The organism is Knoellia altitudinis (assembly GCF_042666355.1).
Taxonomy (GTDB): Bacteria; Actinomycetota; Actinomycetes; order Actinomycetales; family Dermatophilaceae; genus Knoellia; species Knoellia altitudinis.
Genome location: NZ_JBHTDK010000001.1, coordinates 2,964,276 through 3,136,481, shown reverse-complemented (window position 1 = coordinate 3,136,481; position 172,206 = coordinate 2,964,276). Strand labels below are relative to the sequence as shown.

The following is a 172,206-nucleotide window of genomic DNA, read 5'->3' as shown; positions in this document are numbered from 1 at the left end:
AGGATCGGACGCACACCACCACCCAACCCACACACGGGGCCAGACAACAGGGCAACCTCACAAAACCTACCCACGGCCACACTTGGGCGTCAAATCCAGTCAACCGCTTACAAGCGGTTCGAACCTGATCACACCTGGGTCTTCGTGGGCTGTCCATCCTAGCAGCCTGCTGGCCACTTCCGAAACCTGTCGTCTCCGACGATCTCGGCTGGATGACGCTCCCAACCGTGGTCCCGAAGGGCTACGTGTTTCACGACGTTTCCATCGTGTCGAGCTGTTGGGGTCTGCCCCGGGACCGGCCTACGTCGTGCTTGGCACTGGGCCTCACACCGTGGTGTCCGTTCCTCCCTGTCGGGCTGACGTCGAGAACAGTAGATGACGTCTGGTCGAGAACACAAATCGGCTCCCCCGGAACAGACAGGGCCGGTGGGCGGCATACGGAAAACCGTTGCGGCACAGGCGAATGGGCCGGGCCTGCCGCCCGCCGGCGACAGAAGGAGGTCCTCGTCAGAGGCGCTCGCGCAGCCACGCGAAGTCAGCCTGGTGCTCCACGGCACCACCGGGCGTCTCGCAGATCACCGGGGCAGCTGCGGAGCGCACGACTCCCGCGAGGAGGTCGGCGTCAATCTGTCCAGCGCCGAAGTTGGCGTGGCGGTCGGCGCCAGAGTCGAAGGCATCGCGGCTGTCGTTGCAGTGGACGAGGTCGATGCGCCCGGTGATCGCGAGGACGTCATCCACGACGGTGTCGAGCTTGTTGCCGCCGGCGTGGGCGTGGCAGGTGTCGAGGCAGAAGCCGACCTGGTCGGACTGCGACGCGGAGCCGATCGCTTCCCAGACCCCAGCGATGCGCTCGAGGTAACGGGCCATGGCGTTGTCGCCACCGGCGGTGTTCTCGAGGAGGAGTGGCACCTTGAGGTCGGTCGCGTCGATGGCCTTGCGCCAGTTGTCGAAACCGACCGCCGGGTCATCGGTCTTGCCGACGTGCCCGCCGTGCACGATGAGGCCCTTGGCCCCGATGTCGGCCGCGGCGTCGACGTGCTGCTGCAGCAGCTTGCGCGACGGGATCCTGATCCGGTTGTTGGTCGTCGCGACGTTGATGACGTAGGGGGCGTGGACGTACAACGCCACTCCAGCCACCTCGGCATCCGCGCGCAGACCGGAGGCTCCTCCGGCATACCGGATCTCGGGTCCCTTGTATCCCTGCGGGTCACCGAGGAAGAACTGGACCAGCGTCGTGCCGCGCTCCGCGGCTTCGGCGAGCGGGTCGGTCTGGTCGACGTGGGCACCGATGGTGAGGCTCATGACCATCAGTCTAGGAACGACCGGTGTCAGTGACGCTCGATGTCAGCGTCCCACCCCGACCGGCGGTCGCACCATCAGCGGCTCGAACTCGAGGACCCCGTCATCGACCCGGCGCGACGACATGAGACGAAGGTCGTGGAAGTAGTTCTGACGCACGGTCCAGGGCTTCGTCGTGCCCTGCTTCGGGAAGAGGTGCCGGGAGCGCTCGAGGTAGCCCGACGTCAGTCCGAAGGGCGGGCTCCCGTCCTCGATCGGCTCGTCGAGCCGTGGCGTGGCGGTGGCCGCGCCCGTCGCCGCCATCCGGGCCAGGACTGCGCAGACGAACCGCGCCGTGAGGTCGGCACGCAACGTCCAGGAGTTGTTGGTGTAGCCGAGGCACACCGCGAGGTTGGGCACCCCACTGAACATCGCACCCTTGTAGAAGTAGCGCTCGCTCGGCGCGAAGCTCACACCGTCGAGGGTGAACGTGATGCCGCCGGCCACCTCGACCCGCAGGCCCGTCGCGGTGATGACCGCGTCCGCCTCGAGCTCCTCGCCACCCGCGAGCCGGATGCCGGTGCGGGTGAACGTCTCCACCGAGTCCGTGACGACGGAGGCCGCGCCGTCACGGATGGCCGCGAGGAAGTCGCCGCCCGGGACCACGCACATGCGCTGGTCCCACGGGTCGTAGGCCGGGGTGAAGTGCTCCCGCACGGTCTGCTCGCCGACGAAGCGCGCGTTGAGCCGCGCGATGCCCGTGCGGACCACGCCGGGGAAGCGCTTGCTCAGCTCGTAGAGGCCGACGTTCTGGACGACGTTCCTGGCGCGGATCGCGCGGTGCGCCGCCCGGAGCGGCAGGAGCCGACGCAGCCCGTTGCCCACGGCGTCGGTGTCCGGGAGTGGCAGGACATAGCCGGGACTGCGCTGGAGCATCGTCACGTGGGCCGCGCCCTGGTCCGCGAGCGCGGGCACGAGCGTCACCGCCGTGGCGCCAGAGCCGATGACGACGATGCGCTTGCCCGCCGGGTCGAACGCCTCGGGCCAGAACTGCGGGTGGATGATCGGGCCGTCGAACGTGGCCCGTCCTGGGAAGTCGACGACGTGACCCGTGTCGTAGGAGAAGTAGCCGGTGCAAACATGGAGGAACTGGGCGGTGTGCTCGATGAGCCCGTCGACCGTCTCGGACTTCACCGTCCAGCGACCGGTGCCCGAGGACCACGCGGCGGCGATGACGCGCTGGCCGTAGTGGATCCGGTCCTCGACGCCGAACTCGCGGGCGGTGTCGCGGATGTAGCTCCGGATCGACTCCCCTGACGCGAGGACGTCGGTCCCGGTCCACGGCCGGAACGGGTAGCTGAACGTGAACACGTCCGAGTCGGACCGGATCCCGGGATATCGGAAGAGGTCCCACGTCCCACCACTGGCCTCGCGCGACTCCAGGATCGCGAACGAGCGGTCGGGGGCGAGCTGCGCGAGCCGGCACGCGGCGCCCACACCGGAGAGACCAGCACCGACGACGAGGACGTCGACGTGGAGGCTCTTCATCGAGGGAACTCCCGGGGAGGCGGCGGGATGGAGCCACCATGAGACCACGAGGGGGCCGGTCGCGGCACCGTGAAAGCATGAGGCCTCCGTCACGACCACCGTCAAGCATGAGGACCCCTGCGTGCCCCTCTTCGCCCTCGTCGCTGCGACACTCGTCGGCCTGCTCACCTTCTGGTTGCACCGTCGGCTCGTCGTCGCGCCCGGTTGGCGGACGCGGTGGAGGTATGCCGGGACCGCCGTCCTCGTTGCCCTGACCGTTCTCTCCGTGGTCGCCATCGCGGGTGGGCTCCGGTGGGGCACCGCGGACGACACACGGCCGGTCGCCTGGGTCGGGTTGACCTGGCTCGTCGTCGCCCTCTATCTCATCCTCACCCTGGCGGCGGGTCAGGTGCTGGCCGTGCTCGCCTGGCTCCTCACACCGCGCGAGCGCCGTGCCACCGCGCTGCGCCGGTTCAACCGGATGGTCGCCCTCGTGGCACTGGCAGCGGCACTGGGCACGACGGCATACGGCGCAGTGGCGGCGGCCAACCCCACGATCACCCGGACGACCCACACGGCGACGGAGCTGCCGCAGGCGTTCGACGGCACGACCGTCGCACTCGTCACCGACCTCCACGCAGGCGTCGTCCACGGGGCCGACTTCGCCCAGGAGGTCGTCGACCGGGTCAACGCGGCCGCGCCCGACCTCATCGTCCTCTCCGGGGACGTCGTGGACGCACCCTTCGACCGGCACCGCGCCGAGATCGCCCCGCTGGCCGACCTCAAGGCCCCCCTCGGGGTCTTCGCGGTCACCGGCAACCACGAGATCTACACCGGCTCCACGGCCGAGTGGGTCGCCGAGTGGGAGCGCCTGGGCATCACCGTCCTCGCGAACGCCTCCGAGGTACTCACCCGCGACGGCGCAACCATCAGCATCGCCGGAGTGCACGACCACGAGGGCACGGGCGACTTCACTCCCGACCCCGAGCGGGCACTCGCGGGCACGTCCGACGCGTTCACCCTCTATGTGGCGCACCAACCGCGGATGGCCGAGGTCTCGCAGGATCTCGGTGTCGACCTGCAGCTGTCCGGTCACACGCACGGTGGCCAGGTCTGGCCCGGCGAGCTGGTCGTGCCCCTGCAACAGCCGATGGTCGAGGGCTTCGCGGTGGTCGACGGCGTCCCGGTGATCACGAGCCGGGGTGCCGGGACGTGGGGTCCGCCGGTGCGGGTGGCCGCGGCTCCCGAGATCCCGCTCATCACGTTGAGGCGGGGCTGAGATGCCGGCCGCGACCTCGCCGGGAGCACCGAGATACCGGTCCGTCGCCCGGCCCGGGAGGCCCTTGGTCGTCGTCGGTGCGCTCGTCGCCGCTGTCGGCGTGGTCGCCGGACTGCTCGTCGCGGCCCTCGGTGGCTGGTCCGTCGCGCTGGGCCTCGTCGTCATCCTCGTGCTCGTCGCCCTGGGTTGGCTCATCGCCCGTGGCACCGTGACGGTCAGCGTGACCGACCGGGACATCCATGTCGCCCACCCCCTCGCCTCCCGACGGATCCGGATGGAGGACGTCACCGACGTCGGTGCGGGAGACCACGTCAACGGCTTCGGCTACGGCTGGGGCGTGCGGTGGGAGGGCCGGGGCAAGTGGGCCTACCGCGTCGGTGGCCCGATGGCGACGGTCGTGCACCGTCGCGGTCGCCTCGGCGTCTCGCTCGAGGACCCGCACGAGTTCGTCGAGGCCGTCGTGGCCGCTCGCCAGGACATCACGTGAGCGAGATCGTCGTCGGTGACGACGGCCTGTCCCGTCCGGCGTGGGCGTCCGTGGACCCGATGCTGCGCGACTACTACGACACCGAGTGGGGTATGCCGGTGAGAGACGAGCGCGGTGTCTTCGAACGGCTCTCGCTCGAGGCGTTCCAGTCCGGGCTGTCATGGGCGACGATCCTGCGCAAGCGACCTGCGTTCCGCGAGGCGTTCGCGGGGTTCTCGCCCGAGGCCGTCGCCGGCTTCGGTGAGGACGACGTCGAGCGGCTCATGGGCGATGCCGGCATCGTCCGCAACCGGGCCAAGATCCTCGCGACGATCCAGAACGCCCGAGCCACGCTTGAGCTGCGCCTGGACCCCGAAGGTGACCTGGCGGCATACGTGTGGTCGTTCCAGCCCACGCAGACGCCGCGTCCCCGGACGTTCGCGGAGGTGCCGACGACCTCCGCCGAGTCGGCGGCCCTGTCGAAGGGGCTCAAGCGCAAGGGGTTTGCCTTCGTCGGGCCGACGACGATGTTTGCGCTCATGGAGGCGCTCGGCATCGTCGACACCCACCTCCTCGGCTCGCACCGTCGCGGGACCTCCGGGGTCTGGCCGGACTGAGCCGCTGCGTCCATGAATGGGATGCGTGCGCCGGGGTAAGACGCGCGTATGAAGAGCACGCAGAGTCCGGAACGCGGGATGGACCGACTGGTACGTGGCCTGGGCCTCGCCAGCGCAGGACTGGGGGTTCCGATGCTCTGGCGCCCGGACGGCGTGGCGCGCAGGGTCGGCGTCGACGACGCGGCCAGTGCACCCCTGGTGATCCGCGCGGTGGGGGCCCGCGAGCTGCTCCACGCCGGGCTGCTCCTCTTCGGCCCCCGCAGAGCGGTGTGGACACGGGTCGCCGGAGACGCCATGGACGTGGCCGTCCTGGGGCACGCCTGGAGCAGGCGCTCAGGCGAGCGACGATCCAGGCTCGCCGTCGCGACCGCTGCCGCCCTCGGCATCGCCGCCGTCGACGGGTATGCCGCCGTGCGCACGGCACGCTCCCAGCACGGCTCGGGCCGACCCGGACCGCTGAGGCTGCAGGCGTCCGTCACCGTCAACCGCACGCCCGAGGAGGTCCACGCGTTCTGGCGCGACCTCGGCAACCTGCCCTCGTTCATGGGGCACCTCAAGTCGGTCTCCGAGAGGAGTGACGGCACCAGCCACTGGGTGGCCAAGGGCCCCGCCGGCACCTCGGTGTCGTGGGACGCCGAGATCACCGGTGAGGAGGTCGGACGCCGGTTGGCCTGGAAGTCTCTCGAGGGCGCCGATGTCCACAACTCCGGGACGGTGCACTTCTCACCCGCCCCCGGAGACCGTGGCACCGAGGTCAAGGTCGTCCTGCACTACGACGTCCCCGGCGGGCCGCTCGGCCGCGCCGCCGCGAAGCTCCTCGGGGAGGAGCCGGAGCAGCAGGTGCGCGACGACCTACGCCGGTTCAAGCAGGTGATGGAGACGGGCGAGGTCGTCCGCTCCGACGGCCTGCCCCATGGCGCCGAAGCCAGGAAGCAGCTCGTGCAACGATCTGCGCGCGCCCTCAGGAAAGGACGACGATGAGAGCCCTCGTCTGGCAGGGACCCACCAAGGTGGCCGTCAAGGACGTCCCCGACCCGCAGCTGATGAACGACCGCGACGCCATCGTCAAGGTCACCTCCACCGCGATCTGCGGCTCCGACCTGCATCTCTACGACGGCTACGTCCCGACCGTCGAGCCCGGTGACATCTTCGGGCACGAGTTCATGGGCGAGGTGGTCGAGCTCGGCAAGGGTGTCTCGAGCAACGGGAACGGGCTGCAGGTGGGGGACCGCGTCGTCGTGCCCTTCCCCATCGCCTGCGGCGGCTGTCACTCGTGCCAACGCGGGCTGTCGTCGCTGTGCGAGAACTCCAACCCGAATGCCGGGGCGGCCGAGAAGGTCATGGGCCACTCCCCCGCAGGGATCTTCGGCTACTCCCACATGCTCGGCGGCTATGCCGGTGGCCAGGCCGAGTTCGTCCGGGTGCCCTTCGCCGACGTCGGGCCCCTCAAGATCGAGGACGACCTCACCGACGACCAGGTGCTGCTCCTCACCGACGTCCTGCCGACCGGGTGGATGGCGGCTGACATGTGCGACATCCAGTCGGGCGACGTCGTGGCGGTCTGGGGCGCCGGTCCGGTGGGCCTGATCGCCTGCCTCAGCGCCACCCTGATGGGTGCGGCCAAGGTCATCGTCATCGACCGCGTCCCGGAACGGCTGGCCATGGCCGAGAAGTTCGCCGGGGCCCTCCCGGTCAACTACGAGGAGACCTCGGTGCTCATGGAGCTTCGTGAGCTCACCGGTGGTCGCGGGCCCGACCGGGTGATCGACGCGGTCGGTATGGAGGCGCACACCGACCTGTCCGTCGTGCACGCCTACGACAAGGCCAAACAGCTCGCCAAGCTCTCCACCGAGCGGCCGCAGGCGCTGCGCGAGGCCATCCTGTCGGTCGCCAACGGTGGCACAGTCTCGATCGTCGGCGTCTACGGCGGCTTCGTCGACAAGTTCCCGCTCGGGTCGCTGATGAACAGGTCGGTGACGGTCCGGACCGGACAGGCCCATGTGCACCGCTACATCAAGGAGCTCCACGGGCGGGTGCGCAGCGGAGAGATCGACCCGACCTTCATGATCAGCCACCACCTGCCCCTCGAGGACGCGCCCAAGGGCTACGACATGTTCAAGCACAAGCGGGACAACTGCACCAAGGTCATCCTCAAGCCCTGACGAGGCGGGCCGAGCGACTCCCGGGACGAACGAAGAGGACCGGACGCTGAATGCGTCCGGTCCTCTTGCGTTGTGGAGCATAGGAGATTCGAACTCCTGACCTCTTCCATGCCATGGAAGCGCGCTACCAACTGCGCCAATGCCCCGAGCTGCCCGGGTGGGACGTCCCCCGAAGGCGACTGCGGAAGTTTACGACGCCCTTTGCTCCGCAACCAAATCGGGGTCAGGCAACCCCGGGGTGACGCGCCGGAGCGGTCTGCGCGGACTGGTTCCACGTCTGGATCCGCCAGCCGACGCGCCCTTCGACGAGCTCGGCCCAGTGGCAGTTGCCCAGTCCGCCGAGCGCGATCCACGAGGTGCGCTGGTCGATGCCGACGAGATCGGCCGCGAGCGCGCGACCGGCCACACCGTGGGTGGCGATGACCGCGCACTCCCCCGGGGCGAGCTCGTCGAGAAGGGCGTCGACCCCCGCGCGGCAGCGCACGGCGACGTCGGCGACCGACTCACCGTGGCCCCCACGCCTGAAGTCCTCACCCCGCAGCAGCCGGTCCATGTCCTCGGGGTAGCCCGCGCGGACCTCGTCCCCCGTGAGGCCCTGCCAGGCGCCTGCGTGGATCTCACGGAAGCGCTCGTCGGTCGAGAAGGGTATGCCGTCCACCCGGGCGACCGTCTCGCCCGTCACCGCCGCTCTGGACAGGTCGGACGCGACGACGCGCACCGGCGCGAAGGCCGCGAGCGCCTCGGCGGCGGCTTCGGCCTGGGCCAGACCGCGCTCGGACAGGGGTGAGTCCAGCTGCCCCTGCCAGACTCCGGCGGCGTTGTGAGACGTCTCGCCGTGCCGGAGCACGATGAGGCGGCTGGGTGCGTCGACTGCCATGGCTGCTGCGTTGGGGCCGGGAGTCACCCTCAGGCCTGCTGCTCCGTGCCCACGGCGCCGAGGTCGACCTCGGGGCAGTCCTTCCAGAGGCGCTCGAGCTCGTAGAACTCGCGCTCGTCGTCGTGCTGGACGTGGACGACGATGTCGCCGAAGTCGATGAGCACCCACCGACCGTCGCGCTGTCCCTCGCGGCGCACCGGCTTGGAGCCCATGGCGCGCAGGGAGTCCTCGATCTCGTCGACGACGGCGCCGACCTGGCGCTCGGACTCGGCCGAGGCGATGACGAAGATGTCGGTGATCGCGAGCTGTTCGCTCACGTCGATGCCGACGATGGTGGTGGCGAGCTTCTCCGCGGCCGCGTGGGCGGCGGCACGGGCAAGCTCGAGGGAACGGTCAGTGGCGGGCACGGGACTCCTTGGGTGCTGCGGACGGTGCGTCGGACGACGCATCCTGCGCCGCGGCATACAGATGGTGTTTGTTGATGTACTGGACGACGCCGTCCGGCACGAGGTACCAGACCGGCTCGCCGTCGGCGACCCGGTCCCGGCAGTCGGTGGAGCTGATGGCCATGGCCGGCACCTCCTGAAGGGTGACACGGTCCTGCGGAAGTCCGGACTCGGACAGCTCGTAGCCCGGACGAGTGACCCCGATGAAGTGCGCCAGCTCCCAGAGCTCGTCGATGTCCTTCCACGACAGGATCTGGGCGAGGGCGTCGGCGCCGGTGATGAAGAACAGCTCGTCGTCGGGGTGAAGCGCCCTGAGGTCACGCAGGGTGTCGATGGTGTAGGTCGGTCCCTCACGGTCGACGTCGACGCGGCTCACCTGGAAGCCGGGGTTCGACGCGGTCGCGACGACGGTCATGAGGTAGCGGTGCTCGGGCTCGCTGACCGTGCGCTCGGCCTTCTGCCACGGCTGACCCGTCGGCACGAAGATGACCTCGTCGAGCTCGAAGAGGGACTGCACCTCGGAGGCAGCCACGAGGTGGCCGTGGTGGATGGGATCGAAGGTCCCACCCATCACGCCCAGGCGGCGTCGGGGTGCGCTCAGTGCTCGCTCTGATCGTGCATCGTGCCGCCGTGCGCGTGCGCCTGCACCCGAGGGGTCGAGTGGTCGTTGTGCTCATCCTGCGCCGCGTGCTTCTTGGCGTTGCCGCGAAAGGCCCACGTGAGGGAGAGCAGCAGCGCAAAGACACCCAGCGCGACCACGGCGAAGGCCCAGGCGGGCATCGGGAGATCGTGCGAGGCGGCTTCCTCGGCAAAGACACGGGCGGCGTGCGACGTCATGGATGCCAGCCTACCGTCACAGTTGTCCACCGATACCGTCCACAGGGCTGTGCATGGGAGCGTGCGGACGGGCCCCATCCTGTGGACGACACGCGCGGGCCTCACCGCTGGGCGAGAAACTCGCCGATCATCTTGCGCCACAAGCGCTTTGACCGATAAACAAGGCCTCACGAACAACCGCCCTGGCCCTCGGGCACGGGTGGAAGTCGGGTCGAAGGAGAACGGATGTGCCACCGGCCCCGGTGAACCGGGGGCGGGTGGGGGGCAACCCACACCGCGAGCGACATCGCGGGGCGCGCCGCGGCCGACGGCCAGAGTCGAAGTTCGCCCCGGTCCAGCCGGGGCGACGCCACTGTCGTGTGGCCCCCTCGACGGGTCTGCCCGTCGAGAACGACCGGCTCACAGCAAAAGAGGGCTAGCCCCGTCGCTGAAGGCCCCCGAACTCATACGTCGGGGGCCTTCGGTGATTCCGGAGGGTCTGTCGGGGGCCGGTGCGGCCGCGCCCCCTACGCTGATCCCCATGCCTGCGCCTGTCCCTGACCTCACGCTGAGCATCGTCATCCCGATGTTCAACGAGGAAGCGGTCCTCCCCCTCCTCGTCGACAGGCTGCGCCCGCTCGCGGACGGGATGGGCGCGGCATACGAGGTCGTCGCCGTCGACGACGGGAGCACCGACGGCACCCCGGTGCTGCTCGAACGCCTGCGCCGGGAGTGGCCTCAGCTGCGCATCGTGCGACTGCGTGCGAACTCGGGGCACCAGGCCGCCATCTCCGCCGGGTTGCAACGCGCCCGCGGGAGCTACGTCGTCACCCTCGACGCCGACCTGCAGGACCCGCCCGAGGTCATCCCGCAGATGCTGAGCCTCGCCCGCACGGAGGGTGTCGACGTCGTCTATGGCGTGCGGGAGGACCGATCGACCGACACGGCCTTCAAGCGCGGCAGCGCCCGACTCTTCTACAAGGCGATGCGCCGGCTCGGCAACATCGACACCCCTGAGGACGCCGGCGACTACCGCCTCATGTCCCGGGCCACCGTCGACGCCGTCAACTCCCTCCCCGACCACAACCGGGTGCTGCGCTTCGTCGTGCCCGCCCTGGGCTTCCCGTCCGGCACGGTGGGCTACGCCCGCGAGGTCAGGGCCGCCGGGACGACGAAGTACCCGCTCGCGAAGATGGTCCGGCTCTCCGTCGACTCGGTGACCGGCTTCTCGCTCGCCCCCCTGCGGTTCGCGACGTGGCTCGGTCTGCTCGGTGGCGTCGCCGCGCTCGGCGTCCTTCTGTATGCCGTGTTCGCCCGCGTCCTCGGTCACGTCCTGCCCGGGTGGACCTCGACCGTGGTCATCGTGGCTGCCATGGGTGCCGTGCAGCTGCTCGCCCTCGGCATCCTCGGTGAGTACGTCGGGCGCATGTATGCCGCGATGCAGGGCCGGCCGACCTACTTCGTGGCCCACGACTCGCTCGACTCACCGGGCCCTCGAGCGGAGCACGTCGAGCCGGGCCCGCAGCAGGGCCCGTGACTTCTCGGGAGTGAGCTGCGCGGGGACGGTTGCCCCGAGGAAGCTCAGCCCGTCGACGAGGACCTGTAGCTCGTCCACCGCGGCCAGCAGCGGCGCCGGCACGACCCCCACCTCGACCGGGTGGTCCAGACCCATGACGTCGGCGACCGCGATGCCGCACAGGTGGCGCTCCCCGTGCCAGGTCTGCTCGGCCAGGCCGGGGCGACCGTCAGCGGTGCGGACCCTCGCCATGAACGCGAGATAGACGCGGACCTCGGCCAGTCGGTCCGCGTCGAGAGGCAGCATCTCCTCGAGGACTGCCTGGGCCCGCTCGATCCCGGGCTCGTGGGTGTCGAGCACCTCGGCGATCCGCATCGGGACGTCGGCGAACATCTGCGTGACGGCGAAGTCGAGCAGCTCGGTCTGGGTCGAGAAGTAGTAGCGCAACGCCCCCATGGACCAGCCGGACTCCGCCGCCACGGCACGGACGGTTGCTCCTCCGACGCCCGACCGGGCGACGACGCGGCGGACGGCGGAGCCGAGCTCGGTGCGGCGCTGCGCATGGTCGACGATCTTGGGCACTCGGTGATTTTCGCACAGTTGTGCCAGATCGTGGTTGACTGTGCCCTGTTCTGATGCAGCTGTGCGAAAAGAGGGAGTAGACCGTGGAGCTCACCGTGCTCGGTGGACTGGCCGTGCTCGCGCTCGTCGACAGCACGAGCTTCGGGACGCTCGGCGTGCCCGTCTGGATGCTCGTCCAGCCCACGGTCCGCCGGACCGCGGTGCTGACCTACCTCGCAGTCATCGCCGCCTTCTACTGGGTCCTCGGCCTGGTGCTGCTCATCGGCGCAGAGGCGCTGGGCGATGTGGCCGGCTCCCTCACGGACCTCACGACGTCCCGTGCTTTCATCATCGCTCAGCTGGTCGTCGGCGTGACCCTGTTCCTGGCGAGCTTCGGGTTCACGCGCAAGCGCGGTGACGCCCGCCGGGCACGACGCAGGGGACGCCCCACCCGGATGGAACGCCTGACCTCACGCGCGGTGGGCGAAGGAGCGTCCCTGCGGACCGTCACCACGGTCGCGGTCGTCGCCGGGGTCATCGAGGCCGCATCGATGCTGCCCTACCTCGGAGCCATCGGGCTGCTCACCACCGCAGGACTGGGGTTCGTCGGCAACGCGGGTCTGCTGGCGGCATACGTCGTCGTCATGATCGTGCCGGCGCTGATCCTGCTCGGCCTGCGCCTGGCGGTTCACGACAGGGTCACGCCGATGCTCCAGCGCGTGAACGCCTGGCTGCAGCGGAGCAAGGACGAGATGGTGGGGTGGGTCCTCGGCATCCTCGGCTTCCTCGTCGCCACGGACGCCTACCAGCGCCTGCAGTCGCTCGGCTGAGGTTGCGGACCTCCCCCGTCAGCGGATCTGGCCGTCGCCCTCGACGATCCACTTGGTCGTCGTCAGCTCGGGCAGCGCCATGGGCCCGCGGGCGTGAAGCTTCTGCGTCGAGATGCCGATCTCGGCCCCGAACCCGAACTCGCCTCCGTCGGTGAACCGCGTGGACGCGTTGACCATGACCGCTGCCGCGTCGATCTCGGTCGTGAACCGCCGGGCCGCCGCCCGGTCCTCGGTGACGATCGCCTCGGTGTGCCCGCTCGAGTGGGCCCGGATGTGGTCGAGCGCACCGTCGAGGTCGGGGACGACGGCGACCGCGATCTCGAGCGCGAGGTACTCGGTGTCCCAGTCCTCGTCCGTGGCCGGGACGTGGGGTATGCCGGCCGCCTCAGCCGCGCTTCCGGCCGCCGGATCGGTGTGCAGCACGACTCCGGCCCCGGACAGCTCGGCGAGCACCTTGGGAAGGAACTCCTGCGTCAGCGACGCGTGGACGAGCAGCGACTCGGCTGCGTTGCACACGCTCGGCCGGTGCGTCTTGGCGTTGAGGGTGATCGCGAGCGCCTTGTCGAGGTCGGCCGCCGCGTCGACGTAGACGTGGCAGTTGCCGACGCCGGTCTCGATGACGGGGACGGTCGACTCGGTGACGACGGTCTGGATGAGACCCGCTCCCCCGCGCGGGATGATGAGGTCGACCTGGCCCCGGGCGGTGAGCAGGGCGCGCACCGCGTCGCGGCCCCCGTCGAGAAGGCCGATGGCGTCGGCGGGCAGGCCCTGCGCCGTGAGCGCGTCGCGCATCACGGTCACGAGGGTCCGGTTGGTCGACTCGGCGGCGGACCCTCCCCGGAGGATGACGGCGTTGCCCGACTTGAGCCCGAGCGCTGCGGCGTCGACGGTGACGTTGGGCCGGGCCTCATAGATCATGCCGACGACGCCCATGGGCACCCGGACCTGGCGGATCTGCAGACCGTTGGCCAGCGTCGAGCCACGCACGACCTCGCCGACCGGGTCGGGCAGTGCGGCGATGTCGCGCACGGCGTCGGCGACGGCAGCCACCCGCTCCGGAGTCAGGGTGAGCCGGTCGACGAGCCCCTCGACCATGCCGCTGGCTCGACCACGCTCGATGTCCTGCGCATTGGCCGCAACGACGTCGGCGCTCGCCGCGTCGAGGGCATCGGCGATGGCCAGCAGCGCCGCGTCCTTGTCGGCCCTGCTGAGCAGGGCCAGTCGCCGCGAGGCGGTGCGAGCCTTGGCGGCGAGGTCGGCGACGGTGAGGACAGCGGACATGCGTCCAGCGTATGCCGGGTGCGCACGACCCCGGACGCGTTCTCGCTTCGTGGATCCTCGCTCGCTTCGTGGGAACTCCCCCGAAGCGGGAGGGAGACGGCGAAGCGAAGGTGAGTGGGCGGCATACCGGCATCTCGAGGACGTGGTCGTGAGGTGGAAGGATGGCGGGCGTGACGACGATCCTCTCCATCCAGTCCTCGGTCGCCTACGGCCACGTCGGCAACAGCGCCGCCGTCTTCCCGCTGCAGCGCCTCGGCGTCGAGGTGTGGCCGGTCAACACCGTGCACTTCAGCAACCACACCGGCTACGGCGCGTGGCGCGGCCCGCTGCTCGCCGCCGACGACGTCCGTGAGGTGATCACCGGCATCGAGGAGCGCGAGGCCATGCCCGAGATCGACGCGGTGCTCTCGGGCTACCAGGGCGGCGAGGAGATCGGCGACGTCATCCTCGACGCCGTGACCCGGGTCAAGGCGGCCAACCCTGCGGCGATCTATGCCTGCGACCCGGTCATGGGCAACGCGAAGTCGGGCTGCTTCGTCCACCCCGCGATCCCGGTGCTGCTGCGGGAGCGGGTCGTGCCCCGGGCCGACCTCATCACCCCCAACCAGTTCGAGCTCGGCTACCTCACCGAGACCGAGCCCGAGTCGCTGGACGACACGCTCGCGTCGGTCGAGAAGGCCCGCGACATGGGCCCGTCCACAGTGCTCGTGACGTCGGTGCTCCGGCCGGACCGACCCGAGGGCACGATCGAGATGCTGGCCGTCGCCGGGGACCACGCGTGGATCGTGCAGACGCCGCAGCTGCCGATGAAGGCCAACGGGTCCGGCGACGTCACCGCCGCACTGTTCACCGCCCACCTGCTCGAGAGCGGCGACGCAGGTGTGGCTCTGGGTCGCACCGTTTCGAGCGTCTTCGACCTGCTGCAGCTCACGCTCGACTCGGGGCGGCGCGAGCTGCAGCTGGTCCAGGCGCAGGCCGCACTCGCCGCGCCGCAGATGCAGTTCGAGGTCGAGCAGCTGAACTGACCCGGCACAACCTACCTTGTGTGCCTGAGAACGGGCTGTAGCCCGTTCTCAGGCACACAAGGCGAGGTTTCAGAGGGCGACGTGGGCAGTCGACAGACCGCTCGGCGGGAAGGCCAGCCGAGCCACCAGGTCGGGGGGGTCGGTCCACCCCGGTCCGCCCTCGTGCACCCAGGCGAGCAGCGCGTCCACCGTCACCTCGTCGAGCACGCCACGCACCCAGACAGGTCGACCGCCCGCTCGACGCCCCGACGGTGACGGCGACACCACGACGACGTTGGACTGGTCGCAGGCCAGCAGGCAGGTGCTCACCGACACCCGCACGCCACCTCGGGCGCCGTCCTCGAGTCGGGCGAGGAGCCCGTCGTGGTCGACGCCCGGGTGCTGGCGCTCCGTGCCGCAACAGCAGTCACGGCAGACCCGGATCGTGCAGGTGGTGTCGTTGCGCCGACTCACGCGTCGGCACGTGCAGGTGCGGCCGTGGGGGCCCGCCCGGCAGCGGAGAGCTCCTGCTCATGCGCCGAACCGGAGTCGCCCGAGGAGGAAGGCTGCTTCGCAGCGACAGTGCGCTCCATGAGCAGCCCGAAGACCGTCCCGAGCGTCACCCACATGGCCGCCAGCTGTGCGAGCGAGGCCACGCGGAAGTCCCACAGCAGGGCAGCCGGGACGTCCTCGGGCACCGCGTCGGGACTACCCGGCAGCACGACCACGACGACGACGACGGCAAGGACCGTCGCGAGGACGTCCAGCGACCACCGGGTCGAGTCGGCGAGCCCGCGCGCGGCCAACACACGGTCGAGCATCGGGACTGCCAACGCGATCGCCACACCGAGGAGCAGTGACAGGACATAGAGCCACGTGCGCTGGGTGACCGTTGCGGGGTCTCCGACGGCCGGGGGGTTGGCCGGGACGACGATCGCTGGCAGGAGCGCGATCGCTCCGAAGCCGATGGCTGCGAGACCGAGCGAGCGCCAGAAGTCGCTGTCGCCGGCCAGGCGGTGGCGAGCCTTGGCAAAGACCACCGCGAAGATCACGCCGAAGGCGATCCCGACGAGCATCGACGTGACCGCACCCCCGATGACCTGCTGGGCGCGGGTGACGAGCTCGCCGCCGTGCGCCGGCAGGATGGCAGGGATGGCGAACAGGGCCGACTCGCCGGCGTGTCCGCCTGCGTGTCCACCGGATGCACCACGTCGGTCCTCGATGACGAGGGCCTTGCGGATGACGGGCTCGACGAGGAGCCAGATGACAAGTGCTGAGGCCAGACCGGCGGCAGCACCTGCGGCCACGCCTGCGCGCAGCACGGATCCAAAGCTGATCACGTGACGTTCGTGTGGGAGGTCAGGTCGGGATCAGTGGCACGGCACGCCGAGGGCGTGGCGCGCGTCGTGAGTGAGCTCGTGCAGCACCTCGGCGTTCGACGCGCTGAGCAGCGCGCCGTTCTCCTGGGAGACGAAGTAGAGCGCGAACACCGCGACGGCGAGCAGCGCCCACGCCCACAGGGGGACGCGGATGCTCGCGAGCGATGCGGGGACAGCGACAGCTGAGGAGTTGGTCATGATGGGACCCTTTCGTTCCATGCCTCGTGGACTGATCTGCGCCGCAGCCGGTCTCCTGGCTTCCAGATCACCACAACTCCTCGGCCTTCCCGGCAGCCCGGCGTGAACCTGCGGCTGTCAGTGGCGAACGACGAGGAGCCACTCCCTGGTCACAGTGGCGAGGACCACGTCGGAATCACACCGACTTCCCGTGCACTGCGGCATTCGGCATCCTGCCACAGGGCTCATGGTTCGTGCCGACCGTGTCCCCCTTGCGTGTCCAGGGAGGCGGGGAAAAGCGTTCTGGGAGAACGCAGCTCAGAGCATCACGAGGTCGTCGCGGTGGATGACCTCGCGTTCGTAGGCAGCGCCGAGGTCGCGCGCCAGGTCGTGCGTGCTGCGCCCGAGCATGGGCGGCAGCTCGCCCGAGGAGTAGTTCACGAGGCCGCGCGCGATCGCCTGGCCGTCGGGTCCGCACACGTCGACGGGGTCACCGCCGGTGAAGGTCCCCTGCACCTCGACGATGCCCGCGGGCAGCAACGAGGTGCGCCTCCTGGTCAGGGCGGACACGGCCCCGTCGTCGACGATGAGCCGTCCGCGCGGCGTGGTGGCGTGGGCGATCCACAGCTGCCGGGAGGCTCGCGAGCGCGCCTGCGGAGCAAAGACGGTGCCGACGTCCGCACCCGCGAGGGCGTGTGCGGCATCGGCGAGGCGGGACAGGACGGTGGGTATGCCGGCCGCCCCCGCGATGCCGGCCGACTCCACCTTGGTGGCCATGCCCCCACTGCCGACCGAGCTCCCGGTCCCGCCGATCTCGATCCCGGCGAGGTCCTCCCCTGACAGCACCGCCGAGATCCGCTGGGACCCCGGTCGCGACGGAGGGCCGTCATAGAGGGCGTCCACGTCGGTGAGGAGGACGAGGGCGTCCGCGCCGACCAGGTGCGAGACGAGGGCGGCGAGACGGTCGTTGTCGCCGAAGCGGATCTCGTGGGTGGCGACCGTGTCGTTCTCGTTGACGATCGGGACGATGCCGAGGTCGAGCAGTCGCGTCAGGGTCCGCCGTGCGTTGGTGTAGTGCGTGCGACGGGTGACGTCGTCAGCGGTGAGCAGGACCTGGCCGACGGTGAGGTGGTGGTGGGCGAACGCGCGAGCGTATGCCGCGACGAGGGCGCCCTGACCGACGCTGGCAGCAGCCTGCTGGGTGGCGAGGTCGCGAGGACGCGCAGTCAGGCCCAGCGGGCCGAGTCCGGCCGCGATGGCACCCGACGAGACGAGGACGACTTCTCCTCCGCGCTCTCGCACGGCGGCCAGGTGGCCGACGAGAGCGACCAGTCGCGCCTCGTCGATCGCTCCGCCACCGGGCCCGGTGAGCGAGGACGAGCCCACCTTGACGACGACGCGACGTGCCTCGCCGATCGCGGCGCGCAGGACCGCCTCAGTGCCCACGAGCCGCGCTCACTCGTCGGTGTCGTCGCGGGCGGTGGCCCAGTGTCCGGCCTTGCGCTCGGCGGCGAGCGTCTCGCGCGCGGCCGTCTGGGCGTCCTTGCGGCCGTGGAACTCCTGGCGCTTCTCGCCGCGGCTCTTGCGGTCGTTCTCGCCGAGGCGCAGGTCGGTGCCTCGGGGACCGGTGAGCAGCTCGGCGCCCGCCGCCATCGTGGGCTCCCAGTCGAAGACGACCGAGTTGTCCTCGGGGCCGATGACGACGGTCGAGCCGGCGACGGCGCCGGCCTTGTAGAGCTGCTCCTCGACCCCGAGACGACTGAGCCGGTCGGCGAGGTAGCCGACGGCTTCGTCGTTGGAGAAGTCGGTCTGGTGGATCCAGCGGGTCGGGCGGTCACCCTGCACCCGGAAGACCTCGCCGTCGGGTGAGTTCTCCTTGCGGACCGTGAAGCCGGTGTCGTCGACGGCCTTGGGGCGGACGATGGCGCGCGGTCGCTCGACCACCAGGGCCTCCATCTCGGCGCGGGCGGCAGCGACGTGCTTGGCGAGCGAGAAGGTCAACTCCTTGAGCCCGGTGTGCGCGACGGCGCTGACGATGTGGACCTCCAGCCCACGGGCCTCGAGGTCCGGCTTGACCATCTCGGCCAGGTCGCGGGCGTCGGGCACGTCGGCCTTGTTGAGGACGACGATGCGGGTCCGCTCGGACAGCGGTCGGCCGCCGAGGCTGTCGTCGGGGACGTAGGCCGCGAGCTCGGCCTCGATGACGTCGAGGTCGCTCATCGGGTCGCGGTTGGACTCCAGGGTCGCGCAGTCGACGACGTGGACGAGCACGGAGCAGCGCTCGACGTGGCGGAGGAACTCCAGGCCCAGGCCCTTGCCCTCGCTCGCGCCCGGGATGAGGCCGGGGACGTCGGCGATCGTGTAGCGGGCGCTGCCGGCCGTGACGACGCCGAGGTTGGGGATGAGCGTGGTGAACGGGTAGTCCGCGATCTTGGGCTTGGCCGCGCTCACCACCGACACGAGCGAGGACTTGCCCGCGCTCGGGAAGCCGATGAGGGCGACGTCGGCGAGCGACTTGAGCTCGAGGACGATCTCAAGGGCCTCGCCCGGCTCCCCGAGAAGGGCGAAGCCCGGGGCCACGCGCCGTGCGGACGCGAGCTGCTTGTTGCCCAGACCTCCACGACCTCCTGCGGCGACGACGAACTCGGCGTCATGCCCCACGAGGTCAGCCAGGATGTCGCCGGCTGCGTTCTTGACGACCGTGCCCTCGGGCACGGGCAGGACGAGGTCGGCGCCGTCGCCACCGTTGCGCTCGTCGCCGCCACCGGGCTTGCCGTTGGGTGCCCGACGGTGCGGCGTGTGGTGGTAGTCGAGGAGGGTCGTCGACTGGGGGTCGACTCGCAGCACGACCGAGCCACCCTTGCCGCCGTTGCCCCCGTCGGGTCCACCGAGGGGCTTGAACTTCTCGCGCTTGACCGAGGCCACGCCGTGCCCGCCGTCACCGGCCGCGACGTTGAGGACGACGCGGTCCACGAAGTTGACGGCCATGAAGGGTTCCTGCTCTTTCACAAAGGGTTGAAGGTGGTGCGAAGTGCGTCGAGGCGTTCTGGGTGCCCAGTCTACGGGCGCCCCCGCGTACCCCTCGCGTCTGCGGATGCGGCTGCCCCAGCAACCGACAGGCGCAGACGCGACGAGAAGGGAGCGGGCGGCATACCCGAAACGTCGGCGGACTCGGGCGGACTCAGCGGCTCCCGCCGCCCTCCGCGCAGACGCAGGGTCGCCGGGGAGACGAGAAGGCGGGCCGGATCGAGATCCAGCCCGCCCTTCGCGGTGGTGAGGAGGCGCCGGAGCTCAGCTCACGGCGTGCCCGCCCCTCACCGGAAGTCACTCAGCGGCGACCGTCTCCGGGGTGGGAACGATGTTGATGACCTTGCGGCGGCGCTTGGTGCCGAACTCGACGTTGCCCGCGACGAGCGCGAACAGGGTGTCGTCGCCGCCACGACCGACGCCTTCACCGGGGTGGAAGTGCGTGCCGCGCTGGCGGACGATGATCTCGCCCGCGTTGACGAGCTGGCCGCCGAAGCGCTTGACGCCGAGCCGCTGGGAGTTGGAGTCGCGACCGTTACGGGTCGAGGCTGCACCCTTCTTGTGTGCCATGTTTCTCTACCTTCGTGAGTCTGTGGACGGAACGCTCAGGCGTCGATCGAGGTGATCTTGATCTGGGTCAGGTGCTGACGGTGACCCTGACGCTTGCGGTAACCGGTCTTGTTCTTGTACTTCATGATCACGATCTTGGGACCCTTGGCCGCCTTGACGACCTCGGCCTTGACGGAGACCTTGGCCAGCTTCGTGGCGTCGGAGGTGACGGTCGAACCGTCCACGACGAGAAGCGGGGTCAGGTCGATGCTGTCGCCGGCCTGGCCGACCTTGTCGATCAGCAGGAGGTCTCCGACGGAGACCTTTTCCTGCCGACCACCTGCGCGAACAATCGCGTACACAGTGGAGCTCACTTTCGAATCAGGATGCACTCGCTCTGGATGACCGGCTGACAGCTACCCGTTGCCTCGCGTGTTCGGAAGAACACCCAGGACGACGGACATCGGCTCGGTGGGCGCACCGACGGACAAGACTATCGGTCGCCCTCGCCCTGCTCCAAATCCACGGCCTTCGGCGGACCAGCCGGGGCGACGACCCGCCCACGCTTGCGGCGGGGCCGCACGACGGGCTCGTCGATCGGTGCCGGCTCGACGACGACCGGGCGGGCCGGCTCGGAGTCCTCAGCGCCGTCGAGCCGCCCGACCTCGGCGACGACCGAGGGGGCGCTCGGGGTGCTCGGCGTGCTTGGCGTGCTCGGAGCGGTCGAGGTGGTCTCGGGAACCGCGGCGGTCGTGGGCTCGGCGCTCGACGCGTCGGCCGGGGGCGCGGCGAGCTCGGCGACATCGTCGTCGGTGGGCTCGCCGGACATGGACTTGATCGCCGCGGCGTGCGCCGCCGCCGCGATCTGGGCCGCGGTGGGTCCGTTCGGCGCTGGGGGCGCCTCGGTTGCCGGGGATCCCTTGGCAACGCTCACCTGACCCGAGTCTGCGCCCTTGCCGCGACGACCCCGGCCACGGCTGGACGCCCCGTTGCCCTTGTCGCTGCCCTGTCCACCCACGGAGCCGTTGGAGTGACCGTGCTCGTTGGAGGTGCCGGTGCGGTCGACGGGCTCGCTCTGGACGATGATGCCGCGCCCGGCGCAGTGCTCGCACTGCTCGGAGAAGACCTCGATGAGACCCGACCCGACCCGCTTGCGCGTCATCTGGACGAGCCCGAGCGAGGTCACCTCGGCGACCTGGTGCTTGGTGCGGTCGCGACCGAGGCACTCGAGGAGGCGCCGGACCACGAGGTCACGGTTGGACTCGAGGACCATGTCGATGAAGTCGATGACGATGATCCCGCCGATGTCGCGCAGCCGGAGCTGGCGGACGATCTCCTCGGCGGCCTCGATGTTGTTCTTGGTGACCGTCTCCTCGAGGTTGCCCCCGGAGCCGATGAACTTGCCGGTGTTGACGTCGACGACAGTCATGGCCTCGGTGCGGTCGATGACGAGCGAGCCGCCGGAGGGCAGCCAGACCTTGCGGTCCATCGCCTTCGAGATCTGCTCGTCGACGCGGTGGTGCGTGAACAGGTCCTCCTCGGACGTCCAGTGGGTGAGGCGCTTGGCGAGGTCGGGGGCGACGTCCTCGACGTAGCCACTCACCTCGGCCCACGCCTGGTCACCCGAGACGATGAGCTCGCTGAAGTCCTCGGTGAAGACGTCACGGATGACGCGGACCGTGAGGTCCGCCTCGCCGTGGAGCAGGACGGGGGCGCCGCCGCTGCCGGCCTTCTTGGAGGACGCCGCGGCGACCTTCTGCTGGATCTTGTCCCAGGCCTTGGTCAGGCGCTCGACGTCGGCGCGCAGCTCCTCCTCCGAAGCACCCTCGGCAGCCGTGCGGACGATGACGCCCGCGTGGTCGGGGACGACCTCCTTGAGGATGGCCTTGAGGCGTGCCCGCTCGGTGTCCGGGAGCTTGCGTGAGATGCCCGTCATCGACCCCTCGGGGACGTAGACGAGGTAGCGGCCCGGAAGCGAGATCTGGCTCGTGAGGCGGGCGCCCTTGTGCCCGATCGGGTCCTTGGTCACCTGGACGAGGACGGTGTCTCCGGAGCCCATGGCGTTCTCGATGCGCTTGGCGCGGTTCTGCTCGAGACCGGCGGCGTCCCAGTTGACCTCACCGGCGTAGAGCACGGCGTTGCGGCCCTTGCCGATGTCGACGAAGGCGGCCTCCATCGAGGGCAGGACGTTCTGCACGCGCCCGAGATAGACGTTGCCGGCCATCGAGGCGTTGGTCTCGCGGGAGACGTAGTGCTCGACGAGCACGCCGTCCTCGAGGACCCCGATCTGGGTCTTGTCTCCCTTGCCGCGCACGGTCATGACGCGCTCGACCGACTCACGGCGGGCCAGGAACTCGGCCTCGGTGATGATCGTGCGACGGCGCCCGGCCTCGCGGCCCTCGCGACGCCGCTGCTTCTTGGCCTCGAGACGCGTCGACCCCTTGACGGCCGTCGGCTCGTCGTTGCGCTCGCGCTCCTTGCGGGGCTCGCGCACCTTGGTCACCGTGCCGGGCGGGTCGTCGCCCTCGGCTGAGGAACCGGAGCGACGACGGCGACGGCGACGGCGGCTCGTGCCGCCTTCCTCGCTGTCGTTGTCGTTGTCCGCGTCGTCGCCACGGCCTTCGGCGTCCGTGCCGTCCTCGTCGGACCCGGCGTCGTCGGACGCGTCGGCGTCGTTGTCGTCGGAGTCGCCCTGGTCGGATCGGTCGTTGCCACCGCGACCACGACGCCCACGCCCACCACGACGACGGCGGCGGCCACCCTCCTGCGGCTCGTCGGCGGAGTCGTCCGGGCCGTCATCGTCGCTCTGCTCGTCGATCGCCACGTCGTCCTCGGTCGAGTCGACGGGCTCGGCGGCCTGGGTCGCCTTTGCTGCCCTGCCCCGGCGGGACCTCTTGGGCCTGTCGCCCTCGCCCTCGACCTCGTCAGCGGTCGCCGGCTGAGCGGCCTTGGTGGCCCGGCCCCTGACGGGCCTGTTCGGAGCGGGCTCGTCCTGAGTCGCCGCCTCCTCGGGCGCGGGGTCGATCGTGCCCTCGCTCGGCGCCTGGGCAGGTGCGGTCGCACGGCGGCGCCGCGGAGCGGCGCTGACGTCCGGAGCCTGGAAGACCAGGCCGAACGACGGAGTCTTCACGGGTGCATCCGCCTTGAGGGCCTCGGCGAGAGCGTCGGCCTCCTCGTCGGTGTCGGTCTCGGCGTCAACGTCGACCTCAGCCGTGGTGAGGACCGGCTCCTCGTCGGCAGCAGGCTCGGCGACCGGGGCCTCCGGCTCAGCGGCGACGGTCTTCTTGGCGCTGGCGGCCTTCTTCGCAACCTTCTTGGCGGTCTTCTTGGCCGCCTTCTTCTTGGGCGTGACCTCGGGCGCGACCTGAGGCGCGTCGTCCGAAGCGGGCGGAGCCGAGGCTTCGCTCTCCGGGAGGTCGATGCCGAGATCGGCCGCCTCCGGAGCGGCGGCCTTCTTGGTCGCTCGCCGGCGACGGGGCGCCTTCGCGGGTGCGGCCTCGACGATCTCACCCGCGCCGCCGTCGGTCGTGGTGTCGATGTGAGTGGTGGCTTCGTCCTGGGTAGCCATGGGCTGTGACCCTCTCGGCGCCACGTGGCCGTCAGCCACACCATCTGGGCGTGTGCCCGGACCTGCCGACCCCGTGGGGCGCGTATCGCAATCGTGTCAGGTGGAATTTCCCGACCCGGAAGTCATGTGCTGTCCCCGAGGGTTTCGCGCGGCCTGGATCTCCGCTGCGGCAACCTTTCAGGAACCGACGGCGTCCTTGTCGGCGGCCAGTGGATCGGCCACCCCAGCAGCTGCCGTGAGCAGCGGGCCCTGGGCCAGCCGGGTCACGAGTGGTGGAACCGGAGGCCTGAGCTCGGTCACTGCGTGCAGTGCGGTCAGGATGTCATCGGGGCGAACGGACGGTGTGGTGTGCCGAACGACCATCTGCAGTATCGCACACGAGTCGTCCTCGCCCCCGGTGGCGGCCATGGACACGACGGGCGAGCGGACGTCGAAGGTCTTGGCTCCGGTCTTGAACATGCGGGTCACCTCGGCGGTCTCCACCGCGAGGAAGCGCTCCACGGCATACGCCAGGGTCGCGAGGTCGACCCCACGCATCTCGAGACGCCAGACACTGGCCTCGAGCCGCTCGGCGAGGCTTCCCGGGCCGGCCTGGACGACCTCGATGACGTCGAGATCGGGCGGCAACGCTCCGTCGAGCGCCAGGCGCAGGGCCTCCGGGTCGACGCGCTCGGTCACTGAGATCTCGAAGTACTCGGCCTCGCTCGCCGTGCCCGTCGGCGCCGCGTTGGCGTAGCTGATCTTGGGATGCGGGTGGAAGCCGGCCGAGAACGCCATCGGCACCCCGGAGCGCCGCAGGGCGCGCTCGAGGGCCCGTGCGAAGTCGCGTGTCGAGGAGAACCGCAGCCGTCCGCGCTTGGCGTAGCGGATGCGGAGCTTCTGGACCGCGAGGGGCGGCGGAGGGCCTTCAGGGGTGCGACGAGCCATGGTCCGCCCAGCCTATTTCACCGGTGGGCCCAGACTTCCACGCCCGTATGCCGTCCGGCCGACACGTGCCCTGTCGGCTCAGCTGCCCGGGATGACCAGGCGCGGTCGGCCGACGCCGGCTCCGGGGTCGCCTGCGGGCGGTGTCACGACCAGCCCGGCCCCCAGGTCGTCCGCGAGCGTCCGCGTGACGAGTCCGCGCCGGACGAACCGGAACTCCGGGACGACCTCGGCCTCCTGCACCATCGCGAGCCGGTCGGCGCCCGAGGGTGGGCGGGCCGTCGACGGGCTCACCGTGCCCGTGCTCTCGCGCGGCTCCGGTGGCGGGCCGCTGAGCGGGAGCGGAGGCAGGTCCACGACCCAGAGCGTCGAACCGGGGGTGCACAGGCCGGCGAGCAGCGCCAGGACCCTGGCGTCGGGCGCGTCCTGCCCCGCCAGGACGACGTCCGACCCCAGCGCCAGCCGGCGCACCGTCTCGGCCGCACCAGCCGGCGCGTCGTCGAGGCCGAGAAGCGTCACGGCGTCCGCGAGCGCGAGCGGCTCGCCGTCTAGTCGGTGCACCGGCCACCGGGGGAAGGTCGGGTCGGGCCACACGTAGGGCAGGTCGCCGGGGACGTCACCGAAGTACCGCCGGTAGTGCTCGGGGTCCTTGCGCGCCAGGGCCGACCGGTGGCTGAGGTGTAGCGGCTCGTCGCCCACCCAGGGCGGCAACCGACCCTCCTCGTTGAGCACGTCCCAGTCTGGTTCGACCCCAGCGGAGAACTCGAGCAGCGAGCTTCGCGTGGAGTCGGCCCGTCCCCTGGCCTGCCACTCGTCGATGCACGCCAGGCCGTAGGCGACGAGTCCGGGGACGAAGCCTCGCCACATGCGCGTGACCGGGTGGTTCTTCCATCCGTAGGTCGGCCAGGTCAGAGCCCGCAGCACCTGGAAGGTCTCCACCCGTTGCTTGCCGAGCCGGCGGTCGTCCAGAACGGCGGCGCTAGCGCGCGGGTCGGCATACGGGAGGAACGTCTGCATCGCTCCCTTCTACCCTGTGCGCCCCGCCGGATGCGCACGAGTGGACCGATGTTTCTCGCAGGCGGGCACCGCACCTCTCACCACCATTGGGCAGCCTCCCCCTCGGGCGACCCACCACCCGAGCCACCACAGACGCAGATATGCCCGTGGCACCGGTCGAGTGCCACGGCATACCCGACGCTTGTCTGACGGGAGGGTCAGCGCAGGGTGACGTCCGCCCAGACGAGACGGTGGTCGCTCGTCGGGAAGGGGAACACGCCGGTGAGGCGGGACAGCGGGTCGGCCAGGACCGGCCAGAAGACGCCGGCGTCGTTCACGGTGAAGCTCCTAGACAGCAGGGTGTAGTCGACCCGGAGGTTGCCCGGCGCGCCGTCGGCGAAGTCGGCCGTGTCGTACTTGGGATCGCCCTCGTGGGTGAGGTTGGCGCCGCCCTGGAGTCGAGCGGCCTCCACCGCGCCCTCCGACGTGGCCAGCGGGTCGACGATGCGCTTGTTCCCGAGCAGCTGATGGATCGCGCCGTCGTAGGAGTCGCCGTCGGCAGGGTCGGCGTTGTAGTCACCGAGGATGACGAAGCTCTCGCTGGGGTTGAGGCCACCACGCGTGCCGGCGTCGTCGTAGATGTAGCGCCCCTGACCCGGGGTGACGTAGTCGGCCCAGAAGCGGATCTCGTCGTGGTTGCGGCGACCGTTGCGGTCCTCGGGGCCGTCGAAGGTCGGCGGTGTCGGGTGCGCCGCGAGGACGTGGACCGTGCGCTTGCCGACCGTCACCGGGACGTCCCAGTGCGACTTGCTCGAGAGCCGCAGGACGTCCTGCTCCGCGGGTGAGTACCAGTCGGTCGGAAGGACGTTGCCGGGCATGTCCTGCCACAGGAAGTTCTGGAACGTGCGCACCCCGTCGGTCTGGATCGGGTACTTGGAGAGGACGACCATGCCGTACTGCCCGGGGAAGAGGCCGAACCCGTAGGCGTCGTCGCCGCCCCCGACCGCGCCGTCGTTGTTGAGGTCGACGCCGCTCGGGATGCCCGTGTTGGAGGGCGCGACGAAAACGTAGGGGTACTCGACCGCGGCTGCCCCGTTGTGCGGCACCTCGAGGTAGTTGTCGCGGAAGAGGTCGACCGCCGCGCCGCCCTCCACGTAGTCGAACTCGTTGAGGAGGACGACGTCGGGGTTGGCGCGCTGGATGACCTCGGCGACCGCCTTGGCCTGGGCGTTGTCGGGCGTCGACAGGTCGCTGACCAGCTGGCCCGCGACGTTGCGGTTGAGCGAGAGGTTGTAGGTCGCGACGCGCAGCGACTCCCCGCGGTCGGGCTGGGCCGACGCGCTGGATGCGGCGGTCAGTGGCGCGAGTGTCAGCAGGGCCGTGGCGCCGATCAGGGCGGCTCGGGTGAGGTTCATGGGTGGTTCCTCCGTCAGGTTTCCAGGGGGTCCGCTCAACCTAGTCATGCTCGGGGGCGAGGAGAACCTTCGAAGGTGAATGGCTCATGAACCTGTATGCCGTCCGGCTGGGCTCTCGTGACCACGTGCCGCGGGTGGACCAGCAGCTCGCGACGACGGATCACCATGTCGACGACGACGAGGTTGATGGCAAAGGGCGAGCGACTGCGCGTAGGGGCCGGCTGTGGAGACGGCCGCCTCGGTGCCGGCCGATGTGGAGACGAGGTGCAGACCGACCAGCGCGGCACCTCCGAGCGCTCCCTGACCGAACCCTCGGACAGGCGGTCAGTCCAGACAGAACTCGTTGCCCTCGGGGTCCTGCATGACGATGAACCCGGCCTCCATCGGCGGCTCCGGCTCGACCCGCCGCACGCGCTGCGCCCCCAGGGCCTGGAGCCGCTCGCACTCGGCCTCCAGCGCCGCCATCCGCTCGTCGCCCTCGAGACCGGGGGCGATGCGGACGTCGAGGTGCACGCGGTTCTTGACGACCTTGGCCTCGGGGACCTGTTGGAAGAACACCCGGGGACCCTTGCCGTCGGGGTCCTCGGCCGCGGACCGGGAGTTGTGCTGGTCCTCGGGCACCCCGATCCTCGTGAGGAACTCGGTCCACGCGGCAAGCGGGTCGGCGCCGTCGGGCAGCTCGGTGCCCGGCGGACCGGGGATGACGTAGCCCAGGGCGGCGGCCCAGAAGGTGGACTGGGCGCGCGGGTCGTGGGCGTCGAACGTGACCTGGATCGTGCGGCTCATGTCTCCACAGTGGCACCGGGGTCCGACAGGGCTCAAGACAGGTCGAGGCGCATGAGGTCGTCGGCCGGGCGGAAGCCGAGCGAGGCGTAGAACGGGACCGACATCTCGCTCGGCGCCAGCACGACCCTCACCATGCCCTCGGCGCGGGCCCACTCGACGACGGCGTTCATGAGATCCGCGGCGACGCCCTGCCGGCGGTGCTCCGGCAGCACGAAGACGTTGGCGACATAGATCCAGCGCGCGGATCCCCGTCCCGGGACCGGCATGCGTTCGAAGACGGCCGCGTTCGCCATCCCGACGGGTATGCCGTCCGCTCCCCTCGCGATCCACGCTCGCCTTCCAGCGCCGTTCGACTCCCACCACGCACGCATCTCGTCAGCGAGCGTGAGGGCTTCGGCCTCGTCGGCTGCCGGCTTCCAGGCGAGGCGAAGCGCGATGACGTCGTCGAGGTCGGAGCTCGAGCGAGCCAGAACCTGGTGAACCGACCACCTGTGGATGGTCGGTTCGCCAACTGGTGGCTCGCTCGGCGGGGGACGCAAGGGTCAGGCGTGGGTGTGCTCGGCCATGCCTGCCTTGCCGGCGCCGAGGACGGTGAGCGGCAACAGGGTCTTCCCGGTCGGGCCGATCTCGATCTCGGTCCCCAGCTGAGGGCACACGCCGCAGTCGAAGCACGGCGTCCAGCGGCAGTCGTCGACCTCGGTCTCGTCGAGCGAGTCCAGCCAGTCCTGCCAGAGCCATTCCTTGTCGAGGCCGGAGTCGACGACGTCCCAGGGCAGGAACTCGGACTCCTCACGCTCGCGCGTGGTGTACCAGTCGACGTCGATCGGCCACGGGCAGGCGGCGAACGCCTTCTCGGCGGAGGCCATCCACAGCTCGTAGGAGAAGTGCTCGCTCCAGCCGTCGAAGCGACCGCCGTCCCGCCACACCTGCTCGATGACCGCGCCGACTCGTCGGTCACCACGCGAGAGCAGTCCCTCGACGATCCCGGGCTTGCCGTCGTGGTAGCGGAAGCCGATGGAGCTGCCGAAGCGACGGTCGGCGCGGATGGCGTCGCGCAGCTTGCCCAGCCGGGCGTCGGTCTCGTCGGCCGAGAGCTGCCCGACCCACTGGAAGGGAGTGTGCGGCTTGGGCACGAACCCACCGATCGAGACGGTGCAGCGGATGTCCTTGCGGCCGCTGACCTGGCGTCCGGTCTCGATGACCCGCTTCGCGAGCTCGGCGATCTGCAGGACGTCCTCGTCGGTCTCGGTGGGCAGGCCGCACATGAAGTAGAGCTTGACGTTGCGCCAGCCCGCCCCATAGGCCGCCGAGACCGTCTTGATGAGGTCCTCCTCCGTGACCATCTTGTTGATGACCTTGCGGATCCGCTCGCTGCCACCCTCGGGCGCAAAGGTCAGCCCGGAGCGGCGCCCGTTGCGGGTGAGCTCGTTGGCGAGGTCGATGTTGAAGGCGTCGACGCGGGTCGACGGCAGGGACAGCCCCGTCTGGGTGCCTTCGTAGCGGTCGGCCAGCCCCTTGGTCAGGTCGGCGATCTCGGAGTGGTCGGCGCTCGAGAGTGAGAGCAGCCCCACCTCCTCGAAACCCGTTGCGGCGAGGCCCTTCTCGACCATCTCACCGATCCCGGTGATCGAGCGCTCACGCACGGGGCGGGTGATCATCCCGGCCTGGCAGAAGCGGCAGCCGCGGGTGCAGCCGCGGAAGATCTCGACCGACATGCGCTCGTGCACCGACTCGGCGAGCGGCACGAGCGGCTGCTTCGGGTAGGGCCAGGCGTCGAGGTCCATGACCGTGTGCTTGGACACGCGCCACGGCACGCCGGGCTCGGTGGGGGCGATGCGCTGGATGCGACCGTCCGGCAGGTAGCTGACGTCGTAGAACCCGGGGACGTAGACGCCGCCCGTCCTCGCAAGGCGCAGGAGCAGCTCACGGCGACCACCCGGCATACCCTCGCGCTTCCAGGCGGAGACGAGCGCGGTGACCATGAGCACCGCCTCCTCGCCGTCGCCGATGATCGCGGCGTCGATGAAGTCGGCGATGGTCTCGGGGTTGAACGCGGCGTGGCCCCCGGCGATGACGAGTGGGTGGCCGTCGATGCGGTCACGCGCGTGCAGCGGGATCCCGCCGAGGTCGAGAGCGGTGAGGAGGTTGGTGTAGCCGAGCTCGGTGGAGAACGAGACACCGAGCACGTCGAAGTCGCCGACCGCGCGGTGCGCATCGACCGTGAACTGCGGCACGCCCTCGGCGCGCATGAGGGCCTCCATGTCCGGCCACACGGCATACGTCCGCTCGCACAGCACACCCTCGCGCTCGTTGAGTACCTCGTAGAGGATCATCGAGCCCTGGTTGGGGACACCGACCTCGTAGGCGTCGGGGTACATGAGCGCCCATCGCACCGTCGCGTCGCCACCGCAGTCCCAGTCCTTGACCGTCGAGTTGAGCTCGCCGCCGACGTACTGGATCGGCTTGCTCACCTGCTCGAGCAAGGGCTCGAGCAGGGGGAACAGGGAGTCGCCAGCAGTACGGGTGTGCATGCGCCAAGGGTACGTTCGCCTGTTGCCGAGCCCAAAGTCACGACGATGGACGGTGTCGGCGCCCCTGCCTACCGTGGGGTCATGGGACAGACACATCACGCCATCTCCTACATCGAGCTGGCCGCGGGTGACGTCGAGGCCGCCAAGGCCTTCTACGCAGGCGCCTTCGGCTGGGAGTTCACGGACTACGGCCCGGAGTACGCCGGGATCAAGGGTCCCGACGGCGAGGAGGTGGGTGGCCTCAACGGCACCGCTGACGCCGGATCGGGTGGGCCGCTCGTGCTGCTGTACTCCGACGACCTCGCGGCGTCGCAGACGGCCGTCACCACTGCTGGAGGCACCATCACCCGAGGGCCCTACGAGTACCCCGGTGGCCACCGCTTCCACTTCACCGACCCGAGCGGCAACGAGCTCGGTGTCTTCGCCACGAGCTGAGGCTCGGCGCACACTGGGGTGGTGGACGCTGCGGACCGGGTGGCGGAGGCGATGGCCGCGTGGCCTCGCAGGGACTTCCTGCCCAGGCGCGAGCGTCGGCACGCCGACCGTGACGGACCCCTGCCGATCGGCCACGGTCAGACGAACTCCCAGCCGCGGACGGTCGCCGCGATGCTCGAGCTCCTCGACGTGCGCCCCGGCGACCGCGTCCTCGACGTGGGCGCCGGTTCGGGCTGGAGCACCACGCTCCTCGCCCACCTGACCGGGCCGTCGGGCTCCGTGACCGGCGTCGAGCGGGTGCCCGAGCTGTGCGAGGTCGGCGCCGCCAACCTCGAACGCACGGGTATGCCGTGGGCTCGCCTGACGCTCGCCACGCCCGGTGTGCTGGGGTCACCGGACGAGGGCCCGTTCCACCGGATCCTCGTGTCGGCCGATGCGCAGACCCTGCCCCGGGCGCTCGTCGAGCAGCTCGAACCCGGCGGCGTCATGGTGATCCCGGTGCTGGGCTGGATGCACCGGGTCACCCGAGAGCTCGACGCGGTCGACGAACGGGGGCGGACGGCATACGCGGAAGGAAGACCCAGCGACGCACGCGTCGAGATCCACGGCGCCTACCGGTTCGTCCCCCTCGTCGAGGACTGACGAGGGGGACGACGGCGGTGGTTCCGGAGGCGGACTGGAGCTGTCAGCTGCCGGTGTAGAGGGCGTCGAGGTTGTCGCGGTAGCGCTCGGTGACGACCTTGCGCTTGAGCTTGAGGCTCGGGGTGAGCTCACCGCTGTCCACGGTCAGGTCGGACTCGAGGATCGAGAACTTCTTGATCTGCTCCCAGCGGTTGAGGCCCGCGTTGAGCTCGTCGATGTAGCCCTGGACCATGGCACGAGCCTCGTCGGAGGTGACGATCTCGGCGTAGGTCTTGTCGCCCATGCCGTTGGCGGCGGCCCAGCCCTGGATGGCGTCCGGGTCGAGGGTGACCAGCGCGGTGACGAAGTTGCGGTCCGCGCCGTGGACGATGAACTGGCTGAGGTAGGGACACATGCCCTTGAACCTCGACTCGATGATCGAGGGCGCGACGTACTTGCCGTTCGACGTCTTGAAGAGGTCCTTCTTGCGGTCGGTGATCTTGAGGAACCCGCGCTCGTCGAGCTCACCGATGTCGCCGGTGTGGAACCACCCGTCGTCGCCCAGCACCTCGGCCGTGGCCTCGGGGTTGTTGTGGTAGCCGTTCATGATCCCTGGCCCCTTGAGCATCACCTCACCGTCCTCGGCGATGCGGCACTCCAGGCCCGGGATGGCCCAGCCGACCGTGCCGTAGCGGTAGGCGTTGGGCCGGGCCACGAAGGCGGCCGCGCTGGACTCGGTGAGGCCGTAGCCCTCGGCGACCTGCATGCCCATCGCGTCGAACCAGCGTGCGACGTCGACGTTGAGGGCGGCCGACCCGGAGATGAAGAAGCGGACCCGTCCACCGAAGCGCTCACGGATCTTGCTCATGATGATCTTGTCGGCGATGGCGTACTTGCGAGCGAGCATCCCGCTCGGGTTCTTGCCCTGCTCCCGCAGCTCGCTCACCTCGCGGCCGACGCCTGTGGCCCATGTGAACAGCTTGAGCTTGATGCCGCCCTCCTCCTCCATCATCATCGTGATCCGGCCATAGGCCTTCTCGAAGATGCGGGGAGCCGCGCCCATGAAGGTGGGGCGAACGACGGCGAGGTTGTCGACGATCTTGTCGATGCGACCGTCGATGGCCGTGGCGAAGCCGAGCTGCAGCGGGAAGGTCAGGAGCACCTTGCCGAAGACGTGGGCGAGCGGGAGCCAGAGGTACTGGAGGTCGGTCTCGTCGAGGATGTTCATCGCCTGGATCGCGGCGCCCTGGTAGGTCCAGGTGTCGTGCAGCAGCCGGACACCCTTGGGGCGGCCGGTCGTGCCGGAGGTGTAGATGATCGTGGCGAGCCGGTCCGGCGTGATGCTGTCGATGCGGGAGTCGATCAGCCCCGGGTCCCGCGTGAGCCCGCTCTGGCCCAGCCGCTCGAGGGCGTCGAGGGAGATGACCCAGTCGTCCTCACCGTCGGCGGCCTCGGCGTCGAACGTGACGACCTTGGCCAGGCCCGGCACACCGTGGCGGATGCGGCGCAGCTTGGCCACCTGCTCGGCGTCCTGGGCGAAGACCACCTTGCTCTGCGAGTCGCTGAGGATGAACTGCACATCGTCGTCGATCGTCGTCGGGTAGATCGTCGTCGTGACGCCACCACTCACCATGACCGAGAGGTCGGCGAGCGCCCACTCGTAGCAGGTGCCGGACGCCACCGCGACACGATCCTCCGGGCCCACCCCGAGCGCGACGAGCCCAGCGCCCAGCGCGTAGACGCGCTCCTTGACCTGCGCCCAGCTGACGTCCACCCACTCGTCGGCGCCGTCTGCGCCTGCCCCGACCTTGGCGTACATGAACGCGGTCCTGTCGGGCGTGGCGTTCACCCGTTCACGGAAGAGGTGTCCGACGCTCCGGGAGCGTCCCTCGAGAAGGCTGTGGTCGATCGGCTCGTCGGCCGGCGAGTGGATCTGGGGCTGCGCTGTGAGCATCAGGGTGTCCTCGTCATTGGGGAAACTCGTTGCCGGATGTTCCCACAGTGCACGCCCGTTGGGGGGCCTGTCACGACAAACGTGACCGACGGGTAACGAACGTGTCGGTCATCACGACGCGAGCGTCGGCGACGGTCAGACGCGGTCGCGGTGCCCTGCGGCATACGCCGCATTGACGACACCGACGGCGAGCCAGGACGCGAACATGGACGACCCGCCGTAGGAGACGAACGGCAGCGGCAGACCGGTGACCGGCGTGACCCCGAGGTTCATCCCGACGTTCTGGAAGACCTGGAAGGCGAGCCAGGTGCCCACCCCGACACCGACGAACCGGCCGAACGCGTCACCGGAGCGTCCGGCGACGACGAAGGTGCGGATGACGATGAACGACAGCAGGACGAGGAGTCCGGCGGCCCCGACGAAGCCGAGCTCCTCCCCCGCGACCGAGAAGACGAAGTCGTTGAGCTGGTAGGGGATGAAGCCGCCCTGGGTCTGGCGGCCCTCCATGAAGCCCTGCCCGGACCAGCCGCCGGATCCGATGGCGAGCCGCACCTGCCGGGTCTGGTAGCCGATGCCCTGCGGGTCGGCGCTCGGGTTCGCGAAGGCCAGGATCCGGTCGCGCTGGTAGCCGCTGAGCAGCGGTGTCGTGAGCGCCGCGACGACGATGCCGACGGCAGCGAGCCCGACACCGACGACCCAGCGCCGCGGCGCGCCGGCGATTGCGACGACGACGAAGGCGAGTGCCCCGAGGACCACCGCCGAGCCGAGGTCGGGCTGCAGCATGATGAGCGCCACCGGCACCGCCGCAAGCACCCATCCGAGCGCGACGTCACGGTTGCTCGGCGCGACCCGACGCTCCCACCGGTCGGCGAAGACGAAGGCGAGCACCAGCGCCAGACCCACCTTGGCGAACTCGGAGGGCTGGACGGTGAACCCCGCCGCGACGGGGATCCACGACCGGGACCCGTTGATGGTGAGCCCGAGCGGCGTGAGGACCGCGACGAGCCCCAGCAGCGAGACCCCGTAGAGCCACGGTGCGACGAGGCGCAGTCCGTGGTGGCCGAGCCGGGCCACGGCCACGGCGAGCCCCACGCCGATGACCGTGTTGAGGAGGTGACGGACGAGGTATGCCGTGCCGGCCGCCTCGTGTGTCGCTGACCAGACGAGCAGGGCGCCGACGACGGACGTCCCCGCGGCTCCCACGAGCAGGCCGACGTCCTGGCGGAGCCATCGGCCCCGGAGGGTCAGGAGTGGACGATCTGGGTGAGCACCGCGCGGCACTGCTCGACGTCCTTGGCCATGGCGACGAGGAGGTCGTCGATGCTGTCGAAGCGCAGCGTGGGTCTGATGTGCTCGACGAACTCGACGACGACGCGCTCGTCATAGAGGTCGAGGTCGTCGCGGTCGAGGACGTAGGCCTCGACGGTGCGCCGGTCCAGGGTGTCGAAGGTCGGGTTGGTGCCGATCGAGATGGCGGCCGGCATGGTGCGGTCCAGCTCGCCCTCCGCGAGGTCAAGGCGGGTCAGCCACCCGGCATAGACCCCTTCCGCGGGGACGAGCCCGTCGGAGTCAGGTGAGAGGTTCGCGGTCGGGTAGCCGAGCTCGCGTCCGCGGTGGTGGCCGTGGACGACGGTGCCGACGACGCGGTGGGGTCGGCCGAGGACCCGCGCCGCAGCGGTCACGTCACCTGCGGCGAGGGCGCGGCGCACCGAGGTGGACGACCAGCGCTCGCCGTCACCGACGTCCTCGAGCGCCACGACGTCGAACCCGTGGATCTCCCCGAGCGCCCGCAGGGTCGTGACGTCGCCGGAGTTCTTGTGGCCGAACCGCGTGTCGACCCCCACGACGACGACCTGGGCCCGGAGCCCGTCGACGAAGGTGTCGCGGACGAAGTCCTCGGGGGACTGCTGGGCGAACTCCTTGGTGAACTCCATGACGAGGAGGCCGTCGATCCCGGTCGACTCGAGCAGGTCGTCCCGGATCGCGCTCGACGTGATGCTCTCGGGCGCACGGTCGGGGTGGAGCACCGCGAGGGGGTGCGGGTCGAACGTCACGGCGACCGCGGGCAGGCCCCGCTCGCTGCCGATCTCGACGAGACGGGACAGCACCGCCTTGTGCCCACGGTGGACGCCGTCGAAGTTGCCGAGCGTGACGACACAGGGCCGCAGCTCGTCGGGCGTCTCGGCGGGGTCGGTGAAACGGTGCACGGTGGACACTCTACGAAGTCGCCGGGGCGAAGACGACGTGGCTCCGCGCTGTGGCGCGGGACTCGTCGAGCATCGCGACGAGGGTGCCGTCGGGAGCGAAGGCCGCCACGGGCTCGAGACGCCCGGGCTCGGCGGACGGGAGCTTCTGTCCGTGACCGATGGTGCGAGCCTCGTCGGCGGTGAGCTCGCGTGCCACGAACTGCGCTCGTGCCGCGTCGGCTAGCGGGATGACCGGCATCGGCTCACCCTGGCGCGCCTCCAGGTCGACCAGCGGGTGTGCCGTGTCGAGACCGAACCCTCCGACACGGGTCCGCCTGAGGGCGATGAGGTGACCAGCCGAGCCGAGGGCGGTGCCGAGGTCGCGCGCGAGAGCACGCACGTAGGTGCCCGACGACACGGTGACCTCGACGTCGACGTCGACGATCGCGAGGTCCTGCCCGTCATCGCCCGCGAGGGTCGACCGGCGCAGCACGCCGATGTCGAAGCGGGACACCGTCACCGGCCGCGCGGGCAGGTCGACGCTCTCCCCCGCCCGGGCCCGGTGGTAGGAGCGCTGGCCCTTGACCTTGATCGCACTGACCGAGCTGGGGACCTGCTCGATGTCACCGGTGAGCGTGACGACCGCAGCCGCGACGGCGTCGTCGGAGAGGCCCCCCGCACCGGGGGCGCTGGTCACCTCGCCCTCCGCGTCGTCGGTGAGAGTGGCCTGCCCGATGCGGATCGTCGCGGTGTAGTCCTTGTCGCAGCCGACGAGGAAGGTCAGCAGCTTCGTCGCCCGGCCCACACCCAGGACGAGCACGCCGGTGGCCATCGGGTCGAGGGTTCCGGCGTGCCCCACCTTGCGGGTGTCGCACAACCGGCGCGCCCGGGCCACCACGTCGTGGCTCGTCCAGTCACGAGGCTTGTCGACGACGAGGAGCCCGTCGACCGTGCCACTCACGCGCGGTCGGTGCCGCTGGTCCCGGCCGTGCCGGTGGCCGGCTCGACCTCTGCCTCGTCGGCGTCGTCGGCGTCGTCGGCGTCCGGCTCGTCGTCGTGGCGGTAGGGGTCCGGGTCGCCGGCGTGCTTGGCCCCGGCAGCAGCGGCGGCGACGGCTGCGTCACGCTCGCGGGCCTCCTGAAGGAGGACCTCGAGGTGGGCGGCCGTCTCCGGGATGGCGTCCGCGATGAACTCGAGCGAGGGCGTGAGGCGGATGCCGAGGTTCTTGCCGACGTGGCTGCGCAGCTTGCCGCGGTTCTCCTCGAGGAGGTAGGTCGTCTTGGCCCGCTGGGCGTCGTCGCCGAACACGGTGTAGAACACCGACGCGTGCTGGAGGTCGTTGGTCACGCGGACGTCGGTGATCGTCACGAACCCGAGGTCCGGGTCCTTGATGATCGAGCCCAGTCCGGCAGCGATGAGGGTCTTGATGCGGTCGGCGACCTTGCGGGCGCGTGCGGCGTCAGCCACGACAACTCCTTCTCTTGGCGGCTCGCGAGCCGGGTTGTGCCTCGCGAGCCTGGTCGAAGCGGCTCGCGAGGCCAGACTCGGCTCACGAGCCGAAGGTGAGCGGCCGGCATACCCGGGTCCTGGTATGCCGGCCGCTCACCGGGGCGACTCAGGCGCGCGGCTTCTCGCGCATCTCGTAGGTGGCGATGAGGTCGCCGAGCTGGAGGTCGTTGTAGGACCCCAGGTTGATGCCGCACTCGAAGCCCTCGCGGACCTCGGTGACGTCATCCTTGAACCGGCGCAGACCGGCGATCTCGACGTTCTCGGACACGACGACACCGTTGCGCGTGATGCGCGCCCTGGTGCCACGCTTGATCTCGCCGCTGCGGACGATCGATCCGGCGATGTTGCCGAACTTGCTCGAGCGGAAGATCTCGCGGATCTCGGCGGTGCCGAGCTCCACCTCTTCGAACTCCGGCTTGAGCATGCCCACGAGGGACTGCTCGATCTCCTCGATGGCCTGGTAGATCACCGAGTAGTAGCGGATCTCGACGCCCTCACGCTCGGCGTAGTCAGCGTTCTGGCCCTCGGCCCGGACGTTGAAGCCGATGATGATGGCGTTGGAGGCCACGGCGAGGTTGATGTTGTTCATCGTGATGGCACCGACGCCGCGGTCGATGATCCGCAGGTCCACGTCTGCCCCGACCTGGATCTGGAGCAGGGCGTCCTCGAGCGCTTCGACGGAACCGGAGACGTCACCCTTGAGGATGAGGTTGAGGGTGTCGACCTTGCCCTGTGCGATCGCCTCGTTGAGGTCCTCGAGCGAGATGCGCTTGCGGGCCTTGGCCAGGCTGGCCTGACGGTCGGCCGACTCACGACGCTCCGCGATCTGGCGGGCGGTGCGGTCGTCGGGCGCGACGACGAAGGTGTCGCCGGCGCGCGGGACGGAGGAGAGTCCGAGCACCTGGACCGGACGGGACGGGCCCGCCTCCTGGACGTTGTTGCCGTGCTCGTCGAGCATGGCGCGAACGCGGCCGTAGGAGCTGCCGGTGACGATGGCGTCACCGACGTGAAGCGTTCCGGACTGGATGAGCACCGTCGCGGTCGCGCCACGACCCTTGTCGAGGTTGGCCTCGATCGCGACACCACGGGCGTCACGGTCGGGGTTGGCCCGCAGGTCGAGGGCCGCGTCCGCGGTGAGCAGGACGGCCTCGAGCAGGGCGTCGATGTTCTCGCCCTGCTTGGCCGAGACGTCGACGAACATGGTCTCGCCGCCGTACTCCTCGGCGACGAGGTTGTACTCGGTGAGCTGCTGCCGGATCTTGGACGGGTTGGCGCCCTCGACGTCGATCTTGTTGACCGCGACGACGATCGGGACATCGGCCGCCTGGGCGTGGTTGAGCGCCTCGATGGTCTGCGGCATGACGCCGTCGTCGGCGGCGACGACGAGGATCGCGATGTCCGTGACCTTCGCACCACGAGCACGCATGGCGGTGAACGCCTCGTGACCCGGGGTGTCGATGAAGGTGATCGGACGGTCGACGCCCTCGTGCTCCTTGTGGATCTGGTAGGCACCGATGTGCTGGGTGATGCCACCGGACTCGCCACCGGCGACGTCCTCGTTGCGGATCGCGTCGAGAAGACGCGTCTTGCCGTGGTCGACGTGACCCATGACCGTGACGACCGGCGGGCGTGCCGCGAGGTCGTCCTCGTCCTCGGCGTCGACACCGATCTCGAGGTTGATGTCGAAGGCGTCGAACAGCTCCTTCTCCTCCTCCTCCGGCGAGACCATGCGGATGTCGAAGCCGAGCTCGGCGCCGAGCAGCTTGAAGGTGTCCTCGTCGAGGCTCTGGGTCGCGGTCGCCATCTCACCGAGGTGGAACATGACCGTGACGAGCGAGCCCGGGTTGGCGTTGATCTTGTCGGCGAAGTCGGTCAGTGATGCACCCTGGCGCACCTGGATGATCGTCTTGCCGTCACCGCGAGGAACGCTCACGCCACCGATCGACGGCGCCTGCATCTCCTCGAACTCCATGCGCTTGGCGCGCTTGGACTTGCGGGCGCGACCGGGACGGCCCCCTCCGCGGCCGAAGGCACCGGCCGTCGAGCCACGGCCGGCTCCACCGCGGAAGCCACCACCGCCGGGACGACCGGCGAAGCCGCCTCCACCTGCACCGGGGCCACCGCCGCCGGGACGACCCGGGCCACCGGCGCCGGGACGGCCACCGCGACCACCGGCGCCACCGGGGCGCTCGCCCGGACGGGCGACCGCACTGGAGGACGGCATCATGCCGGGGCTGGGACGGGCGCCGCCGGGGCGGGGACCGGCTGCGCCGGCTCCTGCACCTGCGGGGCCACCGGGACGGGGCGCACTGCGCGGACGCGGCATGCCCTGGCTCGGGGCGAACGGGTTGTTGCCGGGACGTGCGGCGCCGCCGCCTTCGCGGCCACCCTCACGACCACCTTCGCGCGGAGCCTCGCGGCCGGCGTCACGACCGCCTTCGCGGCCCTGGCGCATGCCCTGGCTCGGTGCGAACGGGTTGTTGCCCGGGCGCGGGGAGCCCGCTCCGGGACGAGGTGCGGGACGGGCGCCGGAGCCGCCGGCCTCGCGGGGGGCCCGTGCGGCCGGAGCCGACGGCGCGGGGGCTGCCGGGGCAGGCGCGGCCGGTGCCGGTGCTGCGGGAGCGGGGGCGGCCGGTGCGGGCGCGGCCTTGGCCGGGGTCGCCGCAGCGGCAGGAGCAGGAGCAGCCGGGGCGGGAGCCGCCGGACCGGGTGCGGGCCTGCCGGGCTGCGTCGGGGCAGGTGATGCCGACGGCGACTTGGGGCCGGGGGTCGCGGGCGCGGTGCCGGACCCGGGTGCGGCCTGGCTGGGGGCAGCAGGTGCCTCAGCCGGCTGAGCGGGGGCCTTCTTGGCGGCCGGCTTGGCGGCCTCGGGGGCGGCCGCGGGCTTGTCGACCGGGAACTTCTCCTGGTAGCGACGCACCACGGGGGCCTCGACCGTCGAGGACGCCGACTTGACGTACTCACCCATGTCGTTGAGGCGCTCGAGGAGGACCTTGCTGGTCACTCCGACATCTTTGGCGAGTGCACTGACTCGAACCTTTGCCACGTTTTCTCCTTCTTCTGGTCCATGCGACCTGACGAAGCAGAAATCGCGGACCGCTAGCTTGGGGGGGAGCTCATTACTGAGTTCTCATCGGGTGCTCATCAGCGTCAAACCACTCTCTGTTCTCAGAGCTACGGTTGGTTCCCTGGGGATGGTCGGTTGGTCGTCTGCTCGTGGGTGGCGATCTCCTCCGCCACGGCTGCGGTTTCCAGAGGCGCGCTGACTCTCAGCGCACGCCCGAACGCCCGACGCCGGACGGCGAGGTCGAAACAGTCTCCGGTGGGGTGCAGCCAGGCGCCGCGCCCCGGAAGACACCGTCGAAGGTCGGGGACGAGGTCCCCTTGGTCTCCGACAACCACTCGCAGGAGTGCCGACCGGCTATCCGTGGCTCGACATCCCACACAGGTGCGCACGGGCTCGATCAGTGACGATGTATGCCGTGTGCCCGCCTCAGCGTGCGACGCCCGAGTCCGGAGTCCAGTCCGGTCGGTCCCCTCCACTCTAGCGCCTAGCGGACGTCGGGTGCGTCACCGGACGACTCGACAGGGCTCTGGGCGCCCCCCTGACCGGTGGCGGCGGCGGGGTTGTCGGACCGGATGTCGATGCGCCAGCCCGTGAGCTTGGCCGCGAGCCGCGCGTTCTGTCCCTCACGGCCGATGGCGAGCGAGAGCTGGTAGTCAGGCACGATCACCCGGGCCGCGCGCAGCTGCCAGTCGACGATCTCGACCGACTGCACCCGTGACGGGCTGAGCGCCGACGCGATGAAGGTGGCCGGGTCCTCGCTGAAGTCGACGATGTCGATCTTCTCACCGTGCAGCTCCGACATGACGGCGCGCACTCGAGCACCCATCGGGCCGATGCAGGCGCCCTTGGCGTTGAGCCCGGGGACCTTGGTGTGCACCGCGATCTTGCTGCGGTGTCCGGACTCGCGGGCCAGTGCCGCGATCTCGACGCTGCCGTCGGCGATCTCGGGGACCTCCAGGGCGAAGAGCTTGCGGACGAGGTTGGGGTGGGTGCGCGACAGCCCGATCTGCGGCCCGCGCAGACCACGCTTCACGCTGACGACGTAGACGCGCAGGCGCTGGCCGTGGACGTACTTCTCGCCCGGGACCTGCTCGGCGAGGGGCAGAATGCCCTCGACCGTGCCGAAGTCGACGGTGACGTGGCGCGGGTCCGGGCTCTGCTGGATGACGCCGGCGACGATGTCGCCCTCCCGCCCCTTGAAGTCGCCCATGATCGCGTCGTCCTCGATGTCGCGCAGGCGCTGCACGATGACCTGGCGGGCGGTCGCGGCCGCGACGCGACCGAAGTCGGTGGGGGTGTCGTCGAACTCGGGACCGTACTCACGACGCATGCGCGGGGCCGGTCGCTCGACAGGCGCCGCCTCGGCGGGAGCCTCGCCGTCGTCTCCGGCTTCCGGAGCGTCCACCTGCGCAGACGCTGCGCCAACTGTCGGCTCGGCGGGCTCCTCCTCGACCGGGACCTCGAACTCCTCGCGGGCCCAGATCGTCACGTGCCCGGTCTTGCGGTCGAGCTCGGCCCGGGCGTTGCGCGAGGAGCCGTCCGAGCGCTGGTAGGCGAGAAGGAGGGCCTGCTCGATCGCGGGGATGAGCACGTCGAGCGAGATGTCGCGCTCGCGCTCGACCCCTCGGAGGACGGCGAGATCGATGTCCATGGGTCAGTTCTCCTTGTCGAGCGGGGCGTCGACGGGGTCGTCGTCCGCGGGTGTGTCGGTGGCGTCCGTGTCCTCCGGCCGCGAGAACTCGACCTGCACGTCGGCGCGGGCGATCGCGGCATACGGATAGGTGTCGTCACGCGCGGGGGTCTTCTTGACGGAGGGGACGTGGAGCGTGAGGTCGTCGGATCCGGCGCGGGTGATGCGGCCGGTCACGGACTCGCCGTCGACGGGTGAGAGCACCACGAGGCGGCCCACGTTGCGCCGGAAGTGCTGGGCGTCGGTCAGCGGACGCGAGACCCCCGGCGAGGTGACCTCGAGCGTGTAGGGCTGGGCGCCCAGCAGGTCGGACTCGTCGAGTGCGTCGCTCACGGTGCGGGTGGCACTGGCGATCTCGTCGAGGGTGAGGGGGCGCTGGGTCTCGGTGACGTCGCCCGTGGCCTCGAGGACCCGGTCCACGACGACCCGCACGACACGGCGACGTCCGGCGGGAGTCACGACGACCTCTTCGAGGACCAGTCCCGAACCGTGCAGCGCGCCGTCGATCAGCTCCTGCACTCCAGCGTCTGAAGTCATCGGTCTCCCTCTCTGTAGTTCTCGAGTCATCACCGCGACCACCGTCGTCGTGCCTCCGTCGCCAGGGAGGCGTCGTATGCCGTTGGCAGGCTTGTCGCAGCATCGTCCACTCTAGCCGTGAGGTGGCACGCCCTTCCACGCGTGCGAGGATGCCGCCATGCGTGACGTCTCCTCGACGGGCCAGGGCCCGTCCCGGCGCCTCGTGACGGCGGGGGCCGTCGGCGTCGCCGTCACCGCCCTGGCGGGCTGCGGAATCCGCCTCGAGGACGACGCGCCGCGCGTGCCGCTCGTCCCGACCCGCTCACCGATCGAGGGCGAGGACGCACTGCTCCGGCTCCTGGCCGCCGTGCAGGCGGCGGCGGTCGCGCCGGCGGACCCGAAGCAACGCATCTCGCCTCTGCTCGCTCCCCTGCACCAGCGGCAGGCGAGGGTGCTCCACGACGCCCTGCGACAGCGTGGGGTGCCCGAGGACCAGCTGTCGTTGCCGTCGACCCCACCCTCGGCGTCGACCTCGGCAGGACCATCCACGTCATCGTCGCCGTCGCCGTCGCCCTCCACGGCGCCCGCGACCCTGGTGGCCGTCGAGCGTTCCGTCGTCACGGCCGGCGCCGGCTGCGCTCTCGCGGAGGTAGAGCTCCGACCCACGCTGCTCGCGCTCCTCGGGCAGGCCCACGCGGCGCTGGAGATCGCGACCCTCGAGCCGGATCCGGCACCGGACGTGCCAGCGGTGTGGTCGACACCAGCTGCGCTCGCCCCCCTCGTCACAGCCCTTCGCTCGGCCACCTATCTCCTCGAGGTCGCTGCCGCACGTTCGCCGCAGCCGGCGCGCAGGGCGGGGCTCGAGGGCATCGGGAGACTCGGGCGCCTCACCGCCGAGCTCGTCACCGCGACCGGTGACGCCGCGCCCGCCCCGGAGCTCGGGCGTGCCCTGCCCCGGCGCGTCACCACGCCGGCGGAGGCTGCCTCCCTCGCGAAGGAGGCGATGACCACCCTGCTGGCCACCTTCGGCTCGGCCCTCGCACCCCTCTCCGAGAGGGATGCGGACTCTGCCTTCACCGCTGTTCCCCGGTGGCTCGGAACCGTTGCGGCACAGACACATCGGCACGGCGTGCCTCTCGCACCGTTCCCTGGACTCGCGTGAGCCCACCGCCCGGTCCCGACCCACACGCACCGTCGGAGTGGCTGACCTGGATGAGCCGGCTCCCGTCCGAAGGTGGGCCGACGGGGGCCGACTGGGCACGGGACGTGGACCGGATCACCCGCGAGTGCCTCGATGCGTGGGACCTCAGGGTCACCGGGGAGCCGATGACAGGGTGGACCGCCGTCGTGCACCCCGTCGTGCGGCGAGGTAGCGAGCGCGACCCGCTCGTGCTCAAGGTGGGGTGGCCCCACGTCGAGTCCGCGCAGGAGCACCTGGCCCTGCGGGCCTGGGACGGACGGGGATCGGTGCGCCTCGTGGCCGCCGACCCGTCGCGCGGGGCACTCCTGCTCGAACGCCTCGACGCGAGCCGCGACCTCGAGACCGTCGACATCGAGGAGGCGTGCGCCACCATCGGCGGTCTCTACCGCGAGCTGCACGTGGCGGCACCACCCTCGATCCGCACGCTCACGGCATACCTCGATCCCTATCTCACCAAGCTGCGCCAGCGCACCGACGTGCCGCGACGGGTCACGTCACGGGTGACGGGCCTGGCCCGGGACCTGCTCGCAGAGCCGGGGCCCAGGGTGCTGCTGCACACCGACCTGCACTTCCAGAACGTCCTCGCCGCCGAGCGCGCCCCGTGGCTCTCCATCGACCCCAAGCCGCTGGCCGGCCACCCCGGCTACGAGCTGCATCCGCTGTTGCGCAACAGGTTCGACGAGCTCGGCACCGGCGCTGCCATGCGATGGTCGGTGCGCCACCGGCTCGAGGTGACGTGCGACGCGGCTGGCCTCGACGAGGAGGTCGGCCGGCTCTGGTGCATCGTGCGCTGCGGTGTCGAGATCCTCTGGGCGGCGGTCGACGGGGACGAGGTCGAGCTCTCGAAGAACCTCACCCTTCTCAAGGCGCTCGAGGACTGAGCGCGACCGCAGCTGCTCAGGGACGAGGCCGAGAAGCGGCCTGGGCGAGGGTGAGCTCCGAGACGAGACGTCGCCCGGCGTCGACGGCCACGTCGCGCAGCCGCCCGGCCAGTGGCGAGAGGGTGCCGCGCCAGACGAGGTGCACGACGCGGTCGGGCACCGCCGGCTCCAAAGGGTGGAAGGACAACGCCTCGTCGTCACGCTGACCCCACACGGCGAGCAACGGCATGACCGCGACGCCGAGGCCGGCCCGGACCATCGAGGTGACCCCCTGGGTGAGGAGGCGAAGGTCCAGCATGCGTCCAGTATCAGCGGTGCCGATCACGATGATCAAGAACTATCGCTTTTCATGAATCGACGGTCGCCCTAGCGTCGGTGCCCATGAACCCCGAGACGATGCTTCAGGTCCACGACGTCGAGCTGTGCGTCCAGACCGCGGGCAACCCTGCCGACCCTGCGATCCTCCTCATCCACGGTGCGGCGACGTCGATGATCTGGTGGGAGGACGAGCTCTGCGAGCGGCTCGGCGCTGCGGGCCGGTTCGTCATCCGCTACGACCAGCGCGACACGGGACGTTCGACGAACGACCCGGCCGGTCACCCGGCATACGACATGGCCGACCTGGCACAGGACGCGATCGGGATCCTCGACGCCCTCCGCATCGACCAGGCACACGTCGTGGGCCGGTCGATGTCCGGAGGGACGGCACTCATCCTCGCCGTCGACCACCCGGAACGGGTCGAGACCGTGACCTTCATGGCCACGTCGCCCGGTGACCCCGGCCTGCCGCCGCCGACGCCCGAGCTCATGAAGGCCTTCGAGCATGACGCGCCGGATCCCGCCGACCACACTGCGTGGGTCGACCACATGGTCCGGGTGATCCGGGCGTTCTGGGGTGGCTCGCCGTTCTTCGACGAAGGCCGGGTGCGCGCCCTCGCCGAGCTCGACGCGAGCCGGACCCGCGACCTGAGGAGCACCGACAACCACTTCGCGATCGAGACACCCGGTCCGGTGGGCGGCGGCCTCGGTGACGTGAGCATGCCCGCCCTGGTCGTGCACGGCGACCTCGACCCGGTCTTCCCCCTGGCCCACGCGTTTGCCCTGCGCGACGCGCTTCCCGCCGCCGAGCTCGTCGTGCTCGAACAGACTGGTCACGAGCTGCCGGCGGAGCGATGGGGCGAGTTCGTCGATGCCCTCGTCTCGCACACGGATCGGAAACCGGCGTGAAGGCCGGTGTCTGGTTGCCGCTCTTCGACGAGCTCGCCGACCCGCGCGTCGTGGCCGACCTCGCTGTGGATGCCGAGGCGGCGGGTTGGGACGGGCTGTTCGTCTGGGACCAGATCGTCTGGCGCGCACCGGTGCTGGCGGTCGCCGACCCCTGGGTCTGCCTCGCGGCAGCAGCCACCCTGACGTCGAGGATCGCCCTCGGGCCGATGGTCAGTCCGCTCTCGCGGCGTCGCCCGACCAAGGTCGTCCGCGAGAGCGTGTCCCTCGACCGCTTGAGCCGCGGTCGGCTGGTGCTCGGCGTGGGGCTGGGCAGCGACCGGTTCGCGCAGGAGTACTCGCGCACGGGCGAGCCCGTCGCGGACCGGACCAGGGCCGAGATGCTCGACGAGAGCCTGGAGATCCTGCGCGCCGCATGGGCCGGGCAGCCCGTCCACCATCACGGCACCCACCACCTCGTGGACGACCTCACGTTCGCTCCGAGACCGGTGCACGACACCATCCCCGTCTGGGTGGCCGGCTTCCCGGGGAACCCGCGGCCGCTGCGCAGGGCCGCCGCTCACGACGGCTTCTTCCCGGTCAACCTCACCTCCCCGGACCAGCTGGCGGAGGCCGTGCAGCGCGTGCAGGACCTGCGCGAGGACCCGGCGCGACCCTTCGACGTCGCCATCGACCTGGCTCCCGGCACGGATCCAGCTCCGTGGCTGGCCGCGGGCGCCACCTGGCTGCTGACCGACCTCGACCCGGAGACGCTGCGGCTGGAGATCGTGCGGGCCATGGTCCGCGAGGGCCCGCAGCGGCCCGCCTAGGCTGGAGGCATGGCCAACCGGCTCGCGCAGTCCACGTCCCCGTACCTGCTCCAGCACGCCGACAACCCCGTCGACTGGTGGGAATGGGGCCCGGAGGCCTTCGCAGAGGCCCGCCGCCGTGATGTGCCCGTCCTGCTGTCCGTCGGGTATGCCGCCTGCCACTGGTGCCACGTCATGGCTCACGAGTCGTTCGAGGACGTGGGAGTGGCCGAGGCCGTCAACGCGAACTTCGTTGCCGTCAAGGTGGATCGGGAGGAGCGGCCCGACGTCGATGCTGTCTACATGAACGCCACGACCGCCCTCACCGGGCACGGGGGCTGGCCGATGACGTGCGTCCTCACACCGGAGGGCGACCCGTTCTTCGCCGGCACCTACTTCCCACGCATGCAGTTCCTCGCACTCCTCGCGAACGTCACGAAGGTGTGGACCGAGCAACGCGCCGACGTCGTGGAGTCGGGCGCCCACATCGCGGGGCAGCTGCGCGAGCTGACGGCACCGACGGCCCCGGCGGTGATCACGGTCGAGGCGCTCGGGAGCGCGGCGACGACCTTGCGGCAGCACTACGACGTGGCGCGCGGCGGCTTCGGTGGCGCGCCGAAGTTCCCGCCGTCGATGGTGCTCGAGTTCCTGCTCCGCCACCACGCCCGCACCGGCGACGCCGACGCGCTCTCCATGGCCCGACGCACCTGCGAGGCCATGGCCCGGGGCGGCATCTACGACCAGCTCGCAGGCGGCTTCGCACGGTATGCCGTCGATGCGGACTGGGTGGTCCCTCACTTCGAGAAGATGCTCTACGACAACGCACAGCTGCTGCGCGTCCACGCCCACCTGTGGCGGGCGACCGGCGATCCCCTGGCGCGCCGGATCACAGCTGAGACAGCGGACTTCGTCATCCGTGACCTCGGCACGGCGGAGGGCGGGTTCGCGTCCGCCCTCGATGCCGACACCCTCGTCGACGGCGTCAGCGTCGAGGGCGCCACCTATGCCTGGACGCCAGCGGAGCTCGTCGCGGTGCTGGGGCCGGAGGACGGGGCGCGTGCGGCGGACCTCCTCTCGGTGACGGAGGCCGGCACCTTCGAGCACGGTTCGTCGACCCTCCAGGTGCTCGCCGACCCAGAGGACCCGTCGTGGTGGGCCGGGGTTCGTCGCACGCTCCTCGAGGCACGGCTCCAGCGGCCCCAGCCCGCCCGTGACGACAAGGTCGTCACCTCCTGGAACGGCCTGGCGATCGCCGGTCTGGCCGACGCCGGTGTCCTCCTCGACCGCCCCGACCTCGTCGAGGCGGCGGCGAGGTGTGCCGAGTTCGTCGTCGCGGCCCACGTGGTCGACGGTCGGCTTCGGCGCGCGTCGCGGGACGGCGTCGTCGGGAGTGCGGCCGGGGTCGCCGACGACCACGGGAACCTTGCCGAGGGTTTGCTCGCCCTGCACCAGGCGACGGGTGACCCTCGCTGGCTGGCCGAGGCCGGGGCGATCCTCGATGTCGCCCTGGACCACTTCGTCGACGACGAGGGCGTCCTCCATGACACGGCGGACGACGCTGAGCAGCTGTTCACCCGACCCCGCAGCCAGGCCGACAACGCCGAACCCTCGGGGGTCTCCTCCCTCGCCGGCGCGTGGCTCACGTACGCCGCGCTCACCGGCTCGACCCGCCACCGCGAGGCGGCTGACGGCGCGCTGGCCGGCGTGGGTGCACTCGCGGCCCGCGATCCACGCTTCGCCGGCTGGGCCCTGGCGGTTGCCGAGGCTGCTCTGGCCGGCCCGCTCCAGGTGGCCATCGTCGGCGACGGACCCGTGGCCGACCAGATGCTGCTCGCGGCGCGCGCCAGCACGTCTCCCGGCGTCGTCATCGCCCGTGGGACGCCGGACTCCCCCGGGCAACCACTGCTCGAGGCAAGGCCGCTCGTCGGAGGCGAGCCAGCGGCATACGTGTGCCGTGGTTACGTCTGTGACGCCCCGGTGACAGGCGTCGAGACGCTCGCTGCAGCGCTGTCCCGGGCCTAGAGGTCGACCGCGCCTGTGATGCGCGTCACGGCGTCGCCGGAGACCCAGACCTCACCGTCGGCGGCCTCGATGTGCACCCGGCCGTCACGGCCGATGACCGATCCCTGCCGCGCGACGTAGCTGTCGGGCAGGGCGCCGGTGCCGGTGAGCCACTGCGCCAGCGCGGCGTTGGCACTTCCGGTGACGGGGTCCTCACCGAAGTCGCGGCCGTCGGCATAGAAGGCGCGCACCTCGACGTCGGCGCCGAGCTCGGTCGCGCGGGTGGCGTCCCAGCGGCCGATGACGGCAACCTTGAGGTCGGCAAAGGCCGCGATGTCGGGCACCACCTCGATGACCGCCTGTGCGGAGCCGAGGTCGACGGCCACCCAGCCAGGTCCGTTGTCGGCCCAGGCCAGGTCGACGACGGCGGAGTCGTCGACGGCCAGCGCGGTGACGATGCGGGCGCGCAGGCCGGCATCGACGTCGCCCGAGCGGATCAGCGGGGGTGCGGCGAACCCGAGTCGCGGGCTCCGACGGACGGTGACGAGGCCTGCCCCGCACTCCTGGATGACGGTCTCACCCCGCGGCACTCCCCCGGCCTCGAGCCAGGCGTGGGCGCTGCCGATCGTCGGGTGGCCCGCGAAGGGCAGCTCGCCGCCGGTCGTCCAGATCCGGACCCGGTAGTCGGCCTTCGGATCCGTCGGCGCGCTGAGGAACGTCGTCTCCGACAGGTTGGTCCAGCGGGCGAAGTCGGCCATCTGCGTGTCGCTGAGGCCATCGGCGTCGTGCACGACGGCGAGCGCGTTGCCGAGCCATGGCTCGGAGCTGAAGACGTCGACCTGGCGGAAGGGCAGCATGCGCACCATCCCAGCACACGCTGATGAACCCCGGTCAGGCGCGAGGGACGGTCACCGTCACGACCGCGCCGTTGGTGATCGGGACCCACTCGACCTCGCGGTGGGTGCGTCCCTCGAGCCGGGCGAGCGCCACGCGCATCGTGTCACCGTGAGTGACCCAGACGACGTGGTCGTGGGGTGCCCCGTGTGCCCGGGCGATGGGTGAGGCCAGCCGTCGATGGACGTCGGCGAGGCTCTCACCACCGCCCCATCTCACCTCACTGACGTGCAGTCCGTCCGGCACCCCCTCGGCCGTGAGCTCGCTCGTGAGCCGCCCTTCGAGCTCGCCCAGCGACTGTTCCCGCAGATCGCGGTCGTTCGCGACGGCCACACCGAGGGCGGCGGCGATGACGGCGGCGGTCTGACGCGCGCGCACGAGGTCGCTCGACACCACGGCGACGGTGCCGGTGCCGGCGATCCGCTCGGCGAGGAGGTCCGCCGCAGCCGCCGACTGGGCGCGACCGAGGTCCGTGAGCTCGGGATGGGCGGTCTGGCCCTGGAGCCGACCCTCGACGTTCCAGCTGGACTGTCCGTGGCGGACGAGGTGGAGCTGGAGCGCGCGCACCGGGCAACTGTAGGGCTGCGTAGACTCCGCCGGGTGTCGGGACTGCTGGTGACGGGGACGAGCTCCGATGCGGGGAAGTCCCTCGTCGTGACGGCGCTGTGCCGCCTGTGGTCGCGCCAGGGCATCCGGGTCGCGCCGTTCAAGGCCCAGAACATGTCGAACAACTCCATGGTGTGCCGCGACGGGTCCGAGATGGGTCGGGCGCAGTACCTGCAGGCGCAGGCCGCCATGGTCGAGCCCACATCGGTCCACAATCCTGTGCTGCTCAAGCCCGGCAGTGACCGACGCGCGTTCGTCGTGGTGCGGGGGAAGCCCGCCGGGCAGCTCGTCGCGGGTGAGTACGCCACCGGGCGACGGCACCTCGCCGACGCTGCGTTCGAGGCCTTCGAGGAGCTGTCCGCCTCGGTCGACCTCGTCGTGGCGGAGGGCGCCGGATCTCCTGCCGAGGTCAACCTCCGCTCCGGTGACTACGTGAATCTCGGCCTGGCACAGCGTTTCTCCCTGCCTGCCCTGTTGGTCGCGGACATCGACCGTGGAGGCGCGCTGGCGGCCCTGTTCGGCACGTGGGGCCTGGTGGACGATGCCGATCGACCGCTGCTGCGGGCCTATGTCGTCAACAAGTTCCGCGGCGACGAGTCCGTGCTGACCCCGGGCCTCGAGGTCGTCTCCGAACGGACTGGTATGCCGTGTGCCGGCGTTCTCCCGTGGCTCGAGGACGTCTGGCTGGACTCGGAGGACGCCCTGTCGATCGGTCGCTGGCGGCCCTCGTCGGACACCTCGGGCGACCGGCTGTCGGTGGCCGTCGTGCGCTTCCCGCGGACGTCGAACGCCACCGACGTGGACGCCCTCGCCGTCGAGCCCGGCGTTGACGTTCGGGTCACGACAGACCCCGATGTATGCCGTGAGGCCGACCTCCTCGTCCTGCCCGGCTCGCGGGCCACGGTGAGTGACCTCGAGTGGTTGCGGTCGACCGGCTTGGCCGACGTCGTCTCGTGGCGGGCGGCGCACGGGCGCGCGGTGCTCGGGATCTGCGGTGGCTACGAGATGCTGGCGCAGTGGATCGACGACCCGGTCGAGAGTGAGCACGCTGGACGGGTTGCCGGGCTGGGCCTGCTGCCCACGACGGTGACATTCCTCCCCGACAAGGTGCTGGCCCGCCCGACCGGCGAGTGGCGGGGGCACCGGGTCGAGGGCTACGAGATCCACCACGGCGCGGTGTCGGATGACCGAGCCTTCCCCGGCGGGACTGCCTCCGCCACGGTGTGGGGCACGATCTGGCACGGCACCCTCGAGTGCGACGACTTCCGACGTGCCTGGCTCACCGAGGTCGCGGCGACGGCTGGTTCGTCCTGGCAGCCGGACGAGACGGCCCGCGGGTTCGCGCAGCGGCGTGAGGCCATGATCGATGCCCTCGCCGACGCCGTCGACGAACACCTCGACCACGAACTGCTCCTGGAGCTCACCCGGTGAACGCCGTGGCAGCACAGCGCAACCCACGCGAGGTCCGGATCATCGGCATCGGCACGGGCTCCCCCGCCCACGTGACGGGGCAGGCCATCGACGCGCTGCGCGAGTGCGACGTCTTCCTCGTCGCCGACAAGGGCGAGGTCAAGGACGAGCTCGTCGCCGTCCGTCGGCTCATCTGCGAGGCGTTCCTCGACGAGGGGACCTTTCGCATCGTCACGGTGACCGACCCGGAACGTGGGCCGGACGCGCACCGGGACCGGGCGGCATACCGGACCGGTGTGGATGCGTGGCACGCAGCGCGAGCGGAGCGCTACGCCGAGATCATCGACGGTCTGCCGGCTGGCGAGACCGTGGGGTTCCTCGTGTGGGGTGATCCCGCGTTCTACGACAGCACCATCCGCATCGTCGACGCGGTGGCGCAGCGGCTGCCGCTGCGAGTCCGGGTCACCGCCGGACTGTCCGCGATCCAGGTCCTCGCCGCCGAGCACGGCATCGTCCTCAACGGGATCGGCCAACCCGTGCACATCACCACCGGGCGGCGGCTGGTCGACGAGTGGTCACCCGCGCTCGGCACCGTCGTCGTCATGCTCGACGCATCGTTGCGGTGTCGTGAGCTGGTGGAGCGCGCTCCGGACCTGACGATCCACTGGGGCGCGTATCTTGGTCTGCCACAACAGGTCCTGCGCGCCGGGAGGTTGGCCGACGTCATCGACGAGATCGTCGGGGTGCGCGCCCGGCTGCGTCAGGAGCACGGCTGGGTGATGGACACCTACGCGCTCACTCCCGCGTCACCCCTCGACGCACAGGACGCCGGTGTTGCCGTCCTGGTCGGCGATCACGGTGAGTGAGGGCGCGTCGCTGTCATCGACGACGGTCCCGCCCGCGGCAACGACGGCGGCGATCCGCTGCTCGGCAACCTCCGCCGGCACGTAGACCTCGACGTGGAACCGCTGACGGGGAGTCTCGTCCGCGCCGGCCTCGCCGAACCACAGGTTCGGCACGCGTCCCGTGGCGTCCCGGATCTCGTCGCCGGGTGAGCCGTGGCCCTGTGCCTCGGCGTTCCCGGTCAGCAGGGCGGCCCACACCGGCGCGATGGTGCCGGACCTCGCCGTGTCGAGGCCCAGCTCGACGACGCTGACCGAGGTCGGGTCGGCCTTGAGCGTGTGGTCGACGGCGATCTCGGTGATTCGTCGGGCCAGGTCGACGTCCTGCTGGGTCGGCCACTCGATGACGTACTCGGTGCCGTCGTCATCGCGATAGATGGCGTCGTCGGTGACCAGCTTGAGGTCGACACATCCCTTGCCCATCGAGACGCGCGGGTGGTGTCCGAGTGCGTCGCCTGCCTCGCCCAGAGCGGTGACGAACCGGGCGCCGGCGGCGAAGTCGTCGACCAGGTAGCGGGCGTGCAGCCCTTGGGCCAGCTTGCGCCAGTCGGTCAGCCCGGCCGCGGTGATCTCGTCGCTCTTGAGCATGTCCATGCTTCCGGACCCTATCCGTGAACCCGCCCGCTCAGGGCTCCGTCCGAGCCATCTCGCGCCGGGTCCGCAGGCCCTGCAGGACGAGTGATGCCGCTAGGGCGGCGCCGACACCTTCGCCGGAGCGCAGGCGCAGGGTGAGGAGGGGCTCGAGGCCGAGCAGGCCGAGGACCTTGCCGTGGGCGCGTTCGCGGCTCCGCTGCCCGGCGATGAGGTGGGCCTGCACGCTGGGTTCGATGGCGGCTGCGAGGACGCCGGGCAGTGAACCCGCGAGTCCGTCGAGGACCACGGGGGCGCCCGCGTCGGCGGCGCCGAGCACGACGCCGGTGAGCAGGGCGATCTCGGGTCCGCCCAGTCCGGCCAGAAGGTCGGCCGGGTCGTCGCGCCACGAGTCCGCGCGTGCCCCGAACCGCTCGCGAGCGGCGGCCACGGCGGCCTGCTTGCGCTCGACGATGTCGGTGTCGGCCCCTGCACCGACACCGACGGCGTCGCGCGGGGACAACCCCGTCACGACACAGGTGAGGGCCGCGGCAACCGTGGTGTTGCCGATGCCCACCTCGCCCAGGACGACGATCCCGGAGCGTGCAGCGTGCTGCCCGAGCCGCCGTCCGGCGTCAAGGAGCCGGTCCACGTCGGTGCGGTGCAGCGCGTCGGCGTTCACGAGATCCCCGCGGGGCTCGGTGGGGCGCGCATCGATGGCGCCCGGGACGGCCTGTCCGCCCGCAGTGCCCGCGTCCACGACGACGAGGTCCAGTCCGGCGGACCTCGCGCTCATGGCGCCCATCGCGACGCCGGCCACGGCAGCCTCGAGCACGTCCCGCGTGACCCGGTCCGGATAGGCGCTCACGCCCCATGACGCGACCGGGTGGCTGGCGCCGGCGAGGACCACGGTGCCGCCGAGCGGCATACGCCCTCGCCCCAGTGCCTCGACACGGCTCAGGACGCGGTCGAGCACTCCCAGCGACTCGGGTGGTGCGAGGAGTCCGTCGGCCTCGTCGGTCGCCGACACGATTGTCTCCTGCGGCAACCGGTCGAGGTGCGAGAGCGGGTGCGCTGCACCGTCATCAGTCCACCGGTCGCGCATGACGACCTCGTGCAGCGGCATCCGCTTCGACCAGGCAGCCCGCTCGAGCCCGGGCGACGGCGGGCGCTCGTCGGGCCAGCCGAGGCACATCCACCCCATGGGGACGACGTCCTCGGGCAGCTCGAGCAGGCCGGCCAGCTCGGCGGGATCGAAGAGGGTCACCCAGCCCATGCCCAGGCCGCGTGCCCGGGCGGCCAGCCACATGTTCTCGATGGCGCAGGCACACGACCACAGGTCGGCGTCCGGGAAGGTCGCGCGGCCGAGGACGCCACTGGCCGGGGTGCGTCGGTCACAGACGACGACCACTCCGACGGGCGCCTCACGCAGGCCCTCGAGCTTGAGGTCGAGCATCCGGGCAGCCCGGTCGTCGGTCAGCAGCGCAGCCTGGTCCAGGCGTGCGCGGTCGGCGAGGTGGGCGGCCCGGTCGCGGATGCCAGGGTCGCGCACGACGATGAACCGCCACGGCTGCGAGTGGCCCACCGACGGGGCCCGGTGGCCGGCGGTGAGCACCTCGATGAGCAGGTGCTCGGGAACCGCATCGGACCGGAACCGGCGGATGTCGCGGCGGCCGGCGATGACGTCGTCGAGGCTCGCGATCACGCCCGGCTCGAACGCCCAGCCGGACGGGTCGGCGCTGCGCTCCTGGGCGCTCGTCGCGTCCCCGACGAGAGGTGTGGGGCGCGGCCATGACGTCGTGGCCGGACCCGATGGTGTCGTGCGTTCGGCGCTCACTCCTCGAGGTCGCCCTCGACGTCGAGGTAGACCTGACGCATCTGGTCCATGACCTCCGGGTCCGGCTCCTCCCACAGCCCGCGGTCGGCGGCCTCGGAGAGCTTCTCGACGATGCCGCGCAGGGCCCACGGGTTGGCGTGGCGCATGAAGTCTTGGTTGGTCTTGTCGAGGACGTAGTCGTGCGCGATCCGGTCGTACATCCAGTCGGGCACGACACCGGCGGTCGCGTCGAACCCGAAGAGGTAGTCGACGGTCGCCGCCAGCTCGAACGCACCCTTGTAGCCGTGGCGCTGCATCGCCGCCATCCAGCGCGGGTTGACGACCCGGGCACGGAAGATGCGGTTGGTCTCCTCCTGCAGGGTGCGGGTGCGCACGCTCGAGGGAGTGGTGGAGTCTCCGACGTAGGCCTTGGGGTCCGAACCCGTCAGCGCACGAACGGTCGCGACCATGCCGCCGTGGTACTGGAAGTAGTCGTCCGAGTCGAGGATGTCGGACTCGGTGTTGTCGATGTTCTTGGCTGCGACCTGGATGCGCGTGTAGTTGCGCTCCATGTCGTCGCGGGCCGGTGCGCCGTCGAGGTCACGGCCGTAGGCGAAGCCACCCCACACGGTGTAGACCTCGGCGAGGTCCTTGTCGTCGCGCCAGGTGCCCGACTCGACGACCTGGAGGATGCCGGCGCCGTAGGACCCGGGCTTGGATCCGAAGACCCTTGTGCGAGCGCGTCGCTCGTCGCCGTGCTGCTGGGCGTCGGCCGTGGCGTGAGCCTTGGGATAGTTCTGGTCCAGCGGCTCGTCGAGGCCGACGACGAGTGCGACCGCGTCGTCGATGAGGTTGATGACGTGCGGGAACGCGTCGCGGAAGAAGCCCGAGATGCGCACCGTGACGTCGATGCGGGGACGCCCGAGCTCGGCCAGCGGGATCGCCTCGAGACCGATGACGCGGCGGGACTGCTCGTCCCATCGGGGGGTCACGCCGAGGAAGGCGAGGATCTCGCCGATGTCGTCACCGGAGGTCCGCATCGCCGACGTGCCCCAGGCCGAGAGACCGACGGAGCGGGGCAGCTCGCCCTCCTCGTCGAGGTAGCGCTGCAGCAGTGACTCCGCCATCGCGACGCCGGTCTCGTAGGCGAGGCGTGACGGGATCGCCTTGGGATCGACCGAGTAGAAGTTGCGGCCCGTCGGCAGCACGTTGACGAGGCCGCGCAGGGGCGAGCCCGAAGGACCCGCCGGGACGTAGCCGCCGTCGAGGGCGTGGAGCACCATCGGGATCTCACCGGTCGTGCCGGCCAGGCGCGGGACCACCTCCTCGCACGCGAACCGCAGGGAGGCCTCGACGCCGGGATGCCGTGAGCCCAGCTCGGTGGCGACGATCTCCGGCACGGCGGCGACGTCCCAGTCGCGGGCGGACAGCGCCTTGACGAGTCGCCCCGCCGTCTCCTCGGCGGCGTCCGTCTCGCTGGTCGAGGCACCGGTGTCGCTGAGCCCCAGGGCCGTTCGCAGACCTGGCACCCCGTCCTGCTGGCCGCCGAACACCTGACCGGCACGGAGGATGGCAAGAACGAGGTTGTCGAGCCCCTCGCCCGAGGGCGCCTCGCCCAGGACATGGAGCCCGTCCCGGATCTGGACGTCCTTGACCGCGCAGAGCCAGTAGTCGATCTCGCCGACCAGCTTGTCGAAGCCCGTCTCGTCCGGGCGCTCGGTGAGGCCGAGGTCCTGGTCGAGCTTCGCGGCCTGGAGGAGCGTCCAGATCTCACCCTGGAGGGCCGGTGCCTTGGCCGGGTCCATCGCGGCGACGTTGCCGTACTCGTCGAGCAGCTGCTCGAGCCGGGCGATGTCGCCGTAGGACTCGGCCCGCGCCATCGGCGGCACGAGGTGGTCGACGATGGTCGCGTGGGCGCGGCGCTTGGCCTGCGTGCCCTCGCCCGGGTCGTTGACGAGGAACGGGTAGATGAGCGGGACCGAGCCGAGCGCCGCGTCGCTGCCACAGCCGGCGGACAGGGCGAGGTTCTTGCCCGGCAGCCACTCGAGGTTGCCGTGCTTGCCCATGTGCACGACGGCGTGCGCGCCGAACTCCTCCTCGATCCACCGGTAGGTCGCGATGTAGTGGTGCGTCGGCGCGAGGTCGGGGTCGTGGTAGATCGCGATGGGGTTCTCGCCGAACCCGCGCGGCGGCTGCACGAGCAGCACGATGTTGCCGGACTGCAGCGCGGCCGAGACGATCGCGGGCTCGCCGCCTTCGGCCACGGCCGACGAGTCGACGAACAGCTCGCCCGGCGCCTCACCCCACGCCTGCGTCATGCCGTCGCGAAGGTCAGCCGGAAGGGAGGCGAACCACCCGGCATACCGGCTGCTCGGAATGCGCACGTGGTGCTCGGTGAGCTGACCGTCGGTCAGCCACTCGGGATCCTGGCCGCCGGCGGCGATGAGCGCATGGACGAGGGCGTTGCCGGCCGTGGTGTCGAGGGCTTCCCCGTCGCGCGGCTCCACGTCGTCGAGGCCGGGTATGCCGCCCCGCTCGCCCAGGTCGTATCCCGCCTCGCGCATGGCGCGCAGCAGCCGGATGGTCGAGACGGGGGTGTCGAGGCCGACGGCGTTGCCGATCCGGGAGTGCTTGGTCGGGTAGGCGGACAGGAGGATCGCGATCTTGCGCTCAGCTGGCGGCGTGTGGCGCAGGCGGGCATGACCGACGGCGATGCCGGCCACGCGGGCGCACCGCTCGGGGTCGGCGACGTAGTGCGGCAGACCGTCGGAGTCGGTCTCCTTGAAGGAGAACGCCACCGTGATGATGCGGCCGTCGAACTCGGGCACCGCGACCTGGGTGGCGACGTCAAGGGGTGACATCCCCTCGTCGGACTGGCTCCACTCCTCGCGACTCCACGTGAGGCAAAGGCCCTGGAGGATCGGGACGTCGAGCGCGGCGAGGGCCGCGACGTTCCACGAGTCGTCGTCCTCACCAACGGAGGCCGTCGCCGGCCGTGTGCCACCGGCGGCAAGCACGGTCGTGACGATCGCGTCGTAGGTGCCGAGGTGCTCGAGCAGGTCCTCGGGCGCGTCCCGCAGGGAGGTGGCGTAGACGGGCACGCCCACTCCCCCGGCGTCGTCGATGGCGTCAGCGAGAGCATGGGCGAAGTCGGTGTTGCCGGCAGCCTGCTGGGCGCGGTAGAAGAGCACGGCGACGCGTGGGCCGTCGGTGGTCGCCCTGCGCTCCAGCGTTCCCCACCGGGGCAGCTCGATCGGCGGCTCGAACGTGTCCCCCGTCAGCAGCAGGGTGTCGCAGAGGAACGAGTGGAGCTCGCGGAGGTTGTCGGCGCCACCCTGGGCCAGGTAGCGGTGGGCCTCGTGGACGACGCCCGCGGGGGCAGTCGACTCGGCCATGAGGGCTGCGTTGGGGGCTTGCTCGCCGCCGAGGACGACGAGGGGGACACCCGTGGCGCGGATGCGGGCAAAGCCGGAGCAGAGGTCCTGCGGCGAGCCGAGGATGCGGGCCACGACGATGTCGGCACCCTCGATCGCGGCGGCCATGTCGGTGTGGCCCGGGCGGCTGGGGTTGGCCCAGACGTAGTCGGCACCGCTCGAGCGGGCGCAGACGAGGTCGGTGTCGGAGGTCGACAGCAGGGCGATGCGGGGCATGGGCCGTGAGGCTCCTTCCGGGGTTTCCTCGCCCCGTGACGGCTGGACCCGACGGCTTTCGTCGAGCCAGCTGCGACGACGTTCCTGACTGACCCACACCCTGTCGTCGAGACAGGGGCGGGGCTCACAGTGGCGGGACCGTCCCGGATTCGCACCGGGTTCCGTCCTTCGCAGCCGTGGGCAGCCTAACGGTCGGTCGGGCTACTGTGACCGCCGTGTCCGAACGCTCGCCTCTCGACCGATGCCCGGGCCTGCTGCGCCCGTTCGTCGCGGACGACGGCGCACTGGTGCGACTGCGTATGCCGGGTGGTCGGGTTGCCGTGTCCGTGCTGCGCGAGGTGGTCGAGATCGCTGCCGCCCACGGCGCCCCGGTGGTGCAGGTGACCTCACGTGGCAACCTGCAGCTACGCGCTCTGCCGAACCCGCTGCCCCTCGCGGTCATCGAAGCGGTGGAGGCCACCGGGCTGCTGCCGTCGGCCTCGCACGAGCGGGTGCGCAACATCCTCGCTGCCCCCCTGGCGCGCGACCTCGACCCGCTCGTCGCCTCGTTCGACGCAGCCCTGAGGGCAGAGCCGCGGTTGGCGCAGCTGCCCGGGCGGTTCCTCTTCGCGATCTCCGACGCCTCCGCGTCGGTGCTCTCGGAGAGGTGGGACGTGGCCTACCAGCAGACCTCGGAACGATCGGGAACCCTGTATGCCGGTCGGCTCGGTCGCGAGGTCGCTCCGGCTCACGCTGTGCGAGCGATGGTCGACGTCGCCCTGCGCTTTGTCGAGACGGCGCCGGACGGCGCGTGGAACGTGTGTGACCTGCCGTCCGACTCGCCTGTGTTCGAGGGTCTGGAACCGTCCACGGCGGTGGCCGCTGCACCCCTGGTCCCGGGCGTCGTGGGAACCGACCTGGTGGCCGGAGTCCCACTGGGGATGCTCACGCTCCAGCACGTGGAGGCGCTGGCCGAAGCTGCCGACGAGGTCGTCATCACGCCGTGGCGCTCGCTCGTGGTGCCCAGCGGAGCGGCACGCGTCGAGTCATTGCGTTCGGCGGGGCTGGTGACGGAGCCAGAGGGGCCGTGGGCCAGAATCTCTGCCTGTGTCGGCGCCCCGTCGTGCCGGCGCACGACGGTCCCCACCCTCGACCTCGCGCGATCCGCGGCCGAGACGGTGGCGTCCCGACGACTGACGGCCACACAGGACGTGCACGTCGTCGGGTGCGAACGGCGGTGTGGCACAGGAGCATCCGACAGGGTTCTCGTCGCACCGCCAACCGTCGACGACGTGGTCGCGGCTCTGACCACCACGGTCCCCACAGCCACCGCAGCCACTCGAGGAGAACAGTGAGCGAGCACGCAGCGCCCACCCGCCGCTACGACTACGTCACCGAAGGTCAGGAGATCTATCGCCGTTCGTTCGCGATGATCCGCGACGAGAGCGACCTGTCCTCCCTGCCGAGCGACCTCCACACAGTGGCGACGCGGATCATCCACGCGTCCGGCGACGTGGAGATCACTGGTCGGATTGCCGCTCATGCAGGTGTCGTCCGCGCCGCTCGCACGGCGCTCAGGAGCGGCGCCCCGATCATCACCGACTCGCAGATGCTCGCGTCCGGGGTGACCCGTCGCCGCCTCCCGGCCGACAACGAGATCATCTGCACCCTGCGCGACGACCGTGTGCCGGCCCTGGCTGCCACTTGGGACACGACGCGAGCTGCCGCCGCCGTCTCCCTCTGGGGTGAGCGGCTGGAAGGGGCCGTCGTCGCCATCGGCAACGCCCCCACCGCACTGTTCCACCTGCTCGAGGTCATCCTGGACGGCGGCCCACGACCCGCAGCCATCGTCGGCCTGCCCGTGGGTTTCGTGGGTTCGGCCGAGTCCAAGATGGCCCTGGCGGAGCACGTGCTGCCCGACGGCTCGCAGGTCCCGTGGCTGGTCGTCCATGGTCGACGTGGTGGTTCCGCAATGGCCGCTGCCGCGCTCAACGCCCTCGCCACCGAGGACGAGCTCGCGTGAGTGGGACTGCCCAGCCCGGCCACCTCTATGGCGTCGGCGTGGGCCCCGGCAACCCGGGCCTCATCACCCTGCGCGCCGCCTCGCTCATCGGCTCGGCTGACGTCGTCGCCTATCACCGCGCTGCCCATCGGGAGTCGACAGCGCGCAGCATCGCCGCCGACCACATCCGGGCGGGGGTCGTCGAGGAGCCGCTCGTCTACCCCGTGACGACGGGCACCACCGACCACCCGGGGGGCTACTACGGCGCCCTGGCCGACTTCTACGACGAGTGCGCCCGACGCTTCCGGACTCATCTGGCAGCGGGACGCAGCATCGTCTGCCTGGCCGAGGGCGACCCGCTCTTCTACGGGTCGTTCATGTATGTCCACGACCTCCTGCGCGACGAGTTCCCGACCGAGGTCGTCCCGGGCATCACCGCGATGGCCGCGGCCACCGCCGCCGTCGGGTCCGGCCTCTCCCGCCATGAGGACACGGTCACCGTGCTCCCCGGCACGCTGCCCGTACCCGAGCTGGCCCGCCGCCTCGCCGACACGGACGCCGCGGTGATCATGAAGCTCGGCCGCACCTTTGAGGGGGTGCGGGAGGCCCTCCGCCAGGCCGGGCTGCTCGACCGCGCCGTGTATGTCGAGCACGCGAGCCGCTCGGGTCAGCGGGTCGTCCCGGTCCGCGACGTCGACCCCGAGACCGTGCCCTACATGTCCATCGTCATCGTGCCCGGTGAGGACCTGCGAGCCGATGCGGCTGGACGAGCGTCCACGGACGGCATACGCGAACCTGTCTCCGCCACAGGCGAGCCCAGCATCGGAACGGTCCATGTCGTGGGCCTCGGACCTGGCCCGGACAAGTGGCTGAGCTCGGAGGCGAGCGACGTCCTCAGCCGGGTCCAGCACGTCATCGGCTACGCGCCCTACGTGGCCCGCGTGCCCCAACGTCCCGGCCTCACTCGGCACGCCACGGGCAACACCGTCGAGGTGGACCGTGGCCGCCACGCCCTCGACCTCGCCCTCAAGGGCGACGACGTCGCCGTGGTCTCCGGTGGTGACGCCGGTGTCTTCGGCATGGCTGCCGCAGTGTTCGAGGCAGCCGAGGCAGCGATGGTCGACGACGAGCGATACGCCCAGGTGCCGATCACTGTGGTTCCGGGGATCACGGCCGCACATGCAGCGAGTGCGCTCGCTGGCGCCCTGCTGGGCGCGGACCACGCGCTCATCTCGCTCTCTGACAGGCTCAAGCCGTGGGACGTGCTGCTCGACCGGCTCACCTCGGCTGTGCGGTCGGACCTCGCTGTCGCGCTCTACAACCCGCGCTCCCGCAGCCGCCCGCACCAGCTCGGCGAGGCACTCGACGCGGTCCGTGAGGTGGCGCCTCCCGAGCGCGTCGTCGTCGTGGCCCGGAATGTCGGTCGTGATGGCGAAGAGCTCAGGGTCACGACCCTCGGGGAGCTCGACCCGGAGTCTGTCGACATGGGCTGTCTCGTCGTCATCGGCGCCTCCAGCACGCGCGTCTCGCCGACTGGCCGGGTCTGGACTCCTCGCTGGGTCGACTGACCTGCCTGACTCCGCAAGGGGCTCAAAAGGGGATGACTTCGGGCTGTCCGGACGGGCGGGGTGGGAGGTCGATGCGGTAGCGCTCCCAGTCGGTGCTGTGGTCGAGGTCGATCGTGGGTGGCGCTCCGCCATAGGTGTTGCCGTCGATGTCGAACGAGACCGAGTAGGCGCGGGGGTTGCGTGGGATGTCGTGGGCGTCGAGAAGGTCGATGAGCTCTTCTTCGAAGGTGGTGGGGATGTCGGCGGGGTTGGTTGCGGCTCGCCCGAACGTCTCAAGGTCGCGACGGGTGTGTCCGGCGGTGACGAGGTGCAGGTGGTCGACCGGCCAGGTGGTGGTGGACAGTCCGGTGGGGTCGGTCCAGCTGGCGGTGCCGTCGGGGTGGAGCTTGACGGTCCAGCCGTCGCGTTGCTTGATGCGGTGGTGTCGCCGGCACAGGCACATCAGGTTCATCGCGTTGGTGGGACCGATTGGCCAAGGTCGGACGTGGTCGAGGTCGCACTGGCGGACGGGCACGGCACAGCCGGGGAAGCGGCACGACCCGTCGCGCAGCCGGATCAGCCGGGCCATCGGGTCAGGCACGCGGTAGGAGTCGCTGAAGTCTTCAGGCGGTGCATTGCTCGCGGGTGGTGCGTTTCCGCGTTCGCGGGCCCTCTCACGAGCCCGTTCTCGTGCGCGTTCGCGGGCCCGGTGCGCGCGACGGGCGGCGCTGTTGCCCCGAGCGAACGCCTTGGGGACGTGACCGTGCACCAGCGCGCCCGTGACACCGTCGCAGGTCAGGTCACGCTCCGGGTCAGAGGTGCGCGCGGCCTGGAGCCAGTCCCGGCGCACGAACGTCGTGCCCGGTGCACCGAGCCCACCGACCTCGACGAGATCTCCAATCGAGCCAGAGGCGGTGGCGGAGCCGGAGGCGGTGGTGGTGGTAGGTGTGGTGGCGTGAGGCGTGTCGCTCGCCGACGCCTCGTCGTCGGCGGCGCGGGTGGTGTGGACAATGACCTTGACGTCGGAATGTTCCAGGATCAGCTCCATCATCGCGTCGGCGCGGGCGAGCTCCAAGGAGTCGGCCTGGTTGTCACGCACGAGCTGGCGGGCACGCTCGGTGACGGCGGCCCACGCGGTCCGCGCCTGCTCCACCTTGAAGTCACCACGCCAATGGTCCGTGCCATGGACCCCGGTGCGCCGGGTCAGTCCGCGACGGGCGCGTTCGTCCTGCGCGTGCGCGGTCACCGCGTCCGGGTCGACCTGCGCCGCCGTGCGCGCCAGCAGCCGGCGCAACGGGCCGGTCGTCAGCTGCCCCCACACGTCCTTGACCCGGTCCACGACCTCCGCCGCCGATTCCGGGGACAGGAACTCGGTCTCCTCCGTCACGACCCTGGCCCGCCGCTTGTCCAGCTCACCCGAGGCCATCGCATCGACCACGGCCGGGGTGTGGGTCAGCTGACGGACAGCATCCAGGACCCGGTTCGCCGCGACATGGACAGAACACCCCAACCGGGGCGCAGCCAGCTCCGGGGCATCCAACCGTTGGTACCCCAACCCGTGGTGGACCTCGACCGACGTGCCGTCCTCCTGCACGTGCGAGCCCCGCGCCGACAGGTGCGCCAACGCCACCGCCTGCCGCGCCGACGCCGCATCCTTCTCCCGCTGCGCCGACTCGATGACATCGAGCAGCTCCTCGGAACTCAACTGATCCGCGGACGCCCGCAACGCGGCATACCGACCCTCCAGGGCGGCGGTCGCAGCGGTGCTCTCCATGCCTCGATTCTAGTCGAACATGAGTTCTAGGATCAAGTCCTGCTGGAGCGAATTCCGCTCTGCTGCAGGCGAACACGGAACCTTCAGCATTCAGTGGAGACCGCGCACGCGAGTTCCGTAGAGGTGGCTCTCGACGAAGTCCTCTGCCTCCAGGGCCCACCCGACGATGATCACCGCGGCCTGGCGCAGCCCCGCCTCCTCCACCTGATCGGCGATGTCGGCGAGAGTGCCGCGGAGGATGATCTCGTCGGGATGCGTGACCTGGCAGCCCACGACCACCGGGCAGTTCGCGCCATAGTGCTCGGCCAGCTCCGACGCCAGCCGACGGGTGTGCCGGATGGCCAGATGCAGGACCAACGTCGCCCTCGTCGCTGCGAAGGCCGCAAGATCCTCCCCCGGCGGCAAGGACGTCGAGTCCCGCTGCGCCCGGGTCAGTACGACCGTCTGGGCGACCTCGGGCACAGTGAGCTCACGCCCGATGGCAGCGGCCGTAGCGGCATATGCGGGGACACCAGGAGTGACGTCCCACGGCACGCCGGCGCGGTCGAGGCGGCGGGTCTGCTCAGCGATCGCCGAATAGATCGACGGGTCTCCGGAGCACAGCCGCGCGACGTCCTTGCCGGCCTCGTGCGCCGTCACCAGGTGGTCGGTGATCGTGTCGAGGTCGAGTCGCTGGGTGTCGATGAGCTCGGCCCCCCCGGGGCAGTGGGACAGCACCTCCACGTCGAGATAGGTCCCCGCATACAGGCACACCGGAGCCTCGCTGAGCAGCCGGACGGCGCGCAGCGTGAGCAGGTCGGCAGCACCCGGTCCGGCGCCGATGAAGTGAACGGTCATGACACTGCCTTGGTGACGGACCACTGGACGATGGGACGAGCGGGCTTCCAGGAAAGATGGCGGCCCAGCGGCTCGGCGCGTTCGATGCTGACGCGGCGCAGGTCCCCTCCGTGGCGACCCTGCGCCGCGACGACGAGGGCCTCGGTGTCGAGGGTGACGCAGTGGACGACGAGTCGCCCGAAGGGTGCGAGAGCATCCCAGGCGGCGTGGATGAGCGCCTCGGTCGCTCCTCCACCGATGAACACAGCCTGGGGAGAACGCAGTTCGTCGAGGGCCTCCATCGAGTCACCCTCTATGACTGTGATCGGGACACCGAAGGTCGCAGCGTTCTCACGGACGAGCTCGGCCCGCCTTCCATCTCGCTCGACGGCGTCGGCACTCGTGCGCGGAGCCGCGAGGCACCACTCCACCGACACCGATCCTGAACCCGCGCCGAGGTCCCACAGCCGCTGTCCGGCCATGGGCCGCAGGGCCGCGACGGCCAAGGCCCGGACCTCGCGCTTGGTGATCTGCCCGTCGTGGGCGAAGGCATCGTCGGGCAGACCCGGGCTCGAGCCCCAGAGCGCAACGCCGTCAGGGACCTCGAGCGCGACGATGTTGAGAGCGGGTATGCCGTCCGCACCCGGCATGATCCCCAACGCCAGTTCTCCCGCGGCACAGGTGAACCGACTCTCCTGTGCCGTGCCGAGATCGCCGAGCACCGTCATCGACGTCTTCCCGAGTCCCAGGTCGACGAGCATCCGGGCCAGCTCAGCGGGAGTCGCAGCACCGGCCGACAGGGCCACGACCCGAGCGCGCGGCGCAAGGTGACGCCGGACGGCATACACACTGCGTGAGACCAGCGAGACGACGTCGGTGGACTCACTCGACCAACCCATGCGAGCACGAGCCAGCGCGACCGACGACACCGCCGGGTGCACGCGCACGTCATCGGCCCCGAGCACACGCAGCAGCGTCGACCCCACGCCCGACACGAGCGGATCTCCGGTGGCCAGGACCACCACCCCGTCCGGGCCGAGCTCGCCGAGGAGGTCCGAGAGGCCGGGCAGCATCGGCGAGGGCCACACCCGCCGCTCCTGCCCCTCGTCCGGAGGCACGAGGTCAAGCAGTCGAGGCGATCCGACGAGAGTGCGGGCGGCGGCAATGCGCTGCCGATGGGCGGGTGGCAGGGCGTGAAACCCCTCGGCTGGCACCCCGACGACGTCGATCACGGCGCTCACTGTAGACACACCACCGCCCCGCCGGCGGCGCCGTGCCATGATGGCGCCGGTCCCCCGCGAGGAATACCGGTGCAAGTCCGGAGCGGTCCCGCCACTGTGATCCCGACCCGTCGGGAGAGCCAGGACGTCGTCGGGGACTCTCGTGTCGGTCCCCCGATGCGTGCCGGCACTCAGGCGAGCGTGGTCACTCGCCTCAAGGAGATTCCTCGCGTGACGCACTACCCCTTCACCGCGGTCGTCGGGGCCGACGATCTCTCCCTCGCCCTCATCCTCATCACGGTCTCCCCCAGCATCGGGGGCGTGCTCGTGCGCGGCGAGAAGGGCACCGCGAAGTCGACGATCGTGCGCGGTCTCGTGGACCTGTTGCCGCCGCACGCCGTCGTCGAGGGCTGTCGCTTCGCCTGCGAACCGGGGAACCCTGACCCCACGTGTCCCGATGGACCTCACGGCACCACTGACGCGGCGACTTCCCGGCCAGCGCGCCTCGTCGAGCTGCCCGTCGGGGCGACCGAGGACCGGGTCATCGGCTCCCTCGACCTCGGCAAGGCCCTCGGCTCCGGTGAGGCGGCGTTCCAGCCCGGGCTGCTCGCCGATGCCCACCGCGGGATCCTCTATGTCGACGAGGTCAACCTCCTCCACGACCACCTCGTCGACCTGCTCCTCGACGCCGCCGCCATGGGGCGCAACACGGTCGAGCGCGACGGCGTGTCGATCAGCCACGCCGCTCGACTGGTCCTCGTCGGCACGATGAACCCCGAGGAGGGCGAGCTCCGCCCGCAGCTCCTCGACCGCTTCGGGCTGACGGTGGAGGTCGCGGCCAGCCGCGACCCGCTGCTCCGGGCCGAGGTCGTCCGCCGTCGCCTTGCCTTCGATGCCGACCCAGTCGGCTTCGCCGAGGGGTATGCCGCCGCGCAGCGCGACCTCGCGGACCGGGTCGCCGCCGCGCGGACCGCTGTCGGACACGTCGAGCTGAGCGACCGCTCGCTGGCGACGATCGCCCGCGTCTGCGCCGGCTTCGAGGTCGACGGGATGCGCGCCGACATCGTCACTGCCCGCGCCGCGATGGCTCATGCGGCCTGGCACGGCCGTCCGTCGGTGACCCGCGAGGACATCAGGGTGGCGGCGATCTTCGCGCTGCCGCACCGTCGCCGCCGCAACCCCTTCGACGCGCCGGGCCTCGACGAGGACCTCCTCGACCGCCTGCTCGGTGACGAACCGGACGACCCGGGGCCGGACGGCGACCCCGAGGGACGCACCCACGACGTGGACGGCGACGCCGACCCCGTGCCCGACCCGGGAGCTGCTGCCCCTGCAGGCACGCAGGACCAGCCGCAGGACGACGGATCCCGCGAGCCGGAGCCGTCGCGCGCGGCCGATGGCAGCCCACAGACACCCGAGTCCCGTGACGAGGCAGCAAACCCCGTCCCCGACAGCGAGGCACCAGCCGTGGTTCCGGTCGGTGTCGCCGCGGCGGGGACGCCGTTCCGGGCTCGGGCCTTCACCCTCACCGGCCTGGGGACCGGAGAGTCGGGACGTCGTAGCCGCGCCGTCACCGCGACCGGCCACACCATCGGGTCGTCCACCACCGGGCGCGGTCGGCTTCACCTTCCCGCGACGATCACGGAGGCCGCGCGCCACCGCGGGACGCGGGGGGCGGCATACGGACGGCTTGTCCTCCTGCCCGGGGATCTCCGCACGGCGGTCACTCAGGGCCAGGAGTCCAATCTCGTTCTCCTCGCGGTCGATGCGTCCGGCTCCATGGGTGCACGGCGCCGGATGGAGGAGGTCAAGACGGCCGTGCTTTCTCTGCTCCTGGACGCCTACCAGCGGCGCGACCGCGTGGGACTGGTGACGTTCCGCGGCCAGGGAGCGGAGGTGGCCCTGCATCCGACGTCGTCCGTCGAGGCCGCGGCCCGCTCGCTCACGACCCTGGCCCACGGCGGGCGCACCCCGCTTGCCGAGGGACTGCTCATGGCGACCAAGGTGCTGGCGCGAGAGAAGCTGCGTGACCCGAAGCGCCGCCCGCTGCTCGTCGTCGTCACCGACGGCCGGGCCACGGCAGGACCCGACGCCCTCGATCGCTCGCGCACCATTGCTGACGCATGGGGCCGCACGGGGCACCAGTCGGTCGTCATTGACGCCGAGACCGGCACGTTCCGCCTTGGACTGGCCGCCGACCTCGCGGCGCGCATGGGTGCGACACACGTCCCCCTCGGGGAGGTCGCAGCGGGAGCGATCGTCGAGTCGGTGACGACCGCGCGCGAGGCGTGGCGAGCAGGTCGCGGCGGAAGGGCTGCCTGATGGTGCAGGGACAGGTTCCTGTCACGGCCGCAGACGGGCTCACCACGCGACAGCGGCGCAACCGCCCGCTCCTCCTCATCCATGGAGGCAAGGGGAAGGGCAAGTCGACGGCCGCGTTCGGGCTGGCGCTGCGCGGCTGGACCCAGGGCTGGTCGATCGGTGTCTTCCAGTTCGTGAAGTCGGCGAAGTGGCGCATCGGCGAACAGAGCGCCCTCGAGGCGCTGAACCGTCTCCACCTGGAGACCGGTGAGGGTGGACCGATCGAGTGGCACAAGATGGGCGCCGGGTGGTCCTGGTCGCGCAAGGCCGGGTCCGAGGCGGACCACGCCGCAGCCGCGCAGGAGGGGTGGGCCGAGATCCGACGGCGCATCGAGTCGCAGACGCACGGGCTCTATGTCCTCGACGAGTTCACCTATGTCCTCAAGTGGGGTTGGGTCGACGTCGAGGAGGTCGTGGCGGTGCTCTCGTCACGGACGGGCTTCCAGCACGTCGTCATCACCGGACGCGACCCGCACCCCAGCCTCATCGCGATCGCGGACGTCGTGACGGAGATGACGCAGGTCAAGCACCCCTTCGAGCAGGGACAGAAGGGGCAGAGGGGCATCGAGTGGTGAAGATCCCGCGGGTCCTCATCGCGGCCGCTGCCTCGGGTCAGGGCAAGACGACGGTGGCCGTCGGTGTCATGGCGGCCCTCACGCGCGCCGGCCGCGTCGTGGCGGGCGCCAAGGTCGGGCCGGACTTCATCGACCCCGGCTACCACGCGCTGGCAACGGGTCGTCCCGGCCGCAACCTCGACCCGTGGCTCCAGGGCGAGGACCGCATCCTGCCGCTGCTCCGGCACGGCGCCCAGAGCCCCGCACCCTCCGACCTCACCGTCATCGAGGGCGTCATGGGGCTCTTCGACGGCCGGTTGGGCAGTGACGGCTGGGCATCGACGGCGCACCTGGCGACCCTGACGAGCAGTCCTGTCATCGTCGTCATCGACATCTCGTCGGCAGCCCGCACCGTCGCGGCTGTCGTCCACGGGTTGCGCGGCTTCGACCCCGAGGTCCACGTCGCCGGGGTCATCCTCAACAAGGCCGGATCGTCGCGTCACGCCGACGAGGTGCGGCGCAGTGTCGAACAGCTCGGCACCCCTGTGCTGGGCGTGCTTCCCCGAGATGCTGGGGTGAGTGCGCCCTCACGCCACCTCGGACTAGTCCCGGCAGCCGAGCGACCGGAGGCGGCCGCGGCACTCGAGCGGCTGGCGGAGCAGACCGCGGCATACGTCGACCTCGATGCACTGGTCGAGATCGCCTCTGCCGCACCCGATCTCGACACTCCGACATGGACTCCGACGACCTCGGATGCGCTCTCGACGGCCACACCCCGGCGCGTCGCCATCGCTGGCGGGCGCGCGTTCACCTTCCGCTACGCCGAGACCGAGGAGCAGCTGCGCGCCCTGGGATGCGAGCCGGTGCCCTTCGACCCGGCTCTCGACACTGCCCTGCCGTCCGGCACCCAGGGCATCTATCTCGGTGGCGGCTTCCCCGAGGTCCACGCTGCTGCGCTGTCGACCAACATGCGACTGCTCGCCGACGTGCGTGACGCGGTCCTCGCCGGCGTCCCGACAGTGGCCGAGTGCGCGGGCCTGCTCTATCTCGCGCAGGCGGTGGACGGGCACGAGCTCGTCGGCGCCGTCCCCGCGACCGCTGCGATGCACCCACGCCTGACCCTGCGATACGTCACCGCCGTCGCGCCGGAGGACACCCTGCTCGGCCCTGCCGGCACTCGGGTGCGCGGCCACGAGTTCCACCGAACCCGGACCACGCCGGATCGAGGCGACAGGGCGGCGTGGCTGCTCGACGGCGCAGCAGAGGGGTGGTCGCTCGACCCGGCCGGGACGGGCTCGCCCACCGTGCACGCCTCCTACCTCCACACCCACTGGGCCGGCCATCCCGAGCTGGCCCTGAGCTTCGCCAATGCCGTCCATGGCGGCGAGACTCGTTCTCGCACAGGGCTCCTCCACATCACACCCCGCACCTGTCACCGGTCCGAGCCCGACGTGACCGACCCGCTCGAGCACCACGGCGACGCCGAGACCGACCCCTCGTTGGTCGACCTCGCGGTCAACGTGCGCCTCTCGACGCCGCCCCCGTGGTTGGCACGGCGCCTGCGCGACACGATCGGTGACCTCGCGGCATACCCCGATGTCTGCGGTGCGCGGAGCGCGGTCGCTCGCAGGCACGGAGTCGAGCCCGACATGGTGCTCCCGACGAGTGGCGCCGCCGAGGCGTTCGTCCTCCTCGCGCGGATGACCCGCGCCAGGCGACCGGTCGTCGTGCACCCCCAGTTCACCGAACCCGAGGCTGCCCTGCGGCGAGCCGGCATCCTCCCCGAACGCGTGGTCCTCGACGCTGTCGACGGATTCACGCTCACGCCAGACCTTGTGCCCGCCGACGCCGACCTCGTCATCATCGGCAACCCGACCAACCCCACTGGCGTGCTCCATCCCCGTGGCACCCTCGGGGCTCTGCGCTGCCCCGGGCGCTTGCTGGTGGTCGACGAAGCCTTCATGGACACCGTTGCGGGAGAGGGCGACTCACTCATCTCTCCCGAGATGGACGGCGTGCTGGTCCTGCGTTCGCTCACCAAGACCTGGGGTCTCGCAGGACTACGGTCCGGGTATGCCGTCGGCTCACCCTCCGTGATCGCCGACCTGGCCCACCACCAGCCGCACTGGTCCGTGAGCACGCTGGCCGCGACGGTCATGGAGGCCACCTGCAGCATGGCGGCGATGAGCGAGGCCTCGGCTGCCGTCGCCGACACGACGCAGTGGCGGGAGCACCTGCTGGGTGGGCTTCGTGGGCTCGGCCTGCACCCTGTCGACTCCCAGACGTCGTTCGTCCTCGTCGACGTGGGCACCGGTGTGCGAGAGGCGATGCGGGCGCGCGGCTACGCGTTGCGTCGCGGCGACACCTTCCCGGGTCTCGGACCGCAGTGGGTCCGCATCGCCGTGCGCGACCCCCAGACGATCGACGGCATGCTCCGCGAGCTCGCCACTGTGCTGACCTTTGAGGAGCGCACCGCATGAACCTGACTCTTCCCATGGCCCCCGGCGCGAGGGTCCTCATCACCCGGCCGGGGCAACGCGTCGCTGAGACCGTGCACTCGCTCAGCGACCAGGGCGCTCAGGTCACAGTCGTCCGCCTCGAGGAGACGGACGAGCTCACGCTCGCCGTTCTCGACGACCTCACGGGCCGCCGGCTCGCCACGGTGGTGGAGGACGCACTGAGCGCGGAGTTCGACGTCGTGTTGCGCGACCCCCTGACCTCCTTGGTGAGTTCCCCCCGAGCTCACGGGACTCATGACAGGGGGCGGGTCACCCTCGTCGGTGGCGGGCCGGGCTCGGTGGACCTCCTCACGGTCGGTGGGCTGCGTGCCATCCGCGACGCCGACGTCCTCGTCTGCGACCGACTCGCCCCGTTGTCCGTCCTCGCCGAGGCCGGGCCCGACGTCGAGGTCATCCACGTGGGCAAGATTCCGCGCGGCGCCTTCACCCCACAGGAGTCGATCAACGCCCTGCTCGTCGAGCATGCCCTTGCCGGCAGACACGTCGTCCGCCTCAAGGGCGGCGACAGCTATGTCTTCGGGCGCGGAGGCGAGGAATGGAACGCCTGCGTCGCGAACGGCATACCCGTCGACGTCATCCCAGGGGTGACCTCAGCCGTTGCGGTGCCCGCCCTCGCGGGGATACCACTCACGCACCGCGGCATGACGCAGGGATTCGTCGTCGTCTCGGGTCACGTCGGCCCCCAGGACGAGCGCAACGAAGCCGACTGGAGTGCCCTAGGCCGCAGCGGCCTGACCATCGTCGTCCTCATGGGAGTGGCGGCTCTGGCAGAGATCGCCGAGACCCTCATCGAGCACGGCATGGACCCGTCGACGCCTGCCGCCTGCATCGCTGACGGTGCCATGCCCAGCCAGCGCTCGGCCCGGGCGACCCTCGGCGACATCGCCGACGTCGCGGCCGCGCGGGACCTCACTCCCCCGGCCATCACCGTGATCGGGTCCGTCGTGTCGGCCCTCGAGGACTGAGCTCCGTTGTCAGACGCTGTTGCCGGGCTCAGGCTGGCTGTCGGGACGCTCACAGTCGTGCCGGTCGGCGCGATCGCTGACCCGACGCGCGGGCATGCGCGATGGGCCATGGCCCTGGCTCCTGTGGCCGCGCTGCCCGTCGCGGCAGCCGTCGCCTCACTGGTGGCCGTCGGGCACCTGGCGTCGTTGCCCGCCCTGCTGACGGCGGCCCTCGCCCTTGCCGTGATCGCGGTCGGGACGCGGGCCATGCACCTCGACGGTCTCGCCGACACGGTGGACGGCATCGGGGCCGGCTGGACCCGTGAGCGCGCGCTGGAGGTCATGCGTCGTGGTGACGTCGGCCCCATGGGCGCGTCCGCGCTCGTCCTCGTGCTGCTCACGCAGGTTGCCGCCCTCAGCACCCTCGTCGACCGCCCGCAGGGGTGGCTGGTCGCCGGCGGTGCTGTGGTCGCCTCACGCGCCTCGGTGTTGTTGACCTGTCGAGTGGGTATGCCGTCCGCTCGCCCCACCGGGCTCGGTGCCGTCGTCGCTGGGTGCGTTCCGTCGTGGATGACGGGCCTCGGCGGGCTCGTCGTCACGGCCCTGCTGGCCGCGACCGCCACCGCCGTTGGCATGAGCCCCGCGGCGGGAGTGGTCGCGGTGGTCCTGGCTGCGGCGGCGGTGTGGCAGCTTCTTCGGACGTGTCATCGCGTGCTCGGCGGGGTGACCGGCGACGTCATGGGTGCCGCCATCGAGCTCTCTCTCGCGGTGGTCCTGGTGGTCCTCAGCTCTGGGAGGTGGTGAGGATGCGGACGCTCGTCACGGGTGGTGTGCGCTCGGGCAAGTCCGCGGTCGCGGAGAGGCTCCTCACGGAGGCGGCGGCGCTGCTCCCGGCCGAGGTGCCCGTCACCTATGTCGCGACGGGCCCGTCCTCCGACGACCCGGACTGGGCCGATCGCATCGCCTCACATCGCAGTCGCCGTCCCGGCGCGTGGCAGACCCTGGAGACCCCGGACCTTGCGTCCGCGCTCGACTCGCTGACAGGACCGGCCATCGTGGACTGCCTCGGCACGTGGCTCACCGGAGTCCTCGACGAGCTCGACGTGTGGGACGCGCCCCGGGACGACTGGCAGCCGGCGCTCCACGCTCGCACCACGGCCCTCGTGGCCGCGTGGTCTCGCTGCCCGCGCGACGTCGTCGCCGTCACCAACGAGGTCGGCTGGGGTGTGGTGTCCGAGCACCGCTCGGGTCGCATCTTCGCCGACGAGCTGGGTCGCCTCAACCAGGACATCGCCCGCGCCAGCGACAGCGTCCTGCTGGTCGTCGCCGGGCACGTCCTGCCGCTGCGCGCACCATGAGAGAGGTGCGGCTCGACCCGGTCGCGGTGGGCCTCGTCCTGGGGTTCATGGCGGACCGCGCGTTGGGTGACCCGCAGCGTGGGCATCCGGTGGCCGGCTTCGGGCAGCTTGCCGTGCGCCTTGAGACCCGGTTCCACGCCCACAACCGAAGCCGCGGAGGGCTGGCCGTGGGTGCACTGGTGGCAACGACCGCAGGCATCGGTCTGCTGGAGCGCCCACTGCCCACCCACGCTCGGGCTGTCGCTGCCACGGTCGCCACGTGGGCCGTCCTCGGAGGCCGCTCGCTCGGCCGGGAGGGCGAGGCCATCACGTCGCTGCTCGGCGACGGCGACATCGCCGGTGCTCGGGCGCGCATCCGCAACCTCGTCGGACGCGACCCGAGCGCACTGTCCGCGGACGAGATCGCCCGCGCCTGCGTCGAGAGCATCGCCGAGAACTCCGCGGACGCTGTCGTCGCTCCCCTCTTCTGGGGTGCCGTGGCCGGGGTCCCGGGGTTGCTCGGCTACCGCGCCGTCAACACGCTCGATGCGATGTGGGGCCATCGCAACGACAGGTATCGCGAGTTCGGCTGGGCTGCGGCTCGTCTTGACGACGTCGCCAACTGGGTCCCCGCCAGGCTCGCCGTCGCCCTCAACACCGTCCTTGCCGGTCCGAGGGATAGTCGCTCCGTCCTTCGCACCGTCCGACGAGACGCGCCGGCCCATCCCAGCCCCAACGCAGGACCGGTCGAAGCGTCCTGGGCGGCGGCACTCGGTGTGCGGCTCGGTGGCACGAACCACTACGACGGCGCCGACGAGGACCGGGGGCACCTCGGCGACGGGCCGCCCGTCACCGTTGATGACATCCCGCGTGCCACTCGGCACCTGCGCCGCCTCTCCACCCTGGCGCTCGTGACCCTCGTCAGCGCGCGGCTGGTGCTGCGTCAGCGACCCAAGTCGTCGAGATAGACCGACACGCCGTCCACGCCGGACCGCGCACCGCGTGTCGGTCTATCTCGACGAGGCTCGCAGCCAGGTGAGCACGTCGTCGACGCGGGCGACCTCATTCATGGCATTGGGGACGTGGGGCCGCCGGACCACGACGACCGGCACGCCCAGCGCAGCGGCAGCGGTGAGCTTCGCTGACGTGAAGGCGCCACCGGAGTCCTTGGTGAGCAGCGCGTCGACCGCGTGCTCGGTCATCAACGCCCGCTCCGCGCTCACGTCGAACGGCCCTCGGTCGAGCACGACGGTCCAGCGCGCCGGCGGCTCGACGTCCAGTGGCTCGACGACGCGCAGCACGACGTCCCGATCGGCCCACGACGCGTAGTGATCCAGCGTCTGGCGTCCGGTCGTGATGAACGGCCGCAACGCCCCCAGCCCCTCCGCCGCCCCACGCGCCTGCTCGTACCCGTCAACCCAGTGCCAGCACCCCGCGTCCGGATGCTCGGACCATCCCGGACGAGCCAACCTCAGACACGGCACGCCAGCCGCGTCCGCCGCAGCACCGGCGTTCGCCGTCATGCGCACCGCGAACGGGTGGGTCGCGTCCACCAGGTGCGTGAAACCTCCCGCCACCAGTGCAGCGGCCAGTCCGTCCACACCACCCAAGCCGCCGACGCGCACCTCGCCCACCGGCATACGCGGGCGCGTCACCCGTCCTGCCAACGACGACACCACCTCGACACCGGCGTCATTCAGTGCCTCAGCGAGTGCGCGCGCCTCGGCCGTCCCACCCAGGAGCAGCACGCGGTTCACGCATGTCCCTCTCGCACGACCGCACCGTCGAGCAGCACGACGTCGGCACGTCCGGCTCCACCGTCGACCCGCACCGCGTTCGCCTCGTCGGACCGCAGCACCCACTCGGTCGCGTCGGCCACGTCGCGCCCGGTCTCGACATGCCGAGCCACGAGCCGCTGCACCCGTGTGTCGGGCGCCAACGCGCACCACCAGACCTCGTCGAGCATCTCGGGCACTGCCGCCCAGTCGCCCTCCCCCAGCAACAGGTAGTTCCCCTCTGTCACGACAAGATCCGCACCAACCGGCACCACGACCGAGTCCGCCACCGGTTCCCCCACCACGTGGTCGAAGCTCGGCGCAGTGACCACCGCGCGCGGCAACGCACGCGCGGCAGCGAGCACGCCGGCATACGCCACAGCATCGAACGTGTCCGGTGCACCCTTGCGGTCACGACGGCCGAGGGAGTCGAGCTCCGCGTTCGTGAGGTGGAAGCCGTCCATAGGCACGTGCGCGACCCGACCCGACAGTGCCGGGTGTGCCGCGGCGCCAGCGAGCAGTCGCGTCACCAGGGTCGTCTTGCCGGCTCCGGGAGGCCCGGCGATCCCGAGGACAGCTCGCCGGGGCGCTACACCGTCCACCACATCCGCGAGGCGCGCGAGGAGGTCCTCCACGGAGCGCTGTTCACCAGACACCTAGCACCTGCCCACCGATCCGGATCGTGAAGGCCGCCACGACGACGACGAAGACGACGCGGACGAACCCACTGCCCTTCGCGACGGCGGTGCGCGCTCCGACATATCCGCCGACGAGGTTGGCCGCCGCCATGACGGCCCCGACCTCCCACATGACGTGACCACCGGGCGCGAAGACCGTCAGCGCTCCGAGGTTCGTCGCGAAGTTCACGATCTTGGCCTTGGCGGTGGCCTCGAGGAACGCGTATCCCATGAGCCCGACGAGCGCGAACACCATGAACGACCCGGTGCCCGGTCCCAGGGTCCCGTCGTAGACACCGACGACGAAACCCACGAGCATGGCCGTCACCGTGTGCCGCGTGCCGTCCCACCGCAACGCCGTGCTCGTGCCGAGTGACGGCTTGAACAGCGTGTAGGCCCCGACGCAGACGAGCATGACGAGGATGATCGGGTTGAACGCCGACTTCGGGATCTGCAAGCCGATGAGGGCCCCGCCGATGGCGCCGACGTACGCGACACCCGCCATGGGCAGGGCCGTCCGCAGATCAGGTCTCACCCGCCGCCAGTAGGTCGTGGCGCTGGCGACGGTGCCGGCGATCGACCCGATCTTGTTGGTGGCCAGAACCTGCGCGGGAGTGGCCCCGGGGAAGCCCAGGAGCAGGGCGGGGATCTGGATGAGACCACCGCCGCCCACGACCGCGTCGATCCATCCGGCGACGAACCCCGCAAGGCCCATGAGGACCAGGGTCGTCAGCTCGGGATCGTTCACCTAGCGCCAGCCGTCGACGATGTCGAGGATGTCGAGGAGCTCGTGGGCCACCGCGTCGGGCGTGACGTCGACGCTCACCTGCTGGTCGACCGGGATGTCGGAGTGCGGCACCCAGATGGCCCGCATCCCGATCTGCTGCGGGCCCCAGACGTCCTCGAACGGCCGGTCACCGACATAGACCGCGCGCTCCGGCTCCGTGCCCACGGCCGCGCAGGCGGCACGGAAGGCGTCGGCGTGCGGCTTCACGACGTGGATCTCCGACGAGTAGACGTCACCGTCGAGGAGGTCGAGGACGCCATCGCGCTCGAAGACCTCACGGTGGTAGTCGCGCGACCAGATGGTGTTGGACAGCACCCCGACGCGAAGACCCCTCTCCCGCAATCCTTCCCACAGCGGACGGACGTGGTCGTCAGTGTGCGTGTGCGGCTCCCAGAACCCTCTGTATGCCGCGAGCGCCAGGTGGTGCCGGTCGTGCGCCGCGTCGATCCCGGCGCCCTTGAGGATGGCTTCGAGCGAGGCACTGCTGTGGTCGGTGCGCCCGCGCGCCCACGCCCGCGCCTCGGCCTCGTGCAGGCGGATCGCGAGCGAGTCAGCCTCCGCGAGCTCCTCGGGGGGCATGTCGCTGGCGTCCACCGGCACGCCGTGGACCTCCCGCGCATAGATCCGCCACTGCTGCGGCAGGTCGACGGTGTGCCACGGCGTGAGCGTCCCGCCCCAGTCGAAGATCACGGCTTCGAGCGGACGGGTGCCACCTCCTGCTGCACTCACGCGCGACCAACCTCGGCGAGCACCTCGTCGAGGGCCGAGTCGACGGCGACCTCGCGACGCTCACCTGAGCGGCGGTCCTTGATCTCGATGACACCGTTCTCGAGTGACTTGCCGACGATGACGATCGTGGGGATGCCGATGAGCTCGGAGTCCTTGAACTTCACGCCGGGGCTGACCTTCTCGCGGTCGTCGTAGAGCACCTCGAGCCCGGCCGCCTCCAGCGCGGCCGTGATCTCGTCAGCCTTGGCGAAGACGTCGCCGTCGCGGTCCCGGTTCTTGCCGGTGGCGACGACGTGGACGTCGGCGGGCGTGACGGCACGCGGCCAGCACAGTCCGATGTCGTCGAGGTTGTCCTCGGCGATGGCGGCGACCGCGCGGGAGACACCGACACCGTAGGACCCCATCGTCACCGTGACGAGCTTGCCGTTCTCGTCGAGGACCTTGAGGTCGAGCGCCTCGGCGAACTTGCGGCCGAGCTGGAAGATGTGGCCCATCTCGATTCCCCGGGCGGTGTGCAGGACACCGTTGCCGTCGGGGCTCGGGTCGCCATCGCGCACCTCGGCGGCCTGGATCGTGCCGTCCGCGGTGAAGTCACGGCCGAGGACAAGGTCGAGGACGTGCTTGCCGTGCTCGTCGGCGCCGGTCACCCAGGCAGAGCCCGCGGCGATCGACGGGTCGAGCAGGTAGCGGATCTTGGACTCACGCTCCTCGCCCAGCACGCCCGGGCCGATGTAGCCCTTGGCGAGCATCGGGTGCGCCGCGAAGTCCTTCTCCTCGAACGCCGTCACCTCGGCCGGGCCGACCTGCGCCTCGAGCCGCTTGGCGTCGACCTCGCGGTCACCGGGCACGCCGATGGCGAGGGGCTCGCGCGTGCCGTCGGGGTGGACGAGCACGACGATGACGTTCTTGAGGGTGTCGGAGGCCGTCCACTCGCGGCCGTCCTGGCGCGGGTGGTTCGCGTTGAGCGAGGCCACGAGCGTCTCGATCGTCGGGGTGTCGGGGGTGTCCTCGACGTGCGCGGCCGGCAGACCGGAGGCGTCGACGGGCTCGGCCTGGGGAACCACGACGGCCTCGACGTTCGCGGCATACGTGCCTGCATCGTTGCGGACGAAGGTGTCCTCGCCGATCGCGCTGACGGCGAGGAACTCCTCGCTCGCCGAGCCACCCATCGCCCCGGACTGCGCCTTCACGATGACGTACTCGAAGCCGAGGCGGTCGAAGATCTTGACGTAGGCGGCGCGGTGCGCGGCGTAGGACGCCTGCAGTCCTTCGTCGCTCACGTCGAAGGAGTACGAGTCCTTCATGACGAACTCGCGCCCGCGAAGGAGCCCGGCGCGCGGACGCGCCTCGTCGCGGTACTTGTTCTGGATCTGGTAGAGGCTGAGCGGCAGGTCCTTGTAGGAGCCGAACATGTCCTTGACGGCGAGCGTGAACATCTCCTCGTGCGTCGGCCCGAGCAGGTAGTCACCGCCCTTGCGGTCCTGGAGCCGGAAGATGTTGTCGCCGTACTCCGTCCAGCGGTTCGTCGCCTCGTAGGGCTCGCGCGGCAGCAGCGCCGGGAAGGTCAGCTCCTGGGCGCCGATGGCGTCCATCTCCTCGCGCACGATCGCCTCGACCTTGCGCAGCACGCGGAGCCCGAGCGGCAGCCACGTGTAGATGCCGGGAGCGGCGCGGCGGACGTAGCCCGCCCGGACGAGGAGGCGGTGGCCCGGCAGCTCGGCGTCGGCCGGGTCCTCGCGCAGGGTTCGCAGGAACAGCGACGACATGCGCATGGCCACGGTGGGACTCCGTCAGTTCAGGGGGTGGGAACTCGCCAAGGATAACGACGGTTGGGTATGCCGTTCACTCGGATTCCGTGTAGCCCGCCGTGGGTGCCGCCCGCCGCAGAGCCGGGACCCACCGGCCTAGGCTGGCGCCCATGGCGAGCGAGCTGACGATCGAGCGGGTGCTCACCCTCGTCGAGCTGGTGCCCCGAGGTCGTGTCGTGAGCTACGGCGACCTGGGGAAGATCGTGGGAATCGGGCCACGCCAGGTGGGGTCGTTCATGCGCCACCACAGCGAAGGACTGACATGGTGGCGGATCACCAATGCTGCGGGCGACCTTCCGGCGCCATTGCTCGAGCAGGCTCGACCGCACTGGAGCGACGAGGGGATCCTCGTCAAGCCCAACGGTCTGGGGTGTCGGATCGCGGACTATCGCGCCGACCTGGAAGCCCTGGCGGCGGCATACCGGGTTCGCATCGCCGATACGCTCGCGACCATGGGAACGCCGTTGCCGAAGACCAGCAACCCCGCGCACGACGCCATGACGCAGGCCGGCATCACCACGCTCGAGGAGCTGAGCGAGTGGCGGCGGGCCGACGTGGCCGACCTGCACGGCATGGGCCCGAAGGCGCTCGGCATCCTCGACGAGGCCCTCACCGACATCGACCTGGGGTGGAAGCCGTGACCGACGTCGGCACCGACCGCAGCGCCATCATCACCTCGGACGAGGAGCTGACCGCCCTGCTCGGCGAGCCCACCCCGGCCGTGCGTGACAAGGTGCGGCCGGCGCTGCTCGACATCGACCGACAGTGGCTCGCCGCCTCGCCCTTCTGCATCGTTGCGACCTCCGCGCCCGACGGCTCGTGCGACGCCTCACCCAAGGGCGACCCGGCCGGGCTCGTCCACGTCCTCGACGACCGCACGATCGCCATCCCCGAGCGCAGGGGCAACCGTCGAGCCGACGGCTACCGCAACGTGCTGCTGAACCCGCACGTCGGGCTGCTCTTCGTCATCCCAGGTCGAGGCGACACGCTGCGGATCAACGGACGCGCGCACCTCGTCTCGGAGGCGCCGTGGTTCGACGACATGGTCGTCCAGGGGCATCGTCCCGTGCTCGCCCTCGTCGTCGAGATCGACGAGATCTTCGGGCACTGCGCGAAGGCGTTCATGCGCAGCAAGCTGTGGCACCCCGAGACGTGGCGGCCAGGCGCTGTGCCGCCGCGAGCCCACATCGCCAAGCTCACCGAGCGCCCGCTCGACAGCGTCGAGGAGCTCGAGCGCTACTACGGTGAGACCTACTCGACGGGTCTCTACTGACGTTCGCGGCTCAGCGCAGCCGGCCGGAGGCGCGCAGCGCGGTGCGGATGAGAGGCCACTGCAACGGCAGCCGCGCCACCGTGCCGGCAAAGAACGCCTTGGAGCCGGTGTCGCCCTTGCGCTGGGCCCGCTTGGCGTGGTCGGCGCTCATCTGGACGTTGGCCGGCAGCACCACGACGAGGAGCACGGCGCTGGCGAGTCCGGCGACCTTGCGGGTGCGCGGGTGGAGCAGTCCGAGCCCGCACACGATCTCTGCGACGCCGCTGGCATAGACGAGCTCGCGCTTGCGCGGCAGGGCGTGGGGCACGATCGCCTCGTAGACCTGCGGCCGCGCCAGGTGAAGGGCCGCTGACCCGAGGAACATGGTGGCGAGTCCGATGGTGGCCCTGTCGAGCGGCGGGTTCGTCTGGCGCATGCCGCCCATCGTGTCAGAGAGCCGGCATGGCCGCTGTCGACCGCTCGCGGAACTTGACCAACTCCTGAGCCGGGCTTCACCGGGCGTTGACCCGCGTCGACCTAGCGTCGAGGACGGGCCTCACAGCCGTGGGGACCAACTCGTCACGAGGAGAACTCTCATGACCATGCTTGCCACTCGGAGCGCCCGCACTGTCGCGGTCGCTGCCGTATCCGTCGCGGCGGTCCTCAGCGCCGCACCCTCTGCCTCGGCAGTCACGAAGCTCACGCACTCCCAGGCCACGGCCAAGCTCTCTGCCGCCGGGATCAGCTGGACGTCGAGCGGGGGGTGCAGCAACCGCAACGTCTCGACCTGCACGTCGTTCGAGCAGGTGAACTCGGCCACCATCGACGGGATCATCACCTTCAAGCGAGCCAGCGGATGCGCCATCACGATCACCGGTGGCACCGAGACCGGTCACGCGTCGGGGACCTACAGCCACTGGAACGGCTACAAGGTGGACATCGGACTCACGACCTGTGCGGGCAACTACATCACGGGGACCTTCCCCTACAACGGCACGCGCGGCGACGGTGCGCCGACCTACAAGTCAGGCGCCGGCAACATCTATGCCAAGGAGAGCAACCACTGGGACATCCTCTACTACAACTGCGGCGGCTGCTGACCCCCACCGGGGGCTCGGCGCTGAGCTGAGCAAGGTCCCACACTTCGCGGCACAGACGTCGCGAGGTGTGGGACCTTTTCTGTCCACATCCGGGCCGCGGTCGAGGTGGACGGTGGCCACCACCTCGCCGGGCTGAACCCGGTCGACGACGCTCTTCGCGCCAACGAGCTCGTCATCGAGGGTGACCGCGTGCTCAGGCTCCCCGTGCTGGGTCTGCGCCTGGTCCCCCACGACTTCATGGCGCAGGTGGCTCGCGCCGTCGACCTCTATGTCCCTCGTAGCGCGGCATGGAGGTCGCGAGGCGTGGGACCTTCCTACGGGTCATGCCCACTCAGAGGAGGACGGTGGTGAAGTCACCGACGGGTGCGAAACCGAGCCGCTCGTAGGTCGCCAGCGCAGGCGCGTTGAAGTCGTTGACATAGAGCGACACGGTCGGGGCCGGGCCAGTCATGACCTGCTCCATCACCGACGCCAGCATCGGCCCGGCGAGACCCTGTCCGCGCAGCCGAGGGGCCAGCCAGACTCCTTGCAGCTGGGCGCACCCCAGGGCCAGTGAGCCGATGTCGGTCTTGAAGATGACCTCGCCGTCCTCGACGACGACATAGGTGTGTCCCTGGGCGACGAGACCAGCGAGCGAGCCGCGGTAGCTGCGAGAGCTGCCGGTGTAGGGCGGATAGCCGATCTCGGCCGTGAACATGTGCGCGGCTGCCGGCAGGATGAGGTCCACTTCGTCCGCCCGCGCCACCCGCACCCGCGGGTCCAGCGCGACTCCCAGCCCCGATGGTGGCGTCGACGTCGCGAGCAGAGGCTGGTGAGCACGCACGGCCCGTGACGGACCCCAGTGCGGCTCCAGGGCGTTCCACAGGTCGACGACCTCGTCTCGTGGACCCAGCAACGACGCGACGCGACCACGCCACCGGCGGATGCGCTCGGCATACAGGATGCGCGACTCGGCGGACGTCTCCACGGGCACGACGTTGGCACTGGCCCAGCACAGCGAGGTGAGCCGGCCCTCCTCGCGCACCCCCATCGCCGCGGAGAGCGTCCCGCTCGGCACCGACTCGAGGATGCGCGCGGCCACGAAGACGTGCGCCGCGACATTGCGCGAGCAGAGCTCGAGGGCGTCGTCGACGTCAGATCTGGTGAGCGACCTCACCGGGGTGCGGGTGCGAAGCACGGGCTCAGCCTAAGCGGCGAGCGCGCGTCAACACCGGCCGTCGTGGATCAATTCAGCAACAACGGGTATGCCGCCCGCTCCCGACAGCGGGTCAGCTGACGGTGACGCTCGGCGCGCCAGCGGACTCCTCGTCCATCGGCTCGCCCATCTCGTCGGCGATCCGCATGGCCTCCTCGATGAGCGTCTCGACGATCATCGACTCGGGCACCGTCTTGATGACCTCGCCCTTGACGAAGATCTGGCCCTTGCCGTTGCCGGAGGCGACACCGAGGTCGGCCTCACGGGCCTCGCCCGGACCGTTGACGACGCAGCCCATGACGGCCACCCGGAGCGGCACGGTCATGCCCTCGAGCCCGGCCGTGACCTGCTCGGCCAACGTGTAGACATCGACCTGGGCGCGCCCACACGAGGGGCACGAGACGATCTCGAGCTTGCGGGGCTTGAGGTTGAGCGACTGGAGGATCTGGTTGCCGACCTTGACCTCCTCGACGGGAGGGGCCGACAGGGAGACGCGGATCGTGTCGCCGATGCCCTTGGACAGCAGCGCGCCGAAGGCCGTGGCCGACTTGATCGTGCCCTGGAACGCCGGGCCGGCCTCGGTGACACCGAGGTGGAGCGGCCAGTCGCCACGCTCGGACAGCATCTCGTAGGCCCGCACCATGACGACCGGGTCGTTGTGCTTGACCGAGATCTTGAAGTCGTGGAAGTCGTGCTCCTCGAAGAGACCGGCCTCCCACACGGCCGACTCGACGAGTGCCTCGGCGGTGGCCTTGCCGTACTTCTGCAGCAGGCGCGGGTCGAGCGAGCCTGCGTTGACGCCGATACGGATGGAGACGCCCGCGTCCTTGGCGGCCGCGGCGATCTGCTTGACCTGGTCGTCGAACTTGCGGATGTTGCCCGGGTTGACCCGCACCGCCGCACAGCCGGCGTCGATCGCGGCGAAGACATACTTCGGCTGGAAGTGGATGTCGGCGATGACCGGGATCTGCGACTTGCGGGCGATCGCGGGCAGGGCCTCGGCGTCGTCCTGGCTCGGGCAGGCGACCCGCACGATGTCGCAGCCGGTCGCGGTCAGCTCGGCGATCTGTTGCAGCGTCGCGTTGATGTCGGTCGTCGGGGTGGTCGTCATCGACTGCACCGAGATGGGTGCGTCGCCCCCGACCTCGACCTTGCCGACCTTGATCTTGCGGGTCTTGCGACGCGGCGCCAGCACGGGGGCGGGCAGGGACGGCATACCGAGACCAACAGTCATGGCACCCATTATCCGGTATGCCGTCGGCTCGCCTGTCCGCGCACCCTCACCGGGCCGATCCCGGAGGCCTCACCCGACTTTGTGCCGCTCAACCCTTATTGGCAACTTGGGTTGAGCGGCCCATTATCGGGTCACCCGATAATGCGGCAGGGGACGGCTCAGCGGGGGTGGCTAGCCGCCGAGGTTGATCGGGTTGACCAGGTCGGCATAGATGAGCAGGACCGACATCACCAGCAGCCCGAGCGAGACGGCATACGCCACCGGGAGGGCCTTGGCGACGTCGACGTGACCGGGGTCGGGGTTGCCGCGCAGCCGCGCCCAGCCCTTCTTGGTCCCCTCCCACAGGGCGCCCGCGACGTGGCCGCCGTCGAGCGGCAGGAGCGGGATGAGGTTGAAGACGAAGAGCATGAAGTTGAGCGAGGCGATGAGCATGACGAGGAACCACGCCTTGTCGCCCCACGACTCCCCCACGATGCCGTCCAGCTTGCCTGCGGACACCTCGCCCGCGACCCGGCCGACACCCACGACCGACATGGGGCTCTCGATGTCGCGCTCCTGGCCCGAGAAGGCGGCGTTCCAGACGCCCACCATCTTCTGCGGGATCTTGACGATGGCTCCGGCGGTGCGCCACAGGTTCTCGCCGATGATGCCGGGCACGGCGGTGAGCGGCTGCGTCTCGTAGTCGAGGATCCCCGCCGACGAGATGCCGAGATAGCCGGTCTCGACGACCTTCTGCGTGCCGTCGGCATCCAGGATCGGCTGACCCGCGTCGTCGTAGGCGGGCAGCGTGTTGAGGATGGGGGTGACGGTGAGGGTCTGCTCGGTGCCGTCGCGCACGATGCCGATCTCGGTCGGCTGGTCGACCCGGGGGCGCACCAGGCGCCCCACGTCCGACGACGTCCGGACCGGCTCGCCGTTGATGGTGCGGATCTCGTCCTCGGGGAGGATTCCCGCCGCGTTGGCGGGGGTGGCGGGCGCCCCTGCACAGCTCGGGTCGGTCCGGGCCTGCTCGACCGTCTTGACGCACTGCGCGACACTCGCGACCCGCGCGCCGTCCTGCAGGGCGAGGACGCCGTGGGCGGTGACGAGGACGGTGAGGAGCACGGTGCCGATGACGAAGTTCATGAACGGGCCGCCGAGCATGATGATGACCTTGCGGTGCACCGGCAGCTTGTAGAAGACGCGGTGCTCGTCGCCCGGACGCATCTCCTCGAGCGAGGCCTTGCGGGCCTCGTCGGCGAGCTGGCTGAAGCGGCCGGTCGACGAGACGCGGATCATGGTGGGATCCTGGCCGGCGCGCGGAGGGAACATCCCGATCATCCGGATGTAGCCGCCGAGCGGGATGGCCTTGATGCCGTACTCGGTCTCACCTCGCTTGCGCGACCACACCGTCGGCCCGAATCCCACCATGTACTGGGTGACCCGCACACCGAAGCGCTTCGCCGGCGCAAGGTGCCCCACCTCGTGCAGGGCGATGGACGCCGCCACGCCGAAGGCCAGGACGAGCACGCCCACGATGTATGCCAGAACGGTCATGATGTGCTGCTCAGCGCCTTCCAGTGTCGTTTCAGAGGCCAAGTTCGGTGCGAGCCCGCCCCCGGGCCCACGCGTCAGCCCCGAGCACTCCCTCAACGGACGAGGCGTCGAAATCACTCCCAGTATGCGCGCTCGCGTGCGCGTCCACGACTCGCTCGACCGAGTCGACGATGTCGACGAAACCGATGCGCCCCTCGTGGAAGGCGTCGACGGCCACCTCGTTGGCGGCGTTGTAGACCGCGGGGAAGGTGCGTCCCGCCTCCCCGACGCGGCGCGCGAGCCGCACGGCGGGGAAGGCGTCGTCGTCCAGCGGCGCGAAGTCCCAGGACTGCGGAAGCGACCAGTCGCAGGGCTGGTCGACCGAGTCGAGCCGCTCGGGCCAGGAGAGCCCGAGCGCGATGGGCACGAGCATCCGTGGCGGTCCCAGCTGGGCGATGGTCGAACCGTCGCGGAACTCGACCATCGAGTGGATCTGCTGCTGCGGGTGGACGACGACGTCGATGCGGTCGAAGGGGATGTCGAAGAGCAGGTGTGCCTCGATGACCTCGAGGCCCTTGTTGACGAGGGTGGCGGAGTTCGTCGTGATGACGCGACCCATCGAGAAGTTGGGGTGCGCGAGGGCCTGCTCGGGCGTGACGTCGGAGAGCTCAGCTCGGGTGCGACCCCGGAAGGGCCCGCCGCTCGCGGTGACGACGAGCCGCCGAACCTCCTCGGCGCGCCCTCCCCGCAGCGACTGGGCGATGGCGCTGTGCTCACTGTCGACGGGGACGATCTGCTCAGGCTTCGCGGCACGCCTCACGAGGTCGCCGCCGATGATGAGCGACTCCTTGTTGGCGAGGGCGAGCGTCGAGCCGGCCGCCAGTGCCGCCAGCGTGGGGCGCAGGCCGATCGAGCCGGTGATGCCGTTGAGGACGACGTCGGCACCGACCCCGGCGGCTGTGACCGCGGCGTCGTCCCCGACCACGATCTCGGGCGAGTATGCGCTCCGACCCAGCCCCGCGGCATACGCATCGATCGCGGAGCGGACGTCCTCCGGCGCGCCGGAGGCGAGGGCGACGAGGGGTACGTCGAAGTCGACGGCCTGGCGGGCGACGAGCTCGAGGTTGCTGCCGGCGGAGATCGCGGTGACGGTGAACCGGTCCCGGTTGCGGGCGATGACATCGAGGGCCTGGGTGCCGATCGACCCGGTCGAGCCGAGGAGGGAGACGGAGCGAGTGGTCACGCGTCCCCCTCCGACCGCTCGGCCTCGCGCGAGGCCTCGATGGCGGCGCGCATGGCCAGGCGGTGCTCACGCCGTATCTCGGCCTCACGGAACCGGCGCCTCTCCTCGGGTGTCTCGAGGTCCAGGGGCGGGATGGGCTTGGGCTTGCCCTCGGCGTCGACGGCGACGAACACGAGGTAGGCGCTCGCGACGTGGACCCGGTCGGTGATGGAGTCCCAGCGGTCGACCTCGACGCGCACGCCGACCTCCATGGACGAGCGGCCCGCCCAGTTGAGCTGTGCGCTCGAGTGCAGGATGTCCCCGACCCGCACCGGGGTGAGGAAGCTCATCTCGTCGAGCGCGGCCGTGACCGCGGGCCCACCGGCGTAGCGGTTGGCGACGACGCCGGCGATGCTGTCGACCGCCTTCATGAGGTGGCCACCGTGCACGGTGCCGAGCAGGTTGGCCTCGGTGGCCCGCATGATCTCGTTCAGCTGGACGTTGGTCTCGCTCGGTGTGGTCACGCCCCACATCCTGCCAGCGGCGCTCCGCCGGGTCAGCGGTCGATGAGGGTGACGTGGACGCGGGGGTGCTCCTCGCTCAGCTCGCGCAGGATGTCCTCGACCCCGGCAGCGGCTCGCGGGTCGTCGCGCCTCAGCCCGGCGACGCCGTCCCAGACGATCTCCCACTCCCCCTGGCTCTCACGGGCCAGGGTGTCGAGGCAGTCGGCGAGCGCGTCGAGGTTCATGCCGAACCACTCCGGGAAGTTCAGCTCCTGCGAGAACGCCTCGAGCGTCGCCGCCTTGGTCGCCGCTCCACGGACGACCTGCACCTGCCGCCCCTCCTCGACCGCATCGGCGATGAGCCCGTCGAGGTCCACCTGGCCACCGAGAACCCGCATCACTGCCCCTCCTGGATCTGCCGGAAGCTGTCGTAGTGGTCGGTCGTCCAGTACCTGTCGCCGCCCGCACCGGCGATGATCCGTCGTGCGCCGCGGTCGTTCGAACCCGGTGTCTCGACGGTGTACTCACGGTAGTAGCCGCGCTTCTGCGCCGGCAGGATGCCTTCACGGTTCTGGAAGGTCCGGTCGTCCTGGTCGTACTCGTAGGGGCCGCCCGCACGGATCAGCCCGAGCACGACCCGGGCCTCCCCGGGCAGCCTCGACTCCGCGATCGTGTCGAGTCCCGATTCGGGCGTCCTCCCGGTGGGCGGGTATGCCGTCCCGCTGGGTCCCGCGGTCGCGCTCGCCCGAGCGCCGGGCGAGTCCGCCGAACCGGTCGAGCTGTCGCGGCTCACGAACCACCACAGACCCAGGAGCAGGACGATGACGAGCAGCGGCGCCAACCAGGCGAGGGAGGAACGCGCTGGTTTCGACACGTGCGCCATTGTGCCCTCATCACTCGCAGAGCTTTCGCAGCGGAATCGCAGCGCCCGCTCCCACACTCCTGAACATCAGCAGCGCAGTCCACCCAGATGAGGTCCGCATGATCGACAAGACGAGCGCCGGCAGCGAGCGAGCCGCACTCGGCCGGCGAGTGTTCCTCGCCGGCTCAGGTGCCGCGGTGCTCGCGGCCGTGAGCGCCCGCCCCGCCAGCGCGGCCCTCCCCGCGGTCGACATGGAGAAGGTGCTGCTGGCGGCGCAGTGGGACCCGGTGAAGACCGGCACCGGGATCACCGCCGGCGCCGGACCGAGCGTGACCCTGGTCGAACAGGCTCTCGTCGCCCGCGGGTTCCTTGCCAGCCAGTACGTGGACGGTCACTTCGGGAGCGTGACCCGCACGGCATACGCCTCTTGGCAGCGCTCGCTGGGCTACAGCGGGCTGGGAGCCACCGGGCTCCCCGGCAAGGCGTCACTGACCTCCCTCGGCGCCCAACGGTTCTCGGTCAGTCGGCCGGTCACGCCGGGTGCCCGGACGACGTTCCAGGGCTTCCCCTTCAACACCCGCACCGTCGCGATGCTGGCCGAGGCGCGACTCCTGGCCGGCAAGGCGTTCGTCGTCGAGCAGGGCTCCTACTCGCCCGACGTCGACCCGACCTCCGCGGGGACCCACGACGGCGGTGGGACGGTCGACCTCGACGCCGAGGCGCTGACCACCCAGCAGCGCACCGCAGCCGTCACCGCACTGCGCCGTGTCGGCTTCGCCGCCTGGCTGCGCAACCCGAGCCAGGACGACTGGCCCTGGCACATCCACGCCGTCGCCACCAACGACACCGACCTCTCCCTGCCCGCGCAGAAGCAGATCGGCGCCTACTACGAGGGCCGCAACGGGTTGTCGGGCAACGGTCCCGACGACGGGCCGCAGGTCACCAAGATCACCTGGGAGCAGTACCTGCGCAACCAGGCCTGACCCCACCCTGACCGGTCCGACAAACCCGCCGCGACGGTCGAGCTCCACCCGCCACCTCAGCCAGGAGAATCATGACCAAGCTCAAGAAGCGCGCCGCGGTCGGCGCGTCAGCGGTGGCGCTGCTCGCCACGGGAATGTCCGCCCTCGGCTCCCCGTCGGCCCAAGCCGCAGGTCGCGACGGTGTGTGCAACACCGGAGAGGTCTGCTTCTACTACAACAGCGACTTCGCCGGTTCGCTCTCGGACTTCACCACCTCGATCGCCGACTACGGCACGTCGCAGCCGGAGTGCTACGACTTCAAGGGCCCAGGGGCCGGCCAGGGGCTGTGCATCAAGAACCAGGTCGCCTCGGTGCGCAACAAGACCACGAAGGCCGTCACGGTCTACTACAACAGCGGCTACGGCGGCTCCAAGCAGACCATCGCGGCCGGAGCCTCGGTCAACCTGAACGCGACGCTGAAGAACCAGAACGCATCGCACTACGTCGGGACGCCGCCGGCCTCCAGCTGGGCCTCGCCCGTCCCGTCCACGGCCGTGATCACCGCGCGCGAGTACTACCCCAGCGGTGGCTTCCACGGAGCGGTCGACTACGCGGGCTTCACCGGCAGGTTCAAGTCGGCCTGCACGGGCACGATCGACAACATCGACATCGACGCGACCTACCCCAACTCGAACGCCTACGGCGTCAGCGGCTCGACCAACTACCTCTGGGTGAACTGCGGCGGCGGCATCCGCATGGGTTACGCGCACTGGTACGCCCGCGACAAGCCGGCGTCCTTCGTCGTCGGGGCGCAGGTGACGGCCGGGCAGCTGCTGATCAACGTCGGCAACCAGGGCAACTCCAGCGGCACGCACCTGCACTTCGAGGTGCGCAACAACGGCACCAGGATCGACGGCCACACCTTCTTGAAGAACAAGGGCGTCACGGGTCTGCCCCCCGGCTGATCCCTGACCCACCTCGTGACGCTCGCGGTGCCGGGGACCCCCGTCCTCGGCGCCGCGTCCCGCCCGCAGCCGCCCCGTCAGCAGCTCCAGTCCGCCTGAGCACCCAGGAGATCCAGATGACCACGAACCGTTCCGCGCGACGGACCGCGCTGCTCCTCGCGCCTCTCGCCACGTTCGTCATGATCCTGGCCGGCGTCGCCCTCCCGTCGACCGCACAGGCCGCCGGCCGCGACGGTGTCTGCAACGACGGCGAGTTCTGCTACTACTACAACAGCGACCAAGCCGGCTCCGTCTCGGACTTCACCGGGTCGATCGGCGACTACGGCGCGACCCAACCGGGCTGCTACGAGTTCCGCGGTCCCGGCAACGGCCAGGGCATCTGCGTCAAGAACAACGCCGCGTCCGTCCACAACCGCAGCACCAAGCCGGTCACCGTCTACTACAACAGCGACTACCAGGGCACCTCGCAGACCATCCCGGCGGGCGCCAGGTCCAACCTGGTCACGGCCCTGAAGAACAACAACGCCTCGCACGGCTTCTCCCTCAACAACCAGCAGGCGGCGTTCAACTACTTCGTCGGCGCCGGCTACACCAAGGTGCAGTCCGCCGGCATCGTCGGCAACCTCATGCAGGAGTCCGGCAGCAGCATCGACCCACGCGCCTCTCAGCCCGGGGGTGCAGGTCGAGGCATCGCCCAGTGGAGTGTCGGTGGACGCTGGGACCGCTACGCCAACGACAACGCGGTCTGGTACGCCAACCAGCAGGGCCAGTCGGTGTGGTCGCTGAGCCTCCAGCTGAAGTTCATCACCTACGAGCTGAACACCTTCTCGGCCTACGGCAAGTCGACCTTGAGGGCGGCGACGACCATCGACGCCGCCGTGCGGGCGTTCGAGTCCAGGTTCGAGATCTGCGGCGACTGCCAGCACGCCACCCGCGTCCGCTACGCCCAGCAGGTCTACAACGCCTACGCGTAGGACCGCGCGTCTCGCGCGATCCACGACGGACCGGCATACATCAGCGGGGGTATGCCGGTCCGTCGAGCGAGGGACGACGCGCATCCTGCGTGCGACCTAACCTTGCGGGATGACCGACGTGTGGGGCGACCAGCGGCCGACCCGACGCCAGCTGCTCATCGACCTCGGCGGCGCTGCCGCCTTCGGCCTCGCGATGTTCGCGATCCACGTCAGCCTCGGCGCTGGGGCGGCCGTCGCGACCCTGCTGCTCGCAGTGGGGTTGGGGCTGCGGCACGTCTCGTGGCAGGCCATGTCGGGCTTCGCCGTCGCGGGTGGGGTCACCCAGATGCTCGGTTCGGACATCGCCTACCTGGCCAACGCGGCATACGCCGTCTTCTTCTTCACGCTGGGGTCGCACCGGGACACGCGGGTGCGCCGTTTCGGGATGGCCGCGGCGGGAGTCGCGGTGATCGGCGCGGCGGCCTACGGCGCAACACGCGGGGGCGTCGAGATGAGCGGCTTCGGACGTGGTGCCACGGCTGTCGGACTGGGATCCACCGCTGCTCTCTTCGTGTTCGGCGGATGGGTTGCGGGATACCTGCGCTGGCAGAGTCGTCAGACCGTGCAGGCCCGGATCGACGCCCAGCTCGAGGCCGTCGAGCGGCGTCGGGTGACCGAGCTCTACGACATCGAGCAGGAGCGCCGCCGCATCGCCGCCGACATGCACGACGTCGTCGCCCACTCGTGGGCCGTCGTCGCCGCGCAGAGCGACGGTGCCCGATATGCGTTCCGGGACAACCCTGCTGGCGCCGAACGGGCCCTGGAGGTCATCGGAGAGACCGCCCGGACCGCGATCACAGACCTGCGCACCATCGTCGCCCAGCTGCGCGATCCGGCGCTCCAGCCGAGCACGCCCGGCTTTGCCCAACAGGCCGAGCTCGAGGAGCGCATGCGCTCGTCGGGGATGGCGCTGGACATCGCCGAGAGGGGCCAGCGTGACGAGTCACCGCTTCTCGCTCTCACGGCCCATCGCCTCCTCGGCGAGTCGCTCACCAACGCCCTCAAGCACGGCGACCTCTCGGCGCCCGTGCACGTCGTCGTCGACTGGACCGACGGATACCGTCTGAGCGTGACCAACCACATCAGCGGCCACGCGACGGGCGAGCGCTCCGGCCACGGCCTCATCGGCATGGCCGAGCGGACGACGGTGGCGGGCGGCACCTTCTCGGCTGGACGCGAAGGCGACCTCTGGCTCGTCAGGGTGCACATCCCGGTCAGCTCGTCATGACGATCCGCGTCGCGCTCGTCGACGACCAGGCCCTCTTCCGTGCCGGGATCGCCATGGTCGTGGGCAGCCAGGACGACCTCACCGTCGTCGGCGAGGCAGGTGACGGCGACGGGGCTGTCGGCCTCGTCGAGACCTCCCGTCCAGACGTCGTCCTCATGGACGTGCGTATGCCGCGTGTCGACGGAGTCGAGGCGACCCGCCGGATCGTCGGGCGCTTCGGGGACGACGCGCCACGCGTGCTCGTCCTCACGACCTTCGACCTCGACGAGCTGGCCGCCGACGCCATCGAGGCGGGCGCGTCGGGGTTCGTGCTCAAGGAGTCACGGCCGGAGTTCCTCCTCGCAGCCATCCGGGCCGTCGCCGACGGGACGCAGGTCGTTGCCGCCGGGGCGACTCGCGCCGTCTTCGAGCGCTTCCGCGAACGCGCCACGACGAGACCGGGTCCGGACTACGAGCGGCTCACACCGCGCGAGCGAGAGATCTTGCTGCGTGCCGCCCAGGGCCTGTCCAACGCCGAGATCGCCGCCGCCGAGTTCCTCTCCGAGGCGACCGTGAAGACCCACGTCTCCCGCGTCCTCGGCAAGCTCGCGCTGCGCGACCGGGTGCAGCTCGTGGTCTACGCCTACGAGCACGGCCTCCTCTAGCCGGGCGGGACCCGACGCGGTCGGTTGATGAACTCGTGGATGGGTCGCAGCTGCGGCAGGGGCGCGAAGAACCCGAGCACGCCCTGGTCGACGACGAGCCGATCCACACCCTGCGCGGTGAACTGCTCACAGAGGTCAAGGACGGATCCGGTCGGCACGCCGAGGACCTGGCTGGCCTCCTCCTCGCTGAAGCCGTTCCCGAGCGCGAACTCGCGCGCCCGCGGGCCGGTGGTGAACGCAAGGAGCGACGGCACGCCGTCGACGACTCCGACGAGGGGTGCCACGTCGGGCAGGGTGCCGCGAGCGACGAAGTACCACTGGTCCAGCTCGAACATCGCCTGCCAGAGCGCGGTCTGTGCGTCGAGGTCGCTACCGGCTGCCCGCGCGGCGTGGGACAGGGCGTCGACGGTGCTGGTGTCCGGTGTCTGGCTCATGCCACGAGCCTACGTTCCGGGGCAGCGGCATACACCGGACGATGTATGCCGTGTGGTCCCGTCGCCGGATGTGCTGCGTTCCCGGCGTCCCTAGCGTTGGAGATATGACATCAGAACCGTTGCAGCACAGCCCAGCTCATCCCGTCGTGTCTCTGCGAAGGGTGTCGAAGATCTATGGCGAGGGCACTGGCAGGGTGGCCGCCCTCGACGAGGTCACCGTCGACATCCACCGCGGTGGGTTCACCGCCATCATGGGACCGTCCGGCTCCGGCAAGTCGACGTTCATGAACGTGGCAGCCGGTCTCGACGATGCGACCAGTGGTGAGGTCATGCTCGCCGGATCGGCGCTCACCCATCTGGGTGACGATGCCCGGACGACCCTGCGCCGCCGCGAGGTCGGCTTCATCTTCCAGGCCTTCAACCTCGTGCCGACCCTGTCGGCCCACGAGAACATCCTGCTTCCGTTCGAGCTCGCCGGCCGACGCATCGACATCGAGCAGCAGTCCTGGATCGACCACCTCATCGGCACCCTCGGTCTCGCCGACCGCATCATCCATCGGCCGAGCGAGCTCTCCGGTGGCCAGCAGCAGCGGGTCGCCATCGCGCGAGCGCTGGCCTCACGGCCCGCCGTGATCTTCGCGGACGAACCGACCGGCAACCTCGACTCGCGCAGCTCTCGTGAGGTGCTGACGTTGTTGCGCACCGCCGCTCGCGAGTACGGCCAGACCATCGCCATGATCAGCCACGACCCGGTGGCTGCGTCCTATGCCGACCGCATCCTCGTCATCGCCGACGGATCCCTCGTCGGCGACCACGGCGCCCTCTCCCCGCAACAGATCTCGGACCTGCTCATCGGCTTCGAGGTCGGTGCCGCATGAGACGCAACCTCACCCTCGGCAGCCTGCGCGAGCTCGGAACGGTCGGTCTCGTGGCCGGGTTGTGCGGGGCGTATGCCGCCACGCTCATCATGACGTCGTCGATCCTCATGACGATGAGCGAGGAGTCCGGAGGCTCGGTCGGGCTGCTGCTCGGCATCGTCGCCGGGGTCTTCATCCTCATCGCGCTCTATGTCGGCGCGGTCGTCATCGTGGGCGCGGTCGACACCGTCGTCTCGGGCCGCCTGCGGCACATCGCGCTCCTGCGCCTGCTCGGAGCTCGCGGCCGCCAGCTGCGCACCTCCGTGATGCGTGGCACCGCCACCGTCGGCGCGACCGGCGCCCTGGCCGGCGTCGTCGTCGGCACCCTCCTGACCCAGGTGGTGCGAGCAGTTCTCGTGGCGCGCGACACGCTGCCCACGGCCGACTACGCCTGGGTGGACCCGCAGCTCGCCGCGGCGTTCGCGGCCATCACCGTCGCTGCGACCATCGCCGGTTGGATGGGGTCGCGCGGCGTGCTGCGCGTGACGCCCGCCGCCGCGCTCGCCGGGACGGCGGCCCACACGCCTGCGCCTCGCACCTCCTCGCTCTGGCGCGCTGTCCTGGCCGGGACGGGGATCGTCGGCGGGCTGCTCGTCCTTGCTCTCGGCGCCCTCCTCGGGGAGTCCAACCCCGGCGTCGGGTTCGTCCTCGCCTTCTGCGGTGCGGCGGGGTCGGGCACCGGCCTGCTCATCGGTGCCCGGTTCGTCATCCCCCGCGTGGTCTCCGCCTTCAGCCGGGTGCTGGGGAGCGACCCGGCGAGCGTCGTGGCGCGGCGCAACGCCCTGCTCGACCCGCTGCGCACCACGCGCTCCACGATGGGGCTGGTCATCGGCGTCACCCTCGTCACGACCTTCGCCTCCGGGATGTCGGCGCTGCGCGCCTCCGTGAACTCGTGGGAGATGGACCCGGCTCAGGCGGCGCAGGCCGACCAGGCACTGGCTGTGACGTCAGCCATCCTCATCTGCATCATCGTCATCTCGGCGATCATCGCGGCGGTGGGCTTCGTCAGCACGATGTCGCTCACCGTCATCCAGCGTCACCGCGAGATCGGGCTCCTACGCTCGCTCGGCTTCACCCGCCGGCAGGTACGCACCATGATCACCAAGGAGTCCATCGCCCTGTCGGCGTCCGCCGTGCTCTTCGGGATCGGGCTGGGCATCCTCTATGGCACGGCCGGCGCGCAGTCGCTCGTCGGCGTCGAGACCGAGGGCATCGTCTCCGGCGTGCCCGTCGCAACCCTGCTCGTCATCGCGGCTGCTGGGGCGCTGCTCGTCCTCGTGGCGTCACAGCGCCCGGCCCGGCGCGCCATCGCCATCGCCCCCGTCGAGGCTCTCCGCATCGAGAGCTGATGTAAGCCCGGCGTCGACCATTCCGGTGACCGTGATGGGCCGGAACTGCCCCGAGGTCAGCTCGGGCTCTTGGCCTCACCAGACGCGCTGTCCGGACCAAGAGCCCCGTCCGAACCCTCACCGTTGGGGTGGTTCCTCCGCCAGCGCTCCTCGGCGGCGGCGATGCCCGCGTCGGCTCCCTTGTCGATGACCTTGTCCTTGAGCGTGCCACTGGCGTCCTCGAAGACCGCCGTCACCGTGGTTCCCGTGCCGGCGATGACAGCTCCGAGGCCGCCCGAGGCAGCAGTCGCGAGCTCGTCCGACGTGATGTTGCCCTTCTCACCCATGGTCACCCTCCAGTGTCCGTCCGGATCTCATGATTAGGCCCGCCCGGGGGGCATGGCGCAATGGCCCTCCGGGGTGGGGCAGGGGGGACTGTTCGTGCCATGGCCCGGCACCTGCCACGGCCCTAGCGTCGACCGCACGCGGTGGCACCTCCGCCGTGCGCGTGAGGAGGTGGTGATGTCCTTCAGGTTCGGTGTGGAGCACGAGTACCGCCTGTGGGCGGGCACCCAACCGGTGGACTTCCGCCAGCTCCTGCCGCACGTGGCCGTCGGCCTGGCCACTCTCGATCCAGGCGATCCACGAGCCCGACGGTTGCCGTCGACGGTCGCCCTGACGGCTGACGGATGGGAGGCCGAGCTGGCCACCCCGCCGCTACCTATGGCCCCCGACCTGCCACAGCGGCTCGACTCCCTCCTCCGTCGGGAGCGCACCGAGCTGGCTCGTGCCTGCGCGAACCACGACGTGACGTCCGTGGCCGGTTTCTCGACGCACCTCAACATCTCAACACCGGACCACCTCGTCGTGCGCACCGGTCGCCGCCTCGTCGACAGCTGTGTAGGTGCCCTGGCGGACGCCGTCGAACCGACGGGCTCCTCGGGCATCTTCGTCCGCCCCCGCCGCGGTCGGCTCGAGGTGGGGACCGAGTACCTCGAGGGCAAGTGGCTCGAGGTCGGCACGGTCCTGCTCACCGCCTGCGTATCAGGCCTGTTCGCCGGACCCGCACCGCCGGTCCAGCGGCCCGCCGTCGTGCCGTCGCGGGAGAAGTTCGGCTGGTACGTCGCCAAGCCACCGTGGCTCCAGCTCGGGCAGGTCTGGTCGTGGGCTCGGCCCTTCGCCCTCGCCCATGGACTTCCTGTGCGAGACCTCGACGCCCTGGCGGTCGGGGACCTGCCACTTCGACGCGCAGGTCACGACGATCCCTCGTTGGTCAGCCTCGGCTCCGGACCCGGTGACGTGGGGCAGACGGACATCGCTGCGAGACGACGCCCCGGCGGTGTCCACGCCCAGACGGAGTGGTTGACGTGGGACTGGGTCGTGTGGAGGCTCCAGTCCCCTTCGGGACTGACGTGTCGAGCCATCGTTCCTGCTGCAGAGGAGGTCGCCTTCCTCCAACGATTGGACGCCGGCTTGCATGACGCCACTGTGGACCGCTTGTTCCGCTCACGGCGACGACGACGTCTGGTGGTCCACGCCCAGCTGGACCCGACCAGGCTCGAGTCGTGGTGGCACGAGGTTCGTCCGGGAGCACTGGTCCCGGCCGAGCGGCGGGTCACTGATGGAGCGGTGCCCCGTGTCTCCCGGCGGCACGGTCGCCGGGACCTGAGGATGAGCCGACGGAGCGCAGCATGACCTGGCAGGAGAGCCGCGTTCCGACTACGGCCCTGGCCAGTGCGCGCAGGATCGCCCACAGCGACGACGCGAAGTCGCGCTCAGACGACGTGTCCAGCCTTCGCCACAGGCCCCGACCTCGCCCCCGACCCCGATGGCTCGTTCCCGCCGGGATAGCCACCGCCGCAGTCCTCCTGGGCGGTGGCGCGGCAGCGGCGGTGATGATGCAGAACGGCTCGACGCAGGCGGATCAGCTCAGGCCGGCAGCCCCGACAGGCGCCACCAGCGGTGCGACCCCGGCTATCGCTCCGGCGACCACTGCGGCCGCCTCCCCCGGGACCACTACTCCGTCCGCCTCACCGTCAGTGCCCGCAACGTCCTCATTGCTCTTCACCTCGACCGGCGTGGCGGTGTCCACCGTGGGGGGCCGCGCACCCACCCGCCAACAACGCTCGTACCAGATCGACTGCCGCAGCGGGTCCTGCTCGGTCTACAGCCCCATCGGGAAGTCCACCGTCGTGCTGACCCCCGCCGGCCCTGGCCGGTGGAGCATCCCGGCGGTGCCCCCTCCCACCGACCCGTGCGACAAGACCCTGTTCGGTGTGCGCCGGGCTGCCGTGACCATGACGCTGACCGACTCCACGGTGCAGATCGTGTCCAACTTCGCCGGCTACAGGCTGCAGGGGAACGGCTGCTTCGTGAACAACCCGAAGTCCACGTACACCTACACCGGCGACCGGAAGCCCGCCTGACGATCACGGGTTGAGGGAGACGTCATCGTCTCGCCCGTCGAGTTGGCCACCCTGACGACTTCGGCCTCGTCGGCAAAGGCCGTCGCCGGAGCCACCGGCACGAAGGTCTCCTTCACGGCGGCGGGCGGTCCGCCCGTCCCCTTGAGGACGAGGTCGATCCGGGCCTCGCCGGCCGTCGTGGGGAACACGTTCCGGCCGCCGATGGTCGCTACCATCGGGACGACCGACCCCGAACCCTAGGAGACACGTGTCGATCTGGAGTGACCTGACCGCCCGTTCACTGGCCGAGCTGCGCTCAGCGCCTGAGACGTACCGGCCCACAAACTTCTGGGGGCCTGGTCTCGACCAGCTTCTCGGCGACATGTCGGGAAGTGGGCTGGAGAACTTCAAGAAGTGGCCGACGTCGCGGGTCTGGTTCTATCCCGTCTATGGCAACGGCTACAGCAACGCGACCATCGCAGACGTGTTCGACGCGGCTCGTCGCGTCAACACCCACGCGACGCAACCGTTCCTCGCCGGCGGGCTCAACGGCTCGCTCGACGCGCGGCGCGACCACGACGTCGCCAGCGCTGCGTGGGACCAGGCCCGGTGGCCGTTCGACCTCGGCAACCATGGCGAGAGCAAGGTCGGCAAGCCACCCCAGGCCTACCGGCTCAACCCGGTCAACCAGGACGTCGCCTTCGGGCGGGCCTACCTCAACTACCTCCTGTGTCTCAGCGCGCTGTCGCGGCACGTGGACGCGCCACCGCGCAGCTTCCTCGAGATCGGCGGGGGGTTCGGCGTGCTCGGAGAGATCCTGCTCTCGAGGGATCCCGCCACCCGCTACGTCGACATCGACATTCCCCCGCTGCTGACCGTCGCGTCCTACTACCTCACCGAGCTCTTCGGCGCGGACCGCATCGCCACCTACGACGAGTCCATCCCCACCCAGGGGCCGATCACGTCGACCGGGTCGGCCGTGCTGCCCAACTATCGGCTCGGCGACCTCCAGGACACGTTCGAGGTCTTCGTCAACTCGTACTCGTTCCAGGAGATGGAGCCCGACGTCGTCGACAGCTACATCGGGCAGGTCTGCGACCGGGGCATCACCTGGGCCGTCTCGCTCAACTCGCGCGACGGCAAGCCGCGCGCAACACAGTCCGGGGAATGGGGAGCGCTCGAACCCGTGCGCTCGGCCGACATCGCCGAGATGTTCGGGCGACGCGGTCTGCGCGTCGTCGGCACCTATGACGCTCCCCTGGTCCGGTCAGCCGGTCAGCTGCTCATCATGCGTCGGGACTGAGACCCGAGACCGCCGCGGCCGGCAACGACGGAGCGTCAGGGGTTGAGTGAGACGTAGGTCGTCTCGAGGTACTCGTGGATCCCCTCGAAGCCTCCCTCGCGCCCGAAGCCCGAGTGCTTGACCCCACCGAACGGGGCAGCCGCATTGGAGACGATCCCGGTGTTGATGCCGACCATCCCGAACTCCAGGGCCTCGCTGAGGCGCAGGACCCGGCCGTGGTCGCGCGTGTAGGCATACGCCACGAGGCCGTACTCCGTGGAGTTCGCGAGCCGGACCGCCTCGGCGTCGTCGGTGAAGGTCGTGACCGGCGCGACGGGACCGAAGATCTCCTCACCCAGGACCCGGGCGTCCGCGGGCACGTCGACCAGCACGGTGGGCGCATAGAAGTGACCCCGGCCAGCGAGCTTCTCCCCACCGGTGAGCACTCGGGCTCCACGGTCGACGGCGTCGCGCACGAGCTCGTCGACGCCCTCGCGCGCCTTGTCGGTGATGAGCGGACCGACCTCGACACCGGCCTTGGTGCCCTTGCCGACGGTGAGGCCGGCCATCCGGCGAGCCAGGGCAGCCGAGAAGTCGGCAGCCACCGACTCGTGCACCACGAACCGGTTGGCCGACGTGCAGGCCTCGCCGATGTTGCGCATCTTCGCCAGCATCGCCCCCTCGACTGCGGCGTCGAGATCGGCGTCCTCGAAGACGACGAACGGTGCGTTGCCGCCCAGCTCCATCGACACCCGCAGGAGCTGTTCGGCCGACTGCTCGACGAGCATCCGGCCGACAGCGGTCGAGCCGGTGAAGGTCAGCTTGCGCAGCCGCGGATCGCGGATGATCGGCTCCGACACCACCGCCGTGTCGGCCGTCGTCACGACGTTGAGCACGCCGGCCGGCAGACCTGCCTCCTCGAGCACCGCTGCGAGCGCGAGCATGGACAGCGGCGTCTCGTGGGCCGGCTTGACCACCATCGTGCAGCCGGCCGCGACGGCGGGCCCGATCTTGCGCGTCCCCATGGCGAGCGGGAAGTTCCACGGGGTGATCATGAACGTGGGCCCGACCGGCTTCTGGAGCGTGAGGAGACGAGACCCGCCAGCCGGGTTCACGGCATACCGGCCGTGGATCCGCACGGCTTCCTCGCTGAACCACCGGAAGAACTCCGCACCGTAGGCCACCTCACCACGTGACTCGGCGAGCGGCTTGCCCATCTCGAGGGTCATCAACATCGCGAACTCGTCAGCGCGGGCCGTGAGCAGCTCGAACGCGCGCCGCAGGATCTCGCCGCGGACCCTGGGTGGGGTCGCGGCCCAGTCCGCCTGTGCCGCAATCGCTGCGTCGAGTGCAGCGGTCCCGTCGGCCATCGTGCCGTTGGCCACCTCGGTGAGCACCGAACCCGTCGCCGGGTCCGTCACGGGGAAGGTCGTGGAACTGAGCGAGTCGCGCCACTCCCCGCCGATGAACAGCTGGGTGGGCACGGAGGAGAGGACGGACTTCTGGGTCACGACGGCCATGACTCGACCTTAGTCATGGCGTCATGCCTCCTGTCCGGAGAACACCCGCCGCTGCAGCGCCTGCCAGGACGCAGCGCGATAGTAGGGGTGCGTCCAGCCGTCGTCCTCGGCCAGGTGCCCGGGCTCCTGCCTCGCCCCCGTCACCATCTCGCGCCGCTCGACCCACGACCGGAAGACGAAGTGCATGAAGAGGCGGTGGTACTCGGTGAGGTAGATGTCGGCGACTCGGCGGATGGCTGCCCGGGACGACGCCGGCCCCTTGCCGCCGCCGCGCAGGACGAGGGTGTTCTCCTCGTTGGACACGGTGGAGGCCCTGCTGTAGTTGGCTGAGCCCGTGACGACGACGGGGTCGGTCCCGAACGGGTCGATGAGGATGATCTTGGTGTGCACGTACTTCACATGCGTGTTGAAGCCGGTCAGTGACTCCCCGGCCCACTGTGCGAGGCCGCCACCGGTGAGGTGGGCACCGGTCGAGATGCGCACGTTGGGGTCGGTGCGCGGCACGGCCTGCTCCTTGGGCGGCCACTTGTCGAGCAGCACCGTGCGCACCGTGTCGGGCTTCGCCGTGCGCAGCGTGTCGCGGAAGAGCTCGTTCAGCCCGAAGGCGCCCGTGATGTGCGCGCTCACCTCACCGTGGTCGAAGACGTTCGCGAACCACTGCAGGACGGACGAGCTCGTATGCCGTGGCGCGAGCACGACGCTCGCTCCCCGCTTCGGTGGAGTCACCTCCACGACCGGGTTGTCCCGCTCATGGGCGTCGCGCAGCTCGGCCGTCGTCTCGCCCGTCTCGAGCCGCTCCCACTCGTCGAGGAACTGCTGCGCCACCACGGGGTCGTGGATGACGTGACCGACGTTGGAGTGACCGAAGATCGCGCCCTGCGTGAGGTTCGTCGACCCGGTCCAGACGGCAACCGGTCGCCCACCGTCGAGCAGGACGAGGAACTTGTGGTGGTGCAGGGCAGACACGTTGTCGGCGTCGCGCCACCGGATGGTGCCGCCGTTGCTCACGCCATGGCGTCGAGCCGCTGCGCGGGCCTGGGTCGAGGTGGTGTCGGCGCCGCCGTCACCGTCCCTGTCGCGCCCGTGCACGACGAGTGCGACGTCGGCGCCCCTGTCGCGGGCGGCGGCCAACGCTGTGAGACCCGTCCCCCAGGTGAACTCGTAGAAGGCGCCACGCAGGCCGGAACCCGCCCCGGTCGCCTGCTCGCAGAAGGCCACGAACGCCTCGCCGAGCCCTCGGGACAGCCAGACCATCGCTGGCGACTCCTCGGCCTCGTCCCTGCTCGGGACGTAGCCGGCGAATCGCCTGGCGAAGGCCTGCGAACCCGCCACCCCGCGGTTGAAGAACACCCCGTGCACGCCGTCGTCCTCGACCTCGGTCCGCACCCTCACCGACGCGGTCGCGAGCTCCTTCGGTGCGGCAGCCGATCCGCCCAGCGCCACCACGGCATACCGGTAGGACCGTCCCGGCCTGGTCGTGTAGTCACCCCACTGGAAGCCTTGGATGGGATGCTCCCGCGTCGACCAGTCGCTGCCGGGAGGCGGGTCGGGCACGACGGAGGCGAAGGTCTTCATCCCCCGCAGCCACACCGTCTCGCCACCGGTCTCCCGGCGCCGGATCGCGAACCCCAGGCAACCGGTCGGATCAGCGAGGTCCCATCCGAGAAGCACGGTGTGCGTGCCGGCCACGGCGTGCAGGGTCAGGGTGGGGGTCTCCACGTGGGAGCGCATGACACCACGCTAGGGGCACGGGGACCAGCCCACCAGAGCCGGGATCGTCGCCATGGCGCGCTCTGCCGACAGGTCAGGCCCGAGCCGACGGCCGCCGGGTCCTCGGACGCTTGCCATCCTGGGGACGCTTCGCACCCTCGGGCGGCTTCCCCGCTCTGGGAGGCGGCGCGGTGGAGTCGCGCACGACGAGCTCGGTGGTCAGCGTCACGGCCCGGGGCTCGGTGGGGCGGCCAGCCCGGCGGTCCGCCATCGCCTCGACGAGCATCGACGCGGCGAGGCGCCCCTTCTCGGTGACGTCCTGGCGGACGGTCGTCAGCTGGGGGCGAAGTCGGGTCGCGAGCGGGTTGTCGTCGAAGCCGACGACGGACAGCTGGTCCGGGACGGAGATGCCGGCGTCGTGCGCATCGAGCAGCACCCCGGCGGCCATGGCGTCGGAGAACGCGAGGATGGCGGTCGTGTCGGGCTGCACCTCGAGGATGGCCTTCAGGGCGCCCCGACCACCGGCGGTGGAGTCGATGGGTTCCTGCAGGATGACCGGTTCGATGCCGGCCTCCGTCAGCACCTCGATCCACCCGGCCAGCCGCTCGGTCGAGGCGTAGCCCTGCCCCTTGGCCGACGACGACTCCACGATGCCGAAGGGCGGCACACCGGTCTTGCCGATGAGCGCGACCCTGCTGTGCCCCAGGTCGACGACGTGCTGTGCCGCCGCCCGCGCGCCCGAGCGGTCCTCGACGTTGACGCTCGAGAAGCCGCGGGTGTTGGGCTGGTCGACGAGCACGAGCGGGAGCTTGCGACGCTCGACCTGCTCGCGAGCCCCCGACTCGGGGTCGCAGTTGTAGACGATGACACCGTCCATCGCCACGTCCCGAGCGGGCATGACGTCGCCCGACGGCTCGCTCGAGAGCAGCGTCAGAGCGATGCCCCGGGGCGAGAGCGTGGCAGCGATCGAGCTGAAGAAGGCCGCCGCGACCTCGTCGGTGAACGCCTCGGCCGGACTGTTGGACAGCAGCACCCCCACCGACCCGGTCGAGCCCCGAGCGAGGGCGCGCGCGGAGGGGTCGGGGCCGGTGTAGCCGAGCTCCTCGGCCGCCTTGAGGACCTTGTCGCGCAGCGCACTGGACAGCTGGTCAGGGCGCGAGAACGCGTTGGAGACCGTCATCCGACTCACGCCGACCCTGTCGGCCACGGTCTGGAGGGTCACCCTGCCCACGCCCACCTCGCTCTCGTCGAGCCGCACGGCTCGCACGGGCGACGCTAGCGCGTCCCTCTGGATGTCGGACAGGCGCTGGGTCAGCGTGTCGCCACCTGCCGGTAGCCGCAGGGCTCCACCGCGCGCGCACCGCGGTAGAGCAGCCCGGCCACGCGAGCGCGCAGGGCAGCAGAACCACGGAAGGTGGGGCTCGTGGCCGCTCGCTTCCCGCGAAGCGGTGCAGCCGCGGTGGAGTCGACGCGGCCGCCGTCGAAGTGGCGACGGGTGGCCCTGTCGGCGGTGATCGAGGCGAGTGGCAGGTAGTCCATGATGCGCTCCTTCGTCGTTTCTGTACCGCTACAGTGGTCTCGCTTTCTGTACCGGTCAAGGACCATGCGAGGATTCCCCCATGAACGAGATCGAGAGCCTGCGCGACCTCGATGCCGCACTCGAGAGCGGTGCACCCCTGACCGGTCGACGCCTGCAGGACCTCGACCTCCGCGACCACGAGGCCCGTCTCCTGTCCCGCACCGACCTCGACGGGCTCGTCGTGCTCGGCGGGCGACTCTCCCCAGAGCTCGACCACCACCTGCGGCTGCACGGTGCCCTCGTCTTCCCGACGGATCCCGGGGCTCCGGTCAACCCCTACCGCGCCAGCCTCTACCAGCCGCACGAGCTCTACGCCGGCCTGGCCGAGCACGGCTACGAGCAGACGCCGGACGCTCGCGCCTACGGGTGGTCCCGCGAGGCAGATCCCCATCACGACGTCTTCGTCACGCTCCTGCGAGCCATCCACGACGACTCCGTCAGCGACGCCCTCACCGAGTTCGTCGGCGACGTCCCTGTCGTCGGGGTCATGGGCGGACATGCGCTGACGCGCGACAGCGACGCGTATGCCGGTGCGGCCCGTCTCGGGCACACCCTCGCCTCCTCGGGTCTCGTCGTCGCCACCGGAGGCGGCCCCGGCGCGATGGAGGCCGCCAACCTCGGCGCCCTCTGCCCATCCCACGAGGTCGTGAGCGAGGCACTCGGGCGGCTGGCCGGCATACCCTCGTTCCGCCCGTCGATCGGGGCCTGGGCGGAGCTCGCCCTCGAGGTGTATGACGACGTCCTGCCCCTTCCCTTGCAGGACAGCGCTGTTCGCTCCATCGGCATCCCCACGTGGTTCTACGGCCACGAGCCGCCCAACGTGTTCTGCAACGGCATCGCGAAGTACTTCAGCAACGCGATCCGCGAGGACGGACTGCTCGCGCGGTCGACCGCCGGCCTCATCGTCCTCCACGGCGCGGCGGGCACGGTGCAGGAGATCTTCCAGTCGATCACGCCCCTCTACTACGCCGAGGCCGAGCGGACGCTCGCGCCGCTCGTGCTCGTCGGCGTCGACCACTGGTCACGCGAGGTGCCGGTGTGGGACGTCATCCGGGCGCTGAGCAGTGAGCGGGGCATGGGTCAGGTCGTGCACCTCGTCGACAGCACCGACGAGGCCGCGGAGCTCGTGCTCAGCTCGCGCGCGTGAAGAGGACGATCCCGAGACACATCTCGTCCGTGGTGCCCTCGCCCCACGCGACGTAGCGCTCCTTGGTCCCCTCGTAGGCCGGGAGGACGTCACGCATTGCCTGGTCGTGCGTGCACGTCACCGTGACCGTGTCGCCCTGCTTCACCGGCTGTGGCTTGGGGAGCGGGATCGCGCCCTGGTCGTCGAAGTTCCACACCGGGATGTCGAGGACCCGCCTGGCCTGCGGGGTGCCTTTGTTGACGTCGACGGTGATCGACTTGCCGAGCAGGTGCATGTGGCCGGAGACGGCCCGGATCTGACCCGGTTGCGTGATGGGGCGGGTGCACGACTGCGTGGGGCCGGGCTTCAGCTCACCGCAGAGGAGGTGCAGCAGGTCGGCGGTCGCGACCTGCTCGCCGAAGCGCGTGCGGATGTCGGCGACGGCCGGGGTGCGCGAGCACAGCTCACCGGGCGTGCCCTTGCGGCACGGCAGCTCGACGGGGGCGGGCAGGAGCATCGTCTCGAGCGGCTTCTTGTGACCGGCACTGGCCGGTGTCAGCCGCAGCCGGGCCTTGCTCTGGTCGGCGCCGCCACCGGCGAGGAGGTTGTAGTGCATCTGGATGACGACGCGCGAGCCCTTGGCGAGAGGGATGCCGATGTCGTCGGCCATGACCCGCTCGCCGCCCCCGGGGGCCCAGGCGCCGACCCACTCGGCGTTGTCGAGCTGGGCGGCGGGCCCGCCGCCGATGCCCGAGCCGCCGAAGCAGGTCCAGCCCTGCTCCGCGTCCTCGGCGTCCTTGGCCTCGGCGGCCGCGACGTTGTCCGGGTCGACCTTGAAGAGGATGACGTGGTGCACCGCCGCCGGGTTGTCCGGCACGATCTTGACGCCGCTGACGATCATGTCTTCAGCGAACTTCGGGTCGGCGAGGAAGCAGCGATAGTCGTCGGTGCCCGTGCCGAACGGCGCCTTGGGTGTGTACTTCGCCGCCATCGAGAGCTCCTGGAAGCTCTCACCGGCGCGCAGTGCGACGTCCGGCGGCTCCGGCTTGGCCTTGGCCGCTGCTGCCGCCGACGACGGCGAGGCCGCGTGGCTGGAGCTGGCGTGCGAGTCCTCACCGCGCAGGTTCTCGGGCAGGACACCGCCACAGGCAGAGAGGGTGAGGGCGGCGACGATGCCGACCGCGACGGTACGCAGGCGCATTACCCCACAGTAGTCGCGCCGCGCCCGTCCGCCCAGGGAACCGGGAACGAGATGGTGCGCGGACGGCATACCCTCGCCTGTCGTCGAGCGAGCGGCGTCAGGGAGTCGCGGCAGCGAGCTGGCCGCAGGCGCCGTCGATGTCGGAGCCACGGGTGTCGCGGACCGTCGTCGGGATGCCGTGGGCACGTAGCCGCTCGACGAACTGCTGCTCGACGCCACGACGCGAGGCCGTCCACTTGGAGCCCGGCGTCGGGTTGAGCGGGATGGGGTTGACGTGCACCCAGCCCTTGCCGCGCGAGGTGAGCTTCTTGCCGAGGAGGTCGGCGCGCCAGGCCTGGTCGTTCATGTCCTTGATGAGGGCGTACTCGATGCTGACCCGGCGGCCGGTCGCCTCGAAGTAGCGGTAGGCCGCGTCGATCGCCTCGTCGACCTTCCACCGGGTGTTGATGGGCACGAGCTCGTCGCGCAGCTCGTCGTCCGGGGCGTGCAGCGACAGGGCGAGCGTGACCGGGATGCCCTCGGCGGCGAGCTTGTCGATGGCCGGCACGAGACCGACGGTCGACATCGTGATGCCGCGAGCCGACATGCCCAGGCCGTCGGGGGTCGGGTCGGTGAGGCGGCGGATCGCACCGATGGCGGCCTTGTAGTTGGCCAGTGCCTCACCCATGCCCATGAACACGACGTTGCTGACGCGCTCCGGCCCGAGCGCGGACGCCGCGGCGTCGTCCTCGGCCTCGTCTCCGAGCCCGGCCTCGGCCGGGTGGGTCGCGCCGATCGCCGGAAGGGCGCCGTGGCGCAGCTTGCGGTTGGCGTCGACGACCTGCTCGACGATCTCGGCGGCCGACATGTTGCGGGTGAGCCCGGCCTGCCCGGTGGCGCAGAAGGGGCAGTTCATGCCGCAGCCCGCCTGGCTCGAGATGCAGATCGTCACGCGCCGGGGATAGCGCATGAGGACCGACTCGACGAGCGCCCCGTCGTGCAGGCGCCACACCGACTTGAGGGTCGCGCCGCGGTCGGCCTCGAGGGTGCGCACGGGCGTCAGCAGGGTCGGCAGGAGGTCCGCGACGAGCTGGTCGCGCACGGCCTTGGGCAGGTCGGTCATGTCCTCGGGGAACTCGACGAGCCGCTCGAAGTAGTGCGTCGACAGCTGCTTGGCCCGGAACCCCTTGTGCCCCAGCTCCTCGACGGCCGCCTTGCGCTCGGTCGGCGACAGGTCGGCCAGGTGACGCGGCGGCTTGCCGCGACGGGGCGCGGTGAAGGTCAGCTGACCGGGCACCGGAGGGCCGACAGTGGGTTCAGGGAGAGAAGTCATCGCCTCCATTGTCCCACTCCCCCGCGGACCTCGACGCAGCCGCGATCAGGGGTTGGCCCAGAGGAGCAGCGCCCAGACGACGGGGATGCAGAGGACGAGCGAGTCCAGCCTGTCCATGATGCCGCCGTGACCCGGCAGCAGGGCGCCCATGTCCTTGATACCGAGGTCGCGCTTGATGCTCGACTCGATGAGGTCGCCGACCGTGGCGGCCGCCGCGACGACGACGCCGATCACCGCGCCCTTCCACCACGGGCCGTCGAGCAGGAGCGCCAGGCTCACGGCCCCGACGGTCGCGCACGAGAAGACCGATCCGGCGAAGCCCTCCCAGGACTTCTTGGGCGAGAGCGAGGGCGCCATGGGGTGCTTGCCGAGGAAGACGCCGAACGCGTACCCGCCGATGTCGGAGAACGCCACGACGAGGATGAAGTAGACGATGCGCAGGTGGCCGTCGTCGGCCGCGAGGAGCAGTGCCGCGAACCCGCCGAGGAAGCACGGGTAGAGCGCGATGAAGAGCGAGCCGGCGATGTCCCGGATGGCACCCTCGAGGCCGTCGGCGACGCGCCACACGAGCACCCCGACACAGGTGAGGCCGAAGGTCAGGATGAGGGCCTCCGCCCCCCGGAAGTAGGCGGCGAGCACCATCGAGACGGCACCGATGACGACGGGGACGAGCGGCGCGTCGATGCCGACCTGGCGCACCGCCCGGCGCATCTCCCAGGCGCCGATCACCATGGCGGCGACGAGGATGACGAGGAACGCCTCCCGCCGGATGGCCAGCGAGGCGATGATCAGGACAGCCAGTCCGACGCCCACGCCGATGGCTGCGGGCAGGTTGCGCCCCGCCTTGGTCCGTGAGCGGGTGCCGGCCGGGGCGCTCGGAGGGCTCGCGGGGAAGTCGCTCATCTGGAGCCCGTGCGTTCGAGGTCAGACCTCGAGCAGCTCGGCCTCCTTGCCCTTGAGCACCTCGTCGATGCTGTCGACGTACTTCTTCGTCGTGGACTCGAGGTCCTTCTCGGCGCGTGAGCCCTCGTCCTCGCCGACGTCGCCGTCCTTGACGAGCTTCTCGATGCTCTCCTTGGCGGTGCGACGGATGTTGCGGATCGACACCTTGGCGTCCTCACCCAGGCCGCGGGCCATCTTGATGTACTCGCGACGACGCTCCTCGGTGAGCTGCGGCAGGATGCACCGGATGATGTTGCCGTCGTTGGACGGGTTCACCCCGAGGTCGGCGTCACGCAGGGCCTTCTCGATGTTCGCCATGGAGCCCTTGTCGAACGGGGAGATGAGGATCGTGCGCGCCTCGGGCGTCTGGAAGGACGCGAGCTGCTGGAGCGGGGTCGGCGCACCGTAGTAGTCGACGATCACCTTGTTGAACATGCTGGGGTGGGCCCGACCGGTGCGGATGCCGGCGAAGTTGTCCTTGGCCACCTCGACGGCCTTCTCCATCTTTTCCTCGGCCTCGAGCAGGGTGTCGTCGATCATGCGGTCAGGTCTCCTTCGGTATGCCGCGCCGCTGCGGTCGTGCGGCGGGGTCCAGTCTGTCAAACAATCGCCGTGAGGCCAGTCAGCCCGGCTCAGGGCGTGACGAGCGTGCCGATGCGCTCGCCCTGGATGGCCCGGGTGATGTTGCCCTCGCCCTCCATGCCGAAGACCACCATGGGCAGGCCGTTCTCCATGCAGAGGCTGAACGCGGCGGCGTCGACGACCCTGAGGCCGTTGCGCAGCGCCTCGCCGTAGGTCACGGTGTCGAGCTTGCGGGCAGCCGGGTTGGTGCGCGGGTCCGAGTCGTAGACGCCGTCGACGCCGCTCTTGGACATGAGGACCATGTCGCAGTGGCACTCCAGGGCACGCTGGGCGCTGACCGTGTCGGTGGAGAAGTACGGCATACCGGCTCCGGCACCGAAGATCACCGCACGCCCCTTCTCGAGGTGACGGATCGCGCGACGCGGGATGTAGGGCTCGGCGACCTGGCCCATCGTAATGGCGGTCTGCACGCGGGTGTCGATGCCTTCCTTCTCGAGGAAGTCCTGCAGCGCGAGGCAGTTCATGACCGTGCCCAGCATGCCGATGTAGTCGGCGCGGGAGCGGTCCATGCCCTTCTGCTGGAGCTCTGCCCCGCGGAAGAAGTTGCCGCCACCGACGACGATGGCGACCTGCGTTCCCTCGTTGATGGCGGCGGCGATCTGCTTCGCGATGCCGCGCACCACCTCGGGGTCGACCCCGATGCTGCCGCCCCCGAACACCTCTCCGCTGAGCTTGAGCAGGACCCGTCGAGGGCGGCCCCCGGTGCTGGTGGGAGCGGGCTGGGTCTGGACGTCAGTGGTCACCGTGCCTCCTCGGCAGTGTCTTCTGGCGGTGCCCTGAATCCTCGCACACGGCGGCGCCGGTGCGGCAACTCGACGGCCGAGGCAGCGTAGCGTCAGTCCCATGGGGCAGCTTCAAGCCACTGGTCGGGGTGCGCCGTCGGTGGCCACGGTCGCCTCGACGTTCGTCGCTCGCGGCCTCCCATGGGTGCTCTGCGCCGCGGTCCTCGGGTCATACCTCGAGGTGAACGGCACCGCGATGAGCGACCTGGGCCGGTATGCCGGCTACCTCGCGGCAGCGGTGGCGCTGCCCGGCGTGCTCATCCTGCGCGCCCTCGTCCCGTCGCGGCGCCCCTGGGTGGAGGACGTCGTCCTGGGCACGGCTGTCGGCATGGCGGCCCAGCTCGCCCTGCTCGTGCTCGTGGTCGCGCTCGGCGTGTCGCAGCTCTCGTGGCTGCGCTGGTGGCCGGCCCTGGTGGTGCTACCCGTGCTTCTCGTCCCTCGACTGAGGCGGCGGTGCCTGTCCACCGGGTCGGCTGCGGCCCGAGCCGCGCAGGCACCGGGGTGGTGGCACTGGGGCGTCGCCGGAGCCTGCCTGGTGGCGGGTGCCGGAGCGGTTCGAGCGTTCCTCGAGTCGCCTTTGCCCCCCGGGGAGGGGGTGTACTACGTGGACCTCCCCTGGCACCTGGCCCTGGTCCACGCCGCGACGCGGAGCGTGCCGCTCGAGGTGCCACAGGTCGCGGGAACCACCGTCGAGTACCACTGGTTCGCCGACGGTGACATGGCGGCGGCGAGCGTCGTCTCCGGTGTCCCGGAGGCCGTGGTCCTGCTCCGCCTGTGGCCCACGGCCGTGGTCGTCACGGGCCTGCTGCTCGTGGCCGTCCTGGCGCGGGCGCTGTCGGGCACGTGGGCGGCCGGAGTCGTCGCAGCGTGGATCTTCGCGGTCCTCCGCGGGGTCCAGGTCCTGCCTGCCCACTTCGCCCAGGGCCCCATCGTCCTGGCCAGCCCGAGCCACGGCTACGTCGCCGTGATGACCGCCGGAGCCATGGTGGTCATCGTGTGGGCCTTGCGGGGGCAGAGGATCGGCTGGGGCGGCTGGCTGCTCCTGGTGGCGCTCCTCGCCGGGGCCGGCGGGAGCAAACCGGCCGCCCTTCCCACCCTCCTGTGCGGCGCGGCCCTGACCTCTGCCATGAGCCTTCTCGTGCACCGCCGATGGGACCGGGTGAAGGCACCGGCCATGGTCCTCCTGGCCTGCGCTGCCCTCCTTCCCCTCACCGCGATCTTCCTGTCCGGCAGCGACAGCGAGACGTCAGTGCGGCTGTTCGACTTCATCAGGTGGCACCCGACCCTGCGCGACGTCCTGTCCGCAGGGAGCGGGAGCAGCCTGCTGCCCGCGGGCGTGGCCGATCTCGGGGTGCGCTCCCTCCAGATCCTCGGGCTCGGGCTCCTCGCCGTGGCGTTCCCCCACGTGGGCCTGCACTTCGGCGCAGCCGGGTTCGCCCTGCGGTCCGTGCGGGCCGACCCGGTGGCGTGGTTCGTTGCCGGAACCATCGCCGCGTCCTTCGCCGCCTTCCTCATCGTGTCGCACCCGGCCTTCAGCCAGGTGTACTTCGTCCGCCTCGCCCTGGTCCACGGCGCTGCCGTGCTGGCCTGGATCCTCGTCGGCGCAGCGCGCCGGGCACCGGCCCCGCAAGCTCGTCGGGTCGGCCTCGTCGCCGCCGGTGCCCTCGTCGGGGCGGCCCTCGCCTGGCTCACGGCACGGCTCGCGCCGACGCTGGACCTGGCCGAGCGATCGAGCGTCGTGGCGTGGCGCTCGGCCTTCCTCTGGTCGATGATGGTCTTCGTCGGTGGCCTCGGCCTCATCGCGGGGGCGCTGCTGCTCGCCGGCCGACGACAGCGTCAGCTCCAACGGTCGGCGGCCGCGGTGCTGGCCGGAGCGCTCGTCCTCGGAGCGCCGGCCTACGCGGTCCGGGACGGAGCCCTGGACGCGGCGGGAGATGCCCTGCGAGGGACCCGGGTGGACGCCGTGGAGAAGCCGCGGGTCAGCAACGAGATCCCGCTGCCTGCCGGCGGAGGTGCCGCCATGCACTGGCTGGACCTCAACACTCCGCGCGATGCGGTCGTCGCAACCAACCGTCACTGCTCACGAGGGACCGTGGCGAAGGGGTGCGTCTCGAACCTCTACCTGGTCAGCGGGCTCGGGGGGCGTCAGGCCGTCCTCGAGTCCTGGGCGTACGTCAGCGTGTCGGGAGGACCCTCGGGACCGAGTCCCTACCCCGAGCGGCTCGCCGCGAACGACGCGCTGTTCACCGACCCCACCCCGGAGGGCTTCGAGCGGATGAAGCAGGAGCATGGGCTGGGCTGGCTCGTCGCCGACGCCACCGCGACCCCGGTCTCCCCCCGGATCACCGAGTTCGCGACGCCACGGTTCAGCGCCGGCACCATCACCGTCTACGAGGTCAGGTAGCCGCCCAGCGACCAGACGCACGTATGCCGCCCGCTCGGGTGAGCGGGCGGCATACGGGATGCGTGTGGTTCAGACCCTCAGGTCAGCCACCGACGCGGAACCGTGCGAAGGACGTCGCCGTGGCGCCGGCCTCCTCGAGGACCTTGGCGACGGTCTTCTTGGGCTCCTTGGCGAACGGCTGCTCGAGCAGGACGTTCTCCTTGAAGTAGCCGTTGACGCGACCCTCGACGATCTTGGAGAGCGCAGCCTCGGGCTTGCCCTCCTCCTTGGCCGTGGCCTCGGCGACACGACGCTCGTTCTCGACCGTCTCGGCGTCGACCTCGTCACGCGTGAGGACGGTCGGGCTGAACGCGGCGACGTGCATCGCGACGTCGCGAGCGACCTGCTCGTCGCCACCATCGGTCGCCACGAGGACACCGATCTGCGCCGGGAGGTCGGGGCTCGTCTTGTGCAGGTAGGCAGCCACGACGGGAGCCTCGATGCGGGCAACGCGCTTGACCTCGATCTTCTCGCCGATGGTCGCGTTGGCGCCGTCGAGGAGGTCCTTGACCGACTGGCCGTCGGGGAGGGTGCTCGCGAGGAGCTCGTCGGCCGAGGCGGCCTTGGTGTCGACGGCCTGCGCGAAGACCTGGTCGGCGAGGGCGATGAAGTTCTCACCCTTGGCGACGAAGTCGGTCTCGCAGAGGACCTCGACGAGCGTGCCGACGCCGCCCTCTGCCCTCGCGATGACCAGACCGTTGGAGGTGGAACGACCCTCGCGCTTGGTCACGCCCTTCTGGCCCTTGACCCGCAGGATCTCGGTGGCCTTGGCCTGGTCGCCGTCGGCCTCGTCGAGAGCCTTCTTGACGTCGAGCATGCCGGCACCCGTGGACCCACGGAGCGCCTTGATGTCAGCGGCGGTGTAGTTCGCCATGTGTGTGTGCGCTTCTTTCTGTAGCAAGTTCGGACAGAGAGGAGGTGTGACGCCTCAGGTCAGGCCTTGGCGGCCGAGGCGTCCTCGGTCTCGGCGACCGGGGCGTCCTCGGCGGCCGGAGCAGCCTCGGTCTCGGCGGGAACCTCGGCCTCGGGCGCCGGAGCAGCCTCGGTCTCGGCAGCGGGAGCAGCCTCGGTCTCGGCAGCCGGAGCGGCCTCGACAGCGTCGGCGGCCGCGGTGGCGCCGGCCTCGGGGGCCACGGCCTCCGCGGTCTCGGCAGCAGCGTCGGCGTCGCCACCGAGGAGCTCGCGCTCCCACTCGGGCAGCGGCTCGTCCGCAGCGCCCTCGGCGTCCGCAGCGGCGTTGCCACCGGAACGGGAGATGAGGCCCTCGGCGACGGCGTCGGCGATGACTCGCGTCAGCAGGGTGACGGAGCGGATCGCGTCGTCGTTGCCGGGGATCTTGTAGTCGACCTCGTCGGGGTCGCAGTTGGTGTCGAGGATCGCGATGACGGGGAGCCCGAGCTTGCGCGCCTCGTCGACGGCGAGGTGCTCCTTCTTGGTGTCGACGATCCACACGGCGGAGGGGACCTTGGCCATGCCGCGGATGCCACCGAGGGTCTTGTCGAGCTTGTCGCGCTCACGCTTGAGGAGCAGGAGCTCCTTCTTGGTGCGGCCGGAGCCGGCGACGTCCTCGAAGTCGATCTCGTCGAGCTCGATGAGGCGGGTCAGACGCTTGGAGATCGTCTGGAAGTTGGTGAGCATGCCACCGAGCCAACGGTGGTTCACGTAGGGCATGCCGACGCGCGTCGCCTGCTCGGCGATGGGCTCCTGGGCCTGCTTCTTGGTGCCGACGAAGAGGATGCTCCCGCCGTGGGCAACGGTCTCGCGGACGAACTCGTACGCGTTGTTGATGTAGGTCACCGACTGCTGCAGGTCGATGATGTAGATCCCGTTGCGCTCGGTCATGATGAAGCGCTTCATCTTCGGGTTCCAACGACGGGTCTGGTGCCCGAAGTGGACGCCGCTCTCGAGGAGCTGGCGCATGGTGACAACGGCCATGCCGGTGTTCTCCTTGTGCTGGTTTCAGTTGCGTCGGCCGCGCACGGGTCGTGCACCGCCTGCCTGGCGTCTCGACGCAGTCCCCGCCGTGTGCCGTGTGCTCCGGTGGAGCAGGCACATGGACTGTCGGGGTGCGCCCCGCTTCGTGGGAATCCAGTCAGCGGCGATGAGACGCGCGAATTAGGTCACCGGGCGCACACACACGCGTGCGGGCACACGAAGACCGTCGGTCATCCTACGCGTGAACGGGCCCGCCGAGAAATCCGGGCAGCCGTCCGAACTCGGTATGCCGCGTGCTCTCCTTCCGCGTAGCGTCACCGTCCGTGTCACGCCTCGGGGAAGCCATCGCACCCTCCCGTCTCGGCACACCCTTCCGCTGGCTCATGGCAGCCTCGTGGACGAGCAACATCGGTGACGGCATCGCCCTCGCGGCCGGCCCGCTCCTCGTGGCGTCACAGACGCGCAGCCCCACGCTCGTCGCACTCGCGGCCCTGCTCCAGCGACTCCCCTGGCTGCTCCTCGGCCTGTGGGCCGGAGCAGTCGCGGACCGGCTCGACCGCAAGCGCATCATCATCACGGCCAACATGCTGCGCGTGCTCGTCGTCATCGGCCTGTGCTCGTTCATCAGCACGGACCACATCTCGATCGGCGCCGTGCTGGCGACGATGTTCCTCTACGGGGTGTGTGAGGTCTTCGCCGACTCGGCGACGGGCACGCTGCTGCCGATGGTCGTCCAGCGTGATGACCTGCGGACCGGCCAGGTCCGGCTGCAGGCCGGGTTCCTCACCGCCAACGAGCTCGTCGGACCACCGGTCGGGGCGTTCCTCTTCGCGGCAGGCATGGTCTGGCCGTTCGTCACCCAGATCCTGCTCGTCCTGCTCGCCATCGGACTCGTCGCTCGTATGGAGCTCTCGCGCGGTGGCGTCCGCGGCACGGTCGACACGCATGTCCGCGCCGACATCCTGGAGGGGATCCGATGGGTGCGCCACCACCCGCCCATGCGCACGCTCGTCCTCGTCATCCTGACGTTCAACATCACGTGGGGGGCCGCGTGGTCCATCCTCGTCCTCTGGTCGCTCGACCACCTGCGGATGGGCGTGATCGGGTTCGGTCTGCTCTCGACGGCGAGCGCCGTCGGTGGCGTGCTGGCCACGACGAGCTTCGACCGGCTCTCGCGCCGCTTCCCGCTCGCCACGCTCATGAAGGTCTGTCTCGTCACCGAGGTGTTCACCCACCTCGCGCTGGCGCTCACCACCGTCGGCTGGGTGGCCATCGTCGTCATGACCGTGTTCGGTGCCTACGCCTTCACCTGGGGGACGGTCAGCAACACGATCCGCCAGCGGTCCGTGCCCACGGCATACCAGGGTCGGGTCGGCAGCGTATACATGACCGCTCTCTTCCTCGGCATCGTCATCGGGCAGGCCGTCGGTGGACCCATCGCGCAGAGATGGGGGCTGACCGCGCCGTTCTGGTTCGCCTTCGTCGGGACGGCACTCATCCTGGCGCTGGTGTGGCGCCAGCTCGACTCCATCGCCCACGCCGGCGACGACGACCCGGATGTGCCGGGAGCCCGGCCCAGCGTCAGCTGAGTCTCAGGGATCCCTGAGCGACGCTGACGTGGGCCCCCATCGGCAAGGACCGGTTGGCGGTGATGTGGCCGAACGAGCCGCCCGCCCAGGTCGGCTTGCCGAGGGAGAGGATGCGGTCCCGCAGGATCACTTGCGTGTCCGACGGCGACGACGCCATCGTGAAGTCACCAAGGACGAAGCCCTCGGCGTCGTCGAGCCAGCCGGAGCGGCGCAGCTTGGTGAAGTTGCGGTCCAGGACGTAGCCGGCGTCGCCGACGTCCTCGAGCACGACGACCGCGCCCTTGGTGGACAGGAGGTCACCCGTGGCCACGGAGGTCGCGAGCATCGTGACGTTGCCGCCGACGAGCCGGCCCTCGACGCTGCCGTCGCGCCACGGGGTGAGGCCGCTGAGCAGGGCCTCCCCCGCCTCGACCTCGCCGAAGAGCAGCCGGCGCATCGACTCCAGGGTGGCCGGGTCCGCGGTGGCGATGCCCGTCACTCCCGGTCCGTGCAGGGACTGCAGGCCGGTCTCGGCGTTGATGCGGCTGAGCAGGATCGTCGTGTCGGAGTATCCGGCGAGCCACTTGCCTGTGCCGTCGCGGAAGTCCTTGGGGTCCATGACCTCGAGGGTTCGCTGCGCGCCGTAGCCACCGCGGGCGGTGATGACGGCGTCGACGGCCGGGTCACGCCACGCGGCCAGGAGGTCCGAGGCACGGGCCTCGTCCGTGCCCGCGAGGCCGATGGTGGGATCGGAGTCCCACAGGTGGGCGCCCTCGACCACGTTGAGTCCCCAGGCCTTCATCCGCTCGATGCCGGTCAGCACCCGCGCGCGCTGGCTCGCCGGGGTCACGTGACCGGAGGGGGCGACGACCGCGACGGTGTCGCCTCGGCGCAGGGGCGCGGGGACCCTGAGCGAGCGCGGCCCAGCGGCGCCTTCCGTGACCGGTGCGGCCGTGGCGCCGGAGGCGGCTGAGCCGATGGCCAGGGGTGCAGCCACCGCACTCGCCAGGGCGGTCCGACGGGTCATTCGCTGGTGGGTCATGAGACTTCTCCTCGAGGATGACGGGCGAGCCACGCCGCGCACGACGCCGTGAACAACACACCTGACCCTGCCACATCCCGCCACTTTGTGACGGGACGTCGGTGACCGGTCACAGGTGCTTGAGCGCCTCGCGCCGGCTGAGGCCGGACAGGCGACTCCCCTGCGCTTCGACGAAGTCGAGTACCCAGGCCGGGTCCGTGCGGGCGTACTGCCTCAGTGCCCAGCCGATCGCCTTGCGGATGAAGAACTCGCGGTCGTCGAGGTTGGGCTCGATGACGTCCTCGAGGAGGACGGTGTCCGTGCGCTCCTTGTGGCGCAGCTGGCTGATGATCGCCGAACGTCGCAGCCAGAGGTCGTCGTGCTCGGCCCACCCCCGCATCCGCAGCCCCTCCCCCTCGGGGTCGACGAGCAGCACCTCACCGACGACGTTGCCGACCTCGTCGACGTGGTCCCACCAGGCCCCCGTCACGACGATGTGCTCGACGAGGGGCATGAGGTCCGGGTCGTGCCACGAGCGGTAGGTGCGGTGTCGGAGAAGGGCGAGGGCGGCATACCGGTCCTCGCGGTACTCGGCCCCGTCCCAGAGCTCACGGACGCTGCGCTCCCAGGCGGCTCGGCTCTCGATCCGCAACGCGGGGTCGGCGAGCAGCGGCCGCAACATCCCGTGGCGCTGCGGTGAGGTGAGTCCGAGGAAGGGCATCTCGCTCTTCATGTAGCGCTGCTGCTCCGCCGCCCGCTCCGGGTCTGTCTCCGAGCGCAGGCCAGCACGGATCGCGTCGAGGAGCTCGGAACCGTCGGACATGACGCCGAGCCTAGGGCGGGGCACCGACGCGTAGCCTGCGCACATGGATTCGCCTCTCGTGCACCGGATGCAGGGCTACGGTTCGACGATCTTCGCTGAGATGACTGCCCTGGCCGTCGAGCACGACGCCCTCAACCTCGGCCAGGGCTTCCCCGACACCGACGGGCCGCAGGAGATTCTCGATGCGGCGAAGGCGGCGATCGACGGCGGACGCAACCAGTACCCACCCGGCGCCGGTGAGCCCGAGCTGCTCGACGCCATCGCCACGCACCAGAAGCGGTTCTACGGCCTGGAGGTCGACGCTCGCAGCCAGGTCCTCGTCACCGTCGGCGCCACCGAGGCGATCGCGGCGACGATCCTCGCGCTGTGCGAGACGGGAGACGAGGTCGTCACCTTCGAGCCCTACTACGACTCGTATGCCGCGTCCATCGCCCTGGCTGGTGCCGTGCGCCGCACGTCGGTGCTGCGCTTCCCCGACTTCGCCGTCGACGAGGACTCGTTGCGGGCGGCCTTCTCTGCGCGGACCCGGCTGGTGCTCCTCAACACGCCCCACAACCCGACGGGCAAGGTCTTCACCCGGGCCGAGCTCGAGCTGATCTGCGAGCTGGCCCGGGAGTTCGACGCGTGGGTGGTCACCGACGAGGTCTACGAGCACCTCGTCTTCGACGGGCTGGAGCACGTCCCGGTCGCGACCCTGCCCGGCATGGCCGAGCGCACCCTGACCATCTCGTCGGCCGGCAAGACGTTCTCGACGACGGGATGGAAGGTCGGCTGGGTGAGCGGCCCGGCGCAGGCCGTGGCGGCGGTGCGGACGGTCAAGCAGTTCCTCACCTATGTCGCCTCGGGGCCCTTCCAGCCCGCGGTGGCACTCGGCCTGGGTCTCGGGGACGACGTGTATGCCGGCCTCTCCCGTTCCATGGAGGGCAAGCGTGACCTGTTGGTCTCGGCACTGCGTGGCATCGGGCTCGACGTGTCGGTGCCGGGTGGGACCTACTTCGTCGTCGCCGACGCGGCGCCGCTGGGCGCGACGGACGCCCTCGAGTTCTGCCGTGAGCTCCCGGCGCGGGCCGGGGTTGCCGGCGTCCCGGTGTCGGTCTTCCACGACGACGTGGACGCCGCACGCACGCTGGTGAGGTTCGCGTTCTGCAAGCGGGACGACGTGCTGCGCGACGCCGCCGCACGGTTGGCGGCCCTGCGGACCTGAGGGTCCGGACCATCCACAGGCCGGGTGGGACTCAGCCGGCGTCCACAGATGAGCCGATGGGGCTGGCAGTCGGCGCCGACCGCGTCGCAGGGTCGGTGGCATGTCACCGACCCCAGCCATCCGCCCGCTCCTCGTCGCGCTCACCTTGGTGGGCAGCCTCGTCCCCGGCGTCGTTCTGGGCCCCGATGCTCCGGTGTCCCCACCGGAGGCCGGGGCCGTGACCGGGCCGGTGCGGGTGCCTGGCCCGGACCCGGACTCGCTGCGCCGGACGTGGTCCTGGCCGGTAAGTCCCCGACCGGCCGTGCTGGCCGCGTTCGTGGCGCCGCGCTCGACCTACGGAGCCGGTCACCGCGGTATCGACCTGGCAGCGAAGCAGGGACAGCAGGTGCAGGCCGTCGACGAGGGAGTCGTGTCCCACGTGGGCGTCATCGCCGGGCGTGGCACGGTGAGCATCACCCACGCGTCGGGGCTGCGCAGCACCTACGAGCCCGTGCGAGGCGCCGTGAGCACAGGTGCCCGGGTGTCGGCAGGCCAGCTGATCGGCACGGTTGCGGGCCGCTCCCACTGCGGCGGCGCGTGTCTTCATCTCGGTGCGCTCGTTGGCTCGGCCTATCTCGACCCTCGTCCCCTGCTCGGCGGCGGCCCGGTCATCCTGCTGCCCCTTGCCGTCGGGTCGTGAGGCCCGGTCAGCGCAGGGTCGGCCACGCGTTGGGTCGGCATCCGTCCAAGCCCTTGCTCTGCTGAAGCATGATAGGCGCGAGAGTGCCCTTGCCGGGGCACTCGACGTGACCGTGATAGAGCCCGTGCCCCACCTCGTGGTTGACCATGTACTGCCGGTACGCCGCGAGGTCCTTGCCGTAGCCGGGCACCCCGGCGGTCCAGCGACGGGTGTTGAGCACCACCTTGCGCAGGTTGAAGCAGGACACCTCCCCACGCGTCCGAAGGGGTGCGCACAGGTCGTCGGTGAGGTTGGGACTGGCCAGGACGATGGTGATGTCGACGTCGCCCGCGGCGACAGCGGCGGGTGACACGGCCCGGAACCGGACCTGGTCGCGGGTCTGCCAACCGCGCTCGTCGCCCAGCGTGGCCGAGATGATCGTCGCGGCCTGTGCGGCGTCGACTCCCGACCCGCTCTCGACCTGGAACCCCACCCGGACGGTGCGGTGGGGGTTGACCTTGGGGGCGGCGATGGCGGGCAGCGCCACCGACGTCAAGGCGCCGTCGCCGGACCTGGGCACCGCTGTGACACCCGGTAACGGGACCTCGACAGTCGCCGTGGGTGGGTCCTCGGCGACGGCCGTCGGATCGCTCCGCGGCGCCACCGCCGCCCTGAGGTCCGCCGTGCCTCGCTCGGGCGGACTCGAGCCCTCGCTGGGCCAGAAGGACCAGAGCAGGAGGGCGAGGCCGGTCGTGAGGGCCAGCGCTGCTGCGGCCCTCCGGCGGGCGAATCGGACGCGCGACGGGCGCTGGACGTGGGCGGAGGAGCGCCGACGGGACCTGGTCACGGGCTCGGGTGCGACGTCCGCTCGGACATCGTCGGCGGCATCCGTCAGGAGTCCCGGCGGAACCATCTCGACGGACCGGGTCGCTCGACGGGCGCCTGGCAGCGGTCGCAGGTCCCGCTCGAGGGCCTGACGACGCTCGCGCCTCGGCCTCCGCGTGTCGCTGTGGTGACGCCGACGCTCGCGTTGCAGGTCCTCCCGTTCGCGCCCTGCGCGGCGCAGGTCGGCCCGGCGCGCGGCCCCACGGTCCTGGACGGACGAGGGTGAGGAGGGGGGCTCACTGACCCACTCCGGGACGTCGAGCTCGTCAGGCACGCGGGTGCGCCTGGGCATAGGAGGCGGTGAGGCGCTCGATGGACACGTGGGTGTAGATCTGGGTCGTCGCAAGCGAGGCGTGCCCGAGCAGCTCCTGCACCATGCGGAGGTCGGCGCCCCCCTCGAGGAGATGCGTGGCTGCGCTGTGCCGGAGTCCGTGCGGGCCGAGGTCCGGGGCATCGGGCACGTGCGTCAACATGTCGTGGACGAGGGTACGCACCTGGCGCGGGTCGATGCGGCGCCCTCGCCGGCCCAGGAAGAGAGCCGAACCGCTGTCGGCCACGAGCAGGCGGGGCCGGCCACGGTCGAGCCACCCGGTGAGCGCGGAACGGGCAGGCCGGCCGAAGGGCACGCGACGCTCCTTGTCGCCCTTGCCGATCACCCTGATGACGTCGACCTCGAAGTCGACGTCGTCGACGTCCAGTCCGGTGAGCTCACCGACCCGGATCCCGGTGGCATAGAGCAGCTCGAGCACCGCTCGGTCTCGCAGGTGCACGGGGTCATCGTCGTCGGCAGCCACGGCGGCGACGTCGAGCATGCCCACGGCGTCGTCCCTGGCCAGCACCGGGGGCAGGGTCCGATGGCGCTTCGGAGCCACGAGGCGCAGCGAGGGGTCGGCGTCGACGTGGCCCTGGCGCGTGGCCCAGCCGAAGAACGTCCGGAGGGCGGCGGAGCGGCGGGCGATGCTCGACCGTGCCGCGCCGGCGGAGGCGAGGACACCGAGCCAGGCCCGCAGGTCGGCGAGTCGAACCTCGGTCAGCGGGGTGGGGTCGGCGGCGGGGACCTCGCCCTCCGCCCCGGTCGCCGGTGGCTGGTGTTCGGAGTCGACGTGCGTGAGGAAGTCCCGCAGGTCGGCGAGGTAGGCCCGGACGGTGTGCGCCGACCGGCTGCGCTCGAGCCGGAGATGACGCTCGAAGGCGTCGACCACGACCTGCCGGCTGGCACTCACACCCTGCACGCTCTCATCAGGTCGCTGCACGATCAACCACCTCGGCGGCGGTTCCGCCTCCGACAGGCTCCCTCACCGTCGTGGGGCCGGCACCTTGCGCCACCGCTCACCCACCCGGACGACGAGGCCGAGCATGGTGAGCCGTCCGAGAACTCCCAGCAGGGTCGTCGTGTCCAGGGCCGTGAGGCGCTGGAGCTTGGCCAGGTCGGCCGGCGTCCGGACCGGCACCGCGGACCACACGGTGCGGGCGAGGGAGTCGAGGTCGGACTCCGGCGTCACCGGCGCCCTGGCCGGGCCCACGGCATCGAGGCTCAACCGCCCCATCAGGTCGAGCACCTCCGCGGCGTCGGTCACGAGCAGGGCGTCGGTCTCGCGCAGGAGCTTGTGGCATCCCGCCGACTGCACTGACGTCACCGGACCTGGCACGGCAGCCACGTGTCGCACCAGGATGCGGGCCGTCCTGGCCGTGTTGAGGGAGCCCGACCGGAGGCCGGCCTCGACGACGACGGTGCCCACGCTCATCGCGGCGATGAGCCGGTTGCGCGCGATGAACCGCTGCCGGTAGGGAGCCCAACCCGGAGGCAGCTCGCTCACCACCGCTCCGTTGTCGGCGATCTCGCGCAGCAGACCTTCGTGCGCCTGGGGGTAGGCCCGGTCCAGTCCTCTCGCGAGCACGGCGATCGTCGGCCCGCCTCCGGCCAGGGCCCCCCGGTGCGCCGCGGCGTCGATGCCGAACGCCGCACCGGACACGACCGTGACGCCGCGCTGCACCAGTCCCTGACCGAGGTCGGCGGCGACCCTCAGTCCGTAGGCGGTCGCCGCACGCGACCCCACCACCGCCACGCTCCCATCGGCCACGGCGAGGTCGCAGGTGCCCCGGGCATAGAGGCACAGAGGCGGCGACTCCAGCTGGTCGAGCCCCAGGGGCCACTCGTCGTCGCCGGGGATGACGACTCGCACGTGCAGCCGGTCCAGTGCGCGCCGGGCCTGGTCGAGGTCGAGCGCCGCGATGCGCTGGTCAAAGCGACCGTCCGGCGCCAAGGACCCTGAGAGCAGTCGGTCCATCGACTCGACGGCGCCGTGTGCCTCGACCCAGTCACGCACCAAGACCGTCTCGGGCTCGGCGACCCGGCTCCAGGCCATCCGGGCCCACCGCTCGCTCACCAGCGCGGCCGCGCCCGGGATGCTGCCCGGACTCCGCCCGCTCACGCCGCAGCCCTTCCCTGGCTGCGGAGGGTGAAGGCCAGGCCGACGTCCTCGGCGGTCGGCGACACCCGACCGAAGAGATCGGCGGCCGACCAGGCGAGACGCAGGGTGCGGTCGTAGCCGCGCAGCGTGAGCTGTCCCAGGTCGAGACCTCGGTCGATCGATGCCGTGACCTGACCGGGCAGCCGCCACGGCGCTCGCCGCAGGGCGTGCCCGGGCACCCGGGCGTTGGTCGCCCAGCCGTGCCGCGACCAGCGCTCCTGCTGGACACCCCGCGCCTCCATGACCCGCTCGAGGACGGTGGCGCTCGACTCGCCGTCGTCGTCCCCGAAGGCGGCTCGCGACACCGGCGGCACGACGACCTGGATGTCGACCCGGTCGATGAGCGGCCCGGACAGCTTGGCCTGGTAGCTCCGGAGCTCGACGGCGCTGCAGACGCAGTCGATGCCCTTGCCCCATCCCCGCCCGCACGGGCACGGGTTCGTCGCCAGGACGAGCTGGAACCGTGCGGGATAGCGGACGAGCTGCTTGGCCCGGGCGATCGTCACCTCTCCGGACTCCAGAGGTTGCCGCAGCTGTTGGAGCACCGAGGTCTTGAACTCGCCGGCCTCGTCGAGGAACAGCACGCCGCAGTGGGCCCGCGAGATCGCCCCGGGCAGCACCACGCCCGAGCCGCCCCCCGTGATCGAGGCCATGGACGCACTGTGGTGCGGTGCGACGAACGGCGGCGTCAGGTCGAGCTCGCTCGCCCTGATCTCGTCGCCGGTGAGGGAGCGGATGGCGTGCGTCTGGAGCGCCTGCTCCCGGGAGAGGGGCGGCAGGATCGTCACGAGTCGCTCGGCCAGCATCGTCTTGCCCACACCGGGAGGCCCGTTCATGAGCAGGTGGTGCTCGCCGACGGCGGCGATCTCGACGGCCAGCCGAGCCTCGGGCTGGCCGAGGACGTCGGCGAGGTCGCCGTGCCGGTGCACCTCCTCGCCGTCGGCCTCGACCGGCCCCGGAACGGGGAGCGGGTCGACACCGCCGCGCACGGCATACCAGTGCACCAGGGTCGCCAGGGTGGGCGCGCAGTGCACGGTGACGCCGTCGACGAGCTGCGCCTCGGCGACGTTCTCGGGTGGGACGACCACATGAGCCACCCCGGCGCGGGCGGCCGCCAGGACGGCGGGGAGGATGCCGCGGACGCCGCGCACCCGCCCATCGAGCCCGAGCTCACCGAGGTGGACCACTTGAGCGATGCGCCGGGCATCGACCACCCCGGCTGCGGCGAGCACCGCCAGCGCGATGGCGATGTCGAAACCGGTGCCCTGCTTGGGGATCGACGCGGGCGAGAGGTTGACCGTGATGCGCTGTGGCGGCAACGGGTGGCCACTCGTCGCGGCGGCGGACCGCACGCGGTCCGGTGCCTGCCCGCAGGCCTTGTCGGGCAGGCCGGTGACGCTGAAGTTCGGGAGCTGTGACGAGATGTGGGCCTCCACGTCGACGATCCGCCCGTCGAGTCCGCTGAGGGCCACGCACAGCGTCCGACCGAGCTTGGCGCTCACGAGCCCACCGCCACGACGTGCCGCACGACCGGTGGCCGTCCGCGCTCGGCGAGGACGCCGATCACGTCGATGCGCACCTGCGGCACGGCTCCGGGACGCGAGCGCAGGTATGCCGCGGCGAGACGCCGCAGCCGCCGGGCCTTCTCCCAGGTCACCGCCTCGAGCGGGTCGCCGGCGCCGGTGCCACGGCGGGTCTTGACCTCGCACACGACGAGGCAGTCGCCGTCGAGCGCCACGAGGTCGATCTCGCCCTCGGCGCACCGCCAGTTGCGTTCGAGGATCTGGAGGCCCCGCTCGCGCAGATATCGCGCCGCGAGGTCCTCGCCGTAGGTGCCCAGGGCCACGTGTCCGTCCATACCGAGCAGCGTCGGCGTGCAGCGTGGCGTGGCGCCACCACCCCTCAGCGATCTGTGGACGAGTCCCTCCCCATCGGGGTGCCTGTGGACAACTCGGACGGTTTCGAGAGGTCGCAACAACCCCGGGACGCGAGCCCGGTCCACCGCTAGGGTTCAGACACCAACCAGGGCGGTGGGCCCTGGCCAACACTCCTTGGGGGGACCATGTCGACCTCGATTCGCCGACGACTCATTGCCGGCCTCGCTGCACTCGTGACCGGATCCGGACTCGTGATCGGTGTCGTGGCCGCGGCTCCCGCCCACGCCAGCGACGACTTCCCCGAGGTCAGCAGCTGCGAGGACGAGGACCTCGCGTCCTTCCGCGGCACGTGGCAGAAGAAGCGGTGGGACGTGTTCGCCGGGGGCGTCATCAGCCGCGACTACGTCCCCCAGGGACTGGCGTACGACGCGGCTCACGACGTGTTCTTCGTGTCCTACTACGACGGACGGCCCGCGATCGACGACGACTACGAAGCACGCAACGCGCTCATCGCCGCCTTCGACAGCCGCGGCGGCTACCGCACCCACGTGCAGGTCGACCCGGTCAACGCCAACCCCGCCGGAGGAGCCCACGTCGGGGGGCTTGCCGTCGTCGACGGCTGGCTCGTGGTGGCCGAGACGGCGGACCTCCTCGGGGACGGGGACACCGAGGCCGATCCGCACGTCTTCAGCTACAAGGTCGACCAGGTGCTGCGACGAGCGCCCGGCAGGGTCATGCCGATCCGCAACAACACCCTGACCAGGGCCGGGTCCTACGCCACGTCGCATCGCGGCAAGCTCTACGTCGGCAGCTTCGAGGGCAACCGGCTCTACGAGTACGACGCGCTCAACGGCGATGGAATCCCCTACGGTCAGTGGCGCACGTTCGTCACCCCGTCCAAGACCCAGGGCGCTGCGGTGGCAGGTCGCTTCTTCGCCTTCAGCCGCTCCGAGGGCAGGACGTTGGCCAGCCTGCTCACGGTGACCGAGAAGCAGCAGTCGACGGACACGAGCGCCCTCACGGTCCACTACGAGCAGAAGATCCGCACGATGTCCGAGGGCATCACGTGGGCGCCGCGCAACGACGGCACCCCGTCGCTGTTCGCGCTGTTCGAGTCCGCGGCCACGGTCTACGCCGGCGACGGCGGAACCTGCTCGTCACCGAACCTCTGGAGCATCCGCCGCGAGCTCATCCGTCCCCCGAGGGGATGACGGAAGGCTCAGAAGTCGCCCTTGGGCAGCTGCAGCTCTGACTTGGCGAGCTCCTCGACGTTGACGTCCTTGAAGGTCACCACGCGCACCTGCTTGGCGAAACGCGCGGGTCGGTAGATGTCCCAGACCCACGCGTCCTGCATCGTCACGTCGAAGAAGACCTCGCCGCCGTCGCTGCGGACCTTGACGTCGACCGAGTTGCACAGGTAGAAGCGACGCTCGGTCTCGACGACGTGCGAGAAGAGCCCGACGACGTCGCGGTACTCGCGGTAGAGGGCGAGCTCCATCTCGCTCTCGTACTTCTCGAGGTCCTCAGCGCTCATGCGTGCCAACTCCGTCGTCGTGTGGTCCAGCTGTCGCCGCCACCATGTCAGGTGCGATCCCCGCGCCGTCGACCGGCACGGCGAAGGGCTCATCATCGTCCATCGTGCCGGGTAGTCGCCATGAGCGTCGGTGCAGGTCGCAAGGGCCGTGCTCGCGCAGCGCATCCATGTGCTCCGGCGCGGCATAGCCCTTGTTGAGGTCCCACCGGTATGCCGCGTGGTCCGGTGCGAGGCCGACCATGATCCGGTCGCGCTCGACCTTGGCCAGGACGCTGGCCGAGGCGACGGAGGAGCACTTCAGGTCGGCCTTGATCATCGTCGTCACCGGCGGCGTGTGGACCTCTTCGGAGGTGAACGCCAGGAGCCCGACCTCGTCGGGGGAGGTCAGCCAGTCGTGGTTGCCGTCGAGGATGACGAGGTCCGGCGCGACGTCGAGCGAGGCGAGGGCGCGGCGCCCGGCCAGCCGCAGCGCGGCGATGATCCCGATCTCGTCGATCTCCGCCGGCGAGGCGTGCCCCACGGCGTGGGCGAAGGCCCAGCGTCGGATCCGCGGCACCATGGCCTCGCGGGCGTGGGGCTGGAGCAGCTTGGAGTCCCGCACTCCTTGGGGAGCCGACCGGCAGGTCTCGTCGATGACGACCACACCCACGGAGACCGGTCCCGCGAGCGCCCCCCGGCCGACCTCGTCCATGCCGGCGAGGAGCCGGTAGCCGTCGCGCTGGAGGGCGCGCTCCACGCGCAGACTCGGCTTGCGGGATCGAGGTGCTGGGGGCATGACAGGTGGTGCGGTCCTTCGTGCGGGGACGGATCGGTCGCGGGTCAGGGGCTCGTGGGGGACGTGGGCGCGGAGGGCGTCGGCGTGGACGACGAGGCACCGCGGTTCGGCACCTTGTCGAAGGTCGTCTCCGGCGAGCCCAACCAGCCGCCTCGGGCGAACGGCCAGACGATGGCGACGGCGCGCCCGGTGATGTGGTCGATCGGCACCGACCCCTCAGCGCCGGTGCCGTCCGGGTCGTGGAAGCGGGAGTCCTCGGAGTCGCTGCGGTGGTCACCCATGACCCACACCTTGCCCTCGGGCACGGTGATGTCGAAGGTGATCGAGCTCGGCACGTCACCGGTCTTGATGTAGGGCTCGGAGATCGGGACGCCGTTGACGGTGAGCCGACCCTGCGCGTCGCAGCAGGCGATCCTGTCACCCGGCAGACCGATGACGCGCTTGATGAGGTGGTTGTCCGAGGTGTTGGGCAGCAGGCCGACGAAGGACAGCACCCGCTCGACACCGTCGCGCACCGGCCCGTGACTCACCTCGGGGACGGACGAGAGCCAGTCACCCGGGTCCTCGAAGACGACGACGTCACCGCGCTGCAGGTCGACGACGCCGGGGACGAGCTTGTTGACGACCACGCGGTCGTTGAGGATGAGGGTGTCCTCCATCGAGCCCGAGGGGATGTAGAAGGCCTGGATCAGCCACGTCTTGACGACGAACGACAGGGCCAGCGCCATCGCGACGACCACGACGAACTCCCGGATCGCGGCCCCCGCGGCACCGGCGGCGGAGCGGGCACGAGTGGGCCCGTCACGGTCCGGGTCGCGAGGACTGCGCGGGTCGGCGGTGGCGCCCGGGCCGGACCCGTCGACCGGTGCCCCCCGGGACGCGTCAGGGTCGAACTGGCCCGGTTCGAACCGGGCCTCGTGGCTCGTCATCACTGGTGTCCGCGCTCTCAGGGCTGGGTGGTGGTCGGGGCGGCTGGGGCGCCCACCTGGCGGAGGGGCCAGATGCGCGTGACGACGGTGCCGATGACGGCGTCCGCGGCAATCGTCCCATCCGTGGTCGCTGATCCGGCCCCGACGTGGGTGCGGGAGTCCATGGCTCCGGCCGCCGTGTCACTGAGCAGGAAGTATCGGCCCTCCGGGACGGTGACCCGGAAGGGAGCGGCATCCCCGGCGAGCCGCGGACCCACGGCGGCACCGTCCACGGTGACCCGTCCGGCGGTGCAGCAGACGACGTCCTCTCCCCCGCCGGCGACGACCCGACCGAGAACCGAACGTTCACCGAGGTCGACGCCGACGGCAGCGGAGGCCGACCCGAGGACTCGGCCGAGAAGCCCGTCGTCCGTGTGGGTCGAACGGTCCGGCCCGGGCCACGCCTGCGTGACGTCGGCGACGACGACGTCACCGATCGAGGGCGAACCCACCTTGGCGACGAGAACCCGCTGCCCCTCCTCGAGGGTGGGCGCCATCGAGTCGCTGGCCACGGCATACGGCTGCATGAGGAGGGCCCGCACGAGCATCACGGCGAGGACACCCGCGGCCAGGAAAAGGGGAACCCGGTGGGCACGACTCGACCCGGCCCCTGCCGTGGTGGCGGGGACCGGGTCGGTGTCGGGGGTGGCCGGCGACGTCATCGAGTCGATGCTAGCCGCCGGGTCGCTGCGCGTCGTGCCTCGGCTCAGCTCGCCGGGGTCTCGCGCTTCTCCTTGATCTTGGCAGCCTTGCCGCGCAGGTCGCGGAGGTAGTAGAGCTTCGCGCGGCGGACGTCACCGCGGGTGACGAGCTCGATGTGGTCGATCACCGGCGTGTGGAGCGGGAAGGTGCGCTCGACACCGACGCCGAAAGAGACCTTTCGGACGGTGAAGGTCTCGCCGAGGCCGCCACCGTGGCGGCGGATGACGATGCCCTTGAAGACCTGGACGCGCGAGCGCGTGCCCTCGATGACCTTGACGTGGACGTTGACGGTGTCGCCGGCGCGGAAGGCCGGGATGTCATCGCGGAGGGAGGCCTTGTCGACCTCGTGGAAACGCTGCATGACTGCTTCGCTTTCTCGTGCGGTGCCACAGGTCACCCACATGTGCTGGTACTGCCATGAATGGAGGTTGCGGTGTCGTGCCTCATGCGCGGCGGATCTGGGCCAGTGGCTCAGCCGCTCTGCACTCCCCCTGTGGCAGGGGCGTTGATCGACGGACGCAAGGGACAAGTTTGCCAGAGCACACGGCATACCGAGAAATCGGCTGGTCAGGTCGCCGCGGCCCCGGAGGCTTCGTCACGGGGGAGCCGACGGGCGTTCGCGATGAGCACGATGTCCGGGTCCACCTTGTCCTCGCCACCGCGCAGACGGATGAGCGCCTTGGCGGACTGCACCTGGTCACGCGTGACCTTGACGATGCGCTTGCTCATGACCGGCTCCTCTCGGATGCTGCGTCTCCATCATCCTCCACAACGTCGACGTCGTCCACGACCATTCCGGGGCGCCCGAGCGCGACCTCGTCCCTCTCGAGGTCGAGACGCGCGTCGGCCACGAGCACGGAGTCGGCGAGGTCACGCTCCTCCGTGGTGGCCAGGTCGCTCGTGGCCAGCTCGACAAGGACCACCCGACCCAGCTCGCGTCGTCGGAACGAGTCCTGCGCGTTGATGTCGGCCAGGGCAGCGGTGAAACGCCGACCCCACTCCTCCCGCGCGCCGGCCCGCTCTCGCTGGGTCAGGTCCCTGGCCGCGGCGTCGGACTGCGCCAGGGTGTCGCGTCTGGCGGCGTAGAAGGTCGCGCCGGACCCGATCGCTGCACCGATGAACGCGAGGATCCCTCCCCACCACTCCCCTGTCATGTCCCAAGGATGCCAAGGCGAGCCGACAACCGCGCGTGGGAGGCGCGGCCTACCTTTGCGACATGAGCATCGATCCCGGGTGGCCGGTCGCCTTGGCCTGCGTCGCACTTCTCGTGCTGACGTTGGTCATGTATGCCGTGGGGCGGCTTCCGCAGCCCACCGCCACTCTCGTGGCGGCCGGACGGGCGGTGGTCCAGCTGGGGCTCGCCGCGCTGGTCATCACGGCCGTGGCGCGCGACCTGCTGCTGTCGGTGCTCCTGCTCTGCGCGATGTTCGCGGTGGCGGTGTTCACGACGACGCGTCGGGTCGGGGCGGTGGGTGCCTGGCCGTGGTCGACCCTGGCGATGCTCGCGGGGCTGCTGCCCGTCGTCGCGGTCATCCTGCTGACGCGGACGGTGCCGCTCGAAGGGATCGCCCTCATCCCGGTCGTGGGCATCATCCTGGGCAACACGATGAACGGACACACGCTGGTGGGACGACGCTCGTTCGCGGCGCTGCGCGAGGAGGCCGCACAGTACGACGCCGGGCTCTCGATCGGGCTGACCCGAGCGCAGTCGATCGACGAGATCGTCCACCGCCGGCTGCCCGAGGCGCTCATCCCCGGCCTCGACCAGGTGCGCACGGCCGGCGTGGTCACGTTGCCCGGTGCGTTCATCGGCGTGCTGCTCGGGGGCGGGTCCCCGGCGCAGGCGGCCGCGGCGCAGGTGCTCGTCCTGCTCGGGATCATGGCGGCGCAGACGACGACCACGGTGGTGGCTGGGCGGCTCATCAGCTCGGCTCGCCTCCTGCCCGCGGACCTCCACGCCCGCCTGCGTCCGTGAGTGACGCGACCCGAGACGGCTCGTGAGCCGACCTGCGCTTGCGAGCCGGATCGATCAGGCCCGGGAAGCCACATCCGGCTCGCGAACTGTCTCCGCACCGGGGACGGCGCCCAGGACGGCATTGGCGTACTTGCGGTTGCGGCCGTAGTCGATCCACTGCAACGGGTATGCCGGGCGCGACCACACCGTGACGAGCCCTCGCCCGTCGGTCGTCGACACGATCCGGATCGTCAGGGTCTCGCCCCAGCTGGCCATCGAGAGCGAGCGCGTCGACACGACGGTCTGGGGGTCGATGGGGCGGCCCGGGACGAACTTCAGCTCACGCAGGGCAGCGTTCACCGACTCCCACACCTGCGGACCCGGCGCACTCGTCACGACCTGCCCGAAGCTCGACGGCCCCCTGCCTGCCGGGCCGGCATGCTCCTTCTCCCGGGTCAGCGAGATCGCCACGCACAGCGCGATGGAGAGCATGAGGATCGCGAAGGTGAGGACACCGAGGGCGAGGCCGGCGAGACCGTCGAGCCGGGACCCGGCGAGCAGCGCCAGGAAGAGTGCGAACACGACACTGGCGCCGAGGACGACGAGCCTGGCGGTGCGAAGCTGCCCCTCGAGGCGCTCGTGCTGCTGCCGGAGGTCGACGAGGTTCGGCGGCATCGGCGGCGGCAGGGACGGTGTGCTCATCACGGCAGGCTAGTGGTGGAGCGCTTGGTGAGGTCGACAGTTCCGGGGAACTCGCCCTCGCCGGGGCGCACCCTGTAGCCGGCCTTCTTGTAGAGGCGCAGGTTCTCCGTGCTCCTGGCACCGGTGTTGAGCCAGAAGGTGCGGACGTCGTCGGGAGCCAGCGACTCGGCATACACGAGCAGCTCTCGGCCGAGTCCACGCCCCTGCAGGTAGGGCGCGACCATGAGGCGACCGATCTGCCACGTCCCGGAGTGGGTCGGGTGCGGACGGACGCGCACGGAGGCGAGCAGCTGTCCGTCCTTGCGCCAGACCCTGGTGTCCCACTCCTGTATGCCGTCGCGCACCGTCTCGAGGTCCTCCTCGCCGGCGCTGAACATGCCGTAGCGGGCGAACTCCGGCGCCCAGCAGGCCCGGGTCAGCACCTGCAGGTCGGGGGCGTCGGCGGGGGTGGCGACGCGCTCCTCGAGCCCACTCAGCGCGGACGTGGCGGCGGTCGGCGGCAGGAGGTCGGGGCGGCGCTGCGCCGTGCGCTGGATGCGCTGCTCGCGCCGCCAGGCGGCGATGGCCCGGTGGTTGCCGCCGAGCAGGACGTCGGGCACGGCTCGGCCGTCCCACTCGGCGGGCTTGGTGTAGACGGGGTACTCGAGGAGGCCGTCCTCGTGCGACTCCTCGACCAGCGACTCGACGTTGCCGATGACGCCCGGCAGGAGGCGGGCGACCGCCTCGACCATGGCGAGGACCGCGACCTCACCACCATTGAGGACGTAGTCACCGAGGGAGAGGACGCGCACCGGCATCCGCTCGCCCGCCCACTCGTAGACGCGCTCGTCGATGCCTTCGTAGCGGCCACAGGCGAACGCGAGCCACGGCTCCTCAGAGAGCTCACGCGCGATCTGCTGCGTGAACGGCTCTCCGCCGGGACCGGGGATGATGAGGGTCGGGACGCGCGGCTGGTGGTCCTCGGCCGGCGGACTGCCCTGTGCCAGGACGTGTCCGAGCGCCTCGCTCCACGGGCCGGGCTTCATGACCATGCCGGCGCCGCCGCCGTAGGGCGAGTCGTCGACCGTGCGGTGGCGGTCGTGGGCGAAGTCCCGCAGGTCGTGGACGTGCAGGTCGATCAGCCCGTCCCGGCGCGCCTTGCCGATGAGGGAGAGGTCGAGCGGCGCGAGGTACTCGGGGAAGATCGAGACGACGTCCAGTCGCAGGGAGCGCATGTCGACTACGCCTCGTCGAGGTCGAAGAGCCCCGCGGGCGCGTCGACGACGACGTGGCCGGCCTCGGTGTCGACCTCGGTGACGATCGCCTCGACGAACGGCACGAGCACCTCGCGGCGGTCGACGAGGCGCACCTCGAGGAGGTCCTGCACGGCGCCGATGACGAGCCCGGTGACCTCACCCAGGACGACACCCTCGGGGTCGTGGACGGCCAGTCCCACGAGGTCGTGCTCGTACCAGCCGTCGTCCTCGTCGCTCTCCGCTTCGTCGACCGTGTCGGCGTCGAGGAAGAGCTGGGTCCCCCGCAACGACTCCGCGCCGGTGCGGTCCGGGATCTCGTCGAAGCCGAGCAGCCAGATCTCGCGGTGCTTGCGCGCCGTCGCAACGGTCAGGGTCCGGGGCACGCCGGTCCCGGGTGCCGCCTCGGTGTCGAAGGTCGCCCCCGGCACGTAGCGGGTCTCGGGGTCATCGGTGTGCGTCTGGACCGTCACCTCGCCCCGGAGCCCGTGGGGCTTGCCGATGCGGGCGATGAGGAGGGGGTCGGTGCTGCGGGCCATGGGTGAGATCCTCTCAGGCTCCGGGCAGACGGAGGCGCCGCGCCCCTCGGGGGCGCGGCGCCATTCCTGACTGACGTGCGTTGGTGCTTCGTGCGTCGGCGCTGTCGTGCTCAGCGCGCCCGGTCGGTGTCGACGATGTCGATCCGGACGGGCCTGCCACCGGCGAGCGCGGTCAGCACGGTGCGCAGCGCGCTGGCCGTGCGGCCGGAGCGACCGATGACGCGACCAAGGTCATCCGGGTGGACCCGGACCTCGATGATCTCGCCGCGACGGAGCTCCTTGCGCTTCACCTCGACGTCGTCCTTGTGGTCGACGATCCCGGTGACGAGGTGCTCCAGCGCCTCCTCGAGCATCGTCAGGCCCCTGCCTTGTCCTCGGTGGCCTCGGTGTCGGGACCCTCGGCGGGCGCCTCGGCACTCTCGGCGGCAGCAGCGCCCGAGTCGGTGTCGGCCGCCGGGGCGACCTCGTCCGCTGTGGGCTGCTCGGCCTGATCCGCCTTGGGGGCCTCGTCAGCCTTCGCCTCGTCAGCCTTGGGGGCGTCAGCCTTCTTGACGGCGGCCTTCTTCTTCGCGGTGGTGGCGCCGGAGGCGTCGTCGCCCTCGGACTTGCCGGCGGCGGCAAGGGCGGCCTCGTAGAGGTCCTTCTTGTTGGCCTTGGGCTCGGCCACCCGCAGGGTGCCCTCGTCCATGATCTTCAGGAGAGCAGCCACGGCCTCGGTCGGCTGGGCACCCTTGGAGCGCCAGTGGTTCGCGCGCTCCATGTCGATGTCGATGAGCGACGGCTCCTGGTTGGGGTCGTACTTGCCGATCTCCTCGATCGCGCGGCCATCGCGCTTGGTGCGCGAGTCCATGACGACGACGCGGTAGATGGCGGTGCGGATCTTGCCCATGCGCTTGAGACGAATCTTGACGGCCACGTGAGTGACTCCGTTTCCTGTTGTGGGCACGGCGAGACCGCGGTGATGTTCACGCGGGGTACCGGTGCCCGGGGTAGGCATCCGGCCGACATCGGTGCGGCCAGAAGGTGTACAGCCGCCCATTCTGCCAGAACTCGAGAGGTGCTCCGAACGGCGAGCCGAGCATGCGGCACACCTCCGTCGATCCGGTATGCCGTCCGCCCCTGTTCCTGGGCGCCCTGCGGTCCTACCGTGGTGACGTGACCGTCATCGTGCGTCCGGCTCCGGCGCCGTGGGCTCTCTTCGCCCTGTGGGCCCTCACTGGCCTCGTCGGCGTGCTCACGCTCCTGGGGATGTTCTCGATCGGGATCTTCGTCCTCCCCGTCGCTGTTGCCCTGCTCGTCGTGTCGATCGTGCGCACGGCCCACGCCCCGGACGGCTGGCCCGCGATCGCCGGCCTGGGACTTGCCCTCGCAGTGGGGATCGCCTGGCTGGGATGGGTGCTGGCCACCTCGGGACCCTCTGCGATGTCGTGCTCGGGTGGGGCGGACCTGCCCACGACCTGCACGTCGGGGGGCCGGGTGATCGACCCCGACGCCGTCGAGTGGGCCACAGCGGCTCCGTGGTTCGCCGCCGCGTCCGTCGTGGTCCTGCTCACGTTCGTGGGCCACCGAGCGGCCCGCAGGTTCGTCACGGCAGCTGGGCAGCGTCCAGCACCCGGTCCAGCGCGCTGAGGCTCGGCAGGTAGTCCTCGAGCGCCTCGGTGATCTCGCCGTGGGCCTGCTCCCGACGCTCCCCGGCCGCATCACCGTCGAGGGCGAGCCTGATCTGGTGGGCAAGGAAGTTCGTCTCGCTGCACAGCACCATCGCGAAGTCCGTCGTTCCGGCGAGCATCCCGGGACCACCCTCCTTCCGGTATGCCGCAACGGTTCTCGCGATCGCCGTGTCGTCGACGTCCTCGCCCAGCACGTGCCACTGCACGAGGGTCTTGGCCAGCTCACGGGTCGGGTCCAGCGGCCCGCAGTCCTCCCAGTCGAGCGCGCGCAGGCTGCCGTCCGGCGCTGCGAGCGCGTTGTCCGGGTGGAGGTCGCAGTGACCCCGGACGAAGGGTCCCGTGCCCGGGCCGGCTCGGTCCACGACCTCCGCGTATGCCGTGAGGTCGCCTTCCCGCGCGAGCAGGGCGCCGTGCCAAGGCTGTCCGACCGAGCGCTCGATCAGCTCCGTCCACTCGTCGGTCGGCACCATCGTGGTGTACCAGGCCCGCGGAGGGTCCTGCGTGACGGGCGCCGCGCGGTGCAGCCGTGCCAGAAGGGCTCCGAGCGGCTCGGCGACCTCCGACGTCTGATCTGTGACGGACGTCCCGGCCACCCAGCGGCTCACCCGGGCGTTCCCGCCGCCGAGCGCGTCCGGGACCTCGACGACCAGCCGGCCGTCGGCCGTCATGACGTGGGTCGGTACCTCGACCCCGTGGGCTGCGAGGTACTCGAGCAGCTCGGCCTCTCGGTGGACGACGTCCGCGTCGACGGCCCGGAAGGGGCGCTTGACGGCATACTCGCGCTCGCCGACCCGCAGGTGCCAGATGTCTCCGTCGGCGCCGCGCCCGCCGACCACGCGGGCCAGTGGCCCCGCCCCCAGAGCGAAGGCGTCCCGGACCCACTCACCGAAGTCGTCCACGCGGCATACCCCGCTCTCTCACCAGGGACTGGGTTCGTAGTCCTTGACGAAGCAGCCGTAGACGTCCTCGCCGGCCTCGCCGCGCACGATGGGGTCATAGACGCGCGCGGCCCCGTCGACGAGGTCCAGGGGTGCGTGCCAGCCCTCGGCGGCGATCCGCAGCTTCTCGTGGTGGGGGCGCTCGTCGGTGATCCAGCCGGTGTCGACGGCAGTCATGAGGATCCGGTCGGTCTCGAACATCTCGCCCGAGCTGGTGCGGGTCAGCATGTTGAGGGCGGCCTTGGCCATGTTGGTGTGAGGGTGCCCCGGGCCCTTGTAACGGCGCGAGAACTGGCCCTCCATCGCCGAGACGTTGACGACGTAGGCGCGACGAGCCCCTGCTGCCACCGCTGCTCGCATCGACGGGCGGAGCCGGGAGATGAGGATGAACGGCGCCGTCGAGTTGCAGAGCTGGACCTCGAGGAGCTCGAGCGGGTCGACCTCGTCGACGACCTGGGTCCAGCTGTTGTTGCGCTGCGTGTCGGGCAGGAGGCCCCCGGCGTCGACGGCGGTCCCGGCGAGGTGCGCCTCCAGGCTGGCATGCCCTGCGGTCAGGGCCATCTCGGTCATCGAGGCCGCGGTGCGCTGGGCGAGAGCGCGCGCGGCGTCCTCCTCGGACTCGCCCTCGTGGTGGGCGACCTTGTTGGCCGTGAGGGTCCCGAGGAGGTTGGCCGGGTGGGCGTCACTGATCCGGTCGAAGGTCACGAGCTCGGGGTAGCGGATGTTGCTCTCGAGAGGCACCTGCTCACCGTCGACGAGGTGCGAGTAGGAGCCCGGCGAGCGGCGCACGGTCTGGGCGGCGTTGTTGATGAGGATGTCGAGCGGACCGGCTGCGGCGACCTCGTCGGCGAGGGCGACGACCTGCGTGGGGTCGCGCAGGTCGATGCCGACGACCTTGAGGCGGTCGATCCACTCGTGCGAGTCCTCCTGTGCCGCGAACCTCCTCGCGGCGTCGTGGGGGAAGCGCGTCGTGATCGTCAGGTGGGCGCCGTCGCGCAGGAGCATGAGCGCGATGTACATGCCGATCTTGGCCCGGCCACCCGTGAGGAGGGCGCGCTTGCCGGTGAGGTCGGCCCGCTGCACGCGCTTGAGGTGGCTCTTGGCGGCGCACGGAGGGCAGAGCCAGTGGTAGAACGCGTCGACGTGCGTGTAGTCGTCCTTGCAGATGTAGCACCCGCGTGGCTCGATGAGCTCGCCCACGGTCGTCCCGGCGACCGGGACCTCGAGCAGGATGCCCTTGGTCTCGTCGTCGATGCGCATCGGGGAGCCCGTGGCGGTCCGGGCGATGATCGCCTCGTCGTGGTCGATCTGCGGCTGCTTGGCCTCGCGGCGACGGGCCTTGCGGACCTGCTTGTACATGCGTCCGGTCGCGCGCTTGACGACCTGGATGTCGGGGTGGTCACCGTCGAGCTCCGGGAGCTGCTCGAGGACGCGGAGAAGCGTGGCGAGGTCGTCGGGGTCGACACCGGGGCCGAGGTCGTGGACTCGCAGGCTCGGGTCCGTCGGGTCGTTCTTGGCGGGTCGGTCGGTCATGTGCGGTTCGTCCAGGCGTCGGGGTCGGCGGTGAGCTCGCGGACGGCGTCGGGCAGCTCGCCACTGAGGACGTGGGCGAGCGAGGTGGTGTCGAGGACGGCGCGCAGGCTGGCCCGCACCGCGACCCAGACGGTGGGCAGGTGCGCGGCAACTCCGTCGTAGGCCGTCTCGTGCGGTCGCACCCCACGCACCTCGGCGAGCGGGCCGTCGACCGCCCGGAAGACGTCACCGAGGACGATGTCGGTCGCGGGCCGGACCAGGGCGTAGCCTCCATGGGCCCCACGGGTGCTCGTCACGAGCCCGGCCGTGCGCAGGTCGGCGACGATGGCCTCGAGGAACTTGCGAGGCAGGCTCTGGCGCTGGGCGAGGGACTCGACGCTCACCGGGCCCGACGAGGCCTCCTGGGCCTCGGCGAGGATGAGCATGGCGCGCACTGCGTAGTCCGTGCGCGCCGAGATGTCCACGCCCGCATTGTGCCCCGACCCGCGCCCGGACCCCGAATCGCGGACCTCAGATGGCGAGGGCGGGCTCCGCCTCGGCCGGGTTGACGACCTGGACGGTGTGCGCGAAGACGGTGTCGCCGGCCACGAGAGCCAGCGCGTCGGCCTCGGCGCGGGTGAGCTGCGCCGCGAACCGCTCCCCGGTGTCGGCGCGCAGGTCCACCCGGACCTCGAAGCCGAGACGCACGACGCGATCGACCACCGCCTCGATGACGCCGGGTGAGCCACCGATGCGCGCATCGAGCTGCACCGCGCGCTCCCGGCTCCGGTGGAGCGCGATGTCGTGGGGTCGCACGAGCTGCCCACCGAGGCGGGCCACGGACCCGAGGAAGGACATGACGAAGTCGTTGGCCGGCCGGTCGTAGAGCGTGACCGGGTCGCCGACCTGCTCGATCTGCCCCTTGTTGAGGACGGCGATGCGGTCGGCGACGTCGAGAGCCTCCTCCTGGTCGTGCGTCACGAGGACCGTCGTCACGTGCACCTCGTCGTGCAGGCGCCGCAGCCACTGGCGCAGGTCGGCCCTCACCTTGGCGTCGAGCGCCCCGAACGGCTCGTCGAGCAGCAGCACCTCGGGGTCGACGGCGAGCGCCCGGGCCAGGGCCATGCGTTGCCGCTGCCCACCGGAGAGCTGGGCCGGGTAGCGGTGCTGGAACCCGTCGAGCCCGACGATCTCGAGCAGGTCGTCCACCTTGCGCTTGATCTCGGCCTTGGGACGCTTGCGGATCGTCAGTCCGAACGCGACGTTGTCGCGCACCGTCATGTGCCTGAACGCGGCGTAGTGCTGGAAGACGAAGCCGATCCCCCGCTTCTGAGGGGGTATGCCGGTGACGTCCGTCCCGCCGATGACGATGCGCCCGCCGTCGAGACCTTCCAGGCCGGCGATGGCACGCAGCAGGGTCGACTTGCCCGAGCCACTGGGCCCGAGCAGGGCGGTGAGACTGCCGGCCGGGATGTCGAGCGACACGTCGTCGAGGGCGGTGAAGGTGCCGTAGTTCTTCCGGGCTCCGGTGACGCTGATCATCGTTGGCTCCTCTTGCGGTCGAGCAGGGTCATGCCGAGCAACGTCGCCACGGCAAGGCCCATGAGCAGGGTGGCTGCGGCATACGCGCCGTAGGTGTTGTGGTCGTCGATGTAGCGGGAGTGCACGAGCAGCGTGAGGGTCTGCGAGACGCCGGGGAAGCCGGAGCTGACCATGATCACGGCGCCGAACTCGCCGAGCGCGCGGGCGATCGTCAGGACCACGCCGTAGGTCAGTCCCCACCGGATCGCCGGGAGGGTGATCCGCCAGAACGTCTGCCACGAGCTGGCACCGAGGGTCGAGGCCGCCTGCTCCTGCTCGGTGCCGATCTCGTGGAGCACCGGCTCCACCTCGCGCACGACGAAGGGCAGGGTGACGAAGAGGGTGGCGATGACCATGCCGGGGAGGCCGAAGATCACTTGGAAGCCCAGGCCCTCGACGCCACCGAACCAGCCGCCGGAGCCCCACAGCAGGATAAGCGCGACGCCGACGACGATGGGCGAGACGGCGAACGGCAGGTCGACGACGGCCTGGAGGAGCCCCTTGCCGGGGAAGCGGCCACGGACCAGCGCCAGCGCGGTGCCGACACCGAAGACCACGTTGAGGGGCACGACGATCGCGACGATGAGCAGCGAGAGGTTGAGGGCCGAGATGGCTGCGGGCGTGCGGATGGAGTCGACGAAGGCACCGAGGCCCGGCTCGAGGGTGCGCCAGAGGATGAGGACGATGGGGACCGCGACGAGGACGGTGAGGTAGCCCAGGGCGAGCGTGCGCAGCGCGAGCCTGGCCGGCTGGGCCGGCTGGGCCGGCTTGGCCGACCTGGCCGGCTTGGCCGGCTTGGCCGGCTTGGCCGGCTGGGAGGTCGAGGCGCTCATGACGACTCCTGCTCGCGGTGCAGGGCCCGTCCCGCGAACCAGCGGAGGACGGCCAGGGTGACGAAGGCGATGGCGAGCAGGGCGACCGACACGGCCGCCGCGTTGACCGGGCGGTCGATCTCGATCTGCTGCTGGATGTACTGCGACGCGACCTGGGTCTCGCGCGGGATGTTGCCGCCGATGAGGACGACCGAGCCGTACTCGCCGATGGCCCGCGCGAACGCCAGCCCCGTCCCGCTGATGATGGCCGGCAGGAGGGTCGGCAGGACGACGCGGCGGAACGTCACCCAGCTCGAGGCACCTAGCGATGCCGACGCCTCCTCGACCTCGCGGTCGAGCTCGAGCAGCACCGGCTGCACCGAGCGCACGACGAACGGGAGCGTGACGAAGGCCAGAGCCACGACGAGGCCGGGCTGGGTCGCGTTGAGGTGGATCCCGACCGGGCTGTTGGGGCCGTAGAGCGACAGCAGGACGATGCTCGCGACGATGGTCGGCAGCGCGAACGGCAGGTCGATGAGCGCGTTGACGAAGCGCTTGCCCGGGAAGTCGTCACGCACGAGGACCCAGGCGATGAGGGTGCCCATGACGGCGTTGATGACCGCCACCACCAGGGCGGCGACGATCGTCACGCGCAACGACGCCAGCGCGACCGGTGCGGTCACGGCCTCCCAGAAGCCGGTCCACCCCTCCTCGAAGGACGTCGCCGTGAGGGCGGCCAACGGCAGCAGCACCATGACGCTGAGCCACAGCCCGACGACGCCGATGCCCAGAGGTCGCCCGGCTCCCCGCAGTCGCGAGCGCCCGACCGGGCGAGGCGCCTGCCCATCGCCGGCAACCCCCGCGTCGGCCGTCGGTGGCTGCGCGTTCGGCGGCAGGGTCGACACGTCGGTGTCGTCCCTGCCGCCGGTCACGGTTGCCGTCATGTCAGGACGTCGCCTTGTCGTAGATGACGGCGATGGAGCCGGTCTCCTTCTTGAAGAGCGTGCCGTCCACGGTCTTCCAGCCGCCGAGGTCGTCGATCGTCCAGAGCTTGGTCGGCTCCGGGAAGTCCTTGGCGAACTCCGCTGCCACCGTCGCGTCGACGGGTCGGAAACCAGCCTCCGCCCAGAGCGTCTGTGCCTGCGGGGTGAAGAGGTAGTCCCGGAACTTCGTCGCCTTCTCCACGTTCTTGCCCTTGGTGAGAACCGCGACCGGGTTCTCGATCTTGAACGTCGTCGGCGGCGTGACGTGCTCGACCGGGTCGCCCTTGCGCTCGGCGAAGAGGGCCTCGTTCTCATAGCTGAGCAGCACGTCCCCGGTCCCCTGCAGGAAGGTCTCGGTGGCCTCGCGGCCGGACTTCGGCTGGACCTTGACGTGCCCGGTCACGAGCTTCTCGATGTAGGCCAGGCCGGCGGCGGCGTTCGTGCCGCCTTCGCTCTTGGCGGCATACGGCGCAAGGAGGTTCCACTTCGCCGACCCGGAGCTGAACGGGTTGGGAGTGACCACCTCGACGTCCGGCTTGAGCAGGTCGTCCCAGTCCTTGATGGCCTTGGGGTTGCCCTTGCGGGTCACGATCGTCACGACGGAGCCGAAGGGGATGCCCTTGTGCTCGCCCGCGTTCCAGTCGGGGGCGACGAGGCCGGCATCGACGAGGCGGGTGATGTCCGGCTCGACCGAGAAGTTGACGAAGTCGGCCTGGGCTCCGGCTGCGACCTTGCGCGACTGGTCACCGGACGCGCCATAGGACTGCTGGAACGTCACGCCCCTTCCGTCGTCAGTGGCGTTGAACGCCGGGATGACCTTGTCGAACCCGACCTTCGGCACCGCGTAGGCAAAGAGGTTGAGGGTGCTCGTCGAGGCCGGTGCCGCGCCCTCGGCCTGGGCGCCGGCTGTGTCGCTCGCGCCTCCCCCAGCACAGGCCGACATCACCAGCGCACCGACGGTCGCGGCGGCGGCCAGGGCGAGGCGGGGATGACGACTCATGGGGACTCCTTCGATCGGGGTCCGGCAGAGCGACCCAGAGTGGCCGCAATTCCTACCGGACACCTAGGAGTTTCGATAGTCCAGCGTTATCCGTCAAATAACGTCAGATTATGTCTCGAATGGTGGATGCCGTCAGTACGTCACGCCGCGCAGGACGACCGCCGTCGGCTTCCCCAGCACCGTCAGATCCTTCCTCGGGTCACGGTCGAGGACCAGGAGGTCGGCGTCGGCACCCTCCTCGAGGCCGGGCCGGCCGAGCCACTTGCGCGCACCCCACGTGGCGGCACCGAGCACCTCCACGTTGCTGAAGCCGATGCGCGAGAGCTCGATGACCTCCAGCGCGGCGAGTCCGTGCGCGATGGAACCTCCCGCGTCGGTCCCGAGATAGATGGGTATGCCGGCCTCTCGCGCCGCGCCGAACGTCTCGTGACGTCGTGCGTGCAGGTCGAGCATGCGCCGGTGGTAGTCGGGGAACTTCTCGCGTGCCGGCTCCGCGATCTCGGGGAAGGTCGCGATGTTGACGAGGGTCGGGACGATCGCGATGCCCTCTGCCGCAAAGGAGTCGATGGTGTCGGCCTCGAGACCGGTGGCGTGCTCGATGCAGTCGGTGCCCGCAGCGGCGAAGTCACGCAGCGAGTCCGGGCCGAAGCAGTGTGCGGTCGTGCGGGCGCCCTCCTCGTGGGCAGCGGCGACGGCCTCGATGAGCACCTCACGCGGCCAGCACGGTCCGAGATCCCCGGTGTCACGGTCGATCCAGTCACCGACGAGCTTGACCCACCCGTCGCCAGCGCGGGCCTCGATGCGCACGCGCTCGACGAGCTGCTCGGGCTCGACCTCGTGCGCGTAGTTGCGGATGTAGCGCTTGGGGCGGGCGATGTGACGGCCGGCGCGGATGATCTTGGGCAGGTCGTCGCGCTCGTCGATCCAGCGCGTGTCGGCGGGTGACCCGGCGTCACGGATGAGCAGGGTGCCGTTCTCGCGATCGGCGATCGCCTGCTGTTCGGACGTCGTGTCGTCCACGGCTCCGTGCCGGTCGAGGCCGACGTGGCAGTGCGCGTCGACCATGCCCGGGAGGAACCAGCCACGCAGTGTCTCGACGTCGTGGCCCGCCCCCGTCGGGCGTTCGAAGGTGAGGCGACCTCCGACGACCCACGCCTCGGGGAGGACCTCATCGGGTCCCACGAGGACCTCACCCAACAGGTGCAGCACCGGTGCCGTCATGGCTCCGACCCTAGAGGCTCACGTGCCGGGTGGGCTCAGGCGGCGTCAGGTCCCGGAGCGCGCCCCAGGGTGTAGCGGATGTCCTGCCAGACCTCGACGTCGCCGTCCGCCGTGCGAGCACCCTCGAAGTGGGTCGCGGCGCGCTCCCGCACGCCGGCGATCTCGTCGGCAGGGACGCTCGCCCACATGGCCCGCTGACCAGTGCCTCGAGAGAAGGCCTCCCACCGATCGAGGGTGCCGAACCGCACCGGAAGCCGGAGCGTGGTCGTCTCCACCTCGGCCGCGCCGGCATCCTCGAGCAGCTGCTCCATCCCCTCGTCCGAGCCGAACGGGCTCTGTGGCCCCATGACCCGGGGGTCGCGCATCGCGGGCGGGAGCCACGGGCCGAACTCTCGGTCCACGGAGGTCCACACGGGGTCTTGCTGGCCAAAGGTCGCCAGGCCGATCCGGCCACCCGGAGCGAGCAGCTGCACCCAGCGCGCCAGCGCCGCACCGGGATTCGGCAGGAAGAACAGGACGAGTGAGGAGGCCACCACGTCGAACTCACCCTCAGGAAGCGCGGGCTCGGAGGCGTCCCCCACTCGCAGGTCGACGACGAGACCCTCCGAGTCGATCGCCGCCCGGGCGTGGGCGAGCATGCCCTCGCTGAGGTCCAGACCCACGGCGGATCCGGTCTCCCCCACGCTCCGCGCGAGCAGGATCGTCGCTGCTCCGCGACCGCACCCGAGGTCGACCGCGCGCTCCCCGGAAGCAGGAGCGAGCTCGTCGACGAGTCCCTGCGCGATGGGTGCGAAGAAGTCCACACCGCTCTGGTCGTAGTCGTCGGCGACCGCGTCGAACAGTGCCCCCACTCCTGGCCCTGACCGCGGATCGGTCTCCGTCATCTCGCCAGTGTCCGCCCACCCCGGCACGAACGAGGCCGGTTCGAGAAAGGTCGACGCACGGGAGGGATCAGGCGGAGGCGGCGACGACCCGGCGCAGTGCCTCGATGACAATCCCGGGTGCGTCGGTGTGCACCCAGTGCGAGGCACCCTTGACGGTCAGCTGCCGCACCTTCGGGAAGAAGGCTCGCATCGGCTCACCGTCCTCGGCCGTGATGTAGCTCGACCCCGAACCCGCGATCCACAGGACCGGCCCGGCATACGGCTCCACCTCGCCGGCGGTGAAGGGCCAGTCGGCGATGACCGAGCCACTCCCCCTGGCGGCGTCGGCCGCGAACAGCTCGACGTTGGCCTGCCACCGCCACGCCGCGCCCTCCCGGCGCAGGTTCTGGAGGAGGAACGCCTTGATCCCTGGGTCAGGCTCGGCGAACCGCGCCTCGGCATCGGCCCGGCCGTCCAGCTCCGACAACGGCAACGCACGCATCTCGGCGATGTAGCCGGCGAAGCGCTCCAGGTCGCCGTAGCCCTTGGGCGCGATGTCGACGACGACGAGCCGTGACAGCAGCGTCGGCTCGGTCAGGGCCAGCACCATCGCGGTCTTGCCGCCGAGCGAGTGGCCGACGACGATCCACGGCCCGGGGTCGATGGTGCGCAACGTGTCGGCGACGGACACGGCATAACCCTCGTAGGAGAACTCGGGCGACCACGGGCTGCGACCGTGGTCGGGAAGGTCGACCAACGTGCACCGCGCCAGCTCGCCATCGGGACCGGCAAGGGCCTTGGCGATGGTCGACCAGTTGCGGCCCTGGCCGAAGAGCCCGTGCAGGAAGGCGACGCGCGGTCCCGCGGTGCCGACCGACAGCGTGTGCAGCGGCCCTGCAGCGCTCACGTGCCCAGGAGCTTCTCGAGTCCACCCATGGGAAGCACTGTACGGAACGCGGCACCAGGGCCCCGAGGCGTCACGGCCGACGTCGGCGAGTGACCGGCCCGCTCTCAAGGAGGCGTCGGAGCCCGTCGGACACCGACCGAGGCCGAAGGACGTCGGAGCTGCCGGCCATCGGTCGACGCATCGCGTCGATGGTCTCCCGGAGAACCGTCACCGCGTCCTTCTGCGGTGTCCAGCCCAGCTCGATCCTCGCCCGTGAGGAGTCGAGCAACGGCACACTGAAGCCCAGGTCGACCCAGCCCGGGTCGACCGGCTGGAGCCGGGCGTGCCAGGCGGCCGAGGCCATGGCCCGGACGACGTGCGAGGGCACGTGGACCGGGCGCGCGCCAAGGGCCGATGCGATGTCGGCAGTGGTGATGGGCGCATCGGGTGCCAGGTTGAACGCACCAGGTGCCCGCCCCTCCAGGGCCCGCGCGATCGCGTCGGCCACGTCGTCCGCGTGGACCATGGGGACCTTCAACCGCCGGTCGAGCGGCAGGACGGGCAGGAGGCCGACGGCGCGCGCCGGCACGATGGCCGGCAGCCCGTACCTCAGCAGCGCACTGGCCGCTGCGGCCTGACCGACGATGCCCGGGCGCATGCGGGTGACGGTGATTCCCTCGTGTGCGTCCTCGTGGGCATCGAGCAGCCGCTCTGCCGTCGCCTTGTGCTGGCTGTAGGGCGAGGTGGGCACGCCACCCGTGGGCCACGTCTCGTCGACGGGCTCGTCGTCCCGCTTGGGCGAGTACGCGCCCACCGAGGACATGTGCACCAGGTGCGTGGGACCGCCGGATGCCAGGGCGGCGAGCACCCGGCGGGTGCCCCCGACGCCCAGCTCCTCGAGGTAGTCCAGGTCATGGGACGGCTGGAACCCCCAGGCCAGGTGGACGACTGCGTCGGCGTCCGAGAACGCCGCCCGCAGAGGATCGAGGCAGCTGTCGGTGGACAGGTCGGTGGTGACCCAGCTGGCTCCGTCGTAGGGAGCGGTGTCGTCCGGCTGGCGTCGCACGACACCGACGACCTCGTGGCCGGCCGGCAACAGCCGACGCAGCAGGGCTGTGCCGATGTTGCCGGTGGCACCGGTGACGACGACTCGCATGGGGGCTCCCTACCCGCCACACCTGATGACAAAACCGGGGACCGGTGGCAGGGCGCGCGCAGGCCCGCGAGTCACTTGCCCAGGAACTTCTCGAAGCCCTTGGGCAGCTGCGACGGGTCGAGGTCGGCGGGGTCGACACCGACGCCAGCACCACCGCCGAACGCACCGCCGGCCGGCCTGGCCGCAGCGCGCTGCGCGTCGGCCTGCGCGTCGGCGGCCCGCTTGGCGGGGTTGCCGGACTTGGACTTCTTGCCACGGATCTGTTGCTGCTGCTGCCTGGCCTTCTTGCCGCCGCCGCCACCCATGCCCGGCATGCCCGGGATGCCGCCGCCCCGGGCGAGCTGCTTCATCATCTTCTGCGCCTCACCGAAGCGCTCGAGCAGCTGGTTGACCTCGGAGACGGTGACACCCGAACCTCCGGCGATGCGGGCGCGGCGCGAGCCGTTGATCTGCTTGGGGTGGTTGCGCTCGAACGGCGTCATCGAGCGGACCATCGCCTCGACGCGGTCGAACTCGCGCTCGTCGAGGTTGTCGAGCTGGGCCGACATCTGCCCCATGCCAGGCATCATCTTGAGCATCGACTTGAGCGAGCCCATCTTCTTGATCGCCGACATCTGCTGGAGGAAGTCGTCGAAGGTGAAGTCCTCGGCCGCGAGGAACTTGCGCTCCATCTCGGCGGCCTGACCCCGGTCGAACGCCTTCTCGGCCTGCTCGATGAGGGTGAGCACGTCACCCATGTCGAGGATGCGCGAGGCCATGCGGTCGGGGTGGAAGACCTCGAAGTCCTTGACCTGCTCACCGGTCGAGGCAAACATGATCGGCCGACCGGTGACCTTGGCGACGGACAGCGCCGCACCACCGCGGGCGTCACCGTCGAGCTTGGACAGGACGACACCGGTGAAGTCGACACCCTCGAGGAAGGCCTCGGCGGTCTCGACGGCCGCCTGACCGATCATCGCGTCGATGACGAAGAGGACCTCATGCGGGTTGATCGCGGCCCGGATGTCGCCGGCCTGCCTCATGAGGTCGGCGTCGACCGCGAGGCGTCCGGCGGTGTCGACGATGACGACGTCGTGGTGCTTGTTGACTGCTTCGCGTATGCCGTCGCGAGACACCGTGACCGGGTCACCGAAGCTGCGGGTGCCCTCGCCCGTGCCGCCGACGGCGTCGTGGCCGCCGACGTTGCCCTGCTCGGGAGCGAAGACCGGGACACCGGCGCGCTCACCGACCACCTGGAGCTGGGTCACGGCGTTGGGTCGCTGGAGGTCGGCAGCGACGAGGACCGGGGTGTGACCCTGGTCCTTGAGCCAGCGGGCGAGCTTGCCGGCGAGCGTGGTCTTGCCGGCGCCCTGCAGGCCCGCGAGCATGATGACGGTCGGGCCGGTCTTGGCGAAGCGGATCGTGCGGGTCTGCCCACCGAGGATCTCGACGAGCTCCTCGTTGACGATCTTGACGATCTGCTGCGCCGGGTTGAGCGCACCGGAGACCTCGGCACCGAGCGCCCGCTCACGGACGGCCGACGTGAACTCCTTGACGACGGGCAGGGCCACGTCGGCATCGAGCAGCGCCATCCGGATGTCGCGGACGGTCTTGTTGACGTCGGACTCGGACAGGCGCCCCTTGGTGCGGAGATTCTTGAAGGTCGCTGTCAGGCGGTCGGAGAGGCTCGTGAACACCGCACAAGGTTAACCGGAGTCACGACCAGCCCTGACGTCGTCGTCAGTCGCTGCCGTCGCAGGTGTCGATGACGGCCGCGACCACCTGGGCCACCTTGCCCGGGTCGAGTGGGCGCCCCGAGAAGTCGGAGACATAGAACGTGTCCAGGGTCTGGCCGGCATACGTCGCGATGTGTGCCGACCGGACGGACACCCCGGCCTTGGCGAAGGTCATGCCCAGCTCGTGGAGCAGCCCGGGCCGGTCGTGGGCGCGCACCTCGATGACGGTCGCCTCGGTGCTGGCGCCGGGCACGACGAGGGCCCGCGGCTGCCCCGGGGTCCCGATGGTCGAGCTCCCGCTGGGTCGGGCCGCGAACTGCCGGCGTCGGTCGAGCAGGCTCAGCGGTCCGCGGTCTCCGGTGGCGAGGCGCATCAGCCCGCGCACGAGTCTCTCCTGCTCGGGCTCGGCGTCGCTCGGGCTCTCGACGTGCCACTCGTTGACGGCCACTCCGTCGACGGTCCGCAGGACGGCTGTCCGGACCACGAGCCCCTCGGCGGCGAGCAGGCCCGCCGTGTCGGCGAAGAGCCCGAGCCGGTCGCGGTCGGCGATGTCGATCCGGTAGGACCCGCCGTTGGGCACGACCTCGACGTGGGGCTCCCCGCCGGCGAGGGTGACGACGAGGTCGTCGGGCACGAGCGAGGGCGGGACCTCTCCGGCTGAAGGAGCCGGAGGGCTCAGCCGGGCCCGCACGGCCGTGGAGAACTGTCCGAGCAGCGCGGCCCGCCAGTCGGTCCAGGCCTTGGGCCCGGCAGCCACGGCGTCGGCCTCGGTCAGCGCCAGGAGGAGCTCGAACCGGTCACGGTCGTCGTCGATCGCCGCCATGGCGGCGTCGATGGTCCTCGGGTCGGCATGGTCCCGGCGGGTCGCCAGCTCGATGAGGGTGAGGTGCTCGCGCACGAGCGAGGAGACCACCGCGACGTCGTCCTCGGAGTGGCCCAGGCGCCGCATCACCGTCGCGGCGATGGGCGCTCCCGTGGCCGAGTGGTCGCGAGCGCCGGGGATCTTGCCGATGTCGTGCAGGAGCGCCGCGAGGAGGAGCAGGTCGGCGCGCCCGACGCCTCGTAGCAGGCCGGTGGCGTGGACGACCGTCTCGATGAGGTGCCGGTCCACCGTGTGCCGGTGGACGGCGTTGCGCTGGGGGCGTGATCGGACCGACGCCCACTCGGGCAGCCAGCGCTCGATGATGCCCTGCTGGTCCAGGCCCTCCCACACGGTGACGAGTCCCGGCCCGGCGGCGAGCAGGTCGCTGAACAGCCCACGCGCCAGCGGGGGCCACGGTGTCGGCAGGTCGGCGCACTTCGTCGCCAGGTTCTCGAGGGTGGTCGGCGCGATCGGCAGGTTGGCCCGGGCCGCCACCACCGCAGCCCGCAGGGGCAGGTGGGGGTCGCTGTCGAGGAGCCGGCCCGACCCGAGGACGACCTCACCGTCACTCTCGAAGAGTCCGTAGCCCAGGGGGGTCATCTGCGGACGGCGCGGGCCGACCCGCAGGACGCGGGCGCGCTGCGACTGGCTCGCCCGCCGCACGGTGCCGTCGAGCGCGTAGGCGATGGCCCGGCCCGCGTCGGACACGTCGGCGAGCAGGTCGTCGGGGTCGTCGTAGCCGAGGAGCGCGGCGACGGCATCGTGGTCCTCACGACCGAGGCGGTCGCGACCCCGCCCGGTGACGACGTGCACACCGTCGCGCACGTCGAGCAGGAGCCGGTATGCCGCGTCCACCTCGCCTCGCGGACGGTCGGCGAGCCAGGCCTCGGCGAGAGCGGCCAGCACGGTCATGTCCCGCAGGCCGCCGTGGGCCTCCTTGAGGTCCGGCTCGATGGACTGTGCGAGGTCACCGTGCCGGTGGTGGCGCACGGTCATGGCCTCGGTGAGCTGAGGGAGCCGCTTGCGCGCGTTGGCCCGCCAGTCGTGGCTCACCGTGGCGCGGGCCGCTGCCACCACCTCGGCGTCCCCCGCGACCGCCGAGATGTCGAGCAGACCCACCGCAGCCGTGAGGTCGTCGGCCGCGACGCTGCGGCACTGGTTCACGGTGCGGACGCTGTGGTCGAGGCGCACCCCCGCGTCCCAGATCGGGTACCAGATGCGGTCTGCGAGGCGGGTGATCTCGTCCGCGGAGAGCGTCCGGCCGTAGTGCAGGAGCACGAGGTCGTAGTCCGACAGCGGTCCGGCATCCCCGCGGCCCACGCTGCCCACCGCTGCCAGGGCGACACCCTCGACCCGCTGTCCCTTCGTCGCCTCGCGCCAGAGGCCGTCCAGCCACTCACGGTTGAAGTCCGCGAGCCGGAGCCGGCGCTCCACCCCCGAGCCGGCCGTCTCGAAGGCCCGCGTGCCCGCGAGGTCGAGCCTGCGGGCCGCCACGTCGACGACGTCGGTCATGCGATCACTCCCCTGGATCTTCGGTTCGTCGATGTGCTGCCCACTCTCTCCCCGCGCCTACTGCACCGTGAGTGGGGTGATCTCCCCACCCACGGTGCAGTAGGTGCCGCGGAAGGCAGCGGTGACAGCAGCGGTGTGCAGTCTCAGATGGCTTCGGTGCCGCGTTCACCCGTGCGGACGCGGATGACGTCCTCGACCGTCTGCGTCCAGATCTTCCCGTCGCCGATCCGACCGGTCTGAGCAGACTTGAGGATGACGTCCGCGACGCTGACCGCGTCCATGTCGTCCACGAGGACCTCGAGACGGATCTTGGGCACGAAGTCGACGTTGTACTCGGCGCCGCGGTAGACCTCGCTGTGACCCCGCTGCCGGCCGTAGCCGGAGGCCTCGCTGACCGTCATGCCCGAGATGCCGTAGGCCTCGAGCGCCTCCTTCACCGCGTCGAGCTGGTGGGGCTTGATGATGGCGGTGATGAGCTTCATGCCTTGACTCCTTCGGAGGTGAGCTCGTCGTGGTGACGGGCATCGTGTGAGAGCGCTGGGGTCGAGCTCGTGCCCAGGCGTCCACCACGGGACACGAGGTCGTAGCCGGACTCGGCGTGCTCGGCCTGGTCGATGCCGGCCACCTCGTCGTCGTCGGAGACGCGCCAGCCGATGGTGGCCTTGAGCGACAGGCCGATGAGGGTCGTGACGATCCCGGAGATGATGACGGTGGCGAGGGCGATGACCACCTGCACGACGAGCTGTCGTGCTCCGTCACCGTAGAAGAGGCCACCCTCGGTCGCGAGCAGGCCGGCACCGACGGTGCCCCAGAGGCCGGCGACGAGGTGCACGCCGACGACGTCGAGCGAGTCGTCGTAGCCGAAGCGGAACTTCAGGCCGACGGCGAGGGCCGCGAAGACACCGGCGAAGGCTCCCAGGATGATCGAGCCGACGGGCGACAGCGCGCCACAGGCCGGTGTGATCGCGACGAGACCGGCCACGACGCCGGAGGCCGCACCGACCGAGGTCGCGTGACCGTCACGGACCTTCTCGACGACGAGCCAGCCGAGGATCGCCGCGCAGGTCGCCACCGTGGTGTTGACCCAGACGAGGCTGGAGAGGCCGTCGGCGGCGAGCTCGGAGCCGGCGTTGAAGCCGAACCAGCCGAACCACAGCAGGCCCGCGCCGAGCATGACGAGCGGCACGTTGTGGGGCCGCATCGCGCTCTTGCCGAAGCCGAGGCGCTTGCCGACGATGAGGGCGAGCACGAGACCGGCGACACCTGCGTTGATGTGGACGACCGTGCCACCGGCGAAGTCGATGGGCAGCACGTTGGCCGCGCCGTCGGCCGCACCGAACATCATGGCCGCGATGCCGTCCTCGGAGCCGCTGAGCAGGCCGCCGCCCCACACCATGTGGGCGATCGGGAAGTAGGCCAGCGTGACCCACAGGCCGGTGAAGAGCAGCCAGGTCGAGAACTTCGCGCGGTCGGCGATGGCGCCGCTGATGAGCGCGACCGTGATGATCGCGAAGGTGAGCTGGAACCCGACGAAGAGGACCTCAGGGATCCACACGTCGGCACCGAAGACGTCGATGATCGCCGTGCCGTCAGCGTCGAGCGTGGCACCGGTGGCGTCGCCGACGACTCCTCGGAGGCCGAAGTTCTCGAAGGGGTTGCCGATGATCCCGCCGATGTTGCTGCCACCGAAGGACATCGAGTAGCCCCACAGCACGTAGATGACGCCGACGACGCCCATGGCGCCGAACGACATCATCATCATGTTGAGGACGGACTTGGCGCGCGTCATGCCGCCGTAGAAGAGGGCCAGGCCCGGGGTCATCAGCAGCACCAGGGAGGAGCAGATGAGGACGAAGGCCGTCGCCGATGCGTCGATCGCGGGCTCGGCCGCGAGAGGGAGGAGAGTTGGGCTCATGGGAGACGAGTCTGGGATCGCCCCGTTTCCCCTCCTGCCGCCTTGTGTTACGGCCGTGTTGCGCGTTCCCGACGTGCGTAAGAAGTGTGTTTCACGACGACACGGGTATGCCGTCCCACCCAGTGCGTGGGACCCGCGCTCCCGTCCGTTGAGTCGGCGCCCTGGTGCGAGACTGGGGTCATGGCGAACTCGGTGATCATCTATGACGGTGACTGCGGCGTGTGCACGAAGCTGTCCCGGTTCGTGGCCACCCGAGTGCGGCGGGCACCGACCGACTTCACGGTGAGCGCCTACCAGGACGCCGACCTCGGCGCACTGGGGCTCACGCCACAGGAGTGCGACGAAGCCCTGCAGTGGGTGTCGTCCACGGGTCGCCGCAGCTCGGCACAGGACGCGGTGGCGCGCGTGCTGCTCGCGGGCCGCCTGCCGTTCAGGCCTCTCGGGGCGGTCATCCTCGTGCCCGGCGTCAACGCGCTCGCCGGTGCGATCTATCGCTGGGTGGCCCGCAACCGGCACCGGCTCCCCGGGGGGACGCCGGCGTGCTCCCTGCCGGCAGCCCAACGCCCGCTCTGAGCGCCTCAGGAGTCCTCGAGGGCGTCGCGGCCCGCGTGGCGCGGCATGAGCAGACCTGACAGCACGAGCGCGAGGGCAACCGCTGCGGAGCACACGAAGACTGCGTGGACCGCCGGCGCCAGCACGCCTGCCGACAATTGCTCGAGATCGAGCTGGGTGCCGACCGGTGCGCCGCCCGCCACTCGACTGTTGACGATCGCGCCGAACACGGCGACGCCCACGGCGCTGCCCATCGACCGGGCGAACATGTTGGTCCCCGTGGCCACCCCACGGTGCTCCCAGCCCACGCTCGACTGGGCCACGATGACGCCGGGGCTGGCGACGTACCCGAAGCCGATGCCCATCACGAAGCACGGCAGGGCCAGCTGCCACAAGGCGCTGTCGGCGTCCACGAGCAGCAGCAGCGCCGCACCGGCGATGACGAAGAGCGCTCCCATCAGCACCGTCCGCCGGAACCCGATCCTCAGGTAGAAGCGGCCGCCCGTCGCCGCGGCGATCGGCCACCCGATCGTCATGGCAGCCAACGCCAGACCGGCCACGAGGGCTCCGTGCCCGAGCACGGCCTGCGCGTACAGGGGGACGTACGTCGTCAGCCCCAGCATCAGCACCCCGACGACGAAGGCGCCCGAGTTCGCCGCGTTCAGCACACGACGGCGGAAGATCCACAGCGGAAGCACCGGCTCGGACACGCGTGCCTCCACCGCGACGAAGGCTGCGAGCAGGGCCACGGCGCCGCCCAGGATGCCGAGACCCGCGGGCGACCCCCACTCCCAGCGCACACCTCCCTCGAGCAGGCCGATCAGCAGCAAGGCTCCACCCGCAGCCAGCAGGACCGCACCGACGAGGTCGACGGCGTGCTTGCGAGGCTCGACGTCCTCGTCGAAGCGGCGCCACATGACCCACGCGGCCGCGACACCCAGCGGGAGGTTGACGAGGAAGATCCATCGCCAGGAGAGGTAGTCGGCGAAGAGGCCGCCCAGAGTCGGCCCGACGACAGAGGCGGTGGCCCAGACACCGGCGATGTAGCCCTGCACCTTGGCTCGCTCGGCCAACGAGTAGATGTCACCGACGATCGTCATCCCCATCGGCTGCACGGCGCCGGCCCCCAGGCCCTGGATGAGGCGGAAGACGATGAGTGCCGGCATGCTCCAGGCGATGCCGCACAGCAGCGACCCCAGGACGAACAGCCCGATGCCGAGCAGCATGACCGGCTTGCGCCCGTAAAGGTCGGCGACCTTGCCGTAGATCGGGACGGAGACCGCCTGGGCCAGCAGGTAGATCGAGAACAGCCAGGGGAAGGATGTGAACCCGCCGAGGTCGTCGACCACCGCCGGAACGGCGGTGGCCAGGATCGTGGCGTCGATCGCGACGAGACCGATGCTGAGCATGACGGCCAGCAAAAGTGGTCCGCGCTCGCTGCGGAGACCGACACTGGCGCGGGTGATCTCGGGGGCGCTCACGAGACCGGCAACCGACGTGGGCCGCGCGATGTTCCCCGCTGCGACCACCACCGGCCGGGCCGACTCGCTGCCCACCGGGCGCGCAACCGGTCGGCGTACTCCTCCAGCGGGAGGAACGCGAGCATCATCACGAGGTGGGGCCAGAACGCAATGGTGATGGCGGCATACGTCACGGCATGGAAGCCGAACCAGGCGGCCACGGCGCGCCGACGCCACCGTTCGGAGAGCAGGAAGATCACCGGCGCCGTGAGCTCGGCGACCATCAGCCCCCACTGGGCCCAGTGCAGGGTCCACGGGATCTCGAGGAGCCACTCCGCCCACGGAGTGCCACGGCGGACGACCGCGCGCACCATGGTGGCCGAGTTGACCCACTCGACACCGCCGAAGCGGAGCTTGGCCCAGGCCGAGAGGAAGTAGGTGGCGATGGCGGCAAGCTGCACGGCACGCAGCGCGAACCCGGCGGCCTCGGAGCGGCGCCGGTCGGAGAGATGTGCGATGCCGACCGTCGGCAGCAGGGCCAGGGCGACGACGAAGTCCGCCCGGTCGTGGTCGACCTTGCCGTAGCTGAAGGCGATGTACTGGTACCAGATCCAGCACACCGCGACGGTCCAGCCCAGCAGGCGTGGGGCACGACCGCTCATGGCCGCCAGCGCAGCGATGACGCATCCCCACTTGAGCGTCTCGACCAGCAGCACGGAAGCGGCCGGGAGGTGGAGGACCTCGCCCATGACGAGTGGCTCGTACCAGACCGGGTCGGCGAAGCCGTGGTACCAGCCGGACGTGTGCAGCAGGAGCACGTCGACGATGACGAAGGCGAAGACGAGCCACCGCAGGACGGCCACGCGAGCCACGGGCTCAGGGGCGAACAGCCATCCCGAAAGGCGCCTCACGACGCGGACCACTCGGCGAGGACATCGGTCTCGACCTCACCCGTGGGTCTGCGGTCGACGACGATGATCTTGCGGGCCACCACGCGCAGCCCCAGCCACGGCGCCGACGTCGGTCGCAGCCGCGAGTGGCTCTCGGCCAAGGTCCCCAACCGTGCCGGGTCGGCTTCGATCTGCCTCAGCCGGCCCTCGATCTCGGCGCGGTTGACGCCGACGTTCGACGGGGTCAGCGGCGCGGGGACCCACTCGGTCGGCTTGTCGGCCGTGCGTACCTCGATGCCGGTCGACCACACGGAGCCCGTGGCCTTCTGCGACGTCGAGAACATCCGCCACGGACTGAACGGCCACCAGTGGTCGTCGCCGACCAGCGAACCCGCGCAGAACAGGGCGACGAGCACCACGGTCAGCCCGGCGCGCCACGCACGTGCCGCGGCACCGAGCCGGACGACGTCTCGGCGCACTTCCCCCGCAGTCATGCGCAGAGGGTATGCCGTCCGCCCACCCGCCCGCAGTTCCGGCGCCGTGGCGCGGAACGTTCCGCGTCATGGCGCCGGATCCGCGTCATGGGCGACAGGCGGGAGGGACACACCGGCTCAGAAGGCGGACACGTCGCCGGTCGAGCGCTGGGGGCGGCTCAGTGCACGCACCAGCGCGACCTGCCCGTGCCGCGCGAGCGAGACGTCGGCGAGCAGCCCCAGCACGGCGGCGACGACGGCGGGATCGTGCTCCGGAGTGTCCACGCCCACGCTCGCTGCGAGGTCGTCACCATGGACGACGAGCTCCATCATCCGGGTCGTGAGGAAGTCGGGCGTCGCGAGGGACCAGCCCTGCCACGGGATGTGGATGACGTCGGGCGAGCGTGGCGCGGCCAGCAGTGCGGGCAGCGCCTCGCGCTCCGAACGTGCGGCGGCGAGCACGGCGTCGAAGCCCGCCTCTGCGGCGCTGTTGTTGGTGTCGTTCTGGTCCGGGTCGAGCACGCCCTCGCGCGAGGCGGCGACCCACGGCGCCTGCGAGTAGTGGTCGAGGAGTCCGACGACGGGTGCCTCGGGCGCGGCGGGGACCCGAAGGCCCTGGGCGACGTGGCGGAGCTGCGCGAGAAGGTGGTCGACCAGGCCACCCACGGTCATCCCCTCGCAAGAGCTCTCGTGCGTCCAGGCGGCAGCGACCTCGTCACGCGAGGCGAGGTCCAGCGACACCGACGCGCACGCGAGGTAGGCCGTGGCCGCGTCGTCGCGACTCATCACCGACCCCAGTCGGACGGGGCTGCCCATCAGTCGAGGATGGCGTCGACGAAGCCCTCGGGGTCGAACGGGGCGAGGTCGTCGGGACCCTCCCCCAGGCCGATGAGCTTGACCGGGACACCGAGCTTGCGCTGCACCGCGACGACGATGCCGCCCTTGGCGGTGCCGTCGAGCTTGGTGAGCACGATGCCGGTGATGCCGACGACCTCGCTGAAGACCTCGGCCTGGCGCAGACCGTTCTGACCGGTCGTCGCGTCGAGGACGAGCAGGACCTCGTCGATCGGGCTCTGCTTCTCGATGACGCGCTTGACCTTGCCGAGCTCGTCCATGAGCCCCACCTTGTTGTGGAGGCGGCCGGCGGTGTCGATGATGACGACGTCGGCCTCGAGCTCGGCCGCGCCCCGCACGGCGTCGAACGCCACGGCGGCCGGGTCGGCCCCGTCCCGGTCGGAGCGGATGGTGGGCACGCCCACGCGCTCGCCCCAGGTCTGGAGCTGGTCGGCTGCGGCAGCGCGGAACGTGTCGGCCGCACCGAGGACGACGTCCTTGTCCTCGGCGACGAGCACCCGGGCGAGCTTGCCGACGGTCGTGGTCTTGCCGGTGCCGTTGACCCCGACGACGACGACGACGGCCGGTCGGCCGTCGACGCGCGAGGACGCCAGTGTCCGGTCCATGGACGGGTCCACGAGCGAGACGAGCTCGTCGCGCAGCCAGCCGCGCACGGTCGCCTCGTCGGCGGCGCCGTGGACCCTGACCCTCGTGCGCAGCGCGTCGACGAGCTCGGTCGTGGCCTCGACCCCGAGGTCGGCCGTCAGCAGCGTGTCCTCGACGTCCTCCCACGCCTGCTCGTCGAGGTCACCGCGGGAGAGCAGCGCCAGCAGCCCCTTGCCGAGAGCCGTGTTGGAGCGGGCGAGCCGGGCGCGCAGCCGCTGCAGACGGGTGCGCGGCGACTCCGGCCGCTCGACCTCCGGGACGGTCGTGGGCGGGAGGGTCTCCTCGACCACCGTGTCGTCGGCCGGAAGCGTGTCGACCGAGGATCCGCCGACCCTGTCGTCGTCGACGTCCCCGGAGTCCCGGCCCGGAGCGGGGCGGGTCGAGGGCGCGTCAGGCGTCCGCTCCGGGGGCAGCTCCTTGGTCGCCCCACCTCGCCCCCGAAGGAGGGTGGCGGCGAGACCGCCGAGGACGACGAGCAGGCCGAGGCCGATGGCAAGGAATTCCCAGAGGGTGTCGATGGCACTCACCCGCTCATCCTCGCATCACTCGCGGACCCGCCCTGCAGACGATCCGGACGCGACTGTCAGAAGATCCGGACCCGGTCCTGCTCGGGGACCCACATCGCATCGCCCTCGCCGACACCGAACGCCTCGTGGAACTCCGAGAGGTTGCGCACGGCGTTGGCGCGCAGGTCCATCGGGGCGTGCGGGTCGACCGCCAGCAGGCGAACCGCCTCGGCCTCCCGCGCCAGGCCGCACCACACGCGCGCCCAGCCGACGAAGAACCGCTGGTCGCCGGTGAGGTCGTCGATGACCGGGGCGTCGGAGCCCTCGGTGGAGATCCGGTATGCCGCGTGCCCGATCGTGAGCCCGCCGAGGTCGCCGATGTTCTCGCCGACCGTGAGGGCGCCGTTGACCTTGTGGCCCGGGGCGTCACGCGACTCCAGGTCGTTGAACTGCGCGATGAGGCGCTGGGCGCGGCCGTCGAAGTTCTCGCGGTCGGCCTCGGTCCACCAGTTGCGCAGGTTGCCCTCGCCGTCGAACTGCGAGCCCTGGTCGTCGAAACCATGACCGATCTCGTGACCGATGACGGCACCGATGCCGCCGTAGTTGACCGCGTCCTCGGCGTCGACGTCGAAGAACGGTGGCTGCAGGATCGCGGCCGGGAAGACGATCTCGTTGAGGCCGGGGTTGTAGTAGGCGTTGACCGTCTGCGGCGTCATGAACCACTCGTCGCGGTCCACCGGCCCTCCGAGCTTGGCGAGGTTGCGGTCGACCTCGAAGGCCGCGGCCCGGCCCACGTTGCCGACGAGGTCGGCGGCGTCGACCTCGAGCCCTGAGTAGTCACGCCACTGCTCGGGGTAGCCGATCTTGGGCGTGAAGGCCTCGAGCTTGGCCAGGGCCTCACGGCGCGTGTCGGGGCCCATCCACTCGAGGGTGTCGAAGTTGCGCCGGAAGGCCTCGACGAGGTTGGCGACCAGCTCGACCATCCGCTCCTTGGCCCGGGGCGGGAAGTGCTGCTCCACGTAGAGCTGGCCGACGGCCTCACCGAGGGCGTCCTCGACGAGTCCCACACCGCGCTTCCACCGCTCGCGGATCTCCGGGACCCCGGAGAGGGTGCGACCGAAGAAGTCGAAGTTCTCGGCGACGATCGCGTCACCGAGGTAGGGCGCGAGGGCGTGGACGACGCGCCAGCGGAGCCAGTCCTGCCAGGCGGCGAGCTCGACCTCGGTCAACGCCCCGCTCATCGCGCGGAGGTGGTCGGGCTGGCGGGCGATGACCTGGTCGAACGCGCCCGCGGGCGCCTGGGCACCGGCGAGGTAGCGCTCCCAGTCGACGCCCGGCGTGAGCTCCTCGAGCCCGGCCCGGTCGACGAGGGTGTAGGTCTTGACGGCGTCACGGTTGGCGACGGTGTCCCAGTGGGACGCCGCGAGACGGGTCTCGATCGCCATGACACGGTCGGCGGCAGCGGCCGCCGCGTCACCGGCATACACCCCCGCAAGGGTGAGCATCCGTGCCACGTGAGGCGGGTATGCCGCGCGGATCGCCTCGTGCTGCGGCTCGCGGTAGTAGGCCTCGTCGGGCAGGCCGATGCCGGCCTGCTCGAGGTAGACGACGTAACGGGTCGAGTCGCGGTCGTCGGTGTTGACGATGGGGTGGACGAGACCGTCAACGCCCGACCGCAGGAAGCGACCCAGGAGCGACATGACGTCGCTGGGGGTCGCGGCCTCGTCGATGGCGGCGAGGAAGGGTGCGAACGGCTCGACACCGACCGCCTCGATGCGCGCCTCGTCCATGAAGGAGCTGAAGAGGTCACCGACCTTGCGGGCAACGGTGCCGCTCTCGGGGTTGCCCTGCGCCACTGCCGTGATGATGTCGCGAACCTGTTGCTCGGCGCTCTCGCGGAGCATGTCGAAGGATCCGTAGCGGCCGCGGTCGGCCGGAATCTCGGTGCGGGCCACCCAGCCACCGTTGACGTGCCCGAAGAGGTCGTCCTGGGGACGGACGTCGGGGTCGCTGGCGGTGTGGTCGATCCCGGAGCGCATCAGGAGTGGGCAGGGTCGGCCGGGGCCGCGGACACGGCGGCGGTCTCGGTCACGACGTCGCTCTCGTCCCGGTCACCACGCTCGCGGCGCTGGCGGGTCGACTGCTGCCGCTCCTTGAGAGCGCTCACGACCTCCTCCCCCTTGGGGGTGAGCAGGTCCCGACCATCGCGCCGCGCCGGCACCGCGACGAGCGCGACGACAGCCAGGGCGAGTCCGACGCAGATGAGCATGCCGATGATGAGCGCAACCATGTGCCTAGGGTCTCTCACGGGCGCGCCCACCCGCAAACGACACCCCGGGGTGAGATGAGGCACCTGCGCGGCGTGCCGCCGCGTAGTGTCTGGCGGGTGACCGCGACGACCTCGGATGTGGCCCCTCGACGGACCCGCCGAAGGCTCCCGGTGGGGTTCGAGATCCTGCTGGCCATCCTCGCGGTCGCCCTCGTCCAGACGTTCGTCGTCAAGCCCTTCGGCGTGCCGTCCCAGTCGATGGAGCAGACCCTGCGCATCGGCGACCGGATCATCGTCAACCGCACCAACCCGTCCGTGGAGCGCGGCGACATCGTCGTGTTCTCGCACGGCGCCACCTGGCAGGAGGCGCGCCTGCCGGAGGCCGGCAACCCGGTCGTCAAGGCGGCGCGCGCGTTCGGCGACCTCACCGGGATCGGGCCGTCGAACACGGCATACACCGTCAAGCGGGTCATCGGGGTGCCCGGCGACCGCGTGTCCTGCTGCGACGCCGAGGGCCGCGTGCTCGTCGGCGGCGAACCGCTCGACGAGCCCTACGTCCACGAGGACCACACGTTCGACGCCCCCGACCTCACCTGCGAGTCGACCCCCAGGTCGTCGCGGTGCTTCCCGGAGATCACGGTGCCGGCCGACCGTCTCCTCGTCCTCGGGGACCACCGCTCGCAGTCGGCCGACTCCGTCGTCAACTGCCGCGGAGGCACGGACCCGCAGGGGTGCGCCCGGTTCGTGCCGGTGAACCGCGTCGTGGGGCCGGTCGTCTTCCGGATCTGGCCGCTCGACACCTTCGGGCGCGTCAACGCCGACTGAGGTCCCTGGGGTCAGGCGCTGGCGGCGACGTCGCGGATGCGCTGCGACACCACCGTCGTGATCCCGTCGCCACGCATGCTCACGCCATAGAGCGCGTCGGCGATCTCCATCGTCTTCTTCTGGTGGGTGATGACGATGAGCTGGCTGCTGTCGCGCAGCTCCTCGAAGAGCGTGATGAGCCGGCCGAGGTTGGTGTCGTCGAGTGCCGCCTCGACCTCGTCCATGATGTAGAAGGGGCTGGGTCGCGCCTTGAAGATCGCCACGAGGATCGCGACCGCGACGAGCGAGCGCTCGCCTCCGGAGAGCAGGGACAGGCGCTTGACCTTCTTGCCCGGCGGGCGGGCCTCGACCTCGATGCCGGTCGTCAGCATGTCGCTCGGGTCGGTGAGGACGAGCTGGCCGGCGCCTCCGGGGAAGAGCCTCTGGAAGACCTGCTCGAACTGGGCCGCCGTGTCGTGGAAGGCCTCGGTGAAGACCTGCTCGACCCGCTCGTCGACCGACCTGACGATGTCGAGCAGGTCGCGCTTGGAGTTCTTGAGGTCCTCGAGCTGCTCGGTGAGGAACCTGTGGCGCTCCTCCAGGGCCGAGAACTCCTCGAGGGCGAGCGGGTTGACCCGACCGAGCGCCGACAGGCCCCGCTCGGCCCGGCGCAGCCGCTTCTCCTGCTCCTCGCGCACGAACGCCGACGGCATGGGCAGGTCGCCCTCGTGGTCGGGACCGGCGATGAACGGGATGGGCTGGTGCGGGCCGAAGTCCTCCATGAGGACGTCGGGGTCCACACCGAGCTCCTCGACGGCCTTGGCCTGGAGCTGCTCGATGCGGGCGAGCTGGCGGGCGCGGGCGACCTCGTCGCGGTGGGCCGAGTCGGTGAGCTCGCGCAGCTCGTCCTGGTGGGTGGCCATCTCGGTGCGCAGGGCCTGGACGGCGGTGTCGCGTTCGGTGCGCTGCCGCTCGGCGTCCTCGCGCAGCCGGCCTGCGCGTCCCAGCGCGCTCGCCATGCGATCGGTGGCGTATGCCGCCGCGCGGCTCACCGCGTCGGCGATCGTCACCTCCCGGCGGCGTCGCTCCTGGCGCTGCCGCAGCTTCTCGCGGGCCTGGATCTCGTTGCGGGCGGCGCCCTCGAGCGAGTCGGCGCGGCCCTTGAGGGAGCGTGCGCGCTCCTCACGGGTGCGGAGGGTGAGACGGAGCTCGGTCTCGGCCGTGCGGGCCCGGCTCGCGGCCAGCTCGAGGTCGTCGCGCGCGTCGGTCGAGGGCTCCTCCGACTCGGTGGGCTCGGCGCTCGCCTCGTCCAACCTCGCCGTCAGGGCCGTGAGCTCGAGACGGTCGGTCTCGAGGGCGGCCTCGGCGTCGGCGATGGTCCGCTCGGTCCGCTCGACCTCGGCGCGGCTCGTGCGGATCGTCGACTGCAGTCCGCCCAGCTGCTCGGCGACGGCGGCCATGCGGGCGTCGCTGTCGTGGAGGGCCTCGAGGGCGGCCTCGACCCGCTCGGTCACCGCTGCGGACTTCTCGCGCGCGGTGGCCAGGGCGAAGCGGGTCTGCTCGTTCCTGGACGTCGCTGCGGCCACGGCGGCCTGGGCCTCCTCGAGGGCCGACTGGATCTCGAGGAGCGACTCGCCGCTGCTCGACCCGCCCCGGACCCATCCGGGCGCGAAGACGTCTCCGTCCTCGGTGACGGCGGTGATGCCCTCGCCACGGGCGACGAGCGCGAGGGCGTGCTCGGCGGTGGCGACGATGGCGACGCGGTCGAGGAGCTGCTCCACTGCCGGCAGCACGTCGGTAGGAGCGGAGACGACGTCGCGGGCCCACACCCCGGACCCGTCGAGGTCGGGCCAGGTGGCGGGGTCCGACGAACGGGCCGTCTCGCCGACGAGCAGCGTCACCTGGCCCTGGTCGTCCTGTCGTAAAGAGTCGACGGCCCGGGCGGCGTGCTGCGCCGAGCCCACGGCCAGCGCCTCGGAGGCCCAGCCGAGGGCCGCCGCCACTGCGCCCTCGTGTCCGCCGCTCACCTGGAGGAGTGCGGCGACCGTGCCGACGATGCCGTGCTCCTCGTCGGAGGCGGCGAGCAGCGCGGCGGCGCCGTCCTTGCGACGCAGGCTGAGCCCGAGGGCCTCGACGCGGGCCGAGGCCGACGAGCGGTCGCGCTCGGCCTCGCGCTCGGCGTTCTCGAGGGCGGCGATGTGGGCCTCGATCTCGGCGAGCTCCTCAGCCGCGGTCTCGTAGGCGCTGTCGAGCCCCTGCTCCCCCTCCTCGTCGTTGGCGACCGTGCCCTCGAGCCTGGCGAAGGCCCGCTCGGCCTCCGTCGCTCGGGTCTGGGACGCCTCGACCACCCTGCGCAACCGCCCGATCTCGGCCTCCCCGGCCTCGATGCGGCTGCGGCGCGCACCGACCTGTCCGGCGAGCTTGGCCAGCCCTTCACGCCGGTCGGCCGCGGCACGGGCGAGACGTGACAGGCGGTCCTGCTCCGCGGCATACGCCTTCTCCGCCTCTTCACGGGCCGTCACCGCGCCGGCGAGCTGCTCGGCCGCGGTCGCGACCTCGGCGAGGAGCTTCTGCTCCGCCTCGCGGGCCTGCGCGGCCTGGGCGCGCAGCTCCTCGGGGTCACGGCCGGTCGTGGCCTCGTCCACGTCGTCCTGGCTCAGCAGGCGCACGCGCTCGCGGGCGACGGACGCCGTCGACTCGAGGCGGTCCCGCAGGGACTGGAGCCGGACGAAGCGGTCCTGCGATCGGCCGAGCTCGGGCGCGGCATCGGCGGCCTGGCGCTCGATCTCGGTGATCCGCGAGCGCAGCGACTCGAGGGCGTTCTCGACGATGGTGCGCCGCTCGATGAGGGCGGTCTCGTCGGCGACCTCCTGCTCGAGGGTCGAGGTGAGCTGGACGAGGTCGTCGGCAAGGAGGCGCTGGCGCGCGTCACGGGCCTCGGCCTGGATGACCGCGGCCTTGCGGGCGGCCTCGGCCTGACGTCCGAGGGGCCCGAGCTGGCGGCGGATCTCGCCGGTGAGGTCGTGGACGCGGGTGAGGTTGGCCTCCATCGCGTCGAGCTTGCGGAGGGCGCGCTCCTTGCGCTTGCGGTGCTTGAGGACCCCGGCGGCCTCCTCGATGAAGCCGCGGCGCTCCTCCGGGGTCGCTCGCAGCACGGCGTCGAGCTGGCCCTGGCCGACGATGACGTGCATCTCGCGGCCGATACCGCTGTCGGACAACAGCTCCTGGATGTCCAGCAGGCGGCTGGGCGTGCCGTTGATGGCGTACTCGGAACCGCCGTTGCGGAACATCGTCCGGGTGATCGTCACCTCGGCGTAGTCGATCGGCAGCGCGCCGTCGGTGTTGTCGATCGTGAGGCTGACCTCGGCGCGACCCAGCGGTGGGCGGCCGGCGGTGCCGGCGAAGATGACGTCCTCCATCTTGCCGCCGCGCAGGGTCTTGGCGCCCTGCTCACCCATGACCCAGGCGAGGGCGTCGACGACGTTGGACTTGCCGGATCCGTTGGGGCCCACGATGCAGGTGATGCCGGGTTCGAGGCGCATGGTCGTGGCCGAGGCGAAGGACTTGAACCCCTTGAGGGTCAGGCTCTTGACGTACACGCGATGACTCTCGGTTCCTCGGGGGCTGCGGTGACCGCTCACTGTACCGGCGGGTCGAATCCCCACCCGGGAACCGGGAACCTCCCTGCGTTGCCCGTGACGCGAGTGGCGGAAGTGACTGGTGGGCTCAGCCCTTGGCGATCGACACGTGGTGGTGGATGACCTCGGCGATGACGAAGTTGATGAACTTCTCGGCGAACTCCGGGTCGAGGCCGCTCTCGTCCGCCAGTCCACGCAACCGGGTGATCTGCCGCTCCTCGCGCGCAGGGTCGGCGGGCGGCATACCCGCTGTCGCCTTGAGCTCGCCGACCTGCTGGGTGCACTTGAAGCGCTCGGCAAGGAGGTGCACGAGGGCCGCATCGATGTTGTCGATGCTCGAACGCAGGCGGGCCAGCTCCGGGGGGACGTCGCTCATTCCCCCATCGTAGGAACGCCGACCCACCGTGGTCCGTGCGTCCCACGACCCGGTATGCCGGCCCACGCAGACCGTGGGACCCCGCGCTCACCTCTCGACGAAGCCTGTGACGTCGAGGCGGGGCGCGGTCTCCAGCGCCGTCGACACCGAGACGACCCTGCCGGGACGGTGGGTCGTCGACGGCTCTTCGCCGAGGAGGTCGAGGAAGCGGGCGACGGCGCCACGAGGGCCCTGGGCCACGACCTCCACCCGTCCGTCGGCGGTGTTGCGGGCATGACCGACGATGCCGAGCTCGAGGGCGCGCGCCCTGGTCCACCACCGGAACCCCACGCCCTGGACCGCTCCGCGCACGTTGACGGTCACGCGGACGGGCTGGAGTCCCTCCCCACGGGGGTCGAGGCTCGTCTCCATGGCCGCATGCTAGGACGGACTCTCCCCAGCGCGCCTCCCTGACCCTGTCGGTGCCCGTCCATAGCCTGTGGTCATGAGCGTGGGGAACCCTTCCGCTCGGCCCGGGGCCACCCACACGAGCGCCCCGTCCCGCAGCACACCGTCGCCCTCGGCAGGTCGCCTGCCCGGGCTCGATGGTCTGCGCGCCGTCGCGATCCTCGCCGTGCTCGCGTTCCACCTGGACCCACGGTGGCTGCCAGGCGGCTTCCTCGGCGTCGACATCTTCTTCGTGATCTCCGGCTTCCTCATCACCACCCTCCTCGTGCGCGAGCACCAGCGTGAGGGACGCATCGACCTGCGCGGTTTCTGGACGAGGCGGGCCCGCCGCCTCCTGCCCGCCCTCCTCGTCCTCGTCCCGAGCGTCATCCTCATCGCCCGGCTCGTCGAGGCCGACCTCCTCGTCGGCATCGGCCGCCAGTCCGTCGGCGCCCTGAGCTTCACGAGCAACTGGCTGGAGATCCGGGCCGGCTCCGACTACTTCCACAGCACCGCGCCACAGCTGCTCATGAACTTGTGGTCGCTCGCGGTCGAGGAGCAGTTCTACCTCCTGTGGCCCCTCGTCGCCCTGGCGCTGCTGCGGTTTGCTCCATCGTCTCGCGCCCGTGCTGGCGTGGCCGGGGCCCTCGCGCTCGGCTCGGCCGTCCTCATGGCGAGCCACTACGACCCGGCCCTGGGTGCGACCCGCGTCTACTACGGCACCGACACCCACCTCATGGGCCTCATGCTGGGCGCGGCCCTCGCGTTCGCCTGGGCGGCGCCTCACCGCGCCTGGACCTCGTCGGACAGCTGGCAACGGCTGCGGGTGCCGGCTGTCGCTGGTGCCGGCGTCCTGCTCGTGGCGCTGCTCGTCCTCCTCGACGAGTCGACGGCGCTGACCTTCCGGGGCGGCATCCTCGCGGCGTCCGTGGCCACCACCCTCCTCGTCCTCGGTGTCGTCGAGCGGCCGGGTCCCCTGCGCTCGGTCCTCGACCTGCCGGTGCTGCGCTGGATCGGTGAGCGCTCCTACGGCCTCTACCTCTGGCACTGGCCGGTCATCCTCATCGTCGAGGCCGACCTTCCGTGGGCCGTGCGCGGCGCGGACGACTATGTCTGGTCGCGGCTGTGGTGTGTGGTCGTCACCGTCGCCCTGGCCGACCTGTCCCACCGGCTCATCGAGATGCCCGTCCGCCGACGCGGCTTCCGTGGGTCGGCGCGCCACCTCGTCCGGTCGATCCGCTACTCCGGCACACGCACAGCCCGGGCGGTGTGGGCCTCCGCAGCCGTCCTCGTCATCGCCCTCACCGCCGTCCTGGTCACCGCACCGACCCGGACCCGGGTCGAGCAGCTCCTCGATGCCAACGCCTCTGCCGCAACGGCGGCCGCACCCGCTCTCACGCCGACGGCTGCCCCGTCGAGCTCTCCCTCGAGCGCATCGACGGGGGCCAAGCCGCCCGTGGCGCCGGGAGCCGCCCAGACCTGGGCCATGCCGACCGGCGCCGAGATCGACGGCTACGGGGACTCGATGATGGTCGGCAGCGTCCACGCCCTCCGCTACTACTTCCCCGGCATCCGTCTGGACGCCCGGTCCAACCGCCAGTGGGCCGAGGGCCTCAAGGTCGTCCGTGCCCGCGCCACCGACACCCGGCGAGCCGTCGTCCTCGCGCTCGGCACAAACGCCGGCACCGACCTCGAGCAGGCCCGTCTGACCCTCGATGCACTCGGCCCCGACCGCATGGTCGTCCTCGTCACGCTCCACGGACGGATCAACCGCATCGCCTCCGACAACACAGCGCTCAAGGAGCTCGTCGCCGGACGCGACAACGTCGTGCTCGCCGACTGGGACGCTGCGCTCAAGGGCACGACCGGCCAGCTTCAGTCCGACGGCATGCATCCCTCCATCAAGGGTGCCCACCTGTATGCCCGGACGATCCAGCAGGCGTTCGCGGACCTCAGCGAACGGCATACGGGCAAGGCAGTTCCGCTCAAGGAGCTCCCGCTGCCGTGACGCCGTGCGGCTTCGGCCACGGCGTCGAGATCGGGTGAAGCGCGCGGGATCACGGGTCTGTGCAGCACGTCGCCCGATCTCGATGAGCACGGAGCAGGCCTGGGACCCGCGACAACCTCGTCAGGCGCTGCGGCGGAGCCGAGGGCGGGGCTGGCACGCAGGGCACGAGAACGAGGACCGGTTCATGAAGTGCTCGCGCCGGATCGGTGTGCCACAGCGCGCGCACGGCTCACCCTCCTGGCCGTAGGCGTGCAGTGACCGGTCGAAGTAGCCGGAGGCGCCGTTGACGTTGACGTACAGCGCGTCGAAGCTCGTCCCGCCCTGGCTGAGCGCAGCCGCCATGACCTCACGAGCGTGGTCGAGGACTCGGGAGATCGCCGGCTTCGTGAGGCTGCTCGAGGGACGCTCCCCGTGGATCCCGGCTCGCCAGAGGGCCTCGTCGGCATAGATGTTGCCGATGCCCGACACGACGCCCTGGTGCAGGATCATCCGTTTGATCGCGCTGTCGCTCGTCTTGATCCGACGCACGACGGCTGTCTGGTCATAGGCGTCCTCGAAGGGGTCGGGAGCGATGTGCCGGATCTGGTGCGGCACCCCGTCGTCCTCCAGGTCGTCGAGGGCGAATCCACCGAACGTGCGCTGGTCGACGAACCGCAGCTCGGGATCCCCGTCGGCGAAGGTGAAGCGCGCGTGCAGGTGCTTCTCGTCCGGGGCCTCGGCGGCCTCGACGAGGAGCTGTCCACTCATCCCGAGATGAGCGATGAGTCCGTGCACCGGGTGCCCGTCCTGAGAGAGGACCAGCCAGAGGTACTTGCCGCGACGCCGGGCCTGGGTGACGTCGAGCCCGGTCACCCGCTCGGCCAGGTCGTCCGGCCCCGGGACGTGGCGCCGGGCCACGCGCGCTCCGGTGAAGGAGGCCGACGTGATGCGGCGGCCGACGACGTGGTCGGCGAGGCCGCGACGGACGACCTCGACCTCAGGCAGCTCCGGCACGGCTCAGGTGGGTCGCGTGAGGTCGGGCAGGGGTGCCGTCGACAGGCCGTCACCGTGACGGTCGCGCAGGGCCTGCCATGCCTGGGCCGCGGCCTGCTGCTCGGCGTCCTTCTTGGTGCGGCCGACACCGTTGCCGTGCTCCACCCCGTCGAGAAGGACGCGGGCGCTGAAGGTCTTGGCGTGCTCGGGGCCGTCCTCCTCGAGGACGTACTCCACCGGTCCGGCTCCGTGCAGGGCACAGATCTCCTGCAGGCTGGTCTTCCAGTCCAGTCCGGCCCCCAACGTGGCCGAGCTCGCCATCAGCGGGTCGAGGAGGTGGTGCACCAGCGCACCCGCCGCCTCGAGACCGGCGCTGCAGAAGGTCGCGCCGATGACCGCCTCGACGGTGTCGGCCAGGATCGAGTCCTTGTCGCGCCCCCCGGTCGACTCCTCGCCGCGCCCGAGGTGGAGGTAGTCCCCCAACCCCAGCGTGCGGCCGACCGCCGCGAGAGCGCGCATGTTGACCACTGCGGCCCGGAGCTTGGCCAGCTGCCCCTCCGTGAGGTCGGGGTGCGTCGTGTACAGCGTGTCCGTGACGACGAGGCCGAGCACCGAGTCGCCGAGGAACTCGAGTCGCTCGTTGTGCGGGATCCCACCGGCCTCGTAGGCGTAGGAGCGATGCGTCAGGGAACGCCCGAGAAGCGCCTCGTCGATGTCGCCACCGGTGACCTCGGTGAGGTACTGGTGGAGCTCAGCGACGGGGCGCTGTGGCGTGCGAGCCGCCGGGCCGTTCGAGCCCCTCCCCATGAGGAGTTGGCTCAGCCCTGGTGCTCGGTGCGCTCGGCCACGCCGTAGTGGCGCCCGTTGTAGGTTCCGCACGACGGGCACGCGATGTGCGGCTGCGTCGGGGCCTTGCACTGGGGGCATGCGGTCAGGGTGACCGGCGTGGCCTTCCAGTTGGCACGGCGGTGGCGCGTGTTGGATCGCGAAGTCTTCCGCTTCGGAACAGCCACGTCAGGTCCTATCTGATATCTGTGTCGTGGACGGCTCGGACGCGAGGTCCGTGAGAGCCGCCCACCTGGGGTCGATCACGTCATGTGCGTGGTCCGGGTCCTCCGCGAGGTGCATCCCACATTCGGAACACAACCCCGGGCAGTCCGGACGACACACGGGCTGGAACGGCAGTGCGGGCACCACCGAGTCCCGGAGCACCGCTTCGAGGTCGATCAGACCGTCCTCGACGAGGTACTCCTCGGCTGCTTCTTCGTCGCCCACCTCTTGGTGGTGGGCGTTGCGATCGGCGTAGGCGAACAGCTCCTGGAACCTGCCAGACACATCGTGGCTGATCGGATCCAGGCACCGCACGCAGGCGCCGGTCGCCGTGCCTCGAACCGAACCGGTGACCAGGACGCCCTCGACGACGGACTCGAGCCGCACGTCCACTGCCAAGGGTTCCCCCTCGGCGACGCGCAGCACCTCCGTGCCGAACTCGGCTGGTGCCTCGACCTCGCGGACAAGCTCCGTCATCGAGCCGGGTCGCCGGCCGACCTCCTTGGTGTCGAGCACCAGAGGAGACCGAGGATCGAGACGAGTCATTGCCCTATGCCTTGGTCGAGTGGTTCGGTCCGTCGTCACGGCTGACGCAGACCGAAGATCAAAGGTACCGGAGGGTGGACCACCAGCCCAAATGCACCCCCGGCCGCGACTCGTTCGAGGCGTCGGATCGGAGCTGACCCACTGCGTGACACACGGGGAACATCGTCCAGTCAGTCGCGCCACCGCATGTGGTACGCGACCAGCGGCTGCATTGCTGCCAGGAGCTCGCGGCCGCGAGGGGTCAGCCGGTATCGCACCGAGACCGGTGTCGTCGGGATCACGTCGCGCTCGACGACGCCGTGGACCTTGAGCTCGCGTAGCCGGGCGGTCAGCATGCGGGCGGAGAGTCCGTCGACGGCCGCCTCGATCTCGGCGAACCGTGACGCCCCACGGCCGAGCGCCAGCATGATCGCACCCGTCCAGCGGCGGCCGACGAACTCAAGACCCGTCGTGGCCTCTCGGCAGGTGGTGTCATCGATCAGGGCTGAGCGGTGCGAAGCAAGCTTCTGGGAGGTCACTTATTCATAGTAAGTCACTTACCTGGGACTGGCACGCCGCCGGCGAACGGCGCAGGCTGGTGACATGCCCGACTACGGTCACCCTCTCCGCTTCGGATCCTTCATCACCCCGACGGCCACCTCGCCCCGAAGGCCGGTCGAGCTCACCCTGCTCAGCGAGGAGCTCGGCTACGACCTGGCGACGTTTCAGGACCACCCCTACCAGCCGACGTTCCTCGACGCGTGGACGCTGATGTCCTACGCTGCCGCACGCACGGAGCGAATCCACCTGGCCGGCAACGTGCACAACCTGCCCCTGCGCCCGCCTGCCGTGCTGGCGAAGTCGGTGGCCAGTCTCGACCTGCTCTCCGGCGGCCGCATCGCTCTGGGGCTGGGCGCCGGCGGGTTCTGGGATGCCATCGAGGCCTACGGCGGGAACCGCCTGACCTCCGGTGAGTCGGTGGACGCGTTGGCCGAGGCGATCGCGATCATCCGTGGCGTCTGGGACACCGCCGACCGTTCGGTCTTCGTCGTCGATGGCACTCACCACCGGGTTCGCGGCGCCAAGCGGGGCCCGGCGCCAGGGCACGAGGTACCCATCTGGCTCGGGGCGCTCAAGCCCAGGATGCTCCGCCTGATCGGCCGCTCGGCCGACGGTTGGCTGCCATCGATGCCGTACCTCCAGCCCGGGGACCTCGAACGCGGCATGCGAGTGATCGACGAGGCTGCCCGCAAGGCCGGTCGGGACCCCGCCGAGGTCGTCCGTCTGCTCAACGTCACGCCCGACACCGGCGCTGACGAGCTGGTGCGCCTCGCTGTCGAGGACGGCGTCAGCACCTTCATCGTCATGGGCGACGACGAGGGCGGACTGCGGCGCTTCGCCGCACTGACCAGCGAGGTACGCGACCGGGTCGCCGGAGCTCGCGCCAGCGCCGGGGTGCGTGAGCGCGGGCGGGCCCGTCGCCCTTCGGCCCTGGCGAAGCGACTCCCCGGCATCGGGTACGACGACCTGCCACCGGAGCTGGCCGATCGCGCAGTCGAGCCGGGCGACCCGGCATACCCGCGCTACACGTCGAGCTACCTGCGTGGCGGCGCCCCCGGTCTCGTGCTTCGGCCGCGGACCGTCGTCGAGGTGCAGGCCGCGGTCGCCGTCGCTCGTGAGCACCGCGGACTGCCGCTCGGCATCCTCAGCGCCGGGCATGGCATCTCCGGCCGCTCCCTGAACCACGGCGGGCTCGTCATCGACGTCAGCGCCCTCGACACCGTCGAGGTGGTCGACCCCGACTCGGGCCACGTCCGGCTCGGGCCCGGCGCGCGGTGGGTCGATGTGGCTCGTACCCTCGCGCCGTACGGACTCGCGATCAGTAGTGGCGACTACGGCGGCGTGGGCGTCGGCGGGCTCGCGACTGCCGGGGGTGTGGGCTGGTTTGCGCGCAGCCACGGCCTGACCATCGACCACGTGACCGCGGTCGAGATGGTCCTCGCCGACGGCCGGTTCGTGCGCACCGACGCTCATCAGGAGCCCGACCTGTTCTGGGGTGTGCGCGGCGCCGGGGCGAACTTCGGCATCGCGACCGCCTTCGACCTCACCGCTGCCCGCGTCGGCACGATCGCCTTCGCCCAGCTCACCTTCGATGCCAGTGACACCGGGACCTTTCTGCAGCGATGGGGTCGGGAGATCGAGGCCGCTGACCGCAGCGTCACCGGCCAGGTGATCCTCGGCCCCCGGCAGGGCGGACAGCGGATGGCCCGAGCCATGCTGGTCGTCGACTCTGCCGACCCTGAGACCGTCATCGCGCGCCTGCGGCCGATCGCCGACATCGCGCCGCTGGTCCAGCAGCAGGTCGCGCTCACGACCTATGACGAGGTGATGGGTCTGTTGGGAAGCGACGAGCCCCAGCAGGGCGGCGGTGAACCGCACACCCACTCCGGCCTGGCCGACCACCTCTCCCCCGAGCTCGCCGCCGAGGTCGAGGGACTCCTCGACGCGGGCACGTCCTACTTCTTCTCGATCCGCGCGGTCGGCGGGGCCGTCAGTGACGTGCCGAGCGGCGCCACGGCGTACGCAGGCCGCACCGCTGCCTTCTCACTCTCCGGCTTCGGCGCCAGCCCGGCATTCGACGCGGCTTGGGAACGGCTCGTGCCACACCTGTCCGGCAGCTACCTCAGCTTCGAGACCGGCACCGGACCACGGTGGCTCGAACGCGTCTTCCCGGCCGCCCACCTCGCCCGCCTGCGCGACCTCAAACGTCGTTACGACCCCACCGGGCTGTTCCGCGACAACTTCTTCATCGATCCGACGACCCACGCCGTGGAGGGGCCTGCCGCCTGAGCCGTCCGAGCCCCAAGGCTTGGTATGCCGCCCGTCGCGTTCGCGTTGTGTCGCAACCCTGCCCGCCTTCAGGACCACCTGTGCCGACCCGAGCGGGGGTCCGGGATGGGTCAGGAAGGTGAGCGCAGGGCGGCGAGTGCGTCACGGACCTCGTCCGGGACGAGCCCGGAGACGTCGCCGCCGAACCTCGCGACCTCCTTGACGAGCGAGCTCGACACGTGCTCGAACGCCGGAGCACCTGGCAGGAAGACGGTCTCGACACCCGTGAGATGGCGGTTCATGAGCGCCATCGGCAGCTCGTAGGCGTAGTCGGTGCCCCCACGCAGCCCCTTGACGACGACCTCGGCGCCGAC

Annotated in this window: 169 protein-coding genes, 1 tRNA gene and 3 riboswitches (1 of these 173 cut by a window edge); of the genes, 52 read left to right on the top strand and 118 right to left on the bottom strand. The window is 70.8% G+C overall.

From position 1 onward, the window contains the following. Window positions 1-507: 507 nt before the first annotated feature. Window positions 508-1,302 carry a deoxyribonuclease IV gene (locus ACFQW8_RS14780; RefSeq protein WP_380088534.1) on the bottom strand — a complete coding sequence of 265 codons (795 nt, stop codon included), beginning with the start codon at window positions 1,300-1,302 and terminating at the stop codon, window positions 508-510. Window positions 1,303-1,344: 42 nt separating this feature from the next. Further along, window positions 1,345-2,826, bottom strand: coding sequence for a flavin-containing monooxygenase (locus ACFQW8_RS14775; RefSeq protein WP_380088533.1), 1,482 nt, complete (start codon window positions 2,824-2,826; stop codon window positions 1,345-1,347). Between the two features lie 121 nt (window positions 2,827-2,947). Here ACFQW8_RS14775 and ACFQW8_RS14770 point away from each other — a divergent pair, with 121 nt between their 5' ends. The 5 genes from ACFQW8_RS14770 to ACFQW8_RS14750 are packed head-to-tail and all read left to right on the top strand — an operon-like array spanning window position 2,948 to window position 7,329. Then, on the top strand, window positions 2,948-4,084 hold the full coding sequence (locus tag ACFQW8_RS14770; RefSeq protein WP_380088531.1) for a metallophosphoesterase: 1,137 nt from the start codon (window positions 2,948-2,950) through the stop codon (window positions 4,082-4,084). Window position 4,085: 1 nt separating this feature from the next. Continuing rightward, a complete protein-coding gene (locus tag ACFQW8_RS14765) occupies window positions 4,086-4,571 on the top strand; it encodes a hypothetical protein (RefSeq protein WP_380088529.1) in 486 nt (161 codons plus the stop codon). Beyond that, window positions 4,568-5,167: a DNA-3-methyladenine glycosylase I gene (locus tag ACFQW8_RS14760; RefSeq protein WP_380088527.1), complete on the top strand. Its 600-nt coding sequence runs from the start codon at window positions 4,568-4,570 to the stop codon at window positions 5,165-5,167. The genes ACFQW8_RS14765 and ACFQW8_RS14760 overlap by 4 nt, the downstream gene beginning before the upstream one ends. 48 nt (window positions 5,168-5,215) lie before the next feature. Continuing rightward, window positions 5,216-6,148 carry an SRPBCC family protein gene (locus ACFQW8_RS14755; RefSeq protein WP_380088526.1) on the top strand — a complete coding sequence of 311 codons (933 nt, stop codon included), beginning with the start codon at window positions 5,216-5,218 and terminating at the stop codon, window positions 6,146-6,148. Continuing rightward, on the top strand, window positions 6,145-7,329 hold the full coding sequence (locus tag ACFQW8_RS14750; protein ID WP_380088524.1) for a zinc-dependent alcohol dehydrogenase: 1,185 nt from the start codon (window positions 6,145-6,147) through the stop codon (window positions 7,327-7,329). Before ACFQW8_RS14755 ends, ACFQW8_RS14750 begins: the two co-directional genes overlap by 4 nt. A gap of 73 nt (window positions 7,330-7,402) precedes the next feature. On the opposite strand, the gene ACFQW8_RS14745 is transcribed toward ACFQW8_RS14750, so the two are convergent. The 5 genes from ACFQW8_RS14745 to ACFQW8_RS14725 all read right to left on the bottom strand — a co-directional run bounded on the left by ACFQW8_RS14745 (window position 7,403) and on the right by ACFQW8_RS14725 (window position 9,489). Continuing rightward, window positions 7,403-7,475: transfer RNA gene (locus ACFQW8_RS14745), tRNA-Ala, on the bottom strand. Between the two features lie 77 nt (window positions 7,476-7,552). Next, complete coding sequence (locus ACFQW8_RS14740; protein WP_380088523.1) at window positions 7,553-8,206, bottom strand: histidine phosphatase family protein; 654 nt, start codon at window positions 8,204-8,206, stop codon at window positions 7,553-7,555. A 29-nt stretch (window positions 8,207-8,235) separates the two neighbouring features. Beyond that, on the bottom strand, window positions 8,236-8,613 hold the full coding sequence (rsfS, locus tag ACFQW8_RS14735; protein WP_380088522.1) for a ribosome silencing factor: 378 nt from the start codon (window positions 8,611-8,613) through the stop codon (window positions 8,236-8,238). After that, window positions 8,600-9,253, bottom strand: coding sequence for a nicotinate-nucleotide adenylyltransferase (gene nadD, locus ACFQW8_RS14730; RefSeq protein ID WP_380088682.1), 654 nt, complete (start codon window positions 9,251-9,253; stop codon window positions 8,600-8,602). The genes rsfS and nadD overlap by 14 nt, the downstream gene beginning before the upstream one ends. Next, on the bottom strand, window positions 9,250-9,489 hold the full coding sequence (locus tag ACFQW8_RS14725; RefSeq protein ID WP_380088520.1) for a hypothetical protein: 240 nt from the start codon (window positions 9,487-9,489) through the stop codon (window positions 9,250-9,252). Before ACFQW8_RS14725 ends, nadD begins: the two co-directional genes overlap by 4 nt. Window positions 9,490-10,009: 520 nt before the next feature. On the opposite strand from ACFQW8_RS14725, the gene ACFQW8_RS14720 reads away from it, so the two are divergent. Further along, window positions 10,010-11,005: a glycosyltransferase family 2 protein gene (locus ACFQW8_RS14720; RefSeq protein ID WP_380088518.1), complete on the top strand. Its 996-nt coding sequence runs from the start codon at window positions 10,010-10,012 to the stop codon at window positions 11,003-11,005. Here the strand turns inward: ACFQW8_RS14720 and ACFQW8_RS14715 are convergent. Next, window positions 10,952-11,566, bottom strand: coding sequence for a TetR/AcrR family transcriptional regulator (locus tag ACFQW8_RS14715; RefSeq protein WP_380088516.1), 615 nt, complete (start codon window positions 11,564-11,566; stop codon window positions 10,952-10,954). The genes ACFQW8_RS14720 and ACFQW8_RS14715 overlap by 54 nt on opposite strands. 83 nt (window positions 11,567-11,649) lie before the next feature. Between ACFQW8_RS14715 and ACFQW8_RS14710 the strand changes: the two genes are divergently transcribed. After that, the gene (locus ACFQW8_RS14710) at window positions 11,650-12,375 is read left to right on the top strand and encodes a GAP family protein (protein ID WP_380088514.1); all 726 of its coding nucleotides are present in this window, start codon (window positions 11,650-11,652) and stop codon (window positions 12,373-12,375) included. 18 nt (window positions 12,376-12,393) lie between these two features. Here the strand turns inward: ACFQW8_RS14710 and ACFQW8_RS14705 are convergent, their stop codons facing one another. Continuing rightward, on the bottom strand, window positions 12,394-13,656 hold the full coding sequence (locus ACFQW8_RS14705) for a glutamate-5-semialdehyde dehydrogenase (RefSeq protein ID WP_380088513.1): 1,263 nt from the start codon (window positions 13,654-13,656) through the stop codon (window positions 12,394-12,396). Window positions 13,657-13,826: 170 nt separating this feature from the next. Between ACFQW8_RS14705 and pdxY the strand changes: the two genes are divergently transcribed. Next, window positions 13,827-14,681: a pyridoxal kinase PdxY gene (gene pdxY / locus ACFQW8_RS14700; protein WP_380088512.1), complete on the top strand. Its 855-nt coding sequence runs from the start codon at window positions 13,827-13,829 to the stop codon at window positions 14,679-14,681. 69 nt (window positions 14,682-14,750) lie between these two features. Here pdxY and ACFQW8_RS14695 read toward each other — a convergent pair whose 3' ends face one another. The 14 genes from ACFQW8_RS14695 to ACFQW8_RS14630 all read right to left on the bottom strand — a co-directional run bounded on the left by ACFQW8_RS14695 (window position 14,751) and on the right by ACFQW8_RS14630 (window position 30,012). Further along, complete coding sequence (locus tag ACFQW8_RS14695) at window positions 14,751-15,134, bottom strand: hypothetical protein (protein WP_380088511.1); 384 nt, start codon at window positions 15,132-15,134, stop codon at window positions 14,751-14,753. Then, window positions 15,131-16,000, bottom strand: coding sequence for a CbtA family protein (locus ACFQW8_RS14690; RefSeq protein WP_380088509.1), 870 nt, complete (start codon window positions 15,998-16,000; stop codon window positions 15,131-15,133). The genes ACFQW8_RS14695 and ACFQW8_RS14690 overlap by 4 nt, the downstream gene beginning before the upstream one ends. Before the next feature lie 30 nt (window positions 16,001-16,030). After that, window positions 16,031-16,237: a CbtB domain-containing protein gene (locus ACFQW8_RS14685; protein WP_380088508.1), complete on the bottom strand. Its 207-nt coding sequence runs from the start codon at window positions 16,235-16,237 to the stop codon at window positions 16,031-16,033. Between the two features lie 28 nt (window positions 16,238-16,265). Continuing rightward, a riboswitch (cobalamin riboswitch) is annotated at window positions 16,266-16,452 on the bottom strand. Window positions 16,453-16,534: 82 nt separating this feature from the next. Beyond that, a complete protein-coding gene (gene proB / locus ACFQW8_RS14680) occupies window positions 16,535-17,662 on the bottom strand; it encodes a glutamate 5-kinase (RefSeq protein WP_380088506.1) in 1,128 nt (375 codons plus the stop codon). A gap of 9 nt (window positions 17,663-17,671) precedes the next feature. Beyond that, window positions 17,672-19,204, bottom strand: a complete 1,533-nt coding sequence (obgE, locus tag ACFQW8_RS14675) for a GTPase ObgE (RefSeq protein ID WP_380088504.1) — start codon at window positions 19,202-19,204, stop codon at window positions 17,672-17,674. Window positions 19,205-19,540: 336 nt separating this feature from the next. After that, the gene (gene rpmA / locus ACFQW8_RS14670) at window positions 19,541-19,813 is read right to left on the bottom strand and encodes a 50S ribosomal protein L27 (protein ID WP_009778364.1); all 273 of its coding nucleotides are present in this window, start codon (window positions 19,811-19,813) and stop codon (window positions 19,541-19,543) included. 35 nt (window positions 19,814-19,848) lie between these two features. Beyond that, window positions 19,849-20,154, bottom strand: a complete 306-nt coding sequence (rplU, locus tag ACFQW8_RS14665; protein ID WP_380088680.1) for a 50S ribosomal protein L21 — start codon at window positions 20,152-20,154, stop codon at window positions 19,849-19,851. Window positions 20,155-20,285: 131 nt separating this feature from the next. Then, a complete protein-coding gene (locus ACFQW8_RS14660) occupies window positions 20,286-23,360 on the bottom strand; it encodes an Rne/Rng family ribonuclease (RefSeq protein WP_380088503.1) in 3,075 nt (1,024 codons plus the stop codon). Between the two features lie 177 nt (window positions 23,361-23,537). Continuing rightward, window positions 23,538-24,287, bottom strand: a complete 750-nt coding sequence (locus ACFQW8_RS14655; RefSeq protein WP_380088502.1) for a TIGR03936 family radical SAM-associated protein — start codon at window positions 24,285-24,287, stop codon at window positions 23,538-23,540. A gap of 78 nt (window positions 24,288-24,365) precedes the next feature. Further along, window positions 24,366-25,301 (bottom strand): MSMEG_6728 family protein, encoded by a 936-nt coding sequence (locus tag ACFQW8_RS14650; protein WP_380088501.1) that lies wholly within the window; start codon window positions 25,299-25,301, stop codon window positions 24,366-24,368. Window positions 25,302-25,498: 197 nt separating this feature from the next. Continuing rightward, window positions 25,499-26,695: an endonuclease/exonuclease/phosphatase family protein gene (locus tag ACFQW8_RS14645; RefSeq protein ID WP_380088499.1), complete on the bottom strand. Its 1,197-nt coding sequence runs from the start codon at window positions 26,693-26,695 to the stop codon at window positions 25,499-25,501. A gap of 324 nt (window positions 26,696-27,019) precedes the next feature. Beyond that, window positions 27,020-27,481, bottom strand: coding sequence for a VOC family protein (locus ACFQW8_RS14640; protein WP_380088498.1), 462 nt, complete (start codon window positions 27,479-27,481; stop codon window positions 27,020-27,022). A 32-nt stretch (window positions 27,482-27,513) separates the two neighbouring features. After that, the gene (locus ACFQW8_RS14635) at window positions 27,514-28,020 is read right to left on the bottom strand and encodes a GNAT family N-acetyltransferase (protein ID WP_380088496.1); all 507 of its coding nucleotides are present in this window, start codon (window positions 28,018-28,020) and stop codon (window positions 27,514-27,516) included. Between the two features lie 3 nt (window positions 28,021-28,023). Then, window positions 28,024-30,012, bottom strand: coding sequence for a TIGR03960 family B12-binding radical SAM protein (locus ACFQW8_RS14630; protein ID WP_380088494.1), 1,989 nt, complete (start codon window positions 30,010-30,012; stop codon window positions 28,024-28,026). 81 nt (window positions 30,013-30,093) lie between these two features. Between ACFQW8_RS14630 and ACFQW8_RS14625 the strand changes: the two genes are divergently transcribed. Both ACFQW8_RS14625 and ACFQW8_RS14620 read left to right on the top strand, forming a co-directional pair. Next, window positions 30,094-30,447 (top strand): VOC family protein, encoded by a 354-nt coding sequence (locus ACFQW8_RS14625; protein ID WP_380088492.1) that lies wholly within the window; start codon window positions 30,094-30,096, stop codon window positions 30,445-30,447. A 21-nt stretch (window positions 30,448-30,468) separates the two neighbouring features. Next, window positions 30,469-31,089 carry a protein-L-isoaspartate O-methyltransferase family protein gene (locus ACFQW8_RS14620; protein WP_380088490.1) on the top strand — a complete coding sequence of 207 codons (621 nt, stop codon included), beginning with the start codon at window positions 30,469-30,471 and terminating at the stop codon, window positions 31,087-31,089. Window positions 31,090-31,132: 43 nt separating this feature from the next. On the opposite strand, the gene ACFQW8_RS14615 is transcribed toward ACFQW8_RS14620, so the two are convergent. The 9 genes from ACFQW8_RS14615 to rimP form a co-directional block, all read right to left on the bottom strand. Beyond that, a complete protein-coding gene (locus ACFQW8_RS14615) occupies window positions 31,133-33,022 on the bottom strand; it encodes an AMP-dependent synthetase/ligase (RefSeq protein WP_380088488.1) in 1,890 nt (629 codons plus the stop codon). 135 nt (window positions 33,023-33,157) lie between these two features. Continuing rightward, a complete protein-coding gene (locus ACFQW8_RS14610) occupies window positions 33,158-34,303 on the bottom strand; it encodes an FtsW/RodA/SpoVE family cell cycle protein (protein WP_380088486.1) in 1,146 nt (381 codons plus the stop codon). Continuing rightward, window positions 34,267-35,229 (bottom strand): bifunctional riboflavin kinase/FAD synthetase, encoded by a 963-nt coding sequence (locus ACFQW8_RS14605; RefSeq protein ID WP_380088484.1) that lies wholly within the window; start codon window positions 35,227-35,229, stop codon window positions 34,267-34,269. Before ACFQW8_RS14605 ends, ACFQW8_RS14610 begins: the two co-directional genes overlap by 37 nt. Before the next feature lie 10 nt (window positions 35,230-35,239). After that, a complete protein-coding gene (gene truB / locus ACFQW8_RS14600; RefSeq protein ID WP_380088482.1) occupies window positions 35,240-36,169 on the bottom strand; it encodes a tRNA pseudouridine(55) synthase TruB in 930 nt (309 codons plus the stop codon). Beyond that, the gene (rbfA, locus tag ACFQW8_RS14595; protein ID WP_380088480.1) at window positions 36,166-36,675 is read right to left on the bottom strand and encodes a 30S ribosome-binding factor RbfA; all 510 of its coding nucleotides are present in this window, start codon (window positions 36,673-36,675) and stop codon (window positions 36,166-36,168) included. The genes truB and rbfA overlap by 4 nt, the downstream gene beginning before the upstream one ends. A 148-nt stretch (window positions 36,676-36,823) precedes the next feature. Further along, window positions 36,824-39,763, bottom strand: coding sequence for a translation initiation factor IF-2 (gene infB / locus ACFQW8_RS14590; RefSeq protein ID WP_380088478.1), 2,940 nt, complete (start codon window positions 39,761-39,763; stop codon window positions 36,824-36,826). Window positions 39,764-39,891: 128 nt separating this feature from the next. Further along, a complete protein-coding gene (locus tag ACFQW8_RS14585) occupies window positions 39,892-40,161 on the bottom strand; it encodes a YlxR family protein (protein ID WP_380088678.1) in 270 nt (89 codons plus the stop codon). A 107-nt stretch (window positions 40,162-40,268) separates the two neighbouring features. Beyond that, window positions 40,269-41,435: a transcription termination factor NusA gene (gene nusA, locus ACFQW8_RS14580; protein WP_380088476.1), complete on the bottom strand. Its 1,167-nt coding sequence runs from the start codon at window positions 41,433-41,435 to the stop codon at window positions 40,269-40,271. Window positions 41,436-41,438: 3 nt separating this feature from the next. Further along, window positions 41,439-42,011 carry a ribosome maturation factor RimP gene (rimP, locus tag ACFQW8_RS14575; protein WP_380088474.1) on the bottom strand — a complete coding sequence of 191 codons (573 nt, stop codon included), beginning with the start codon at window positions 42,009-42,011 and terminating at the stop codon, window positions 41,439-41,441. Between the two features lie 157 nt (window positions 42,012-42,168). On the opposite strand from rimP, the gene ACFQW8_RS14570 reads away from it, so the two are divergent. Then, window positions 42,169-43,152: a hypothetical protein gene (locus tag ACFQW8_RS14570; protein ID WP_380088473.1), complete on the top strand. Its 984-nt coding sequence runs from the start codon at window positions 42,169-42,171 to the stop codon at window positions 43,150-43,152. A gap of 50 nt (window positions 43,153-43,202) precedes the next feature. Beyond that, complete coding sequence (locus ACFQW8_RS14565) at window positions 43,203-44,072, top strand: aminoglycoside phosphotransferase family protein (RefSeq protein WP_380088471.1); 870 nt, start codon at window positions 43,203-43,205, stop codon at window positions 44,070-44,072. Window positions 44,073-44,088: 16 nt separating this feature from the next. Here ACFQW8_RS14565 and ACFQW8_RS14560 read toward each other — a convergent pair whose 3' ends face one another. Further along, a complete protein-coding gene (locus tag ACFQW8_RS14560; RefSeq protein WP_380088469.1) occupies window positions 44,089-44,370 on the bottom strand; it encodes a LysR substrate-binding domain-containing protein in 282 nt (93 codons plus the stop codon). An 83-nt stretch (window positions 44,371-44,453) separates the two neighbouring features. Between ACFQW8_RS14560 and ACFQW8_RS14555 the strand changes: the two genes are divergently transcribed. The 3 genes from ACFQW8_RS14555 to ACFQW8_RS14545 are packed head-to-tail and all read left to right on the top strand — an operon-like array spanning window position 44,454 to window position 48,106. Next, complete coding sequence (locus ACFQW8_RS14555; RefSeq protein ID WP_380088468.1) at window positions 44,454-45,299, top strand: alpha/beta fold hydrolase; 846 nt, start codon at window positions 44,454-44,456, stop codon at window positions 45,297-45,299. Beyond that, the gene (locus ACFQW8_RS14550; protein ID WP_380088467.1) at window positions 45,296-46,105 is read left to right on the top strand and encodes an LLM class flavin-dependent oxidoreductase; all 810 of its coding nucleotides are present in this window, start codon (window positions 45,296-45,298) and stop codon (window positions 46,103-46,105) included. Before ACFQW8_RS14555 ends, ACFQW8_RS14550 begins: the two co-directional genes overlap by 4 nt. A gap of 9 nt (window positions 46,106-46,114) precedes the next feature. Continuing rightward, on the top strand, window positions 46,115-48,106 hold the full coding sequence (locus ACFQW8_RS14545) for a thioredoxin domain-containing protein (protein ID WP_380088465.1): 1,992 nt from the start codon (window positions 46,115-46,117) through the stop codon (window positions 48,104-48,106). On the opposite strand, the gene ACFQW8_RS14540 is transcribed toward ACFQW8_RS14545, so the two are convergent. Together ACFQW8_RS14540 and ACFQW8_RS14535 are read right to left on the bottom strand one after the other, a co-directional pair. Then, window positions 48,103-48,942 carry a PhzF family phenazine biosynthesis protein gene (locus ACFQW8_RS14540; protein ID WP_380088463.1) on the bottom strand — a complete coding sequence of 280 codons (840 nt, stop codon included), beginning with the start codon at window positions 48,940-48,942 and terminating at the stop codon, window positions 48,103-48,105. The genes ACFQW8_RS14545 and ACFQW8_RS14540 overlap by 4 nt on opposite strands. Before the next feature lie 34 nt (window positions 48,943-48,976). Further along, a complete protein-coding gene (locus ACFQW8_RS14535) occupies window positions 48,977-49,546 on the bottom strand; it encodes a histidine phosphatase family protein (RefSeq protein ID WP_380088462.1) in 570 nt (189 codons plus the stop codon). Window positions 49,547-49,579: 33 nt separating this feature from the next. Here ACFQW8_RS14535 and ACFQW8_RS14530 point away from each other — a divergent pair, with 33 nt between their 5' ends. Continuing rightward, window positions 49,580-51,016: a cobyric acid synthase gene (locus tag ACFQW8_RS14530; RefSeq protein ID WP_380088460.1), complete on the top strand. Its 1,437-nt coding sequence runs from the start codon at window positions 49,580-49,582 to the stop codon at window positions 51,014-51,016. 5 nt (window positions 51,017-51,021) lie between these two features. Continuing rightward, window positions 51,022-51,861: a precorrin-6A synthase (deacetylating) gene (gene cobF / locus ACFQW8_RS14525; RefSeq protein WP_380088459.1), complete on the top strand. Its 840-nt coding sequence runs from the start codon at window positions 51,022-51,024 to the stop codon at window positions 51,859-51,861. On the opposite strand, the gene ACFQW8_RS14520 is transcribed toward cobF, so the two are convergent. Genes ACFQW8_RS14520 through cobN form a run of 3 tightly spaced genes read right to left on the bottom strand, consistent with a single transcriptional unit; the run spans window position 51,802 to window position 57,933 of the window. Next, window positions 51,802-52,491, bottom strand: coding sequence for a VOC family protein (locus tag ACFQW8_RS14520; RefSeq protein ID WP_380088457.1), 690 nt, complete (start codon window positions 52,489-52,491; stop codon window positions 51,802-51,804). The two genes, cobF and ACFQW8_RS14520, sit on opposite strands and share 60 nt — an antisense overlap. Window positions 52,492-52,522: 31 nt before the next feature. Further along, window positions 52,523-54,304, bottom strand: coding sequence for a 5,6-dimethylbenzimidazole synthase (gene bluB, locus ACFQW8_RS14515; protein WP_380088455.1), 1,782 nt, complete (start codon window positions 54,302-54,304; stop codon window positions 52,523-52,525). Beyond that, window positions 54,301-57,933 (bottom strand): cobaltochelatase subunit CobN, encoded by a 3,633-nt coding sequence (gene cobN / locus ACFQW8_RS14510; RefSeq protein ID WP_380088453.1) that lies wholly within the window; start codon window positions 57,931-57,933, stop codon window positions 54,301-54,303. The genes bluB and cobN overlap by 4 nt, the downstream gene beginning before the upstream one ends. Before the next feature lie 60 nt (window positions 57,934-57,993). Next, a riboswitch (cobalamin riboswitch) is annotated at window positions 57,994-58,145 on the bottom strand. Between the two features lie 3 nt (window positions 58,146-58,148). Between cobN and ACFQW8_RS14505 the strand changes: the two genes are divergently transcribed. The 3 genes from ACFQW8_RS14505 to ACFQW8_RS14495 are packed head-to-tail and all read left to right on the top strand — an operon-like array spanning window position 58,149 to window position 61,482. Beyond that, entirely contained in the window at window positions 58,149-59,267 is a 1,119-nt protein-coding gene (locus tag ACFQW8_RS14505; RefSeq protein ID WP_380088451.1) for a cobalamin biosynthesis protein CobG, read from the top strand. Further along, on the top strand, window positions 59,264-59,935 hold the full coding sequence (locus tag ACFQW8_RS14500) for a precorrin-8X methylmutase (protein ID WP_380088449.1): 672 nt from the start codon (window positions 59,264-59,266) through the stop codon (window positions 59,933-59,935). Before ACFQW8_RS14505 ends, ACFQW8_RS14500 begins: the two co-directional genes overlap by 4 nt. Continuing rightward, the gene (locus ACFQW8_RS14495; protein WP_380088447.1) at window positions 59,932-61,482 is read left to right on the top strand and encodes a precorrin-2 C(20)-methyltransferase; all 1,551 of its coding nucleotides are present in this window, start codon (window positions 59,932-59,934) and stop codon (window positions 61,480-61,482) included. The genes ACFQW8_RS14500 and ACFQW8_RS14495 overlap by 4 nt, the downstream gene beginning before the upstream one ends. Window positions 61,483-61,504: 22 nt before the next feature. Here ACFQW8_RS14495 and ACFQW8_RS14490 read toward each other — a convergent pair whose 3' ends face one another. The 3 genes from ACFQW8_RS14490 to cbiE all read right to left on the bottom strand — a co-directional run bounded on the left by ACFQW8_RS14490 (window position 61,505) and on the right by cbiE (window position 65,283). Further along, entirely contained in the window at window positions 61,505-63,235 is a 1,731-nt protein-coding gene (locus ACFQW8_RS14490; protein ID WP_380088446.1) for an HNH endonuclease signature motif containing protein, read from the bottom strand. Between the two features lie 90 nt (window positions 63,236-63,325). Further along, complete coding sequence (cobM, locus tag ACFQW8_RS14485) at window positions 63,326-64,072, bottom strand: precorrin-4 C(11)-methyltransferase (protein ID WP_380088445.1); 747 nt, start codon at window positions 64,070-64,072, stop codon at window positions 63,326-63,328. Continuing rightward, window positions 64,069-65,283: a precorrin-6y C5,15-methyltransferase (decarboxylating) subunit CbiE gene (gene cbiE / locus ACFQW8_RS14480; RefSeq protein WP_380088444.1), complete on the bottom strand. Its 1,215-nt coding sequence runs from the start codon at window positions 65,281-65,283 to the stop codon at window positions 64,069-64,071. The genes cobM and cbiE overlap by 4 nt, the downstream gene beginning before the upstream one ends. 69 nt (window positions 65,284-65,352) lie before the next feature. After that, window positions 65,353-65,418: riboswitch (cobalamin riboswitch) on the top strand. Window positions 65,419-65,502: 84 nt separating this feature from the next. On the opposite strand from cbiE, the gene ACFQW8_RS14475 reads away from it, so the two are divergent. The 7 genes from ACFQW8_RS14475 to cbiB are packed head-to-tail and all read left to right on the top strand — an operon-like array spanning window position 65,503 to window position 73,954. Then, window positions 65,503-67,593 carry a VWA domain-containing protein gene (locus tag ACFQW8_RS14475; RefSeq protein ID WP_380088443.1) on the top strand — a complete coding sequence of 697 codons (2,091 nt, stop codon included), beginning with the start codon at window positions 65,503-65,505 and terminating at the stop codon, window positions 67,591-67,593. Further along, entirely contained in the window at window positions 67,593-68,207 is a 615-nt protein-coding gene (cobO, locus tag ACFQW8_RS14470) for a cob(I)yrinic acid a,c-diamide adenosyltransferase (protein ID WP_380088441.1), read from the top strand. The genes ACFQW8_RS14475 and cobO overlap by 1 nt, the downstream gene beginning before the upstream one ends. Continuing rightward, complete coding sequence (locus ACFQW8_RS14465; protein ID WP_380088440.1) at window positions 68,201-70,666, top strand: cobyrinate a,c-diamide synthase; 2,466 nt, start codon at window positions 68,201-68,203, stop codon at window positions 70,664-70,666. The genes cobO and ACFQW8_RS14465 overlap by 7 nt, the downstream gene beginning before the upstream one ends. After that, the gene (cobA, locus tag ACFQW8_RS14460; RefSeq protein ID WP_380088438.1) at window positions 70,663-71,670 is read left to right on the top strand and encodes a uroporphyrinogen-III C-methyltransferase; all 1,008 of its coding nucleotides are present in this window, start codon (window positions 70,663-70,665) and stop codon (window positions 71,668-71,670) included. Before ACFQW8_RS14465 ends, cobA begins: the two co-directional genes overlap by 4 nt. A gap of 6 nt (window positions 71,671-71,676) precedes the next feature. Further along, complete coding sequence (locus ACFQW8_RS14455) at window positions 71,677-72,453, top strand: adenosylcobinamide-GDP ribazoletransferase (protein ID WP_380088436.1); 777 nt, start codon at window positions 71,677-71,679, stop codon at window positions 72,451-72,453. A gap of 2 nt (window positions 72,454-72,455) precedes the next feature. Then, complete coding sequence (cobU, locus tag ACFQW8_RS14450; protein WP_380088435.1) at window positions 72,456-73,007, top strand: bifunctional adenosylcobinamide kinase/adenosylcobinamide-phosphate guanylyltransferase; 552 nt, start codon at window positions 72,456-72,458, stop codon at window positions 73,005-73,007. Then, window positions 73,004-73,954 (top strand): adenosylcobinamide-phosphate synthase CbiB, encoded by a 951-nt coding sequence (cbiB, locus tag ACFQW8_RS14445; RefSeq protein ID WP_380088433.1) that lies wholly within the window; start codon window positions 73,004-73,006, stop codon window positions 73,952-73,954. The genes cobU and cbiB overlap by 4 nt, the downstream gene beginning before the upstream one ends. A gap of 42 nt (window positions 73,955-73,996) precedes the next feature. On the opposite strand, the gene ACFQW8_RS14440 is transcribed toward cbiB, so the two are convergent. Genes ACFQW8_RS14440 through ACFQW8_RS14420 form a run of 5 tightly spaced genes read right to left on the bottom strand, consistent with a single transcriptional unit; the run spans window position 73,997 to window position 78,732 of the window. After that, a complete protein-coding gene (locus tag ACFQW8_RS14440; RefSeq protein WP_380088431.1) occupies window positions 73,997-74,743 on the bottom strand; it encodes a cobalt-precorrin-6A reductase in 747 nt (248 codons plus the stop codon). Continuing rightward, window positions 74,740-75,417 carry a nucleoside/nucleotide kinase family protein gene (locus tag ACFQW8_RS14435; protein WP_380088430.1) on the bottom strand — a complete coding sequence of 226 codons (678 nt, stop codon included), beginning with the start codon at window positions 75,415-75,417 and terminating at the stop codon, window positions 74,740-74,742. Before ACFQW8_RS14435 ends, ACFQW8_RS14440 begins: the two co-directional genes overlap by 4 nt. Further along, window positions 75,407-76,186, bottom strand: coding sequence for a TSUP family transporter (locus ACFQW8_RS14430; RefSeq protein WP_380088428.1), 780 nt, complete (start codon window positions 76,184-76,186; stop codon window positions 75,407-75,409). The genes ACFQW8_RS14435 and ACFQW8_RS14430 overlap by 11 nt, the downstream gene beginning before the upstream one ends. Further along, window positions 76,187-76,954, bottom strand: a complete 768-nt coding sequence (locus tag ACFQW8_RS14425) for an HAD family hydrolase (protein WP_380088426.1) — start codon at window positions 76,952-76,954, stop codon at window positions 76,187-76,189. After that, on the bottom strand, window positions 76,951-78,732 hold the full coding sequence (locus ACFQW8_RS14420; protein WP_380088424.1) for a proline--tRNA ligase: 1,782 nt from the start codon (window positions 78,730-78,732) through the stop codon (window positions 76,951-76,953). The genes ACFQW8_RS14425 and ACFQW8_RS14420 overlap by 4 nt, the downstream gene beginning before the upstream one ends. Before the next feature lie 140 nt (window positions 78,733-78,872). On the opposite strand from ACFQW8_RS14420, the gene ACFQW8_RS14415 reads away from it, so the two are divergent. Next, window positions 78,873-79,403, top strand: a complete 531-nt coding sequence (locus tag ACFQW8_RS14415) for an MGMT family protein (RefSeq protein WP_380088422.1) — start codon at window positions 78,873-78,875, stop codon at window positions 79,401-79,403. Continuing rightward, window positions 79,400-80,035, top strand: a complete 636-nt coding sequence (locus tag ACFQW8_RS14410; RefSeq protein WP_380088420.1) for a pyridoxamine 5'-phosphate oxidase family protein — start codon at window positions 79,400-79,402, stop codon at window positions 80,033-80,035. Before ACFQW8_RS14415 ends, ACFQW8_RS14410 begins: the two co-directional genes overlap by 4 nt. Before the next feature lie 10 nt (window positions 80,036-80,045). Here the strand turns inward: ACFQW8_RS14410 and ACFQW8_RS14405 are convergent, their stop codons facing one another. Continuing rightward, window positions 80,046-80,450 (bottom strand): DoxX family protein, encoded by a 405-nt coding sequence (locus ACFQW8_RS14405; RefSeq protein WP_380088418.1) that lies wholly within the window; start codon window positions 80,448-80,450, stop codon window positions 80,046-80,048. 160 nt (window positions 80,451-80,610) lie between these two features. Here ACFQW8_RS14405 and ACFQW8_RS14400 point away from each other — a divergent pair, with 160 nt between their 5' ends. Beyond that, window positions 80,611-81,114 carry a hypothetical protein gene (locus ACFQW8_RS14400; RefSeq protein ID WP_380088416.1) on the top strand — a complete coding sequence of 168 codons (504 nt, stop codon included), beginning with the start codon at window positions 80,611-80,613 and terminating at the stop codon, window positions 81,112-81,114. Between the two features lie 331 nt (window positions 81,115-81,445). Here ACFQW8_RS14400 and ACFQW8_RS14395 read toward each other — a convergent pair whose 3' ends face one another. From ACFQW8_RS14395 to ACFQW8_RS14365, 7 genes are all read right to left on the bottom strand, one after another. Next, window positions 81,446-82,291: a GNAT family N-acetyltransferase gene (locus ACFQW8_RS14395; RefSeq protein ID WP_380088415.1), complete on the bottom strand. Its 846-nt coding sequence runs from the start codon at window positions 82,289-82,291 to the stop codon at window positions 81,446-81,448. A gap of 91 nt (window positions 82,292-82,382) precedes the next feature. Continuing rightward, entirely contained in the window at window positions 82,383-83,543 is a 1,161-nt protein-coding gene (gene ispG / locus ACFQW8_RS14390; RefSeq protein WP_380088413.1) for a flavodoxin-dependent (E)-4-hydroxy-3-methylbut-2-enyl-diphosphate synthase, read from the bottom strand. 171 nt (window positions 83,544-83,714) lie between these two features. Then, entirely contained in the window at window positions 83,715-85,079 is a 1,365-nt protein-coding gene (locus ACFQW8_RS14385; RefSeq protein ID WP_380088411.1) for a M50 family metallopeptidase, read from the bottom strand. Window positions 85,080-85,110: 31 nt separating this feature from the next. After that, window positions 85,111-86,301 (bottom strand): 1-deoxy-D-xylulose-5-phosphate reductoisomerase, encoded by a 1,191-nt coding sequence (gene dxr, locus ACFQW8_RS14380; RefSeq protein WP_380088409.1) that lies wholly within the window; start codon window positions 86,299-86,301, stop codon window positions 85,111-85,113. Beyond that, complete coding sequence (locus ACFQW8_RS14375; protein ID WP_380088408.1) at window positions 86,298-86,804, bottom strand: acyl-CoA thioesterase; 507 nt, start codon at window positions 86,802-86,804, stop codon at window positions 86,298-86,300. The genes dxr and ACFQW8_RS14375 overlap by 4 nt, the downstream gene beginning before the upstream one ends. Window positions 86,805-86,836: 32 nt before the next feature. Continuing rightward, window positions 86,837-87,181 carry a barstar family protein gene (locus tag ACFQW8_RS14370; protein WP_380088676.1) on the bottom strand — a complete coding sequence of 115 codons (345 nt, stop codon included), beginning with the start codon at window positions 87,179-87,181 and terminating at the stop codon, window positions 86,837-86,839. Continuing rightward, the gene (locus ACFQW8_RS14365; RefSeq protein ID WP_380088407.1) at window positions 87,181-87,666 is read right to left on the bottom strand and encodes a ribonuclease domain-containing protein; all 486 of its coding nucleotides are present in this window, start codon (window positions 87,664-87,666) and stop codon (window positions 87,181-87,183) included. Before ACFQW8_RS14365 ends, ACFQW8_RS14370 begins: the two co-directional genes overlap by 1 nt. Window positions 87,667-87,764: 98 nt before the next feature. Here ACFQW8_RS14365 and ACFQW8_RS14360 point away from each other — a divergent pair, with 98 nt between their 5' ends. The 5 genes from ACFQW8_RS14360 (at window position 87,765) to ACFQW8_RS14340 (ending at window position 92,457) form a co-directional block, all read left to right on the top strand. Then, complete coding sequence (locus ACFQW8_RS14360) at window positions 87,765-88,628, top strand: peptidoglycan-binding protein (protein ID WP_380088406.1); 864 nt, start codon at window positions 87,765-87,767, stop codon at window positions 88,626-88,628. 71 nt (window positions 88,629-88,699) lie between these two features. Beyond that, on the top strand, window positions 88,700-89,572 hold the full coding sequence (locus tag ACFQW8_RS14355) for a peptidase inhibitor family I36 protein (RefSeq protein WP_380088405.1): 873 nt from the start codon (window positions 88,700-88,702) through the stop codon (window positions 89,570-89,572). A gap of 116 nt (window positions 89,573-89,688) precedes the next feature. Continuing rightward, window positions 89,689-90,546 carry a phage tail tip lysozyme gene (locus ACFQW8_RS14350; protein ID WP_380088404.1) on the top strand — a complete coding sequence of 286 codons (858 nt, stop codon included), beginning with the start codon at window positions 89,689-89,691 and terminating at the stop codon, window positions 90,544-90,546. Window positions 90,547-90,655: 109 nt separating this feature from the next. Next, window positions 90,656-91,813 carry a sensor histidine kinase gene (locus ACFQW8_RS14345; protein ID WP_380088402.1) on the top strand — a complete coding sequence of 386 codons (1,158 nt, stop codon included), beginning with the start codon at window positions 90,656-90,658 and terminating at the stop codon, window positions 91,811-91,813. Continuing rightward, a complete protein-coding gene (locus tag ACFQW8_RS14340; protein WP_380088400.1) occupies window positions 91,810-92,457 on the top strand; it encodes a response regulator in 648 nt (215 codons plus the stop codon). Before ACFQW8_RS14345 ends, ACFQW8_RS14340 begins: the two co-directional genes overlap by 4 nt. On the opposite strand, the gene ACFQW8_RS14335 is transcribed toward ACFQW8_RS14340, so the two are convergent. Continuing rightward, complete coding sequence (locus tag ACFQW8_RS14335; protein ID WP_380088398.1) at window positions 92,454-92,891, bottom strand: hypothetical protein; 438 nt, start codon at window positions 92,889-92,891, stop codon at window positions 92,454-92,456. The genes ACFQW8_RS14340 and ACFQW8_RS14335 overlap by 4 nt on opposite strands. Window positions 92,892-92,995: 104 nt before the next feature. Here ACFQW8_RS14335 and ACFQW8_RS14330 point away from each other — a divergent pair, with 104 nt between their 5' ends. Together ACFQW8_RS14330 and ACFQW8_RS14325 are read left to right on the top strand one after the other, a co-directional pair. Continuing rightward, entirely contained in the window at window positions 92,996-93,769 is a 774-nt protein-coding gene (locus ACFQW8_RS14330) for an ABC transporter ATP-binding protein (RefSeq protein ID WP_380088396.1), read from the top strand. After that, a complete protein-coding gene (locus ACFQW8_RS14325) occupies window positions 93,766-95,157 on the top strand; it encodes an FtsX-like permease family protein (RefSeq protein ID WP_380088394.1) in 1,392 nt (463 codons plus the stop codon). The genes ACFQW8_RS14330 and ACFQW8_RS14325 overlap by 4 nt, the downstream gene beginning before the upstream one ends. 56 nt (window positions 95,158-95,213) lie before the next feature. On the opposite strand, the gene ACFQW8_RS14320 is transcribed toward ACFQW8_RS14325, so the two are convergent. Then, window positions 95,214-95,483: a hypothetical protein gene (locus tag ACFQW8_RS14320; protein WP_380088392.1), complete on the bottom strand. Its 270-nt coding sequence runs from the start codon at window positions 95,481-95,483 to the stop codon at window positions 95,214-95,216. A 175-nt stretch (window positions 95,484-95,658) separates the two neighbouring features. Here ACFQW8_RS14320 and ACFQW8_RS14315 point away from each other — a divergent pair, with 175 nt between their 5' ends. Both ACFQW8_RS14315 and ACFQW8_RS14310 read left to right on the top strand, forming a co-directional pair. Then, complete coding sequence (locus ACFQW8_RS14315; RefSeq protein WP_380088390.1) at window positions 95,659-96,831, top strand: hypothetical protein; 1,173 nt, start codon at window positions 95,659-95,661, stop codon at window positions 96,829-96,831. 344 nt (window positions 96,832-97,175) lie between these two features. Then, window positions 97,176-97,562, top strand: coding sequence for a hypothetical protein (locus ACFQW8_RS14310; protein ID WP_380088388.1), 387 nt, complete (start codon window positions 97,176-97,178; stop codon window positions 97,560-97,562). Here ACFQW8_RS14310 and ACFQW8_RS14305 read toward each other — a convergent pair. Then, complete coding sequence (locus ACFQW8_RS14305) at window positions 97,535-97,750, bottom strand: hypothetical protein (protein ID WP_380088386.1); 216 nt, start codon at window positions 97,748-97,750, stop codon at window positions 97,535-97,537. The two genes, ACFQW8_RS14310 and ACFQW8_RS14305, sit on opposite strands and share 28 nt — an antisense overlap. Window positions 97,751-97,809: 59 nt before the next feature. Between ACFQW8_RS14305 and ACFQW8_RS14300 the strand changes: the two genes are divergently transcribed. Continuing rightward, complete coding sequence (locus tag ACFQW8_RS14300) at window positions 97,810-98,844, top strand: putative sugar O-methyltransferase (RefSeq protein WP_380088384.1); 1,035 nt, start codon at window positions 97,810-97,812, stop codon at window positions 98,842-98,844. Between the two features lie 35 nt (window positions 98,845-98,879). Here the strand turns inward: ACFQW8_RS14300 and ACFQW8_RS14295 are convergent, their stop codons facing one another. The 4 genes from ACFQW8_RS14295 to ACFQW8_RS14280 all read right to left on the bottom strand — a co-directional run bounded on the left by ACFQW8_RS14295 (window position 98,880) and on the right by ACFQW8_RS14280 (window position 103,592). Continuing rightward, complete coding sequence (locus tag ACFQW8_RS14295) at window positions 98,880-100,343, bottom strand: NAD-dependent succinate-semialdehyde dehydrogenase (protein WP_380088383.1); 1,464 nt, start codon at window positions 100,341-100,343, stop codon at window positions 98,880-98,882. A gap of 21 nt (window positions 100,344-100,364) precedes the next feature. Then, on the bottom strand, window positions 100,365-102,074 hold the full coding sequence (locus ACFQW8_RS14290) for a phospholipase D-like domain-containing protein (protein ID WP_380088381.1): 1,710 nt from the start codon (window positions 102,072-102,074) through the stop codon (window positions 100,365-100,367). 73 nt (window positions 102,075-102,147) lie between these two features. After that, the gene (locus tag ACFQW8_RS14285) at window positions 102,148-103,320 is read right to left on the bottom strand and encodes a LacI family DNA-binding transcriptional regulator (RefSeq protein ID WP_380088379.1); all 1,173 of its coding nucleotides are present in this window, start codon (window positions 103,318-103,320) and stop codon (window positions 102,148-102,150) included. A gap of 44 nt (window positions 103,321-103,364) precedes the next feature. Beyond that, window positions 103,365-103,592 (bottom strand): hypothetical protein, encoded by a 228-nt coding sequence (locus ACFQW8_RS14280; protein WP_380088377.1) that lies wholly within the window; start codon window positions 103,590-103,592, stop codon window positions 103,365-103,367. Window positions 103,593-103,672: 80 nt separating this feature from the next. On the opposite strand from ACFQW8_RS14280, the gene ACFQW8_RS14275 reads away from it, so the two are divergent. Then, window positions 103,673-104,779 (top strand): LOG family protein, encoded by a 1,107-nt coding sequence (locus tag ACFQW8_RS14275; protein ID WP_380088376.1) that lies wholly within the window; start codon window positions 103,673-103,675, stop codon window positions 104,777-104,779. On the opposite strand, the gene ACFQW8_RS14270 is transcribed toward ACFQW8_RS14275, so the two are convergent. The 5 genes from ACFQW8_RS14270 to pyrH all read right to left on the bottom strand — a co-directional run bounded on the left by ACFQW8_RS14270 (window position 104,763) and on the right by pyrH (window position 109,598). Beyond that, on the bottom strand, window positions 104,763-105,959 hold the full coding sequence (locus ACFQW8_RS14270) for a monooxygenase (RefSeq protein ID WP_380088374.1): 1,197 nt from the start codon (window positions 105,957-105,959) through the stop codon (window positions 104,763-104,765). The genes ACFQW8_RS14275 and ACFQW8_RS14270 overlap by 17 nt on opposite strands. A gap of 97 nt (window positions 105,960-106,056) precedes the next feature. Then, window positions 106,057-107,271, bottom strand: a complete 1,215-nt coding sequence (rlmN, locus tag ACFQW8_RS14265) for a 23S rRNA (adenine(2503)-C(2))-methyltransferase RlmN (RefSeq protein ID WP_380088372.1) — start codon at window positions 107,269-107,271, stop codon at window positions 106,057-106,059. A gap of 45 nt (window positions 107,272-107,316) precedes the next feature. Then, window positions 107,317-108,174: a phosphatidate cytidylyltransferase gene (locus ACFQW8_RS14260; protein WP_380088370.1), complete on the bottom strand. Its 858-nt coding sequence runs from the start codon at window positions 108,172-108,174 to the stop codon at window positions 107,317-107,319. A gap of 21 nt (window positions 108,175-108,195) precedes the next feature. Then, entirely contained in the window at window positions 108,196-108,753 is a 558-nt protein-coding gene (frr, locus tag ACFQW8_RS14255) for a ribosome recycling factor (protein ID WP_380088368.1), read from the bottom strand. A 92-nt stretch (window positions 108,754-108,845) separates the two neighbouring features. Continuing rightward, window positions 108,846-109,598 carry a UMP kinase gene (gene pyrH / locus ACFQW8_RS14250; RefSeq protein ID WP_380088367.1) on the bottom strand — a complete coding sequence of 251 codons (753 nt, stop codon included), beginning with the start codon at window positions 109,596-109,598 and terminating at the stop codon, window positions 108,846-108,848. Between the two features lie 100 nt (window positions 109,599-109,698). On the opposite strand from pyrH, the gene ACFQW8_RS14245 reads away from it, so the two are divergent. After that, entirely contained in the window at window positions 109,699-112,041 is a 2,343-nt protein-coding gene (locus ACFQW8_RS14245) for a hypothetical protein (protein WP_380088365.1), read from the top strand. Window positions 112,042-112,123: 82 nt separating this feature from the next. Here the strand turns inward: ACFQW8_RS14245 and tsf are convergent, their stop codons facing one another. Both tsf and rpsB read right to left on the bottom strand, forming a co-directional pair. Next, complete coding sequence (gene tsf / locus ACFQW8_RS14240; protein WP_380088363.1) at window positions 112,124-112,954, bottom strand: translation elongation factor Ts; 831 nt, start codon at window positions 112,952-112,954, stop codon at window positions 112,124-112,126. 59 nt (window positions 112,955-113,013) lie between these two features. Further along, entirely contained in the window at window positions 113,014-114,015 is a 1,002-nt protein-coding gene (rpsB, locus tag ACFQW8_RS14235) for a 30S ribosomal protein S2 (protein WP_380088362.1), read from the bottom strand. A gap of 323 nt (window positions 114,016-114,338) precedes the next feature. Here rpsB and ACFQW8_RS14230 point away from each other — a divergent pair, with 323 nt between their 5' ends. Beyond that, on the top strand, window positions 114,339-115,604 hold the full coding sequence (locus ACFQW8_RS14230) for an MFS transporter (protein ID WP_380088360.1): 1,266 nt from the start codon (window positions 114,339-114,341) through the stop codon (window positions 115,602-115,604). On the opposite strand, the gene ACFQW8_RS14225 is transcribed toward ACFQW8_RS14230, so the two are convergent. Continuing rightward, window positions 115,597-116,625, bottom strand: a complete 1,029-nt coding sequence (locus ACFQW8_RS14225) for a S66 peptidase family protein (protein WP_380088359.1) — start codon at window positions 116,623-116,625, stop codon at window positions 115,597-115,599. The genes ACFQW8_RS14230 and ACFQW8_RS14225 overlap by 8 nt on opposite strands. 109 nt (window positions 116,626-116,734) lie before the next feature. Further along, a complete protein-coding gene (locus ACFQW8_RS14220) occupies window positions 116,735-117,427 on the bottom strand; it encodes a DNA alkylation repair protein (protein ID WP_380088357.1) in 693 nt (230 codons plus the stop codon). 43 nt (window positions 117,428-117,470) lie between these two features. On the opposite strand from ACFQW8_RS14220, the gene ACFQW8_RS14215 reads away from it, so the two are divergent. Next, the gene (locus ACFQW8_RS14215; protein WP_380088356.1) at window positions 117,471-118,631 is read left to right on the top strand and encodes a pyridoxal phosphate-dependent aminotransferase; all 1,161 of its coding nucleotides are present in this window, start codon (window positions 117,471-117,473) and stop codon (window positions 118,629-118,631) included. Window positions 118,632-118,731: 100 nt separating this feature from the next. Beyond that, window positions 118,732-119,310: a murein hydrolase activator EnvC family protein gene (locus tag ACFQW8_RS14210; protein WP_380088355.1), complete on the top strand. Its 579-nt coding sequence runs from the start codon at window positions 118,732-118,734 to the stop codon at window positions 119,308-119,310. A gap of 7 nt (window positions 119,311-119,317) precedes the next feature. Here ACFQW8_RS14210 and ACFQW8_RS14205 read toward each other — a convergent pair whose 3' ends face one another. Genes ACFQW8_RS14205 through ACFQW8_RS14185 form a run of 5 tightly spaced genes read right to left on the bottom strand, consistent with a single transcriptional unit; the run spans window position 119,318 to window position 124,503 of the window. After that, complete coding sequence (locus ACFQW8_RS14205; RefSeq protein WP_380088354.1) at window positions 119,318-120,448, bottom strand: DUF3152 domain-containing protein; 1,131 nt, start codon at window positions 120,446-120,448, stop codon at window positions 119,318-119,320. Continuing rightward, the gene (locus ACFQW8_RS14200; protein ID WP_380088352.1) at window positions 120,441-121,433 is read right to left on the bottom strand and encodes a tyrosine recombinase XerC; all 993 of its coding nucleotides are present in this window, start codon (window positions 121,431-121,433) and stop codon (window positions 120,441-120,443) included. The genes ACFQW8_RS14205 and ACFQW8_RS14200 overlap by 8 nt, the downstream gene beginning before the upstream one ends. Window positions 121,434-121,469: 36 nt before the next feature. Continuing rightward, the gene (gene dprA / locus ACFQW8_RS14195; RefSeq protein ID WP_380088350.1) at window positions 121,470-122,606 is read right to left on the bottom strand and encodes a DNA-processing protein DprA; all 1,137 of its coding nucleotides are present in this window, start codon (window positions 122,604-122,606) and stop codon (window positions 121,470-121,472) included. Next, the gene (locus ACFQW8_RS14190) at window positions 122,603-124,147 is read right to left on the bottom strand and encodes a YifB family Mg chelatase-like AAA ATPase (RefSeq protein ID WP_380088349.1); all 1,545 of its coding nucleotides are present in this window, start codon (window positions 124,145-124,147) and stop codon (window positions 122,603-122,605) included. The genes dprA and ACFQW8_RS14190 overlap by 4 nt, the downstream gene beginning before the upstream one ends. Then, the gene (locus ACFQW8_RS14185; protein ID WP_380088348.1) at window positions 124,144-124,503 is read right to left on the bottom strand and encodes a YraN family protein; all 360 of its coding nucleotides are present in this window, start codon (window positions 124,501-124,503) and stop codon (window positions 124,144-124,146) included. Before ACFQW8_RS14185 ends, ACFQW8_RS14190 begins: the two co-directional genes overlap by 4 nt. A gap of 204 nt (window positions 124,504-124,707) precedes the next feature. On the opposite strand from ACFQW8_RS14185, the gene ACFQW8_RS14180 reads away from it, so the two are divergent. Then, window positions 124,708-125,733 (top strand): hypothetical protein, encoded by a 1,026-nt coding sequence (locus ACFQW8_RS14180; RefSeq protein ID WP_380088346.1) that lies wholly within the window; start codon window positions 124,708-124,710, stop codon window positions 125,731-125,733. Window positions 125,734-125,741: 8 nt separating this feature from the next. Here ACFQW8_RS14180 and ACFQW8_RS14175 read toward each other — a convergent pair whose 3' ends face one another. The 7 genes from ACFQW8_RS14175 to ACFQW8_RS14145 form a co-directional block, all read right to left on the bottom strand. After that, the gene (locus tag ACFQW8_RS14175; RefSeq protein WP_035906130.1) at window positions 125,742-126,056 is read right to left on the bottom strand and encodes a DUF2469 domain-containing protein; all 315 of its coding nucleotides are present in this window, start codon (window positions 126,054-126,056) and stop codon (window positions 125,742-125,744) included. Further along, on the bottom strand, window positions 126,046-126,831 hold the full coding sequence (locus ACFQW8_RS14170; protein ID WP_380088344.1) for a ribonuclease HII: 786 nt from the start codon (window positions 126,829-126,831) through the stop codon (window positions 126,046-126,048). Before ACFQW8_RS14170 ends, ACFQW8_RS14175 begins: the two co-directional genes overlap by 11 nt. Window positions 126,832-126,875: 44 nt before the next feature. Beyond that, the gene (gene lepB, locus ACFQW8_RS14165) at window positions 126,876-127,760 is read right to left on the bottom strand and encodes a signal peptidase I (RefSeq protein WP_380088342.1); all 885 of its coding nucleotides are present in this window, start codon (window positions 127,758-127,760) and stop codon (window positions 126,876-126,878) included. 17 nt (window positions 127,761-127,777) lie between these two features. Then, the gene (gene lepB / locus ACFQW8_RS14160; RefSeq protein ID WP_380088340.1) at window positions 127,778-128,461 is read right to left on the bottom strand and encodes a signal peptidase I; all 684 of its coding nucleotides are present in this window, start codon (window positions 128,459-128,461) and stop codon (window positions 127,778-127,780) included. Between the two features lie 44 nt (window positions 128,462-128,505). Next, complete coding sequence (gene rplS, locus ACFQW8_RS14155) at window positions 128,506-128,862, bottom strand: 50S ribosomal protein L19 (protein WP_380088338.1); 357 nt, start codon at window positions 128,860-128,862, stop codon at window positions 128,506-128,508. 206 nt (window positions 128,863-129,068) lie between these two features. Further along, the gene (locus tag ACFQW8_RS14150; protein WP_380088336.1) at window positions 129,069-129,230 is read right to left on the bottom strand and encodes a hypothetical protein; all 162 of its coding nucleotides are present in this window, start codon (window positions 129,228-129,230) and stop codon (window positions 129,069-129,071) included. Further along, window positions 129,227-129,655: a hypothetical protein gene (locus ACFQW8_RS14145; protein ID WP_380088335.1), complete on the bottom strand. Its 429-nt coding sequence runs from the start codon at window positions 129,653-129,655 to the stop codon at window positions 129,227-129,229. The genes ACFQW8_RS14150 and ACFQW8_RS14145 overlap by 4 nt, the downstream gene beginning before the upstream one ends. 62 nt (window positions 129,656-129,717) lie before the next feature. Between ACFQW8_RS14145 and ACFQW8_RS14140 the strand changes: the two genes are divergently transcribed. Further along, complete coding sequence (locus ACFQW8_RS14140) at window positions 129,718-130,476, top strand: ABC transporter permease (RefSeq protein WP_380088333.1); 759 nt, start codon at window positions 129,718-129,720, stop codon at window positions 130,474-130,476. A 54-nt stretch (window positions 130,477-130,530) separates the two neighbouring features. Here ACFQW8_RS14140 and ACFQW8_RS14135 read toward each other — a convergent pair whose 3' ends face one another. From ACFQW8_RS14135 to rpsP, 5 genes are all read right to left on the bottom strand, one after another. Then, window positions 130,531-131,157 (bottom strand): hypothetical protein, encoded by a 627-nt coding sequence (locus ACFQW8_RS14135; protein ID WP_380088331.1) that lies wholly within the window; start codon window positions 131,155-131,157, stop codon window positions 130,531-130,533. Then, entirely contained in the window at window positions 131,157-132,371 is a 1,215-nt protein-coding gene (gene trmD, locus ACFQW8_RS14130; protein ID WP_380088329.1) for a tRNA (guanosine(37)-N1)-methyltransferase TrmD, read from the bottom strand. Before trmD ends, ACFQW8_RS14135 begins: the two co-directional genes overlap by 1 nt. Window positions 132,372-132,376: 5 nt before the next feature. Continuing rightward, window positions 132,377-132,928 carry a ribosome maturation factor RimM gene (gene rimM / locus ACFQW8_RS14125; protein ID WP_380088327.1) on the bottom strand — a complete coding sequence of 184 codons (552 nt, stop codon included), beginning with the start codon at window positions 132,926-132,928 and terminating at the stop codon, window positions 132,377-132,379. Window positions 132,929-133,038: 110 nt separating this feature from the next. Then, on the bottom strand, window positions 133,039-133,281 hold the full coding sequence (locus ACFQW8_RS14120; RefSeq protein ID WP_380088325.1) for an RNA-binding protein: 243 nt from the start codon (window positions 133,279-133,281) through the stop codon (window positions 133,039-133,041). Between the two features lie 2 nt (window positions 133,282-133,283). After that, window positions 133,284-133,844 (bottom strand): 30S ribosomal protein S16, encoded by a 561-nt coding sequence (rpsP, locus tag ACFQW8_RS14115; RefSeq protein ID WP_380088323.1) that lies wholly within the window; start codon window positions 133,842-133,844, stop codon window positions 133,284-133,286. A 239-nt stretch (window positions 133,845-134,083) separates the two neighbouring features. On the opposite strand from rpsP, the gene ACFQW8_RS14110 reads away from it, so the two are divergent. After that, a complete protein-coding gene (locus ACFQW8_RS14110; RefSeq protein ID WP_380088321.1) occupies window positions 134,084-134,557 on the top strand; it encodes a hypothetical protein in 474 nt (157 codons plus the stop codon). Here the strand turns inward: ACFQW8_RS14110 and ACFQW8_RS14105 are convergent. From ACFQW8_RS14105 to ACFQW8_RS14035, 15 genes are all read right to left on the bottom strand, one after another. Continuing rightward, complete coding sequence (locus ACFQW8_RS14105) at window positions 134,514-135,497, bottom strand: phosphotransferase enzyme family protein (RefSeq protein WP_380088320.1); 984 nt, start codon at window positions 135,495-135,497, stop codon at window positions 134,514-134,516. The genes ACFQW8_RS14110 and ACFQW8_RS14105 overlap by 44 nt on opposite strands. Window positions 135,498-135,515: 18 nt before the next feature. Then, window positions 135,516-137,069, bottom strand: coding sequence for an SDR family NAD(P)-dependent oxidoreductase (locus ACFQW8_RS14100; RefSeq protein WP_380088318.1), 1,554 nt, complete (start codon window positions 137,067-137,069; stop codon window positions 135,516-135,518). Next, complete coding sequence (locus ACFQW8_RS14095) at window positions 137,066-137,533, bottom strand: RrF2 family transcriptional regulator (protein WP_380088316.1); 468 nt, start codon at window positions 137,531-137,533, stop codon at window positions 137,066-137,068. The genes ACFQW8_RS14100 and ACFQW8_RS14095 overlap by 4 nt, the downstream gene beginning before the upstream one ends. 46 nt (window positions 137,534-137,579) lie before the next feature. Continuing rightward, window positions 137,580-138,590: a sulfate/molybdate ABC transporter ATP-binding protein gene (locus tag ACFQW8_RS14090; protein ID WP_380088314.1), complete on the bottom strand. Its 1,011-nt coding sequence runs from the start codon at window positions 138,588-138,590 to the stop codon at window positions 137,580-137,582. Then, a complete protein-coding gene (gene cysW, locus ACFQW8_RS14085) occupies window positions 138,587-139,462 on the bottom strand; it encodes a sulfate ABC transporter permease subunit CysW (RefSeq protein WP_380088312.1) in 876 nt (291 codons plus the stop codon). The genes ACFQW8_RS14090 and cysW overlap by 4 nt, the downstream gene beginning before the upstream one ends. Then, complete coding sequence (cysT, locus tag ACFQW8_RS14080) at window positions 139,459-140,385, bottom strand: sulfate ABC transporter permease subunit CysT (RefSeq protein ID WP_380088310.1); 927 nt, start codon at window positions 140,383-140,385, stop codon at window positions 139,459-139,461. Before cysT ends, cysW begins: the two co-directional genes overlap by 4 nt. Before the next feature lies 1 nt (window position 140,386). After that, complete coding sequence (locus ACFQW8_RS14075) at window positions 140,387-141,424, bottom strand: sulfate ABC transporter substrate-binding protein (protein ID WP_380088308.1); 1,038 nt, start codon at window positions 141,422-141,424, stop codon at window positions 140,387-140,389. A 132-nt stretch (window positions 141,425-141,556) separates the two neighbouring features. Continuing rightward, window positions 141,557-142,645 (bottom strand): amidohydrolase family protein, encoded by a 1,089-nt coding sequence (locus tag ACFQW8_RS14070; protein ID WP_380088306.1) that lies wholly within the window; start codon window positions 142,643-142,645, stop codon window positions 141,557-141,559. 35 nt (window positions 142,646-142,680) lie between these two features. Beyond that, on the bottom strand, window positions 142,681-143,529 hold the full coding sequence (locus tag ACFQW8_RS14065; protein ID WP_380088304.1) for a class I SAM-dependent methyltransferase: 849 nt from the start codon (window positions 143,527-143,529) through the stop codon (window positions 142,681-142,683). Between the two features lie 67 nt (window positions 143,530-143,596). Then, entirely contained in the window at window positions 143,597-144,415 is an 819-nt protein-coding gene (locus ACFQW8_RS14060) for an alpha/beta fold hydrolase (protein WP_380088303.1), read from the bottom strand. Window positions 144,416-144,485: 70 nt separating this feature from the next. Next, window positions 144,486-145,550: an NAD-dependent epimerase/dehydratase family protein gene (locus ACFQW8_RS14055; protein ID WP_380088302.1), complete on the bottom strand. Its 1,065-nt coding sequence runs from the start codon at window positions 145,548-145,550 to the stop codon at window positions 144,486-144,488. A gap of 71 nt (window positions 145,551-145,621) precedes the next feature. Further along, the gene (ffh, locus tag ACFQW8_RS14050; protein WP_380088301.1) at window positions 145,622-147,226 is read right to left on the bottom strand and encodes a signal recognition particle protein; all 1,605 of its coding nucleotides are present in this window, start codon (window positions 147,224-147,226) and stop codon (window positions 145,622-145,624) included. 43 nt (window positions 147,227-147,269) lie between these two features. Continuing rightward, window positions 147,270-149,639, bottom strand: coding sequence for a [protein-PII] uridylyltransferase (locus tag ACFQW8_RS14045; RefSeq protein ID WP_380088299.1), 2,370 nt, complete (start codon window positions 149,637-149,639; stop codon window positions 147,270-147,272). Between the two features lie 143 nt (window positions 149,640-149,782). Next, window positions 149,783-150,121: a P-II family nitrogen regulator gene (locus ACFQW8_RS14040; RefSeq protein WP_380088298.1), complete on the bottom strand. Its 339-nt coding sequence runs from the start codon at window positions 150,119-150,121 to the stop codon at window positions 149,783-149,785. Continuing rightward, window positions 150,118-151,554, bottom strand: coding sequence for an ammonium transporter (locus tag ACFQW8_RS14035; RefSeq protein WP_380088297.1), 1,437 nt, complete (start codon window positions 151,552-151,554; stop codon window positions 150,118-150,120). Before ACFQW8_RS14035 ends, ACFQW8_RS14040 begins: the two co-directional genes overlap by 4 nt. A 180-nt stretch (window positions 151,555-151,734) precedes the next feature. Between ACFQW8_RS14035 and ACFQW8_RS14030 the strand changes: the two genes are divergently transcribed. Next, window positions 151,735-152,127 carry a thiol-disulfide oxidoreductase DCC family protein gene (locus ACFQW8_RS14030; RefSeq protein ID WP_380088295.1) on the top strand — a complete coding sequence of 131 codons (393 nt, stop codon included), beginning with the start codon at window positions 151,735-151,737 and terminating at the stop codon, window positions 152,125-152,127. A gap of 5 nt (window positions 152,128-152,132) precedes the next feature. Here the strand turns inward: ACFQW8_RS14030 and ACFQW8_RS14025 are convergent, their stop codons facing one another. The 7 genes from ACFQW8_RS14025 to ACFQW8_RS13995 all read right to left on the bottom strand — a co-directional run bounded on the left by ACFQW8_RS14025 (window position 152,133) and on the right by ACFQW8_RS13995 (window position 159,225). Further along, window positions 152,133-153,587: an MDR family MFS transporter gene (locus ACFQW8_RS14025; RefSeq protein WP_380088294.1), complete on the bottom strand. Its 1,455-nt coding sequence runs from the start codon at window positions 153,585-153,587 to the stop codon at window positions 152,133-152,135. Next, entirely contained in the window at window positions 153,584-154,438 is an 855-nt protein-coding gene (locus ACFQW8_RS14020) for a hypothetical protein (protein WP_380088292.1), read from the bottom strand. Before ACFQW8_RS14020 ends, ACFQW8_RS14025 begins: the two co-directional genes overlap by 4 nt. Before the next feature lie 35 nt (window positions 154,439-154,473). Beyond that, a complete protein-coding gene (locus ACFQW8_RS14015) occupies window positions 154,474-154,950 on the bottom strand; it encodes a hypothetical protein (protein WP_380088290.1) in 477 nt (158 codons plus the stop codon). Between the two features lie 117 nt (window positions 154,951-155,067). Next, window positions 155,068-155,745 (bottom strand): maleylpyruvate isomerase N-terminal domain-containing protein, encoded by a 678-nt coding sequence (locus ACFQW8_RS14010; RefSeq protein ID WP_380088288.1) that lies wholly within the window; start codon window positions 155,743-155,745, stop codon window positions 155,068-155,070. Then, window positions 155,745-156,956 (bottom strand): signal recognition particle-docking protein FtsY, encoded by a 1,212-nt coding sequence (gene ftsY, locus ACFQW8_RS14005; protein WP_380088286.1) that lies wholly within the window; start codon window positions 156,954-156,956, stop codon window positions 155,745-155,747. Before ftsY ends, ACFQW8_RS14010 begins: the two co-directional genes overlap by 1 nt. Window positions 156,957-157,012: 56 nt before the next feature. Beyond that, a complete protein-coding gene (locus tag ACFQW8_RS14000; RefSeq protein WP_380088284.1) occupies window positions 157,013-158,974 on the bottom strand; it encodes a M13 family metallopeptidase in 1,962 nt (653 codons plus the stop codon). Beyond that, window positions 158,974-159,225: a hypothetical protein gene (locus tag ACFQW8_RS13995; RefSeq protein WP_380088282.1), complete on the bottom strand. Its 252-nt coding sequence runs from the start codon at window positions 159,223-159,225 to the stop codon at window positions 158,974-158,976. The genes ACFQW8_RS14000 and ACFQW8_RS13995 overlap by 1 nt, the downstream gene beginning before the upstream one ends. A gap of 96 nt (window positions 159,226-159,321) precedes the next feature. Here ACFQW8_RS13995 and lepB (ACFQW8_RS13990) point away from each other — a divergent pair, with 96 nt between their 5' ends. Next, on the top strand, window positions 159,322-160,029 hold the full coding sequence (lepB, locus tag ACFQW8_RS13990) for a signal peptidase I (protein WP_380088280.1): 708 nt from the start codon (window positions 159,322-159,324) through the stop codon (window positions 160,027-160,029). A gap of 11 nt (window positions 160,030-160,040) precedes the next feature. Here lepB (ACFQW8_RS13990) and smc read toward each other — a convergent pair whose 3' ends face one another. The 3 genes from smc to ACFQW8_RS13975 form a co-directional block, all read right to left on the bottom strand. After that, window positions 160,041-163,607 (bottom strand): chromosome segregation protein SMC, encoded by a 3,567-nt coding sequence (gene smc / locus ACFQW8_RS13985; RefSeq protein ID WP_380088278.1) that lies wholly within the window; start codon window positions 163,605-163,607, stop codon window positions 160,041-160,043. Between the two features lie 127 nt (window positions 163,608-163,734). Next, window positions 163,735-164,022 (bottom strand): chorismate mutase, encoded by a 288-nt coding sequence (locus tag ACFQW8_RS13980; protein ID WP_380088277.1) that lies wholly within the window; start codon window positions 164,020-164,022, stop codon window positions 163,735-163,737. 87 nt (window positions 164,023-164,109) lie between these two features. Beyond that, window positions 164,110-164,433 carry an acylphosphatase gene (locus ACFQW8_RS13975; RefSeq protein ID WP_380088275.1) on the bottom strand — a complete coding sequence of 108 codons (324 nt, stop codon included), beginning with the start codon at window positions 164,431-164,433 and terminating at the stop codon, window positions 164,110-164,112. 73 nt (window positions 164,434-164,506) lie between these two features. Between ACFQW8_RS13975 and ACFQW8_RS13970 the strand changes: the two genes are divergently transcribed. After that, the gene (locus tag ACFQW8_RS13970) at window positions 164,507-166,456 is read left to right on the top strand and encodes an acyltransferase family protein (protein ID WP_380088273.1); all 1,950 of its coding nucleotides are present in this window, start codon (window positions 164,507-164,509) and stop codon (window positions 166,454-166,456) included. Between the two features lie 120 nt (window positions 166,457-166,576). On the opposite strand, the gene mutM is transcribed toward ACFQW8_RS13970, so the two are convergent. The 5 genes from mutM to ACFQW8_RS13945 all read right to left on the bottom strand — a co-directional run bounded on the left by mutM (window position 166,577) and on the right by ACFQW8_RS13945 (window position 169,542). Continuing rightward, entirely contained in the window at window positions 166,577-167,449 is an 873-nt protein-coding gene (gene mutM / locus ACFQW8_RS13965; RefSeq protein WP_380088271.1) for a bifunctional DNA-formamidopyrimidine glycosylase/DNA-(apurinic or apyrimidinic site) lyase, read from the bottom strand. A gap of 3 nt (window positions 167,450-167,452) precedes the next feature. After that, window positions 167,453-168,235, bottom strand: coding sequence for a ribonuclease III (rnc, locus tag ACFQW8_RS13960; RefSeq protein WP_380088269.1), 783 nt, complete (start codon window positions 168,233-168,235; stop codon window positions 167,453-167,455). An 11-nt stretch (window positions 168,236-168,246) separates the two neighbouring features. Continuing rightward, window positions 168,247-168,441 (bottom strand): 50S ribosomal protein L32, encoded by a 195-nt coding sequence (gene rpmF, locus ACFQW8_RS13955; protein ID WP_056139918.1) that lies wholly within the window; start codon window positions 168,439-168,441, stop codon window positions 168,247-168,249. 1 nt (window position 168,442) lies between these two features. Further along, the gene (locus ACFQW8_RS13950) at window positions 168,443-169,024 is read right to left on the bottom strand and encodes a YceD family protein (RefSeq protein WP_380088267.1); all 582 of its coding nucleotides are present in this window, start codon (window positions 169,022-169,024) and stop codon (window positions 168,443-168,445) included. Window positions 169,025-169,194: 170 nt separating this feature from the next. Then, window positions 169,195-169,542, bottom strand: coding sequence for a winged helix-turn-helix transcriptional regulator (locus ACFQW8_RS13945; protein ID WP_380088265.1), 348 nt, complete (start codon window positions 169,540-169,542; stop codon window positions 169,195-169,197). 64 nt (window positions 169,543-169,606) lie between these two features. Between ACFQW8_RS13945 and ACFQW8_RS13940 the strand changes: the two genes are divergently transcribed. After that, window positions 169,607-171,853 (top strand): LLM class flavin-dependent oxidoreductase, encoded by a 2,247-nt coding sequence (locus ACFQW8_RS13940; RefSeq protein WP_380088264.1) that lies wholly within the window; start codon window positions 169,607-169,609, stop codon window positions 171,851-171,853. A 110-nt stretch (window positions 171,854-171,963) separates the two neighbouring features. Here ACFQW8_RS13940 and coaD read toward each other — a convergent pair whose 3' ends face one another. Next, window positions 171,964-172,206, bottom strand: partial view of a pantetheine-phosphate adenylyltransferase gene (gene coaD / locus ACFQW8_RS13935; protein WP_380088262.1) — the end only. Its footprint extends 261 nt past the window's final position; the window shows 243 of its 504 coding nt (coding positions 262-504); its start codon lies off the right edge, out of view; its stop codon occupies window positions 171,964-171,966.

Bases quoted from the DNA above. Each gene is read 5' to 3' on its own strand.
- cobO (WP_380088441.1), top strand. From the start codon at position 67,593: ATGGTGCAGGGACAGGTTCCTGTCACGGCCGCAGACGGGCTCACCACG.
- ACFQW8_RS14385 (WP_380088411.1), bottom strand. From the start codon at position 85,079: ATGACCGTTCTGGCATACATCGTGGGCGTGCTCGTCCTGGCCTTCGGC.
- ACFQW8_RS14720 (WP_380088518.1), top strand. From the start codon at position 10,010: ATGCCTGCGCCTGTCCCTGACCTCACGCTGAGCATCGTCATCCCGATG.
- ACFQW8_RS14090 (WP_380088314.1), bottom strand. From the start codon at position 138,590: ATGATCAGCGTCACCGGAGCCCGGAAGAACTACGGCACCTTCACCGCC.
- ACFQW8_RS14775 (WP_380088533.1), bottom strand. From the start codon at position 2,826: ATGAAGAGCCTCCACGTCGACGTCCTCGTCGTCGGTGCTGGTCTCTCC.
- ispG (WP_380088413.1), bottom strand. From the start codon at position 83,543: ATGACTGTTGGTCTCGGTATGCCGTCCCTGCCCGCCCCCGTGCTGGCG.
- ACFQW8_RS14335 (WP_380088398.1), bottom strand. From the start codon at position 92,891: ATGAGCCAGACACCGGACACCAGCACCGTCGACGCCCTGTCCCACGCC.
- lepB (WP_380088340.1), bottom strand. From the start codon at position 128,461: ATGACGTCGCCGGCCACCCCCGACACCGACCCGGTCCCCGCCACCACG.
- ACFQW8_RS14540 (WP_380088463.1), bottom strand. From the start codon at position 48,942: ATGCTGCCCTTCCGCCAGGTCGACGTCTTCAGCTCCGAGCCATGGCTC.
- ACFQW8_RS14320 (WP_380088392.1), bottom strand. From the start codon at position 95,483: ATGGGTGAGAAGGGCAACATCACGTCGGACGAGCTCGCGACTGCTGCC.
- cobN (WP_380088453.1), bottom strand. From the start codon at position 57,933: ATGCCCCGCATCGCCCTGCTGTCGACCTCCGACACCGACCTCGTCTGC.
- ACFQW8_RS14740 (WP_380088523.1), bottom strand. From the start codon at position 8,206: ATGGCAGTCGACGCACCCAGCCGCCTCATCGTGCTCCGGCACGGCGAG.
- ACFQW8_RS13940 (WP_380088264.1), top strand. From the start codon at position 169,607: ATGCCCGACTACGGTCACCCTCTCCGCTTCGGATCCTTCATCACCCCG.
- rpsB (WP_380088362.1), bottom strand. From the start codon at position 114,015: ATGGCCGTTGTCACCATGCGCCAGCTCCTCGAGAGCGGCGTCCACTTC.
- ACFQW8_RS14295 (WP_380088383.1), bottom strand. From the start codon at position 100,343: ATGGCCGTCGTGACCCAGAAGTCCGTCCTCTCCTCCGTGCCCACCCAG.
- ACFQW8_RS14625 (WP_380088492.1), top strand. From the start codon at position 30,094: ATGGGACAGACACATCACGCCATCTCCTACATCGAGCTGGCCGCGGGT.
- ACFQW8_RS14275 (WP_380088376.1), top strand. From the start codon at position 103,673: ATGAACGAGATCGAGAGCCTGCGCGACCTCGATGCCGCACTCGAGAGC.
- ACFQW8_RS14175 (WP_035906130.1), bottom strand. From the start codon at position 126,056: ATGAGCGCTGAGGACCTCGAGAAGTACGAGAGCGAGATGGAGCTCGCC.
- ACFQW8_RS14560 (WP_380088469.1), bottom strand. From the start codon at position 44,370: ATGCTGGACCTTCGCCTCCTCACCCAGGGGGTCACCTCGATGGTCCGG.
- frr (WP_380088368.1), bottom strand. From the start codon at position 108,753: ATGATCGACGACACCCTGCTCGAGGCCGAGGAAAAGATGGAGAAGGCC.
- ACFQW8_RS14725 (WP_380088520.1), bottom strand. From the start codon at position 9,489: ATGACGTCGCACGCCGCCCGTGTCTTTGCCGAGGAAGCCGCCTCGCAC.
- ACFQW8_RS13980 (WP_380088277.1), bottom strand. From the start codon at position 164,022: ATGAGCGACGTCCCCCCGGAGCTGGCCCGCCTGCGTTCGAGCATCGAC.
- ACFQW8_RS14330 (WP_380088396.1), top strand. From the start codon at position 92,996: ATGACATCAGAACCGTTGCAGCACAGCCCAGCTCATCCCGTCGTGTCT.
- ACFQW8_RS14365 (WP_380088407.1), bottom strand. From the start codon at position 87,666: ATGGCGCACGTGTCGAAACCAGCGCGTTCCTCCCTCGCCTGGTTGGCG.
- rimM (WP_380088327.1), bottom strand. From the start codon at position 132,928: ATGGCCCGCAGCACCGACCCCCTCCTCATCGCCCGCATCGGCAAGCCC.
- ACFQW8_RS14400 (WP_380088416.1), top strand. From the start codon at position 80,611: ATGACCATGCTTGCCACTCGGAGCGCCCGCACTGTCGCGGTCGCTGCC.
- ACFQW8_RS14355 (WP_380088405.1), top strand. From the start codon at position 88,700: ATGACCAAGCTCAAGAAGCGCGCCGCGGTCGGCGCGTCAGCGGTGGCG.
- ACFQW8_RS14280 (WP_380088377.1), bottom strand. From the start codon at position 103,592: ATGGACTACCTGCCACTCGCCTCGATCACCGCCGACAGGGCCACCCGT.
- ACFQW8_RS14055 (WP_380088302.1), bottom strand. From the start codon at position 145,550: ATGCGAGTCGTCGTCACCGGTGCCACCGGCAACATCGGCACAGCCCTG.
- ACFQW8_RS14345 (WP_380088402.1), top strand. From the start codon at position 90,656: ATGACCGACGTGTGGGGCGACCAGCGGCCGACCCGACGCCAGCTGCTC.
- ACFQW8_RS14755 (WP_380088526.1), top strand. From the start codon at position 5,216: ATGAAGAGCACGCAGAGTCCGGAACGCGGGATGGACCGACTGGTACGT.
- trmD (WP_380088329.1), bottom strand. From the start codon at position 132,371: ATGCGCTCCCTGCGACTGGACGTCGTCTCGATCTTCCCCGAGTACCTC.
- ACFQW8_RS14000 (WP_380088284.1), bottom strand. From the start codon at position 158,974: ATGCGCTCCGGGATCGACCACACCGCCAGCGACCCCGACGTCCGTCCC.
- ACFQW8_RS13995 (WP_380088282.1), bottom strand. From the start codon at position 159,225: ATGGTTGCGCTCATCATCGGCATGCTCATCTGCGTCGGACTCGCCCTG.
- ACFQW8_RS14650 (WP_380088501.1), bottom strand. From the start codon at position 25,301: ATGCAGACGTTCCTCCCGTATGCCGACCCGCGCGCTAGCGCCGCCGTT.
- ACFQW8_RS14615 (WP_380088488.1), bottom strand. From the start codon at position 33,022: ATGCTCACAGCGCAGCCCCAGATCCACTCGCCGGCCGACGAGCCGATC.
- ACFQW8_RS14245 (WP_380088365.1), top strand. From the start codon at position 109,699: ATGGGGCAGCTTCAAGCCACTGGTCGGGGTGCGCCGTCGGTGGCCACG.
- cobU (WP_380088435.1), top strand. From the start codon at position 72,456: ATGCGGACGCTCGTCACGGGTGGTGTGCGCTCGGGCAAGTCCGCGGTC.
- rimP (WP_380088474.1), bottom strand. From the start codon at position 42,011: ATGACTTCAGACGCTGGAGTGCAGGAGCTGATCGACGGCGCGCTGCAC.
- ACFQW8_RS14405 (WP_380088418.1), bottom strand. From the start codon at position 80,450: ATGCGCCAGACGAACCCGCCGCTCGACAGGGCCACCATCGGACTCGCC.
- ACFQW8_RS14350 (WP_380088404.1), top strand. From the start codon at position 89,689: ATGACCACGAACCGTTCCGCGCGACGGACCGCGCTGCTCCTCGCGCCT.
- tsf (WP_380088363.1), bottom strand. From the start codon at position 112,954: ATGGCGAACTACACCGCCGCTGACATCAAGGCGCTCCGTGGGTCCACG.
- ACFQW8_RS14120 (WP_380088325.1), bottom strand. From the start codon at position 133,281: ATGCTCGAGGAGGCGCTGGAGCACCTCGTCACCGGGATCGTCGACCAC.
- ACFQW8_RS14315 (WP_380088390.1), top strand. From the start codon at position 95,659: ATGTCCTTCAGGTTCGGTGTGGAGCACGAGTACCGCCTGTGGGCGGGC.
- ACFQW8_RS14570 (WP_380088473.1), top strand. From the start codon at position 42,169: ATGCGTGACGTCTCCTCGACGGGCCAGGGCCCGTCCCGGCGCCTCGTG.
- ACFQW8_RS13970 (WP_380088273.1), top strand. From the start codon at position 164,507: ATGAGCGTGGGGAACCCTTCCGCTCGGCCCGGGGCCACCCACACGAGC.
- ACFQW8_RS14415 (WP_380088422.1), top strand. From the start codon at position 78,873: ATGGCGAGCGAGCTGACGATCGAGCGGGTGCTCACCCTCGTCGAGCTG.
- cbiB (WP_380088433.1), top strand. From the start codon at position 73,004: ATGAGAGAGGTGCGGCTCGACCCGGTCGCGGTGGGCCTCGTCCTGGGG.
- ACFQW8_RS14045 (WP_380088299.1), bottom strand. From the start codon at position 149,639: ATGACCGACGTCGTCGACGTGGCGGCCCGCAGGCTCGACCTCGCGGGC.
- ACFQW8_RS14270 (WP_380088374.1), bottom strand. From the start codon at position 105,959: ATGCGCCTGCGTACCGTCGCGGTCGGCATCGTCGCCGCCCTCACCCTC.
- ACFQW8_RS14215 (WP_380088356.1), top strand. From the start codon at position 117,471: ATGGATTCGCCTCTCGTGCACCGGATGCAGGGCTACGGTTCGACGATC.
- ACFQW8_RS14370 (WP_380088676.1), bottom strand. From the start codon at position 87,181: ATGCGGGTTCTCGGTGGCCAGGTGGACCTCGACGGGCTCATCGCCGAT.
- ACFQW8_RS14360 (WP_380088406.1), top strand. From the start codon at position 87,765: ATGATCGACAAGACGAGCGCCGGCAGCGAGCGAGCCGCACTCGGCCGG.
- rlmN (WP_380088372.1), bottom strand. From the start codon at position 107,271: ATGACTTCTCTCCCTGAACCCACTGTCGGCCCTCCGGTGCCCGGTCAG.
- lepB (WP_380088342.1), bottom strand. From the start codon at position 127,760: ATGACGAGCCACGAGGCCCGGTTCGAACCGGGCCAGTTCGACCCTGAC.
- ACFQW8_RS14545 (WP_380088465.1), top strand. From the start codon at position 46,115: ATGGCCAACCGGCTCGCGCAGTCCACGTCCCCGTACCTGCTCCAGCAC.
- ACFQW8_RS14225 (WP_380088359.1), bottom strand. From the start codon at position 116,625: ATGACCCACCAGCGAATGACCCGTCGGACCGCCCTGGCGAGTGCGGTG.
- ACFQW8_RS14145 (WP_380088335.1), bottom strand. From the start codon at position 129,655: ATGACAGGGGAGTGGTGGGGAGGGATCCTCGCGTTCATCGGTGCAGCG.
- ACFQW8_RS14765 (WP_380088529.1), top strand. From the start codon at position 4,086: ATGCCGGCCGCGACCTCGCCGGGAGCACCGAGATACCGGTCCGTCGCC.
- ACFQW8_RS14035 (WP_380088297.1), bottom strand. From the start codon at position 151,554: ATGAGCCCAACTCTCCTCCCTCTCGCGGCCGAGCCCGCGATCGACGCA.
- ACFQW8_RS14340 (WP_380088400.1), top strand. From the start codon at position 91,810: ATGACGATCCGCGTCGCGCTCGTCGACGACCAGGCCCTCTTCCGTGCC.
- ACFQW8_RS14520 (WP_380088457.1), bottom strand. From the start codon at position 52,491: ATGGACATGCTCAAGAGCGACGAGATCACCGCGGCCGGGCTGACCGAC.
- ACFQW8_RS14640 (WP_380088498.1), bottom strand. From the start codon at position 27,481: ATGAGCCGCACGATCCAGGTCACGTTCGACGCCCACGACCCGCGCGCC.
- ACFQW8_RS14290 (WP_380088381.1), bottom strand. From the start codon at position 102,074: ATGCGCTCCCACGTGGAGACCCCCACCCTGACCCTGCACGCCGTGGCC.
- nusA (WP_380088476.1), bottom strand. From the start codon at position 41,435: ATGGACATCGATCTCGCCGTCCTCCGAGGGGTCGAGCGCGAGCGCGAC.
- ACFQW8_RS14630 (WP_380088494.1), bottom strand. From the start codon at position 30,012: ATGCACACCCGTACTGCTGGCGACTCCCTGTTCCCCCTGCTCGAGCCC.
- ACFQW8_RS14325 (WP_380088394.1), top strand. From the start codon at position 93,766: ATGAGACGCAACCTCACCCTCGGCAGCCTGCGCGAGCTCGGAACGGTC.
- ACFQW8_RS14170 (WP_380088344.1), bottom strand. From the start codon at position 126,831: ATGCCCCCAGCACCTCGATCCCGCAAGCCGAGTCTGCGCGTGGAGCGC.
- ACFQW8_RS14150 (WP_380088336.1), bottom strand. From the start codon at position 129,230: ATGAGCAAGCGCATCGTCAAGGTCACGCGTGACCAGGTGCAGTCCGCC.
- ACFQW8_RS14220 (WP_380088357.1), bottom strand. From the start codon at position 117,427: ATGTCCGACGGTTCCGAGCTCCTCGACGCGATCCGTGCTGGCCTGCGC.
- cobM (WP_380088445.1), bottom strand. From the start codon at position 64,072: ATGACCGTTCACTTCATCGGCGCCGGACCGGGTGCTGCCGACCTGCTC.
- rpmA (WP_009778364.1), bottom strand. From the start codon at position 19,813: ATGGCACACAAGAAGGGTGCAGCCTCGACCCGTAACGGTCGCGACTCC.
- cobA (WP_380088438.1), top strand. From the start codon at position 70,663: ATGAACCTGACTCTTCCCATGGCCCCCGGCGCGAGGGTCCTCATCACC.
- ACFQW8_RS14260 (WP_380088370.1), bottom strand. From the start codon at position 108,174: ATGAGCGACTTCCCCGCGAGCCCTCCGAGCGCCCCGGCCGGCACCCGC.
- rplS (WP_380088338.1), bottom strand. From the start codon at position 128,862: ATGCAGCGTTTCCACGAGGTCGACAAGGCCTCCCTCCGCGATGACATC.
- ACFQW8_RS14135 (WP_380088331.1), bottom strand. From the start codon at position 131,157: ATGAGCACACCGTCCCTGCCGCCGCCGATGCCGCCGAACCTCGTCGAC.
- ACFQW8_RS14030 (WP_380088295.1), top strand. From the start codon at position 151,735: ATGGCGAACTCGGTGATCATCTATGACGGTGACTGCGGCGTGTGCACG.
- ACFQW8_RS14660 (WP_380088503.1), bottom strand. From the start codon at position 23,360: ATGGCTACCCAGGACGAAGCCACCACTCACATCGACACCACGACCGAC.
- ACFQW8_RS14750 (WP_380088524.1), top strand. From the start codon at position 6,145: ATGAGAGCCCTCGTCTGGCAGGGACCCACCAAGGTGGCCGTCAAGGAC.
- ACFQW8_RS13950 (WP_380088267.1), bottom strand. From the start codon at position 169,024: ATGACTCGTCTCGATCCTCGGTCTCCTCTGGTGCTCGACACCAAGGAG.
- ACFQW8_RS13975 (WP_380088275.1), bottom strand. From the start codon at position 164,433: ATGGAGACGAGCCTCGACCCCCGTGGGGAGGGACTCCAGCCCGTCCGC.
- ACFQW8_RS14140 (WP_380088333.1), top strand. From the start codon at position 129,718: ATGAGCATCGATCCCGGGTGGCCGGTCGCCTTGGCCTGCGTCGCACTT.
- ACFQW8_RS14185 (WP_380088348.1), bottom strand. From the start codon at position 124,503: ATGGACGGACACGTGGCCCTGGGCACCTACGGCGAGGACCTCGCGGCG.
- ACFQW8_RS14555 (WP_380088468.1), top strand. From the start codon at position 44,454: ATGAACCCCGAGACGATGCTTCAGGTCCACGACGTCGAGCTGTGCGTC.
- cysW (WP_380088312.1), bottom strand. From the start codon at position 139,462: ATGAGCGCCTCGACCTCCCAGCCGGCCAAGCCGGCCAAGCCGGCCAAG.
- ACFQW8_RS14100 (WP_380088318.1), bottom strand. From the start codon at position 137,069: ATGACCGACCGACCCGCCAAGAACGACCCGACGGACCCGAGCCTGCGA.
- ACFQW8_RS14565 (WP_380088471.1), top strand. From the start codon at position 43,203: ATGAGCCGGCTCCCGTCCGAAGGTGGGCCGACGGGGGCCGACTGGGCA.
- ACFQW8_RS14645 (WP_380088499.1), bottom strand. From the start codon at position 26,695: ATGAACCTCACCCGAGCCGCCCTGATCGGCGCCACGGCCCTGCTGACA.
- ACFQW8_RS14075 (WP_380088308.1), bottom strand. From the start codon at position 141,424: ATGAGTCGTCATCCCCGCCTCGCCCTGGCCGCCGCCGCGACCGTCGGT.
- ACFQW8_RS14655 (WP_380088502.1), bottom strand. From the start codon at position 24,287: ATGGCTCGTCGCACCCCTGAAGGCCCTCCGCCGCCCCTCGCGGTCCAG.
- ACFQW8_RS14070 (WP_380088306.1), bottom strand. From the start codon at position 142,645: ATGACGGCACCGGTGCTGCACCTGTTGGGTGAGGTCCTCGTGGGACCC.
- ACFQW8_RS14685 (WP_380088508.1), bottom strand. From the start codon at position 16,237: ATGACCAACTCCTCAGCTGTCGCTGTCCCCGCATCGCTCGCGAGCATC.
- rnc (WP_380088269.1), bottom strand. From the start codon at position 168,235: ATGGGGAGGGGCTCGAACGGCCCGGCGGCTCGCACGCCACAGCGCCCC.
- ACFQW8_RS14780 (WP_380088534.1), bottom strand. From the start codon at position 1,302: ATGAGCCTCACCATCGGTGCCCACGTCGACCAGACCGACCCGCTCGCC.
- obgE (WP_380088504.1), bottom strand. From the start codon at position 19,204: ATGGCCGTCAACTTCGTGGACCGCGTCGTCCTCAACGTCGCGGCCGGT.
- ACFQW8_RS14065 (WP_380088304.1), bottom strand. From the start codon at position 143,529: ATGACGGAGACCGATCCGCGGTCAGGGCCAGGAGTGGGGGCACTGTTC.
- ACFQW8_RS14705 (WP_380088513.1), bottom strand. From the start codon at position 13,656: ATGTCCGCTGTCCTCACCGTCGCCGACCTCGCCGCCAAGGCTCGCACC.
- ACFQW8_RS14015 (WP_380088290.1), bottom strand. From the start codon at position 154,950: ATGACTGCGGGGGAAGTGCGCCGAGACGTCGTCCGGCTCGGTGCCGCG.
- cysT (WP_380088310.1), bottom strand. From the start codon at position 140,385: ATGACGGCAACCGTGACCGGCGGCAGGGACGACACCGACGTGTCGACC.
- ACFQW8_RS14040 (WP_380088298.1), bottom strand. From the start codon at position 150,121: ATGAAGCTCATCACCGCCATCATCAAGCCCCACCAGCTCGACGCGGTG.
- ACFQW8_RS14010 (WP_380088288.1), bottom strand. From the start codon at position 155,745: ATGGGCAGCCCCGTCCGACTGGGGTCGGTGATGAGTCGCGACGACGCG.
- ACFQW8_RS14490 (WP_380088446.1), bottom strand. From the start codon at position 63,235: ATGGAGAGCACCGCTGCGACCGCCGCCCTGGAGGGTCGGTATGCCGCG.
- ACFQW8_RS14210 (WP_380088355.1), top strand. From the start codon at position 118,732: ATGTCACCGACCCCAGCCATCCGCCCGCTCCTCGTCGCGCTCACCTTG.
- ACFQW8_RS14180 (WP_380088346.1), top strand. From the start codon at position 124,708: ATGTCGACCTCGATTCGCCGACGACTCATTGCCGGCCTCGCTGCACTC.